The sequence below is a fragment of the Streptomyces sp. A0642 genome, from assembly GCF_004795105.1.
In the GTDB taxonomy this organism is placed as follows: domain Bacteria; phylum Actinomycetota; class Actinomycetes; order Streptomycetales; family Streptomycetaceae; genus Streptomyces.
The window spans coordinates 631,584-844,596 of the sequence record NZ_SSBL01000001.1; the positions used below are offsets into that span (position 1 = coordinate 631,584).

The window sequence follows — 213,013 nt, forward strand, 5'->3', positions numbered from 1 at the left end:
CACTGCTGGATCAGGGCCCCGTTCTCCGTAGAGGCGCCGCGCACGTCCAGTCGTTTGCCGCTGTGGGCGTTGACCACGTGGTGCAGGGCCGCGCCCTCGTGGACAGGGACGAACTCCCAGTGCTGGGCGGCCGACCCGTCGACGTCGTTCTGCTGCACCGGTGCGCCGCCGCCCTTGGCGGCGTCCCGCACCTCCAGCACCAGCCCGCTGCCCACGTTGCGCAGCCGGTAAAGACCCGCCCCGACCACGGGCGCGGTGTCCCCGCTCATGTCCGGTCGTCCCTTCATGCGGCCCGTACGGCGAGAACCGCCGCCCGGCTCGGGGCCGGGCGGCGGTCACAGGGTGTCAGCGGCGGTGTGTCTCAGGCGCCGAGGTTGAACTCGCCCGGGTTGGGGCCGAGCCGCTTGCCCTCGTCCAGCGCCGCGAACGCGGCCAGGTCGTCGGCGTCCAGTTCGAAGTCGAACACGTCGATGTTCTCCGCGATCCGCGACGGCGTCACGGACTTGGGGATCACCACGTTGCCCGTCTGGAGGTGCCAGCGCAGCACCGCCTGGGCCGGCGTGCGGCCGTGCTTCCGCGCGACCGCGACGACCGTCGGGACCTCCAGGAGACCCTTGCCCGAACCCAGCGGCGACCAGGCCTCGGTCGCGATGCCGTGCTGGGCGTGCAGCGCGCGCGACTCCGCCTGCTGGAGCTGCGGGTGCAGTTCGATCTGGTTGAGCGCCGGGACCACGGAGGTCTCGCCGAGCAGGCGCTCCAGGTGCTCGGGGAGGAAGTTCGAGACGCCGATGGCCTTCGCGCGGCCGTCCGCGTAGATCTTCTCGAACGCCCGGTACGTGTCGACGTAGGCGTCCTTGGCCGGCACCGGCCAGTGGATCAGGTAGAGGTCGACGTAGTCGAGGCCCAGCTTGTCGAGCGAGGCGTCGAAGGCGCGCAGGGCGGCGTCGTAACCCTGCTCCGTGTTCCACAGCTTCGTGGTGACGAAGAGCTCGTCGCGGGCGACACCGGAGGCCGCGATCGCCTTACCGGTGCCCACCTCGTTCTGGTAGATCGCGGCGGTGTCGATGCTGCGGTACCCGGACTCGATGGCCGTGACGACCGCCGTCTCGGCCTCGTCGTCCGGCACCTGCCAGACGCCGAAACCGAGCTGCGGCATCTCGACACCGTTGTTGAGAGTGAGGGAGGGGACCTGGCTCACGAGCGGTCGATCCTAACGTTGTGGGGGTGGGACTCCCAGAGTGAACGATCAAGACGGCCCGCACATTCCCGTCCGGGGCCGTTTTCACCGGAACGGTACTCCCGGGCCGGGCTGCCGGAGGGATACACGCCCGGGGGCGGGGCCGGTCCCGGGGCCGGATCGGCACGAGCGCAGAGCCGCCGGACCCGTACGCGGACGCAGCCGGGCCCGTAAGGAGCAGAGCCGGGCCCGTACGGCGCGGAGCCGGGCGCGGACAGCGCGGAGCCGGGCCGGTACGCGCACGGTGCCGGGCCCGGAGGGGCGCTGACCGGCCACCGGCCGGTCAGCGGTAGAGCGCGTCGACCTCGGACGCGTACGCCGTCTCGATCGCCTTGCGCTTCAGCTTCAGCGAGGGCGTCAGCAGACCGTGCTCCTCGGTGAACTGGTGGGCCAGGATCCGGAACGTACGGATCGACTCGGCCTGGGAGACAGCCGTGTTGGCGGCGACCACCGCGCGCCGGACCTCCATCTCCAGATCGGGGTCCCGCACCAGTTCCCCCGGGGTCAGCGGCTGCCGTCCCTGCATCGCCAGCCAGTGCTCCACGGACTCCTGGTCCACGGTGACGAGCGCCGCGATGTACGGCCGGTCGTTGCCGACCACGATGCACTGCGCCACCAGCGGATGCGCCCGTACGCGCTCCTCCAGACCGGCCGGCGAGACGCTCTTGCCGCCGGACGTCACCAGGATCTCCTTCTTCCGCCCGGTGATCGTCAGATAGCCGTCGTCGTCGAGCGCGCCCAGGTCACCGGTGGCCAGCCAGCCGTCGTTGAGCACCGCGTCGGTGGCCTTCGGGTCGCCCAGGTACCCGCCGAACACGTTTTCGCCGTACACCCAGATCTCACCGTCGTCGGCGATGTGCACGGTCGTGCCGGGGATCGGCTGCCCCACCGTGCCGTACCGGGTGCGCTCCGGGGGGTTGGCGGTGGCCGCGGCCGTCGTCTCGGTCAGCCCGTACCCCTCGTACACGGTGACGCCCGCACCCGAGAAGAACAGCCCGAGCTGCCGCTCCATCCCCGAGCCGCCCGACATGGCGTGCCGGATCCGGCCGCCCATGGCCTCGCGCACCTTCTTGTAGACGACCTTGTCGAAGAACTGGTGCTGCATCCGCAGCCCGGCGGACGGACCGGGGCCGGTGCCGAACGCCCGCGCCTCCATCGCCTCCGCGTACTTGACAGCGATGTCAACGGCCTTGTCGAACGGCCCGATCCTGCCTTCCGCCTCGGCCTTGCGGCGGGCGCCGTTGAAGACCTTCTCGAAGATGTACGGCACCGCCAGGATGAACGTGGGACGGAACGACACCAGGTCAGGCATCAGTGCCTTCGCGGAGAGCTCCGGCTGGTGGCCCAGCTTCACCCGGCCGCGGATCGCGGTGACCTCCACCATCCGCCCGAAGACGTGTGCCAGCGGGAGGAAGAGCAGCGTCGCCGCCTCGTCGCCCGGCTTGGAGTGGAAGACCGACTCCCAGCGGGAGGCCATCGTCTCCGTCTCGAACATGAAGTTGGCGTGCGTGATCACACAGCCCTTCGGACGCCCCGTGGTGCCCGAGGTGTAGATGACGGTCGCGACCGACTCCGGTGTCACCGCACGCCGGTGCCGGTGCACGACCTCGTCCTCGACGGGCGCGCCGGCCTCCGTCAGTTCGTCCACCGCGCCGGCGTCCAGCTGCCACAGGCGCTTCAGCTGCGGCAGCCGGTCGATCACCGACGCGACCGTCATCGCGTGGTCCTCGTGCTCGACCATGATCGCCGAGACCTCGGCGTCGTGCAGCATCCACAGGACCTGCTCGGCCGACGACGTCGGATAGACCGGCACGGACTGGGCGCCCACCGCCCACACGGCGAAGTCGAAGAGGGTCCACTCGTACCGGGTACGGGACATCAGGGCGACCCGGTCGCCGAACCGGACCCCGTGCGCGATCAGCCCCTTGGCCAGCGCCAGCACCTCGTCGCGGAACGTCGCCGACGTGACATCCCGCCAGCGTCCGTCGGCGTCCTTCCGGCCGAGAGCGACCCGGTGCGGATCCTCCTCGGCGTAGTCGAACACGACGTCGGCGAGGCCGCCTACGTGGGGCGCGGCCGCCATGGGTGGGACAGTGAACTCACGCAATGACCTGCTCCTTGTGGCGCTCCGCACAGCGCCGTGACGCTACCCCACCGGGCGTCGCGGCGGGAGTGCCGCGAAGAGACGGCAGCGGGTGCCGTCCGCACGGGTCAGGTGGTGAAATCCGGCCAGATGGGCAAGGCCCGGGCGCGCTTCCGACCATGGAGTAAGTGGCTCGCGCGGGAATCTCCACCGAATCTGTACGTCGCGCTCACGCGTACGGGCGCCGGTCCGCAGCCGTCGGCACGAGGGCTCCCGACGACCGGCCCGCGCGCCCGGGCCCGACCCGTCCGGGCCGCAGCGGCAGAGCGCGCCCGGTCCCGTGCATTCTCCCCCTCCCCGGACCCCGTCATGCGCGCCCCTGATCCCCGATCGCACCGATTCCGCCGCCGGGGCGGGCCAGCTGCTCACCGCCCGTCAGGATCGCCGCGGCCAGTGCGTCCGCGGCCTGCTGGGCGTCGCCCCGGCGCCGGCCGTGGAGCAGGACGAAGTCCACGTCGCCGAGGTCCGGCAGCCCGGCCCTGGCCTCCACCGGGACCAGACCCGGCGGGACCAGGCCGCGACTGTGCGCCATGACGCCGAGCCCGGCGTGCGCGGCCGCGATCAGCCCGCTGAGGCTGCCGCTCGTGCACGCGACCCGCCAGGAGCGGCCCCGCTCCTCCAGGACCTCCAGCGCACGGGCCCGGGTGATGCCCGGCGGCGGGAACAGGACCAGCGGGACCGGCCGGTCCGGATCGATCCGCAGCCGCGGCGCGCCGATCCAGATCAGCGCGTCCCGCCGGACCAGCTCCCCGTGGGTGTCCCCGGTCCGCCGCTTGGCGAGCACCAGATCGAGACGGCCCGCAGCCAGCCGCTGGTGCAGCGTCCCGGACAGCTCGACGGTCAGCTCCAGCTCGACCTCCGGATGGTCGTGGCGGAACGACCGCAGGATCTCCGGCAAGCGGGTCAGCACGAAGTCCTCCGAGGCCCCGAAGCGCAGCCGCCCGCGCAGCCGGGTGCCGGTGAAGAACGCCGACGCCCGTTCGTGGGCCTCCAGGATCGTCCGTGCGAAGCCGAGCATGGCCTCGCCGTCCACCGTGAGGCCGACCCGGTGCGTGTCCCGGTCGAACAGCCGGCGACCGGTGGCGTCCTCCAGCCGCCGCACGTGCTGGCTCACCGTGGACTGCCGCACCCCGAGCCGGCGGGCGGCCGCGGTGAAGCTGAGCGTCTGGGCGACGGCGAGGAAGGTGCGCAGCTGCGCCGGGTCGTACACGGGCCCCACGTTATCGCGATACGTGATCACAGTCAGAGCGGTATACGGGATTCCCGATGCCAGGGGCCGGGAGCAGGATGGGAGCGCACGACCGGAACGAGAGACACGGGGAGACATGAGCCGCCGCACCCTGCCGTTGCCGTCCTGGCTGCCGATCGACCCCTACATCATGGCGTTGATCGGCACCGTCCTCCTCGCGGCCCTGCTGCCGGCCTCCGGCACCGCCGCCGAGGTGGCGGGCGGGGCCTCCACCGGGGCGGTGGCGTTCCTGTTCTTCCTCTACGGCGCCCGGCTGTCCACCGCGGAGGCCGTCGAAGGCCTCAGGCACTGGCGGCTCCACCTCACCGTCCTGGCCTGCACGTTCGTCGCGTTTCCGGTGCTGGGTCTGGCGAGCGGGGGGCTGGTGCCGTACGTGCTGACGCCCCAGCTTCAGAGCGGCTTCCTCTTCCTCTGCCTCGTCCCCTCGACCATCCAGTCGTCGATCGCCTTCACCTCGATCGCCCGGGGCAACGTGCCCGCGGCGATCTGCGCGGGCTCCTTCTCCTCCCTGGCGGGTATCTTCGTCACCCCGCTGCTCGCGGCGGCGCTCCTCGGGAACAGCGGCGGCGGCTTCTCGGCGGACGCCCTGCTGAGAATCGGGGTCCAGCTGCTGCTGCCGTTCGTCGCGGGCCAGTTGCTGCGCCGCTGGATCGGCGGCTTCCTGGCCCGCCACAAGAAGGTCCTGGGCCTCGTCGACCGGGGTTCGATCCTGCTGGTCGTCTACACCGCGTTCAGCGAGGGCGTGGTCGCGGGCATCTGGCACCAGGTCACCCCCGCGCGGCTGGGAGCGCTGCTCGCCGCCGAGGCGGTGCTGCTCGCGCTGATGCTGGCGGTCAGCTGGTACGGGGCGAAGCGGCTCGGCTTCGGGCGCGAGGACCGCATCGCCATCCAGTTCGCCGGCTCCAAGAAGAGCCTGGCCTCGGGGCTGCCGATGGCGAGCGTGCTGTTCGGGGCGCAGGCGAGCCTCGCCGTCCTGCCGCTGATGCTCTTCCACCAGATGCAGCTCATGGTGTGCGCGGTGATCGCGAAGCGGCGCGCCGGGGATCGCCCGGAGGTCCCGGACGGCGCGGTGGCGCGCACGACCGCCCCGGTGGGCTGAGGGGCGGGGCGCCTCAGCCCTGGCCGGCCGCCTCCAGGTCGATGCGGTGCTCGCCCGCGTACACGTTCATCGAGGGCCCCCGCAGGAAACCGACCAGGGTCAGGCCGGTCTCGGCCGCCAGGTCGACCGCCAGGGACGACGGCGCGGAGACGGCCGCCAGCATCGGGATGCCGGCCATCACCGCCTTCTGCGCGAGCTCGAAGGAGGCCCGGCCCGAGACCAGCAGGACCGAGCGGGACAGCGGCAGCCGGCCGTCGGTCAGGGCCCGGCCGACCAGCTTGTCGACCGCGTTGTGCCGGCCGACGTCCTCCCGTACGTCGATCAGCTCGCCCGTCTCGGAGAACAGCGCCGCCGCGTGGAGACCCCCGGTCCGGTCGAAGACGCGCTGCGAGGCGCGCAGCCGGTCGGGGAGGGCCGCCAGCAGTTCGGGCGTGACCCGGACGGGGGGAGTGTCGGCGACCGGGTGGCGGGTCGTGGTGCGCACCGCGTCCAGGCTGGCCTTGCCGCACAGACCGCAGGAGGACGTCGTGTAGACGTTGCGTTCCAGGGTGATGTCGGGGACCACGACGCCCGGCGCGAGCCGCACGTCCACCACGTTGTACGTGTTCACCCCGTCGGCCGTCGCCCCGGCGCAGTACACGATCGACTGCACCTCGGAGCCGTCGCCGATCACGCCCTCGCTCACCAGGAATCCGGCCGCGAGCGCGAAGTCGTCGCCCGGGGTGCGCATCGTGATGGCGAGCGGTCTGCCGTTCAGCCGGATCTCCAGGGGCTCCTCGGCGACGAGGGTGTCCGGGCGGGTGGAGACGACCCCGTCCCGGATGCGGATGGTGCGGCGGCGCTCGGTGACCCGTCCCATGCCAGTCAGACCCGGTTTCTGTACGTGTGAGGAGCCCGGAGGGCCCTTGCTGCGGCGGTTGCCGAGGTCCCGTCTGCGTCAGGGCAGGTGACCCGGCACCCTCATTGTCCCGTACACGGAACGCGGCGCCGCAGCCGCTCGCAGCGGTCACGGCCGGCGAAATACCTTCTACGCTAGGTGAGCCGACAGGCCGAGCCTGTCGTCAAGCCTCCAAGCTCAGGCCGGTATTCCTGTGGGATCACGTGCCCCTGTACCGGGCGGTAGCGACCAAGACTGGATGGTTCCTGCCATATGTAGCGAGGGGAACCTGAACATGACCGGCTCACGTGTCGTGGCGCTCGGCCACTATCAGCCCGCCAAGGTGCTCACGAACCACGATCTGGCGGCGATGGTCGACACCAGCGACGAGTGGATCACCAGCCGCGTCGGCATCAAGACCCGGCACCTCGGCGGCCCCGACGAGCCGGTGGACGAGCTGGCGGCGCATGCGGCGGCCAAGGCCCTCGCCGCCGCAGGTCTGCAGGCGGGAGACATCGACCTGGTCCTGGTCGCCACGTCGACCGCGATCGACCGCTCGCCGAGCATGTCGGCCCGGGTCGCCGCCCGCCTCGGCATGTCCTCGCCCGCGGTCATGGACATCAACGTGGTCTGTTCGGGTTTCACCCACGCCCTCGCCACCGCCGATCACGCCCTCCGGGCGGGCGCCGCCACGCGCGCGCTCGTGATCGGCGCCGACAAGATGGGTGACATCGTCGACTGGACCGACCGCTCCAGCTGCGTGCTGATGGGCGACGGCGCCGGCGCCGCGGTCGTGGTCGCCGACTCCGGGACGGACGGCAGGCCCGGGATCGGACCGGTGCTGTGGGGCTCGGTTCCCGAGATGGGGGACGCCGTACGGATCGAGGGCACGCCGCCGCGCTTCGCCCAGGAGGGGCAGTCCGTCTACCGGTGGGCCACCACCCAGCTGCCGCCCATCGCGCGCAAGGTGTGCGAGAAGGCGGGGATCACCCCCGAGGACCTCGCCGCCGTGGTGCTCCACCAGGCCAACCTGAGGATCATCGAACCCGTCGCCCGCAGGATCGGCGCGGTCAACGCGGTCATCGCCCGGGACGTGGTGGACTCCGGCAACACCTCCGCCGCCTCGATCCCGATGGCGCTGTCCAAGCTGGTGGAGCGCGGCGAGGTCGCCACCGGGGCTCCGGCGCTGCTCTTCGGCTTCGGCGGCAACCTCAGCTACGCGGGACAGGTGATCCGCTGCCCCTGAGGGGCGGCGCGCCGAGCGCGGCGATCTCCTCCCGGGACGAGCCGGGCGAGGCTCCCCGCAACGCCCTTTGTCCTCAGGATGGAGAAAGTTCCGACGGATTCCTGCGCAACTTCTTCCCACTCCCGGCAACCGCTGCTACGTTCCCCTCCAAAGCCAGACGGACAGGCCGGTGTGGCGGGGAGGGGCGCGTGAGACGAATGACGGCACGACCCGCGAATGCGCATCAGGCGCGACTGCTCCGGCTGTTGCGCGACGGGGGGCCCAACTCACGGGCGCAGCTGGGTGATCAGGTCGATCTCTCCCGCTCCAAGCTCGCCGTCGAGGTGGACAGACTGCTGGAGACCGGCCTCGTCGTGGCCGACGGACTCGCCGCATCCCGCGGCGGGCGTCGCTCGCACAACATCCGGCTCGCCCCGGCCCTGCGCTTCCTCGGCGTCGACATCGGCGCCACATCCGTCGACGTGGCGGTCACCAACGCGGAGCTGGAGGTCCTGGGCCACCTCAACCACCCCATGGACGTACGCGAAGGCCCCGTCGCCATCTTCGAGCAGGTGCTGTCGATGGCGGCCAAGCTCCGGGCCTCCGGGCTCGCCGAAGGGTTCGACGGCGCGGGCATCGGCGTACCGGGACCGGTCCGCTTCCCGGAGGGCATCCCCGTCGCACCCCCGATCATGCCCGGCTGGGACGGCTTCCCGGTCCGCGAGGCGCTCAGCCAGGAACTGGGCTGCCCCGTCATGGTCGACAACGACGTGAACCTGATGGCGATGGGGGAGCAGCACGCGGGCGTCGCCCGCTCCGTGGCCGACTTCCTCTGCGTCAAGATCGGTACCGGCATCGGCTGCGGCATCGTCGTCGGCGGCGAGGTCCACCGCGGTACGACGGGCAGCGCCGGCGACATCGGCCACATCCAGGTCGAACCCGACGGCCGCCCCTGCGCCTGTGGCAACCGGGGCTGCCTGGAAGCACACTTCAGCGGCGCCGCGCTGGCCCGTGACGCCGAGGACGCGGCACGCGCCGGACTGTCCCCGGAGCTCGCGGCCCGGCTCGAGGCGTCCGGGAAACTCACCGCCGCCGACGTCGCCGCCGCCGCGGCCGCCGGCGACGCCACCTCGCTCGACCTGATCCGCGAAGGCGGCAACCGGGTCGGACAGGTCATCGCGGGACTCGTCAGCTTCTTCAACCCCGGTCTGGTGGTGATCGGCGGCGGGGTGACCGGACTGGGCCACACGCTGCTGGCCAGCGTCCGGACCCAGGTCTACCGGCAGTCGCTGCCGCTGGCCACCGGAAACCTCCCGATCGTGCTGGGCGAGCTCGGACCCGCGGCCGGAATCATCGGCGCGGCCAGGCTCATCAGCGACCACCTCTTCTCACCCGCCTGATCCCTCTCCTCCACCCCGCACCCCTCCACCCGCCACACCCCCTGCCCACCCTTCACCGGCCCGCTCGCCCCACAGCCCGCCGGTGGCGAAGACACCGCCCCGCGTCCCGGGCCGTGGTCCGGGGAACAACCGGGACCGCACTGCGCCCTGCCCGCTCACCGGCCCTTCCCCCTGCTCCCGGACTCGCCCGCGCAGGGGCACCCCATCCGCCGAGGGGATTCGTCATGGCTCCAGAACCACCGCTGCTCACCATGTCCGGCATCACCAAGTCCTTCCCCGGTGTGCGCGCCCTCGACGGCGTGGACCTGGAGGTCCAGGCCGGCGAAGTCCACTGCCTCCTCGGCCAGAACGGGGCCGGCAAGTCCACGCTCATCAAGGTGCTCGCCGGGGCCCACCAGCCCGACGACGGCGAGATCACCTGGTGCGGCGCACCCGCCGTGCTCAAGTCGCCGATCACCGCGATGCGGCTCGGGATCGCCACCATCTACCAGGAACTCGACCTGGTCGAGGGGCTGTCGGTCGCCGAGAACGTCTTCCTGGGCCACGAGCCCACGAGTGCCGGCTTCGTCGTCCGCACCCGCGAGGGCCGCACCGCGGCCGCCGCCCTCCTGAAGCGGCTCGGCCACCCGGAGATCGATCCGTCCCGCGAGGTCGGCGCGCTCTCCGCGGCCCAGCAGCAGATCGTCTCGATGGCCCGGGCGCTCTCGCACGACGTGCGCCTCATCGTGATGGACGAGCCGTCCGCCGCCCTCGACCCGGACGAGGTCGACAACCTCTTCCGGATCGTCGCCTCGCTGACCGCCGAGGGGGTCGCCGTCGTCTACATCTCCCACCGGCTGGAGGAGATCCGCCGGATCGGCGACCGGGTGACCGTGCTCAAGGACGGCCGGGCGGTGGCCGTCGGCCTCCCCGCCGAGTCCACGCCGACCCGGGACATCGTGGCCCTGATGACCGGCCGCAACGTCGAGTACGTCTTCCCGCCCCGGACCGGGACCACCGCGGGCAACGCCCGTACGGCTCCGGTGCTCACCGTCGAAGGGCTCACCAGGAAGGGCGAGTTCGCCCCGGTCGACCTGGAGCTGAGGCCCGGCGAGATCGTCGGCCTCGCCGGACTCGTCGGCTCGGGGCGCTCCGAGATCCTGGAGACCATCTACGGCGCCCGCAAGGCCACCGCCGGACGGGTCACGGTCGCGGGAAAGCCCCTGCGGCCCGGCAGCGTACGCGCCGCCGTCGCCGCCGGCATCGGCCTCGCCCCCGAAGAACGCAAGGCGCAGGCGCTGCTGATGCTGGAATCCGTCACCCGCAACGTCTCCGTCTCCTCCATGTCCCGCTTCTCCAGGGCGGGTTGGGTCGACCGGGGCGCCGAACGCCAGGCGGCCCGCGCCGCCACCCGCGAACTGTCCCTGCGCCCGGACAACCCCGACACCCCCGTCCGCACCCTCTCCGGCGGCAATCAGCAGAAGGCGGTCCTCGCCCGCTGGCTGCTGCGCGGCTGCCGGGTGCTGCTCCTCGACGAACCGACCCGCGGGGTGGACGTCGGCGCCCGCGCCGAGCTCTACGCCGTGATCCGCCGGCTGGCCGACGAAGGCCTCGCCGTCCTGCTCGTCTCCAGCGAAGTGCCCGAAGTCCTGGGCCTCGCCGACCGGGTGCTGGTCCTGCGTGAGGGCCGCGTCGTCCACACGGCGGACGCCGGGGAGCTCGACGAGCACCGTGTACTCGACCTCGTGATGGAAGGGAGCCCGGCGTCATGACGCAGCCCGTCTCATCGGCGCAGCAGAGCGGGCCGGACAAGGGCCCGGCGCCCGTGTCCGCCCCCGCGTCCCCGAAGAAGGACGGATCCCCGCGGGCCTTCGGGCTGCGCGTGGACGTCCGCAGCCTCTCGCTGCTCGGCGTCCTCGCCGTACTGGCAGCCGTCGGCGGGATCACCGAACCCGACGCCTTCCTGGACACCGGGAACCTCCAGCTCATCCTGACGCAGGCGTCCGTCATCGGCGTCGTCACCGTCGGCATGACCTTCGTCATCATCAGCGGGGGCATCGACCTGTCCGTCGGCGCCATGGTCGCCCTCGCCTCGGTCTGGGCGACGACGCTCGCCACCCAGGACTTCGGCTTCGGGGGGATCCTCCTCACCGCCGTCCTGGTCGGGCTCGGCGCCGGACTGGTGAACGGTGTGCTCATCGCGTACGGCCGGCTGGTGCCCTTCATCGCGACGCTGGCGATGCTCGCCTCCGCCCGCGGACTGGCCCTCCACCTCACCGACGGCAAGACGCAGATCGTCACCGTCACGTCGGTCCTCGATCTGGGCCTGCCCGACGCGTACGTGCTCGGAATCCCGCCGCTGGTCCTGATGTTCGCCGCCGTCACCGTCGTGGGCTGGCTGGTACTGAACCGGACGACGTTCGGCCGCCGTACGGTCGCCGTCGGCGGCAACGCGGAAGCGGCCCGGCTCGCGGGCATCGACGTACGCCGGCAGCGGCTCTACCTCTACCTGCTGTCCGGGCTGTGCTGCGGCATCGCCGCCTTCATGCTGATCATCCTGTCCGGCTCCGGCCAGAACACCAACGGCAATCTGTACGAGCTCGACGCCATCGCCGCCGCGATCATCGGCGGCACCCTGCTCAGCGGCGGCCGCGGCACCATCGTCGGCTCCGTCCTGGGCGTCCTGGTGTTCACCACGATCACCAACATCTTCGCGCTCAACAACCTGCAGAGCGATGTCCAGCAGATCGCCAAGGGCGCGATCATCGTCGCCGCCGTCCTCGTCCAGAGCCGGACGTCGGCCCACCGCGAGACCTGATCCCCGCTCTCCTCCCGCTCGCCCCCCTGTTCGCCTCCCACGCCGCAATGGACGAAGGGTTTGACAGCCATGCCAGAAACCAGCCGCAGAGGACTGCTCTTCGGTACCGCCGCAGTCTCCGCAGGCGCCCTCCTGACCGCCTGCACCAGCAACGAGCCCAAGGAGAAGAGCACCGCCGCGCAGAGCAACGCGCCCGCCGCGGACGACAAGCCGGGCAAGCCGGTCACCATCGGCTTCGCGGGACCCCAGGCCGACCACGGCTGGCTCAACGCCATCAACGAGAACGCCACATCGCGGGCGGAGAAGTACTCCGAGGTGACCCTGGAGACCACCGAGGGCTCCAACGACACCGCCGCGCAGATCGGCCAGGTCAAGACCCTCATCAACAAGAAGGTCGACGTCCTCGTCATCCTCCCGGCCGACGGCAAGGCGCTCACCCAGGTCGGCCTGGAGGCCATGCGGGCGGGCATCCCCGTCATCAACCTGGACCGCATCTTCGCCTCGCCGCAGGCCTACCGCTGCTGGGTCGGCGGCGACAACTACGGCATGGGGCTCAACGCCGGCACGTACATCGGTGAACAGCTGAAGGACAAGCCGAGCGCCAAGGTCGTCGAGCTCGCCGGCATCGACAACCTGGAACTCACCAAGCAGCGCAGCCAGGGCTTCGCCGACGCGTTGAAGAACTACTCCAACATCAAGCTGGTGGCCCGTCAGGCGGCCGACTTCACTGTCGAGTCCGGCCAGGCGAAGATGTCGCAGCTCCTCCAGGCGCAGAAGCAGTTCGACGCCCTGTGGAACCACGACGACGACCAGGGGGTGGGCGCGCTCCGCGCCATCCAGCAGGCCGGCCGCGACGAGTTCCTGATGGTCGGCGGCGCCGGCGCCAAGACCGCCATGGACGCCATCAAGGCCGACAACAGCGTGCTCAAGGCCACTGTGCTCTACCCGCCGACCATGGCGGCGTCGGCCATCGACCTGGCCCGGGCGCTCGGCCAGGCCAAGGGAGTGGCCGGCCTCGCCGAGCTGGAGATCCCCACCAATCTCACCCTGTACTCGGCCGTGGTCACCAAGGAGAACATCGACCAGTACCTGCCGACGGGCTTCAGCTGAGCCGGCCCGCGGGAGGGCGCCGGCCCTCCCGCCGTATCCACCGAATCACCGACGAAGGGGAAGGCCGGATGGCCCGCAGGGAAGAGACGGAGCAGGAGTCGGCCGCGCCGCCGACGCACCGGCCGACGGCGAGCGCAGCGACGCTCGGGGTCGGCATGGTCGGATACGCGTTCATGGGCGCCGCACACTCGCAGGGGTGGCGCACCGCGGGCCATGTCTTCGACCTGCCGATGAGGCCGGTGCTCGCCGCGGTCTGCGGCCGCGACCGGACGGCGGTCGAGGCCGCCGCCGGCCGGCACGGCTGGGCGGCGGCGGAGACCGACTGGCGGGCCCTGATCGCCCGGGACGACGTCCAGCTCGTCGACATCTGCACGCCGGGCGACAGCCATGCGGAGATCGCCATCGCGGCCCTGGAGGCGGGCAAGCACGTGCTGTGCGAGAAGCCGCTCGCCAACACGGTCGCGGAGGCGGAGGCCATGACCGAGGCCGCGGCGCGGGCCGCCGCCCGCGGCCAGGTCGCGATGGTCGGCTTCAACTACCGCAAGGTGCCCGCCCTCACCTACGCCCGCAAGCTCATCGTCGACGGCCGGCTCGGCACCCTGCGGCACGTCCGCGCCACCTACCTCCAGGACTGGCTGGTCGACCCCGGCTCCCCGCTCACCTGGCGGCTGAAGAAGGAGCAGGCGGGCTCCGGCGCGCTCGGCGACCTCGGCGCGCACATCGTGGACCTCGCCCAGTACCTGGCGGGGGAGCTGCTGGTGGGGGTCTCCGCCGTGACGGAGACCTTCGTCCGCGAACGGCCCCTGCTCGGCGGCCCTTCGGGGGGTCTCGGCGGTGTCGCGGCCACCGGGGAGTCCGGCGCGGTCACGGTGGACGACGCGGCGCTGTTCACCGGCCGGCTGGCCTCCGGCGCCCTGGCCTCCTTCGAGGCGACGAGGATGGCGGCCGGGCGCAAGAACGCCCTGCGCCTGGAGATCAACGGGGAGCTCGGCTCGCTCGCCTTCGATCTGGAGCGCCTCAACGAACTGTCCTTCCACGACCACACCGAGCCCGCCACCACGGCAGGCTTCCGGCGCATCCTGGTCACCGAGCCCGAGCATCCGTACCTGGAGGCCTGGTGGCCGCCGGGCCACGCACTCGGCTACGAGCACACGTTCATCCACCAGGCCCGTGACGCGGTGCGCACGATCGCCGAAGGGAGCCCGCCCGTACCGTCGTTCGCCGACGGACTGCAGGTGCAGCGGGTGCTGGCGGCGGTGGAGGAGAGCGCCGCGAAGAACTCCGTCTTCACTCCCGTACAGGTCTAGGAGGTCCTGCGCATGCCCCGTCCCTTCACCCTCTTCACCGGTCAGTGGGCCGATCTCCCCCTGGAGGACGTCTGCCGGCACGCCCGCGACTTCGGCTACGACGGCCTCGAACTCGCCTGCTGGGGCGATCACTTCGAGGTCGACAAGGCCCTGGCCGACCCCGGCTACCTGGAGGGCCGTCATCAGCTGCTCGACAAGTACGGGCTGAAGTGCTGGGCGGTCTCCAACCACCTGGTCGGCCAGGCCGTGTGCGACAGCCCGATCGACGAGCGCCACCAGGGGATCCTGCCCGCCCGGATCTGGGGCGACGGGGAGCCCGAGGGGGTGCGCCGCCGGGCCGCACAGGAGATCAAGGACACCGCGCGGGCGGCCGCGGCCTTCGGCGTCGACACGGTCATCGGTTTCACCGGATCGTCGATCTGGCACCTGGTCGCGATGTTCCCGCCCGTCCCGCCGCACATGATCGAGCGGGGGTACGAGGACTTCGCGGAGCGCTGGAACCCGATCCTCGACGTCTTCGACGCGGAGGGCGTGCGGTTCGCCCACGAGGTGCATCCCAGCGAGATCGCGTACGACTACTGGACCACGCACCGCGCATTGGAGGCGGTGGACCACCGGGCGGCGTTCGGGCTGAACTTCGACCCGAGCCACTTCGTCTGGCAGGACCTGGACCCGGTGGGCTTCCTGTACGACTTCCGGGACCGGATCTACCACGTGGACTGCAAGGAGGCCCGCAAGCGCCTGGACGGCCGCAACGGCCGGCTCGGCTCCCACCTGCCCTGGGGCGACCCGCGGCGCGGCTGGGACTTCGTCTCCGCCGGGCACGGGGACGTGCCCTGGGAGGACGTGTTCCGGATGCTGCGGTCCATCGGGTACGAGGGGCCGGTGTCCGTGGAGTGGGAGGACGCCGGCATGGACCGGCTGGCGGGGGCGCCGGAGGCGCTCGCGTCCCTGAAGCGGTTCGACTTCGACCCGCCGAGCGCGTCGTTCGACGCGGCGTTCGGCGGCAACGGCTGAGGCCGGGGCGGAGCCCTCCCGAGGGCTCCGCCCCGGCCTCCCGCGCCCCGGGCGACGTCGGGGCTGATGTCGGAGCACGCCGGGCCCCGTCGGCGTTTGATGCGGCCCGGTCCGGGGCGGAGCCCCGGATTCGAGGAAGGGGCGAGCAGGGGAAGACCCCCACCCCCAGCCCGCGGCACGTGCCGCCGGGCCGCTCCGCCCTGCCCCCGCCCCCCTTTGTCCTGACCAAGGAAAAAGCTCGGCGACATCGGTGTGCAAGGGCTTTCCGTCCCGGACGAACAGGTCTACCGTCCTAGACATGTCCCTGACATAACTTCCCGTCATATCCCCGTCACCGGCGTCGCACAGGCCCGGCTGACCTGCGCGGCAGTCCCCGCGCGAACGGCACGGCATTTTCCGCCCGCACAACCGGCACTCTCCGGAGGACACGTGCAAAGAACCCGCAGCGACAGCCGCACCAGGCTCCGCGTCCGTAAATCCCTCGCTCTGTTCACCGGCGGCCTCCTGGCCGCCGCCACCCTCAGCCTGAGCGCCGCCTCGGGCACGGCCGCCGCCCACGAGGAGCCCGCGCCGGCGCCGGCCGCCGAGGACTTCCAGCAGGTCACCCTCGCCAAGGGCGCCGCCGAGACCGGCGAGCCCATGTCGCTGGCCGTGCTCCCCGACCGCAGCGTTCTGCACACCTCGCGCAGCGGCGAGCTGCGCATCACCGACAGTGCGGGCAATACCAAGGTCTCCGGTGTCATCCCGGTCTACTCGCACGACGAGGAGGGCCTCCAGGGCATCGGCGTCGACCCGAAGTTCAGCGAGAACCGGGCGATCTACCTCTACTACGCGCCCCCGCTGAACACCCCGGCGGGAGACGCCCCCGAGACCGGCACCGCCGCGGACTTCGCCCCCTTCGACGGTGTCAACCGGCTCTCCCGCTTCGTCCTCAACGAGGACGGCACGCTGGACCTCGGCAGCGAGAAGAAGGTCCTCGACGTCCGGACGTCCCGCGGCATGTGCTGTCACGTCGGCGGTGACATCGACTTCGACGCCGACGGGAACCTGTACCTGTCGACCGGCGACGACACCAACCCCTTCGCCTCCGACGGCTTCACCCCCATCGACGAACGCCCCGACCGCAACCCGGCGTTCGACGCCCGCCGCTCCGCCGGAAACAGCAACGACCTGCGCGGCAAGATCCTCCGCATCAAGGTCGCGGACGACGGCTCGTACACCGTGCCGGACGGCAACCTCTTCGCGCCGGGGACGGACAAGACCCGCCCCGAGATCTACGCGATGGGCTTCCGCAACCCGTTCCGCTTCTCCGTCGACAAGGCCACCGGCATCGTCTACGTGGGCGACTACGGGCCGGACGCCGGCGCGGCCGACCCCAAGCGGGGACCGGCGGGCCAGGTCGAGTTCGCCCGGGTCACGAAGGCCGGAAACTTCGGCTGGCCGTACTGCACCGGGGCCAACGACCCTTACATGGATTACGACTTCGCCACCAAGACCTCCGGCCCCGCCTTCGACTGCGCGGCCCCGAAGAACACCTCGCCGCACAACACGGGTCTCGTCGACCTGCCCCCGGCCCAGGCCGCCTGGATCCCGTACGACGGCGCGTCCGTCCCGGAGTTCGGCAACGGCTCGGAGTCCCCGATGGGCGGACCGGTCTACCACTACGACGCCGGCCTCGACTCGCCCGTGAAGTTCCCCGAGGCCTACGACGGAGACTTCTTCGCCGGTGAGTTCGGCCGCCAGTGGATCAAGCGGATCGAGCAGGACGCCGACGGCAAGGTCGAGTCCATCAACGACATCCCGTGGTCCGGCACCCAGATCATGGACATGGCCTTCGGCCCGGACGGGGCGCTGTACGTCCTCGACTACGGCCTCTCCTGGTTCGGCGGGGACGAGAACTCCGCGCTCTACCGCATCGAGAACGCCACCGGGGGCCGCTCCCCGATCGCCGAGGCGGCGTCGAACAAGACCTCGGGCGTCGCGCCGCTGAGGGTGCAGTTCTCCTCCGCCGGCACCACCGACGGGGACGGCGACGCCCTCACGTACGCCTGGGACTTCGGCGACGGCGGGACGTCCACGGCCGCGAACCCCACGTACACGTACAAGAAGAACGGCACCTACACCGCCACCGTCACCGCCAAGGACCCCTCCGGGCGCACCGGATCGGCCAGCGTGCACGTGACCGTCGGCAACACCGCGCCGACGGTGAAGCTGGAACTCCCGGGAGACGGGCAGCTGTTCACCTTCGGTGACGACATCCCGTTCAAGGTGACCGTCACCGATCCCGAGGACGGGACGATCGACTGCTCCAAGGTCGAGGTCCGCTTCGTCCTCGGCCACGACAGCCACGGGCACCCCATCACCACGGCGAACGGCTGCACCGGCACCATCAAGACCGAGATGGACGGCGGACACGACCCCAACGCCAACATCTTCGGGGTCATCGACGCCTCGTACACCGACGGCGGAGGCGGCGGCCAGGCCGCGCTGAGCGGTCACGACCAGTCGCAGCTCCAGCCGCGCCACCGCCAGGCCGAGCACTTCAACGCCTCGTCCGGCATCAACATCTTCGACAAGGCGAACGCCGAGGGCGGCAAGACCGTCGGCGACATCCACAACGACGACTGGATCTCCTTCAAGCCGTACATCCTCGGCGACTCCACCAAGCTCACCGCCCGGATCTCCTCCGGCGGCGCGGGCGGCTTCCTCGAGGTGCGCACCGGCTCGCCGACCGGGAAGATCCTCGGCTCCGCACCGGTGCCGGTGACCGGCGGCTGGGAGACCTTCCAGGACGTCGACGTCCCCCTGCGCGGCGCCCCGAAGAAGGCCACCGAACTGTTCCTGGTGTTCAAGGGCGGCGAGGGCGCGCTCTACGACGTCGACGACTTCGAGCTCTCCCACACCCCGCCCGACAAGACGGCCAAGCGCGTCCTGGTCTTCTCCAAGACCGCCGGCTTCCGCCACGACGCGATCCCCGAGGGCATCGCGGCACTGAAGGAACTCGGCAAGGGCAGCAACATCACGGTCGACGCGACCGAGGAGGCCGGCCAGTTCACCACCTCCAACCTCGCCCGCTACGACGCCGTCGTCTTCATGTCGACGACCGGTGACGTCCTCAACGCCGACCAGCAGAAGGCCTTCGAGAACTACATCGCCACCGGCGGCGGCTACATGGGCGTCCACGCCGCCGCCGACACCGAGTACGACTGGTCGTTCTACGGCGGACTCGTCGGCGCCTACTTCGCCGGCCACCCCGCCATCCAGCCCGTCACCGTCCGCGTCGAGGACCACAAGCACCCGGCCACCGCCCACCTGGGCGACGCCTGGCAGCGGACCGACGAGCTGTACAACTACCGCACCAACCCGCGCGACAAGGTGAAGGTCCTCGCCACGCTCGACGAGACCACCTACACCGGCGGCACCATGAAGGGCGACCACCCGATCACCTGGTGCCAGGCCTACGAGGGAGGCCGCTCCTTCTACACCGGCCTCGGCCACACCAAGGAGTCGTACGCCGACGCGGACTTCCGGCAGCTCCTCCTCGGCGGGGTGCGGTACGCCGCCGGCCAGGTCAAGGGCGACTGCAAGCCCGCCACCGGCTACCGGTCCCTCTTCAACGGCAAGACGCTCGAAGGCTGGAAGCAGGCCGGGCCCGGCACGTTCGACGTGGTCGACGGCGAGCTGCGCACCGAAGGCGGCATGGGCCTGCTCACCTACCAGGCCAAGGAGCTGAAGTCGTACTCCCTGAAGCTCGACTGGAAGATGGCGGGCGACGACAACTCCGGCGTCTTCGTCGGCTTCCCGGCGTCCGACGACCCCTGGTCCGCGGTGAACAACGGCTACGAGGTCCAGATCGACGCCTCGGACGCCGCCGACCGCACCACCGGCTCCGTCTACACCTTCAAGGCGGCCGACATCAAGGCACGCGACCAGGTGCTGAGGCCGCCCGGCCAGTGGAACAGCTACGAGATCAAGGTCCAGGGTGAACGGCTCCAGATCTTCCTCAACGGAGTGAAGATCAACGACTTCACCAACACCGACCCGGTCCGCAGCCTCAAGGACGGCTACATCGGCCTCCAGAACCACGGGGCCGACGACCAGGTGTCCTTCCGCAACATCCAGCTGAAGGAACTGCCCTCGGCGTAGGGCGGCCACCCGGCCCGGCGGCGGGCGGGGCAGCACGCCCCGCACGCCGCCCTCCCCTCTCCCGTACAGCGCCACCAGACCGGCCCAGCCAGGACCCCCAGCCAGGGAGGCAGCTCGTGTCAGCACACGCCGTTCGTACCGGAGTCTGGTTCATCGGAGCACGCGGCTCCGTCGCCACCACCGCCACGGCGGGGTGCGCGGCGGTCGCGGCCGGACTCCACCCGGCGGCCGGCATGGTCACCGAGACCGCCCCGTTCGCCGGCAGCGGCCTGCCGCCCGTCACCTCCCTGGTCTTCGGCGGCCACGACACCCTGGACTGCCCCCTCCCCAAACGGGCCGAGGCCCTGGCCGCCGGAGGAGTGCTGCCGCACGGGCTCCCCTCCGCCGTACGCTCCGAACTCGCCGCCGCCGACGCGGAGATCCGCACCGGCGGGCCCCTTCCCGGCGACACCCGCACCGACGAGGAGCTCATCGCCGCGTTCACCGCCGACCTCACGGACTTCACCAGCCGCCACCGCCTGGCCAGGACCGTCGTCGTCAACGTCTCCTCCACCGAGCCCGTCCCCGCCGCCGACGCCGTACGGCTCCCCGCCAGCTCCCTCTACGCCGCCGCCGCCCTGCGGGCCGGCTGTCCGTACGTGAACTTCACCCCCTCCACCGGGCTGCGCACCCCCGCCCTCCAGGACGCCCTCGCCGCCTCGGGGCTTCCGTGCGCGGGACGGGACGGAAAGACCGGGCAGACCCTGCTGCGCTCGGTGCTCGCCCCGATGTTCGTCCAGCGCGCCCTGCCCGTGCGCGCGTGGTCCGGCACCAACCTGCTGGGCGGCGGGGACGGCGCGGCACTCGCCGACCCGGCCGCGGCCGCGGCCAAGAACGCCGGCAAGGAACGCGTCCTCGCCGACACGCTCGGGGCCGCTCCCGAGGGCGAGGTCCACATCGACGACGTCCCGGCGCTCGGCGACTGGAAGACCGCCTGGGACCACATCGCGTTCGACGGGTTCCTCGGCACGCGCATGGTCCTCCAGACCACCTGGCAGGGCTGCGACTCCGCCCTCGCCGCGCCCCTCGTGCTCGACCTGGCCCGGCTGCTGGCCCGCGCCCACGAGAGGGGCCTGAGCGGCCCGCGGCCGGAACTCGGCTTCTACTTCAAGGACCCGGACGGCGGACCCGCCGCGCTCTCCGAGCAGTACCTGGCGCTACTCGACTTCGCCGAGCGGCTGCGGGGGGACCGGTGACGGTACGGGCCTGGGCGGAACTGCTCAGGATCTCGGCACTGTTCACCGTCCCGGGCGACGCCCTCGCGGGCGCCGCGGCCGCAGGCCGGCGCCCCGGCCGCTCCACCGCCCTGGCCGTCGGCTCCTCCCTCTGCCTGTACGAGGCGGGCATGGCGCTCAACGACTGGGCCGACCGCGACGAGGACGCCGTCGACCGCCCGCACAGGCCGATCCCCTCCGGCCGCATCACACCCCGTGCCGCACTCACCGCGGCCGGCGCCCTGACCGGGGCGGGCCTCGCGCTCGCCGCCCGCGCGGGCCGCCCGGCCCTCACCGTGGCCGCCGGCCTCGCGGCCACCGTCTGGGCGTACGACCTGCGCCTGAAGCACACCCCGGCGGGCCCGGCGGCGATGGCGGCGGCGCGGGCACTGGACCTGCTCCTGGGAGCGGTTGCCACCCCGCCGGGGGCCGCCCCCGCGCCGGCCCGGGCCGCACTGCCCGCCGCCGCCCTGCTCGGCGCGCACACCTACGCGGTCACCAGCGTCTCCCGCCACGAAGCGCAGGGCGGCTCCACCACCGCGCCCCTCGCCGCCCTCGCGGCCGTCGCCGGGATCGCCGGCTCCCTGGTGCGCGAGCGGCGCACCGTCCGGAACGCCCCCGCCCGGCTCCTGATCCCCGCGCTCACCGGCGCCTACCTCCGCACCACCGCGCGCCCCCTCGTCCACGCCGCGCTCAACCCGTCGCCACCGCTCACCCAGCGCGCCGTCGGCAGCGGCATCCGGGCGATGATCCCGCTCCAGGCCGCCCTCGCCGCCCGCGCCGGAGCGGCCGGTCCCGGGCTCGCCGTGCTGGGCCTCGTCCCGCTCGCCCGCGCCCTCTCCCGGAAGGTGAGCCCGACATGACCCCGTGCTGGGCCTCGCCCCGCTCGCGCGCCCTCTCCCGGAAGGTGAGCCCCACATGACCCTCCGCCTCGGCTACGGAACCAACGGGCTCACCGACCTCCGCCTGGACGACGCCCTCGGGCTCCTCGCCGACCTCGGCTACGACGGCGTCGGCCTGACCCTCGACCACATGCACCTCGACCCGACGGCCCCCGACCTCGCCGCCCGCACCCGCCACGTCGCGGCCCGCCTCCAGAAGCTCGGGCTCGGCGTCACCGTGGAGACCGGGGCCCGCTACGTACTGGACCCGCGCCGCAAGCACGGCCCCTCGCTCCTGGACCCGGACCCCGACGCCCGCGCGGCCAGGACCGCCCTGCTGGTCCGCGCCGTCGGCGTGGCCGCCGACCTCGGCGCCCACGCCGTGCACTGCTTCAGCGGCGTCACCCCGCCCGACACCGCACCCGAGGCAGCCTGGCAGCGGCTGACCGGAGCCCTCGCCCCGGTCCTCGACGCCGCGGAACGCGCCGGGGTGCCCCTCGCGATCGAACCGGAGCCCGGCCACCTCCTCGCCGACCTCGCCGACTTCCACCACCTCCGGGTGCTGAGCGGCGACCCCGCACCGCTCGGGCTCACCCTCGACATCGGCCACTGCCAGTGCCTGGAGCCCGCGCCACCCGTCGACTGCGTACGCGACGCGGCCCCCTGGCTGCGCCACGTACAGATCGAGGACATGCGCCGCGGCGTCCACGAACACCTCCCCTTCGGCGACGGAGAGATCGACTTCCCGCCCGTGCTCGCCGCACTCGACGCCCTGGGCAGGAGCGGATACGCCGGCCTCACCGTCGTCGAACTGCCCCGCCACTCCCACGCGGGCCCCGAACTCGCCCGCCACTCGATCGACTTCCTGAACCAGCACCGCCCGCCGCGTGAGGCCGAGACCGCCGAAAGGAGCACGTCATGACACAGACCCCCCTCCTGTCCCGCAAGGAACTCGACACCTTGCTCGGCGGAGCCGCGCGCGCCTGGCTCGACGAAGCCCTCGCCGAGGCCGCCCACGCCGCCACCCACCCGGACGGCGAACCCTCCGGCACCGCCTACGCCGTACCGCCGTGGGAGCTGCGCTACGCCGCCGCCGGCCGGCACTGCGGACTCGCCCACGCCGACTCCGTACGCGCCCTGCTGCTCATCGAGGCCCGCGCCGGGCTGCCCGCCCTGACCCGCCTCTACGAACAGGGCACCGCCGCCGAACGCCGCGCCGTCCTCCTCACCCTGCCCGCCCTGGGCCTCGGCCCGGCGGCCCTGCCGCTCGTCGAGGACGCCCTGCGCACCAACGACACCACGCTGATCGCCGCGGCCGTCGGCCCCTACGCCGGCGCCCACCTCGACCCGCACCACTGGCGTCACGCCGTCCTCAAGTGCCTGTTCACCGGCGTCCCCGTCGAGGCCGTCGGCGACCTGGCCCGAAGAGCACGCGGCGACGCCGAACTCGCCCGGATGCTCGGCGACTTCGCGGCCGAACGCATCGCGGCACGCCGCCCGGTCCCCGCCGGCCTCCACCACGTGCTCGCCCTCACGGCACCCGGCCCCGCCGCACCCACGGTCCCCACGGCCTCGACGCAGGAGTCCTGATGCGCATCTTCGACCCCCACATCCACATGACCTCCCGCACCACGGACGACTACCAGGCGATGTACGACGCCGGGGTCCGCGCCCTCGTGGAACCCTCCTTCTGGCTCGGCCAGCCCCGCACCTCGCCCGCCAGCTTCTTCGACTACTTCGACGCCCTGCTCGGCTGGGAACCCTTCCGCGCCGCCCAGTACGGCATCGCCCACCACTGCACGCTCGCCCTCAACCCCAAAGAGGCGAACGACCCCCGCTGCACCCCCGTCCTGGACGCCCTGCCCCGCTACCTCGTCAAGGATTCCGTCGTCGCCGTCGGGGAGATCGGCTACGACTCGATGACCCCCGCCGAGGACCACGCGCTGGCCGCCCAGCTCCAGCTCGCCGCCGACCACGGCCTGCCCGCCCTCGTCCACACCCCGCACCGCGACAAGCTCACCGGCCTGCGCCGCACGATCGACGTCGTCCGCGAGTCGGACCTCGCCCCCGAAGCGGTGCTGCTCGACCACCTCAACGAGACGACCGTGCAGGACGCCCTCGACAGCGGCTGCTGGGCCGGCTTCTCCATCTACCCCGACACCAAGATGGACGAGGACCGCATGGTCGCCCTCCTCCGGGTCCACGGCACCGAGAGGGTCCTCGTCAACTCCGCCGCGGACTGGGGCAGAAGCGACCCCCTGAAGACACGCAGGGTCGGCGACGCGATGCTCGCCGCCGGGTTCACCGACGACGACGTCGACCAGGTCCTCTGGCGCAATCCCGTCGCCTTCTACGGACAGAGCGGCCGCCTGCACCTCGACACCGCCGCCCCCGAACCGCTCCACGAGGGCAACTCCATCCTGCGCGGCGGGGAGTGAGGCCATGCGCTTCCGCCACCCCGACCACACCGTCGTCCACCTCGCGTACTGCACCAACGTCCACCCCGCCGAGACCCTCGAAGGCGTCCGCGCCCAACTGCGCGACCACTGCGAACCCGTACGCAAACGGCTCGGCCGCGACCGCCTCGGCATCGGCCTGTGGCTCGCCCGGGACGCCGCCCGCACCCTGACCGAAGACCCCGCGCAACTGCGCTCCCTGCGCACCGAACTCGACAGCCGCGGCCTCGAAGTCGTCACCCTCAACGGCTTCCCGTACGAGGGCTTCGGCGCCGAGGAGGTCAAATACCGGGTCTACAAGCCGGACTGGACCGACCCGGAACGGCTCGCCCACACCACCGACCTGGCCCGGCTGCTCGCCACGCTCCTGCCCGACGACGTCACCGAGGGCACTATCTCCACCCTCCCCCTCGCCTGGCGCACCCCGTACACGGGCGACCCCGAAGCGGCCCGCACCGCACTCACCGCGCTCACCACCCTCGGCGAACGCCTCGACGCCCTCGCCGAACTCACCGGCAAGTCCATCCGGATCGGCCTCGAACCCGAACCCGGATGCACGGTCGAGACCACCGCCGGCGCCATCGCCCCCCTCACCGCCGTCGGCCACCCGCGCATCGGCGTCTGCGTCGACACCTGCCACCTCGCCACCTCCTTCGAGGACCCGGACACCGCACTCGACGCGCTCACCGCGGCCGGCATCCCCACCGTCAAGGCGCAGCTCTCCGCCGCCCTGCACGCCGAACACCCGCACCTCCCCGAAGTGCGCACCGCCCTCGCCGCCTTCGCCGAGCCCCGCTTCCTCCACCAGACCCGCACCGCCACCGCGTCCGGCCGCCGCGGCACCGACGACCTCGACGAAGCGGTCACCGGCGAGGCCCTGCCCGACAGCGCCCCCTGGCGCGCCCACTTCCACGTGCCCCTCCACGCACCACCCGCGCCCCCGCTCACCTCCACCCTCCCCGTGCTCCGCGCCACGCTCGGCCGGCTCGTCGGCGGGGCACGGCCGCTCACCCGGCACCTGGAGGTCGAGACGTACACCTGGCAGGCGCTCCCCGCCGAGCTGCGCCCCCGCACCCGCGCCCAGCTCGCCGACGGCATCGCCGCCGAACTCATCCTCGCCCGCGACCTCCTGACCGACCTCGGACTCAAGGAGCTGCCATGACCACCGACGGGACGACCCGCGCGCCCACCCCCCTCCTCGTCCTCGACGTCGTCGGGCTCACCCCACGCCTCCTCGACCACATGCCCCACCTCAAGGCCCTGGGCCGGTCCGGCACGCACGCGCCCCTCGGCACCGTGCTCCCCGCCGTGACCTGCGCCGCCCAGTCCACCTTCCTCACCGGGACCACGCCCGCCGAGCACGGCATCGTCGCCAACGGCTGGTACTTCCGCGAACTCGGCGACATCCTCCTGTGGCGCCAGCACAACGGCCTCGTCGCCGGCGACAAACTCTGGGACGCCGCCCGCCGGACCCACCCCGGCTACACCGTCGCCAACATCTGCTGGTGGTACGCCATGGGCGCCGACACCGACTACACCGTCACCCCGCGCCCCGTCTACTACGCCGACGGCCGCAAGGAACCCGACTGCTACACCCGGCCGCCCGCCCTCCACGACGAACTCACCGAGAAGCTCGGCACCTTCCCCCTCTTCCACTTCTGGGGACCCGGCGCCGACCTCGTCTCCTCCCAGTGGATCATCGACGCGACCCGCCACATCCTCGACACCCGCCACCCCGACCTCGCCCTGTGCTACCTCCCGCACCTCGACTACGACCTCCAGCGCTACGGCCCCGACGACCCCCGCGCCTTCCAGGCCGCCGCCGACCTCGACCGAGCCGTCGCCCCCCTCCTGGACGACGCCCGCCGCGAGGGACGCACCGTCGTCGCCCTGTCCGAGTACGGCATCACCCGGGTCGACCGGCCCGTCGACATCAACCGGGCGCTGCGTCGCGCCGGACTCCTGGAGGTCCACACCCAGGACGGCATGGAGTACCTGGACCCGATGACGTCGAGGGCCTTCGCCGTCGCCGACCACCAGATCGCGCACGTCTACGTACGCCGTCCCGAAGACCTCGAAGCCGCCCGCGAGGCCCTGGCCGGGCTCCCGGGCATCGGGCAACTCCTCGACGACGAGGGCAAGAAGGCCCACGGCCTGGACCACCCCCGCTCCGGCGAACTGGTCGCCGTCGCCGACCCCGACGCCTGGTTCACGTACTACTACTGGCTCGACGACGACCGCGCTCCCGACTTCGCGCAGCTCGTCGAGATCCACCGCAAACCCGGCTACGACCCCGTCGAGCTGTTCATGGACCCCGAGGACCCGTACGTACGGATCAAGGCCGTCACGGCCGTCGCCCGCAAGAAGCTCGGCATGCGCTACCGCATGGCGGTCGTACCGCTCGACCCCTCACCCATCCGGGGCAGCCACGGCCGCCTCCCCCCGAGCGACGAAGAAGGCCCGCTCATCCTCTGCTCCACCCCCCACGCGTTCACCGGACCCGTCCGGGCCACCGAAGTGAAGTCCCTGCTCCTCACGCTGGCCGGCCTCGCATGAGACCGGTCCCCGCACAGCGTGGCGAGCACCGTCGAGAAGGAGACACACCGTGACCGTGTACAACGACGCACCCGGAACGGACAGCGGCCTGCGCCGCAGCCTCGGCGTCAGCCGCCGGCGCTTCCTCAGCACCTGCACCGCCGCCGCGGCGACGGCGATCGCCGCGCCCGCCTTCGGCGCGTCGCCGGCCTTCGCCCAGCCCGCCGCCCGACCGGGGCACGGCCACGGCCACGGCCAGGCTCTCGTCCCGGCGGACAAGCGGGGCATCATCCTGTACACCGTGCGCGACGCCACGGGCCGGGACCCGCTCAGCACCGACCTCCCCTCGGGGTTCCGCGAGGTCTTCAAGCAGCTGGCCCGCTTCGGCTACCGGCAGGTCGAGTTCGCCGGGTACGGCCAGCACGCCAACGCACCCGGCGGGAGTAACCTCCAGACGGTGGAAGGCGCGAAGCTGCTGCGCTCCTGGCTGGACGAGTACGGTCTGCGCGCCCAGGGCAACCACGGCTTCATCCCGTCCTCCTGGCCGCTCAGCCAGAGCGACCTGGACGAGTTCAAGCGGCACCTGGAGATCGCGAACATCCTCGGCATGGAGCACATGGGCACCGGTGGCGACCCCACCGGCAGCGCCTACCGGGCCGACTGGGACGTGGCCGCCGACAAGTGGAACACCCTGGGGCGGATCGCGCGCCGCGCGGGCATCAAGCTGTACACGCACAACCACGACGCGGCCTACGGCTTCCTGCTCGACGGCGGACCGCTGGACGCGCAGGGGCGGCCCACCCGCAGCTCCGGCGTCCGTAAGCTCGAGTACTTCCTGGAGGTGACCGACCCGAAGGCCGTATGGCTGGAGATGGACGTCTTCTGGGCCCACGTCGCCCAGTACAAGTTCCACACCTACACCGCCCTCGACGGGTCGCAGCAGGAGAACGTCTTCGACCCGGCGGCCCTGGTCCGCCGCAACAACAAGCGCTACCCGCTGTTCCACGCCAAGGACGGCGTGGCCAACACCACCAGCGGCAACGGCTACGACATGGTCCCCTTCGGCACGGGCGTCATCGACTACCGGACGTTCTTCAGCCGCGTCGGACAGGCGCAGTACCGCAACCCGATGGTCGAGCAGGACAACGCACCGAGCTCGACCGACCCCGCGCAGTCCCTGAACCACGCGCGGATCGGTTACGAGGGCATCGCGGCGCTGCGCAGGTAGCAGCGTCGCAGCTCCTGCGCCGGGCCTCTCCGCACCCGGGCGGAGAGGCCCGGCGCAGGAGCTCAGCCGATCCCCTGCCGGTCGGGCAGCAGCGCGAACGCGCGCTCGGCGGCCTCCGGCACCGCGCGTTCCACCGCCTGCACGAGCAGCGCGCGGTGCCGGACGAGCGGCCCCTGCCGCTCCGGCCCGGCCAGCCGCACCAGGTCGTCGATCCCGGCCAGCAGCCGCCGGGTGACCTGGGGACTGTCCGTCGCACACCGCCGGATCTCCTCGAACCCGAGGTCCACGAGATCCGCCCATCCGGGCACGTCCTGGACCAGGCGCACCGCCCCCTTGCGGTCCCGGTGGTGCACGACGCCGAGGGGGAGCTCCGCCACCACCGCGAGGAACTGCACGATCCGGTCGAGGCACTGCACCGCGGTGGCCGGATCGTTCACCGCCGACGACAGGGCCCGCAGCGCGATGTCCGACAGCTGCCGCAGCCCGAACGCCAGATCCTGGTGGAGCGTGCGCTCGACCCCGACGGACACGGTGTACCGCAGCGCGTGCCGGGCCGGCGCGACTTTGCCGTGCACGGCCAGCACGGGCGTCCCCGGCACGACGAAGTCCCCGAGCCGCGGAATCAGCCGCAGCACCACCCCCTGCCTCCTGGCGGCCCGGACCAGCCGGGCCACGTTCACGTCCCGCAGAACCCCCGCCCGCCCCTCGTACGGGACCTGCCCGGTCTCGGCCGGAAGGGTGCCCTCCCGCGGTCCGGCCATGGGCATGCGCCGCAGCACATGCAACGAGTCCCGGGTGATCCGGTCGACGACGGGGCCCACCTGCATCAGCCGCAGCGTGGAGCTCACGTACGCGATGAAGAGCAGCAGGCTGAGCCCGACGAGCACGGCGGTCAGCACGCTCTGCAGAATCGGGATGGTCCCGACGCGGCGCGGATCGATCGTGCTCTCGTACGAGCTCAGGACCAGCAGAGAGAAGACGAAGGTCGCGAGGAAGACCGACAGGGTGAGCTTGCTGATCCGGCTGCGCACGAAGATCCGTACCACCCGGGGCGTGAGCTGCCCACTCGCCATCTGCACCGCCACCAGCGAGATGCTGAACACCACACCGATGAAGGTCATCATCGCCGAGCTCACCGTGGTGACGATCGTCTTCGTGTCCTCGGCGAGCGAGACCAGGTCCTTGATCTGGTCGTACGCCCGCTCGTCCTGGAGATGGGCCACGATCTGCTCGTCGAGCGCCGAGGCGACGAGCCAGAGGGCGACGGCACAGATCAGCGTCAGGGTCGGGGCGAACCAGAACGTCTCGCGCAGATGCTCACGCAGGGGCGTCAGCACACGGGGTGGCCGGTAACCGCGATCACTCATGCCCGCGAACGTAACCCGGCCGGCCCGCGCACCGGCGGATGCCGCCGCCGACCGTCCGGCCGTACTGTCTGTGCGCGACTGCCGACGCACGGTGGGCGCGCGGCGCTGAAGGCCCCGTCTCCGCCCTGCTCACCGCACTGACCAGGGCGAAGACCTCCCGATATGCAGGTGAGAGGCACGCCAAACCCCTGGTATTGTTTTCTTTGTCGCCGCGGGAGACCGGGGCCGATCACCTAGTCCGGGTGGCGGAATGGCAGACGCGCTAGCTTGAGGTGCTAGTGCCCTTTATCGGGCGTGGGGGTTCAAGTCCCCCCTCGGACACCAGCGAGGACCCCTGTTCATCAGGGGTCCTCTTGCTTTTCACGGAAGCGGCTACGCGCAGGGCGTTCCAGGAGCATGACCATGCCACGGACGCACGGACGCACGGACGCACGGACGCACGGACGCACGGATGCACACCGCACCGCCTGCTCGGCTTCCCGGGCATCGCCCGCGCTCTCATTCGCTCCGCAGCCCCCATGAGCCGACTTGTCGATGTCAAGCCCGGAGCCGCCCCGGCGGCGGCGACCCCGGCCGCCCTGTCCGCGGCCTGCCTGCACCCCTCAGACCCAGGGGAGCGTGCGCCACGGGCCGGCCGGGTCCCCGGTCAGGGCGCGGTGGGTCGCGAGGGCGGTCTCGTACCACGTGCCGAACTCCTCCTCGTCGAAGTGGAGGCAGCGGCCGAGAATGTAGGCGGCCGAGAAGTTCTCCCACGACCGGTAGTTCAGCTGGACGAGACGGCCGGCGCGGACCACGGCCGCCTCCGCCTCCTGCAGGGAGCACAGGCGGGCGGCGAGGCCCCAGCGGGCCATGCCGGAAGCCCGGCCGTAGTCCCACGCCTCGACGCTCTGGACGAAGCCCCCTTCGGGCAGCAGTCCGTCGGCGCGGAATCGCGCCTCGTAGCGGGCGATGCGGCCGATCAGCCGCTGTACGCCGGTGACTTGACCCTCCAGCTCCGCGGCGGTGACGGTGCGGCCCTGGGTGACGCCGTCCGCGGTCAGGCGGGGTTCGGCGGCGGCCTCGGTGCGCCGGCGCACCGCATGCGCCGCGGCCTGGCGCCAGTGGTCGACGTCGATGGGCCCCGCGAAGTCCAGGGCCATGGAGCGGCGCAGTCGCAGGACGAACTCCCAGACGCTGCTGACCATCCCGGCGCACAGCAACTGTTCCAGGGTGTCCTGCCAGTCCTCGCGGGTGCTGACGCCCCACCAGCGCTCCAGCGTGCGCTTCTCGTCGCGGTAGCCGCTCCCGTGGTAGGCCATCGCGTTCCAGTAATGCCCGTTGCGCACGTTGATGTGTGCGCCGGCCGCGAGACCGAAGGCGACGGGACCGCTGCGTGGCCCGCCCACCTCCAGGGTGTGGACGGCGTCCTGGGCCAGCCCCGGCCGTTCGACCGGGGCGGAGTGGCGCTGCCACAGGGCGCGGCCCTCCGGCCCGGCCGGCAGGATGCCCTCGCAGGGGCTGCCGGGGTTGACGACGAGGTAGGGCGGGTCGTTCTGGTGCCAGGCCTTCGCGAACCAGCCCAGGTCGTAGCAGTTGTAGACCGGGTCGGCGACGGGCGGCGGCAGCATGCCGCCGGTGTGGACGGCCAGGCACAAGGTCCGGGTGTGCGGGTTCCAGTAAGGGTGGAAGCGGGTGTTGCCCGGATTCGCGTCGACGTACGCCCGCGACTGCATCATGTACAGGTCGGCCCGGGCGACGAGGTCGTAGTACGCGGGCCAGTCGCCGCGCGCCTTCGCCTCGTACAGCCCCCGCTCGACCGCGCTCGGCGCCTGCCATCTCTGCGCGGGGGCCGTCGGACCGGGCAGGGCTCCTCCGTCGTGACCCGCTGTCAAATCCATGGGAAAACCTTACGGGGTGGTCCGGCACGGCCGGCGTGCCGGATCCGCCGGGCGGCGGCAGCCCTGAGCGAGGGCGGCGAGGCGGCCCTCGTCCGGCGTGAGCGCCCGGGTCCCTCCCCGCACGGCACGACCTCGTGTGCGCAGCAGCGCGACGGCGACAAGGCAGTGCCTCACGGTCAGGCGGAGGAGAGCTGCTCCGCTATTTCCTTGACCCAAGCGGCGTTCTTCGCCGGATCGTCGAGGGAGGCCGACCACTCCTCCGCTGTCAGCCGCTGCTGCGTGGGGCCCGCCTTGAGCGCGACGAGAAGAGCTCGGGCCGACTCCCGCATCCCGGGGTCCGTGTCGCCGCTGACGTTCGCGCCCGCCGCCAAGCCGTAGATCTTGCGCGCCATGGCCTGGCGCTCCCCGTTCTCCACCTTCTTCCAGAACTTCAGGGCCTCCTTCAGCGCGTCCTCGCGCGAGGCGGGCTCCTTCTGGGACTCACCGTCCGCCCAGCGTACGGGGTGGCGGGCCCCGTCGTAGCGCTTCATGCCCGCGCGGCCGGCCTTGTAGGCGGTGACGCCGAGGATGAGGCCGGCCGCACCCGCGGCGAGGCCCCAGCCGACCGGGTTGCTCGCCAGCCCCGCGCCGCCTGCGGTGGCGGCCACCGCCGTGACGATGCCGCCCGCGGCCTTGGTGGACTCGCCCACCGCGGTGAACGCCTGCTTGCCCATCTTGTTGCGCTGCTTGCCGAGCGCGTACGTGTGCACGGTGTTCATCGTGTTCACGTCCTCGGCGCGGCGGACCTCCCTGGCGGCGTCCCGGGCCGTACCCATGGCCGTCCAGGCGGCGTCGATGGCGTCGGAGACACGGCCCAGCCGGTCCTCACCCTCATGGTCCCAGTGGGCGTCCAGCGCGACGTACGCCTCGGCGGCGGCCCATTCGGCCTCCTCCCGGGCCCGGGCAAGCCGGGACAGGGCCGCGTCGTCCGTGCGGTCGGGTTTCCCGAGCCCCTTCAGGGCACGGTATTTGCGGGCCGTGAGCCCGACGCGGCCCGCCGCACGGGCCCCCTTCACCGCACCGACGACACTGGAACCGATGCCGCTCGCCTCGGACATCGACGCGGCATGCGCCGCCTTCTGGGCCTTGGTCAGCTCCTTGGCGATGCCGAGCGCGTAGTTCCCCGCGCCGACGGCTCCGATGACCGCGTCGGCCGTTTTGGTGTTCGACTTCTTGTCCGCCCCATGGAAAGCGGCCCCCTTCTTGTGCTTGTCGGCGTCCTTCCTGGCCTTGGCCGCCTCCATGCCGCTGAGCACGGCGCCGGCGGTCTCCGTGACGAGGTTCTCCGACGCCGCGGAGGTCCCCGAGGCGGCCGCGGAGTGCTTCAGGCCCTCGTTGGCCGTGGCGGAGGCCTGCTGGGAGAAGCCCGCGTTGGCGGGGACATGGACGCCCTTGACGAAGGTGTCGATGAACTCCAGGTTCTTCTTGAGCCGGTCGAGGGCCGCGGCGATCCGGTCGCGGTAACTCTTCGCCGCCGGGGCCGCTTTGCCCTCGGGGGCCGCGTTGCCGCTCCCCGCCGCGTTGCTGCTCTCCGGCCCGTTGCCGCTCTCGGGCCCGTTGCCGTGTTCCCGTTCCTTTCCTTTCGCGGCGCTCCTGGCGCGCTGGACCGCCGCGGTCGCCGCCCGGTTGCCCGCGCCGGACTGCATCGCGAGGAGGGAGTGCTCCACGACGTTCCCGGCCGGACTCCCGGCCCGGTCCCGCCTCCGGGCAGCCGGCGTCGGGGCGGCCTCGGACTGCCGGGCCGAGGGGCGGTGGGCCATGCTCATGGACGTACGTACCTCTCCTGCGCCGGACCGGGCGAGTGGAGAGTAACCAGGCATGGCCAACAGAAGCGGAACGGCGGGCAGACCCCGCCCGTACGCCGGCCGATCACCTCTGCGGGGGAGCGGACAGGGCAGCGAAGTAGCCCGCCACGGCCTCCGCCGTGCCGGCCAGCGGGAATCGTGCGCCGAGATGACCGTCCGGGCGCACGAGGAAGCCGGTCGGGCCGTCGGGACGGTAGAGCCGCGCGAACTCACCGGCGGCATCGCGGTACGCCGGAGTGTCCGGCGGCGCGTCCCGGCCGACGACGGTGACCGTGTGCAGCCCGCCCGCGTCGACCACGCCGGCGTCGGCGATCTTCTCCCCGTACAGCAACAACACGTGCCCCGTGAGTTCCCGCAGGACGTCGAGCAGGCGCAACGGGTAGGCGGCCACCGGTGTGGTCAGGCCCGCGCAGTCAGGGGCCCGGTCGCCGGGCTGGGGTGCGTCGTCCGGCCCGTACGGAGCCGTGGCGAGCGGGCCGTCCCGGTACCCCACGAGCAACTGGGCCTCGCGGAGCATCAGTGTCTCCAGGTCATCGGCGTCGTTCTCGATGCCCTTGGTCGCGTGCCGGACGGTCCGGCCGACGACCTCCTCGCCCACCGGGCGGCGTTCGGCGTCGTAGCTGGTGAGCAGGGCGGGTCCGGCCTCTCCGCGGACGACGAGGGCGATCTTCCAGGCCAGGTTGCAGGCGTCCTGGATGCCGGTGTTCATGCCCTGCGCCCCCGTGGGCGGATGGATGTGGGCGGCATCGCCGGCGACGAAGACCCGGCCGTCGCCGTACCGGTCGACGATGCGGTGGCTGATGCGGAAGACGGAGGCCCAGCGCATGCCGGACAGGGTCGCTGACCTGGGAGCCAGGCGGTCGACCACGGCCTGGATGTCGGAGAGCTCCGGAACGTGTCCCCGTCCTCCCTCCAGCCCGTGCGCCACCTCGTCCCCCTCCGCGGCCGCGGCGGAGAGTTCCGGCGGCACCAGCATGGACATCCGGTAGCGGCCGGATCCGGGAAGGGGGATGCAGACCAGCAGGTCATCGGTGGAGCCGTCCTCGCCGACGTGGCTGGCGCGCACCCCGTAGCCGTGCGGCAGGTCCCAGTCGGCCACGACGTCGGCCAGCATGTACTCCTCGGTGAACGCCCCGCCCTCGAACGAGAGCCCCAGCCCCTTGCGTACGGTGCTGTGCGCCCCGTCGCAGCCGATCAGGAACCGGCAGCGCACCTCCTCGTCGCCTCCGGCATCGCTGCTGAGCCGTGCCGTGACGCCGTCCGCGTCCTGGGCGAACGACATCAGCCCGGTCCCGCGCTCGATACGGGTGCCCAGACCCGCCACGTACTCCTCGAGGATGCGCTCCGTCTCGTACTGCGGAAGTGCGGCGAAGCCGTAGGGCACCTCGGGCGGCAGCGCGAGATCGATCCGCGCCACCTCGCTCCCGTTGACGTGGATCAGCTGGCCGCGCATCGGGACGGCGGCCTCCAGCACGGTCCGCACCAGGCCCATCCGGTCCCAGATCTCCAGGGTGCGCGGCTGGATGCCGACGGCCTTGGCGTACGGGAGCCGGGCCGGCAGCTTGTCGATCAGGCGGCACGACACACCGCGACGGCGCAGCTCGGCGGCCGCGCTCAGCCCGACGGGTCCCGCGCCCGCGATCAGTACGTCGGTGGAATGGGCGTGCGCCACGGATGCCTCCCGGTGCCTGGCCCCGAAAGATTGCTCATCCCATGGTCGCCCGGGGCGGTGCGGGCGGCGAGCCGGGGGAGCGGGGGGTGGGTTCCACCCCGGCGTCGACCAGGAACGCAGCGATTCACCTCGACGGGTGTCATGGCCCGGAGATACGGCAGACCGCCCTCGCCCCCACCGAGGACCGCGACGGAGCGGAACTCCAGGCCTTTGGACGCGTGCATCGTCCCCACCCGCACGGCGGCGAGTGGAGGGCCGGCCAGCCCTCCACCCCGCTGATCACCGCCCCGAGGCCACCACCGGGTAGTGGTCCGAGAGGTTGGTGTACGTGTATTCCGTGCCCCAGCTGGAAACGGTCCAGGGCGCGCTGTCCTCCTTGACGACCTCGTTCGTCCATCCCGCCGGCTTCGCGTGGCCCGCACGGTGCAGCACGTAGTCGAGGTCCTCGCGCGGGTCGTCGGGGTAGCGGTCGGCGGCGATCGAGTTGTCCTGCGTGTCGAAGGAGTACGGGTGCCCGGTGCGTGCGTCGGCACCGGTCAGACCGGCGTTCGCCAGCAGCGACGCGTACTCGGGGGAGCGGGAGTCGACGTTGAGGTCGCCGGCCACGATGACCTGCTCGGACGCCGGGATGTTCTTCGCGTCGAGGAACGCGTCGATCTGCCGGAACTGCCGGCCCCGGATCTCCGCCGCCTCGCCCGCACCGCATCCCGGGTCCGTGGACTGGGTGTGCGTTCCGACGATGTGCACCCGGACGCCGTTCACGTTCAGTTCGGCATAGGCGAAGCCCTTGTTGGACCACCAGTCGCTGCCGCAGGCGTCCTTGTAGATGTGCTGCTCCTGCCGGACGATCGGCCACTTGCTGAGGACGGTGACGCCGCCGTCCTCGGGTGTCGTGGCGGAATAGGACCCGCTGGTGGCGTCCCATCCGCTCCTGCTCCGGCCGACCACCGGGGTGTGGTACGGGTATGCGGCCGAGGCGCCCGCCGTCAGCGCGTCCGACGAGGCGTTGTCGAATGCCTCCTGGAGCACGACGACGTCGTTGCCGCGGAAGAACGCGGTCTTCGGTACCTCCGCCGTCCGGTGGGCCTGGCCCCAGTTCGGGTACAGGCCGGTGCTCATCAGGAACGTGTTGTACGTGAGCACCCGCAGGGACGGGGTGCCGGCGGCGGCCGACGCGTGCGGGGCACCGGCGGTCAGGGTGACGGCGGCGAGCGCGGCGGACACGGTCACGCCGGCGATGCGGCGAAGCGCGGAGTGGGGCACCTGGACTCCTGATTCTGCTGCAGCAGTTGGGGGGCGGTGAGGTCCTGCCCCATAAAACCAGGGGGAGTTACCCGTGGGTAGACGGCGGGTGCCGGGAGTCCTTCCCGCCGCCGTCCATCAGGGGGCCGTGATCGAGTTCGACGGGACTGGATACTGGCCCTCAACCCAGGCACGGATGAGGGGCACGACCAATGACCGATGACACGCGCACAGGGCCGCCCAGTTTCGGCAGCGAACGCGACATGCTGCGGGCCTTCCTCGACTACCACCGCGCCACCCTCGCCATGAAGTGCGAAGGGCTCACGGACGAGGAGCTGCGGCAGCAGTCGATGCCGCCGTCCACGCTTTCGCTGCTCGGCCTGGTGCGGCACATGGCGGAGGTGGAGCGTGCCTGGTTCCGTCGCGTGTTCGAAGACCACGACGCGCCCATGGTCTGGTCCGACAAGATCGACTTTCAGGCAGCGTACGACGCGAGTGCGTCGACCAGGGACGAGGCGTTCGGGGCCTGGGAGGCCGAGGTGGAGAACTCGCGCCGTGTCGAGCGGGAGGCCGAGTCCCTGGACCAGGCCGGGTATCAGCCGCGATGGGGCGAGGACGTGTCGCTGCGGATGGTCATGGTGCACGTGCTTCTGGAGTACGGCCGCCACAACGGGCACGCGGACTTTCTGCGGGAGGGCGTCGACGGGACCGTCGGCGCCTGAGCCGGGAGTCCGTGGGAAGACCGTCGTCCCGCTGAAGGACTGCAAGGGCGGTGAAGAACCGCAGGGCGTGGAAGGACTGCGAGGGCGAGCCGGGTCACCGCCTCGCCGCGTACACGATCAGGTTGTCGACCGGATGCCCCTGGGCGTCGAACGCGCCGTCACAGGTGATCAGCCGCAGGGCCCGGTCCTTGGTGGGCCCGTAGACGCGGTTGGTGGGGAACGCGGTCTTGCTCGCCGTCTCGCGGCCGGTGACCTCGAAGTGGACCTCGGCGCCCTTGGCGTCCCGGACGGTGATGTCCGCACCCTTGGTGATCTTCTTCAGGTCGTGGAAGACGGCCCGGCCGAGACGGGTGTCGTTGTGGCCGATCAGTACGGCCGGTCCCTGCTCGCCGGGGACGGGCCCTCCGGTGTACCAGCCGACCGTCATGCCCTTCTCGGCGGGCGGCACCTCGACCGTGCCGTCGGTGTTCAGGCCGAGTCGCATGATGTCGCTGTCCACCCCGAGGGAGGGGATGGAGACGTGGACCGGCGGCTGCGCGGGGTCCTTCGCCGGGCGGGTGTCCGTGGCTCCGGCGTCAGCGGTGCCCACCGCGGTGGGGGTGCGCTCCACGCCGGCCGGGGACTTCGACGGCGAGGCGCCGGAGCATCCCGTGAGCGCGGGAAACGCGGTCAGCGCGAGGCAGGCGTACACCGGCAGAGCGGTGCGGACACGCCAAAGGGAAGGAGTGGTACGGGACATGAGGACGGGCTCCTGAAATGATCGGGCGACGGCGGACGGGGACCGCGATGACGGTGGCGACGGCAGTGGCGCCGCCCCGGTGAAGGGCGGCGCCACTGCGGGTTGTCCGGCTGTGGGACTGGTCAGCCGTTGCGGCGGCCGGTGTGGCGACGGCGCAGGACGACCGTGCCGGCGCCGGCGACCAGCAGCGCGGCCACGGCGGAACCGGTGATGGCCGCCGTGTTGTCACTCGGCGAACCGCCCGGCTCCTCACCCGCGGCGACACCGCCCCGGGGCGTGACCGCAGGGGCCTGCGACGGCGCGGCCGACGGGGCGGTCCTGGGCGTCGGGCTGTCGCCCGCGGCCACGCCACCGCGCGGCACTTCGGACGGGACGGCGGTGGAGGGCCCCCGGGAGGGCTCGGTGCTCGGCGACGCGGGTGCGGCCGACGGGGCGACCGTGGGCGCGGGGGAGGAGTCGGCGAACGCCGCGGTGGCGGGGACGCACACCGCGCCGAGCGCGACAGCGGTGAGGACGGCGGTACGCAGAGACGTACGCAGGGGCATGAACATGGCTCCGTTCCAGGTCGGCCTCGACGGCGGCCGCGGTGCGGGGGCGCACCGCGGCGCGAGGCGTGCCGACAGGCTGGCGCGAAGTTATGAAGAAGCTGTCAGAACGCTGTGGTCATCGCATCAGGGCTGTACCGGAGCGTCCTGGGTGCCGCCGGGGGCGCCGGCCCCGACCGCGCTTCCCGGGCGGTCGGCCGGAAGGCGCAGGGTGAACACCGAGCCCTCGCCCGGCACGCTCACCGCCGTGGCCGAGCCGCCGTGTGCCTCCGCGAGTTTCCGTACGATCGCCAGCCCGAGCCCGCTGCCTCCGGTGCGGCGGCTGCGGGACTTCTCGCCGCGCCAGAAGCGGTCGAAGACGTGGACCAGGTCCTCGGCCGGAATGCCGCTGCCCGTGTCCGCGACGTCCACCAGGACCGCGTCGCCCGCCTCGGAGGCGTACGCGCGCAGGGTGACCGTCCCGCCGGACGGGGTGTGCCGGACCGCGTTCGAGACCAGATTGCCGACGGCCTGCCGGAGCCGGACCGGATCGGCCGTCAGCCCGGGTACGGGACGGTCCTGCGATGACGGCGGCACGGTCAGGGCCACTCCGGCCGTCTCGGCGCGGGCCAGGTGCGCGGCCGCGACCTGACCCAGCAACTCCTCGATGCGCACCGGCTCCCAACGCAGCCGCAGGGCGCCCGCGTCGGCCTGGGCCAGGTCCTGAAGGTCGTCGATGATGTGCTGCAGCTGCACGGCCTCCTCGTGCAGGGAGGCGATGAACGACGGGTCCGGATCGGCCACCCCGTCCTGCGCGGCCTCCAGCCAGCCACGGATGTTGCTGAGCGGGGTGCGCAGCTCATGGGCGACATCGCTGACCATCGCCTTGCGCTGGGCCTCCAGCCGGGCACGGTGGGCGGACATGTCGTTGAACGTGGCGGCGAGCCGCCCGATCTCGTTGTCCGCGGTGACCAGCACCGGGGCGGTGTCCTCCCCGTCACGCATCCGCTGGGCGGCACCCGTCAGGGCCCGCAGAGGGCGGACGAGCCGGGCCCCGACGAGGACGGACGCACCGACGGTGAGGGCGAGGACGAGCGCGGCCGCGCCGGCGATCCTGGCGGTGTTCGCGGGGGAGAGGTCGAAGCCGGGGACCGTGGCGCCGCCGGTGTCACTGATGAACAGCAGGGCGGGCGAGGCGACGTACGAGCTGAGCTGCTCGCGCCGGGCCGTCCCCACGCAGGAGGCGATGGCCCGGTCGTCCTCGCCCGTTCCGACGGCGGGCGAGGGACTGGCACTCGGCATGACCCCGGGCGCATCGGTCGGTGTGGGCCTCGACGCGGTTTCGGGCCCGACGGGAGCCGCGGCGCGCGGCGCCTCGCTCGGCACCGTGGTGGGCGCCGTGGTGGGCACGGGTTCCTGACTCTGCCCCCAGGACAGGTCGAGCTTCAGATGGACGCCGCTGCGGTCCTGACGCTTCAGACAGGCGTCGGTCAGCTGGTTGAGCGCCTTCAGGGCCTTCTTCTCCGTGGCCGTCGGGGTGTCGAGCGCGTCGGTGGTGCAACGCGTTCCCGCCAGCCGCTCGGGATCGTTGCCCACCACCTGGATCATCGGGCGCCCGCTCGCGGTGCGTACGACGTCCGAGGCGATCCCGGACTCGCTGAGGCAGGCCACACCCCGGTCCGCGATCTGCCGCAACGCCGTGCGCTCCGCCGCCGGCAGCCGGAACGGCCCGACCGCGCGGGGATCGACCCGGTCCGCCGGGGCACCGGACGGTCCCGCGTTCTCCGCGGCCAGCGCGGTGTCCACCGACAGCGGGTCCACGATCGCCGACGCCTGCGCCGGCAGCGCGGCGGCCTTCTCCGGGGCGGCCGAGTCGGCGAGCGGCGTGCGCTGTTCGGTGGTCAGTGCGATCCTCCGGCCGGACTGCTCGGCCAGGTCGCGCACGGTCTCCCCGACACCGTCCCACGTGGGATGAGCCGCAGCGTAGCCGAGCAGGCTGTGGTAGATCCGGGCGTCGGCGGTGAGGTTCTGCCCCTGTTCCTGAAGGATCGCGCCGGACGTCGTCTGGACGGCGAGCCAGGCCGTCGCGGCGACCGAACACGCCGCCACCAGCGCGGATACGGCCAGCAGCCGCGCGAACAGGCTCTTGCGCAGCGGCAGTCGCGTCCGCGGCGACTCGGACTGCGGTGCGGCGCCGCGCGATGCGCGCCCGGGGCGCCCCGCGCTACGACGAGGCACGGGCCGCGGCCTTCGCCGGGTCGGTCAGTTTGTAGCCGACACCGAAGACGGTGAGCAGCCGGGCGGGCCGGCGCGGGGCGGGCTCGATCTTCTTGCGCAGGTTCATGACGTGCACATCGACCGTGCGGTCGCTGATGTACCGGTCGAAGCCGTGCAGCTCCGCGAGCAGTTGCTGCCGGGAGAAGACGCGGTCGGGCTCGGCCGCCAGGGCGGCGAGGATACGGAACTCGCCCGGAGTGCAGTCCACCGCCTCGCCGTCGACCGCCACCACGTGCCGGGCGGGATCGACCACCAGTGTCCCGACCCTCAGGACGTCCGCATCCACCGCACCGGCCGTCTCGGGGCCGGCCGCCGCCCGCCTGCTGCGACGCAGGAGTGTGCGGACCCGGGCCATGAGTTCGCGCGGGCTGTACGGCTTGGTCACGTAGTCGTCCGCCCCGAGGTCGAGGCCGAGCAGCAGGTCGTCCTCCGTGGTGCGGGCCGTCAGCATCAGCACCGGCAACTCCCGGGCCTCGGCGCGCAGCACGCGTACGACGTCCAGTCCGTCGGCCCGGGGCATCATCACGTCGAGGATTAGTAGGTCGGGCTCCCCGTGCCGGACCGCGTCGAGCGCCGCGAGGCCGTCACCGACCACGGTGACGGCGTGCCCCTCCCGTTCGAGGTAGCGGCGGAGGAGCTCCGCCTGTTTCTCGTCGTCCTCCGCGATGATCACATGTGCGCACACGTGCTCGATCGTAGAGGAGTTCGAATGGTGGGTGCCGAGACCTTGCCGTGAGGCCGTGCGAACTGCTCTTGTGTACCCGCAGGTAACAGGCGCGGGCCACGGGCCCGGGCGACGGAAACGGCGTTCACGGGAGCGGCAGCGCGATGGGGTCACCGGCAGAAAAGGAACACGGGGCCCGGGGCACGCTGCCTGAGCGCCTGCCCGAGGGACTGGCCGAGGCGATACGTACGACGGCCGAGGAGATCGCGCAGCAGTTGCGCGCCGCCCCCGACACCGGCGCACCCGTCCCCGGGCTGACATGGACGGTGGGAGAGGTGGCCGCCCATCTGGCGCAGGCCAACGCGCTGATGGCCGACGTGGCGGCCGGGACCCCCCACACCCATGGCGACGGCACGCCTCAGAGCATCGCCGCAGCCAACGAAGAGGCGCTCGCGGCATTCCCCGAGCGCGCGGCGGAGCCGCTGGCCGCGCTGATCGTGGCGCAGGCAGCCGCCTTCCTGGACGCGGTGGCCGGCGGGCACCCGGCGGACGAGACGCTGATGACGCCGATGGGCCCGATGAACCGCGCGGTCCTCGGCTCCTACCTCCTGACGCACATGCTGGGCCACGGCTACGACCTGGCCCGCGCACTGAAGCGCCCGCACATGGTCGACCCCGTCCGGGTCCGTCTGACCCTTCCGTTCATGGTCCAAGCCATGCCCCGGGTCGCCGACACGACCGCCACGGCAGGGCTGAACGCCCGTTACGCGGTTCGGCTGTGGGGCGGCGGACGCTTCGGCGTGACGTTCACCGACGGCACGCCGGTGGTGAGCCACGAACTGCGGGACCGCCCGGACTGCACGATCTCCCTCGAGCCCGTCACGTTCCTGCTGATGGCGCTGGGCCGCTGCGCCCCGCTGGGCGCCATGGCGCGCGGGCGGGTCTTCGCGTGGGGCCGCAAGCCGTGGCTGGGACCGCGGTTCCCGGCGTACTTCCAGGCGCCTTGAGCGGACGGGACACGACGAGGGGCGTAGTCCGCCGGCGTCGTGCTCAGGCCGCCATGGCCACGGACGCCTTGCCCAGCGACGCCCCCCGTGTCCCGGCCGCCTTGCGCTCCCCGAAGACCACCACCCGCAGCAGCGCGAACCGCCCGGCGCCCGCGAGCGCCGACGCAGACAGGTAGACGCTCTGCTGGACCAGCGTCGAAGGCTCGGACCGGATCGCGTACAGGCAGAGCAGCGCCCCGGTCGTGAAGGCGTAGCTCACCGCGACGGTCAGCCCGGACTGAAGGTGCACCGCCCACCCGCTGCGTCCGCTGCGGAAGGAGACCCGGCTGTGCAGTTCGGTCGCGATCAGCGTGGACACGACGGTGACCAGAGCGTTGGCCAGGGCCAGCGGCATCCGGTCGTGGAGGAGGACCAGAACACCGCTGGACGCAACCCCGACCCCGCCACCGCAGATCACAAAGCGCACGAAGGCCGCGAAGGCCGGGTGATGCGGGCGCGTCGGCTGGAGCGAAGGGGCGGTCACGAGGGGGCCTCCGAAGGCGGGGTGTGAAGCGGTGTGACTATTCCACTCCAGAACCTACGGAGCCGGCGTCCTCCGCACGACCCGGTTTCTCCCCTACCTTCGTGGGGGTTGTCCCCCAGGGGAGACACGGGGACACCCCCCAGCGGGGGGCGGAGGGCTCGGGTGGGAACCGGCACCCCTACGGGCTTCGGGCCGAGGGGAGAAGGTAAAGTTGACCATGCTGGCGGGGTGACTCGGTAACGCTCGCCCCACCCCGCCGACGGCGGGTGCTGCCTAGAGTGTGATCATGCCGTCGCTCAATGAACGCTTTCTCGTCGTGCCCTGTCTTCTTGCGCTCCTCACTGGTTGCTCCGGTGCCGCTGACACGCCGGACGAGGGGGAGGCGAAGCCGAGTTCGAGCACCCCCGCCGGTGGTCTCGGCAACATCCTTGTCGACGGCAAGCCCGTCACGGGGTCGAAGCCGAGCGGGATCGACAAGATTCCCTATATCCGCACCTATACGGACGGTGCGTTGTACGCACCCGTGACTGGCTACCGGTCACTCGCATTCGGCAGCGCGGGACTGGAGTCCGTCTTCAAGGACTCCCTCACCTCCCGCAAGGGCGACGACGTGGAGACCACGATCGATCCGGAGGTGCAGAAGGCGGCATTCGGCGCGCTCGGTGAGCAGCGGGGGTCGGCGATCGCGCTCAACGCCAGGACGGGTGCACTTCTGGCCGTCGTGAGTACGCCTTCCTACGACCCGGAGACGTTCAGCGGCAACTCGCCCGGGGACCGGGAGGCATGGCAGAGGGTAACCGGCGACCAGGGCAAGCCCCTGTACAACCGGGCGTTGCGTGAGGCGTCCGAGCCCGGGGAGACCTTCGACGTCGTGATCGCGGCGGCGGCTCTGGACCATGGCTTGTACGACACGCCGGACGAGCATACGGACGGTGGCTCGGGGGAGTGTGCGGACGCCACCATCCGTGAGGCGCTTGCCCGGTCCTGCAACGAGATCTTTGCGAAACTGGCCGCGGAACTGGGCGAGGAGAAGCTGCGCGAGACTGCGGAGGCGTTCGGCTTCGACGAGGAGCTGTCTGTACCGCTTCCGGTAACGCCAAGTACTTTCGGGAGTTACCGGAACGGGACCATCACGGTCACCGTGATCCAGCTGGCCAGGGTGGCGGCAGCCCTCGCCAACCGTGGTCTGATGGCCGGCCCGCACCTGGTCGCCGAGGGCACGGAGGACCAGATCACGCAGAGCGTTCCGGCGGCCACGGCGGGCCTGCTGCTGCCGGCGGTTCGGGAAAAGACCGAATGGGCGCCGACCGACTACGACGGCGCTCCGTCTTCCTGGTCCCTCGTCTACGGCCAGACCGAGAAGGGCGAACCCGTCGCACTTGTCGCCCGCATGACGACCTCGAACGCCGGCGCTGCGGCCCGTGTCACCGCAGCGATGGCCGAGGCGCTGTCCTGAGCAAAGCCAGCACCCCCGTCCAGGCCCGCGTCCGCGCCGAGTGGGCCGGCGAGCGCGGCGCACGCTGCCTGGACGGCGGGATCATGGCTGTCTCTCCGACGACCGGCGTCCCTACAGCGGCTCGCGGGAGCTGTTCGAGCGACACCAGGAGACCCTGGGCGTCCCGGTCGGCACTGACCGGCACTTTCACGATCCCGCACCCCCTTGTGGCGGCGTGAGTGGACGGGGCGTGGACGCCGGGCCCGGTTCCAGGACGGCCCAGACCGTCTTGCCGGGCCCGTCCGTGCACGGGTACCAGCCCCAGCGATCCGCCAGAGCCGCAACCAGGACGAGACCGCGGCCGCCATCGCTGTCTCCGTCCAGATCGCCCGACGGTTCGGTGAGGAGGGGGATGCGTTCGCCGCGGGTGTCGGTGACCTCGACGCGCAGGGCGGTGCCCTCTGCGGACAGACACAGGCGGAAGTCCCGGCCGGGGACGAGCCCGTGGCACACCGCGTTGGCGCACAGCTCGGCGACGAGCAGCGTCAGCGCGTCGTGCGCGTCGCTGCCGTACGGGATGCCCCAGGCGTCGAACCGCTCACCGGCCAGGCGCCGGGCGAGGCGGGCACCGCGAGGCGTGGAGCTGAAGCGCATCGAGAAGTGGTGCCAGGGGAAGCAGGGCTGGGCGCAGGGAAGTGGGCGCACGGGGAGTGAGGGATTGCTGGTCATGACTCCACGGTGTCGCCCTGTGGCGTAGCGTGACCAGGGGTGACGCGCCGTCGCGGACTGCTTGTACGCGGAGGCGGTCTGTGTGTACGTACGTGGGTGCGTGGGACGGGCGGTGGCCATGACGGTGGTACGGGGCGACGAGGACGCGGAGCCGGGTTCCGGTGCGCAGACCGGGGAACGGCCGGAGGGCGAGCCGGGGTCCGGGGTGATGATGGCGTTCGGGAGGCAGCTGAAGCTGTTACGCCTCCGAGTGGGGCTGGACCGGGCCGAGTTCGGCAAGCTGGTGGGCTACGCGGCTCAGTCGATCGCGTCTTTCGAGCAGGGGCGGCGGATTCCGCAGCCTGCGTTCATCGATAAGGCGGACTCGGTGCTTGACGCCGGGGGCTTGCTGATGGCGTTGAAGGAGGAGCTTGCGCGGGCGCAGTATCCGCCGTTCTTCCGGGATATGGCGCGGTTGGAGGCGGAGGCCATCACCCTCCATGTGTACGCCACGATGGCTGTGCCGGGTCTGTTGCAGACAGGGGAGTACGCGCGATCGGTTTTCGCTGTGCGCAGGCCGCTTCTGGACGAGGAGACGATCGAGCAACGCGTATCGGCACGTCTGGCGCGCCAGGTCATCTTCGCCCGGAAGCCGATGCCCACTCTGAGCTTCGTGATCGAGGAGTCGGTGTTGCGCCGCCCGGTCGGGGGCTGGGAGGTGCAACGTGGCCAACTGGAACAGGTCATCATCCACGGGCACCGGCGGAATGTGGAGATCCAGATCATGCCGACCAATCGGCATGGGCACTGCGGCCTGGCTGGTCCGTTCACCTTGATCGAAAAGTGCGATGGGCGCAGGATGGCCTACGTGGAGGTTCAGCGAGACAGCCGTCTGCATACCGAGCGGGACATGGTGCGCGATGTCGAGGAGCAGTACGGGATCATCCGGGCTCAGGCTCTGACACCGAGTGAATCGCTGGATTTCGTCAAGGGACTTCTGGAAGAGGGATGATGGGCCGGACGGGGATGCCGAGCGTGCCGGACGCGGCTTGGTTCAAGAGCAGCTACAGCAGCGGCGAAGGCGGCGAGTGCGTCGAGGTCGCCGCCGCATCCACCCACGTACACATCCGCGACTCGAAGCAGCTCAGCGGCCCCGTGCTGACCGTCGGCCCGGGCGCGTGGGCCGGGTTCATCGGCCTCGTCGCCGGCTGACGCACACCGCGACAGCAGGGTCCCGGCCGCGCACCGTGCAGGCGCGGCGGCCGGGCCCTCCGGCGTCCGTGGGCGGCGGGACCGCTGGGTCAGCAGGCGGCCAGCAGGATGGAGATCACCGTGCAGGACGCCGACGACGTGTCATTGGCAGGGTTCGGGCCGGTCGGGGACGACGTCGTGCGTGCGGCCTTCACCGTGATCTGGCCCAGGCTGAGCAGCGACAGCGGGACCCGGAAACCACCGGTGGCGGTGGCGTTTTTGGCGAGGTTCGTGAAGGTGCAGACGACGGTGGCGCTCGTGGTCGTGCAGCCCGGTGAGAGGCCGATCGCCGTGGTGCCGGCGGGCAGGGTCGCCGTGACCTCGGCCGAAGTGGTCCGGCCCGGACCGGTGTTGCGCGCCGTCAGCGTGTAGGCGATCGAGGACGGGAGCAGCGCGCTGGCCTTGGCCTTCAGGTCGATGGCGAGGTCCGCCTGTGCGGGGCGTGCGACGCCCGACGTGACGCCGAGGACCGTGGTGCCGAGGCCGATGCCGGAGGTCACCGTGTGGTCGGCCAGGTCGATCAACGTCACGTTCTGGCTCCCGCTGTTGGTGACGTAGAGGTGGTTGCCGCCCGGCGGCAGTGACAGCTCCCACGGGTAGGTGCCGACGCCGATCGTGTCGGTCACCGTGTGGGTCGCCGTATCGATCACCGACACGCTGTTGCTGAAGTAGTTCGCGACGTACGCGCGCGAGCCGTCGGGGGTCACCATCACCCCGTGCGGGCTGACGCCGACGCCGATGACCGCGGTCACCGTGTTGGTGGCCGTGTCGATCACCGAGAGGCTGTTGGCGCCCGCGCTCGTGACGTAGGCGTGCGCGCCGTCCGGGGCGAACGCGACCGCGAGCCCGCTGCCGCCGACACCGATCGTGGCCGAGACGGTGTCGGTCGCGGTGTCGATCACCGAAACGGTGCTTCCGGAGTTGGTCACGAAGACGCGCGACCCGTCGGGTGAGACCGCGAGGCCGCGGGGGCTTCCGCTGACGGGGATGGTGGACGACACCGTGTCGGTGGCCGTGTCGATCACCGAAACACTGGCGCTGCCGGCGTTGGCGACGTAGACGCGGGAGCCGTCCGGGGTCACCCCCAGTTCCTCCTGGTTGCTCCCGGCGTCGACCGTGACGGTCACCGCGTTGGTGGCGGTGTCGATCACCGAGACCTTGCCGGTGCTGTAGTTGGTGACGTACGCGCGGGTGCCGTCGGGGGTGAGGGCCACGGAGCGGGGGCTGCCGCCGATGCCGATGGTCGCGGCCGCCGTGCGGGTGGTGGTGTCGATCACCGTCACGGTGCCGTTGCCGTAGCCGGCGACGAAGGCGTACGTTCCCGGTGGCACCGCCGCCGCCGGTGCCGAGGGCACGGCGACCACCGCGAAGGCCGCCAGTGCCAGTGACGACAGCACGGCGATCACGCGCCGCTTCCACCGTCCTGCGGGCGGAACCGTTCCGGGACGTATGCCGTCGGCTGTCCGGTCGTGCTCACGTTGATGACGCATGGACATCGTTTCCCCCTGACGCATCGGGTACCGCCGAGACGCGAACGGACCCCGTTAGGTGTTGAGTTGACGGGACCTGACAGGGAAGGGGCGGCGGTCGGACGCGGTGGTGCCTCACGCGAGACGGAGGTCTGTCTGATCCCTGAGAAGGCTACGTAACGTGGTCGGGCGCGTACAGAAGGGCGTGGGGTGCGGCGGTTGCGCGCCGGGAGTGCGCGCGTGTGGTGCGCGCGGGCGGTGCGCCGGAGCGCGTAAGGCGGCATCCCGACGGGCGGCCGAGCACCGCGAGCGAGGGGGCGCCGGGTGGGCGGGGACCAGGGAGTGTGCATAGGGAGGCGAGGGGCCCGGAGCGATCCTGCGCCAGGGGGCAGCGCGTGGGCCTGTCCTGGCACCGGCCGTGGTGGGGTCGCCTCGGCCGGCCCCGGCCCGTCGGCCGGGGGCAGGGACGTCCCTCTGTTCCGTTGCCGACTGTTCGGCCGCCCGCCACCCCCTGCACACGGCACGGGTCTTCCGTGGGGACGTCCGATTCTGGAACACTCCAGTCGCTTCCGCCCTCACGTCCCCTCACCCCACAGAGGCCCCCACCCATGGCAGAACTGAACCGTCGCCGCCTCCTGCAACTCGCCGGAGGCACGGCCGCCGCCACCGCGCTGTCGAGCAGCATCGCCCGCGCCGCGTCCCTTCCCGCGCGAGGGAGTTCGGGTTCGCTCCAGGACGTCGAGCACATCGTCGTCCTGATGCAGGAGAACCGTTCCTTCGACCACTACTTCGGCACCATGAACGGGGTGCGCGGCTTCGGTGATCCGCGGCCCGTCACACTGCCCAGCGGGAAGCCGGTCTGGCACCAGAAGGACGGGCTCGGCAAGGAGGTGCTGCCGTTCCGGCCGCCCGCCGACGATCTCGGGATGCAGTTCCTCCGAGACCTGAACCACGACTGGGCCGGCGGGCACCGGGCGTTCAACAAGGGCGCGTACGACCAGTGGGTACCGGCCAAGACGGCGACGACGATGGCTCACCTGACCCGTGAGGACATCCCGTTCCACTACGCCCTCGCCGACGCGTTCACCGTCTGCGACGCCTACCACTGCTCGTTCATCGGGAGCACGGACCCGAACCGCTACTACCTGTGGAGCGGGTACACGGGGAACGACGGGACGGGGGGCGGCCCCGTGCTCGGCAACGACGAGGCGGGGTACGGCTGGACCACCTACCCCGAGCGGCTGGAGCAGGCCGGAGTGTCGTGGAAGGTCTACCAGGACATCGGTGACGGCCTCGACGCCGCCGGCTCCTGGGGGTGGATCGGTGACGCCTACCGGGGTACGTACGGTGACAACTCGCTTCTCTACTTCAACCGTTACCGCAACGCCGCGCCCGGCCAACCCCTCTACGACAAGGCCCGCACCGGCACCGACATCAAGAACGGCGGCGGGCTCCTCGACGGCCTGAAGGCCGACGTCCGGGCCGGCACGCTGCCGAAGGTCTCATGGATCGTCGCTCCCGAGGCGTACAGCGAACACCCGAACTGGCCCGCGAACTACGGTGCCTGGTACATCGCGCAGGTACTGGACGCCCTCACTTCCGATCCCGAGGTCTGGGGCCGCACGGCCCTCTTCATCACCTATGACGAGAATGACGGCTTCTTCGACCACGTCGTGCCGCCGTTCGTGCCGTCGGGGCCCGCCCAGGGGCTGTCCACCGTCGACACCTCGGCCGACTACTTCCCCGGTGACCTCCGGTACACCGCCGGGCCGTACGGGCTCGGTCAGCGGGTGCCCATGCTGGTCGTCTCCCCGTGGAGCACCGGCGGGTTCGCGTGTTCCGAGGTCTTCGACCACACCTCGGTCATCCGGTTCATGGAACAGCGCTTCGGCGTCCACGAGCCCAACATCTCGCCGTGGCGGCGCGCCATCTGCGGCGACCTCACCTCCGCCTTCGACTTCAGCCGTACGGACACCGCGGGCGCCTCGCTCCCGTCGACCGACGCCTACGAGCCGCCCGACCGCCTCCGGCACCCCGACTACGTGCCCGCGCCGCCCGCCACCGGCAGTGTGCCCAAGCAGGAGAAGGGCGCCCGGCCCACCCGGCCGCTGCGCTACGCGCCCTTCGTCGACGGCACCGCCGACCCGGCCACCGGGAAGTACCGCCTCACCTTCAGCGGTGGCGCCGCCGCCGGGGCGCAGTTCCTGGTCACCTCCCCGAACCGCACGGACGGGCCCTGGACCTACACCACCGAAGCGGGCAAATCCCTCTCGGACAGCTGGAACACCGTCTACTCCAAGGGCCTGACCGACCTCACCGTCCACGGCCCCAACGGCTTCCTGCGCACGTTCCGGGCCCCGGGGAAGGTGGCGGGCCCCGAGGTGACGGCACGTCATGATGCGACGGCGGGCAGCCTTCAGCTGACCCTCGTCAACGGTGGTCCGGCGTCCGTGCGCCTCACCGTGCGCAACGCCGCCGCCTACGGGGGAGGGGTGCAGACCTTCGCGGTCGCCGCGGGTGCGACCGTCAAGCACGGGCTCGACCTGCGGGGCAGCAAGCAGTGGTACGACGTCACCGTCGTCTCCGACCTGGACCCCGCCTTCCTGCGGCGCTTCGCCGGACACGTCGAGACCGGCCGGGCCGGTACGAGCGACCCGGGTCTCGTCACCGGGTGAGAGGGAAACGGCGGACCGCGGTGCGGATGCTCGCGGTCCGCGCGGCGGCAACCGCGCAGTGACACCCGCACCATGACAACCGAGAGGCGGCAACCGCACAGCGGCATCCGCACGGTGACGCCGTGCGGTTCTTCGCGATGCTCATCAATTGTGCAGAGATGTCCGTGGTGTTGCTCGGTTGATGATGCGGGATTGATCGAAGTTGACCATTCCGGCATCACAGAAAATCCTTATAGTGAACGTGCGTTGATCGCATGATCGTGACGCTTGCAGCTTTCGCCACAGGAGTCAGGACTCATGACGCGCCCTTCTTCCGCCGAGCCCGCGCCGTCCACCGCTCCTCAGTCTCCGCCGCCCGGCTGTCCGGCTCACGCCGGGGCCGTGCAGCTCGGCGGGACCGGCTTCCAGACGGACCCGCACGCCGCCTACCGCGCCATGCGGCGTGACCACGGGTCCGTCGTCCCGGTGGAGCTGCCGGGCGGGTTCCCCGCCTGGCTGGTCATCGGATACCGCGAACTCCACCAAGTCACCAGCGACGGCGAGCTGTTCCCGCGCGATGTCGGCCTGTGGAACCAGTGGCCGCATATCCCTGAGGACTGGCCGTTGCTGCCGATGGTGGGGCGCCCCCTGCCGTCCATCTACTTCAGCGCGGGCGACGAGCACCGGCGGCACGTGCGCATGGTGGGGCCGGCCCTCGAAGGGGCCGACCCGTTCGAGATCCGCAGCCACTGCGAGCAGTTGGCCGACCGGCTGATCGACGCGGTGTGCAGCCGGGGCACGGCCGACCTCGTCGCCGACTTCTGCGAGCCTCTCCCCGTCCTCGTCCTCGCCCGGCTCGTCGGCTTCCCCGACGACGAAGGTGGCGACATCGCACAGGTGTTGAAGGACCTGGCAGACGGCGGCCCGGACGCGCAGAGCGCCCATCAGCGGTTCGGGGAGCACATGGCCCGGCTGGTGGCCGCGAAGCGGGCCGAGCCGGGGGACGACGTGACCTCCCGCATGCTCGCCTGCCCCGAGGCGTTCACCGACGAGGAGTACATGCTCGACCTCATGGCCATCACGGCCGCCGGGCACCTCACCACCGCCGACTGGGTCAGCAACTCCCTCCGCCTGATGCTCACCGAGGACGAGTTCGCCGACTCCATGGCCCGCGGCCGGCGCAGCATCGGGGAGGCGATGAACGAGGTGCTCTGGGAGGACACGCCCACCCAGATCCTCGCCGGGCGCTGGGCCGTACGGGACACCCAGCTCGGCGGACAGCGGATCAGGGCCGGGGACATGCTGCTGCTCGGGCTCGGCGCCGCGAACACCGATCCGCTGATACGCCAGAACATGTCCGGCACCGGAGGAGCGGCCTCCCAGGGCGGCAACGGCGCTCATCTCGCGTTCAGCCACGGCGAGTACCGCTGCCCCTTCCCCGCGCAGGAGATCGCCGAGATCATCGCCCGTACCGGCATCGAGGTCCTGCTCGACCGGCTGCCCGACCTCCAGCTCGCCGTCCCCGTCGGCGACCTCGTACGGCGGCCTTCCGCCTTCCTGCGCGGCACCACCTCGCTCCCCGTTCGGTTCACCCCCGTTCGTACGACAGGAGACCTCTCGTGAACTGCCCCCATGCCGCAGGCCAGGCCGCAGCCCAGGACAGCGGGACCGTCGTCATCGACCCGATGGTCCAGGACCTCGACGGTGAGACGGCGCGGCTGCGCGACGCCGGACCGCTGGCCCGGATCGAGCTGCTCGGGGTGCCGGCCTGGGCCCTCACCCGGCACGCCGACGCCCGGCAGCTGCTGCTCGACCCGCGGCTGGTGAAGGACATCGACGCCTGGGGTCTGTGGCAGAGCGGAGAGGTGACACACGCCTGGCCGCTCATCGGGATGATCGACGCCGGCCGGTCCATGTTCACCGTCGACGGCGACGAGCACCGCCGGCTGCGGACCAAGACCTCCCAGGCGCTCACGCCCCGCCGGCTGGAGGCCATACGCCCCGACATCGAGAAGTTCACCGAGGAACTGCTGGACGCGCTCGCGGAGGGCGGCAGGGACGGGGCCGTCGTCGACCTCAAGTCCGTGTTCGCGCAGCCGTTGCCCATGCGGGTCGTCGGCATGCTGATGGGAGTCGACCCGTCCGCGAACGCCATGCTGACCCGCCAGTACAAGGCCTTCTTCTCCATGCTCACCCCGCAGGACGAGCGGCTGGCCCTCCTGGCGGACCTGGACGTCTTCTACGCGGGGCTCGTACGTGAGAAGACCGCGCGGCCGACCGACGACCTCACCTCCGCGCTCATCCTCGCCGACGAGGGCGGCGAGCCGCTGACCGAGGAAGAGGTCATCGGCAACCTCAAGGCGATGGTCGCCGCCGGGCACGAGACCACGATCGGGCTCATCCTCAACGCCGTACGCGCCCTGCTGGCGCACCCCGACCAGTTGCGGATGGTCCTCGACGGGGAGGTCTCCTGGGACACCGTGATCGAGGAGACCCTGCGCTGGGACACCCCGACCACCCACCTCCTCATGCGGTTCGCCACCGAGGACATCCAGGTCGGTGACGGCGTCATCGCCAAGGGCGAGGGCGTCGTCATCTCCTACCGGGTGATCGGCCGCGACCCCGAGCAGCACGGCCCCGACGCCGACGCGTTCGACATCACCCGCCGCACTCCCATCCGGCACATGACCTTCGGGCACGGGCCGCACATCTGCCCCGGTGCCGCGCTCTCCCGGGTCGAGGCGGGCATCGCCCTGCCGGCGCTCTTCGCCCGTTTCCCGCGCCTGCGGCTCGCGGTGCCGGACGCGGACATCCGCAAGCTGCCCGTGATGACGCAGAACGACATGGAGGCGTTTCCCGTTCTGCTCGGCGTCTGAAGCCGGGCAGCAGGGTCCTCAGGACCCGGACGCCGGGCTCCTGTTCCTGTTCCCCGGCCGGTGAGTGCCGGTGAGTGCCGGGGAGCAGGGCGTCCGGCCTCCCCGGACGGCAACCTTTCGGCTGCCGGCGGCGACCCGTACCTGAACGCCACATCTCCTCAAAGGGAACGGTTTCAGGTCATGACAGCGGATCGCCGAACGGCACAGCACGCCCCGCACAAGCCGACAGGCGGCAGCCACCGCAGCCGCAGCCGCAGAACCCGACCGGTGCTCGCGGCAGCGGTCGCCACCGCCCTCGCGGCCGGGATCGCCGCCACCACCGCGTCCGGCCTGCCCGGGACGCAGGACGCTCCGGGAGCCAGCGCCGCCCCGGCCGCCGGCCCGGCCCGGGCCGACGAGGCGGCCGACGGCTTCGCGTCGGTCGACGCCCTGGGACAGGACGGAACGTACGGAGGGCGCGGCGGCGCGACCGTGACCGTGCGCACCCTTGCCGACCTGGAGAAGTACGCGACGGCGACGCAGCCCTACGTCATCGTCGTCGCGGGGGCCATCACCATGGACCCCAAGGGCAGGGAGATCAGGGTCGCCTCCCACAAGACGATCATCGGCTCCGGTACCTCGGGACACATCGTCGGCGGCGGCTTCTTCCTCGGCCAGGGGGTGCACAACGTCATCATCCGCAACCTGACGATCCGGGACTCCTACGCCGGGACCTGGAACGACAAGGACCACGACTGGGACGCCATCCAGATGGACGGCGCCCACCACGTGTGGATCGACCACAACGACCTGCGGAACATGGCCGACGGGCTGATCGACAGCCGCAAGGACACCACCTACCTCACCGTGTCCTGGAACCGCCTCCAGCACGACAACAAGGCCTTCGGCATCGGCTGGACCGAGAACACCACCGCCGACATCACGATCCACCACAACTGGTTCCACGAGACCGAACAGCGCAACCCCTCGACCGACAACGTGGCCCACGCCCACCTGTACAACAACTACCTCCAGGACGACCCGGGCACCGCCATCACGGCCGCTTACGGCAACTACGCGCGCGGGCACACGAACATGCTCCTGGAGAACAGCTACTTCGACGGTCTGAACAATCCCGTCACCCGGGACAGCACCGCCACCCTCGTCCAGCGCGGCAGCGTCTTCGCCGGGACGAGCGGGCGCAACGAGAGCGGCGGCGGCGCGTCCTTCGATCCGCGGGGCTTCTACGCCTACACCCTCGACCGCGCGGCGGACGTGCCCGCGCTGGTGAAGGCGGGCGCGGGGCCGCGCGCCGCCATCGGAACGACCGCCACCGCCACCGCCGCGGCCGCGAAGACGCTCACCGTGGCCAAGGACGGCAGCGGCCAGTACCGCAGTGTCCAGGACGCCGTGAACGCGGTCCCCGCGGGCAACACGGCCCGGACCGTCATCGCCATCGCGCCCGGCACGTACCGCGAACTGGTGAAGATCCCCTCGACCAAGCAGAACGTCACCCTCCAGGGCACCGGCCCCAGCCGCAAGAGCACCGTCATCGTGTACGACAACGCCTCCGGCACCCAGAAGCCCGACGGTTCGGGGACGTACGGCACGGGGGGCAGCGCGACCGTCGCCGCCGAGGCGGACGGCTTCCAGGCCCGCAACCTCACCCTCGCCAACGACTTCGACGAGGCCGCCCACCAGGGCATGAACGGTCAGCAGGCGGTCGCGCTGCGCACCGCGGCCGACAAGGTGTTCCTCGACTCGATCATCACCGAGGGTGATCAGGACACCCTCCTGCTCGACACCGCCGCCAAGGACAGGCTCGGCCGTGTCTACATGAGGAACTCGTACGTGGTCGGCAACGTCGACTTCATCTTCGGCCGGGCGAGCGCGGTCATCGACGCCTCGGTCATCACGCTCAAGAAGCGGTGGGACGGCAGCTCCGCCGGATACATCACCGCCCCGAGCACGGCCGCCGGCCGCAAGGGCTTCCTCATCAACGACTCCACGGTCAACGGCGACGTCTCCGCCGCCACCTTCTACCTGGGGCGTCCCTGGCACGCGGGCGGTGACGCCACGCTCGACCCGATGACCACGGTCCGCGACAGCACCCTGAGCGCCGCGGTCCGGCCCGCGCCGTGGACGGACATGAGCGGCTTCTCCTGGAAGGACGACCGGTTCGCGGAGTACCGCAACGACGGGCCCGGGGCCGGGAAGGCCGGCAGCGACCGGCCGCAGCTCAGCGATGCCGCGGCGGCCGGGCAGGAGGTCGCCGACTGGCTCGGGGACTGGACCCCGTCGGCGTCCTGACCCGCTGACGCCATCGGGCCCCCGATGGCCCGCGCCGGGCATATCGTGGCGGTAGCCGAAACGGCTGCCGCCACGGCCGACCGGGGAGAGCAGCCCCGGGAAAAGGATTGTCGAAGCGCTTCGACAGCCCTATGGACACTCTGTGCAGGCCGGTCTAGGCTCGCACCATCCGGGCATGTCGCAGGCGGACAGGATGAAGTCGAAGCGCTTCGCCGCATCCGACCGAAGCTGCCGGTGCCGACCGGTTCCCGTGCCGGTGTCAGACGATGTCCCTTGATGGAGAGCTGAGCCGTATGGTCACCCTTGCCGAGGTCGCGCAGCACGCCGGAGTCTCCGCGAGCACGGTGAGTTACGTCCTCAGCGGGAAGCGGTCCATCTCCGTGTCCACGCGGGAGCGGGTGGAGCTGAGCATCCAGCAGCTCGGCTACCACCCCAACGCCGGCGCCCGGGCGCTCGCCAGCAGCCGGTCGAACATCATCGCGCTCATGGTTCCCCTGCGCACCGACATGTACGTCCCCGTGATGATGGAGATCGCCATCGCGGTCGCCACCACGGCCCGCGCCCACGGCTACGACGTCCTGCTCCTCACCGGGGAGGAGGGCCCCGCGGCGGTCCGCCGCATCGCCGGGAGCTCGCTCGCCGACGCGATGATCCTCATGGACGTCGAACTCCACGACGAACGGCTGCCGCTCCTGCGCGACACGGACCGCGCCGCGGTGCTCATCGGACTTCCCGCCGACACCGACGGACTGACCTGCGTGGACCTCGACTTCGAGGCGACCGGTGCGCTCTGCGTGGAACACCTCGCCGGACTCGGCCACCGCGAGGTCGCCGTGATCGGCGAGGCGGCCGCGGTGTACGAGCGGCACACCGGATTCGCCGAGCGCACGGTCGACGGCATACGCGCCAAGGCGCAGGAGACCGGCGTGCGGGTGCTGCACCGGCCCTGCGAGGGCGGTTACGCGGCGATGGCGCAGACCCTGTCGCGGATCTTCGACGAGCGCCCCGGCACCACCGGGTTCATCGTGCAGAACGAGTCGGCGGTGGAGCCCCTGCTCAATCTCCTGCGCCAGCAGGGCCGGGCCGTGCCCGAGGACGTGTCGGTGGTCGCGATCTGCCCCGAGCAGGTGGCCTCCCAGGCGTCGGTGCGGCTCACCTCCGTGGCGATTCCCGCACAGGAAATGGGCCGCCGCTCGGTCGAGCAGGTCGTCGCCAAGCTGTCGGGCCGCGGTACGGACGAAGTGGAGCTGCTGGCTCCCGAGCTGACGGTACGGGAGAGCACCGGGCCCGCCCCCCGGTAGGGCCCGGCGAGGACGCGGACAGGGAGCCGGCCCCCGTGCGGGGGCCGGCTCCCTGTGTGTGCGGACCAGGCCCTAGCTGGAGGAGACGCCGAACCCGTTCGTCCGGAAGTCCAGCCCGCCCTGCGACGACGTGATCTCGTAGCCGAACTGGACGTCACCGATGGTCTCGTTGCCCCACCAGCCCTTGGTGTCCTTGATCCACTTCAGGATCGGCAGGATGTTCACCGTGCCCGAGGAGGAGTCCGAGGTGCGCAGGAACGAGAAGACCTGGTTGGCCCCGTTGTCGCCCTTGTACACGGTCCAGGTGTGGCCGCCGAGCGTCACGTTCCCCTGCGAGGTGCCCAGCGGGCCCACGGCGCCGTTGTAGTTGACCCAGAGCATGACCTCGTAGTCGTAGGCGCTGTCCCAGATGTCGTACGAGGTGTTGTAGGCGCCCGACGACGGGACGGTGACGTTGTACGTGCTGGTGAGCGACTGCAGGGAGGTGATCGACTTGTTGACGACCTTCTTGGCGTTGGGGTACGACTTGATGCCGCCCGTGTTCGGGTGGTCGGCCCAGACGCCCCAGTTGCTGGAGGAGTTGGCCCAGATGGACTGCGCGCCTGCGCCGGAACCCCAGATGTTGTTGTAGAGGGTGTAGCCGTCGGAGGTGGTGTAGTTGCCCCACTGGTCCGAGGAGGACCAGATCGCGGCCTGGGCGGGGGCGGCGGCGAAGCCGATGAGGGCCGCCACTGCCGTTGCCGGGGCCAGTACGAACCTGCTGAGGGTGCGGGTGCGTCGTGCCATGGTTGTCCCTTCCATGGTGGGGGGATGGGTGGGGGGAGCGCTACCGGGGCCCCAGTTCGAGGACCCGGTCCACGCCGGCCGTCAGCTCCAGCGGGGCTGGGGGAGAGCCGGCGGAGTCATGGGTGAAGGTGTGCCCGTCGCCCGTGCGGAGGTCGATCCGGGCGTCACGGGAGGGACGGAGCACCGCGGTCGCGGTGCCGTCGGCGGACCAGCGCAGATCCAGCGACGCACCGAACCTGGTGCGTACACCGCGCAGTTCACCGCTCCGCCAGCCGGCGGGAGGAGCGGGGAGCAGGACCAGCCGGTGGGGCGTCGACTGGACGAGCGACTCGATGACCGCCGCGGGCAGCGCGTGGGCGGCGTCCGCGTTGTAGACGTTGCGGGACGGATAGTGGGCGCTCATCAGCGAGTCGTGGAAGAAGTCGCCCGCCAGTACGGCGCCCAGGGCGGCCGAGACGCGCGCCCCGTCCCGCAGCCGTGCCGCGATCAGCGCATGGTGCAGATGACCGTGGGCGGAGTCGTTCTCGGACCCGCGCAACTCCAGCGCGCGGTGCGCGGCGGTCGCGAGCTCGGGGGTGTCGTACGGATTGATGGCGTCCAGCGGCCACACGGGGTAGAGGTGGCTCAGATGGCGGTGGTCGTACGTCTCCGCCAGCCCCGGCCACGCCCATTCGGCGAGCGCGCCGTCCTCGTTGACCCGGTACGCCGCGAGCCGGTCCGCGAGCGCGCGCCGCCGGGCGGAGGACGCGGCCGTGGGGGAGTGGGCGGCCGACGTGGTGAGCGCGTGGCGGGCCGCCGCGAGGTCCATCGTCGCGTTCACCGTCCCCCAGCTCGCGTTGGCCGGACGGTTCTCCGGTGAGTACGAGGGGACGACGGCCACGGTGCCGTCCGGTGCGGTGCGGGTGAGGAAGTCCTCGTAGAACAGGGCGGCTTCGTGCAGCGCGGCGACGAGCCGGGGGTCCGTCTCCCCGTTCGTCTCGGCGTGCTCGACCAGGGGCTCCAGGAGCCAGTCGGCACCGGCCGTCCACAGGTGCAAGGGGTAGGCGCGCTGGTAGTGGCGGGTGTGGCCGGACTCCCCGTCGGTGTGGGACGGGGCGACGATGCCCCGCGCCCCGAAGAGGGCCCGGGCGTTGTCACGCCAGTCGGGCAACTGGCCGTACACCAGAGAGGCATGCGCCTGCGACACCTCGGGCAGTGCGGCGGCCGCCGCCGAGGCGATCTGGAGGTTGAGATTGGCGTTGGTGGTGAACGCCCCGGACCAGGCGGTGTCCCAGTCGCCGGTCCACAGTCCGGTCAGGCGGGGCGGCAGGACGCCGGAGGCCGAGTACAGGTGGTAGCGCCCCGCAGCGAACAGCCGCTCCAGCAGGGCGGGGCTGTCCGATCTGCGGATCAACTCGCTGCCGGGCAGGGCGCGTTCCGCCGGATCGGCGTCCAGGGTCAGGGAGGCCCGCCGGAAGGCCGGGGTGTGCAGCCGGCGGTGCCGGGCGAGCAGGGTGCCGTAGTCGTCCGGCGGCAGCCCGGCGCACTCCGCCGCGAGGTCCAGGCTGCCCGTGTGCCGTCGCACCCGGGTGAGCAGCAGCAGGCTCCTGGCGCCCGCGATCCGGAAGCCCTCGCCGGAGACGGACACCCTGCCGCCGTCCGCGCGGACCACGGTCACGCCGGTGTAGGCGAGGTCGCTGTCCGGATAGCCCGCCCGCAGCGTCAGCCGGCCGCCGTCGGGCGTCAGCACGGCGCTGCGTCCGACGGCCAGGAGCGGCGGGGCGCCCGGCAGCGCGTGGTCCAGGGTGAGGTCCACCGCGGGCCCCGTGCCCGTGACGTACTGCACGATCACGTCGTCGGCGCGGGACACGAAGACCTGGCTGCGCCTGCCCTCGCACACGGCCGTGATCTCGCCCGTGGAGAAGTCGACCGTACGGCGGTAGGCCGGGGGCGGCGCCTCTGGACCGCCGGAACCGGCCGACGGGTCGCGGACGGGCCGGATCCTCGTCTGGAACGCCGGATGGAACGGCTGCACCCACACCAGCGGGCGGCCGTCGCCGAACCCCTCGGCGGCCGTGGTGTCACCGGCGAGCAACGCGCTCTGAAGCCGGTCCAGCCGGTCCGCGAGCTCCGGCGGACGCAGGTGCTCGCTGCCGTTGGGCCGGACCAGGGTGTGGTGGTTGACGATGACCCGGTCGTCGGCCGGGTCGCCGTACACCATCGCCCCGTGGCGGCCGTTGCCGCCGAGGAAGGTGTCCTCCCAGCGGTCGGCGGGGCGCGGCTCCCACGTGCCGTCGATGTGCGTCCGGAGGTTCACGGAGCGGCGCTCCGCAGTACGGCCACGCCGTGGCGGCCCAGCTCCACCCGGCCGTCGGCCCGGTGACCGGTCAGCAGGTCCTCGTACGCGCCCGGCAGGGTCACCGTGACGGTGTCCCTGCCGTGGTGCAGCAGGAACAGCAGGCCGCCCCGGCGGACCGCCTCCACACCGTCGGGCAGCCCGGCCAGCACCGGCTCCACGCCGGCCTCCCGCACCGCGTCACCGAGCAGCGCGCGGAGCGCCGCCGGTTCCGGCAGCGTCGACAGGTAGTGGGCCCGGCCCCTGCGGAGCACCGCGGGAAGCCCGGCCAGCTCGCCGTCGCGGTAGGCGGCGATCACCTCGGTGCCCTCCGTGGTCTCCAGTTCCTCCGACCACAGGCTGCCGTCGAAGCCGTCGCACGCCACGGCCGAGCCCGCGTCCAGCGGCCACCACTCGTGGAGCGTACGGATCCCGAACAGCTCGCGCAGCCGCGCGTCCATGCCGCCCGGCCGGATGCGGTCGTCCACATCCGCGATCCCGCTGAAGAAACCGCAGACCAGCGTCCCGCCGCCCTGCGCGTACGCCACCAGATTGTCGACCGACTCGTCCGTGAGCAGGTACAGATGAGGGACGGCGACCGCCTTGAACCGGCTCAGGTCGGCGTCGGGACGGGCGAAGTCGGTGGCGACGCCATTCTCCCACAGCGCCCGGTGCCAGCGCTGGACGACCTCGGTGTAGTCCAGCAGCGAGGACGGCCTGCCCTCCTGCGCACCGGCCCACCACGAGTCCCAGTCGTGCAGGATCGCCACATCGGCCGGTACGTCACTGCCGCCGACGGCCGGTCCGATCGCGGTGAGCTCCGCCCCCAGCCGCTTGATCTCCCGGAAGGTGCGGCCCTGTTCACCGGCGTGGGTGAGCATCCCGGAGTGGAACTTCTCCGAGCCCTGCCGGGACTGCCGCCACTGGAAGTAGCACACGGCATCGGCGCCGCGAGCCACGGCCTGGAGCGACCAGAGCCGGTTCAGGCCCTCGGGCTTCGGGTGGTTGACGCCCCGCCAGTTGACCGGACCGGCCGCCTGTTCCATCAGCATCCACGGGCCGCCGGCCTGCGAGCGCGTCATGTCGGCGAGCATCGCGTTGTACTGGCCGCCCTGCGGGTCCCGGGGGTCCGGATAGATGTCTACGGAGACGATGTCCTCCTGCGCCGACCAGGCCCAGGCGTCCTGGCCCGACCACAGCGGCATGAAGTTCGTCGTCACCGGAACGCGCGGGGTGTGCCGGGCGACGATGTCGCGCTCGGCGATATAGCACTCCATCAGGGCGTCGGAGGTGAACCGCTTGAAGTCCAGCACCTGCGCCGGGTTCTTCATGTACTGCGCCTTGCGGGGCGGCAGGATCTCCGTCCACGAGTCGTAGCGCTGGCTCCAGAACGCGGTCCCCCATGCCTCGTTGAGTGCGTCCATGGTGGCGTACCGGCTGCGCAGCCAGCGCCGGAAGTGGGCAGCCGTCTCGTCGCACCAGCAGTGCGTGCAGTACTCGTTGTTGATGTGCCACATGGTGAGCGCGGGATGGTCCGCGTACCGCGCCGCGAGGTCCTCGGTGAGGGCCGCGGCGTAACGCCGGTAGACGGGGGAGCTGGCGCAGAACTGCTGGCGCGAGCCGTACCAGACGACCGAGCCGTCCTCCGCGCGCGGCAGGGTCTCCGGGTGCCGCGCCCCCATCCAGGGGGGCGGGGACGCGGTCGGAGTAGCGAGAACGACGCCGACGCCGTGTGCGTGCATCAGGTCCAGCAGCCGGTCGAGCCAGCCGAACTCCCTTGCTCCCGGGCGCGGTTCGATCTTCGCCCAGGAGAAGACGCCGAGGGTGACGGAGTTGACCCCGGCCTCCTTCATCAGCCGGGCGTCGTCCTCCCACACCTCCTCGGGCCACTGCTCGGGGTTGTAGTCGCCTCCGAAGAGGATGCGGCCACGGGCTGCGTCGCGCAGGGACGGCATGGGCGTGTCTCGATTCTTACTTCGGGTCTGCGTACTGGATGCCGCGGCCGTTGGTGCCCAGATAGACACGGCCGTGGACGCGGGGGTCGCCGGTGATCACTTCGCCGGTCCAGCCCCACTGGTGGGAGTCGTCGTTGATCCGGACCCAGGTGGCGCCCGCGTCGTCGGAACGCAGCACCGCCACGCCGTCGTGCGTCGCGGAGACCCTGCCCGTCTGGAAGACCGCCGGGTAGCCGGCGCCGGGCCGCTTGCGGCCCCGCACGGGCGCCGCCTTGCCGAAGCCCAGGGCGTGCGAGGCCTGGCAGCCGGCCACCGGCGCGAACGTCAGTCCGCCGTCCGTCGAGCGGAACAGCCCGTTGTCCTTCGCGGAGAGCCACAGGTCGCCGCTGCGGCCGGGTGCCGCCGCCACCTTGAACTGCACGTCGCCGGACGGGAGTCCGCTCGCACCCCGGGCGAACGTCGCCCCGCCGTCCGTCGAGCGGAAGACCGCGCCGGTGTCGGTGTCGTAGACGTAGAACCGCCGCGGGTCGAGCGGATCCGCCACCGGGGCGCCGCCCTTGGGGAACGTGGTGACCTCGGTCCAGGTCGCACCGCCGTCGGTGGAGCGGTGGGCCGGGTACGTGGTGCCGTCCCAGTGGACGAACGACCAGAGCAGCACCGACCCGTCGGCACAGACCGCGACCGGCCCGGGCGCGGAGCCGGCCATCTCCGGCTGGGTGGCGAACGGCTGCCAGGTCCTGCCGCCGTCGTCCGAGGACGCCCCGGCGGACGCCGACCCCGAAGGCCAGCCCGTCCGTACGACGTACGAGGGCTTGAGTGCGGCCAGGGCGAGGCCCGTGGCCGTGCCGAAGACGGGGTTGACCGCCATTCCGCGCGACGGGGAGGAGGTCAGCGAGTCGTGGTACATCACCCCGATGTCGCCCAGGCCGCTGAGGAGCCGGGCGCCCTTCCCGGGCGGGGCGACGAGGAACCGCACCGACGTCTCCTCCAGGCCCCGGATCTCCGGGGCCCAGTGCACGAGGTCGCGGGTGCCGAAGAGCGTCGCGCCGGTCCCGTACACGATGTGGTGCGAGTCGAACGGGTCGACGGCCACGGCCTGGATCCACCAACCGAACTTGGGCTCTCCGCCCCAGCGCAGGTACGGGGTCTCCGCGACATCGAGGACCGCGGTGTCCTTCAGCGAGGTCCAGGTGGCCCCGGCGTCCGTGGAGCGGAACACCGTGTCGATCTGCGACCAGCGGTTGTTGGTCGTGACGACGAGTGTCCCGGCGCGCCGCGCGTCGACCGCGACGCCGCCGTAACCGAAGCCGTCACCGGCGGCGGCGTCGGGCTTCACCGGGGTCACCTCGCTCCAGGCGCCCGTCACCGTGTCGAGCCGGTGGACCGAGCCGGCGGACTGCCCGTTGGGCCCGGGGGCGTCCGCGTAGGTGACGTACAGCGCCCGGCCGCGCGCGTCGTAGGCGGCCCGGACCGGCACCTTCGTCGCCGCGCTGCCGGACGGCTGCCCGGGCACGGCCTCCCAGCCGCCGGAACCGTCCGTCCGGTAGAGCGCGCTGCCGCCGTCGCCCCAGCCCGCGTACACCGACCGGCCGGCCGCGACAAGGAACATCACGCCCTGGCCGCTCGCCGACACGGCGGCGGGGAAGCCGGCCGGAGCCCAGGTCGCACCCCGGTCGGTGGAGCGCAGCAGCCCGTCGTGCCGGGTGCCGAGCCACAGCGTGTCGCTGTCGCGGGGGTCCACGAGGAGCCGTTCACCGGCGCCGCGCCCGTCCTCGTTGGCCCCCAGGCGGACCGTCAGATCGGCCCGCTGCCAGGTCGCTCCCCGGTCCTCCGAACGCAGGACCGCACCGGGGCTCGCCCACGACTGGGCGTACGTGCCGCAGGCCAGGTAGAGGCGGTCCGGGTGCGCCGGGTCGACGGCCAGGGCCTCGATGCCGAGCAGGTTCCAGTCGTCCCAGCCGAGGTGGTCGGTGAGCGCGGTCCAGCGGGCCTCGGCATCGTCCCAGCGGTAGGCGCCGCCGATGTCGGTGCGGGCGTACGCCAGGCCCTTGACCGACGGGTGGAACAGCACGCCGGTGACGAATCCCGTCCCCCCGATCGCGGCGGTGCGCCAGCGGTGCGGCTCGACCGTCCGGTCCCCGCGGTGGGCCGAGGCGGCGGCGGGGCCCGCGGCCGGCAGGGCGGCCGCCGCCGCGGCGACGGCCGCGGCGGCGAGCACGGTTCTGCGGCTGGGCGTGGGCGCGGACGAAGTGCGCATGGCGAACACCTTCCGGACAGGGGCAGGAGGCAGGGAGGAGAGGGAGAGAAGGAGCCGGGCCGGTCCCGCGAAACCCGCGGGCCGGCCCCGAGGCGGGGCGGTGCTGCGGATCAGCCCTTCACGGCGCCGGTGAGCATGCCCTTCTGGAAGTGCTTCTGGACGAACGGCGACAGCACGGCGACCGGGATGAGCGCGAGGATCATGACCGCCATCTGCACGGCGAGGCTGTTGATCGCGCCGCTGCTGACCGCCGCGCCCATGGCCCCCGGGGGCACCTGGTGCTGGAGGACCAGCTGCCGCAGGATCATCTGCAGCGGGTACTTGTCGCTGTCCTGGATGTACAGCATCGCGTTGAACCACTGGCTCCAGTAGCCGACCGCGTAGAACAGCGAGATCACGGCGATCACGGCACGCGACAGCGGCATGATGATCTGGAGCAGGATGCGCCACTCCCCGGCGCCGTCGATGCGGGCCGCGTCGATCAGTTCGGGCGCGGTGTCCATGAAGAAGCCGCGGAGCACCAGGACGTTGAAGACGCTGATCGCGCTGGGCAGGATCATCGACCAGTAGCTGTTGCTCAGTCCGATTCCGGTGACCAGCAGATACGTGGGGATGAGGCCGGCGCCGAAGAACATCGTCGCCATCAGGGTCATGAGCAGCGGACGGTGGGCGTACGAGTCGCGGCGGCTCAGCCCGTACGCGCACAGGATCGAGACCCCCATGCTGACCACGGTGCCGACGACGGTGAGACCGACGCTCACCAGGGCCGCGCGGGTCACCGCGCCACCGCTGAGGAGTTCCTTGTAGGCGACGAACGTGATGTTCTCCGGCCAGACGACCAGACCGCCGGCGTCGTTGATGGTCTTGGTGTCGGAGAGGCTGGTGACGAGGACCACCCAGATCGGGATGATGACGATCGCGCAGATCGCGACGAGGCCGACTCCCTTGAAGGCCAGTCCCGCCTTGGTGGGCTCCTCCTCCCAGACGGGGCGGGGTTCCATGCGCAGGGCGCGCTGGAGCCGGGTCTCCGCGCGGGGCGCGGACTGCGCCGACTCCTTCTCACGTTCCAGGAGAGTTGTCATTTCTTGGAGTACACCCCCTGCTCGCCCAGCATGTGGGCGACCTTGTTGGCACCCAGCACCATGGCGACGCTGAACAGCCCCTTGAAGACACCGGCGGCGGCCGCATAGCCGAAGTCGCCGGTTTTGATGCCCGTCCACCAGATGTAGGTGTCCAGGATTTCCGAAGCGCCGGCGCCGACCTGGTCGCGCTGGAGCAGGATCTGCTCGAAGTCGAGGTTGAGCGCGCTGCCCACCCGCAGGACGAGCAGGAGCGCGATGACCGGGCGGAGCGCGGGCAGGGTGACGTGCCACATGCGGCGCCAGCGGCCCGCCCCGTCGACGGCCGCCGCCTCGTACAGATCGGTGTTGACGGCGGCGAGCGCGGCCAGGAAGACGATCACGCCCCAGCCGGCGTCCTTCCACACGGCCTGGGCGGAGACCAGGAACTTGAAGAACCCCGGATTGGTCATCAGGTCGAAGCCCTCGTGCCCGTGTTCGCGCGCCCACTGGGCGACGAGTCCCGCGCCGCCGAACATCTGCTGGAAGACGGTGACGACGAGCACCCACGAGAAGAAGTGCGGCAGATAGACGACTGCCTGCACCCAGGCCCGGACCCGCGCGCTCATGATCGTGTTGAGGAGCAGGGCGATGGCGATCGGGATGGGGAAGAAGAGGACGAGCTGGGTGACGAAGATGACCAGGGTGTTGATGAGGACTTCCCAGAAGCGGTAGTCCTCGAAGATCCGGGTGAAGTTGTCGAAGCCGACGAAGGGGCTGCCGGTGATGCCCAGGTCGTAGACGTCGTAGTCCTGGAAGGCCACGATGTTGCCGAGCAACGGGATGTAGTTGAAGACCAGCAGCAGGCCGATGGCCGGCAGCGTCATCAGGACGAGGGCACGGTCGCGCCGCAGCCGTTGGCGCCAGGTGATGCCGCCCGCCCGTGGCCCCGCCGCGGGGCCGTTCCCCGCCGCTCTGCTCTTCGCCGTCCGCGTACGGCGGGCAGTGGTCGCCGCCCGGGATCCGCGCGACCCGTTCACGCCCGCGTTCGTGTCCTCGCCGTCACCGTCGCCGCCGCCGCCGGCCGGGGCGACGGCCCCGTCGGAGGTGCGGTCCGGGTCGGTCGTAACCGTGGCCCGTGGCTTCACCGTGTGCTCCCCATGTCGTGCTCTCAGCCCCGGCCGCCGGGCTTCGTGCGCCCGGCGGCCCTTTCGCTCTCGTGCGTACGGTCGGTGCGCGTCGTACGCGTCAGACGCCGGAGCCGTTCTTGTCGAGAATGTCCTGGTACCAGGCGCGCAGCTTGTCGCCGCCGCTCTTCTTCCAGGTGTTCACGGCCTCCTCGACGTCGCTGACCTTCTTGCGGCCGCGGCGGATGTCCTTCTGGAGGTCGTCGAACGGGGTGTAGAGCGAGGCGTACCGCTGCGGCTCGACGACCTGCATGCCGAAGAAGAGGGGCTTCTTGATGTGCGGCGCCTGGCGTGCCATCCAGGCGGCGTAGTCCTTGGCCAGCTGTGGCTGGTCCGGGTAGGCGATGGAGGTGGGGGGCGAGGCGAGGAACAGGAAGGTGGAGGGCTGTGCCTCCTCGACTCCCTGCGGGGTGTAGGTCGGGGCCCCGTCCTTGATCGTGTAGTGGGTGCCCTTCACGCCGTAGTTCGTCAGCATGAACTCCTCGGTGCCGAACGGCGCGGCCGCGTAGTCGGCGATCGCGAGGAACTCCTCGATCTGCGCCTTGGAGAGCTTCTTGCTGAGGAAGGTGAAGATGCCCGCCGGATCGTCCTGCCACAGGACCGGCTTGCCGCCGTCGTGGCTGAAGAAGTCGAGGGCCTGCATGTCGAACTTCGGGTTGCCGGCCTTCTGCTCGGTGACCATGCCCTTCCAGCCGCCAGTGCCGTCGTTGTACATCAACACGTGTCCGCTGGTGAAGCGGATCTTGGAGTCGGCGTCCTTCCCGGCGTCGGCGTCCGGGTGGACGTACCCGCCGTCGTGGAGCTTGCGGGCGAAGGCGAGTGCCTCGCGGTACGCCTTCGTCTCGATCTTGTGGACCAGCTTGCCGTCCTCCAGCTGCCAGTAGTGCGGCGCGTCGGGCAGCAGGCCGTAGATCTTCTGGATGCAGGTCCAGAGGTCGTCGAAGGCCCAGACCTTCTGCTTGGGCGCGGTGTGCTCCTTGCCGAAGGCCAGCAGGTCGTCCGCGCTCGCCGGCACGGCGCCGGAGCCGATCAGGTCCTTGCGGTAGAAGATCGCGTTGCCGATGACCGGCGTGGGCATGGGCAGGCCGCGCAGCTTGCCGCCGAAGACGGAGTACTGCCAGGCGCCCGTCGGGATGTTCGCCAGGTTCGGGTACTTCTTGACGGCGTCGCCCGCCAGATGAGGCGTCAGGTCCGCGAACTTCGCGCTGATCGCGTTGCGGATCTGGCCCTGCATGTTCCAGCCGGGGATCGTCATGACGTCCGGGATGTCCGAGCCGGCGAGGACCGCGCCGATCTTGTCCTGGTACGTGTTGCCGTCCTGCGGGTCGAAGTTGAGCGTCGCGCCGACCGCCTTGTTGACCGCCGTGTAGTACGGGTTGTTCTTCTTGGGGACGGTGCCCCACAGCGGCGTCATCACCCGGAACGAGGAACCCTTGCCCGGGACCGACTTCACCGAGACGACCAGAGGATCGGGCAGCTTGGTGAAGCCGGGGCTCGAACCGTTCACGCCGGGGACGTCGGGCTGGACCAGGTTCAGCGGGGCGTAGGCCGGCACGACCTTCTTGAGTGCCTTGCCCGTTGTCGTCCCCTCCTTGCTCCCGGAACCGGAGCCACCGCATGCGGCGAGCAGCGGTACCCCGCCGGCCACGGCGACAGCGGCGACCGCGCCCGTGGCGAGGAAGCTTCTCCGGCTCGGAGCCGTGGAGGAGGGGGTGGAATTCGGCGTCATTGCGTCAACCCTTCGAGGCGCACCAGGACGACACGTGGCGGGCGACCGCCGTTCGGTTCCTGTGTCTGAGGTGGAGCGTTGCTGACTGAGCCGGTGTGACCGGCCGCAGGTGAAGCGGTTCAACAGGGAAGCGGCAGAACCTGTCGCCGTCCCGGGAGGATCAAGGGCGCCGGGCGCCCCATCGAAGCTCTGTCGAAGCGCTTCGATGTTGCAGCGAGGTTAAGTGACGGGCACCGGCCGCACAAGAGTCCGTTTCCAGATTCCTCCGACCTGTTTCCGAACCGTTTCCCGGCGCATTGGGGGGTTGTCGCGCACGGCGGTCCTCGACGAGGCCTTGACACGCGCGGGGTTGGCCATCGAGCATCGAAGCGCTTCGAAAGATCTTCCGAAGCTCCTCGGGTGCTCGTGCGAGGCACTGGCCCCGGAATACCTCCCACCTCTCCAAGGGGACCCGCACGTGACGGAACAACCGCAGCCCTTCCGCGACCCGCAGCTGCCCTTCGCCAAGCGCGTCGACGATCTGCTTCAGCGGCTCACGCTCGACGAGCGCATCGCGATGCTGCACCAGTTCGCACCAGCGGTGGACCGCCTCGGTCTCGGCGCCTTCCGGACCGGTCAGGAGGCCCTGCACGGCGTGGCCTGGATGGGCCCCGCGACGGTGTTCCCGCAGGCGGTGGGGCTCGGCGCCACCTGGAACGGTGAACTCGTGCGCCGGGTCGGCGAGGCCGTCGGCAACGAGGTCCGCGCCAAGCGCGCCCAGGACGACCGCGTCGGCCTCAACGTCTGGGCCCCGACCGTGAATCTGCTCCGCAACCCGCTGTGGGGGCGCGGCGAGGAAGGGTACTCCGAGGACGCCGGACTGACCTCCGCCATCGCGGTCGCGTACACCCGGGGACTGCGCGGCGACCATCCCCTCTACTGGCGGACCGCCCCCGTCCTCAAGCACTGGCTCGCCCACAACAACGAGACCGACCGCGACACCTCCTCCTCCTCGGTCCGCCCGCGGGTCCTGCACGAGTACGACCTCAAGGCCTTCCGCGACGCCGTGCAGGCGGGCGCGGTGGCCGGTGTCATGCCGGCGTACAACCTGGTCAACGGGCGGCCCAACCACGTCTCGCCGCTGCTGTCCCAGCAGCTGCGCGCCTGGACCGACCGGTCGCTGGTCGTCTGCTCCGACGCGGGGGCGCCGTCCAACCTCGTCGACTCCGAGCACTACTTCGACACCCACGAGGAGGCGACGGCCGCCTCCCTGCGCGCCGGCGTCGACAGCTTCACCGACCACGGGCAGGACTCCGGCATCATGACCGGTCGCATCCGCGGCGCCCTGGAACAGGGTCTCCTCGACGAGCACGACATCGACACCGCCGTCCGGCGCCTGCTCGAACTGCGCTTCTCGCTCGGTGAGTTCGACCCCGAGGCCGATCCGTACGCGCACACGACGGACTTCGACACCGAAGAGCACCGGGCACTCGCCCTGGAGGCCGCCGAGCAGGCCGTGGTGCTCCTCAAGAACGACGGGCTGCTGCCGATCGCCCCGGACGCCGGTCACACCGTCGCTGTCGTCGGGCTCCTCGCGGACGCCTGCAAGCTCGACTGGTACAGCGGCACACTGATCCACCGCTCCACCCCCCTCGACGGGCTGCGGGAACGCTTCGGCGCGGAGCGCGTCGTGCACGCCGAGGGTGTCGACCTGGTCCGGCTGAAGTGCGCGGACGGCTGGCTCCGGATCCCCGAGGCCGAGCCGCAGACGGAAGCCGCGCGCGGCGCGGAAGGGGCCCTCGACCCGGCGCTGCTCGCCGGCCGCACCGACCTGCCTCCGCTGACCTGCGGCGACACCCCGTCCGAACTGGCACTCGTGGACTGGGGCAACGGACTGATCACCCTGCGGGAACCGGACGGCCGCTACCTGTCCGTCGCCGAGGACGGCTTCGTGCGCGCCTCCGCGGACGAACCGGGCGGCTGGATCGTCCAGGAGACCTTCCGGTGGGAAGCGGTGGAGGGTCATGCCGGAGGTCACCGCCTTCTGCACGTGGGAACGGGTAGGTATGTCTCTGTCGCCGCCGACGGCGTAAAGGTTGCCTCCCCCGGCGAAGAAGTCTCCGGCTCCGCCGCCCTCGGAACCGTCTTCGAGATGGAGGTGACCGAACGCGGCGAGGACGCCGTCGCCCGCGCGGCGGCAGCCGCCGACGTCGTGATCGTCGTGGCCGGAAACGACCCCCACATCAACGGCCGCGAGACCGAGGACCGCACCACCCTCGACCTCCCCGCCCAGCAGGAACGCCTGTGGCGCGCCGCCCACGCCGCCAACCCGCGCGCGGTCCTCGCCGTCACCTCCGCCTACCCGTACGCCCTCACCGACGCGGCGGCCACGCTCCCCGCCCTGCTGTGGACCGCGCACGGCGGACAGGCCGCCGGGACCGCGCTCGCCCGCGTCCTCGCCGGCGACGTCTCCCCGGCGGGCCGGCTCCCGCAGACCTGGTACACGTCCGACGCGGAGCTGCCCGGGCTGCTGGACTACGACATCATCGGCTCCCGTCAGACCTACCTCTACTACGAGGGCGCCCCGCTCTACCCGTTCGGCCACGGCCTCTCGTACGGCGAGTTCGCCTACAGCGCCCTGAACGCCGAGCGCGAGGGCGACCTGGTGCGGGTCTCGCTGACCGTCACCAACACCGGTCCCGTCGCCGCCGACGAGGTCCCCCAGCTGTACGTACGCGCGGTGGCCCCGTCCGTCGTCCGGCCGCTGCGGCAGCTGGCCGGGCACCGCAGGCTGCACCTGGCGCCCGGCGCCGTCGAGCGCATCGATTTCCTGGTCCCCGTCACCGACCTCGGCCACTGGGACGTGGCGCACGGCCGCTGGACCGTCGATCCGGGCGCGTACGAGATCCAGGCGGGCGCATCGAGCGCGGACATCCGGCTCGTCACCGTCGTCGAGATCGACGGCGAGCCGTCCGGCCCGCGCCCCGTCCTCGTGCGGGGTCTGGAGGCGGCCGACTACGACGAGCAGCTGGGCACCGAGATCGTCGACCGGGCGAAGACGGACGGCGACGCGGTCACCGCCGTGGACGAGAGCAACGAACTCCTCTACCGGCACTGCGACTTCGCCGCCGGAGTGCGGGGAGCCGAGGTGCTCGCCTCGGGGGAGGGGGCCGTGCTGCTCACCGCGGGCGGTACCACGGTCACCGTTCCGGTCGCCGCCACCGAGGGCCCGTACGACTACCGCACCGTGCAGGCCGCTCTCAACGCCTCCGGCACCGGAGACCTGCGCATCACCCTGCGCGGCACGGTGCGTCTGGCCCGGATCGCCTTCACCGGGGACAGCGAGTGAACCGGACCGCTCCGCGTCCGCCCGTCCCCGCCCCTCCCCACCCCGTTGCCCCCGGCAAGGAGTCCGCATGAAGTTCACCGACGGCTTCTGGCTCATGCGTGAGGGCGTACGCGCCTCCTACGCGACCGAGATCCGCGATCTGAACGTCGGCGAAGGCCAGTTCACCGCCTACGCGTCCGTCAAGCGCGTCGCCGAGCGCGGGGACACGCTCAACACCCCCCTCATCACGGTCGACTGCTTCTCCCCGGCCGAGGGAATCATCGGCGTACGCACCACCCACCATGCCGGGAGGATGAATCGCGGACCCGACTTCGCCCTCCCCGGCCTCGATCCGGCCGCCGCCGGAGCCCGCACCCGCCGCGACGGGTCCGTCACCGAACTGACCAGCGGCCCGCTGACCCTGCGCATGGACGGCGACGGCCCCTGGGGCATCACCTTCCTCGACGCCGACGGCCGGCGTCTCACCGGGGTCGACGCCAAGGGCACCGCCTTCGCCACCACCCCCGACGGCGCCCACCACATGATCGCCCAACTCGGCCTGGACATCGGCGAGAACGTCTACGGCCTCGGCGAACGCTTCACCCCGTACGTCAAGAACGGCCAGACCGTCGACATCTGGCAGGCGGACGGCGGCACCAGCAGCGAACTGGCGTACAAGAACATCCCGTTCTACCTCTCCTCCCGCGGCTACGGCGTGTTCGTCAACCACCCGGGCAAGGTCTCCTTCGAGGTCGGCTCGGAGTCGGTCGGCCAGGTGCAGTTCAGCGTCGAGGACCAGTCGCTGGAGTACTACATCGTCGCCGGGCCGACGCCCAAGGAGGTGCTGGCCCGCTACACCGCGCTGACCGGCCGCCCGGCCCTCCCGCCGGCCTGGTCCTTCGGCCTGTGGCTCACCACGTCCTTCTGCACCGCGTACGACGAGGAGACCGTCACCTCCTTCGTCGACGGCATGGCCGAACGCGACATCCCGCTCTCCGTCTTCCACTTCGACTGCTTCTGGATGCGCGAGTACCAGTGGTCGGACTTCCTCTGGGATCCGGAGGTCTTCCCCGATCCGGAGGGCATGCTGACCCGGCTCAAGGAACGCGGGCTGCGGATCAGCATGTGGATCAACCCCTACATCGCCCAGAAGTCGCCCCTGTTCGCGGAGGGCGCCGAACGGGGCTACCTGGTGCGCCGGGCCAACGGCGACATCTGGCAGTGGGACCTGTGGCAACCCGGCATGGCCCTGGTCGACTTCACCAACCCCGCGGCGCGCGAGTGGTACGACAGCAAGCTCCGGGTCCTGCTCGACCAGGGGGTCGACTGCTTCAAGACGGACTTCGGCGAGCGCATCCCCACCGACGTCGTCTGGCACGACGGCTCCGACCCGGAGCGCATGCACAACTACTACGCGCAGATCTACAACCGCACGGTCTTCGAACTCCTGGAGAAGGAGCGGGGCCACGGCGAAGCGGTGCTCTTCGCCCGTTCGGCGACGGCGGGCGGCCAGCAGTTCCCCGTGCACTGGGGCGGCGACTGCTTCGCCTCGTTCACCGCGATGGCCGAATCGCTGCGCGGCGGCCTGTCCCTGTCCCTGTCCGGCTTCGGCTTCTGGAGCCACGACATCGGCGGCTTCGAGGGCACGCCCGACCCGGCGGTCTTCAAGCGCTGGCTCGCCTTCGGCCTGATGTCCTCGCACAGCCGGCTGCACGGCAACGTGTCCTACCGGGTGCCGTGGGCGTTCGGCGAGGAGGCGGTGGACGTCGCCCGCACGTTCACCCTGCTCAAGCACCGGCTGATGCCGTACCTGTACGGGGCGGCGGCCACCGCCCACCGCACGGGCGTCCCGATGATGCGCCCCATGCTGCTGGAGTTCCCCGGCGACCCGACGACCCGGATGCTGGACCGTCAGTACATGCTCGGGCCCGATCTGCTGGTCGCACCGGTCTTCACGGAGGACGGCCAGGTCGAGTACTACGTCCCCGAGGGCGACTGGACCGTCCTGCTGACCGGCGAGACCGTCACCGGGCCGGTCTGGCGCCATGAGACCCACGGCTTCGACAGCCTGCCGGTCCTGGTGCGTCCGGGCGCGGTGCTCCCGTGGGGCGCGGACGACCAGCGCCCCGACGGCGACTGGCTGGACGGGCTCACACTGCGGGTCTTCGGCGGCGCGCCCGCCGGTGACGGTACGTCCGTCACGGTGCCGGACCTGACGGGTGCGACGGCCGCCGCGTTCCGGGTGGTGCGCGAGGGGGAGACCGTGACCGTCACCTCGGAGGGCACGGACCGCCCGTACCGCGTGGTCGTGGAGGCGACGGGAGCCATGGGGGAGGGGACGGGGACGGTGAGGGTGTAGGGAGGCCGCGGGGCGGGGGCCCCACGGCTTCCCGCCCCGCTTCTCCGCCGCTCAGCGCGTCGCCGCGGCCAGGGCCCGGTCGGCCGCACCCCGGGAGGTGTGCCACAGGGTCGTCACCGGCTCCCACACCCGGATCCCGCGGTCCATACCCACCGCCGCCGCGCCGAAGGTGACCCCGTAGTGCGCCGGGTCCGCCGCCACGGAGAGGCTGCGGACGACATGGCCCTGGCGGGTGCCGCGCTCCGCCGTGCGCACGGCGGCGTAGCCGCGCTCGCCCGGCGAGAGCACGTACGCACCGCCGGCGGCGGGCGGGACGGGCTGGGCCGAGCCGTCGAGGCCCCGGAACGTGACCGTGGGGATGCGCTCCACGACGCAGGTGCGGCCGCCCCGGTTGGTGACGGCGATCCGCGCCACGTTGCGGTGTCCGCCGGGCGAGGCGGAGATCCGGAGTGCCTTCTCCCGGCACTGCGGCGGGTGGGCCGACGCCCCCTGGGCCGTCGCGCCGGCGGCGGCCGACGGTCCGGTGACCGTCAGGGTCAGGGCGGCCGCCGCGCTGAGGACGGCGGTGAGAGTGGAGCTCGGACGCATGATGCTTCTCCCGGTGGATCGACAGCCTGCGGTCGTGGCCGGAGGGCCCCGGTGGCCGGAACGGCCGCCAGGGACATTCTGTACGGTATGCCCGGTTCATGGCGATAGATCGGGCATACCGGTTCCGTATCGGCGCCGGCATCGGCCGCCCGGTGATCCTCCTCGCTACCGGGCCCGGACCGTGGCCATCACCTCGCGGTCCGGTTGCAGCGTCAGCGTGGGCACGGGGTTGACCGTGCCCGGGTCGACGTCCAGTTCGAAACGCCGCGCGAGCACGGCCAGGATCAGTACCGCCTCGACCATCGCGAACCGCGTGCCCAGGCAGACCCGGGGGCCGCCGCCGAACGGGAACCACGCGTACTCCGCGATCTCGTCACCCGCCTCCGCGTCCCAGCGCTCGGGGCGGAACTCCTCGGGCCCGGGGAACCACCGCTCGTCCCGCTGCGTGGCCCACTGGCTGCTCCACACCCGGGTGCCCTCCGGGATCGGCAGGCCGCCGATCCGCGCCCCTTCCTTCGCCACTCCGGTGACCAGCCAGATCGTCGGGTAGAGCCGCAGCGTCTCCTTGACCACCGCCTGGGCGTACGTGAGCCGCGCGTAGTCGTCGAATCCCGGCTCGCGGTCACCGAGGACCCGGTCCAGCTCCTCGGCCAGGGCGGCGCGGGCCCGGGGGTTGCGGGAGAGGAGGTACCAGGCCCACACGAGCGTCGAGCTGGTCGTCTCGTGGCCGCCGATGTACAGCGTGACCGTCTCGTCCCGGATCTCCCGGTCGTCGAGCTTCGCGCCCGTCTCGTCGACGGCGGTGAGCAGCCGGCTGAGCAGGTCGGGACGCTCGTCCCCGCCGTCACGGTGCCGGGCGACGACCCGGGCGACCTCGGCGTCGATGACCGCGGCGGCCTTCTTGATCCTGGCCCGGCCCGGGGTGGGCACCCAGTCCGGCAGCAGTGCGCCGATGCCCGCGAACTCCTTGCCGATCTCCGCCTGGGCCACGTCCATGGCCCGTCCCATCGCGTCGGCGTCGGCGGGGGTGTCGACGCCGAAGATCGTCCGTACGGCGATCTTCTGCGTCAGCGCCGCCATCTCCCTCTTGATATCGACGCGTTCGCCGCCCGACCACGTGTCCGCGAGCTCCACCGTGCTGCCCGCCATGGTCGCCGCGTACGACCGCACCTGCTTGGGCCGTACGGACGGCTGCACGAGCGACCGCTTGCGCCGCCACTCGGTCCCGCGTGCCACCACGACGCCGTTGCCCATCACCGTACGGAACGCGATGCCGAGCGCGGGCTGGTCGAAGGTGCGTTCCGTCTCGGTGAGCAGCTCGCCTATGCACTCCGGATCGGCCACGAACACGCAGGGACGGGGGCCGAAGCGCCACTGGACCAGATCGCCGTGACTGCGCAGCCGCTCGAAGAACGCCAGGGGGTTCCTGGCGAACTGCGGCATGTTCCCGAGGAAGGGGAGCCCCTTCGGGCCCGGGACGATTTTGTGGCCGCGCGGTCCGGCATCGACGGCCGGGCCGGTCTCCGTGGACATGAAAGGTCTCCGCTCTGACGGTCCGGCCGGCCGGACGCCCGCCACCGGCCTTGTGGAGTGCGTGAGTTGTCGAGACTAGCCGGGACATGTCACGGACGCAGGGGTGGCGCGGGGTGTGCTCGTGCCGGGCCTGCAGCGGTATTCGGTTTGCCTAAGCCCTTTAGGGAGACGCACGATGGGTGTAGTCGAACGAGGAGTGACTCATGGTGCGTGCGGGGCTGAGCGCGGAACGGCTGACCCGGGCGGGAGCCGAGTTGGCCGACGAGGTGGGCTTCGACCAGGTGACCGTGTCGGCGCTCGCCCGGCGGTTCGACGTCAGGGTCGCCAGCCTGTACTCGCACGTGAAGAACTCGCACGACCTCAGGACCCGGATCGCCCTGCTCGCCCTGGAGGAACTGGCCGACCGCGGTGCGGCCGCCCTGGCGGGCCGGGCCGGCAAGGACGCCCTGGGCGCCTTCGCCGACGTGTACCGCGACTACGCCCGTGAGCACCCCGGCCGTTACGCCGCGGCCCAGTACCGGCTCGACCCGGAGGCGGCCGCCGCCAGTGCCGGTGGCCGCCACTCGAGGATGACGCGGGCGATCCTGCGCGGCTACGACCTGACCGAGCCGGATCAGACGCATGCCGTCCGGCTGCTGGGCAGCGTCTTCCACGGCTACGTCAGCCTGGAGATGCAGGGGGGCTTCAGCCACAGCGCGCCCGACTCCCAGGAATCCTGGTCGCGCATCGTGGACGCGCTCGACGCCCTGCTGCGCAACTGGCCCGCCCCCTGACTCCCGCGCCCGACCCGTTCGCGGCCGAGCGCGCCGCCCGGCCCGGGGCCTTCGGCGGATCAGGCGCCTCCGGGCTCCGGGCCGAGGTCCAGGATCATGTCGAGCGACGACGTGCCGTCCGTCCCGGTGAACGTGCCGACTGCTACGAAGCCGTTCTTCTCGTAGAAGCGAAGGGCACGGGGATTGTCGGTGAGGACTCCGCCCAGCAGGATGACCCGCTTCCTTCCGAACCGGCGTGCGACCTCGGTGACCAGCGGAAAGAGCAGCGTCCCCACGCCCCTGCCCTGGTAGTCGTCGGCCAGGGTGGGGCCGAACCGGCAGTCGGCCCCTTCGACGAGGGGGACCCCGGCCCTCCGGTAGCGCGCGATGTCCGAGGGGTGCAGGTCGAGGCTGAATTCCAGCAGCCCGACGGTCCTGCCGGACGCCGCTTCCTCGACCACCAGCCTGAGCTTGTCGTACCGCGCGATCGCGTCGCACAGCTCCCGGGCCGTGTCGAGTCCGTATCCGTCGAACGTACTGAGGCGCCGCGACTCGGGAGACAGGCCGGCCAGAAAGCGTGCCAGCTGCTCCGCGTCACCGCGCCCGAGGGGGCGGACGACGACCTCCGAACCGTCCCGCAGGCGCAGGCGCCGCGTGAGGACGAGCGGATCCTGGGCGACCTCCGTCAGGGTGAGCATCACGCACCTTCCGTCGTTCGGTGCCCGGTGGCACCCGTCCGACAGTAGGGCCACGGGCTCCGCTGCCGCCGGACGGGCCGGTGGCCCGGCCCGACCGGCGACGCGTCGTCAGACGCCCGACGGGACCCGGGACGGGCGGCCATGCCCGCGCGTCAGCGAGTAGCCGAAGACGGCCGCGAGCGCGCCGAGCACGCCGCCGCCGACCGTCCACAGCCAGCGGTCGGTCCACCAGCCCGAGGACCAGCCGTCCTTCGGCTCGCCGGCGAGGGCGACCGGGGCCGGCGACGCTCCGTCGGCGGCCTGCCGGACCGAGGAAACGCCGGGGACCAGCGGCTTGGAGAGCGTGCCGTCGACGTCCGCGGAACCGCCCTTGTCGGCCGCCGTGACCTCGACCTCGGTCCGCACCGGCAGCCCGAGATCCGCCGACGGCAGGTCCACGACCGTGAGACGGACGTAGTAGCTGCCGGGCAGCGGGTCGTTGGCCCACGGTTCGGACCACGCCCTGACCGTACGCAGCACACAGGTGAGTTCGACCGTGGCGGCGTCGGCCGCGGCCTTGCCGGTCTGCTTCCCGTACATGCACGCCTGACGGCGGCGCAGCCCGTCGTAGACATCGACCTGCCAGGTCGAGGCGCCGTGCCGGGTGGCGGTCTCGGGCAGGGTGACCTTCGCCCTGACCGTGGCCCGCTCTCCGGCGTCCGCCGGGAAGACCCAGTACAGGTAGTCGCCCGCGGAGGCGCCCGCGGTGGCGGTCTGGCCCTGCTCGATCGCCGTGGCGGTACGGAAGGTGGTGCCCGCCTCCGTGGGCCCCGACCCGTCACCGGATGTGCTCGGGGCCGGGCTCGCCGAGGGGTCGTCCGCGACGGCGGCGCCGGCCCCCGTCAGCAGAGCCAGACCGGTCAGCAGCGCACTCGCGAGCACGCGTCTCGTACGGAACATCAGTGGGTCCTCCAGACAGCGACGCGCCAGCGCGAGATCCAGCCGGTCAGCAGACCCGCGACCAGTCCGGTCAGGACGAGCACGCCCAGCAGCCACCAGCCGCGGCCGAGACCGAATGCCGCGGGGTCGGCCGCCGCGTCGGGGGCGTCCACCAGATCGACCGTCAGCTCGACCGGCATGCCGGGAGCGGTCTTCACCGAGGCGGGTGCGGAGAAGGAGTTGGAGACCTGGAGACAGACGGTCTCCGGGGCCGGTTCGGCGTCGCCGTCCGTGTCCTCTTCGGGCTTCGGGTAGCGCAGCCCGGACGAGATGGCGTCGGTGCGTCCGGTGCCGGACTCGGCGCCTCTGACGATCTCCCGGCCGTGCACGGTCACCGCACGCAGCAGCATGCCGTAGTCGTTGTTGACGGCCCGGTCCGCGAACACGCTCACCGAGGCCCGCAGTTCCTGGCCCGGCAGCACGTCGACCCGGTACCAGCGGTGCTCGGCGAACTTCTCGCGGTCCGTGTAGAGGCCGGGCTTGAGCTGCGGGGCGTCCGTGCAGCTGTCCGCGCCCTTCGTGGCGACCGGGGTCACGACGGGCGTGGCCGCCCGGTCCACCAGCTGCTTGACGCGGCCGGAGAGTTCGTCGGTGTGCTGGACGGCGGTGTACGTGCCGCCGGTGGCCTCCGCGATGCAGGTGAGCTGCTGGCGGATCTTCGCGTTCGGCACCAGGCCGAGGGTGTCGATGACCAGGTGGATGCCGCGCGCCGCGATGTCACGGGCGACCTCGCACGGGTCGAGCGGGCCGCAGGTGTCCTCCCCGTCGCTGATCAGCACGATCCGGCGGGTGGAGTCGCCGCCCTCCAGATCGTCGGCGGCGCCCAGCAGGGCCGGACCGATCGGGGTCCAGCCGGTGGGCGCCAGAGTGGCGACCGCGGTCTTGGCCTCGGTCCGGTCCAGCGGGCCGACCGGGTAGAGCTGCTTGGTGTCCTTGCAGCCCACCTTCCGGTCGTCGCCCGGATAGTCGGCGCCGAGAGTGCGGATGCCGAGCTGCACCTGCTCGGGCACCGCGTCCAGGACCTCGTTGAACGCCTGCTTCGCCGCGGTCATCCGGGACTGGCCGTCGATGTCCCGGGTCCGCATGGAGCCACTGACGTCGAGCACCAGCTCGACCTTGGGGGAGGCCTGGGTGGGGGGTTCATCGGCGGACGCAGGGAGCGCCGTGCCGAGCCCGGCGGTCAGGGTGGCGAGCAGGATGCCCACCCCGGCCGTCAGCCTTCTTCTTATGATCATCGCCGGATAGTAGTGAACATCTGTTCGCCAGCCAAAACGGCCGCCGTTTCCTGCCCGAACGGCCGGTGCCCGCCGCACACTCGTGTGTGCGACGGGCACCGGGACATGACGGAAAGTCAGCTGGGGATACGCCCCGAGCGGGCGTGCGGCCGCCGTGACGGCGGGTCAGTTCCGGGCGTCCGCCCCGAGCAGGGGACCGGCCGCCCGTTCCAGCACCGAGCCGACCCGCTCCCAGGTGGCCACGTCCCTCTCGACCGCTTCCAGGCGCACCTCTTCACCCGTGTCCCAGCCGGCGGCGATCGCGACCGGGTCCGCGCCCGTGGACGCCGCGGCGGCGAGCGCGGCCGCGCCCAGGGCCACCAGTTCTCCGCTGGCGGGCACGGTCACCGGTCGGCCGGAGAGCCGGCGGACGGTCTCCACCCACACGCGTCCCTGGGCGCCGCCGCCGATCAGGCGGAGCGGCCGGTTCGCCACCTCGGGGTCGGCCGGGTCGAGCCCGCTGGCGCGCAGCAGTTCGTCGAGCGCCCGCAGCACGGTGACGACCGCACCCTCGTAGGCGGCGCCCAGGAGCTGCTGCGGCGTCGTGTCGTGCCGCAGGCCGGTGAGGAGGCCGGAGGAGGTGGGGAGGTCGGGGGTCCGCTCGCCGTCCAGGTAGGGGAGGAGCACCGCTTCGCCGCCGGGGGCCGCGTCATTGCGGTCCAGGCCCAGCAGCGCGGCCACCTTGTCCACGGCCAGGGTGCAGTTGAGGGTGCAGGCCAGCGGGAGGTACGTACCGTCGGCCGCGGCGAATCCGGCGAGCGCCGGGGAGGCCGGCCGGGTCCGGGACGCGGTGAAGACCGTGCCCGACGTGCCCAGGCTGAGGACCGGGTGGTCCAGGAGCCCCGCGCCGCCGAGCCCGAGGCCGACGGCGGCGCTCATGTTGTCACCGGTACCCGCGGCGACGGCGATCCCGGCCGGAAGGCCGAGCGCCTCGGCGGCCTCGGCCGTCAGGGAACCGGCGCGCGCCGCGCCGCTCGGCGCCACCTCGGGCAGCAGCGCCGGGTCGATGGAAAGGAGCGCGAGGAGCTCCGGGTCGTAGGCGCCCGTCGCGGTGGAGTACCAGCAGGTGCCGGACGCGTCGCCCGGGTCGGTGACGGCGCGGCCGGCCAGGCGCTCGGTCAGGAAGTCGTGCGGGAGGCGGATCGCGGCCGTCGCCGCGGCGGTCTCGGGCTCGTTCTCCCGCAGCCACTGCCACTTCGACGCCGTCATCGAGGCCACCGGCACCGAACCGGTGCGCGCGGTCCAGGCGTCGGCCCCGCCCAGCGCCGCGGTGAGCGCGGCCGCCTGCGGGGCGGAGCGGGTGTCGTTCCAGAGGAGGGCCGGGCGCAGCGGGCGGCCCGCGCCGTCGAGGACGACCAGCCCGTGCTGCTGCCCCGCGACGGCGATCCCCCTGATGTCGGCGGCGGCGACGCCCGACTCCTTCAGCCCGGCGGCGACCGCGTCGCGCAGCGCCTGCCACCAGACCTCGGGGTCCGTCTCGCGCGCCCCGCCCTCGCCGGTGACGACGTGCGGCGCGCGCCCGACGGCGAGCAGCCGGCCGGTGGCTGCGTCGACGAACGCGGCCTTGGTGGACTGGGTGGAACTGTCCACACCGATGACGACCTCAAGCGGCGGCATGGCTGACCTTCAATCTCTGGCTCAGGGATTCCCGGGTGGTGCGCCTCACGCTGCGGTTCTCGCCGCGCCGGGATTTGATCGTACGCAAAACAAATTACGCGATGGCAGGCCCGGCGAACAGGGGCCCCTCCGGATTTTCCGGGTCGGGGGGTTACGTCGGCGGGGCGCTCCGTGCATGATTAGTCATGACAGTGAACAAATTGAGGTTCGGCCGCTCGACCGGCTGAGGACCCACAGCACCGAAGGCGGCTGGACCATGACGGAACGCTTCACCCCCACCCCCCAGGACAAGTTCACCTTCGGCCTCTGGACCGTGGGCTGGCAGGGCCGCGACCCGTTCGGGGACGCGACCCGGGAGGCGATCGACCCGGTCGACTCCGTCCAGCGGCTCGCGGAGCTCGGCGCGTACGGCGTGACCTTCCACGACGACGACCTGATCCCCTTCGGCTCGACGGACTCCGAGCGCGAAGGCATCGTGAAGCGGTTCCGCCAGACCCTGGACGCCGCCGGCCTCGTCGTGCCGATGGCCACGACGAACCTCTTCACGCACCCCGTCTTCAAGGACGGCGCCTTCACCGCCAACGACCGCGACGTCCGTCGCTACGCCCTGCGCAAGACCCTGCGCAACATCGACCTCGCCGTCGAGCTCGGCGCCACCACCTACGTCGCCTGGGGCGGCCGTGAGGGCTCGGAGTCGGGTGCCGCCAAGGACATCCGCGTCGCGCTCGACCGCATGAAGGAGGCCTTCGACCTCCTGGGCGACTACGTCACCGAGCAGGGCTACGACCTCAAGTTCGCGATCGAGCCCAAGCCGAACGAGCCGCGCGGCGACATCCTGCTTCCCACCATCGGCCACGCCCTCGCCTTCATCGAGCGCCTGGAGCGCCCCGAGATGGTGGGTGTGAACCCCGAGGTCGGCCACGAGCAGATGGCCGGGCTGAACTTCGCGCACGGCATCGCGCAGGCGCTGTGGGCGGGCAAGCTCTTCCACATCGACCTCAACGGCCAGTCCGGCATCAAGTACGACCAGGACCTCCGCTTCGGCGCCGGCGACCTGCGCCAGGCCTTCTGGCTCGTCGACCTGCTGGAGAACTCGGACTACGCGGGCCCGCGCCACTTCGACTTCAAGCCGCCGCGGACCGAGGACTACGACGGCGTCTGGGCCTCGGCCGCGGGCTGCATGCGCAACTACCTGATCCTCAAGGAGCGCGCCGCCGCGTTCCGCGCCGACCCGGCGGTCCAGGAGGCGCTGCGCGCGTCCCGTCTGGACGAGCTGGCGCAGCGCACCGCGGAGGACGGCGTGGCGGGTCTGCTGGCCGACCGCTCGGCCTTCGAGGAGTTCGACGTGACGGCCGCCGCCGAGCGCGGCATGGCGTTCGAGGCGCTGGACCAGCTGGCGATGGACCACCTGCTCGGCGTCCGCTGACCCGAGGCGCCGCGCGTGGGGCGTTGACGCCCCGGTGGCGGTGAAGTGAGTACGAGGGGGGGACGGCCGCGCGCGACGCGGCCGTCCCCCCTGCCGTCATGCCCGGGCGCGGCGGGACCGGGCCGTTCGGTCGGACCGCAGCCGGGCTTGCGTGCGGGCCCGGGCCCGTCGTCCGGGACCGGGTGCCCTGCCCGCGTACGCCGCGGCCTGTTTCGTTCAGCCCCGTGCCCGGCCCGCGTACGCCACCGGATCCGCCAGTACGTCCGTCATCACCAGCGCCGCCGCACCGCGTGCCGCGTCACCCGCGACGGAGGAGGCGCGCAGCCGGGCGCTGCCCGCCGACCACAGCCCCGACACCACCCGGCCCGTCAGCTCCTCGTCGGCGGCCGGCGCCAGCCACGGCATCAGGTTGCGGTAGATCCCGCCGAGCACCACCGCGTCCGGGTCCAGCAGGTTCACCGCCCCCGACAGCACACGTCCCAGCTTCCGGCCGGCCTCGGCGACCGCCGCCACCGCCCGCTCGTCCCCGGCCCGGGTGCGCCGCTCCAGCTCCGCGACGCCGATCCCGCTGCCGGTCTCCTCGACACCGGCCGCCCGCAGCAGCGCCGCCTGGCCCGCGTACTGCTCCAGGCAGCCGCGCGAGCCGCAGCGGCACTGCGGACCCGCCGGGTCCACCACCACGTGCCCGATCTCCCCGGCGAAGCCGTGCGCACCGCGGAGCAGTTCGCCGTTGACGACCAGCGCGCCGCCCACCCCGATCTCACCGGTCAGATACAGGAAGGTCCGGACCCGCCCCAGTCCGCCGAACCACAGCTCGGCCAGCGCCGCGAGATTCGCCTCGTTCTCCGAGCTCACCGCCAGGGGCTCGTGACCGGGGCGCTCGGCGGCCAGTGCGGCGGCGAACAGCTCCTCGGCCGGCACCTGGTTCCAGCCCAGGTTCGGGGCCTGGCGCACCGAGCCGCCCGAGACCAGACCGGGCAGTGCCAGGGCGACGCCGACCGGGAACAGCTCCTGCTCGCGCGCGGACTCCAGGGTGCGCGCGGCGATCCTGGCCGCCCGCGCCAGCACCTCGGTGGGCGGTGCGCCCCGGTTGTCGAGATGCTCGGTGAGGCGGACCCGGCCGGTTCCGGCCAGATCGACGACACAGACCGACACATAGTCGATGTTGACCTCGACGCCCAGCCCGGCCGGCCCGGTACGGGCCGTCTTGAGCGCGGTTCCGGGCCGGCCGGCCTGGCCGCTGAACGTCTTGCCCGACTCCGTGAGGAACCCGCTGTCGAGCAGCTGCTCGACCAGGGAGGACACGGCGGCCCGGGTCAGCCCCACCCGTGCGGCGACGCCGGCGCGGGTCGCCTCGCCCTCGCCCTCGTCACGGACGGCCCGCAGCACGAGGCTGAGGTTGCTGCGCCGGACGGTGTCCTTGTCGGCCTTGGGCCCCAGCGGCGTGAGGTTGCTCTTCATATCGGTGCCGAGCCTATGCGATTCCGTACGTCAGTACGGTCGCGATGGGGGGAGACCGGGTCCCGGCCGCGCACGGGGCGCGACCGGGACCGGGCGGCGGATCAGGCCGTCGCTCCCCGCTCCTTCAGCATGTCCGCCATGAGAGCGATCTCGGACCGCTGGCCCGCGACCATGCCCGAGGCCAGGTTCCGGATCTCGTCCGTCCCCGCGGCGGCGGCGGCCGCCTGCGCCATCTCCGCCCCGGCCCGGTGATGCGCGGTCATCAGCCTCAGGAAGCGCCCCTCGGCGTCCCGGCCCTCGGCCGCCCGCAACGCGTCGAGTTCGGCGTCGGTCGCCATACCGGGCATCAGCGCCCCGTCCCCGCGCGGGGTGACGGTATGGCCCATCCACGCCATGGGCGACCCGGGCGAGCTCTTCGCACGCCCCCATGTCTCCAGCCAGCCCAGCATCATGCCGCGCTGGTTGGCCTGGGTGTTGATGATGTCGTACGCGAGCCGCCGCACCGCCACGTCGGCGGTGCGGTCCCGCACGATGAACGCCATCTCGACCGCCTGCTGATGGTGGACCGCCATGTCGCGCGCGAATCCGACATCGGCCGAGGTCTCGCCGGGAGCCGCCGACGACCTCGCCGCGGCCGGGGCGGAGGAGGAGGGGCGTACCAGCATCAGCACGACCAGCCCGAGCGCGAGCACCAGAACAGCCCCGCCCGCCAGCACCATCGGCCGTGACGCGCGGGCCGCCGGCGTCACTTGGAGATCCCGCCGGAGCAGGCGGCGCCGGGCTCCGGGGTCTGGGCGCCCTGGACGTACTTGGTGAAGAACTGCGCGACGCGGGCGTCGGCCGCGCTCTTCACGGCGAGCTGCTTGCCCCAGGCGCTGAGCATCAGCGGGGACCCCTGGTCCTCCACCGGGCTCATCAGGGAGTACGGGGTGGCCTTGACCTTCTCCTGGAGCTTCTTGACGTCGGCCGGGCTCGCCTTGCTCGTGTACGTGACCCAGACGGCGCCGTGCTCCAGCGAGTGGACGGCGTTCTCCTTCGGTATCTCCTCGGTGTAGACGTCGGCGTCGCAATTCATCCACACCGGGTTGTGGTCGCCGCCGACCGGCGGGTTCATCGGGTAATCGACCTTCTTCTGTACGTGTTCCTGCGTGAGCTTGTCCCAGCTCTTCTCGCCCTCGACGGGCGAGGCCTTGGCGGCCGTCTCGGCCCTGTCCTCCTCGTCGGCCCGGTTCATGAGGTAGCCGCCGCCGGCGACCAGAGCGGCCACGACGGCCACGGCGGCGGTGATCGTGATGATGCGGCTGCGGCGCTCGCGGGCCCGCTCCTTGCGGCGGGCCTCCTCCAGCTTGGCGCGGCGGGCGGCGGCAGGGGTGTTCTGCTTCTTGGCGGAGGCCATGGTGGGTCCTTCGGTTCGTGACACGGAGGGATTGCGGGTACGCGGGAGCGCTCTCGGGGCGTCCGAGAGCGTCGCGCCCGCCAGGAATTGCGGGACAGCCCTTAGATCCGTTGAACCTGGAGGCGGAGACGGTCCACGTCGTCCACGGTGTCGTTCGACGGGCCGCGGATGGCGGCACCGCCGGTGAGCGGGACGGACGGGACGGTGGCGGCGGCCGACGGGAGCGCGGCCGGCGCGGGCTGGCCGGGCAGCAGGACGGGCGCCGAGTGTTCCGAGGCGCCGTGGCAGGAACTGCCGATCCCCCGATCGCCCGGGGGGTGGGCGACCACGACCGGCGACGCCTCCCCCTGCACGGCGAGGGTGATCCGGGGCGCGCCGACGGAGGTGCGCGCGTCGTGCGCGGCGGCGGGCGCCCCGGACGTCGGCCAGCAGCACGAGGCAAGGGCGATCAGGACGCAGACCCAGCCGAGAACCACGGCCGCGCCGGCACTGCGCCGTCGTTCCGTCCGTTCGCTCAGCCCGTTCATCCCGGCATCGTACCGGTGTGTGAAACTTCAATGAGTGGGGGACCGGTTCCGGCGAAGCTGTGGATCCCGGCACAAGGGGCCCCGCTCCGGGTGCGTCGGGATAGTGTGCCCCGGTGACAACGCAATCGAACGTATCTGCGGGCTGGTATCCGGATCCGCACGGCGACCCCCAGCTGCAGCGCTACTGGGACGGATCCCAGTGGACCGAGCACACCGCTCCGGCCGGCGGGCAGCAGCAGGCCCAGGCCCCTGCCCAGGCGCCGCAGCACCAGCAGCAGGCGGCCCCGCAGCAGCAGTATCAGCAGCAGGCGGCCGCGCAGCAGCAGTATCAGCAGCAGGCGGCCCCGCAGCAGCAGTATCAGCAGCAGGCGGCCGCGCAGCAGCACCAGCAGCAGGCGGTCGCGCAGCAGCAGTATCAGCAGCAGGCGGCCCCCCACCAGCAGGCGGCGGCGCCCCAGCACCACACTGCCGCTGTTCCGCAGCAAGGCGTGCCGCAGCAGCAGGGCGGCGCTCCCGGCGCGGGGACGCTCTTCAATCAGCAGGTCCTGGTCGTGAACCAGAAGGCCAAGCTGATCGAGGTGACGAACGAGTACCGCGTCTTCGACCAGCATGGCAACACCATCGGCTCGGTCATCCAGGTCGGCCAGAGCGCGCTGCGCAAGGTGCTGCGCTTCGTGAGCAGCATCGACCAGTACCTGACCCACCGGCTCGAGATCCGTGACGCCTACGGTCAGCCGCAACTGCTGCTGACCCGGCCGGCGAAGTTCATCAAGTCCAAGGTCATCGTGCAGCGCCCCGACGGTCAGCCGGTCGGCGAGATCGTCCAGCAGAACGCCATCGGCAAGATCAACTTCGCGATCATGGTCGACGGTCAGAAGGTCGGCGCGATCAAGGCGGAGAACTGGCGCGCCTGGAACTTCGCGATCGTCGACCACAACGACGCCGAGATAGCCCGGATCACCAAGACCTGGGAAGGTCTCGCGAAGACCATGTTCACCACGGCGGACAACTACGTGCTGCAGATCCACTACCAGCTGCCCGAGCCGCTGCTCAGTCTCGTGGTGGCGACGGCCCTGACCGTGGACACGGCGCTCAAGCAGGACGCCCGCGGCCTCGGCTGAGTCCGACCCCGAACGCGAAACCGCCCGCGCTCCCCACCCGCCAGGGTGAGGGCGCGGGCGGTTCCATGATGTCCTCGCGGCGGCTGCCCCTGGTCTCCCCGGCAGTTCGGCTGACCGGCAGATGCCGGACGCGGTCCCCTGCGGGTCGCGCACCGCCGCGACCCCGCGGCGGGGAGGAGGTACGCCGGAGAGATCGCCGCTCCGCTCACGGCGGTGGCCGCCGCCGCGAGCGACGTCCCTGGAGGGCGGTGTACGGCAGCGGGTGCGGCGGCATCTCGGACGGCGATTTCTGCCTTCCGGCCGCCCGGCACCGCTGCGGTGGACTTCGTTCGGGATCCTCCGTGGGCGGGAGGGGCGGGCGCCGTCTTGCCGGCCCGGCTGAACGGGGTGGCCGAAGCGCCGTGACCAGCCCTCGGGCCCGCGCATCGGCGCAGGGCGGGTACGCATGGGTAGATAGTTCACATGTGTAATACCTGTTAAGGTATCTAGGTGAGTCATACAAGCATCCGGTCCCGGAAGTCCCCCTCCGTCCGCGGAATCCCGCTCGCGGCCCCGCTGCGCCTGGCCCGGCCCTCGGACATGTGGTTCAAGCCGGCGACCAGCGTGGTGGTCGCCACGGCGATCCCCAATCTGGTGCTCTACTCCGTGGGCCGCCTCGACCTCGTGATGTACACGATGGCGGGCTCGCTCTGTGCGCTGTACGGCCACAACCTGCCGTACGCACGGCGCGCCCGGACCGTCGTCGGGGTGATCCTCGGGATGATCGCCGGTCTGGCCGTCGCCCTGGTGGCGGCCTCGCTGACCGGTTCGACCGCGGTCCTGATCGGCGTCGGCGCTCTCCTGGCCGCCGGCCAGAAGCTGCTCTGCGATGCCACCCGTATCGGCCCGCCGGGGCCGGTGATCTTCACGTTCGTCAGCTCCGCCGCCCTCTTCGCTCCGCAGGAGATCGGTCAGGTGCCGGGCCACCTGGCGCTGACCCTCGGCGCGGGCGCGGTGTCCTGGCTCGTCGGCGTCGCCCCCGCGCTGGTCCGCCGGGAAGGGCCCGAGCGCCGCGCCACGGCCCGCGCCCTGGACGCCGCCGCCGGGTACGCCGCCGAGCCGGGACACCGCACCCGCCGCGCCGCGGTCGCCGCCGTGCACGCGGCCTGGCAGACCCTCCTCGCCGCCGGACGCCCCACCCCCGTGCGCACCGCACTGGAACGCCTCGTCGTCCACGCCGAGACCGCACTCGCCACGCGCGCGGGCGACACCGCCGGGGACGCCGACGCCGACCGGCTCCGCGACTGGGCCCGTCGGACCCGCGCCCGCGGCCCGGTTCCCACACCGGCGCCCGCCCCCGGAACGGCTGCCGAACTCCTCGGCGTCGACGCCGAACGCGCGGCCCGGCGCCCTGCCCTCCGCGACGGGGCCGTACGCGCCCTGCTGCACCGCCTCGCCCCCGGCTCCCCACTGCTGCCGGTCGCGGCCCGCACGCTCGTCGGCTGCGCCCTGGCCGGGTATCTCTGCTCGGCCCTCGGCGTCGGCCGCCCCTACTGGGCGATCGTGACCGCCGCCTCCCTCTACCAGGCCAACGTCACGCTCTCCTGGAACCGCGCGCTCCAGCGCACCCTCGGCAACCTGCTCGGCGTCCTGGTCTTCGCCGCCGTCCTCCCCGCCGCCCGGATGCACCCGCTGGCCCTGATCGGCTTCTGCCTCCTCTTCGCCTTCGCCGCCGAGGCACTGATCACGCGCAACTACTGGCTCGGCTCCGTGGCCGTCACCCCGATGGCTCTGCTGGTCCTGGAGTACGCGGGCCGCCACCCGGCGGGTGAACTCATGGGCGACCGGGTCCTGGACACCGTCATCGGGGCCGGCGTCGGTTTCCTCGCCGCGGTGCTCGTCACCAACCGCCGGGCCGCCGGCCGCGTCGAGAAGGCCCTCGCCGACGCGGAGCGGGCCCGGGCCGCCGCGGTGCAGACGCTGGCCGCCCCCGCGCCCACCGCCGCGGCGCTGGACGCGGCCCGCCGCAGGCTCGCCGGATCGCTGGTCGAACTGCGGGAGGCGGACGACGCCGCGGCCGGAGAATGGTGGCAGCGCGCCGTGCCGCAGGAGGCCGTACTCGCGGCCGAGCAGGCCGGACACCGTACGCTCGCAGCGACAGCGACAGCGACAGCACGGCAGGGGATGACCGCCCCGGCCCGGGAGAACGGAGCGGTGTGACCGACGACATCGTCGCCTCGGTGGTACGGCAGTGGCGGGCCGTGAACCCGGAACTCGACACCGGGCCGATGGAGCTCATCGGCCGCATCAACCGCTGCTCCGCCCTGCTCCAGCAGGCCGAGGACGCACCGCTGCGGGGCGCCGGACTGACCCGTGCGGAGTTCGACCTGCTGGGCGCCCTGCGGCGCACGGACCGTGAACTCACTCCGGGCGACCTGGCCAGGGAGACGTTCTCCTCCGGCGCCGCCGTCACCAAACGGCTCCGCGTCCTCCAGGAGCGCGGGCTGATCGCCCGTCGCAGCGACGCCCGGGACCGCCGGGTCGCGCACGTCGGCCTCACCGGCGAGGGGCGGGAGCTGGTCGACGGGCTGCTCCCGCAGCAGCTCGCGTACGAACGCGCGGTGCTCTCCGGTCTCGACGCGGAATCCCGCGACCGGCTCAGCGCACAGCTCAGCGAACTGCTCCTCCAGTTGGAGGGCCGCCTCGGCGGCGGCCCCCGCTGACCCGGCCGGGCTGCCCGGGCGCGCAGCCGGTCCGAGGGCCGCGGCCGCCCCCGTGCCCCGGGTCCGCCGCCGGCCCGCCGCCATGTATCTCCTTCTTTCGGGTCGCTTCGATCGCATGTGCCCATGCCCCTCTCCGAGGGAGGCGACGGGCCGCTCCGCGGCCGAGCGGAGCGGTGAGGGGCCGTACCGCCGTGCGGGCCGGGGCCGGGGCCGGCCGATGAAGGCGGAGCCGGTGACCTCTGATTCGTGCGGGAGCACAGCCTGACGCAAGGGGCCCGCACGCCGTTCGGTCGTCACTCCTCGCGCACGACTGTTGGCGGTGTGTGCAAAAACTCGTGAGTGTATTACCGCCGGAGCCCTCGCGCAGAGGGTTGGGCGAATGTGCCGAAGCACTGTTTCGATCTGACTAAGCTCACGCGCAGTGAAGTCGAGTTGATATGAATTCGAGCGCTTGTTCCCTCCTGCCCTGCAAGTGCCGTAGCTCCCGATTACCTCCCGAATCAACCGCCAGAGGTTTTAGATGGTTCGTGTTGAATCACCACCGATCGACCGAGAAACCCCCGTCCTTCGCACCGTGTTGCTGCCCGTCGTCGCGATGGCCGGCGCAACCGCGGCCGCCGTGGCCCTGGTTGCCGAGCCCGCGCGGATACCACTCATCTGGTACGGCGCCTTCGCCACCGCCGTGGTCGCCGTGCTCACCGCCGAACTCGCCCGCCGCGCCCGCACGATCCGGCGCCAGCGCGCCCATTACGAGCAGCGCGTCACCGCGCTGGAGCGGCGCATCGCCAGCCATGACGAAGAGACCACGCGCATCAGCAAGGAGCTCCTTCCCGCGGCGATCCACCGGCTGCGCGTGGGCAATTCACCCGACGAGGTGCTGCGGGACGTCGTCGACGCCGACGAGGTCTACCGCCATCTCCCGGACGCCCAGCGCTCCCTCGTCTACACCGTGCTGGACATCATCGACAACGAGGAGGCGACGCGTGACTCCGCGCAGCGCGCCTTCGTCAACGTCGCCCGCCGCGTCCAGGCGATCGTCCACCGGCAGGCCAGCGAACTGCGGGAGATGGAGGAGCACCACGGGCGCAACCCCGACGTCTTCGACGACCTCCTGCGCATCGACCACGGCACCGCGCTGATCGGCCGGCTCGCCGACTCCATCGCCGTGCTCGGCGGCGCCCGCCCCAGCCGTCAGTGGCCCAAGCCCGTGCCCCTGTTCAGCGTGCTGCGCGGCGCCATGTCCCGCATCCTGGAATACCCGCGCGTCGATCTGCACTCGATCGCCAAGGTCGCCATCATCGGCACCGCCGTCGAACCGCTCATCCACGCCTGCGCCGAACTCCTCGACAACGCCACCCGCTACTCGCCGCCGCAGACCCGCGTGCACGTCACCGCCGTGGAGGTCCAGACCGGCATCGCCATCGAGATCGAGGACGGCGGCGTCAGCCTCAGCGAGGAGGCCCGTGCCCGGGCCGAGAACATGCTCGCCAGGGCCCAGGCCGGCTCCAGCATGAACGACCTCGGTGAGTCGCCCCGCCTCGGCATGGCGGTCGTCGGCCGGCTCTCGCGGATGTACGACCTCCAGGTCTCGCTGCGCCAGTCCGCGTACGGCGGCGTCCGCGCCGTGCTCATCGTGCCCCGCGCCATGATCACCACCGGACCCGCGCCCGGCATCGCCCACGGCATCGGCGCCACGTCGCGGCCCACCAGCGACATCGACCTCGCGGACATGAAGCACGTCGTCCCGGCCCGCAGCACCCACCGCAAGCCGCGGCCCGTCGCCTCCCGCCCGGCGACCGGACCGGTCGCACCCGAGACCCGCCCCGCCACGCCCGCGGTCGCCATGCAGGACGACGCTCCCGTGGTGACCGAGTGGACCGCGGGCGGACTCCCGCAGCGCCGCAGTCGCGGCCGCGCGCCGCTGGGTTCGCACAACCTCCCCGCCCAGTCCACCGACGGCGCCGGCCGGAGCAACGGCAACGGCCGGGCCAACGGCACGGAGCCGCCTCCCGGGATCTGGCTGGAGGCGTTCACCAAGGCCGCCAACGGCGTGCCTCAGGAGCCCAGGACGGACGAAGACTCTGACGACCCGTGGGACAAGGGAGACCTGAAGTGATCCAGCAACGGGGCAACATGGACTGGATGCTCAAAGAGCTCGCCGACGACGTCCCCGACATCCATCAGATCGTCGTGCTCTCCGCGGACGGCCTGCGCATCGCCCGGCACGGAGGCGACCCCGACGTCGCCGACCGGCTCGCGGCCGCCTGCGCCGGGCTGCAGAGCCTGGCCGCCGCCGTCGCCTCGGAAATCCCCTACAGCGACGGCAAGATGCGGCTTGTCGTCATCGAGGTCACCGGCGGGTTCTTCTATCTCATGGCCGCCGGGACCGGGGCGTACCTGGCGGTACTCGCCGGTGAGACGGTCGACGCGGGGCTCGTCGGAGCACGGATGCGCGACATGGTCGTACGGATCGGCGCCCACCTCACGAGCCCGCCCCGACACGACGGGCAGGCCGGATGAGTTCTTCCCGACGAGAACGCCGCAAGGCCGATCCGGCACTGAGCGATCCGGAACGGCTCTACGTCATCACCGGCGATCCCGACGGCAGCGAGCGGGCAGCGCTCGACCTGGTCACGATGGTGGTCTCGAAGTCGCAGCCGACACCGACGGTCCAGCCCGAGCAGGCCGTGATCCTGCGGCTCTGCCAGGCCCCGTTATCCGTCGCCGAGATCTCCGCCTACCTCAGCCTGCCCTTCAGCGTGGTGACCTCGCTCCTCACCGAACTCCTCGCCACGGAACTGATCGAATCGCGCGCGCCGATCGTCCGCGCGACCCTCCCGGACAGGTCCCTCCTCGAAGCGGTGATGCATGGACTTCAGAAACTCTGACACGATCACGGGCCCCCGGAGCGAGGACGTCCTGCCCACCACGGCCACCGCCGCGGTGAAGGTCGTGATCGTCGGAGGGTTCGGGGTCGGCAAGACGACCATGGTGGGCTCGGTCAGCGAGATCCGGCCACTGACCACCGAAGAGACCATGACCCAGGCCGGCGTCGGCGTGGACGACAACTTCGGCGTGGAGAGCAAGACCGCCACCACCGTCGCCATGGACTTCGGCCGGATCAGCATCAGCGAGGAACTGATCCTCTACCTGTTCGGCACCCCCGGCCAGGAGCGCTTCTGGTTCCTGTGGAACGGGCTGTTCGAGGGCGCCCTCGGCGCCGTCGTACTCATCGACACCCGCCGGCTCGAAGTCAGCTTCGACGTCATCGGCCGGCTGGAGGAGCGCGGCGTGCCGTTCGTCGTCGCCGTCAACACCTTCCCCGACGCCCCGAAGCACCCCGTCGAGGCGCTGCGCAGCGCCCTGGACCTGCCGGACGAGGTCCCGATGATCGACTGCGACGCCCGGCTGCGCGCGTCCAGCCGCGATGTGCTGATGACCCTGATGCGCTACCTGCACAGCCTGGCCGTCCCGCTCGGCTGACGCGCCCGCACGCGCCGCCCGCACCCGATTCGCGCCCCCATCGCGTACCCCACCCGTCCGGCCCTTGGCAGCCTGATCCCTGGAGCGATCGTGACAACCCCATTCCACTACGAACCCGGCGAGGCCCGGGGGCCGGTTCCGCCCCCCGAGTGCCCGGCCCACGGCCTCGGCACCGGCCCCGGAGGCGTGCGACGGCTGTACGGCCCCGAGGCGGAACAGGACCCCCACGGCCTGTACGACAAACTGCGCGCCGAGCACGGCACTGTGGCGCCCGTGCTGCTGCACGGTGACGTACCCGCCTGGCTGGTCCTCGGGCACAGCGAGAACCTGCACATGACCCGGACGCCCTCGCAGTTCTCCCGTGACTCGCGCCGCTGGCGCGCCCTGCAGGACGGCAGCGTCGCGCCGGACCACCCCCTGGCGCCCATCTTCACCTGGCAGCCGATCTGTGTCTTCGCCGACGGGGCCACCCACGAGCGTCAGCGCGGCGCCGTCACCGACTCGATGGCCCGGATCGACACCCGCGGCGTGCGGCGTCACGTCAACCGCTACAGCAACCGGCTCGTCAACGACTTCTGCCGGGAGGGCCGCACCGACCTGGTCGGCGCCTTCGCCGAACGGCTGCCCATGATGGTGATGTGCGCCATCCTCGGCATGCCGGAGGAGTACAACGACCGGATGGTGCAGGCCGCCCGCGACATGACCCGGGGCACCGCGACCGCCGTCGAGAGCAACGCCTACGTGCTGGCCGCGCTGAACCGGCTCGTGGAACGGCGCCGCCGCGAACCCGCGGACGACTTCGCCACCTGGCTCGTCGAGCACCCCGCCGCCATGAACGACAAGGAGGTGGCCGAGCATCTGCGGCTCATCCTGATCGCGTCCTACGAGGCGACCACCAACCTGATCGCCAACGTGCTGCGCATGGTGCTCACCGATCCGCGCTTCCGGGCCCGGCTCAGTGGCGGGCACATGACCGTTCCCGAGGCGGTCGAGCAGACGCTGTGGGACGAACCGCCGTTCACCGCCGTCTTCGGCCGCTGGGCGGTCGGCGACACGGAACTGGGCGGGCAGCGCATCAAGGCGGGCGACGCGCTGATCGTCGGCATCGCCCCGGCGAACACCGACCCGCTGGTACGTCCGGACCTCGACGCCAACATGGAGGGCAACCGCGCCCACCTCGCGTTCAGCGGCGGACCCCACGAATGCCCGGGCCAGGACATCGGCCGCGCCATCGCGGACGTGGGCGTCGACGCCCTGCTGATGCGCCTGCCCGACCTCGAACTCGCCGTCGACGAGAGTGAACTGCGCTGGGTCGGCAACCTCATGGGGCGCCATCTGGTGGAGCTCCCCGCCGAGTTCGCGCCGCGCTCCCCGCAGGACGACCGGGAACCCCCCTCCATGGGCAAGCCGAACCCGGCGCGCCAGGACTGGGAGGTGCAGTCCGCCGTCCGGCACATGGCGCCGACGCCGGTACGCGCTCCCGCCCCGTCGGAGCCGGCCGCCACGGCGGCGGGAGCGGCCCCCGCGGGGGTGACCGTCGCCGTCGACGGCACCGTCGACGGCCGGGCCGGCGAGGGCTCCCCGGCCGGGATGATCCCGCAGCAGCGCCGGCCCGCGGCCCCGGCCCGGTTGTGGCGCGTCGTGACCCGCTGGTGGAACGGCTACTGACCGCAGGTCCGCGGGGCGCGGGCGTCCAGGCCCACCGGCCGGTCGTCCGCGCCCCGTTCCGCCACCCACGTACCATGCGGAAGCGTGAAGCTGACAATTCTGGGCGGCGGCGGATTCCGGGTTCCCCTGGTGTACGGGGCGCTGCTCGCCGACCACGCCGAGGGCCGTGTCTCGGCCGTCACCCTCTATGACACCGACGCCGACCGGCTCACCGCCGTGGCCCGGGTCCTCACCGAGCAGGCAGAAGGAATCCCGGACGCGCCCACCGTCGTCGCCACCACGGACCTGGACGAGGCGCTGCGCGGCGCCGACTTCGTCTTCTCGGCGATCCGGGTCGGCGGCCTCGCGGGCCGCGCCGCGGACGAACGGGTGGCACTCGACGAGGGCGTCCTCGGCCAGGAGACGGTGGGCGCCGGCGGAATCGCCTACGGGCTGCGCACCGTGCCGGTCGCCGTCGACCTGGCCCGCCGCATCGCCCGCCTGGCCCCGCACGCCTGGGTCATCAACTTCACGAACCCGGCGGGCCTGGTCACCGAGGCCATGTCCCACCATCTGGGCGACCGTGTCATCGGGATCTGCGACTCGCCCGTCGGCCTCGGCCGGCGCATCGCCCGTGTGCTCGGCGCCGACCCCGGCCGGGCCCGCATCGACTACGTCGGCCTCAACCACCTCGGCTGGGTGCGCGGACTGTACGTCGAGGGCCGCGACGAGCTCCCCCGCCTGCTCGCCGACCCGGAGCTGCTCGGCTCGTTCGAGGAGGGCCGGCTCTTCGGCGCCGACTGGCTGCGCTCCCTGGGCGCGATCCCCAACGAATACCTGCACTACTACTACTTCAACCGGGAAGCGGTCCGCGCCTACCGGGACGCCGAGCAGACCCGCGGCGCCTTCCTCCGCGAACAGCAGGAGGGCTTCTACGGCCGGATGAAGGACCCCGCCACGCCGGCGCTGGCCACCTGGGACCGCACGCGCGCCGAGCGCGAGGCGACGTACATGTCGGAGAACCGGGACGTCGCGGGGGCGGGGGAGAGGGATGAGAGCGACCTCGACTCCGGCGGCTACGAACAGGTGGCGCTCGCCCTCATGCGGGCCGTCGCCCGGAACGAGCAGACGTCCCTGATCCTCAACGTCCGCAACCGCACCACCCTTTCGGTGCTCGACGCCGACGCCGTCATCGAGGCGCCCTGCCTGGTCGACGCGAACGGCGCCCGCCCGGTCGCCGTCGACCCGCTTCCGTACCACGCCGTCGGCCTGGTCACCGCGGTGAAGGCCGTCGAACGCGCGGTGCTCGAGGCGGCGGCGAGCGGCTCGCGCACCGACGCCGTGCGCGCCTTCGCCCTGCACCCGCTGGTGGACTCCGTCTCGGTGGCCCGGCGGCTGGTCGACGGCTACACGAAGGCGCACCCGGGGCTGTCGTACCTGCGATGAGGGGCGGGCCCGGTTCATGACACGGCGCCCTCGGCGAGACCGGCCAGATCGGCGAGCAGCTCGGAGGCGGTGACCGCGTCCAGCGCGCCGAGGCGCAGTGCGCGGCCCCGGCCCGGCCAGTAGTCGTGGGGCCGGGTGTCGAGCCAGACGGTCTCCAGGGTCTGGTCGGGGAACATGTCGACGGCGCCGACCGCGATGCCCGTGTCCAGCGCGATCACCAGGCAGCGGTCGTCGCCGAGGGGCTTGGAGATCCAGCGCTCCACGCCCGCGTCCTGAGGCGCCCCGCGCTGCCAGCCACGCCGCTCCAGGCCGAGGACCCGGCCCGTCGGTACCTTGAGGCCCTCGAAGCGGGTCAGGCGGTGGTGGCCGGCCTCCTCCTCGGTCAGTGCGAACACGGCGCGCCCCAGCTGGGGGAAGGGCTGCAGGACCTCGTGGTCCGCGAACACCTCCGACCAGGTGACCAGTTCCTCGCCCAGGTGCAGGGGATGGGCCAGGCGCACGGCCGCTCCCCGGGGGAGTGCGAAGGTCCGGTCCTCGGCATCGGCGAACGTCCGGTCCGCCGCCACCCGGAACGCGGTGCTCTCCCCGTCCGCCTCGCTCAGCCACACCAGGCGCCGCACCAGGTGCCCCAGCAGCGGATGGCCGACGAACAGTTCGCCGAACTCCTGCGCCGTCCACGACCGGCCCCCCACCATCGCGGCCTCCAGGCGGCGCACCTGGTCGGAGGCGACGGTCCGCACGTCCTTCTTCAGGCCCATGAACCGCTTGCGCTCCGCAGCGGCCAGCTCGGCGTCGTCCCGCGCGCCCGGCTTCGGCAGGTCCTTGCGTCGCTTGCCGTCGCTCTCCAGGACGTACGGCCGCAGCTGCTCGTCGAAGCCCACCGTGAACGTCCGGGTGCCGTAGTCGACGACCGTGGAACCGTCCGCGTCCAGGCCGAGGTCCGGCACCAGCCGGTCGGAGAGCTGCTCGCCGGTGAGCCCGAGACCCGAGGCGACCTCGGTGATCTTCTCCGTGGCCCTGGCCTTCAGGGCCTTGAACCTCACCTGCTGGGAGATGCCGTGCAGATGCAGGAGCGCGACATCACTGCCGATCGCCGCCAGCACGTCGAGGCCCTCGACCGCGCGGTGGTGGGCGCCCTCTCCCGGCCAGGCCCGGATCACCGGCGCCAGCCGGCGTACCGTCCCGTCGTCGCCCAGCAGGCCCAGCGCGGACAGCACCCACGCCTCCTTGGCGGGCATGGAGGCGAGCCGCCACTGCTCGAAGAGAGCCCAGGCGAACGCGGCCAGCGACGAGGCGTCCGCGGTCCCCGTGACCTCCACGAGACCCGGATACGGCTCACCGGGCCCGGACATCGCGAGCATGGTCAGGACGTGGCGCACCGCGTCCGGGGGCAGGGCGCCACCCGAAGTGACGGCGATCTGCGGCAGAAGCGACGGATCCGCCCACCCCGGCACCGTCGGCATGACGGCGGGCAGGGCCCGCTCCAGCGGGTCGGCCGACAGCAGGCCGGCGACCGCCTTCGCCGCCTGAGGGCCGTACGACTCGGCGGCGCCGCGCACGACGGCGTCGCCGTGCACCGCGGCGATCCGGAGCAGGGCCTGCTCGGCGGCGCGCCGCGCCCTGCCGGCCTTGCCGACGGCGTCGGGCACCAGCAACGGGGCGGCCCGGACGCCGTGCCGCTCGAACCAGGAACGGGCGACGGGCGCCGCCGACTTGAGCCGCACCTCCCAGTCGGCCATGTGCCGGGCGACGGACTCGTCGACGAAGGGCAGGAGCAACCGCGCGAGGGAGCCCGGTTGCCGGGGAACGACACGCAGCAGCAGCGGGAGCGCGGTGAGTCCGAAGCGGGCGGCGACCGGCTTCAGCGTGTCGTAGCCGTCCCACAGGTCGGTCGGGTCCCAGCTGGCGAGCAGGGGCGTGACCAGGTCCTCGGGCCCGTGGACGTAGATCCGTGCCGGCCGCAGGGTGCACGTGTCGAGGCCGTGGCGCAGCGCGTCGATGTCCTGCTGCCAGTCGCCGGTGTCGTGGCGGCGGGTGTACCAGCTGATGGAGGCGGCCCACTGCTCCCGTTCGCCGGGCATCCACTCCACCACGGGCTCACCGCCGGCCGTCAGGCCGGTCAGGACCGTGGGCCCCGTCGTGCTCCGCTGCCGGGTCCACGGCGGAGCCGTCAGCACGGCCGGCAGGGCATCGGCCGGTGCGTCGGCGAGCCGGTCAGCCGGGCAGAGGAGCGGTTGGACGATTTTCGCCAGGTCGCCGTCGAGCGTCGGCAGGGCCCTCTCCACGCGCGTGCGGTGGGCGGCGATGTGCGCCGTCAGCAGCTGGCCCGAGACGCTGGATGCCCTCCCCGCGTGGTCGCGGACGTCTGCCGCGAGCAGCCGCAGCGCCCGGACGGGATAGCGGTGCATCGCCTCCAGGAGAGCGGGACGGACGCGCTTGTCGTCCGCGTGGCCCAGCAGGAGGAGGAACGCCTCGTCGGTCGGGAGCTCCACCAGGGCGTTGGCGCCCTGCTTCATGCGGTCCGCGGAGGCGTAGGGGCCGCTCAGGTCCTTGCCGATGAGCGGGGCGACGGCTGTGCCGATCCCCTCGGCCGCTGTCGCGATCAGGGCGGCGCTGTGACTGAGGGTGGGCCGGTGGACGAAGGACCGGGCCTGGTCCGGGGAGTTGAGCGCACAGAACACCAGGGAGAGGACGGTGTCGTCCCGCTCCGCGGTGACTTCGGGATCCGTGCAGAGCCCGTCGACCCAGTCGGTCTCGCTCGGCGCCATGTAGGCCGTGATGATCTTGCGGTAGGCGTCGGTCCGGCAGCGGGACAGACCTCGACCGTGGCCCGGTAGGTCTCCTCGTCGGCGGCGGCGAGCAGCATCCGCACCCGGTCGGCGGCCGGACGGCACGACCGCGTCCAGTAGGCCTGAGGGACGTGCCTGCGCGGTTCCAGCCAGGGGTCTTCACGCCTTCCGCCGTACTGCGTCCAGTGGGCTTCGGTGAGGAACAGTTCCACCGCCGCCCGGGCCGCGAACGGCAGTCCGCCGAGCCGCACCCAACTGTCGGCCCAGGCCCCCGCAGGCGGCGAGACCAGCCCGACGATCGCGGCGACGGCCGCCGCTCCGGCCGGTGAGGGACTGCCCGCGAGGTGCAGTCGCGTCAGCTCCACGAGCCCCGCGTCGCTGGCCGGCGCGTCCAGGAACCGCTGGATCCACGCCTTCTCCTCGGCCGTACGCGCCTCGACGGCGTCCAACTGAGCCTTCTGGGCGCGGGCGGGTGTACGCGCCACTCCGCCCCGCCGGGGGTGGAGGAGACGCCGCCAGCCGGCCGGCATCACGAAGGTGTCCTCGTCGGGCGGGGCCGCCGGGTCCCCGGCCGCCCCGCCCGGCTGCGCCCTGCCCGCGGCGTCCGTACCGCCTCCCGACGGCGCCGGGGCCCCCACCTCGCGGTATCCCTTGCGCTCCTTCTCCGCGATCGACTTCGCCACCTGCGCGTCCGCCGCCTCCGCGGAGCCGTACTCCTTTGTCTGCGTACGTCCCTCGCTCCCGCAGCGTCCGTAGCGCACCGTCACCACGGCCTCGTCCGAACCGGTCTCCCAGAACTTCGACGCACCGCCCTCGACGTACTCCCAGCGACGCACAGGCCGGCCCCCCTTTCACACCCGTTCGCCCCGTACTGCCACGGGCTTCCCGATCAGTGGTTCCACAGTAGGACCGACCACTGACAACGCAGCGTGACCGAGGTCAGGAACGCCGGCGCGTGAGCAGGTGAGCGGGGCCGGGGGCGGCGTCAGGCGCCCGCCCCACCACGTACAGGGGAACGGGTCTCAGGGAGCGGAGACGACGCGTGGTCCGCCCGCGGGCGCCCACGAAGGGGCCACTCCCGTCACCTGGCAGACCATCAGGAAGAGGGGGATGGGCGGGGTGTAGGGCGTTCGGCTGTCGGGCTGGTGGATCAGCCGGGGCCGCACCGCCGGGACGCAGGCCCCTCGCGCGTAGGCGGCCTGCGAGGGCCAGTCCAGATCGAGGTCGGAGCCGGACGGCACGATCCACCACCAGCGCTCGGCGTCCGCGAAGACGCAGCCCGTCCGCGGCAGATGAGACATCAGCCGGAAGCCGTAGCGCGCGGGCACCCCCACCGCGTCACAGCCGAGGCTCGCCGAGAGGGACGCCGGCACGGGCAGCTGCACCATGCCTCCGGCGGGGACGCAGCCGGGTTCGCGGGAGCGCCTGGCTCCCAGCAGGTGGGACATGGCGTTCTTCAGCATGAGCGCCCCGAGCCGTGCGGCAGCTCCGCCCAGACGATGCGGCCCGAGCCGTTCCCGGCGTCGCGGGAGCCCCAGGCGCTGCACATCGCGTCGACGAGCAGCAGACCACGTCCGTGCTCGTCGTCGGAGCCGGCGCCCAGACGCGGCCCGCCGGGTTGGTGCCCCTGGTCCTGCACGGCTATGCGCAGCCGGGGGCCGAGGCAGCTCAGCTCGCAGACGACGCGGGCGCTGGCGGTGTGCACCACCGCGTTGGTGACCAGTTCGGACACGATGAGGACCGCGGCGTCGTAGGTGTCGTCGCCCAGCCGCCACTCGTCCAGCCTGGCCCGCGTCAGCCGCCGGGCGCCGGCGACCGACTCGGGTTGCGCGGGCAGCGCGAAGCAGTACCGGAGCGCTTCGGTCCCGGGGCTGAGATCCATGAGCCGGGGGATGAGCGCACTGCCAGGTGCCACGACCGAATCCTCACAGTGGGGGCTGTGTCACGCTTCGCGATCTTCCTGAAAAAGGGCGGGCATGACGAGTGAACTGGTTCACTCACCAACTCTCCCCCTGTCGTGAACACTTGGCAAGGGGCACTCTGAAAATTTCAGAGTGGCTGTGTTCTTGGTGGGGTGCGCATGGCACACTGCTGGCAAACAGCGCATGGGGAGGTCTGAAGTGAGCGAACCGCGGTCCGCCCCGACCGTGGGTCAGGTCGTTCTGGGCAAGCGCCTGCAGGATCTGCGGGAGCGTGTCGGCCTGAGCCGGGACCAGGCAGCCAAGGTGCTCCGCGTCGCCCCGGCGACGATCCGCAGGATGGAGACCGCCGAGGTCGCTCTCAAGATCCCTTACGTGCAGTCGCTCCTGAAGGCCTACGGCGTCGCCGAGGAGGAGACCGACGCCTTCGTCGATCTCACCGAGGAGGCCAACAAGCCGGGCTGGTGGCAGCGCTTCCACGACGTGCTTCCCGACTGGTTCAGCATGTACGTCAGTCTGGAGGGCGCCGCGAGCCTCCTGCGCATGTACGAGCCGCACTTCATCCCCGGACTGCTGCAGACCGAGGACTACGCGCGCTCCGTCATGCGCACCGGAGCCGTCGGCCAGACCAGGCCCGAGGACATCGAACGCCATGTGGCCCTGCGGATGGAGCGGCAGTCCCTGCTCACCCGGCCGGACGCCCCGAAACTGTGGGTCGTGATGGACGAGACCGTGCTGCGGCGCCCGGTCGGCAGTCCCGACGCCATGCGCGCCCAGACCGACCGGCTGCTGGAAGCGACCGAGATGCCCAACGTGACCCTGCAGGTCGCCGAGTTCTCGACCGGCCATCACCCGGGCACCTACGGGCCCTTCGTCCTCTTCCGCTTCGCCGTCCCCGAACTTCCCGACATGGTCTACAGCGAATACCTGACCGGGGCCGTCTACTTCGACGCGCGCCCCGAGGTGGCCTCCTACCTCGAGGTCATGGACCGTATGGCGGCCCAGGCCGCGACTGCACAACGCACGAAGGAAATCCTCCGGGACTTCCGCAAGGAGCTGTGATGACACCACCCATATACAACGGCATGCCGGCCGCCGACCTCGGCTCCGAAGGCTGGTACAAGCCGTGGAGCGGTGGCAACGGCGGCAACTGCGTCGAGGCGATGAAGCTCTCCGACGGAAGAATCGCCATGCGCCAGTCCGCCGACCCCGACGGTCCGGCCCTCATCTACTCCCACCGCGAGATCGCCGCCTTCATCCAGGGCGCCAAGGCGGGCCAGGCGGACTTCCTCCTGACCTGACCCCTCCGCGCGGACGGTTCCCGGTCGTCGCGCACCGATGCAGTCCTCTGTCCGCCGACCCACGGAACCAAGGAGCGCGCCATGACCGGGCACGAGCCCCCCGTCGAGATCGACACCAGCAAGCCGCATCCCGCGCGGATGTACGACTGGTTCCTCGGGGGCAAGGACAACTATCCGGTCGACGAACAGATGGCCCGGCAGCTGCTGGCCGTGGACGCGCGCGGCCGTGACATGGCGCGCGTCAACCGGGCGTTCATGCACCGAGCCACACGCTGGCTCGCGGAGAACGGCATCCGGCAGTTCCTCGACATCGGCACCGGGATTCCGACCGAGCCCAACCTCCACCAGATCGCCCAGCGGACCACGCCGGACGCCCGCATCGTCTACTGCGACAACGACCCGATCGTCCTCGCCCACGCGGCGGCCCTGCTGCGCTCCACTCCCGAGGGCGCCACCGAGTACATCCAGGCCGACGCCCGCAGGCCCGAGGTCATCCTCGAAGCGGCCGGCAAGGTGCTCGACTTCGACCGGCCGATCGCCCTGTCCATGCTGGCGCTGCTGCACTTCCTGGACGACGAGGACGGCGCCGCCGAGCTGGTGGACCGTCTGGTCGACCAGCTCGCGCCCGGCAGCTACCTCGTCCTCTCGCAGACCACCGGCGACTTCGACCCGGAGGGCGCGGCCCGGGCAGCCGCCCTCTACAAGGCCCGCGGCATGACCCTGCGCCCCCGCAGCCACGCCGAGCTCTCCGCCTTCTTCCACGGCCTCGAACTCGTCGATCCCGGCGTCTCGCTCTCCGCCGACTGGCACCCCGAGCTCGGCGAGGTCATCGACGTCCCGGGCGACGAGCCGATCCCGGGGTACGCGGGCGTGGCCCGCAAGGCCTGAGCGGGGACGGGCGTCGCTACTGCCTGCTGACCGAACGGCTGATGCCCGCCGCGATCGTCGTCGCGAGCAGCCAGCCCGTGACGATCAGCGCGTACGACAGCCACTGGTACCAGCCCTGCGGGTTGAACGACTTCTCCTGCCCGAAGTCGACAAGGGGCAGGAGCAGGTCCAGGGTGTAGAAGAGCGCGTTGAACGGGGGGTGTTCGTCCGCCTTGAGCGGGATCGGTTCGTGCAGCGCGTACGTCAGCGTGCCGGTCAGCAGCAGCGACACGAGCCAGGCGGCCGCCCGGACCGGACGGTAGCCGTACCCGACCGTGACGTCCTGGAGGTATCCCCAGACCCGGGCGTATACGGGCAGGGTGCCGCGGTGGCGGCGCTGCTTGGCGAGGAGGACGGTGCGCGCCGCGCTGTCGTCGCCGATCCGCCGGTAGGACGTCGTCAACTGTTCGTAGGCGTACGGCGTGTACCCGTCGCCCTCCCTCTCGAGCAGGGGCAGCCTCTGCCCGGCGGGCAGGGCCGGCAGCAGGGCGGTGTAGCTCAGCCCGTCGAGCCGCACCTCCCGCGGCCACACGGCCGGCTCGGCGTGGATGAGATCGATCTGGGTGCGACGCAGATTCACGGTGCCCTGTACGGGAGCGGCCGCCCGCAGCCAGAACTCGCCGACGGTGCAGCTGCTCGCGCGGAGCGCCACTCCGCCGGGGTTGGAGAGCCGGGCGTACGAGAGGTTCAGCTGCCCGGGAATGCGCATGCCGCGCATGTTGGCGCGTCCCTGGATCCGGATCCGCATCGCGTGCAGGTCGGTCCCGGCGGTGAGGGTCTCCGCCTGCAGAGCGGTGGCCCCCGGATGGGTCAGCTCGGCGTCGTCGAGCCGGACCTGACCGGACACGCTCGCGCCGTCCAGCCGGAGCTCGCCGTGCACGACGAGGCCGGGCAGCCACAGATCGTCCTCGATGATGGTGTGGTTCAGCTGGAGTACCGGCGTCCGGTTGAACGCGGTGGAGCCGTCCGCGTTCACGCCTATCCTCGCCCGGTCACCGAACAGGGCCTGGGTGATCTTCGAGCCGCCCAGCTCGACCGGGCCGGGGATCCGGCAGCCGCTGATCCGGAGCACACCGTCGACCCTGAGGGTGGCGGCGGCCAGCCCCGGCAGCACCGAATCGCTCAGATTGAGCTGCCTCATCGCCGCCCCGTACAGCTGGGGCGCCTGCTCGAAGTGGCAGCTGTGCAGGGTCACGGCGCAGGCGACGGTCGCGAACCGCAGGTTCAGGGTGCCCGTGACGCGTGCGCCGATCACCCGCAGCGCCGCTATCTCTCCGTCCTCCTGCGGGCTGAGGGCGAGCAGCGCGCGCAGCACCTCGCCGCGCACCCGCCGTTCGCCGCCCCAGCCGTCGGCGGCCTCCGGATCGTCCGCCGCCTCGTCCCCGGTGCGGAAGTCGACGGTGTCACCGCGGGGGAAGGCATCCCAGACGCGGCGTTCGGCGGCGGTCAGCTCGGTGATCTCCATCGGCGGGACTCTGACCCGTGGGCCCGGGGGAAGTCAACCCGGCCTCGGCGCCCGGCCCTTCGGACTCCCGGCGCGCGCCCGGCCTGCGCCGCACGGATCAGTCACCGCAGCGGGTCACAATGGATCCATGTCCCGACGCACCGCACGCCCCCGGCGCCCCTCCGCCGCCCCCGCCCCCGAGGTCACCGCGGCCTCGCCCTGCCCCTGCGGGCTGCCCGCCCCGTACGCGGAGTGCTGCGGGCGGTTCCACGCGGGGGCGCCGGCGCCGACGTGCGAGGCGCTGATGCGCTCGCGGTACACCGCGTTCGCCGTCCGGGACTCGGCGTACCTGCTGCGCACCTGGCACCCGGACCACCGGCCCGACGTCCTCGACCTCGATCCCGGACAGCGCTGGCTGGGGCTGGAGATCCTGGAGACGACGGAGGGCACCGCCTTCCACACCACGGGCACGGTCACCTTCCGCGCGCACTACTCGGCCGGCGGCCACCGCGACTCGCTGCACGAGAAGAGCCGCTTCGTCCGGCATGAGGGCGGGTGGGTGTACGAGTCAGGCGTCTTCGCCGACTGAGGCTCCGCAGCCGTGGCCGGCCGGCGCTCCGCAGTCATGGGCGGCTGCCGGTTCCCGGCCGGGCGGGCTGGACGGCCTTCAGGCCGGCGAGCCCGCCGGGGCCGTCGGGGAGAGCTCCTGGGTCAGGTCCTCCGCCAGCAGCCGCTTGGCGATCACATCGACGGCCGCGCGCAGCCGGGCGTCGTCCGCCTGCTCCCGCTGGTCGCCCAGCTGCTCGGTGAGCCAGTGGGACCACGCGTCGGCGATCGTCCCGGCCTCCCGGCTGCCCGCCGCGGTGTGGGTGAACAGATGCCCGTCCCCGGTGAGATAGCCCTCCTCGATCATCCGGTCGAAGACGGGCACCAGGACCTCCGGCGGAATCCGGTGCCGGGCGGCGATCAGCCGGAGCCCCGCATGGCCGACCATCCGCGTGAACAGCTCGACCTGCATCACCGCCCAGGCTCCCGCCATGTCGAGCCGGGTGTCGGACGAGGCCACGATCCGCCGGGCCGTGTCCGGGTCCACCCGCCGCAGCACCTTGGCCACCGAGAACTCCAGCAGCCGGGCCGAGTCCCCGGCGCTCGGTGAGGCGAACCCCTCACCCATGTCGGTCGAGCCGGCCCGTACCGTGTCCCGCAGCTCCACCTGCTTCAGGAACAGCGCCACGACGAAGCCGAGCACGGCGACCGGCACCGTCCACAGGAACACGGTGTGCAGGGTGTCGGCGTAGGCCTGGGCCAGTGGCGCCGACTGCGCGTCCGGAAGGGCGTGCAGCGCCTGCGGACTCTGGGACGCCTTCGCGAGGACCGCGGGATCACCGCCCGCCCGCGCCGCTGCCGCGACCCCCTTCTCGAGGTTCGGGCCGAGCGAGTTGGCGTAGATCGTCCCGAAGACGGCCGTGCCGAACGAGCTGCCGAGCGTCCGGAAGAACGTCACGCCCGAGGTCGCCGTCCCCAGGTCCGCGTAGTCGACGGTGTTCTGCACCGCGATCGTCAGCACCTGCATGCACAGCCCGATGCCGACGCCGAGCACCAGCATGTACAGCGACTCCCGCCACACCCCGCTGTCCGGGCCCATCCGGGACAGCAGGAACAGTCCGACCGCCATGACCAGCGAACCCACGATGGGGAAGATCCGGTAACGGCCGGTCTTGCTGACCACGTTGCCGCTGAAGACCGAGGCGGCCAGCAGGCCGATGACCATCGGCAGCGTCCGGACCCCGGAGAGTGTCGCCGAGTCCCCGTCCACGTACTGCAGATAGGTCGGCAGGTAGATCATCGCGCCCAGCATCGCGAAGCCGACGATGAAGCTGAGGATCGAGCAGACGGTGAAGACCGGATTCCCGAACAGCCGCATCGGCAGCATCGGCTCCTTCGCCCGGAACTCGACGAGGCAGAAGAGGGCCAGAGCCACCAGGCCGAATGCGAACAGGCCGATGATGACGGCGGAGCCCCAGGCGTACTCGTTGCCGCCCCAGCTCGTCGCCAGGATCAGCGCGCTCGCCCCGACCGTGACCAGCGCGATGCCCGGATAGTCGATGACCGGCCGCCCCGCCGCCTTCACGGACGGAATCGTGCGGGCCGCCGCGATGACCACCACGATGGCGATCGGCACGTTGACGTAGAAGGCCCAGCGCCAGGTCAGGTGGTCCGTGAAGAGACCGCCGAGCAGAGGACCGATGACGGTCGACACGCCGAAGACGGCGCCGATCGCACCCTGGTACTTGCCGCGGTCGCGCAGCGGGATCACATCGGCGATCAGCGCCATCGACGTGACCATCAGACCGCCCGCGCCGATGCCCTGCAGACCGCGCCACACGATCAGCAGCGTCATGTTGGTCGCCAGACCGCACAGGAACGAACCGGTGATGAAGATGACCGCCGAGAGCTGGAAGACGATCTTCCGGCCGAACAGGTCGCCGAACTTGCCGACCAGGACCGTCGCCACGGTCTCCGCGAGGAGGTAGGCCGTGACCACCCACGACATATGGGCGGCGCCCCCGAGGTCCGAGACGATCGTGGGCAGCGCGGTGCCCACGATCGTCTGGTCGAGGGCGGCCAGCAGAATGCCCAGCACGATCGTCGCGAAGACGATGTTCCGGCGGCGCGGATCGAGCAGAGGCGGTGCGCCGGCAACCTGCGCGGCGGGGGCGGTCTCGCTGGCGGTGGTCACCTTTGCACCCTCACACCGCGCCAGGTGCCACGCATGCGGGGAACGGCCGGACGTGTCAGCCCAGCAGATCCTTCAGCGACGCCTTGGTCCGGGCGATGAAAGCCTCCCGCACGGGCTCGGCCACCCGGTCCAGCGAGAGGTACGGATTGAGGTCCTCCAACTCGACGAGCAGGAGACCGCCCTCGGCGGTCCGGCACGCGTCGACCCGCTGGATGCCGTGGGCGAGAGTGTTCCACTCGACGAACGACCGTGCGAACGCCAGGTCCGCCGCACTCGCCTCGTACGGCTCCAGCACCCAGCGCCGGTCCGTGTGCGGCGCGTACAGCGCGTACTGGAAGTCGTGGTCGACGAAGTAGAACGACACCTCGTAGCGGAAGTCGATCCGCGGCTGGACCAGCTGTGTACCGTCCGCCTCGGGAGGCAGTACCGGGGTGGGGAGGAACCGCAGCCCGGCCGAGTCCGCGCCGAGCTTCGGTTTGACGACATAGCCCGCGGCCTCGGGCAGCAGCCCCAGATCCGCCGCCCGGTCCACCGTGGGGATCACCGGATACCCGGCCCGGCTCAGATCGACGAGGTACTGCTTGCCCGCCATGTCGCCACGGCCGGTCAGCGGGTTGTACACCCGCGTACCCAGCTCCCGGGCCCGTGCGCGGAACGCGTCGTACGCCTCCCGGTAGTGCAGCACCGGACCGCTGTTGCGTACGACGACGGCGTCGAAGCCCTCCAGCAGCGCGGCGGCGTCGCGCGGATGACAGAGAGCGACGTCGAAGTCCTCGCGCAACCGCGACGTCAGGTGGATGTCCTCGTCGCAGTAGCGGCGCCCGCGGGCCTCGTAGGCGAGATCGGTGACGAAGAGAACGGACGGGCGGAGGCCGGCGGGCAAGTTTCCCCCAGGGGGTGTCAGGGTGGACGGTGGGTCAATAGCCTTGGCGGCGTTGCCGGTCGACGACCCTGGAGCGTCATGACGTCTGCCCCACAAGAGTCACGTGCCTCGCAAGCACCACCCGTGCCCGACATTCTCTCGCCCGCCTTCGCCGCCGATCCCTACGAGGCCTACCGGATCATGCGTGAGAGCCACCCGCTGATCCTGCACGAGGCCACGAACAGTTACATCGTCTCCCGGTACGAGGACGTGGAGCGGGTCTTCAAGGACAGGGCCGGGGAGTTCACCACCGACAACTACGACTGGCAGATCGAGCCCGTCCACGGGAGGACGATCCTTCAGCTCAGCGGCCGTGAGCACGCCGTACGAAGGGCTCTGGTCGCTCCGGCTTTCCGGGGCACCGACCTCCAGGAGAGGTTCCTCCCGGTCATCGAGCGCAACGCGCGGGAGCTGATCGACACCTTCCGCCACCGCGGCGAGGCCGACCTCGTGGACGCGTTCGCGACCCGCTTCCCCGTCCTCGTCATCGCCGACATGCTCGGCCTGGACAAGGCGGACCACGACCGCTTCCACGGCTGGTACACCAGCGTCATCGCCTTCCTCGGCAACCTCGCGGGCGACCCGGAGGTGGCGGCGGCCGGCGACCGGACCCGGCAGGAATTCGCCGCGTACATGATCCCCCTCATCCAGGAGCGGCGGAAGGCACCCGGCGATGACCTGCTCTCCGCGCTCTGCGCCGCCGAGGTCGACGGCGTCCGGATGAGCGACGAGGACGTCAAGGCGTTCTGCAGCCTGCTGCTCGCCGCCGGCGGGGAGACCACGGACAAGGCCATCGCCTCGGTCTTCGCCCACCTGCTCACCCATCCCGAGCAGCTCGCCGCCGTCCGGAAGGACCGTGGCCTCATCGACCGCGCCTTCGCCGAGACGCTGCGGTTCACCCCGCCGGTGCACATGATCATGCGACAGACGGCTGTCGACGTGGAGCTCGGCGGGGGCCGGGTGCCGGCCGGGTCGACCGTCACCTGTCTGATCGGCTCGGCCAACCGGGACCCGGCCCGGTACCGCGACCCCGACCGGTTCGACCTGTTCCGTACCGACCTGACCAGCACCACGGCGTTCTCCGCAGCCGCCGACCATCTGGCCTTCGCCCTCGGCCGGCACTTCTGCGTGGGCGCGCTGCTGGCCAGGGCGGAGGTGCGCACCGGGGTGAACATGCTGCTCGACGCGATGCCCGACGTACGGCTCGCGGACGGGTTCACCCCGTCCGAGCAGGGCGTCTTCACGCGGGGCCCCGCGTCGCTGCCGGTGCGGTTCACGCCGGTCGCCCAGCCGTGAGCTCGCGTCGGTGTCCGGTCGCCGCCCCACGACCCCGCGTCAGCGGATGTGGCGCCCCGAGATCGCCCGTGCGATGACCAGGCGCTGGATCTCGCTGGTCCCCTCGAAGATCGTGTAGATCTTGGCGTCGCGGTACATCCGCTCCACCGGATGTTCCCTGCTGTATCCGGCGCCCCCGAGGATCTGGACGGCCTTCTCCGTGGCGGACACCGCGAGTTCACCGGCGCGCAGTTTGGACATGGAGCCCTGTCCGGCGTCGAAGGTGCGGTCGTTGCGGGCCATCCACGCGGCCTGCCAGATCAGCAGCCGCACGGCCTCGATCTCGGTGCGGATGTCGGCCAGCGCGAACGCGATCGACTGGTTCTCGATGATGGGCCGGCCGAACGCCTCGCGCTGTCCGGCGTACTCCAGCGCGTACTCGTACGCCGCGCGCGCGATGCCCAGCGCCTGGGCGGCGACGGTGGGGCGGCTGACCTCGAAGGTCGCCATCGCCGCCTGGCCCTTGCCTTTGCCCCCTTCGCGGGCGCGGGCGAGCCGGGCGTCCAGCTTCTCCTTGCCGCCCAGCAGGCAGTGTCCGGGGACGCGCACGTCGTCGAGGAAGACGTCCGCCGTGTGCGAGGCGCGCAGCCCGAGCTTCTTGATGGTGCGGCTCGCCGCCAGGCCCTTCGTGCCGGGCGGCACGATGAACGCGGCCTGCCCGCGGGCGCCGAGCGCCGGGTCGGCCGAGGCGACGACGACATGGATCCCGGCGATCCCCCCGTTGGTGATCCAGGCCTTCTGACCGGAGAGCACCCACTCGTCCTTGGCCTCGTCGTAGCGGGCCTTGGTGGCCATCGCGGAGACGTCCGAGCCGGCCTGCGGTTCGGAGACGCAGAACGCGGCCACCTTCGGGTCGTCCTCGTCGCCGTAGCACTGGGGCACCCACTCGGCGAGCTGGTCGGGGGTTCCGGAGGCGAAGATGCCCGCGACGGCGAGGGAGGTGCCGAAGAGCGCCATGCCGATTCCGGCGTCGCCCCAGAACAGCTCCTCGTTGGCTATCTGGAGGGAGAGCCCCGACGGGTCTCCGTACATGTCGGCCAGGGACTCGAATCCGTACAGTCCGATCCGGGCCGCTTCACGGATCACGGGCCAGGGCGTCTCCTCGCGGGCGTCCCATTCGGCGGCCGCCGGGCGCACCACCTGGGCGGCGAAGCCGTGCACCCAGTTGCGCAGGTCCTGCTGCTCCTCGGTGAGGGCGAGGGAGAAGAAGCTCATCGGCTCAGGCCTTCGGGATGTCGAAGTAGCGGGTGAGGCCCGAGGCGAGACCGACATCGCCGGCCACCTTCAGCTTGCGCATCATGAACATCGTCACGGGATTGCCGTTGCCGGAGACCAGTTTGAGGAACTCCGCGTCGGCCATCACGAGCGTGGTGCGCGGTTCGGCGTCGGAGCGGCCCTCGCTGACGGTGCAGGAGCCGTCCGCGATCGACGTCTCGTAGACCGCGTCGGTGTCACCGGTGATCTTCCAGCGGATCAGCGCGCTGAGCCGGCCCGCCGCTTCCGGGCGGAACTGCTGCCTCATCCTGCCGAAGATCTCGCCGAGGATCCGGGTGCGCAGTTCGCCGTGCATGACCTCGGCGAGCTGCCGGGCGGACAGGCCCTTCACGATCCGGGCGAACTCCGGCGGGGAGACGGCCGCGAAGTCGAGGGCGGCCAGTTCGCCGGTGAGGTTGCCGCTGCTGTTGTCGGCCACGCCAGTTCCTTACTCTGGAGTCAACTTACTTCAGAGTAAGGTAAGCGCGGGGGGTCGCCTCCGCAAGACGGCGGTGGGGGAGTCACCAGGAGCTGCCGGGACTGATCGCCAGCCGGGGGTGGTGCGCGGAGAGGACCTTGTTGGCGCGGGCCAGTTCCGACAGGGCCTGCTCGCGGTCGGCCTGGTCCTCGACGCCGAGTCGCGGGCCGCGGAACCTGCGGACCTCGCGCGCGGCGCACTCGGCGGCGAACTCCGCCTCCAGGATGTGCTCCGGGATGCAGGAACCGATCAGCGCCGCGATGCGGTCCGGGATCGGGACGGGGACGAGCAGGTGCGGGGCGGTCATGGGGTTCCCTCTCGAATGGTGGCCAGGAGGTCGGGCGGCGCCGTCGACGGGTGGGCGGCCGACTCCTCCATGTGTACGGGACGCGCTTCCGGGTTTCTCGTTGAGAACGTCTCCGTGTGGCAACCGTTTGGGAGTGACCGGGTATTTCCTCTTACCTGTCGGTAAGTTGACCTCTCGTGACGTACGTGCTCCGGCCCCGCGTCGATTCCGCCCCCCGTCAGGGCGACGGGGCGCAGGTCACGCGGCCGGAGCGCTGCTCAAAGAGACGCGTCCTCGCTGCGCGCGCGCAGTTGGAGCGCGCGCAGGACCGCCTCGGTGGAGAACCGGCTCTCGGGATCGACGAGTTGCTCGCCGAATATGGTCTCCAGGTTGCGCATGCGGTAGCGGACGGTCTGCGGATGCACATCGAGAAGCGCTCCCATGTGGGCGGCGGTGCCACGGGTGTCGAGCCAGATGCGAAGCGTCTCGACCAGCCTGTCGCGCCGGGCGGCGCTGATGCCGGCGATGGGAGCGAGCTCGCGCTCGGCCAGCTGGTCGAGCAGGGCGGGGTCGGACAGCAGCCAGAGGGTGACGAGATGGTCCTCGCACAGCACGACCGGGGCGTCGTCGATGACTCCGCTGTCGATGAGTTCCAGGACCCGGCGTGCCCAGCGGAGGGAATCCGAGGCCTGGGCCGTCGGGACGGTGGGGCCGATGGCCGTGCGGGTGCCGATCAGTGCCCGGTCGAGCATCTGTCTGCGGGCCTCGTCGAGCGGCCCGGGGATCAGTAAGTGGGGCTGCGGACTGCTGAGATCGACGAGCAGGTCGCGGTCGGCCTCGACGCGGTCGAGACCGGCGGGCGCCTGGGCCGCCACCAGCGTGACCCGCTCGGGCAGTGCCCAGCCGGTCTGCTCGCACAGCTCGGCGATGGCGGTACGCGGCACCGGCCGCCCGGCGAGGATCAGATGGAGCAGCCGACGGCGCATGGCCTCGCTCTGCTCGCCCGACTGCGACTGGACCTCCAGAAAGCCCTCGCGCGAGAGCGACTCCAGCTCGTCGACGTAGCCGAACAGCGCGTCGGCGAAGCTGAGCATCAGGGCGGGGGAGAAGCTGTAACTCCGGCCGACCTTCTTCGCCCGGCGCAACGCCACGCGGGCGCCGAGGCGGTAGGCCCCCTGCAACGCCTCCATGCTGCGGCCCTCGTATGCCTCGAACCGGCCGAAGCGGCGGCACATCTCGTCCCGCAGGGTCGTGGACGTCGTGGGTTCGGCGACCAGGTCGACGAACGAGGAGAGGCTCTGCTCCACCCCGACCCGCAGGGCCTGTCCGTTGGGTCCGTCGAGCAGGCGTGCGTACTCCGGATAGGCCCGGGTCACCTCGACGCCTATCTCTTTGATCAGGCTGGGGAGTTCGGGCCGCATAATGGCGGCGAATTCCTGAGGGAGCGGTCCCAGCGGGTCGCCGGCGTCGGACGGATGAATGAGATGCGGCATGACTGTCCCCTTGCTCTCCGGCGCCCGGTGGGGGGTGAGGCCGTGGGGGAAAGCGCTCCCACAAACCGACAGGTGCGTACCAAGTACGCGATGAAGATAGACCAACGCGGCGGCCGTGGGCACCACTTGAACAAGATCAAAATGCAGACGCCACACATCATGGCCGCGTTGTGGTGCTTCTGTGCAGGTGAGGCGCGGCTGCTCACTTCAAGACAATGTTTTTCGGACAATTGCTCTCCTCCCGACAATGAAGTAACCCTGGGTAACGGGGGGCGTGGGTGAACTCAGGTCGATTCGTCGTCGAATGTCCCCGGAGCCGGAAGCCGGGTGTCTTCGGCACGCGGACGTCGAGACGCCGTGGTGCGCCGGCCCATTTCTTTCGGCATTCCCGAAGTGCGCGGCGTATTCCAGGCTTCCGGCGTTCGGGACGGCGTCTGCGGCAGTAATCGGACGTGGATATTCCGGCATTCCGGGGGCCCTTGCTCGGGCGTGCCGCGCCCTCTCACGGACAGTCACCACGTGGCGTGGCCGACTCCGTTCCCCGGAGGGAGTCGCCGGGGGATTCCCGGCGCCCGGCGGCTCGCGGCGTCGGGTGGCCTCCTGCCCGGGAGGAAGGTGGAGGCGCGGCTGTATGCGCCAGGACGGGTGGCGGGCCTGCGGTGTTCCGGTGTGGCCGGGAAAGTGCGCAGTAAGTGCTAAGCCGGGCCGGGGAATTAGTGACCGGCGCACGAGGAAAAATTCTCTTACGGAGAATCTTGACCAGCAGGATTGTGCTGGAAGTTTCCCGCAAGTAACGTCACGGCCTGTCACAGAACGTGTGTGGCTGACCATGCACGGCCCCCACGCAACACGGTTCATCGCCGCACTCCCTGCGTCTGTGCAGGATCCCGGGTGCGTCCCCGCAGCAGTGCACCCGCACTGTCGAATCGGAGGAACTACTGTGCGCAATTCCCTCAGAAGGCTCGCTGTCGCGGTCGGCGCCGGCGCCGCCGCCGTCGTCCTCGCCGCCCCCGCCGCCACAGCCGGCGCGACGGCTCTGTGGACCGTCGGTCCCAACTCGCCCGAGACGTTCTCGGGTTCGGCCACGAACGCGGTGCTGACCCTCAACAGCATCCCGATGACATGTTCATCCTCCGCCGCGAGCGGTGTGCTGACATCGGCGAGCGGCACCACGAACGTCCAGCTGGGCACCATCGCCCCGCTGACGTTCTCCGGCTGCACCAGCGCGTTCGGAGTCGTCACGCCGACCACGGACACCTCGACGCCGTGGCGTCTGGTGGCCAACACCTACAGCGCGGGCGTCACCAGTGGCTACATCGACGGTGTCAAGGCCACCATCAAGGTGCTCACCTGCACCTTCTCGGTGACGGGCCGCGTCGCGGCCACGTACACCAACTCCACCGGCAAGCTGGCGGTGAGCAACAACTCCACCTACAAGCTGACGGTCTCGGCGGTCAGTGCGAGCGGCTGCACCGGTATCGCGAAGGTGGGCGACGTCCCGACCTTCACCGCCTCCTACGCGGCCGTCACCCCGGCCGGCGGAACGGTCAAGCCGACGATCGTCTACAGCTGATCCGATCCCGCGCGATCCGTGGGTGAGAAGGGATCGCACGGCGGGTCACCGCCGTGCGATCCGCAGTCCGGCCCGCTCGAAGGGAGAAACCGCAAGTGATGCGCATCCAGGCGGCGGGAGTCCGGCGTCGTGCCACGGCCCGGAGTGCCGTCGTGGCGACCGCGGTACTGCTGGGCGGCATGCTGCCCGGCGCGCAGGCGGTGGCCGGGGATCACGAGATCGACGCCGACCTCGTCTACACATGCGACTTCCCTTCGGGCAGGCACCCGGTGAAGGTCGGCGTCACCGCAACCGTTCCGGACGAGGCGAAACCCGGTGAGGCGATCCAGCCCACCGCCGTCGTGACGGAGGTGACCCTGCCGGAAGCCGCTCTCAAGGACCTGGTCGCCGCCGGTGCGGCGACGCTGAGCGCCGAGACGCGGCTCACCGCGCAGGTCGCGCAGAAGGACCACCGGGCCGAGAGCGAGTGGATCGGGAAAACCGAGGGGGCGGTCCCGATTCCCGGGTCCGGCGACCTCAGGCTGACCGCGTCCGGCGGCGTTCCCTTCGTACGGCCCATGGCACCGGGCGATCTGACGTTCACGGCCGCCGGCCTCTCAGGTGTGCTCACGCCCCTGAAAGCCGACGGGACGCCCCTCGAACCGCCCACCGCGGCTCTCGCCTGCACACCGGACGCGGAGCAGGAGACGACCATGGGGACGGTACGGATCGCGGGGGCGGAGTCCGCGGCCCCCGCCCCGGAGCCGACCTGGTCCGCCGTGGACGACGACAAGGACGACAAGACCGAGCCGGCCGACCCCGCGGCGCCGGAGGTGGGCGCCGACGAACGGAAGGCCGCGCCGGCCGACAGGGCCGGCGTGCCCCCCTGCGTGGGCGATCCGGACGACGGGCTCAACATGGTCGCGTACGTCACCGGCTACGCGAACGTGAAGAAGCTCCACAGCGCCACCAAGTTCCCCGTGGGCTGCGGACAGATCACGCAGGGACCCACGGTGCCGGACTTTTCCCAGCCCGGATTCCTCCACATCTACCAGGACTCCGCCGTCGTGATGCAGTACAAGGGGAAGCCGCAGCTCCCGCCGGCCAGGGGGACGTTCCTCACGTTCGGCTTCATGCCGACCACGGCGGTCATGGAGATGACCCAGATACCGCCGAAGACCGGAGCGGACGGCGTCCCGGTACCCAACATCAAGTCGGACATCGCCATCGACCTGTCGGACGGCTCCAGCAAGAACATCACGCTCATCACCTTGGACTTCACCCTGCGGTTGCACGATGTCGAGGTCAACGGCGTGCCGCTGGACGTCGGGGACTCGTGCCGCACGAGCAAGCCGTTCAGCCTCTCCCTGGAGGGCCGGATGACGCGGACGGCGGAGGGTGTCATCGACGGGTACACGCTGGTCGGCGGCGGCCCGTTGACCGGATCGGTGACCATCCCCCCGTTCAGCGGATGCGGCGGCGCCGATGAGGATCTCGACAGCCTCTTCACCGCGTCGATCTCCGGGGAGTCCGGTTACGTCAAGCAGATCCAGGGCGCTCCGTGCGCGACCGTGAGCGCCGACCCGACGTACTGCACGCCGGACGGGCAGCCGGTCGCCATACCCACGGCGGAACGCTGAACCACGACGGTTCAGCGAGAAGGCCGCGCATCGCACCGAGTTCAGCATCCACAGTGGCGCAATCGAATCGAGGAACAATGAGACCTGTCCCGAAGAGCTGGCGCAAGGGCCTTTTCGCGGCCGCGACCGCTGCCGCGGTGGTCGTGCCGGTGGCCGCCTCGCCCGCCGGCGCCACCACGGCGGCCACCCAGCTCAACGGCAGCTGGGCGCCGTTCAGCCGCTGCCCGGTGGACAACCCCGCCATGCTGGCCACCGACGGCGAGGACGAGATCGCGCTGTGCGTGACCTCGACGTCCCCGAACGGCACGATCAAGCTCGGCAACACCACGGCGACCACCGGGGCCACCAACCTCCAGTTCGGTGTCATCCAGCACCCGGCCGAGGGGACGTACACCGTGGTCCCGCCCGCCGGCGGCTCCATCATCAGCGGTGCCACCACCATCCCGGGCGGGCTGCTCGGCCTGGCGTGCCCGAGCAACATCCCGATCGTGTCGGGCATCTGCCGGCAGATCACCGACGCGTCGCTGAACAAGGTGACGGCGACGGTGGAATCGGCGGGCACCCCTACCGACTTCGACCTGGTGGCGGGACTCAGCTCGGGACCGATCGTCTCGCTGCCGGTCCGGATCCACCTGGAGAACCCCTTCCTCGGATCCAACTGCTACCTCGGCTCGGCGAGCAACCCGATCGTCCTGCATCCGGGCAACCTGAGCGCGCCGACCCTCGGCGTGACCCTGTTCGATCCCGACGGGGCGACGAACCCGGACGGATCACTGCTCCAGATCTCCCTGACGGGAGCCGCCCAGGGTGACAGCACCTTCTCCGTGCCGAAGTCCAGTGGCTGTGGTCTGGGCGGCATCCTCAACGGCGTTCTCGACCTGAAGACCGGGCTGCCCGCCGCTTCCGGGAAGAACAACCTCGTGCTGAACAACGCGTCGACGTACACCGCCGGTCTCAGCGCGCCCGGACTGGTCGTGCCGGACGCCGGAAAGATCCTCTCGCAGAACTGGCACGCCGGAGTGAAGCAGTAGTCGCTCCTTCCGCGGCGGAGCGGGGCGCTTTGTCACTCCGTGCGCATTCGCCTCGCACCCGCGTTCTGGACCGCCCCGCTCAGGTGACCCCTGAGCGGGGCGGCTCGCGTTGTGCCGGCAGTGATGAAACGTCGGCCGACGAGTGGGCGCCGGCCGTGGAAATTCCTCACTCGGGGATAGTTCTCGTCGGCCTTTCACTCACTGCCGTACAAGAATTTCCCGTTCTTCGGTTACTGCGAAGAAAAGTGACGAACCAGTATTGCGCACTCAGGTTACTGGGCCGTAGCGTCCGCGGTGAGGGTCGGAGGACGACCCGTAACCGGCTGTTCCGCGCGTGCGGGATTCCGGCCGCTCCGTCTCTGACCTGGATTCCTTCCCGGGGGAACCGTTTCGCCCTCCGGAGCCGGGGGGCGGGGCGCGACCCTCACCGTCGGGCCTCGTGACTCCCGCCTCCGTGGGTCGCGGGCCCCCGTTCCGTACGCGGATCGCTTGCGCACGTTCCGACAAAGCCGTTCCGCGGGTTTGTCACTCGGTGACAAGTGATCCACGCCGAGCACCCCGTTCGTCGATTTCCGCTGTTCAACGGCTTGTCCTGGCGGTTTCGGCGGACATAACGTGCGCCTCCTGGTGCATGTGTGACGAGCCGCCATTGGATTTCTCAGAGTCGGAGCGCTGACAGATGACTTCGTTCACCGATACGTCGAGGGAGGGCCGATGGGAATCGAAGTAGTCGTGGAAGGCCTGACGAAATCCTTCGGCAAGCAGAACATCTGGCAGGACGTCAGCCTCACCCTGCCCGCCGGTGAAGTGAGCGTGATGCTCGGTCCTTCCGGCACGGGAAAGACCGTCTTCCTCAAATCCATCATCGGCCTGCTCAAGCCCGAGCAGGGGCGCGTGCTCATCAACGGCGTCGACATGGTGAACAGCCCCGAGCGGAAGATCATGGAAACCCGGAAACTGTTCGGGCTCATGTTCCAGGACGGTGCGCTCTTCGGCTCGATGTCCCTCTTCGACAACATCGCTTTCCCGCTGCGTGAGCACACCCGCAAGAGGGAATCGGAGATCCGCCGGATCGTCATGGAGCGGATCGACATCGTCGGTCTCCTCGGGGCCGAGGACAAACTGCCCGGTGAGATATCCGGCGGCATGCGCAAGCGGGCCGGCCTGGCCCGCGCACTCGTCCTCGACCCGCAGATCATCCTCTGCGACGAGCCCGACTCCGGGCTCGACCCGGTCCGCACCGCGTTCATCTCGCAGTTGCTCATCGACCTCAACGCCCAGATCGACGCGACGATGCTGATCGTCACCCACAACCTCGACATCGCCTCCACCGTCCCGGACAACATGGGCATGCTGTTCTGCCGCAACCTCGTCACCTTCGGGCCGCGCGAGGTCCTGCTGACCAGCGACCTGCCCGTCGTCTCCCAGTTCCTCGCCGGGCGGCGCGAAGGGCCCATCGGCATGTCGGAGGAGAAGGACGCCGCCACTCTCGCCGCCGAACAGCTCAACGGCTACGGGCAGGGGATCAGCTCGGCGAACGCCCCGCGCACCGTCGTACCCCAGCTGGAGCCCTCGCCCGGCCTGCCCGTGCGGCAGGGCGCCCTGCGCCGCCGGGAGCGGGTCATGGCGATGATGGGCCAGCTGCCGGAGGCCGCCCGTACCGCCATCCTCAACAGCTACAGCCCCGCCGCGGGCGGTGGGCGCCCATGACCGCCCCCATGCCTGTGCGGCCCCCCGGGCCGCCGGCGGACCGGGTGCCGGAGAAGGCCCCCGAGGTGAGACGGCCGACGCGGCTGCTCGCTCCGCTGCGCGAGACCGGGAAGCTGTTCACCCTCGCCGGGACCGTGTGCCGCGAGACCTTCCGCCGGCCCTTCCAGGTACGGGAGTTCATCGAGCAGTTCTGGTTCGTCGCCAGTGTCACCATCCTGCCCGCCGCTCTCGTCTCCATCCCGTTCGGCGCGGTCATCGCCCTCCAGGTCGGCTCCCTCACCCAACAGCTCGGCGCCCAGTCGTTCACCGGCGGCGCCAGTGTCCTCGCCGTCATCCAGCAGGCCAGCCCGCTCATCGTGGCGCTGCTGGTCTCCGGGGCCGCCGGTTCGGCCATCTGCGCCGACCTCGGATCACGCAAGATCCGCGAGGAGCTCGACGCCATGGAGGTCATGGGCGTCTCGCCCGTCCAGCGCCTCGTCGTCCCGCGGGTCCTGGCCACCATGCTGGTGGCGGTCCTGCTCAACGGGCTGGTCTCCGTCGTCGGCACGATGGGCGGCTACTTCTTCAACGTGATCATGCAGCACGGCACCCCCGGGGCCTATCTCTCCAGCTTCTCCGCCCTGGCCCAGCTGCCCGACCTGTACATCAGCGAGATCAAGGCCCTGATCTTCGGCTTCATCGCAGGCATCATCGCCGCCTACCGCGGCCTGAACCCGCGCGGCGGACCGAAAGGGGTCGGCGACGCGGTCAACCAGTCCGTCGTCATCACCTTCATGCTGCTGTTCTTCGTGAACATGGTCCTCACGGCGATCTATCTGCAGATCGTCCCCGCGAAGGGGAGCTGACCGATGCCGATGCTCAGCTGGCTCGACCGATCCGGTGACCAACTCACCTTCTACGTGCGGGCCCTGGTCTGGATCCCCAGAACGCTGCGCCGCTACCTCAAGGAGGTGCAGCGCCTGCTCGCCGAAGTCGCCTTCGGCAGCGGAGGGCTCGGCGTCGTCGGGGGCACCATCGGCGTCATGATCGCGATGACGCTCGCCACCGGAACCGTCGTCGGCCTCCAGGGATACGCGGCCCTCAACCAGATCGGCACCGCGGCCTTCACCGGGTTCGTCTCCGCCTACTTCAACACCCGCGAGATCGCCCCGCTCGTCGCCGGACTCGCCCTCTCCGCGACCGTCGGCGCGGGCTTCACCGCCCAGCTCGGCGCCATGCGGATCAACGAGGAGATCGACGGCCTGGAATCCATGGGCGTGCGCTCCATGCCCTACCTCGTCACCACCCGCATCATCGCCGGAGTCGTCGCGATCATCCCGCTGTACGCGATCGGGCTGCTCTCCTCGTACCTGGCCTCCCGCTACGTCACCGTCCTGTTCAACGGACAGTCGGCAGGCACCTACGACCACTACTTCAACCTCTTCCTGTCCCCGCAGGACGTCCTGCTGTCGGTGCTCAAAGTGCTGATCTTCAGCGTGATGGTGATCCTCGCGCACTGCTACTACGGCTTCCACGCCACCGGCGGCCCCGCCGGGGTGGGCGTGGCGGTCGGCCGGTCGGTGCGCAACGCGATCGTGCTGATCAGCGTCACCGACTTCTTCCTCTCCCTCGCGATCTGGGGCGCCACGACGACCGTGAAGGTGGCCGGATGATGAAGAACCGGACCTCGCGGACGGCCCGCCGCAGAGTCGCGGGAGTCACCTTCCTGCTGGTGCCCGCCCTCCTGATATGGGTGTCGGTCGCCGTGTACGAGAAGGAGTTCACCGACGAGGCGACCGTGACCGTACGCACCGGAAGCGTCGGCAACGAGATGCACGACAACGCCGACGTGAAGCTGCGCGGAGTCGTCGTCGGGCAGGTCCGCGACATCGCGGCCGACGGCGAGGGCGCCCGGCTCACCCTGGCGATCAAGCCCGGCCGGCTCGACCGGATACCGGCCGACGTGACCGCCCAGATGCTGCCCACCACCCTGTTCGGCGAACGGTTCGTGGCCCTTGTGCCGCCGGCCGTCCCCTCCGCACAGACGCTGCGGCCCGGGGCCGTCATCCCGCAGGACCGCTCCAGCAACGCCATCGAGCTGGAGGAGGTGCTCGACAACGTCCTGCCGCTGCTGACCGCGGTGAAGCCGGAGAAGCTCGCCGCCACCCTCAACGCCGTCTCCCAGGCCCTCCAGGGACGCGGCGAGAAGCTCGGCGACACCCTCGTCACGCTCGACACCCACCTCCAGAAGTTCAACCCCCAGCTCCCCCGCCTCAACGCCGACATCAAGGAACTCGTCAAGGTGAGCCGGGTGTACGCGGACGCGGCGCCCGATGTCCTGGACGCCCTCACCGACTTCACCACCACCAGCGGCACCCTCGCCGAGCAGCAGGCGGAACTCGCCGACCTCTACGGCTCCACCACCGCCACCGCCCAGGACGTCACCTCGTTCCTCAGGGAGAACAAGGACAACCTGATCCGGCTCTCCGCCACCAGCAGGCCGACGCTGGAGCTCCTGGCCGAGTACGCCGACGAATTCCCCTGCACCCTGCGGACCGTGGCCGGATTCGTCCCGGCGATGGACAAGGCGCTCGGCAAGGGAACGGACCAGCCCGGCCTGCACGTCACCGTCAAGTCCGTGAAGTCACGCGGGAAATACGTGCCCGGTGCCGACACCCCCGTGTACGACGCCACGGGCGGCCCGCACTGCTACTCCGTGCCGTACGTCGGAACGGCCGTGCCGACCGCCGCCGGGCGGGCGGCCGGCTCGCCCGCCCCCGGCGGCACGGCGCAGGCCCGGGAGCGGACCGTCACCACGCCGGCCGCCCAGGACGCCGCACTCGGCCTGCCCAACTCCCCCGAGGAGAGCCGGCTCGTCAACGAGCTGGTCGCTCCCTCATTGAAAGTCCAGCCGCAGACCCTGCCCGACTGGAGCAGCGTGCTCATCGGTCCGGCCTTCCGCGGTGCGGAGGTGAAGCTCAAGTGAAGCGCCGCTCCCTCGCGGGACCGCTCGCGAAATCGATCGTCTTCATCCTGGTGACCGTCCTGGCCACCACCGTCCTCGGTCTGTCCATCGCCAACACCGGGGTCGGCGACACCACCTCGTACAAGGCCAGGTTCACCGACGCCACCGGACTCATCGTGGGGGACAGCGTCCGGATCGCCGGGGTCAAGGTGGGGCAGGTCGAGTCCATCGAGGTCGCCGACAGACGGGTCGCCGAGGTCGGTTTCGCCGTCCGCAAGGGACGCGAGCTGCCCGCTTCGGTGACCGCCTCGATCAAGTACCTCAACATGGTCGGCCAGCGGTACATCGACCTCGACCAGGGCGCGGGACCGGTCGGCAGGAGCTTTGACGCCGGAGCGACCATCCCGCTCTCCCGCACCACTCCGGCGCTCGACCTGACCCAGCTCTTCAACGGTTTCCAGCCGCTCTTCGAAGGGCTGTCACCGCCCGACGTCAACCAGCTCGCGGGCTCCATCGTCCAGGTACTCCAGGGCGAGGGAGGCACCGTCGACAGCATCCTCCAGCACGTCGGCTCCCTGACCAGCACGGTCGCGGCCAAGGACAAGGTGATCGGCGAGGTGATCAAGAACCTCAACACGGTGCTGAAGACCGTGAACGACCGGGAAGCCGGCTTCGACGACCTGGTCGACACGCTCCAGAAGCTCGTCACGGGCTTCTCCGGCGACCGTAAACCGCTCGGACAGGCCGTCAAGGCCATGGGCGCACTCACCACGGTCACCGCCGACCTGCTCAGTGACGGCCGCAAACCCCTCAAGGACGACATCAGGCAACTCGGCCGGCTGTCCGGTCAGCTGGACCAGGGCGCCCCGCAGATCGAGAACTTCCTGAAGAAGACGCCGGCCAAGATGGAGGCGATCAGCCGCCTCGCCTCGTACGGATCCTGGCTCAACCTCTACCTCTGCGAGGCCAGGGTCAGCGGTGTGACGACCGAGGACGGCAGCGCGCCGCCCACCGGCATCACCATCACCCAGCCGAGGTGTCTGGCATGAGCATCAGACCCCTGCGGGACCGCAGTCCCGTCGCCGTCGGCATCGTCGGACTGCTCGTCCTGGTCCTCGTCGGCTTCGGCGCCTACCGCGCCGACTCGCTGCCCTTCATCGGCGGCGGAACCACCTACACCGCCGACTTCACCGAGTCGGCGGGCCTCGGAGAGGGCGACGAGGTGCGGATCGCCGGCGTCAAGGTCGGCGAGGTGACCGGCGTCTCGCTCGACGGTGCCAAGGTCAAGGTCAGCTTCCGGGTCAAGGACGCCTGGATCGGCGACTCCTCCACCGTCGGCATCGCCATCAAGACACTCCTCGGTGAGAAGTACCTCGCCGTCGACCCGCTCGGCACCGGCCCCCAGGACCCGGACCTGCGCATCGGCACCGGCCGTACGACGTCGCCGTACGACGTCACCCAGGCGTTCAACGGACTGGGCGAGACCATCGGGGAGATCGACACCGCGCAGCTCGCCAAGAGCTTCGAGACGATCTCCGCCACCTTCAAGGACTCGCCTCCGGACGTGAAGAGCGCCGCCGACGGGCTCTCCGCCCTCTCCCTGACGGTCTCCAAGCGCGATGCCCAGCTGGCCACCCTGCTCAAGGGCAGCAAACAGCTCACCAAGACCCTCGCCGGCAAGAAGAGCAGCTTCGAAACCCTCCTGGAGGACGGCAATCTGCTCCTCGGGGAGATCCAGGCCCGGCGCGACTCCATCCATCTGCTGCTCACCGGCACCCGGAACCTGGGCACCCAGCTCACCGGCCTGGTCACGGACAACAACAAGCAGCTCAAGCCCACCCTGGACTCGCTGGGCCGGGTCACCGCCGTCCTGGTCAAGAACCGCAAGAGCCTCGACAAGGTGCTGTCGCTCGCCGGGTCCTACAACCGGCTCGTCGGCAACACGCTGGGCAGCGGCCGCTGGTTCGACAACTACGTCTGCGGAGTCGTCCCCAAGGACTACCTGCCCGCCGGCACGCCTCCGGCGACCGGATGCATGCCACCCAAGCAGCAAGGCGGCCGCTGACATGAGACTCACGCGCATCGTCGGCATCGGCGCCGGACTCGCCGTCGTGGCCGTAGCGGCCACCACAGGGGTGATGGCCATGGACGAGGAGGGAACCACGACCGTCACCGCCTACTTCGACCAGGCCACCGGGGTGTACGCCGGATCGGACCTGCGGGTCCTCGGAGTGAAGGTCGGCAGGGTCGAATCGGTGCAGCCGAAGGGCAAGGAGGTCAAGGTCGTCCTCCGCGTCGACAAGGGCGTCAAGGTCCCCGAGGACGCGCACGCCGTGGTCGTCGCCCCCAGCCTGGTCGCCGACCGGTACGTCCAGCTCGCCCCCGCGTACAGCGGAGGACCGGTGCTGGAGGACGAGGCAGAGCTGCCGGCCGCGGACAACGCGACCCCCGTCGAGGTCGACCAGCTCTACGCCTCCATCACGGAACTCTCGACCGCGCTCGGCCCCGACGGCGCCAACGCGGACGGCGCGCTGGCGAAGCTGCTGGACACCGGCGCCAAGAACCTCGACGGCAACGGAAAGGCCATCGGGGACTCCATCGAACAGTTCGGCAAGGCCACGAAGACCCTGGACAAGAGCAGCGGCAACCTCTTCGACACGCTGTCCTACCTGCAGACTTTCACCACCATGCTGAAGGACAACGACGGCAGCGTCCGCGCCGCCGAACAGCAGCTCAACTCGGTCACCGGATTCCTCGCCGACGACAAGAAGAACCTCAGCGCGGCACTGAAGGAACTGGGCACGGCCCTCGGCCAGGTCAAGAGTTTCATCCAGAAGAACCGCGGCGCCCTGAAGGCCAACGTGGACGCCCTGGTGCCGATCACCCAGTCCCTGGTCGACCAGCGGGCCTCGCTCGCCGAGTCCATGGACACGCTGCCGCTCGCCGCGGGCAACGTGCTCAACGCCTACGACCCGTTGAACCGCACGCTCAACGGCCGTACCAACCTCAACGAACTCTCCATGGGCGGACCGCTCACCGAGGAGCCGGCCGGCCTGGCCGGACTCTCACCGGTGGGAGCCACCCGGCAGAAGGCGCTGCCCTCGCTGCCGCTGCCCGCCGTCGGCACCGTCTACGGCACGCCCGAGAAGTCCGCCACGCAGAAGTCCGCCCCGGAGAAGTCCGCCCCGGAGAAGTCCGCCACGCAGAAGGAGGGGGCGAAGCGATGAGCAGCGCGCTGCACAGACCCGGCGCCCGCGTGACCGGCGTCGCCGCCGTACTCGCCGTGGGCGTCGGCCTGGCCCTGGTCGCCACCAGCGTCGACCTGCCGACGTTCACCGGCATCGATCAGGTGACCCTGCCCGGCGGCGCGGACCTCGGCGACCACCCGTACGAGATCACCGCCGAGTTCGCGGACGTACTGAGCCTCGCCCCGCAGTCCTCGGTCAAGGTCAACGACGTGGCCGTCGGCCGCGTCACCAAGATCACCCTGGCCTCGGGCAGCTGGAACGCCAAGGTCACCATGCGGGTCAACGGGGGGATCCGACTGCCCGCGAACGCCTACGCGCACCTGGAGCAGTCCAGCCTCCTCGGCGAGAAGTACGTCCAGCTCTCGCCGCCCGCCACCGGCACCGCCACCGGAGCCCTCGCCGACGGCGACCGCATCCCGCTGACCCGGACCAACCGGAACCCGGAGGTCGAGGAGGTGTTCGGGGCCCTCTCGATGCTCCTCAACGGGGGCGGCATCAACCAGCTCAAGACCATCACCACCGAGCTCAACAAGGCACTCGCCGGCCAGGAACCCCAGGTCCGCTCCATGCTCAAGCGGGTCGACACCCTCGTGACCGACCTCGACGGCCACAAGGAGGACATCACCGACGCCCTCGACGGGGTCAACCGGCTTTCCGCCACCCTCGCCACCCGCAAACAGGACGTCGGTACGGTCCTCACCGGGCTCAGCCCCGGCATGAAGGTCCTGGAGAAGCAGCGCGGCTCGCTCATGACGATGCTGAGATCCCTCGACACGCTCTCCACCGTCGCCGTCGACACGGTCAACAGGAGCAAGGCCGACATGGTCGCCGACCTCAAGGCACTCGCCCCCACCCTCCGGGCCCTCGCCGACTCCGGCCAGGACCTGCCCGACTCCCTCCAGGTGCTGCTCACCTACCCGTTCACGGACGAGGTGCTGCGCGGGGTGAAGGGCGACTACCTCAACGTCTACCTGGATGTGACGGCCCTGCCCGGCACCCAGATCATTCCGCCGCTCGACCCGGCCGGCAGCACATCCCCGGCGGCCCCGGGCACCACGGCCAAGAAGTCCGGCTCGGCCCTGCCGCTGCCCCTTCCCCCGGTCACGCCGACGACGAAGGGGAGCAACCGATGATCACCCCGGCCATCCGGCTCAAGAACCTCGCCTTCCTGATCATCGCCGTGCTCGTCCTCGGCTATCTGGGAGTCCGCTACGCCGACCTCGGCCACTACATCGGCGTGCGCAGCTACTACACCGTCAAGGTCCAGCTCCCGCGGACCGGCGGCCTGTTCACCCACTCCAACGTCACCTACCGGGGCGTGTCCGTCGGCCGGGTCGGCCCCATCGAGCTCACCGACGACGGGGTGGAGGCCGAACTGCGCATCGAGAAGGACGCCCCGCGCATCCCGGACGGGCTGAAGGCCGTCGTCGCCAACCTCTCAGCGGTCGGCGAACAGTACGTCGATCTGCGGCCGACCCGCTCCGAAGGCCCCTACCTGGCGAACGGCTCCGTCATCGACCAGGTGGACACGAAGGTTCCCGCACCCGTGACCGATGTGCTCACCAGCGTCGACGACCTCGCCGGCTCCGTCGACCTGGAGTCGCTGCGCACGGTCGTGGACGAGTTCGGCACCGCCTTCGAGGGCCGGGGCGACGACCTCCAGGTGCTGCTGGACACCGGCGGCGACTTCGTCCAGGCGGCCGACGACGCCCTGCCCGTCAACACCCGGCTGATGATCGACGGCGAGACCGTGCTGCGCACCCAGGCCGAACAGGGCGACGCGCTCAAGGGGTTCGCCTCGGGTGCGAAGGAGCTCGCCGCCGAACTCAAGGGGTCCGACACCGATCTGCGCAAACTGATCGCGGTGGCCCCCGACGCGACCAGCCAGATCAGCGGACTGCTGCGCGACGTCGACCCGGGCTTCGGTGTCGTCGTCGCCAACCTCCTCACCACCTCGGACGTGGCCGTCACCCGGCAGCGCGGACTGGAGGAACTGCTGGTGAAGCTCCCGGCCGTCGTGGCGGCGGGCTCCAGCGCGGTCGACGAGGACGGCGCCAGGTTCGGCATGTCGGTCACCTTCTTCGAGCCGTTGCCCTGTACCGCCGGCTACGGCGCCACGACCTACCGCAACGGCCTCGACGTCAGCGCCGGGCCCGCGCTCAACACCCGGGCCCGCTGCACCTCCTCGCCCGGAACGGGCATCAACGTCCGCGGCAGCGCGAACGCCCCGAAGGGCGGGGCCCTGCGCCCGCCGGCCACGCCCGGCTCGATGCTCCTGTCCGACGACACGCAAGCCGGGCTCCCCGGCGCGCTCGGCGTCCGTGCCGACCCCGCCCCGGCAGCCGAGGGCATGGCCGGCCTGCTGGGCCTCGGACAGGGAGGCGGCTCATGACACCCCGTACGAAGACCTTGAGCGGCTGGGCCGTCCTGCTCGCCGCCGTACTGATCTGCGCCCTGGGCGGCTGGTCGTACGCCCAGGCGCGCGGCGACGACGACCTGGCGTACGCCAAGAGCAGGGACGCCGCTCTGGCCGCGGGGAAGCTGCACCTCGCCCGGCTCAACAGCCTGGACGGCACGAGCGCCACGACCGTGGACGCCGGACTCGGGGCGTGGCTCGACTCCTCGACCGGGCCGCTCCACGAGCAGCTGGGACGTACCCGGTCCAAGGACGCGGACGCACTGACGAAGTCCGGCACCACCGCGCGCGGAAAGGTCACGGACGCGGCGCTCACCGCACTCGACGAGCGGACCGGCACCGCGGAGATGATCGCCACCGTCGACGTCGAGGTCAGCCCGCGCACGGGAAAGGGCGGCACCGAGCGCAAGCGCTTCGAGGCCACCCTCGACCGGACCGCCGACGGCTGGAAGATCAAGGCGCTCACGGCGATCGCGGTCGGGAGCGGCACATGAAGCGGCGGGGAGGGGCGGCGGTCGTGACCACCGGAACGGATCTGGAGGGCGCCGGCCGGTCCGGCGCCACGGCGAACGAGGCGGCGGGGGACCAGCCCGTGCGGGACACCGCGGCGGAGCCGGAGTCCGCTCCGGACACAGCGGCGGACACGGAGCCGGACGTGGAGATCGTGGCGAACACGGAGTCCGAGGCCGACAGCGCGAAGGACACCGGAGCCGATGAGGACGAGCCGGCTTCGGGCGCGGGGCGCCGCCTGCTCCGGGTGGCGGCCGGGCTCCTGGTCGTCGCGCTGTTCCTGGCCGGCGGCGGTCTCTTCGCGGCGGGGCGTCAGCTGCGCGACACCCCGGCCACCTCCAACAAGGCACTGACCGACAGCCGGGCGACGACCCGGGTCGCGGGCGATGTCAGCAATGCGCTCGGCAAGGTGTTCTCGTACAGTCCCGAGGCCACCGCCGTCACCAAGGAGTCGGCGAAACAACTCCTCGCAGGCAAGGCGCTCCAGAGTTACGCGACGTTGTTCGGCCAGGTGGAGAAGCAGGCCGCCGACCAGAAACTCACGCTCACCACCCATGTCGTACGGGCCGGAGTGACGCGGCTGAGCGACGACAGCGCGCACCTGCTCGTCTTCCTGGACCAGGTCTACGAACGCAAGGGGAAGGCCGCCAGCAGAGCCGCCGCCCAGTTGTCGGTCACCGCCCAACTGCGCGGAGGACGCTGGACGATCGTCGAGATCGACGCGAGATAGCGCCGCCGCGGCGTCGAGAAGCAACCCACAGCACAGCACAGCCCAGCACAGCACAGTTCAGCCGGCAGGGAGAGGCAGCGATGGCACGGGTACGGATGACGAGGAACCCGCTGATGGCGGCAGCGATCGTGCTGACCGTGGCGGCGGCCGGCGCCGCGGGATGGGGCGGAGTCGCCTGGTACCAGGCGGAGCACGACGACGCGGCGGCGTACGCCCAGGTCCGTGACGACGCGCTGGCCGCCGGCGAGCAGGCCGTGCAGAACATGAACACGCTCGATCACGAGCAGCTCGACAAGGGGCTCGACAGCTGGGAGGACTCCACCACCGGGGACCTGCACCAGCAACTCGTCGACGGCCGGGACGGGTTCGTCAAGCAGATCAGGGAGGCGAAGACCGTCAGCACGGCCAGGGTGCTGTCCGGCGCGGTCACCGAGCTCGACGACCGGGCGGGCAAGGCGGGCGTGATGGTGGCGCTGCGGGTGACGGTGACCGCGCCCGAGGGCAAGCCGGCGGTGAAGGAGAGCCGGATGCTGGGCCAGCTCACCCGCACCCCCGAGGGGTGGAAGCTCAGCGCCCTCGGCCAGGCGCCCGTCGGGAACACCGCCGGCTGACGTCACCGACTCCCACCCCGCACCGAGAGGACCCCGGACATGTCGACGACCCGTCACCTCGTCAACCGGCAGCGCCGCCTGGCCACCGTCGCGGCCGAACGAACCGTCGCGCCCGCGCCCGTACGCGAGCCCGCGGAGGAATCACAGGAAGATCCGCAGCAGAAGGAACAGAAACAGCAGAAGGAACAGAAGCAGGAGAAGGAACAGCAGCAGGAAAAGGAACGGGCGGCGGAGGAGAAGGATCCGTCCCCCGGTCGCCCGGCGCGTCTGCGCATCACGCTGCCCGCCGTGCTGTGTGCCGCGACCGTGCTCCTCGGCGCGTTCGCCGCCTGGGCGTTCACCGCCGCCGGCACCCTGAACGACGATCCGAGCCGGCGGAACACCGCCCTGACCGACATCAGCCGCACGAGCGAGGTGAAGGGACAGATCACCGAGGCCGTCGGCGCCGTGTTCTCGTACAACTACGCCTCGCCGGCCAAGGCGGACACGGCGGTGAAGAAGTTCCTGACGGGCAAGGCGGTCCAGCAGCACACGGACATGCTCGCCGAGGTACGGGCGCAGGCGCCGAAGCAGAAGCTCGTCCTCACCACGACCGTCACCGACAGCGGCGTGGAGCTGCTGGACGGCGACCGGGCCCGGCTGATCATCTTCGCCGACCAGAGCAACACCCGTACGGGCAAGGCGGAGGAGACCACGTACGCGGCAGCGATGTTCGCCGTGGACGCGGTGCGCCGGGACGGCACCTGGCGGATCTCCGCCATCGACACGTTCACCCGGTGACCCGGGGAGAGGAGAGCACGCATGAGGTTCAAGGGCACCATGCGCCGCGGACTCGGGAGCACCGCGGCCGCCGTCGCCGCGATGGCGGCGCTCACCGCGTCCCAGGCGCCGGGACTCGTCGCGCACGACGAGCCGCGGAAACAGAAGACGGGGACGGAGGCGGAGTCGGACGAGGTCACGTGGTCGCAGGTCCCCAATGACGACTCGTACCACACCGAACTGCCACCCCTGAAGACACCCGAGCCGCCGAAGCCCGGCGTCAAGCCGGACAGGGCCACGGTCCAGTCGTGGGCCGAGGCGGGCATCCCGTCCACGGTGCTCGCCGCCTACCGCAGGGCGGAGGGCGCGATCGGACGCAGCGACCCGGGCTGCCGGCTGCCGTGGCAGTTACTCGCGGCGATCGGAAAGGTCGAGTCCGGCCACGCGGGCGGCGGCCGGGTGGACGCCCACGGCACGACGCTGTCACCGATCCTGGGACCGGTGCTCAACGGCGCCGGGTTCGCGAACATCCCCGACACGGACGGCGGCGGATACGACGGGGACAAGACCCACGACCGGGCGGTCGGCCCCATGCAGTTCATCCCGTCGACCTGGGCGCACTGGGGACGGGACGGCAACGGCGACGGCCGCGGCGACCCGAACAACGTCTACGACGCGTCCCTGGCGGCCGGGGCCTATCTCTGCGCGGGCCCCCGCGATCTGTCGGTGCGGGCCGGCCTGGACGGGGCGATCCTGAGCTACAACCACTCGGACACCTATCTGCGCACCGTCCTGTCCTGGCTCGAGTTCTACCGCCACGGCATCCATGTGGTGCCCGACGGCAAGGGCACGGTGCCGACGAGCCCCGGCGCGGGCGGTCCGAACGAGCCCGAACACCTCGTGGGCGGCCCGGGCGCGGCCGGTGGCGGGGGGAGGGGCGGCGGTGGCGGCGGCATCGAGGTCGGTCCGCAGCCCGGCCACTCCCCGCGTCCGACGGCGCCGGGAAGCGTGACGCCGGGCACGACTCCCTCGCCGGGCGACACCGAGTCCCCGGATCCCGGGGGTCCCACCGGTCCTGGCACACCCGATCCCACCGACACCGGTTCCGCCAGTCCCGACCCCACGACGACCCCTGATCCGACCACCACCCCGGATCCCGGCACCACCCCCGATCCCGGCACCACGCCCCCGGACCCGGGGGAGCCCGGCTGCCCGACGGATCCGGCCTCTCCCGGCCCGACGGAGACCCCGGGGGCCACGCCGACGCCGTCACCCGACCCCACGGAGACCGAGGAGCCCTGTTCCACGGCCTCGGTGCCGCCGGCCGCCGGCTGACCCCGGCGGACGCCCTCCTCAGGCACCCGCCGACAGCACCTCGGACAGGTCGTACCGCACCACCTCTTCCAGCTGCGGGTACGTGCAGCTTCCGGGGGTGCGGTCCGGCCGCCACCGCCGGAACTGGGTCGTGTGCCGGAACCGGTCCCCCTCCATGTGGTCGTACGCCACCTCGCAGACGCGCTCCGGACGCACCGCCACCCAGGACATGTCCTTCTTCCCCGACCAGCGGCTCGGCGCACCGGGCAGCCGGGACGCCTCGTGTGCCTCGGCGTCCGCCCAGGAACCCCACGGATGCTCCGCCACATCGGTCACCAGGGGTGCGAGTTCGGTGACCAGCTCGGCGCGGCGTTTCATGGGGAAGGCCGCGCAGACGCCCACGTGCTGGAGGCCGCCCCGGTCGTCGTAGAGCCCGAGCAGCAGCGAGCCGACGACCGGACCGCTCTTGTGGAAGCGGTAGCCGGCCACCACGCAGTCGGCGGTGCGCTCGTGCTTGATCTTGTACATCGCGCGGGTGTCCGGCCGGTACGGCAGGTCGAGCGGCTTGGCGACGACTCCGTCCAGGCCCGCCCCTTCGTACCGTTCGAACCACTCCCGCGCCACGGCCGGATCGGTGGTCGACGGCGCGAGATGGACCGGTGCCGAGGCGTCGGCGAGCGCGGCCTCCAGCACTCTCCGGCGGTCCGCCTGCCCGGTGTCCATCAGTGAGTCGTCACCCAGCGCGAGGAGGTCGAAGGCGACCAGGCTCGCCGGAGTCCTCTCGGCGAGCAGCCGCACCCGGGAGTCGGCGGGGTGGATGCGCTCGCTGAGCCGGTCGAAGTCGAGGCGTCCGTCGTACGCGACCACGATCTCGCCGTCGACGACGCAGCGCGGCGGCAGATTCTCCCGGACCGCGCTGACCACCTCGGGGAAGTAGCGGGTCAGGGGCTTGCCGGTGCGGCTGCCGATGACCACCTCGTCGCCGTCCCGGTGCACGATCGCCCGGAAGCCGTCCCACTTCGCCTCGTACTGCATCCCCGTCGGGATCTGTTTCACGGACTTCGCGAGCATCGGCTTCACGGGCGGCATCACCGGCAGGTCCATGACCCGATTGTGGACCGTACGGCGACCGGAGTCCTCCGATATGCGGCATATGTGTGCCCCGCCTACCGTGGCCGACATGGCAGCAGCGGTCAAAGCGGTGGAGCTGGAAGCGGCGGGACGGGCGGTACGGCTGTCCAATCCGGACAAAATCTATTTCCCGGAGAAGGGGTACACCAAGAGGGACGTGGCGGAGTACTTCCTGGCCGTGGGCCCCGGGATCCTGCGTGCCCTGCGCAACCGGCCCACCACGCTCCAGCGGTTCGTGGACGGGGTGGAGGGCGAGTTCTTCTACCAGAAGCGCGCGCCGAAGAACCTCCCCGAATGGATCCCCACCGCCGAGATCGCCTTTCCGAGCGGACGCTCCGCCCGCGAGATGTGCCCCACCGAGGTGGCCGCCGTCCTCTGGGCCGCCAACCTCGGCACGCTCACCTTCCACCCCTGGCCGGTCCGCGGCGGGGACACCGACCACCCCGACGAACTGCGCATCGACCTCGACCCGCAGCCCGGCACGGACTACGCCGACGCGGTCCGGGCGGCCGTCGAACTGCGCTCCGTTCTGGAGGAGCACGGGGTACGCGGCTGGCCCAAGACCTCAGGCGGCCGCGGCATCCACGTCTTCGTGCCCATCGAGCCGCGCTGGACGTTCACCGAGGTCCGGCGGGCGGCCATCGCGGTGGGGCGCGAGCTGGAGAGCCGGATGCCCGACCGGGTGACCACCGCCTGGTGGAAGGAGGAGCGCGGCGAGCGCATCTTCGTCGACTACAACCAGACCGCCCGGGACCGCACGATCGCCTCCGCCTATTCGGTGCGGCCCTTCCCGCACGCCCCGGTGTCGGCTCCGCTGCGCTGGGACGAGATCGAGGACGCCGAACCCCGCGACTTCGACATCCGGACCATGCCGGCGCGGTACGCGGAACAGGGGGACGTGCACGCGGACATGGACCAGGAGGCCTTCCGGCTCGACGCGCTGCTGGAACTCGCCGACCGGCATGCGAGCGACGGCGGCCCCGGAGACCTGCCCTACCCGCCGGAGTACCCGAAGATGCCGGGCGAGCCGAAGCGGGTGCAGCCGAGCCGCGCGCGTCACGACGAGGGCGGCGACACATGAGCGCGTCCGGCGGCGGGCCTTCCGAGGCCCACCACGGGGCACACGGCAGACCGCCGACCCGGCGGGAGAAATGGGAGGGCTTCAAGGAGTCGCCCTACTTCCCGGCGCTGGTCCTGGTGTTCATCCTCGCGGCGGCCGCCGGGCTCTTCGCCGGTTCGTACACGTACGCGATGGCGAACCCCACCCCGCACCGGATCCCGGCCGCCGTGGTGAGTCCGCCCGAGACGGCCCGCGGCAAGGAGTTCGTCGCCGCGATGGACAGGACGCTGGACGCCTCCCTCGACCTCCATGTGTACAGGACCCCCGCCGCGGCGCGGGAGGCGATGGACGAGCAGGAGGTCTTCGCCATCGTGCGCTCCGGCAGCCGCGGGGTGGCGCTCGACGTGGCCAGTGCCTCGGGCGCCGCCGTCGCCCAACTCCTCGCCGAATCCGCGGTGAAGGTGGGGGACACGCTCGGCCTCCCGGTCGCCGTCACGGACGTCAAACCCCTGCAGAAGGGCGATCCACGCGGGCTCGCGCTCTTCTACATCTCCCTGGCCGCCGTGATCATCGGCTTCGTCGGCGCCATCCAGCTGAGCGTGCACGCCAGGAGCCTGAACCCGCTGGAACGCATCTGGTTCACGGTTCTCTCCTCACTGCTGGGCGCTTTCGCCATCGCCGCGGTGGTGGACTGGTGGCTGGGCGCGGTGGATCTCCCCTTCGCCGAGTCCTGGCTGATCCTGGCGTTCACGATGTTCACCTCGGGCATGGTCTTCACCATGTTCAACACCCTGATGGGGCGCTGGGCCATGCTCCCCACCTGGGGGCTGATGGTGATCGTGGGGAACCCGTCCTCCGGCGGCGCCGTGTCCTGGCCGCTGCTGCCGTCGCTGCTCGGGCACATCGGACGCTGGCTGCCGCCGGGCGCCTCCGTCAACGCCCAGCACACCGCCGTCTACTACCAGGGCCACCAGAAAGTCCTTCCCTTCCTCGTGCTCGCCGCCTGGTCCCTGGTCTCCTGCACGGTCTTCTGGGTGTGGCGCCACCGGCACCCGGGGGGCCGCGACCGCATGCCCGGGCATGCGGCCGCGGCCACCTGACACCGAACCCGCCCGCCGCTCCTTGCGCGGGATCTCCCGGCAGGGGTCACGTGCGGGGCGCTGCGGACCTGGAGCCCGACGCGGCCGGAGACGCCCCTCCGGCGAAGCCCCCGGCGCGCTCGGCCACCGCGGCGAGGCGCTGCTGCTCCTCCTCGACGATGCGGCGGGCCAGCGAACCGTCCGACACGTCCACGGCGTCCGGCGTCGTCTCGGCGACGTCGCTGCGCCGTGCATACGCGTCGAACAGCCGTTCCTTACGGGCCAGGATGTCGAGCATCCGCTGGTCGACGCTGTCCGCCGCGAGGAGCCGGTGCACCTGGACCGTGCGTATCTGGCCCATCCGGTGCGCGCGGGCGACGGCCTGGTGTTCCATCGTCGGCTTGATCTGCGGCTCGCAGAGGATGACGACCGACGCGGCCTGCATGTTGAGCCCGATCCCGCCCGCCTGGATCTGGCTGAGCAGCACCGCGTGGCCGTCCGCCGCGGCGAAGCCGTCGATCAGCTGCTGTCGCCGCGCGGCCGGCACGCTCCCCGACAAGGGGCCGGACACCTCTCCGCCCAGGGACTGCCGGACGGTTTCCAGCACCTCGCGGAAGTAGGAGAACACCACGACCTTCAAGCCGTTGCCCGCCGCTTCCGCGACGAGTTCGCGCAGCCGGTTGAGCTTGGCCGACGTGGCCGGGTGGGCGTACGCCGCCCGGCGCATCCGCATGAAGTGCCCGGCGGCCACCGCCTCGCGGTAGGCCCGCTGGTCGGCGTCGCTGAACTCCTCCCACTCGTCGACCTGCACGAGCGCGGGCAGTTCGGTGAGCACGTCCTGCTGGTTGCGGCGCAGATAGGCGGGGGCGACCGCCCGGCGGAAGGCGTGCGAACCGGCGACGCCGTGCGTGGTGTTGACGGAGGGGGCCAGTTCGGGCTGGAGCTGGCGGACGAGACTGCGGAACTCCTCCACCCGGTTCTCCATCGGGGTGCCGGTCAGGAAGAGGACGTGCTCGGTCCCTTCCGACCAGCCGGAGACCGCGCGGGCGCGACGGGTGGCCGGATTCTTGACGTAGTGGGCCTCGTCGACGACGAGCATCCCGGGCCGCACCCCGCTGTCACCCGCCCGGGGGAGGGTGTGCAGCGCGTCGAAGGTGGTCAGGGCGACCCCGCCGTTGTCGCACCACTCGCCGAACGCCTCCTGCCGCTCCGGACCGTGCACCGGCAGGGCCCGCAGCGTGGAGCGGGCACGGACCTCCCGCGTCCAGTTGATCAGCACGCTCGCGGGACACACCACCAGGAAGTGCGTCTCCCCGCGCGCCGCGAGATGGGCCAGCGCCGCGATGGCCTGCACGGTCTTGCCGAGCCCCATCTCGTCGCCGAGGATCACCCGCTTCTGGGCGAGAGCGAAGCGTGCGCCGAAGGACTGGTAGCCGCGCAACGAGACCCGCAGCCGGGCGTCGTCCAGCCGCAGCCCCCGGACCCGGTCCGCGATCCCGGACGGCAGGAACCCCTCCGCCGCGTCCCGGTCGGGCCCCGTGCCGGACATCTCGGCCAGCAGGCTGTAGTACTCCGCGGACCGCAGTTCGAAGTCCACCCAGGCCGCCACGTCGGACTCCGGGTCCCGCAGCAGGTCGACCGACACCTGGCCGAAGAGCAAGGGGAGTTCGCGCTCCACCGCGTCGGCCACCGCCGCCCGTACCGAGGCGACGGCCTCCAGGACCCGCGCCCGGGTCTGCCGCCCGGTGAAGACCATCCGCAACCGCCCCCGCGCGGGGCCGGCGGCGGCCAGCAGCGGTTCCAGGCGGTCGGCCAGCCGCCGGGCCCCGTCCACGGCGCGGCGCACGTCCGGCCCCGCCTCGACCAGCCGGTACAACGCGGTGACCAGGGTGGTCGTGGCCTCGTCGGGGGTGTCCACGTCTATCCGCAGGGCGACGGTGTCCCGCACCGCGTGCGCGATCTGGCCCGCCGCGGCCAGGGTCTGGTCGGCCGTCTGCGCGCCGACGCCGGGGATCTGGCGGAGCTCGTAACGGCCCGCCCCGTACACCTGCGCCACCGTCGTGAAACCGGCCTGCTCCACCGCCCCGAGGCGCAGCCGGCCCTCGGTGACGTCCTTGAGGCGGGACACCGGGATGGCCGCCAGCTCATCGCGGACGAGGGCGTCGAGGAGCGGATCCAGTGCCGTGCGCACGGCGCCCACCGCGCGGGTGTGGTCGGCCAGCACGCCACGCGCGGCGTCCAGCAGCCCGTCGGCCCGCGCCAGCAGCTCCCGGGCGGCCCGCCCGGTCGGCGCCCCGCCCTCCCTGGACCCGGCCTCAGTCATGTCGTACCTTCTGTCCCCGCCGCCTTGCCGCTGTGCCCGCCCGCCTTCCGGCCGGGGCGACCCATATCGTCCCATGCGTGACTGACAGCGAGGGCGGTTGAGGGTTCACGGCGCGGGAGGCCGGCGCTCCGCCGGTGACAGCAGCAGCACTTCCAGTGCGCGCGCGCAGGAACGCGCCTGCGCCAGGAACCAGTCGACGCGCGCCTCGGTGATCACGGAGGGCGTCGCCCGTACCGCCAGGGCGAAACGGGCGTAACCGGCGCCGTCCAGCACGGGGACCGCCAGGGTCCGCACCCCGTGGGCGGACTCGCCGTCGTTGACGGCGTAGGCGTCCGACCGTACGCGGGCCAGTTCCGCGTCCAGGGCCGCCGGTTCGACGATCGTCCGGTCGGTGAAGGCGGGCAGCGGCGGCAGGGAGGACGGACCGCCCTCGCCCGGCCTCGCCCAGGCCAGCAGGACCTTGCCCAGCGCGGTGGAGTGCAGCGGCCGGCGCAGCCCCACCTTGGGCGTCACCGAACCGCCCGCGACGATCACCGCGTGCGGTCCGCTGCGCAGCGCCAGGTCGGCGGTGGCGCCCGTGCGCTCGGCGAGATCGGCCAGCTCGGGGGCGGCCAGATGCAGACCGCGCTGGTGATAGGAGAGCCGGCCCAGCTCGGTCACGGCGGGCCCCAGCCGGTAGCGGGACGTCCGGGCGTCCTGTTCCAGGAAGCCGGCACCGAGCAGGGCGCGCGCCAGCCGGTGGGCGGTGGAGACCGGGAGCGTGAGACGGCGGGCCAGATCGGAGGCGCTCAGATCGGGGCCGTTGTCATGGAAACAGTGCAGGACGTCCAGGGCGCGCTGTACCGCCTGCGCCCCGCCGGGAGCGCGTACCGCGGCGGTCTCGGTCATGGGGGTTTCACTCTCCGCTCGTGGGGATGCGGGGCTCGACGTTGCCACATTACGGGAGTCCGGCCAGGCCCGAATCACCTCGCGCAACACGCCGTTCATACGCAATCCCACATCATGGGAAGCGAGTTGTGAGTGACCGTCGGCCCGTGGCAGGCTGCAGCCGTCACCACCGACGAGCTGAAGGGAGCAGTGCCATGGCCGGCCGCCGATCCGCGTCCCCCGCCCCCGCCGCTCCGGTCCAGCTCTCCCTCACGCTGCGCCGTCACATCGACCTGGCCCGCGTGTCCAGCGCCGCCTGTCGCTGACCTTCTCCGCACACCCCGCCTTCCTCGGGCCGCGGGCGTCGCCCCGACGCCTCCGCCCCCCGCCGCACGTACGTCCCCGCTCGGGGGCGTACGTGACGTGCCCCTGCACGCTCCCCCCGCTTCGCCGATCCCGGGAAGTCCCCATGACGCATGCCGTCCTGCCCCGCACCCTCTGGTTCACCCGCTGTCCCGTTCCCACCGCCACCGGCATCGCCGCCGACCGGCAGTGGCTCACCGACGAGTTCGCCTCCGACGGCATCTCCGTGCGCTCCCTCCAGGACGCCTCCCCGGACGCCGACCGCGCCGCGCACTTCACCCACGCCCTGCCCGGGCTCTTCCGGGAGGGCGGCAACGTCCCCGCCCTGTGGGCCCGTTCACGGGGCGAGCGCACCCGGCTGATCGGACTCACCTGGATCGAGGAACGGCAGACCGTCCTGGTCGCGCCGGGCTCCGGCATCCGGGGCGCCGCCGCGCTGCGCGGGCGGCGGCTCGCCCTGCCGCGGCACGACATCGCCATCGACTTCTGGAGGGCCATGGCTCTGCGCGGCTTCGAAGGGGCGCTCGCCTCCGCCGCACTCGAGCCGGCGGACGCCTCGTTCGTCGACGTGCCCGCCGCCGGGTACGAGGGCCAGTGGGCCGCCGAACTCGCCGCCCTGCGACGCGGAGACGTGGACGCCGTGTACGTGAAGGGCGCGCTGGCCGTGGAGGCGGCCCGCCGGGCCGGCGCCGAAGTGGCCGTCGAGCTCGACGACCTGCCCGACCGCCGGTTCCGCGTCAACAACGGCACCCCGCGCCCCCTCACCGTCCACCAACAGCTCCTGGACGACCGCCCCGACCTCGTCGACCGCTTCCTCGCCGTCCTGCTGAGGGCGGCCGACTGGGCCGCCGGGCAGCCGGGCGAGGTCGACCGCATCCTCGGCGCCGAGACCGGGGCGGGCGCCGACGGAGTCGCCGGCGCCTACCGGCCCGGCACCCATCTGACCCTCCACCCCGACCTCTCCGCCGAACGCCTCGCCCTGCTCACCGCACAGGAGGCCGGGCTGCGCGCCCATGGCTTCCTGCCCGAGCCGGTCGACGTCGCGGCCTGGACCGACCCGGAGCCGCTACGCCGCGCCGCCGCCCTGGTCCGCCACCACCCCGTCCCCCTGAGCCCGGAGGAACCCGCGTCATGAAGACCACCCGCCCCCTGCGTACGACAGCCGCTCCGGCGCTCCTCACGGTCGCGGCACTCGTCGCCCTCACCGCCTGCGGCACGTCCGAGGCCGACAGCTCCGCCCCCGGCTCCAAGGCCGCGGTGACGGTCCGCATCCCCGACCCCGGCAACTCCGGCGTGCTCGCCCTCGGCAAGAAGGACGGCAGCCTCGACAAGGCACTGGCCAAGGCAGGCGCCACGGTGCGGTGGACCGGCAGCGCGGGCCCGTTCGCCCCGGCCGCCCAGGCGATGAACGCCGGTCAGCTGGACATCGCCACCGGCTCCATCACCTCCGGCATCACCTCGCTCGCCCAGCGGCCCGGCTTCAAGTTCTTCACCGCCGTCGATCCGGACGCGACGGGGGAGGGCATCCTCGTCAGGGAGGGCTCGGGCATCCGCTCGGTGGCCGACCTGGTCGGGAAGAAGGTCGCCGTCAACCAGGGCGGCACCGGGGAGTACCTCCTGCTCAAGGCCCTCGCCAAGGCCGGCATCCCGGCGGACGAGGTCACCCGCGTCTATCTGCGGCCGGACCAGACCGCGGCGGTCTTCAACGCCGGCAAGGTCGACGCCTGGGCCGTCTGGGCCACGTACGCGGTCGCCGAGATCGGCAGCGGCAAGGCGCACTTCCTCGCCGACGGCGCGGCGATCGGCTCCGACAACTACAGCCTCAACGCCGTACGGACCGAGTTCGCCGAGCAGCACCCGAAGGTCGTCGCGGCGCTCTACCAGTACCTCCACGAGGCCAGCGCCAAGGAGAAGCAGAACCCGGCCGCGTACCTCAACGTCTTCACCGACGTCGGGCCGACCGCCGTGACCGGAAAGGCCAAGGAGGTCCAGACCGCCATCACCGCGAAGGGCGGCACCGTCGACCCCATCGGCCCCGAGGACATCGAGCGCTTCAAGGCCGTCGCCGCGTTCTACGCCCAGCAGAAGGTCACCAAGGGCCAGGTCGACGTGGCCTCCCACCTGCTCGACGTCGGGAAGCTGACATGAGCGACACCGCCACGCCTCCCGGCCTGGTCCGGCCGCGCCCCCGCGTCAGCAGGGCCCGCGGCCGGGGCTACGCGCCGGCCGTCCGCGCCATCGGACCGGTCGCGCTGCTGCTCCTGTGGTGGGTGGCCTCCGCCACCGGACTCCTCACGCCCGACGTCCTGGCATCGCCCGGCGAGGTTCTGCGGGCCGTGGGGGAGTTGTGGGGCAACGGCCAGCTGCCCGACGCCCTCACCACCTCCCTCACCCGCTCCGGCCTCGGCCTCCTCATCGGGCTCGCCGCCGGACTGACCCTCGGCATCACCACCGGCTTCACCCGGCTCGGCGACGAACTCCTCGACTCCTCGCTCCAGACCCTTCGCACCATCCCCTTCCTCTCCCTGGTCCCGTTGTTCATGGTGTGGTTCGGGATCAACGAGACGGCCAAGATCCTCCTCATCGCCGTCGCCACGACCTTCCCGATGTACGTGTCCACCTCGAGCGGCGTACGCGACACGGACCCGAAACTCATCGAGGCCATGCGGAGCTTCGGCATGGGACGCCTCGCCCTCGTACGCGAAGTCGTCCTGCCCGGCGCGCTGCCGTCCCTGCTCGCCGGACTGCGCCTGTCCATGACGCTCAGCGTCATCGCGCTGATCGCCGCCGAGGAGATCAACGCCACCGCCGGAATCGGCTATCTGATGTCCCAGGCGCAGAGCTACGCCCGCACCGACATCCTCGCCGTCTGCATCCTCGTCTACGGGCTCCTCGGACTGACCGCCGACGCCCTCGTGCGACTGCTGGAACGCGTGCTGATGCCGTGGCGCACCCCCCAGGGAGCCACCCGATGACCACCGACCCCACCTCCGCGCCCGCGGTACGGGTACGGGGACTGCGCCGGGTCTTCGGTGACCGTGCCGTCCTCGACGATCTCCGACTCGACATCGCCCGGGGCGAGTTCGTGGCCCTGCTCGGCGCCAGCGGCAGCGGGAAGACGACGCTGCTGCGCATCCTCGGCGCCCTCGACGGCGCCGACGGGGGTGAGGTGCTCGTCCCCGGGGCCCGCACCGTCGTCTTCCAGGAACCCCGGCTCGTCCCCTCGAAGAAGGTCCTGGCCAATGTGACGGTCGCGCTGCCCCGCGGCCGCTCGGCCGACGGGCTGCGGGCGCTGGCCGAAGTCGGCCTGGAAGGCCACGCCGAGGCCTGGCCTGCCACCCTCTCCGGCGGCGAGGCCCAGCGCGTCGCGCTCGCCCGCGCCCTGGTCAGGGAGCCCGGACTCCTGCTGCTGGACGAGCCGTTCGCCGCGCTCGACGCGCTGACCCGGCTCAGGATGCAGGACCTCGTCGGCGAGCTGTGCCGCCGCCACCGTCCCGCCGTCCTGCTCGTCACCCATGACGTCGAGGAGGCCGTACGGCTGGCCGACCGGGTGGCGGTCCTGCGCGACGGCCGACTCGTCACCGACGAGACGGTGGACGTCGGCCGGCCGCGCGACCCGGGCGATCCCGCGTTCGCGGCCCTGCGCCGGCGGCTCCTGGCCGACCTCGGCGTCGACGTCCCCGCACCTTCCCTTCCGACCCCCGTCCGTACCGAAGCCGGAGTGATCTGAATGACCCTCACCATCGGTGTCCACAGCAGCAACCCGTCCCTCTACCACCTGTACCACCTGTCCCGGCTGGGCTTCGCCCAGGAGGAGCTGGCCCCGCTCGGGGAGAGCGTCGTCTTCCATCCGTACAGCAACGGCGTGCGCACGGGCGAGCTCCTCACCCAGGGCGTCATCGACTTCGGCGGCACCGGCTCCACCCCGCCCGTCACCGCCCAGGCCGCCGGCCACGACATCGTCTACACCGCGGTCTCCGCCCCCCGCCCCGGACACGGCGCGCTCCTCGTCCCCGAGGAGAGCCCCGTGCGCACCGTCGCCGGCCTCAAGGGCGCGACCGTGCACCTGGCGATCGGATCCTGGCAGACCCACCTCATCGCCAAGGCCCTCGACGACGCCGGGCTGTCGTACGCCGACGACATCACAGCCGTCCGCAGCGGCGCGAACAGCGAAGAACTGCTGCGCGCCGGAGAGATCGCCGCCTGGGTCGCCCAGGGTGCCGAGCTGGCGGCGGCCCGGCGCACCGGCGGGCTGCGGACGCTGGTGCGTACCGGCGACGTCATCAGTGACCGGTCCGTCTTCTTCACCCGCCGCGACCTCGCCGAATCCCGGCCCGAGGTCGTCGAGGCGCTGACCCGGGCGCTGCGGCGCGCCGACGCGTGGGCCGCGGCCCACCCCCGGCAGGCGGCCGAGATCGCCGCGGCCGACCTCGGAGGTTCGGCCGACGACTGGGAGACCGCGCTCGCCTCGCTGCCCTGGACGATCGAGCCCGTCTCCGACGCGTTCCTCGCCGAGCAGCAGGAGGCCGCCGACATCTTCCACCGGACCGGCTTCATCGACCGCCCGGTCACCGTCGCCCACGCGCGCGCCCGTGCCACGGCCGGCAAGGCGGTATGACGACATGGCGACCGAAGTCCTCTGGTACATCATTCCGCGCGAAGGCGCCTACCCCTGGGAGCCGGCGGGCAGACGCCCGGTCGACCTCGGCTACCTGACCCAGCTGGCCGGGACGGTCGAGCGGCTCGGCTACAGCGGTGCGCTGCTCGCCACCGACCTGTACGACGTCTGGCCGCTCGGCAGCGCGCTGGCCGCGTCGACCAGCACCCGGTTCAAGCCCCTGCTCGCCGTCCACCCCGGGCTCGTCGCGCCGACCCTGCTCGCGAAGATGGCGCTGAGCTTCGACACGCTCTTCGGCGGACGCCTCCGCTTCAACGTGGTCAACGGTTCAACCAAGCCCCTGCAGGAGTACGGACTCCACGTGGAGCACGACGAACGGTACGAGCTGAGCGCGGAGTACTGGTCGATCGTGAAGCGGCTGACGGCCGGCGAGGTCTTCGACCACAAGGGCCGCTTCTACGACCTGAAGAACGCCGGCGCCTCCTTCCGGGACCTGAAGCCGGTCCAGGACGGACACATCCCGCTCTGGTTCGGCGGCTCGTCCGATCCCGGCATCGAGATGGCCGCCGAGCACGTGGACGTCTTCCTGACCTGGGGCGAGCCGCCGCACCTGCTCAAGGAGAAGCTGGAGAGGGTCCGGGCCAGGGCCGCCGCCTACGGCCGCACGCTCAGGATCGGGCTGCGGCTCCACCTGATCGTCCGGGACACGGAGGCGGAGGCCTGGGCCGCGGCCGACCGGCTCCTGGACGTCACCAGCGACGCGACGTACGCCCGCCAACTCGGCGACCGGGCGGGCGAGGACGGCGTCGGCTGGCAGCGGCAGTTCCGCCAGCACGGTGGAAAGGTTCCCGCGCACGCCCGTGAGCTGGAGGTCCACCCCAACATGTGGCCGGGCATGAGCCTCTTCCGGCCGGGCCCGGGAACCGCCGTGGTGGGATCCACCGCGCAGGTCGTCGAGCGGCTCAAGGAGTTCGAGGACCTGGGCGTCGACACCTTCATCCTCTCCGGCAACCCGCTCCTGGAGGAGGCGTACCGGGTGGCGGAGACGGTGCTGCCGGCGCTGGGCGTCGCACGCTGACGAGCGGGACGCGGGTGCTCCGGCCGGCCGCGGCCGGAGCACGCAGGGACTGCGGCCGTCAGTGACCGGTGGAAGACTCGAAGCATCAGGAATTCCTGCTGTCCGGGAACGGGACCACCGAAGGAGCCGGCCATGCTCACCACCCGTTTCGTCGACGGAGCGCCCAACTGGATGGATCTCGGCACACCGGATCTCGAAGGGGCCAGGGCCTTCTACACCGCTCTCCTCGGCTGGGAGTTCCAGCCCGGCGGCCCCGAGACCGGCGGCTACGGCATGTTCCTGCTGAACGGGAAGACCGTCGGCGGCGCGATGACGGTCACCGAGGAGCAGGCGAAGCCGTCCTGGTCCGTGTACTTCCGGTCGGCGGACGTCGACGCCACCGCCCGGGCCGTGGAAAAGGCCGCGGGGACGGTGGCGTTCCCGCCGATGGACGTGCTGGAGTACGGCCGGATGGGCGGGTTCACCGACCGCGCCGGGGCGTACTTCGGCGTCTGGCAGCCCCGGCAGAACCCGGGACTCGGCCGGGTGAACGAACGGGGCAGCCTCTGCTGGGCCGAGCTGTACACCCCCGACGTACCGGCGGCCGCGGCGTTCTACGGCGCGGTCTTCGGCTGGGAGACCACGCAGACGCCCTATCCGGACGGCACGGGGGCGTACACCGTCGCCCGAACGGCGGGCGGCGGCGAGAAGACCTCGTTCGGCGGGCTCGTCCCGCTGGACGCGGTGCCCGTCCGGGCCGTCGCCGGGCCGCACTGGCTGCCGTACATCGAGGTCGACGACTGCGACGCCGCCGCGACGGCGGTCGAGCGGCTCGGCGGCAAGCTGACACTGGAACCCATGGAGATGGAAGGCGTCGGCACCTTCGCCCACGTCGCCGATCCGTACGGCGCCGCCTTCGCGGTGATCAGGAGCGCGCAGACGCCCGCCGCCTGACCGGGGCGGTCCGGGAACACGCCGCGAGCGGCCCTCCGGCCAGTTGATGGATCGTTGATCAGTCGTTTATCGCGGCAGGGCACTGTGTGGCCCATGCTGATCAACACCGCGACCGACCCCGCTCTCGCCTGGCAGGAGACAGCGCTGTGCGCACAGACGGGGCCCGAGTTCTTCTTCCCCGCCCCCGGCAGCTCCACCCGTGAGGCCAAGCAGCTCTGCAACGCCTGCGAGGGACGAGTGGCCTGCCTGGAGTACGCACTCGACAACGACGAGCGCTTCGGCGTGTGGGGCGGTCTCTCCGAGAAGGAGCGTGACCGGCTCCGCAGAGTGGACCGCGACCGGGCGTGAACGCCGGACGGCGGATCAGGCCGGGATGCGGAACGTCTCGCCGTACATCTGCCAGGTCAGCGGAAGTTCCAGGGCCAGGTTCCCGTCCTCCAGGAACACCCGCTGGGCGGTGTCGAGGCGCGAGGTGTCCTGCTGGTGCTTCTTCGACTTCATCACGGTCCGGGCCGCTTCGAGGAAGGCGTCCAGATAGGCCGTCTCGTCGCCGCCCTCCGCGACCGTGTCCGCCTCGGCCAGGGCCGCCTTCCGGATGCCGTAGAACGCGTCCTCCTCGGACCCGGGACCGTGGAGGACCATGGCGTCGAAGTACATGAACTGACCCAGGGTGCCGAGCCCGTCCAGTTTCGCCAGATGGACGGCCGGTTCGAAGTACTGCTTCAGCCGGACGCGGTCCTGGGCGGCACGGAAGACGGGGTCCTGCGCCGCCTTCTTCCAGGCGGCCGTGAATCCGGGGTCCAGTCCCTCGTGCGAAGCGGAGCCGTCGACCTTGCGCAGCGCGGGAACGAACGGACGCAGCGGACTGTCCGGATGATCCGCGGTGAACGACTCGACGAACGCCAGCATGTCGTGCGTACGGGAGCAGAAGCCGACGATCCCGGCGTTGTACCCCGTGCCGTCCCCGGTGTCCTCGATCGCGCCGTACTGGCTGCGCCAGTCCAGGGTCGATCCCTCGGCGCTGGCCAGCAGCTTCCAGGCGACCTCGCGCATCTTCGGCGCGGCGAGCCCGGGCGGCATCGCGGCGACGCGTGCGTTCAGCTCGCGCAGGTCCTCGTCGTCCGCTCCGGCGTACGGGTCCGCCGCCTCGTCGGCGGCGGCCGGCGCGGTCGGCCGGGGCGAGCCGGTGGGCAGCCCCGGGTCGCCGTCGCCGTTGAAGAGCAGGGAAACGGCGATGGCTATCGGCGCACCGAACAGAACGAGACGGGTCACAGGTTTCACGCGCACAGAGTACGGTCCGCGCGGCCCTGGGCAGGGCTCGGCCCCGGGGGCCGGGGCGAGCCGGGGAAGCCCGCCCCGTCGCGGCCGTGGGGCCGGCCGTCAGGCCTGGGCGCGGGCCGCCAGGCGGGCCTTGCGGGCGGCGAGCTTCTCGTCGAACTTCGACGCCTCGCTGTCCAGCCCGTTCATGTACAGACCGAGCTCCTCCTGCGCCTGGAGGCCCTCCGGGCCCAGGCCGTCGATGTCGAGCACCTTCAGGTAGCGCAGCACCGGCTGGATGACGTCGTCGTGGTGGATCCGCATGTTGTAGATCTCGCCGATCGCCATCTGCGCGGCCGCCCGCTCGAAGCCGGGCATGCCGTGGCCGGGCATCCGGAAGTTCACGACGACGTCGCGTACGGACTGCATCGTCAGGTCCGGCGCGAGCTCGAAGGCGGCGCCGAGGAGGTTGCGGTAGAACACCATGTGCAGGTTCTCGTCGGTCGCGATCCGCGCCAGCATGCGGTCGCAGACGGGGTCGCCCGACTGGTGCCCGGTGTTGCGGTGCGAGACCCGGGTCGCCAGCTCCTGGAACGCCACGTACGCCACGGAGTGCAGCATCGAGTGGCGGTTGTCGGACTCGAAGCCCTCCGCCATGTGCGCCATCCGGAACTGCTCCAGCTTGTCCGGGTCCACGGCGCGCGAGGTGAGCAGGTAGTCGCGCATCACGATGCCGTGACGCCCCTCCTCGGCCGTCCAGCGGTGCACCCAGGTGCCCCAGGCGCCGTCGCGGCCGAAGAGCGAGGCGATCTCGTGGTGGTAGCTGGGCAGGTTGTCCTCGGTCAGCAAGTTCACGACCAGGGCGATCTTGCCGATGTCGGTGACCTTGGACTGCCCGGCCTCCCAGGCCTGGCCGTCCTCGAAGACGCCGGGGAAGTTGCGGCCGTCGGAGAACGGCACGTACTCGTGCGGCATCCAGTCCTTGGCGACCTTGAGATGGCGGTTGAGTTCCTTCTCCACCACCTCTTCCAGCGCGTACAGCAGTTGGGCGTCGGTCCACGCCTGTGAACTGCCGAGGTGGGGAGAGGTGATCGTCACAAGGGCTCCTGGGGACGGGAGAAATTACCTACGGCTTCGTAGGTTACGAGACCGTAGGTTAAAGCGGCGGTAAGGGCTCCGCCAAGCCCATCCGGGCGACAATCGTTCACTCGCTGTCATATCCCCAGCTCAGGCGCGTATACGGAGGGTCAGGGAGGGGCCGGGACAGGGCGTGAAAGGCGCCGAAATCGACTGATCGGCCGCACTCCGCCATCTGCCGCGGACGCCTCCCTCGCCCCGCCCCCGCCCCGTCTCACAGCCCGGCGCGCACCTCCTCGGCCGTGGTGTCCCGGATCCCGCCGTCCAGCAGCAGCCAGCGCGTGATCCCGAGCGATTCGAGGAACGGCACGTCGTGGCTCGCCACGATCAGCGCCCCCTCGTACGCCTCGAGCGCCGCGGTCAGCCGGCGCACGCTCGCCATGTCCAGGTTGTTCGTCGGCTCGTCCAGCATCAGCAGCTGAGGCGCCGGCTCGGCCAGCAGCAGCGAGGCCAGAGCCGCACGGAACCTCTCCCCGCCCGAGAGGGTCCCGGCCGGCCGGTCCGCCCGCGCCCCCCGGAAGAGGAAATGGGCCAGTCGCGCCCTGATGCGGTTGTCCGTGGCGTCCGGCGCGAACCGCGCCACGTTCTCCACCACGCTCAACTCGTCGTCCAGCACATCCAGCCGCTGGGGCAGAAAGCGCAGCGGCAACGACACCGACGCCTCGCCGGACACCGGTTCCAGCTCGCCCGCCAGCGTCCGCAGCAGCGTGGTCTTCCCCGCGCCGTTACGGCCCACCAACGCGATGCGCTCGGGACCGCGCACCTCGAACGCACCCCGCACCCGTGCCCCGTAGGCGAGTTCCAGATCGCTCAGCAGCAGGACACCCTGGCCCGGATGGACCTTGGTGTGCGGCAGTTCGACCCTGATCTCGGCGTCGTCCCGCACCGCCTCGACGGCTTCGTCCAGTCGCTCCTTCGCCTCCGCCAGCCTGCCTGCGTGCATGATGCGGTGCTTGCCGGCAGACTCCTGCGCCGAGCGCTTGCGGGCGCCCATGACGATCTTCGGCTCGCGTTTGCTCTCCTGCATCTTCTGTCCGTAGCGCTTGCGCCGCGCCAGTTTCACCTGGGCCTCGGCGAGTTCGCGCTTCTGGCGGTGCACATCGGCCTCGGCGACCCGCACCATCCGCTCGGCGGCCTCCTGTTCCACGGCGAGCGCCTCCTCGTACGCCGAGAGGTTCCCGCCGTACCAGGTGACCGAGGCGTCCCGCAGATCGGCGATCTGGTCGACCCGTTCCAGGAGTTCCCGGTCGTGGCTGACGACGACGAGAACGCCGTTCCACGCGTCGACCGCCGCGTAGAGACGGCCGCGTGCGTACAGATCCAGGTTGTTGGTCGGTTCGTCCAGCAGCAGGACGTCCGGCCGGGCCAGCAGCAGCGCCGCCAGACGCAGCAGCACGCACTCGCCGCCCGACATCTCACCGATCGTGCGGTCGAGCCCGATGTGGCCGAGGCCGAGCTGGTCGAGCGTGGCGCGTGCCCGCTCCTCCACGTCCCAGTCGTCGCCGACGACGGCGAACCGCTCCTCGGCGACGTCACCCGCCTCGATGGCGTGCAGCGCGGCACGGGTCTCGGCGATGCCCAGGGCGGCGTCGACGCGCAACGCGGTGTCCAGGACCAGGTTCTGCGGCAGATACCCGACCTCGCCCGCCGTCCTGATGTGGCCCTCGGCCGGAGTGAGCTCCCCGGCGATCAGCCGCAGCAGGGTCGACTTGCCGGAGCCGTTGAGCCCGATGAGACCGGTACGGCCGGGTCCCACGGTGAGATCGAAGTTTTCGAGGACCGGGCTGCCGTCGGGCCAGGCGAAGGAGAGCGAGGAGCAGGTGAGGTGAGTGACAGGGGCAGACATAAGGAATCTCCCGGTTGCGAGGAAGGACAGGGGCAACGGGGCGAGACACCGGTCACTGGCTTTCCACGGAAGTTTCCCGGGGGTGGGGACCTGCCGGAAAGGAAGAGGGAAGCCCTGGTCGCGGAGGACGGCTCGAAGAGCTGAGGTCACACTCGGGCACGCGGACATGTGCGGACATGGCACGGCGCGCGACACGGTGTCTCAAGACCTCAGACGAGCAACGTCCTACTCCTATCGGCGACGACAAGGACGAGTTCGAAGGTACGGCGGCCCGGCGGGACGGGCAAGCGGATTAAAAGGTCCTGTCCCGCGCGAAGGCCCCGGGCGTCGTCAGCAGGGACCACCGAGCAGATGCGTCAGGCTCCGGTCCAGATCCAGGAAGCGGTGCTCGTCCCCCGAGGGGACCAGCTCCTGCGCGCGCCGCAGGAACCGGCGCAGCTCCGCCGTGTGCACGTGCACCATGGCGATGCCCTCGGCGGCGTGGAACTCCAGCACCGTGCGGTCGTATCCGAAGGGCCTGACGCGGACGTCCCCGACCCCGGCCGGCCCGTCCACCCCCGCCGCCAGCAGCTCCCGGGAGAACTCCCAGGACACCTCGGCCCCTTGCAGCGTCGCCGGCGCGGGGAACGCCATGCGCACGGCGAAGGGATCCGTGCGGTTGTAACTCAGCACCGCGGGCAGTGTTTCCATCTGCGGTGCTGATGCGACCATGCGGGCCTGCACGGACTGTTCGATTTCGGTGGACACGACCTGCTCCCTCTCGCGACCGGTGGAACGGTTTCCGGCACGTGCGGCGTCCGGCGCTCTTGTACAGACGACGGAACCCGCCGATCCGTGCACCGGAGCACGGCGTGAGCTGCGTCACCGCGTGCCGCTGCCTGCACGGGTGCCCACTTCCCGGCGGCCCACCCGGATCCATGCACCCTGGACGTCACGTGACCCGTGGGTTAGCTTCCAGCGCCATGAACGTCATGGGGAAGACGAGACGACTGATGTCACTGGGACTGTGCGGGGCGGCGCTGGCCGCCGCGCTGGCCGCGCCCGCGGCCCACGCCGCACCCGGCGAACGGCACGGGCCGGCCTGGACGCCCACCGACACGGGCGCCGACGCGCGTTTCCGCGGTCTCGCGGCCGTCAGCAGCCGTACGGCCTGGCTCGCGGGCTCGAAGGGCACCGTGCTGCGCACCACCGACGGCGGCCGGCACTGGCGCGACGTCTCGCCGCCGGGTGCGGCCGACGCGGGGCTGGAGTTCCGGGACATCGAGGCCTTCGACGCCCGGCGGGCCGTGGCCCTGGCGATCGGCGAGGGCGAGGCATCCCAGGTGTGGCGTACGGACGACGGCGGGGCCACCTGGACCGAGTCGTTCCGCAACACCGACGCCCGCGCGTTCTACGACTGCCTCACGTTCTTCGACAGCCGCCACGGCCTCGCCATGAGCGACCCCGTCGACGGACGGTTCCGCATCCTTTCCACCGCCGACGGGGGCCGCAGCTGGGACGTGCTGCCCAGCGCCGGCATGCCCGAGGCGCAGTCCGGCGAGGCCGGGTTCGCGGCCAGTGGCCAGTGCCTGGTCAGTTCCGGTCCGAAGGACGTCTGGCTGGCGACCGGCGGGGCGGCTGTCGCCCGGGTCCTGCACTCGCGCGACCGCGGACTGACGTGGACCGCGACCCCCTCGCCGATCCCGGCCGGCGACCCGGCACGGGGTGTCTTCGGCCTCGCCTTCAGGGACCGCGGTCACGGCATCGCGGTGGGCGGCGACTACCGCACCGACCAGCCCTCGCCCCGCGCCTCCGCCGTCACCTCCGACGGGGGCCGCGGCTGGCAGCCGTCCCGGACGCCGCCCGCCGCCTACCGCTCCGGCGTCGCCTGGCTGCCGCACAGCCGGTCGGCGGCCCTGGCGGTCGGCCCGACCGGCACGGACCTCACCACGGACGGCGGCCGTACCTGGCGCACGGTCGACACCGGCTCCTACGACACGGTCGACTGCACGGCGGACGGGAGTTGCTGGGCAGCCGGCGAGAAGGGGCGGGCCGCACGCGCGGTCATCCGCTGAGAACGGACGGCCGGACAGGCGTCGGTGCCTGTCCGGCGGTTCACAGCCGGTCGGTCCGAACCTGCTGACGGTACGGAGCGAGCGCGTCTGCCGTCTTCGTCGCGATGAACTCCGTGATCCGGTAGGCGCAGACGCCGTGGACGACGAACGGGTCGGACGCGGTGAGCCGTGTGATCGCGTCCCGGTCGTCGCCGACCGCGAGAATCACCCCGCCCTCGCGCGGGTTCTTGCGGCCGGAGGCGATGAACACCCCGGCCGCGTACTGGACGTCGAGCCAGGCGACGTGCTCCTCCAGCAGCGCGTCGACGCGGTCCAGCGGGGCGGTGTAGGCCAGCTCAAGTACGAACATGACCAGCAGGTTACGGGAGCGCCACCTGCGGCCCTGCGTTCGATTCGCCGCCCGGCCGCCCGTGCCGGCCGGTCTAAGCTGGCCTGCACCATGACGACACTCCGGATGCCCGCAGACGAGGCCGAGGCACGTGCCCTCCAGGACACCCTGCGCACCCGGGTGGTACTCGACGAGACGGGGCCGCCACCGGGCACCGGACGGGTGACGGGCGTCGACGTGGCCTACGACGACGAACGAGACGTCGTGGTGGCGGCGGCCGTCGTGCTGGACGCGGCCACCCTGGAGGTGGTGGCCGAGTCCACCGCCGTCGGGCAGGTCACCTTCCCGTACGTGCCGGGACTCCTCGCCTTCCGTGAGATCCCCACCGTGCTGGCCGCCCTGGAGTCCCTGCCCGTCGACCCGGGTCTCGTCGTCTGCGACGGCTACGGGCGGGCACACCCGCGCCGCTTCGGCCTCGCGAGCCACCTGGGCGTGCTCACCGGGCTCCCCGTCATCGGCGTCGCGAAGAATCCGTTCACCTTCTCCTACGAACAGCCGGGCCCCCACCGCGGCGACCGGTCCCCGCTGCTGGACGGGGACGAGGTCGTGGGGCAGGCGTTGCGCACCCAGGACGGGACCAAACCGGTGTACGTCTCCGTCGGACACCGCACGGGCCTGGACAACGCCTGCGCGCACACGCTGGTGCTGGCCCGCGACTTCCGTCAGCCGGAGACCACCCGCAGGGCCGACGCGTTGTGCAGGCGGGCGCTCCGTGAGGCGACCGCCTGAACGGCTTCCGGCGCCACCGGAGAGGACGGCGGACCGCTGTCGCGAGGTGGAGCGTCAGGCGGGCGAGAAGACGTGGTCGCTGATCAGCCGGGTGGCGCCGACGACCCCGGCGACCGGCCCGAGTTCGCCCGGCACGATCGGCAGATTGCCGGTCGCCAACGGCAGCGACTGGTGATAGATCTGGGTGCGGATGCTCGCCAGGAGGCGGTGGCCGAGCCCCGTGAGCCCGCCGCCGATGACGACCAGGCCGGGGTTGAAGAAGCTGACGAGGCCGGCGATGACGTGGCCGGTGCGCGTTCCGCCCTCGCGGATCAGGTCCTGGGCAGCGGTGTCCCCGGCGCCCGCGGCGGCCGACACGTCCGCCGCCGTCAGCCGCCCGGCCGACGCGAGCCGCTCGGCCAGTGCGGCCGAGCCGCCGGACCGGGCGAGTGCCGTCGCGTCGCGGGCCAGCGCGTTCCCGCTGAAGCAGGCTTCCAGACAGCCGGTGTTGCCGCAGGGGCACCGGGGCCCGTCCGGTTCCACCCGGATATGACCGATGTCGCCCGCGCTTCCGGTCACACCCCGGCGTACCTCGCCGTCGACGACGATGCCACAGCCGATCCCCGTCCCCAGTTTCACGCACAGGAAGTCGCGCACGGACCGGGCGGCGCCGGCCTGTTGCTCGCCCAGCGTCATCAGGTTCACGTCGTTGTCGACGAGGACCGGACAGCCGAGCTCGCGGCTCATCGCCTCGCGGACCGGGAAACCGTTCCACCCGGGCATGATCGGAGGTGCCACGGGGACACCCTCCGGGAACCGGACGGGTCCCGGCACACCGATCCCGGCACCGTCGAAGTGCTCCACCGACGTCGTCCGGCGCAGCCGGTCGACCAGCGCCAGCACCTGCTCGAGGACCGCGACCGGGCCGTCCCGCACATGCAGCGGTGCGGCCAGATGGCCGATGATCTCCAACTCCGCGTTGCTGACCGCGACATCCACGGAGGTGGCGCCGATGTCCACACCGAGGAAACGGAACGACGGGGCGACCCGGACGTTGTACGAGCGGCGGCCGCCGCGGGAGGCGGCGAGGCCGTCGGGGACGATCAGCCCGGACTCCGTCAGCCGCTCGATCTCGAACGCGAGCTTGGAACGCGAGAGTTCCACCAGACCGCCCAGAGCGACCCGGGACTGCGGCCCGAGGTCGCGCAGCAGGCGGAGCAGACGGGCCTGATGCAGATTGGCCGGTCGGACCGTCGAGCTCCTCACGCCGCCCCCGTGGTGGTAAGTGTCTCGGCCCTGACCGATGTTCGGGCTCGGGTCGCGTCGGACGGTAGCACCGTGCCGACCGTGGGAAAAGATACTTATGCGCCGACTCGCAGGACTTTCCATCGGTCAGGGACAAAGCCGGTGTGCCGAAGCGGTGTGCGGCAGGCCGGTTCGGCGCCGCCCGTCCGTGCGCAGACGGCAGGGCCCGGTGGGGGGAGTGGTCGGACTCCGCCCCACCGGGCCCGGTGCGCTGCTCGCGTGGTCCTTGCGGATCACGGCTCAGCGGCCGTCAGGACCCCTGTCCCGCATCCCGACGTCGGACTGCGCGGCGGCCTTCTTGATCGCTGCGGCCTCGCGCTGGTCGAGGACTCCTTCCTTCCGCAGCACGGTGACGAGGTCCCCGACGTGGGAGACGAACGCGCCGTGGTTCTTCCAGGCCCGGTGGTCCTCGATCAGCTCGTTGATCGTGCAGCCGTTGGCCGTGACACGGTTCGGGACACCGGTGTTGACCAGACCGGTGAACACGGTGGACCGGTCGTCCGTCTCGGCGCAGTCGGCCGGCGGCTTGCCGTCGACGACCGTGAGGGACAGTGACTTCGGGGTGGACGTGTTACCGGCCTTGTCACTGGCCCGGTAGAGCAGGGTGTGGCTCCCGGACTTGGTGATCGCCACCGGGCCGGAGTACCCGAGGTAGGGCCCGCCGTCGAGCGAGTACTCGATGCCGGCCACACCCGACTCCGTGTCGGACGCGGTCACCGCCACCGTCGCGCTGCCCACGTACGCACCGGCGTCGTCCTTCGTCCCGGAAACGGACGCCGACACCTCCGGCGCGGTCCGGTCCTCGGGCGGAGCCGCCACGACGGTGAACTTCACCGACTGCACGGCGGAGGTGTTGCCCGCCCGGTCCGCGGCCCGGTAGGAGAGGGTGTGCTGGCCCGTGGTGCTGACGGCGACGGGGGCGGTGTAGGGCTTGTACGTGGTGTCGTCGAGGGCGTATTCGATGGTGCCGATGCCGGATTCGGTGTCGGAGGCGGTCACGGTCACGGTCGCGGTGGAGACGTACGCTCCGGCGCTGTTCTTGGTTCCGGTGACGGTGGCGGAGGTGTCGGGTGGGGTGGTGTCCTTCGGGGGTTGGGGTGCGGCGACGGTGAAGGTGACCGACTTGGCGGTGGAGGTGTTTCCGGCCTTGTCGGTGGCCCGGTAGGAGAGGGTGTGCTGGCCCGTGGTGTTCACGGCGACGGGGGCGGTGTAGGGCTTGTACGGGGTGCCGTCGAGGGCGTATTCGATGGTGGCGACGCCCGATTCGGTGTCCGTGGCGGTCACGGTGACCGTGGCGCTGTCGAGGTATTCGCCGGCGTCGTTCTTCGTTCCGGCGACGGAGGCCGAGACCGCGGGCGCCGTTTCGTCCTGGGGCGGGGCGGCTACGACGGTGAAGGTCACGGACTTCGGGGTGGAGGTGTTTCCGGCCTTGTCGGTGGCCCGGTAGGAGAGGGTGTGCTGCCCGGTGGTGTTCACGGCGACGGGACTGGTGTAGGGCTTGTACGGGGTGTCGTCGAGGGCGTATTCGATGGTGCTGACGCCGGATTCGGTGTCGGAGGCGGTCACGGTCACGGTCGCGGTGGAGACGTACGCTCCGGCGCTGTTCTTGGTTCCGGTGACGGTGGCGGAGGTGTCAGGTGGGGTGGTGTCCTTCGGGGGTTGGGATGCGGCGACGGTGAAGGTGACCGACTTGGCGGTGGAGGTGTTTCCGGCCTTGTCGGTGGCCCGGTAGGACAGGGTGTGCTGTCCAGCGGTGCTGACGGCGACGGGACTGGTGTAGGGCTTGTACGTGGTGCCGTCGAGGGCGTACTCGATGGTGGCGACGCCCGATTCGGTGTCCGTGGCGGACACGGTGACCGTCGCGGTGCCGACGTACTCCCCGGCGCTGTTCTTGGTCCCGGCGACGGACGCGGACGCCTCGGGGGCGGTGGCGTCCCCGCCGGGAGCGGCCGTGACGACCAGCTCGCCCACCATCATCTGGTGGCCCGGCATGGCGCAGAAGTACCGGTAGACGCCGGGCGTGAGCGTGACCTCCGCCGAGTGCTTGCCGCCCTCCGCATCGAAGGGGCTCGCCAGGATGTTCAGGCTGACATCGTTGTTGTAGTCGCCGTTCGCCGAGTCGAACGTGAGCGTGTGCGTCAGCCCCGTCGTGTTGCCCGTCGCCGCGCTGCTCTCGAACACGATGGTCGTCCTGCCCGCCACCGCGGTGGCGGGAGCCGACGTGTACTCGGTGTAGTCGTCGCCGGCCGTCCAGGTGAGCACCTGGTTCGCCGCCGCCGGCTCCGCCGAGCGGTTCGCCGCGGCGTACGCGGCCGGAACGGCCAGGGCGAACGCGGTGAAGACCACCGCCATCAGCGCCATCAGCGCCGGATGCTCACCGAACCGGTCACGTAGCGCAGATCTTGAGGGGGGCGGATCCGTCTGGTCATGGAGCAGTCTTCTGGACACTGCTGCACCTTTCGGGAAATCGCTGGTGCGGCACCGCATAGGACTCACGGCCCCGCCTGCTGGACGATCAGTCGCCGGGATGAGCGCGTTCCGAGGTACGAGTGGCTGCTCACGGGACCGGCAGCCCGGCCCGGGCGGGAGGGTGCGCGCAGCCTCCTCCAACGTGGCAACGTCGGGAAGTTAGCGGTTCTTTTGACTATTCGCCAAGACCTATGACGAGAATCCAACGAACTTTGACCTGAGTCTGGAAAAACTGGATGCCCGGCCGCTACGGTGTCCAGCGTTCCGAGGTGAATCCCTCCACCCAGTCGGTCCGGTGCCGGCCGCAGCCGGCCCATCGAGCCGAGTCAGAGCTCACGTCAGGTCCTGGCCCCGTCCGACCGCCGCCACCCGAAGTCCGGTCCGGCGACCGTCCCGCCCCCGGCGGGAGCGCACGCCAGGCGCACCACGCGTACCGCCGTGACACGGCAGCTGCCGTCGTCGGCGGCTCGGACCACGACCACGAGACGACCGCGTGCACCTTCGCGTTTCGAGGAATTGGAGAGCGATGTTCGACTCAGACTCAGGTATGAGACGCCACTTCTCCCGGCGGGCGTTCGCCACCGGGGCGGCGGCCGCGGCGGTCGTGCCCACGGTGCTGGGCGCTACCGCGGCCGTATCGAAGGACAAGCCCGGCGAGGGCAACGGGCAGGGGAACAACAAGGGAACCGTCCGTCGGCTGACCCTGTACATGGAGAAGCTGCCGAACGGGGAGATGGGCTACGGCCTCGAGCCCGGCAAGGCGTCCGTGCCCGGCCCGCTCATCGAGCTGACCGAGGGCGACACGATGAACATCGAGGTCGTCAACAACCTGGACGTCGCCGCGAGTCTGCATGTGCACGGCGTGGACTACGACGTGGCGAGCGACGGAACCAAGATGAATGACAGCGTTGTCGAACCCGGTGGCCGCCGGACGTACGTCTGGCGCACCCACGCGCCGGGGCCCAACCACGACGGCACGTGGGAGACGGGCAGCGCCGGCTACTGGCACTACCACGATCACCAGGTGGGCACCGAGCACGGCACGGGAGGCCTCAAGAAGGGGCTGTACGGGCCGGTCGTCGTACGCAGGAAGGGCGACGTGCTGCCCGACAAGCAGTTCACCGTGGTGTTCAACGACATGACGATCAACAACAGGGCCCACCACGACGTCCCGACGCTCAAGGCCGTCGTCGGCGAGCGGGTGGAGTTCATCGTCATCACGCACGGGGAGTTCTTCCACACCTTCCACGTGCACGGACACCGCTGGGTCGACAACCGCACCGGCCTCATGCAGGGACCCAAGGACGAGACCCGCGTGATCGACACCAAGACCGTCGGCCCGGGGGACTCCTTCGGCTTCCAGGTGGTGGCGGGCGCCCGGGTCGGGGCGGGCAACTGGATGTACCACTGCCATGTCCAGAGCCACGCGGACATGGGCATGGTCGGGATCTTCCAGGTGGCCGACGCCGACGGCAACGTCCCCGGTGGCGGCGGGATGGAGGGGATGGAAGGGATGGCCCACCACTAGCGTCTCCCGCACGCTCCCCGCGCCTCCCCGGTACGGCGTGTCGCCGAGCGAGAGCGCGTCACAGCGGCGGGTCCCGTGACCGGGCGCACGGTCAACGCCTGCCCCCTGCCGTCCGGGCCGGTTCCTGCCGTCCGGGCCGGTTCCTGCCGTCCGGGCCGGTTCCCGCCGTCCGGGCCGGTTCCCGCCGTCCGGGCCGGCCCCCGCCGTCCGGGCCGGCGGCAGCCCGAGAACAGGACAAGGCCCCATCCCCTGATCGCTCTTCCGATTCCGGATCGAGTCAAGGAGTAAGCATGGGCAAGAGAGACCCGTTCACACGGTCGAGGAGAAGCGGAGCCCCGCCCGCGCCGGGCGGGCGACCGAGGCGGCGGGTGCGCCCCTGGCGCCGGGCGGTCGTCATGCTGTCGAGCGCCGCGCTGAGCGTCGGGCTGTCCACGCTGCCCGCCGTGCAGGCCCAGGCGAAACCGGCCGACAGCGCCGGGGAGCGAGCCGCCGCGGCCGACTCCGGCGTGAACGTGCTCGTCTTCCACGGGCCTGCCGCCCAGCAGGACGACCCGGTGAAGAAGGCCGCGGCGGCGATCGCGAAGCTCGGCTCCGAGAACGGGTTCAAGGTCGTCGAGTCCGAGGACGCGAGCGTGTTCAACGCCGCCGGCCTCGCCGACTACCGAGGCGTGGTGTTCCTGTCGGCCGACGGTGTGACGCTCAGTGCCGAGGAGGAGGCCGCGTTCAAGGCGTACATCAGTGACGGCGGCGGTTTCGTCGGCGTGCACGACGCCGCGCGGGCCCAGTCCGACTCCTCCTGGTTCACCGGGCTGATCGGCAGCCGTCCGGCGCTGGGTCTGCCCGACGCCGAGAAGGTCGTCGAGAGCGCGGTCAGCGGGGACAACCCGCCGAACGAGTCGAAGGACAAGCTGTTCGACGGCAAGAACGACACCAAGTGGCTGACCTTCGATCCGACCGGCTGGGTCACCGCGAAGCTCGCCAAGCCCGTCGCGATCGTCAACTACGCGCTGACCTCCGGCAATGACTACACGGGACGCGACCCCAAGGACTGGAAACTCCAGGGGTCGGACGACGGCAAGACGTGGAAGACCCTGGACACTCGGAGCGGCGAGACCTTCACCTCGCGCGGCCAGACCAGGCAGTTCCAGTTCACCAACAAGGACGCCTACCAGAACTACCGGCTGGAGATCACCGCGAACGGCGGTGAGCCGCTGATCCAGCTCGCCGAGCTGCGGCTCTTCACCGCCAACCCGACGCCGCCGCAGGACTCGAAGGTCCAGCAGGCCGTCGTCGACGTGACGGACCGCCGGCACCCGGCCAACAAGGGGCTGCCCCTCAACTGGACCCGCTCCGACCAGTGGATCAACTGGGACCCCAACCCCATCGGCAAGGTCCACACCCTCGCCCAGGTGGAGGAGAACGCGTACAAGCCGGGCCTCAGCGCCAACGGCCCCTTCCACCCGATCTCGTGGTGCCGTGACTACGAGGGCGGCAGGTCCTTCTACACCGGCATGGGGCGCACCGAGGAGAGCTACACCAGCGACCCGAAGTTCCAGGACCACCTCCTCGGCGCCATCGAGTGGACCACCGGCATGGTGCGGGGTGACTGTCAGGCCACCATCGCGTCCAACTACACCACCGAGCGGCTGACCGCCCAGAACAAGGCCGGGCAGCTGGACCAGATCGGTGAGCCGCACGGTCTGACCATGGCGCCCGACGGCAAGGCCTTCTACATCGGCAAGGCCGCCTGCCCGTCCGGAGCGGTCGTCGACTGGAACGACCCCAAGGTCGGCCTGGGCTGCGGCACCATCCACCAGTGGGACCCCGCCACCAAGAAGGTCAAACTGCTCACCACGCTCGACGTGATGGGGAACCGGGGCAGTGGCGACGAACTGGTCAAGAACGAGGAAGGCCTCATCGGCATCACCCTCGACCCGAAGTTCGAGAAGAACGGGTGGATGTACATCTTCTGGATGCCGCACGACTCGATCGACCGTGACAAGCGGATCGGCCAGCGGACGGTCTCCCGGCTCACCTACGACTTCGGGTCGGACTCCATCGACCAGGGCACCCGCAAGGACCTGCTGCACTGGGACACCCAGATCCACAGCTGCTGCCACGCCGGTGGCGGGATGGCCTTCGACAGGAACGGCAATCTCTACATCGGCTCCGGTGACAACAACTCCTCGGGCGGCTCGGGAGGGTACTCCGGGAACAACTGGACCGAGGAGTACAAGGGTGTCTCCTTCCAGGACGCCCGCCGCACGGCCGGCAACACGAACAACCTGAACGGGAAGATCCTCCGGATCCACCCCGAGCCGGACGGCACGTACACCATTCCCCAGGGCAACCTCTTCCCGCCGGGAACGGACAAGACCCGTCCCGAGATCTATGTGATGGGTGTCCGCAACATCGCGCGGCTGTCCGTCGACCCGGTGCACAACTGGCTGAACGCCGGCTGGGTCGGCCCGGACGCCGGCGCGCCCGATCCCGAGCTGGGTCCGGCCAAGTACGAGACGGCCACGGTCATCACGTCCGCGGGCAACCAGGGCTGGCCGTACTGCATGGGGAACAAGCAGCCCTACCGCGACCGCAGCAACACCGACGCCAAGAAGCTCACCGGCTGGTACGACTGCGACCACCTCAAGAACGAGTCGCCGCGCAACACCGGTCTGACGGACATCCCGGCGGCCCGCGACAACATGATCTGGTTCTCGCCCCAGGGCGGCGGCCCGGTCTACCCCGAGCGCTCCGACGGCAGCGGCCTGCCGTCGTACGTCGAGAGCGAGGCCACGTACACGGAGCCGTACTTCAAGGGCGGCGGCCAGGCCGTCATGTCGGGTCCGACCTACCACCGCTCCCAGGTGAACACGGAGAGCGGCGACGCCTGGCCGGCGTACTGGGAGGACAAGTGGTTCATCGGCGACGAGTCCAACGCCAACAACCGCGTCGCGGTGACGGTCGACCCGGACCGCGTCAAGGACGCGGGCGCGCCGGCCTTCGGTGAGGACCTCCGCAGCATCATCGCGCCCGGCGGCGGGGCCACCCAGCTGCAGAGCTGGATGGACGCCAAGTTCGGTCCCGACGGCGCCCTGTACATGCTCGACTACGCGGGCGGCTTCTTCAGCCTGCACCCCAACCAGAAGCTCATCCGCATCAGCTACCACGGTGGGCCGGCCACCCCGAACCCGCAGGCCGCGGGAGCGCGCGTGGTCACGCAGAGCAAGCCGAAGACGGTGGCCTTCTCCGGCGCCAGGGCCGGCGGGGTGGCGTGGGAGTGGGACTTCGGCGACGGCAGCGCGCCCTCGCACGAGGCCGCTCCGACGCACACGTACGCCGACTACGGCACGTACCACGCGAAGCTGACGGTCACCTACGCGGACGGTGAGAAGGCCACCGCGACGATCGACGCGAAGGCCGGCTGCTCCGCTCCGGACGCACGCAGGACCGTGAGGCTGCTCGACACCGACACGGGTGTGGCCAACCACAAGGCCGGTGGCGGCTGCACCGTCAACGACCTGATCGACGACGAGGCGTCCTGGCCGAACCACGGCGAGTTCGTCAGTCACGTCAGCAGTGTGGTCAACGACCTCCGCAAGCAGGACGTCCTGGACAACAAGGAGGCGTCGGCGATCGGCAAGGCCGCCGCGCAGAGCCGGATCGGCAAGGTCGCCGGATACCGCCCGCTCTTCGACGGGACGGCGGCGAGCCTGGCCGACTGGCGGCAGGCGGGGCCGGGGAAGTTCTCGCTCCAGTCCGACGGCACCCTGCGCACCTCCGGCGGCATGGGGATGCTCTGGTACGCCGGGAAGGAGCTCGGGGACTTCTCCGTGAGACTCCGGTTCCGGGACGTGGCGCCGGGCACCGCCCATGCCAACACGGGCGTCTTCATCAGGTTCCCGGATCCACGGACGCCCCTGGCCGACCGTCCGGCCGGCAGTTGCGGGACGGTCGGCTCGGCCCGCACCGCCCAGGAGTGGCTCGCCGTCTACTGCGGACAGGAGATCCAGATCTACGACGGCTCCGGGGGCGAGGCCCAGAAGACCGGCTCGGTGTACAACTTCAAGCCGGTGGGTCTCGACAAGGCGGGGGTGACCCCCAAGGGCCAGTGGAACGACTACGAGATCCGTGCGGTCGGACAGCACTACACGATCATCCGCAACGGCGAGGTGATCAACGAGTTCGACAACACACCGGGCAAGGCGTCGTCCCGGGCGGGCGACCCGCCCACGGACCTGCGCCAGTTCCTCAGCGGGTACATCGGGCTGCAGAACCACAGCGACAACGACCTGGCCGAGTTCCGCGACATCCGGGTGCGGAACCTGTAGCAGGGGCGCATGCGGGCAAGCAGGCCGGGACCGCGGCCGTGGGGCCGCGGTCCCGGCCGCGTCCCCGCCGGTGGGCGGCCGTTCCTCCACGCGATGCCGCCCGGCACCGCGAGGCGTGAGGAACGGCCGTCCTGCTGTCCCGGGAAAGCGCCGGGATCAGCAGTCAGGTGACCGGCCTGGTCGAACGTCAAGCTGAGTATCCGTACGGATGGCGCCCGCCGATCATGGTCGGCAGTCTGGACACATGAACGCATCTCGCTCGCATGTCCGAACCGCTCCCCTCCACCCCGCTCAGCGCCGCGTGGCGGCGGGCATGCTGATCGGGGGTGCCGTCGCCTTCGTCTGGGCCGGGGCGATCCTCTACACCCTGGCGTCCTGGATCCTCTAGGCCGCCCGGGGCTGCCGGGGCGTCAGCGCACGTCCGCCACCCGGAAGCGCAGACCGGCGCCGCGCAGCCGCTCCAGCAGCGCGTCTCCCATGGCGACGGCCGTCGTGACCTGCCCCGAGGTGGGCGGCAGCTCGTCGAGCGCCAGGCACAGCGCCGATTCCGCCAGCATCTTCGCCGTCTCGCCGTAACCCGGATCACCGCCCGAGACCTCGGTGAGGACCCGGCGGCCACCGCCCTCGCCGACGAACCGGACCGTGAACCAGCTCCGGTCGCGGCGCTCCTCGTCCGGGCCGGACCCGGGCTCGTAGCGGTCCATCAGCCAGCTCCGTACCGCCGGAACCTGCGCCGCGCCGACCAGCACCCCCACCGCCGCGGTGCCTGCCAGGGCCAGCGGGAGATGCTTCACCGAGGCGTAGTGCCGGTAGCGGAAGTCGGGGCCGTAGCGGGGGAGTGCGCGGGCCGAACGCTTCACGATCTGCGCGTCGAGCGTCGGCAGGGGCAGCGCCCAGGTGCCGGTCTCCGCGCTGAAGCGGGGCACGCCGAGCGGGGCGGCGGCGCGGCGGGCGACCAGCCGGGGCTCGTGGAGACGGCGCTCCCTGGCGGCGCGCACCATCTGCGGGCCGCGGCCCATGATGGTGAGGGTGGAGGCCAGCGTGCCGCCCGAGATGAAGGCGTTGGAGCGGACGAATCCGTCGATGCGGAGCGGAACGTCCTCGGGCAGCTGCTGGACCGTGAAGTACACGCCCAGATCGTGCGGTACGGAGTCGAAGCCGCACGCGTGCAGGATCCGGGCCCCGGTCTCGCGCGCCCGGGCGTCGTGCTCCAGATACGTCCGGTCGGCGAACTCCGGCTCACCCGAGAGATCCGTGTAGTCCGTCCCCGCCTCGGCGCAGGCGGCGACCAGCTTCTTTCCGTACCAGATGTACGGGCCGACGGTGGTGGCCACCACATGGGTGGACTCGGCCAGTTCGCGCAGCGCGTCCGCGTCGTCGGCGTCGGCGCGCAGCAGCGGCAGGTCCGCGCAGTGGGGATGCAGCGCGGTGAGCCGGTCGCGCAGCTCTTCCAGTTTGGCGCGATTGCGCCCCGCCAGGGCCCAGCGGCAGCCGTCCGGGGCGTGGGCCGCCAGATACGCGGCGGTGAGTTCACCCACGAAGCCGGTAGCGCCGAAGAGGACTACGTCATAGGGGCGTGGTGCCCCGCTCTGCCTGTTCACGAGTGCCTCCGCGAGGGCTGCGCCGATGTGGCAGGCAGAGGGTAGCGGAGCTGTACGTGGCGCTGCGCGACCGGGGAGGCCGCGTGCGAGAAGATCAGCCACGAAGGAACTAAGCGCTTGCTCGCTCCAAGGGGTTGTGCGGAGGGCGGCGCGTTCTTAGCATCATCGATGTTACATCGGTTGTGTCATACCGCCGGAGGCTCGATGGCAACGACAGGGAACGGCTCGCACGGGTCGCGCGGCCCGCTGGCCGGGGTGCGCGTGGTCGAGCTGGCGGGCATCGGGCCCGGCCCGTTCGCCGCGATGCTCCTGGCCGATCTGGGCGCCGACGTGGTGCGGGTCGACCGGCCCGGCGGGGCCGGCCTCGGCATCGAGCCGGCCGGTGACCTCACCAACCGCAACAAGCGCTCCGTCCTGGTCGACCTCAAGGCCGCGACCGGTCCGGACACGGTCCTGGACCTGGCCGAGCGCGCGGACGTCCTGATCGAGGGCTACCGGCCCGGGGTCGCCGAACGCCTGGGCGTCGGACCGGACGCCTGCCTGGCCCGCAATCCTCAGCTCGTCTACGGACGGATGACCGGCTGGGGCCAGGACGGCCCCCTCGCGGAGCGGGCCGGGCACGACATCGCCTACATCGCCGTCACCGGGGCCCTCTCGATGATCGGCACGGCGGGGGAGCCGCCCGTCGTCCCGGCCAACCTGCTCGGCGACTACGCCGGCGGCTCGCTCTACCTCGTCGTCGGCATCCTCGCCGCCCTCCAGCACGCCCGGACCCCCGGCGGCAGCGGACAGGTCGTCGACGCGGCGATCGTCGACGGCACCGCGCACCTCACCATGATGATCCACGGCATGCTGCAGGCCGGTGGCTGGCAGGACCGGCGCGGCTCCAACCTCCTGGACGGGGGCTGCCCGTTCTACGGCTCGTACGAGACCGCCGACGGCGCCCACATGGCGGTCGGGCCGCTCGAGAAGCGGTTCTACGCCGAGTTCACCGAACTCCTCGGCATCGCCGAGACCGCACCCGACCGGGGCGACCTCGCCCGCTGGGACGAACTGCGCGCCCTCGTCGCCGCCCGGTTCCGCACCCGCACCCGGGCCGAGTGGACCGAGGTCTTCGACGGCTCGGACGCCTGCGTGGCCCCCGTTCTCTCCCTGCGCGAGGCACCGCACCACCCGCACCTCGCCGCCCGCTCCACCTTCGTCGAACACGGCGGACTCACCCAGCCCGCGCCCGCGCCCCGGTTCTCGGCCACGCCCTCCTCGGTGCACAGCGGACCGGCCCTGCCGGGCGCGGACACCGAAGCCGTCGCCGCCGACTGGGGCGTACCGGCCCTGCGGACCACCCGGAAGGACACGACCGACTGATGCAGCGGCAGATCTTCACCGAGGAGCACGACGCGTTCCGCGAGACGGTCCGCACCTTTCTGTCCAAGGAAGTCCTCCCGTACTACGAACAGTGGGAGAAGGACGGCATCGTCTCGCGCGAGGCCTGGCGCGCCGCCGGCCGGCAAGGGCTGCTCGGCCTCGCCGTGCCCGAGGAGTACGGGGGCGGCGGTAACACCGACTTCCGCTACAGCGCCGTCCTCGCCGAGGAGTTCACCCGGGCGGGCGCCCCCGGCCTCGCGCTCGGCCTGCACAACGACATCATCGGCCCCTACCTCACCGGTCTCGCCACCGAGGAGCAGAAGCGGCGCTGGCTGCCCGGCTTCTGCAGCGGCGAGATCATCACCGCCATCGCGATGACCGAACCCGGCGCCGGCTCCGACCTCCAGGGCATCCGCACCACCGCCGAGGACAAGGGCGACCACTGGCTGCTCAACGGCTCCAAGACGTTCATCTCCAACGGCATCCTCGCCGACCTCGTGGTCGTCGTCGCGAAGACCACCCCGGACGGCGGCGCGAAGGGCCTCTCGCTGATCGTCGTCGAACGCGGCGCCGAGGGCTTCGAACGCGGCCGCAACCTCGAAAAGATCGGCCAGAAGTCCCAGGACACCGCGGAGTTGTTCTTCCACGACGTGCGCGTCCCCAAGGAGAACCTCCTCGGTGAACTCAACGGCGCCTTCCTCCACCTGATGACCAACCTCGCCCAGGAACGGATGGGCATAGCCGTCGCCGGGATCGCCGCCGCCGAGCACCTCCTGGAGATCACCACCACCTACGTCAAGGAGCGCGAGGCCTTCGGGCGTCCGCTCTCCAAGCTCCAGCACATCCGCTTCGAGATCGCGGAGATGGCCACCGAGTGCGCCGTCACCCGCGCCTTCCTCGACCGGTGCATCGTCGACCACTCGGACGGGACACTCGACGCCGTGCACGCCTCCATGGCGAAGTGGTGGGCGACCGAACTGCAGAAGCGCGTCGCGGACCGCTGTCTGCAACTGCACGGCGGATACGGCTACATGGCGGAGTTCCCGGTGGCCAGGGCCTTCACCGACGGCCGTATCCAGACCATCTACGGAGGAACGACCGAGATCATGAAGGAGATCATCGGCCGCTCGCTGCTCGCCTGACCGCGTTCGCCACCACGCCCGCGCCACCACCCTCGAAAGGCAGCTGTCTTGAGTACCGAAGCATTCGTCTACGACGCGATCCGCACCCCGCGCGGCCGCGGCAAGGCCAACGGGGCCCTGCACGGCACCAAGCCGATCGACCTCGTCGTCGGCCTGATCCACGAGCTCCGCGGCCGCTTCCCGGGCCTGGACCCGGCGGCCATCGACGACATCGTCCTCGGTGTGGTCAGCCCGCTCGGCGACCAGGGGTCCGACATCGCGCGCATCGCCGCCATCGCGGCCGGCCTCCCCGACACCGTCGCGGGAGTCCAGGAGAACCGCTTCTGCGCCTCGGGCCTGGAGGCGGTCAACCTCGCGGCCGCCAAGGTCCGTTCGGGCTGGGAGGACCTCATCCTGGCGGGCGGCGTCGAGTCGATGTCCCGCGTCCCGATGGGCTCCGACGGCGGCGCCTGGGCCATGGACCCGATGACGAACTACGAGACCGGCTTCGCGCCGCAGGGCATCGGCGCCGACCTCATCGCGACCATCGAGGGCTTCTCGCGCCGCGACGTCGACGAGTTCGCCGCCCTGTCCCAGGAGCGGGCGGCCGAGGCGTGGAAGGACGGCCGCTTCGCTCGGTCCGTCGTCCCCGTCAAGGACCGCAACGGCCTCGTCGTCCTCGACCACGACGAGCACATGCGCCCCGGCACCACGGCCGACTCCCTCGCGGCGCTCAAGCCGTCCTTCGCGGCCATCGGCGAGATGGGCGGCTTCGACGCGGTGGCTCTCCAGAAGTACCACTGGGTGGAGAGGATCGACCACGTCCACCACGCGGGCAACTCCTCCGGCATCGTCGACGGAGCCGCCCTCGTCGCGATCGGCTCGAAGGAGATCGGGGAGCGCTACGGACTCACCCCGCGCGCCCGGATCGTCTCCGCCGCCGTCTCCGGATCCGAGCCCACCATCATGCTCACCGGTCCCGCGCCCGCCACCCGCAAGGCGCTCGCCAAGGCCGGCCTGACCATCGACGACATCGACCTCGTCGAGATCAACGAGGCCTTCGCCGGCGTCGTGCTGCGCTTCGTCCGCGACATGGGGATCTCCCTCGACAAGGTCAACGTCAACGGCGGCGCCATCGCGCTCGGCCACCCGCTCGGCGCCACCGGCGCGATGATCCTCGGCACGCTCATCGACGAACTGGAGCGCCGCGACGAGCGCTACGGCCTCGCCACCCTCTGCGTCGGCGGCGGCATGGGCGTCGCCACCGTCATCGAGCGTCTCTGACCGTTCCCCTTCCTACGGAGAAGACAAGCAAATGACCGAGAGCACGACCATTCGCTGGGAACAGGACGAGACCGGCGTCGTCACCCTCGTACTCGACGACCCCCACCAGTCCGCCAACACGATGAACCAGGCCTTCCGGGACTCCATCGAGGCCGTCGCCGACCGCGCCGAGGCCGAGAAGGACTCCATCCGAGGCATCATCTACGCCTCCGCCAAGAAGACCTTCTTCGCGGGCGGCGATCTCAAGGACATGATCAGGATCGGCCCCGAGAACGCCCAGGCCGCGTTCGACGCCGGCACCGCGATCAAGAGGTCGCTGCGCCGCATCGAGACCCTCGGCAAGCCCGTCGTCGCCGCGATCAACGGCGCGGCCCTCGGCGGCGGTTACGAGATCGCCCTCGCCTCCCACCACCGCGTCGCCCTGGACGCCCCCGGCTCGCGCATCGGCCTGCCGGAGGTGACCCTCGGCCTGCTGCCCGCCGGTGGCGGCGTCACCCGCACCGTGCGCCTCATGGGGATCGCCGACGCGCTGCTCAAGGTGCTGCTCCAGGGCACCCAGTACACGCCGCGGCGCGCCCTGGAGAACGGCCTGGTCCACGAGGTCGCGGCCACCCCCGAGGAGATGCTGGCCAAGGCCCGCGCCTTCATCGAGGCGAACCCCGAGTCCCGGCAGCCCTGGGACGTCAAGGGCTACCGGATCCCCGGCGGCACCCCGTCGAACCCCAAGTTCGCCGCCAACCTGCCGGCCTTCCCGGCCAACCTGAAGAAGCAGCTCGCCGGCGCCCCCATGCCCGCCCCGCGCAACATCCTGGCCGCGGCCGTCGAGGGCGCGCAGGTCGACTTCGAGACCGCGCTCACCATCGAGGCCCGCTACTTCACCGAGCTGGTCACCGGCCAGGTGTCGAAGAACATGATCCAGGCGTTCTTCTTCGACCTCCAGGCCGTCAACTCCGGCGCCAGCCGCCCCCAGGGCATCGAGGAGCGCCAGGTCCGCAAGGTCGCCGTCCTCGGCGCCGGGATGATGGGTGCGGGCATCGCCTACTCCTGCGCCCGGGCCGGCATCGACGTCGTCCTCAAGGACGTCTCCGCGGAGGCCGCGGCCAAGGGCAAGGCGTACAGCGAGAAACTGCTCGACAAGGCGCTCTCCCGCGGCCGGACGACCGAGGCGCAGCGCGACGAACTGCTGGCCCGCATCACCCCGACCGGCGACCCGGCCGACCTCGCGGGCTGCGACGCCGTCATCGAGGCCGTGTTCGAGGACACCGCGCTCAAGCACAAGGTGTTCCAGGAGATCCAGGACATCATCGAGCCGGACGCCCTGCTCTGCTCCAACACGTCCACGCTGCCGATCACCGTGCTGGCCGAAGGAGTCGCGCGCCCCGTCGACTTCATCGGGCTGCACTTCTTCTCGCCCGTCGACAAGATGCCGCTCGTCGAGATCATCAAGGGCGAGAAGACCGGCGACGAGGCGCTGGCCCGCGCCTTCGACCTGGTCCGCCGGATCAAGAAGACGCCGATCGTCGTCAACGACTCGCGCGGCTTCTTCACCTCGCGCGTCATCGGCCAGTTCATCAACGAGGGCGTCGCCATGGTGGGCGAGGGCGTCGAGCCGGCGTCCGTCGAGCAGGCCGCCGCGCAGGCGGGCTACCCGGCCAAGGTGCTCTCCCTGATGGACGAGCTGACGCTCACCCTGCCGCGCAAGATCCGCAACGAGACGCGCAAGGCCGTGGAGGAGGCGGGCGGCAGCTGGGCGGGCCACCCCTCCGACGCGGTCATCGACCGGATGGTCGACGAGTTCGGCCGCCCCGGACGCAGCGGCGGCGCGGGCTTCTACGACTACGACGAGAGCGGCGGGCGCACCCGTCTGTGGCCCGGGCTGCGCGAGCACTTCGGGGGCTCCGGGGGTCGCTCCCCGGATGGACACAGCACGAAGCCGGACACGGACATCTCCTTCACGGACATGCAGGAGCGGATGCTCTTCTCCGAGGCCCTGGACAGCGTCCGCTGCCTCGAGGAGAACGTCCTGATCACCGTCGCCGACGCCAACATCGGCTCCATCATGGGCATCGGCTTCCCGCCGTGGACCGGCGGCGTGCTCCAGTACATCAACGGTTACGAGGGCGGCCTGCCCGGCTTCGTGGCCCGCGCCCGGGAACTCGCCGAGCGGTACGGGGACCGGTTCCTGCCGCCCCCGCTGCTGGTGGCGAAGGCGGAGAAGGGCGAGACCTTCCACGACTGACGTCGCCGCCCCGGGCCGCACCCGCGCACACGGGGGTGCGGCCCGGGGCGTGTCACTCAGCCGCGAAGGCGGCCCGCAGCTCCTCCTTGAGGGAGCGCTGGAACGCGGTCACCAGCGCCTGCAGGACGAGCGGCTGCATGTGCGCGGACAGGGACTTCATCGCCTTGATGTGCTCGGGATCCGACTCCCGCTCCCGGTACGGGCTCCACACCTCGTCCTGGAACAGCCGGCTCAGCTCGTGCGCGGCGGAGCGGGTGTGCTCCAGCAGCACGATACGGGCGGCGAGGATCGTCTCGTGCGCGATCGGCACGTCGAGCAGCTCCACACCGAGCCGCAGCAGACCCGGATCCACCCGGTACACACCGTCGTCCGGCCCGGACCGCTCCAGCACGCCCATCGCGGCCAGCCGGTCGATGTCCTCCTCCGACAGCGGCCGTCCCGTGCGCCGCTCCAGCTCCGCGCGGGTCGCCTCCTCCGGCGCATCGGGCGCCCACGACGCCACCAGGGCCCGGTGGATGGCCAGATCGTGGGCGCTCAGGTCGGGCGGCAACTGCTCCAGATAGCGTTCGATCGCGGCCAGTGTCATGCCCTGGTGCTGGAGCTCCTCGATGAGCGCGAGCCGGGAGAGGTGCTCGTGCCCGTAGTGCCCGACCCGGCGGGGCCCGATGACCGGGGGCGGCAGCAGCCCCCGCGTGCTGTAGAAACGGACCGTGCGCACGGTCACCCCGGCGCGCGCCGCCAGCTCGTCGACGGTGAGCGTCGGCTCCTCGCCCTCGGTCGCCATGTCTGCTCCTCGTGTCCGCCCGCTCCGGTGCAACAGTATTGCTGTCTCACCAACGATGTGAAAGATCCCGGTTGTCAGTGGGCGCGCTTGGCCTGAAGCTGGGGGCCTCCGTCCACATGCCTCGGATCGGCTGCGGCCTGGCGGGCGGCACGTGGTCCCGGATCGAGCCCCTGATCGAGAAGCGGCTGACCGGACGGGGCATACCGGTGACGGTGTACGACTTCGACTGAGGCCGCCGGCCCGGGATCATGCCGGATAGCCTGGGGCCCTCGAAGCGGTGGGCAGGGGGGCGCGGCATGGTGAGTGCCGGGGCTCGGGGCGGTGAGCCGGCTCCGTACCGACTCCTATGGTGGGGTGGACGCGACACGACGGGGGAGGGCCCATGACGGCACGGAGCACCGACCGGACGCCGGCCCTGGCTCTGGGCGCGACGCCGCCCTCCGACGCGCTGCGCGAGCAGATCCTGGATGCCGCGCGCGAGCAGTTCACGACCTTCGGGCTGCGCCGGTCCACCGTCGACGACGTCGCCAAGCGCGCCAGGGTCTCCCGGGTGACCGTGTACCGCCGGATCGGCAACAAGGACAGCCTGGTCTCCGCCTGCCTGCTGCGCGAGTACCGCCGGTTCGTGGGGGAGGTGGACGACGCGGTGGCCGCGCTGCCCACGACGGAGGACCGGCTCGTCGAGGGTTTCACCGCGGTACTCCGGCACATCCGCGCGCATCCGCTCATCGGGGGCCTGCTGAGGCTGGAGCCCGAGACGATGCTGCCGTTCCTCACCCTGGAGAGCGGACCGGCCTTCCTGGCCATCCGCGCGTACCTGGCCGACCGGCTTCGCGAGGCCCGGCGCGCGGAGGGTCTGACGGCCGGCGACCCGACCCCCGTCGCCGAACTGATGGTGCGGATCACCGTCTCGTTCCTCCTCAACCCCGTCAGCTGTTTCCAGCTCGACGACGACGATCAGGTGCGGGAGTTCGCCCGCCGCTATCTGGTCCCGCTGCTGGCTGCCGGATAGCGCCGCCGGCCGCCCCGTTCCTCTCGTCGGGCAACGGTTCCAGCGGGCGGTTGCGGGCCCAGTGCGGCCCGAGGTCGTCGAGCCGCCAGCCAAAGGGGTACGAACGGGGCCGGGGCCGCGAGGGGAACCGGCGCGGCCGGGCCGGCAGCCGCCGTACGCACCGGGCGCGCAGGCGCAGGGCCGCCGAAGCCGAGGCCCGTGCCCACCGCGGCTGCGGCCGGAAGCCCAGTGCCGTCAGCAGCGGCTCGTCGAGCAGCGCGAGCGAGAATCTCGCCACCAGCGGACGTAACGGGCGCGGATACCAGCCCGCGATGACGCGGAAGGTGGCGTTCGCGACGCGCCGGTTCGCCGGGTCGTACGCGAACATCCGCCGCTCGTAGGAGTCGAGGAGGGCCTCGAACTCCTCGTACGTCTCCGGCGCGCCCTCGATGCCCATGACCGCCGCCGTCCTGCGCCCGGCCTCCACCAGCGCCTGGACCTCCTGCGTGCACAGGGGGCGCCAGCCGTACCGGTCGATCCAGCGCTTCGGGCCCACGATCGTGGTCGCGAGGACGTACCGGAAGTCCTCGTTCGGGATGCTGTACTTGCCGTGGATCCGGTTCAGATGACGTGCGGCGGCCCGGCCGCGCTCCGAGTCGAAGCCGTCGGCGGCCATCTCGTACCCGATCAGCACCGTGTCGTCGTACCGCTTCTGTCCCGCCCGCTCGAACTCCTGAGTCCGGTCCAGAAGGACCGAGATCCGGGGCACGCCGTAGTCCCGGAGGAAGGCGACGCTCACCCCCTGCCGGTAGTCCCAGGGGAACTCGTACTGGGAGATCAACCGAAGGATCTCGGCGTAGTCGCGCGCCGGATCCATCCGGCGTATCTCGTGCAGGCGGCTGTATCGGCCCATGGTGCGCCCTCCTGTCCGTGTGCCGACTCCCTGCGGGACCGCTGGGACGGTTCGTCGCTGCCCTGGATGTCAACTCGCCTGGCAGGCAATGGATGTGACTGGCCGTCCGGTCCGGGAGTCAAAGTTACAAATACTATCGACTTGTTTCACGAGTTCCGTCAACACTGCCGTCGGCGTCGGGTACGGCGGTACCGGGGCAGGGCCGCCCGGGGCCGGTGGGCGTGGCTCCGCACGCGCTCGCATACTGGAGGGCGCAGGGGGCCGGGCGCAGATCCGCGCGCCCGCCGAGCTTCCGGGAGCAGCGGATGAGCAGTGGGACAGCCAGGGGCGCCGGCCCCGCACCGCCGCCGCCCGGCGGTGTGCTGTGGAGCATGTCCGGTGACGTCCGGGCCCTGCTGATGCTGCCGGCCGCCCTCACCCTTCAGGTCGCCCACCCGGCGGTCGGCGCGGGCGTCGACGAGCACTCCGTCTTCCGTACCGACCCCTGGGGCCGCGGGGAACGTTCCCTCAGCTCGCTCCAGCTCTGGGTGTACGGGGGCGAGGAGGCCGCCGAGGAGGGGTGCAGGCTCCGCAGGCTGCACCGGAGGATCCAGGGCACCGATACCCGGGGCCGGCCCTACCACGCGCTGTCACCGGCGAACTACGCCTGGGTGCACGCGACCGGGTTCCCCGTGTACCGGCACGCTGCCCGCTACCTCATCCGGCCGCTCACCGGTGAGCAGGAGCGTGCGCTGTACCGGGAGTGGCTCCAGGTGGGCCGGGTGCTCGGGATCCACGACCGGGACATGCCGCAGACGATCGAGGAGTTCTGGCCCTACTACCGCGGCATGCTCGCCGACGAGATCGAGCGGACGGTCGTCGTCGAGGAGCTCGTCGCCACCGGGACTCCGGTGCCGCCGCCGGACCGGGGCCCTCTGCTGCTGCGTCTGTCGCTGAGGGCCCTGTGGCCGGTGCTGCTTCCGCCGCTGGCCCGGTTCCGCGGCTTCCTCACGGTCGGGCTCATGCCGCCGGACGCGCGCGAGGCGATCGGCCTGGAGTGGACCGATGCCCAGGAGCGCAGGCTGCGGCGGTTCTGCGCCGTCGTGCGGGTGGTCGTGCCGGTGCTGCCGGAACGGCTGCGGTACCTGCCGCGGGCGCGCCGGGCGCGGGCGGCCCACCGGGAAGCGCGGCGGCGCGGCGGATCCGGCTGAACGCGCGGGCCGGCCGGCGACCGGCGGTCACGGCGGGCGCGCGACAAGGCGCCCCGTGCCCGCCACCGTCCACCGCGTGCGGGCGACGAGACGCCACGCGGCCGCCACCCGCGGCGCGGAGCCGGCTGAACGCGCGTGCCCGCCACCGTCCACCGCGCGCGGGCGACGAGACGCCCAGCGCCCGCCGCCGGCCGGCGCGGCGGCCTCATGCCGAGGCGCGGCGGATCAGTTCGGTCGGCGTGATCACCGAATCGGTGCCGGTGCGACCGTCGTTGAGCCGTTCCATCAGCAGCCGGACCATCAACCGGCCCATTCCCTCGACGTCCTGACGGACGGTCGTCAGCGGAGGGTCGGTGGCCTCGGCGACCGACTCCAGGTCGTCGAACCCCACCAGGGCCACGTCGTGCGGCACCCTGCGGCCCTGCTCGCGCAGCACCCGCAGGGCGCCGGAGGCCATCAGGTCGTTGGCGGCGAAGACCGCGTCCAGGTCCGGTCGCCGCTCCAGCAGCCGGGCCATCGCCCGGGCGCCGCCCTCCGTGGTGAAGTCGCCGTCCGCGATCAAGGCGGGATCGCCGTCGGGCAGCACGTCCGTGTAGCCGTCGATCCGGTCGAGCGCCGAGGTCTGGTCGCGCGGACCCGCGATGTGCGCGATGTTCCGGCGGCCGAGAGAGACCAGGTGGCGCACCGCCTCCCGGGCGCCGCCGCGGTTGTCGCAGTCGACATAGGGCACAGCGAGTGCGGAGGCGGCGCCCGGCCGCCCCGGGCGGCCGCCGTAGACGGTGGGCACGCGGAAGCGGCGGATGACCGAGGGCAGTTCGTCGTCCGTGTGCAGGGAGAAGGCGAGCGCCCCGTCGACATGGCCGCCGGCCAGATAGCGGGTGACCCGCTCGAAGTCCCCGCTGCCCTCCACCAGGAGCAGGACCAGCTGGGCGTCGTGCGCGCTCAGTTCACGGCTGATGCCACGGATCTGCTGGGAGAAGAAGGGGTCGGAGAAGATCCGGGCCTCGGGCTCGTCGATGATCACGGCGACCGCTCCGTTGCGCCGGGTCACCAGGGTGCGGGCCGCCTGGTTCGGGATGTAGCCGAGCTCCTCCACCGCCTCGCGCACCCGGTCGGCGAGCGGCTTCCGTACTCCGGTGCTGCCGTTCACCACCCGGGAGGCGGTCGCCCGGGAGACTCCGGCGCGGGCCGCCACGGCTTCCAGGGTGGGGCGGGCGTCCTGCGGGGCATCGGGGGTCGGACCGGGCAAGAGACGCTCCTCGAAGGCGCGGAATGAGGCAGGAGGCCGGCGGGCCCGGCCGGCCGGTGCGGACCTCCTCACCCTAAGGGCTCTCACCACGGACGGACCGCCGGGCGTGGGCCCGGGCCGCCCCCGCGCTCGCGGGGCCGCCCGCGACGGTGACGGTGCGTACGTGCCCCAGCGGCGGCGGGTCTGCAGGCCGCTCCTCTCCGCCTCGCCCCGCGGGCGGCATATCGCCTCAAAAACGGTCAAGCCGATACCGCTTGTTGATCCCGGAAGAAGTACACCGTGTGTGGTACTGCCTACGGAGAGCGAATTTACAGCTTCCGTGAAAGGTGCCATTCGTGTCGCAGGACGATCAGAAATCGGGTGGCAGGGGGGATCTGTCGGTGACGGCGGACCTGCCCGGCGATCCGACGCAGGGCAGGCGCCCCACGACCGACCGGGTGGTGTTCGGCGTCACCGCAGTGCTCACCCTGGCGTTCGTGGTCTGGGGAGCCACCGCCACCGACTCGCTGGAGAGCGTCTCCAGCACCTTGCTCAAGGGCCTCATCCACAATGGCGGTTGGGCCTTCATGCTGGCCGCCACCGGCTTCGTGGTCTTCGCCCTCTGGCTCGCCATCAGCCGCTACGGAAAGATCTCGCTCGGCCAGGAGGGTGAGGAGCCGGAATTCAGGACGGTGTCCTGGGTCGCCATGATGTTCAGCGCCGGCATGGGCATCGGCCTGATGTTCTACGGGGTCAGCGAGCCGCTGGCGCACTTCACCGACCCGCCGCCCGGCACCCGCCCCGCCGACGCCGCCGAAGCGCTGCAGACGGCGATGGCCACCACCCTGTTCCACTGGACGCTCCACCCCTGGGCGATCTACGCGGTGGTCGGGCTGGCCATCGCGTACAGCACCTACCGGCGCCGCAGGCGGCAGACGATCAGCGCGGTCTTCGAACCACTCATCGGCGCCCGCCACGCCCACGGCGGATTCGGCCGGCTGATCGACATCCTCGCCATCTTCGCCACGCTCTTCGGCTCGGCCGCATCGCTGGGCCTCGGCGCCCTCCAGATCGGCAGCGGATTCCACGAGCTGGACTGGAAGGAGAAGACGGGCACCGGGCTGCTCGTCCTGATCATCGCGGTGCTGACCGTCGCCTTCGTGGCCTCCGCGATCTCCGGCGTGGAGAAGGGCATCCAATGGCTGTCCAACATCAACATGGTGCTCGCCCTGATCCTCGCCGTCTTCGTGTTCATCGCGGGTCCCACGATCATCGTCCTCGACCTGCTGCCCACCTCGATCGGGGCCTACATCGGTGACCTGCCGCAGCTCATCGGCCGCACCGAGGCGACCGGCAAGGGCGAGGTGGCCACATGGCTGGGCAGCTGGACCGTCTTCTACTGGGCCTGGTGGATCTCCTGGACGCCCTTCGTGGGCATGTTCATCGCCCGGATCAGCCGGGGCCGGACGATCCGCCAGTTCATCGGAGGCGTCATCCTGGTGCCCAGCACCGTCAGCCTGATCTGGTTCGCGATCTTCGGCGGCACCGCGATCAAACTTCAGGAGGCCGGCGCGCTGAAGGGGGCGAACGCGACACCGGAGGCCCAGCTCTTCGGCGTCCTGCAGCAGTTCCCGATCCCCACCGTGATGAGTCTGCTGGTGATGATCCTGGTCGGCATCTTCTTCGTCTCGGGCGCGGACGCGGCCTCCATCGTGATGGGCACCCTCTCCCAGAAGGGCATCCTCGAACCGGCCAAGTGGGTCGTCATCTTCTGGGGTGTCGTCACCGGCGCCGTGGCCGCGATCATGCTGCTGATCGGGAACGGCAAGGGCGATGCGCTGGCCGGCCTGCAGAATCTGACCATTCTGGTGGCCGCGCCCTTCACCTTCGTCATGATCGGCATGTGCGTGGCCCTGATGCGGGACCTGCGGCAGGACCCGCTGATCGTGCGCCGGGAGTTCGGCGTGGAAGCCGTCGAGTCCGCGGTCATCGAGGGGCACGCCAAGTACGCCGGCGACTTCGAGATCCGGATCGGCCCCGGCGGCAGCCAGATCACCACCGAGCACCACGACAAGCCCGGCGGTTCGACGGCGGCGGACGGCTGAACGGGGACGTACGCGGTACGCGGCGGCTCGGCCCACCGGCTGGGCTGCCGCACCCGCGCACCCCGGCCGCCGTCGGGCGGGCGCTCCGCCTCCGCGCTCGCCCACCGGGCGGGCGGCCGGGGCGGTCCGGCGGCAGATTAGGATCGGCACCCTGATGACTGCCACTCTCGTCGCCAAGGACCTCGCCGCCGGACACGGCGACCGCACACTCTTCGCCGAGCTCGACCTCGTGGTCGCGCCCGGTGACGTGATCGGTCTCGTCGGAGTCAACGGCGCCGGAAAATCGTCGCTGCTCCGGCTGCTCGCCGGGCTCGACCAGCCGGAGGAGGGCGAGCTGCGGCTCTCCCCGCCCACCGCCACCGTCGGCCACCTGCCGCAGGAGCCGGAGCGCCGCCCCGACGAGACCGTGCGCGCGTTCCTGGCCCGCCGCACGGGCGTCGCCGACGCCCAGGCGGCGATGGACACCGCCACGCAGGCACTCGTGGACGGCGCCCCCGGCGCCGACGACGCCTACTCCGAGTCGCTGGAGCGCTGGCTCGCACTCGGCGGCGCGGACCTCGACGAGCGGGCCGAGGAGATCGCGGCCGACCTCGGCCTGACCGTCGGACTCGACCTGCCGATGACCGCGCTCTCCGGCGGCCAGGCCGCCCGTGCGGGACTCGCCTCGCTGCTGCTGTCGCGCTACGACGTCTTCCTCCTGGACGAGCCCACCAACGACCTCGACCTGGACGGTCTGGAACGGCTGGAGCGGTACGTCTCCGGGCTGCGCGCCGGTACGGTCGTCATCAGCCATGACCGCGAGTTCCTGATGCGCACGGTCACCAAGGTGCTCGAGCTCGACCTCGCCCAGCAGCAGATCAACCTGTACGGCGGTGGCTACGCGGCCTACCTGGAGGAGCGCGAGCGCGCCCGCAGGCACGCCCGCGAGGAGTTCGAGGAGTACGCGGACAAGCGCTCGGCGCTCGAGGGCCGGGCGCTGATGCAGCGTTCCTGGATGGACAAGGGCGTCAGGAACGCCCGCCGCAAGGCCGGCGACTCCGACAAGATGGCCCGCAAGTTCCGCAGCGAGTCGAGCGAGAAGCAGGCGGCGAAGGCGCGGCAGACCCAGCGCATGATCGAGCGCCTCGATGTCGTGGACGAGCCGCGCAAGGAGTGGGAGCTGCGGATGGAGATCGCCTCGGCTCCCCGCTCCGGCTCCGTCGTGGCCACCCTGCGCGAGGCCCGGGTCGTGCGCGGCGACTTCGCGTTCGGGCCGGCCTCGCTCCAGATCGACTGGGCGGACCGGGTCGCCATCACCGGCGCCAACGGGGCCGGCAAGTCGACGCTGCTCGCCGCCCTGCTGGGCCGTCTCCCGCTGGACTCGGGGCACGCGAGTCTGGGCTCGGGCGTGGTGGTCGGCGAGGTCGACCAGGCACGGAAGCTGTTCCACGGTTCGGAGAAGCTCCTGGAAGCGTTCTGCGCGGCCGTCCCGGACACGGAACCCGCGGAGGTCCGTACGCTGCTCGCCAAGTTCGGCCTGCGGGCCGACCACGTGATGCGCCCGGCGACCACGCTCTCCCCGGGTGAACGCACCCGGGCGGCGCTCGCCCTCCTCCAGGGCCGGGGCGTCAATCTTCTCGTGCTGGACGAGCCTACGAACCACCTGGACCTGCCCGCGATCGAACAGCTGGAGTCGGCACTGGACTCCTACACGGGGACCCTGCTGCTGGTCACGCACGACCGCCGGATGCTGGAGGCGGTCCGCACGACCCGCCGCGTCGAGGTGGCGGCGGGCCGGGTGACGGAGATCTGACAACCCGGGCTGCCCGTTCGAAGAGCGGGGCCCGGGGCGCATCCCCGGTTGCGGGAAGGGTGCGAGGTGGGGTCCGCCGCCGGCGTCCCCCACCTCGCACCCTTCCCGCCCTTGGCTATCGCTTCTTGCCGCCCTGCCCGGGCTCCAGCAGCCCCGCCCGCCGCAGTGCATCGGCCATCGCGCCGTTGGCCGGAGCCGCAGCCGGCGCCTGGCGAGCGCCACCGCCGTTGCCACCCGCGCCACCGCGCCGGTCACGTCCCTGGCCGCCCTGACCGCTGCCCTGACGGCCCTGGCCACCGCCCTGGCCGCCCCGAGGGCCGCCGCCCTGGCCCTGTCGCTGCCGCGGCGGACGCCCGCCGCGCTCACCGGCGCCCGCGGCGGAAACCGTACCGGAGCCGCCACCGGCCCCCGCCTCGTCGTCCAGCCGCAGCGTCAACGAGATCCGCTTGCGCGGAATGTCGACCTCCATCACCTTGACGCGGACGACGTCACCCGGCTTCACGACATCGCGCGGGTCCTTCACGAAGGTCCGCGACATCGCCGACACATGCACCAGACCGTCCTGGTGCACGCCGACGTCCACGAACGCGCCGAACGCCGCGACGTTCGTCACGACCCCCTCCAGCACCATGCCCGGGACCAGGTCGCCGATCTTCTCGACGCCTTCCTTGAAGGTGGCCGTCTTGAAGGCGGGACGCGGGTCGCGCCCCGGCTTCTCCAGCTCCTTGATGATGTCGGTGACGGTCGGCAGCCCGAACTTCTCGTCCACGAAGTCGTCGGCCCGCAGCGTCCGCAGCACGCTCGTGTTGCCGATCAGCGAGGCGACGTCCCAGCCCGTCCGCTTCACCATCGCGCGGACCACCGGGTATGCCTCCGGGTGGACACTGGACGCGTCCAGCGGGTCGTCGCCGCGGATCCGGAGGAAGCCCGCGCACTGTTCGTACGCCTTGGGGCCGAGCCTGGCCACATCCTTGAGGCCCTTGCGCGAGCGGAAGGGGCCGTTGGCGTCGCGGTGCGCCACGATGTTCTCCGCGAGCCCCGACCCGATGCCGGAGACCCGTGAGAGCAGCGGCGCGGACGCGGTGTTGACGTCGACCCCGACCCCGTTCACACAGTCCTCGACGACCGCGTCCAGCGAACGCGAAAGCTTCACCTCGGACAGGTCGTGCTGGTACTGACCGACACCGATGGACTTCGGGTCGATCTTCACCAGTTCGGCCAGGGGGTCCTGGAGGCGGCGCGCGATCGAGACGGCGCCGCGCAAGGACACGTCCATGTCCGGCAGTTCCTGCGAGGCGAAGGCCGAGGCGGAGTACACGGAGGCGCCCGCCTCCGAAACCATCACCTTGGTGAGCTTCAACTCCGGGTGCTTTTCGCACAGTTCACCGGCGAGCTTGTCCGTCTCGCGCGAGGCGGTGCCGTTGCCGATCGCGATCAGATCGACATCGTGCGCCTTCGCCAGCTGCTCCAGCCTGGCGAGCGACTGGTCCCACTTGTTGGCCGGGACGTGCGGATAGATGACATCGGTCGCGACGACCTTGCCGGTCGCGTCGACGACGGCGACCTTCACCCCGGTACGGAAGCCCGGGTCGAGCCCGAGCGTGGCCCGCGTCCCGGCCGGCGCTGCCAGCAGCAGATCGCGCAGGTTGGAGGCGAAGACGCGTACCGCCTCGTCCTCCGCGGCCGTGCGCAGCCGCAGCCGCAGATCGATTCCGAGGTGGACGAGGATCCGGGTCCGCCAGGCCCAGCGCACCGTGTCGGCCAGCCATGGGTCGCCGGGGCGCCCGCGGTCGTTCACCCCGAAGCGGCGGGCCACCATGTTCTCGTACGAGGACGGGCCGGGCGTGTCGGACGGCTCCTCCGGCTCCAGGACCAGGTCGAGGACGTCCTCCTTTTCACCGCGGAGCATCGCGAGCACCCGGTGCGAGGGCAGCGCGGTGAAGGGCTCGGCGAAGTCGAAGTAGTCCGCGAACTTGGCGCCCGCCTCCTCCTTGCCGTCCCGCACCTTCGCCGTCAGCCGCCCGCGCGACCACATGCGCTCACGCAGGTCGCCGATCAGGTCGGCGTCCTCCGAGAAGCGCTCGGTGAGGATGGCGCGGGCCCCCTCCAGGGCCGCCGCGGCGTCCGCGACCCCCTTGTCCGCGTCGACGAAGGCGGCGGCCGCGACCAGCGGATCCCTCGACGGGTCGTCGAGCAGCCCCGAGGCGAGCGGTTCGAGACCGGCCTCACGGGCGATCTGGGCCTTGGTGCGCCGCTTCGGTTTGAACGGGAGGTAGATGTCCTCCAGGCGCGCCTTGGTGTCGGCGCCCCGGATCCGCGCCTCCAGGGCCTCGTCGAGCTTGCCCTGCTCCCGGACCGATTCGAGGATCGCCGCACGGCGCTCCTCCAGCTCCCGCAGATACCGCAAGCGCTCCTCGAGCGTGCGCAGCTGCGCGTCGTCGAGCATCTCGGTCGCTTCCTTGCGGTAGCGCGCGATGAACGGCACGGTCGATCCGCCGTCGAGCAGCTCGACGGCCGCCCTCACCTGTCGCTCGCGTACGCCGAGCTCCTCGGCGATCCTGCCTTCGATGGACGTCGTCACGGTTCTACCGACTCGCCTTCTCCTGCTGGCTGTGCTGGTCGGACCCGGGGCCGGCCGTTCGGACCGGCGCCGGAGCCACTCGCCTGCATTGTGCCGGGTGGCCGGGCGCCGTGTCGCCCGACCACCCGAGTTACCGGCCGCCGGTTTCCGGCAGGTCAGCCGGTCGCGTCGGCCGGAAACGCGCCTGCCGCCAGCGCGATGCCGAGGAACCCGCGCCCCAGTTCGGTCAGCCGGGCCACGCCCGCCCCGCCGAGGTGCTCGTACGGCGCCAGATCCATCCGGTCCGTGGCCTCCTCCAGACCGGTCCGCAGCGCGGCGCCCTCCTCCGTCAACCCGCCCTCCGCGGTGAGCAGTCCACGCTCGCGCAGCCGGGCGGACGCGTCCTCCCAGTCGGTGCGCCGCCAGCCCCGGCTGGCCAGGATCCAGCGCGGTGCCATGCCCTTGCCGGTGGCGGTGTGGCTGACCAGCGCCTCCAGCGGGTCGAGCGAGGCGGCGAGAAGGGCGGCGAGATGGGCGTCGCCGCGGTGCTCGCGCAGCAGCGTCGCGGCGTGCCAGTACGCCAGGTGCGGCTGCTCGGGCACCGGGAGATCGGCGTGCGCCGCGTAGAGCGGCCGGGCGTGTCGCGTGCAGCCCTCGGTGGCGCGCAGGGCCAGCTGCGCCGCCTCGGCCATCTCGGGTGAGGCGATGACCTCCTCGCCGAGCAGCCGGCGCAGGGTCGAGTCGGCGGCCCGCAGCCGCGCCGCCAGCACCTCCTCGGGCGAGGCGGTGTCCCAGACGGCGGGCACGTGCCGGGCCACCAGCTCGTGGTTGAAGTTGTAGAACGTGGCGGTGACCGTGCCCGGGCCGACCGCGCCCATGGCGGCCGCCCGCGCGGCGAAGTAGGCGGCCGAGGGGTTGTCGATCCCGATCCCGGCGAACTCCTTGCCGAGGTCGGGGGAGAAGTAGAGCGCGGAGTGCAGCGGGTTGAGCGCGTTGTGGCAGCGGCGTCCGGCGCGAGGAGGGAGAGTACTCATGCCCGCACGTTACCGACTGGTCGGTACGTGTAGGAACCCCGGGCCGGGAGTGAATCCCGCCGCAGCCCGGCATGGCAGGAAAGGTGGGGATCTCGTCATTGCGGGCATCCGGCCCGGCCGCCCAGGATGGCGGACATGAAGCAGCGAACCGTACTCGTCGTCCTCTTCGACGGCATCCAGAGCCTGGATGTGACCGGACCCATGGAGGTCTTCGCCGGCGCCTCCCGGTTCCCCGGAGTCTCGTACGACCTGCGCACCGCCTCGCTGGACGGTGCGCCGGTGCGCTCGTCCTGCGGCCTCGCCCTGGTCCCCGACAGCGGCCTCGCCGAGGCCGCGACGCCCCACACGCTTCTCGTCCCGGGCGGTCAGGGCACCCGGGATCCCGCCCCCGCCCTCGTCGACTGGCTGCGCGTGCACGGTCCCCGTCCGGAACGGCTCGTCTCCGTCTGCAGCGGCGCCCTCCTGCTCGCCGCGGCCGGACAGCTCGACGGACACCGGGTGACCACCCACTGGAACGTCTGCGAACACCTCGCCCGCACCTACCCCGCCGTCGAGGTCGACCCCGAGCCGATCTTCGTACGCGACGGCAGGCTCGCCACCTCCGCCGGGGTCACCGCGGGCATCGACCTGGCGCTCGCCCTCGTCGAGGAGGACCACGGCCGGGAGGTGGCGCTCACCGTGGCCCGGCACCTGGTGGTCTTTCTGCGCAGACCGGGCAACCAGTCCCAGTTCAGTGCCCAGCTCACCGCCCAGACGGCCCGTCGTGAACCGCTGCGCGCGGTCCAGCACTGGATCACCGAACATCCCGGCGAGGACCTCTCCGTCGAATCCCTCGCCGCCCGCGCCCGGCTCTCGCCGCGCCACTTCGCCCGCGCGTTCCAGGCGGAGACCGGCATGACCCCCGGCCGGTACGTCGACCGTGTCCGCCTCGAACAGGCCCGCCGGCTCCTGGAGGACACCACCGACGGCGTCACCCGGATCGCGCGCAGCTGCGGCTACGGGACCCCGGAAGCGATGCGCCGGGCGTTCCTCAAGGCGGTGGGCACGGGGCCCGCCGAATACCGCCGGAGGTTCGGCTCCCGCCCGGTCCATCCGCAGTAACCCGCTCACCGACCGAAAGGCAGGCACACACCCATGCAGATCGCCCTCCTCCTCTTCGACCGCTTCACGGCGCTGGACGCCGTCGGGCCGTACGAGATCCTCTCCCGCGCGCCCGGTGCCGAGACCGTCTTCGTCGCCGAGTCGGCCGGCGAGGTGCGCAACGACAACGGAAGCCTCGCGCTGATCGCCGACCGGTCACTGGACGACGTCCCGGCCCCCGATCTGGTGATCGTCCCCGGCGGCCCCGGGCAGAGCGCCCAGATGGAGAACGAGGCCCTCCTCGGCTGGCTGCGCCGGGCCGATGCCACCAGCACCTGGACGACGTCCGTCTGCACCGGATCACTGCTGCTCGCGTCCGCCGGACTCCTGGAGGGGCGGCGCGCCACCTCGCACTGGCTCGCGCTGGAGACGCTGAAGGAGTACGGCGCCGAGCCGACCGGGGAACGCGTCGTCACCGACGGCAAGTACGTCACCGCCGCGGGAGTCTCCTCGGGCATCGACATGGGCCTGACCCTGCTGGGCCGGATCGCCGGTGACGCGCACGCCCAGGCCGTGCAACTGCTCACGGAGTACGACCCGCAGCCGCCCTACGACGCGGGATCACCGCAGAAGGCCCCGGCCGCGATCGTCGAGGAGTGGCGCGCCAAAAGCCGCTTCCTCCTCCAGTAGCGGCCCCACCCCGACCTGGCCGGATGAAGGTGGCGGCCACCCGGCCGGCCACGTCAAGCAGTGGCGGCCCTATGCCCCGGCCGGCCACGTGAAGCGCGGGGCACGGCGCTCCAGGAAGGCGGCGACACCCTCCGCGGTGTCGCCGCTGCGGCGCGCCTGCTCCGCCCAGTGCGCGTCCCGGTCCTCGCGCCCCGCCGCGAACTCCTTGGCCGCCGCCTGGGTCAGCTGGGAGCGGGAGACCAGGGTGCGCACGTACGCGTCGACCCGCTCGTCCAGCTCGCCGACGGGCAGCACCTCATCCACCAGCCCTGTCCGCAGCGCCCGGTCCGTGCCGATCAGCTCGCCGGAGAACAGGAGGTGCTTGGCCGTGGCCGGCCCGGTCAGCGCGACCAGCCGGCGGGTGGACGACGAGGCGTAGACGATGCCGAGCCTGGCCGGGGTGACGCCGAAGGACGCCCCCTCCTCCGCGAACCGCAGGTCGCACGCGGCCGCCAGCTGGCTGCCCCCGCCCACGCAGTAGCCGCGCACCGCGGCGAGCGTCGGCCGCGGGAAGGCGGCCAGCGCCTCCTCGGCAGCCACGGCCAGCCCCTGGGGTGCGCCCGCGGGATCGCGCAGCGAGGCGATGTCGGCGCCCGCGCAGAAGGTGTCCCCGGCGCCGGTCAGTACGAGGGCCCGGACCGAGGGGTCGGCGGCCAGCCCGTCGAGCAGCACGGGCAGCGCCTGCCACATGGCGGCCGTCATCGCGTTGCGTTTCGCCGGGTTGCTGATGACGACGGTGGCGACGCCGTCCGCGACGGTGTGGTCCAGCCCGGGTTCCGTACGGTCCATACGGCGGATGCTATCCATGCCGTTCGAACCTATGATCAAGAAGGGGTCGCGAAGCCGGTACGGACCCTGAGGAGACCGCGGTGGCAGATCCGGTGAAAGAGGGCAGGAAGCTCAACCGCAGTTTCGGCGGTCTGACCCTGCTCGGCATCCTCCTCGTCGTCGCCGGGCTGGTGGGACTCGTGTACACGGGCGTGGCGACGCTCACCTCGATGATCCTGTTCGGCTGGCTGCTGCTCATCGGCGGCCTGGTCGGGCTGGTCCACGCGATCCAGTCGCGCGGCACCAGCTACTTCTGGCTGGGCGTGGTGGTCGCGGCACTGAACATCGCTGCCGGAGTCGTCGTGATCCGCCACCCCCACGGCACCGCCGAGGCGCTGACCATGTTCGCCGCGCTGCTGTTCCTGACGGGCGGGGTCTTCCGCCTCGTCGGCAGCGTCGTGGTGCGCGGGCCGCAGTTCGGCTGGACGCTGCTGCAGGGCGCGTTCGGCCTGCTGCTCGGTCTGCTGGTCCTCTTCGACTGGCCGCACAGCAGCCTCTACGTGCTCGGCTGCTTCTTCTCGCTCGCCCTGCTCTTCGACGGGCTGGGGCTCATCGCGATCGGAGTCGGGGGCCGCCGCATCGTTTCGATGGTCTCGGACCGGATGACGCCCGGTACGGGCGCGGACGGAGCACCGGATGTGGACAAGAAGCGGCCCGAAAGCTGACGCATCCACGCGGATTCAGTCAATTTCCGTCGATTGAAGTCGACTTCTGTTCAGTGGTAAGGGCCGAACCGACTACGCCCCGCACCCTGTACTCGACGTGCAGTCACCATCGAGTGGAGAGCGGGTACCGGACAATGGAGAGCCGCGGGAGTGTCCCCGCCCGGCCCGTGTGGTACGAGGGGGTCTGGCGGTTCACCGCCCCGGCCACGGACGTCTCCGTACCCCAGGCCCGGCACGCCGTACGCGATCTGCTGGAACGCCAGGGCGTGCCCGTGGACGAGGACATCGCCCAGGGGCTGCTGCTCATCGTCTCCGAGCTGGCGACCAACGCCGTGAAGCACGCCGCACTGCTCTCGCCGGAACTCGCGGTCGAGGTCGCCGTGGGCGCGGAGTGGATCAGGGTGTCCGTCGAGGACAACCACCCCTACCGGCCGACGGCGCTGGAGACGGACTACGCCCAGACCGGCGGGCGCGGGCTGCTGCTCGTCCGTGAGATCACCCGCGAAGCGGGCGGGACCTGCGACGTGGAGCACACCGCGGGCGGCGGAAAGGTCATCTGGGCGGCGCTGCCGCTCCGCACGCGTCTGTGACCCCTCCGCGCCGGCGGCCGCGTCCTACCAGCCGGCTGCCGGTCCGGTCAGCTCCCGGATCGCGGGCCGGGCCGCGTCCAGCACGGTCATGAACCAGGCGGAGAACGGGTCCTCGGCGTGCCGCTCGGCCAGCTCCCCGGCCGTCACGAAAGCCGTCTCGCCCACCTCCTCGGGATCCGCGCTCAACTGTCCCTGCGCCATGCCCACGAAGAGGTGGTTGAACTCCTGCTCGACCAGACCCGACGCCGGATCCGGGTGGTTGTAGCGGACGGTTCCCGCCTCGGCCAGCAGCGAGGGCGAGACGCCCAGCTCCTCGTACGTCCGCCGGGCGGCGGCGGCGAAGGGCGCCTCGCCCGGGTACGGGTGCCCGCAACAGGTATTGGACCAGACGCCGGGGGAGTGGTACTTGCCCAGGGCGCGGCGCTGGAGCAGCAGCCGGCCCTGCTCGTCGAAGAGGAACACGGAGAACGCCCGGTGCAGTTGGCCGGGGGCCTGGTGAGCGGCGAGCTTCTCCGCCGTGCCGATGGTGGTGCCGTTCTCGTCGACCAGTTCGAGCATGATCGCTTCTGCTGCGCCGTTCGACGAGGTGTTCGCCGCGGTGGCTGGTGTGGTCGGCATACCCATCCTTCGCTGTGGTCCCGGCCCCGAGCGCCGGTCCCGTCGAGTCTGCTCAAGTCTGCCGTACAAAGGCGGCTTGTCCGCACTTCGGGTCCTGGCATGTCCGGCCCCACCGCACCGGCCGGGCGCCGCGGGCCGGGCCGCACGCCGGCCGCCCGGGCCGCCGCGCATTCGATCATGCCCTGCGGAACGGGCGCGGAATCATCGGGGACGGCGGGCCGGCGGGAGCGGGCGCGAGCGACCCGCCGGGAGCCGCGGTGACGTACGGAAAAAGGTGGCAGGCCCCCTTCAGTGGCAGAGCTTCGCCTCGTGCTCGGCGTGGCCGCTCGGCTCCAGCTGGAAGGTGCAGTGCTCGACGTCGAAGTGGTCGCCGAGGCAGCCCTGGAGTTCGTGAAGGAGCTTCTCGTGTCCCATCGAGTCGAGGAGCTCCTGCTGCACCACCACGTGCGCGGAGAGGACCGGCATCCCCGAGGTGATCGTCCAGGCGTGCAGGTCGTGGACGTCCAGCACCCCGGGCAGGGCCGTGATGTGGTCGCGCACCTCGCCCATGTCGACCCCCGGGGGAGCCGACTCCAGCAGCACGTTCAACGTCTCGCGGAGGAGTTTCACCGTACGCGGCACGATCATCAGCCCGATGACGAGCGAGGCGATCGGGTCCGCGGCCTGCCAGCCGGTCGCGAGGATGATGCCCGCCGAGACCAGCACGGTCACCGAGCCCAGGGCGTCCGCGAGCACCTCCAGGTAGGCGCCGCGCACATTGAGGCTGTCCTTCTGGCCGCGCACCAGCAGGGACAGCGAGACCATGTTCGCGACCAGGCCGACCAGCGCGAAGGCGATCGTCAGCCCGCCACGGGTCTCCGCCGGGGTGAGGAAGCGCTCGACCGCCTCGAAGAGGAGATAGCCGCCCACCCCCAGCAGCAGGAGACAGTTGGCGAGGGCGGCGAGGATCTCGGCACGGGCGAAGCCGAAGGTCCGGTTCGGCCCGGCCTGTCTGTTGGCGAAGTGGATCGCCAGCAGCGCCATGCCCAGCCCGAGGGCGTCGGTCGCCATGTGCGCCGCGTCGGCGATCAGTGCGAGCGAGCCCGACAGCACGCCGCCGACGACCTCCATGACGGCCACGGCGAGCGTGATGCCCAGCGCGATCCTCAGCCGGCCCTTGTACGCGGCGGCTGCCGTGCCCGTGGGTGCGGGCCCTGTGTGCGCATGTCCGTGATCGTGCCCTGCCCCCATGGGGACGCCTCCCGGTCGTCTGCGTCGCCCGGACGCGAACGGTCCGGGCCCTGTCAGTCAACTACGGGTGGGGGGTATCGGGCAACACGGCACTGAACACCGTTGTCAACTGCTCTGACCTGCGGAAATGCTCGCAGGTCAGAGCGGCTGACCGACCCTCGGGCCCTAGGAAGCGGGCGTGTCCGGGTGGTGCAGCAGCCAGCCCTGCCAGGCCGAGGCGACCATGTCCCGCACCCCGTGCCGGGCCGTCCAGCCCAGCTCCCCGGACATCCGCTCGCAGGAGGCGACCGCCTTCGCGGCGTCCCCGGGCCTGCGCGGTTCGGTCTCCGGCTTCACCTCGTGGCCGGTGATGTCCGCCACCAGCCCGGCGAGCTCGCGCACGGAGACACCCTCGCCGCGGCCGATGTTCACGGTCAGGTCCCCGGGGCCGTCCTGCGCGGCCAGCTGCCGGGCGACGGCCAGGTGGGCGTCCGCCAGATCGGCCACGTGGATGTAGTCGCGGATGCAGGTGCCGTCCGGTGTGGGGTAGTCGTCACCGAAGATCCGCGGCGCCTCTCCGCGGGTCAGCCGGTCGAAGAACATCGGGATCACGTTGAAGACACCGGTGTCCGCCAGGTGCGGCTCGGCGGCGCCCGCCACATTGAAGTAGCGCAGACAGCCGGTGGACAGGCCGTGCGCCCGCCCGGCCGCCCGCACCAGCCACTCGCCGGCGAGCTTGGTCTCACCGTACGGATTGATCGGGACGCAGGGCTCCTCCTCGGTGATCAGCTCCGCCTCCGGTACGCCGTAGACCGCGGCCGACGACGAGAACAGGAAGCGCCGCACCCCTGCGGCCACGACGGCCTCGAGGAGGACGTTCAGTCCGGCGACGTTCTCCCGGTAGTACAGGAGCGGCTTCTCGACGGATTCACCGACCTGCTTCTTCGCTGCGAGATGCACCACACCGGTCACCTCGTGCTCCGCGAGCACCTGGTCAAGGAGCGCGCGGTCGGCCGCCGAGCCCCGGACCAGCGGAACGTCGTCCGGCAGCCGGTCCGGGTTGCCCGTCGAGAGGTCGTCGACCACGACCACCCGTTCCCCGGCTCCCCTCATCGCCCGCACCACGTGTGCCCCGATGTATCCGGCTCCGCCTGTGATCAGCCATGTCATGCCGGTCAGGTTAGAGGGTCCTGCCGGGGAGGCGCGGCCCCGCGTGCGCGAACCCGTGACGCCGGACACCTGTTTTGTCAGGCGAGGCGGCCATCGACGATGATGATCGCGGACGGAGCCGGATGTTGCCGGTCCGGCCGGAACGGAGCACAAACGGGCAGTGAACTCCCGCTTCCGTTCATCCGATAGCCTCTGCCGACATGCCGCCGGCCGTAATTCAGGGCCGCACTGTCGCGCGCCGACCCGTGTCAGCACCAAGGAGTGAGTTCGTCTGTCGACCGCCATTCTCACAGGTGCTCCGGTACCCGGATCCTCGCTGCATGACGATCTGAGGTCACTGGGCTTCGACGTACAGACCGCCGCCGACGTCACCGAGGCGGCCCGGTTGCTGTCCGCGGTGCCGGCCGACAGGCGCGTCGCCCTCGTCGACCCCCGCTTCGTCGGTCATGTCCACGCCCTGCGGCTCGGACTGACCGACCCCCGCTTCCCCGCCGTCGCCGTGCCCGGAGCGCTCACCGCGCAGCCCGAGGCGCGCCCCGCCCTGGTCCGCGCCCTGCGCACCACCACCGAGGCGGTCGGCGCGGGAGTCCCCGCGGGCCCGCCCGGCAGCACCGTCGCGGTCACCGACCGCACCGTGCCGGGGCGGCTCGCCGCCACGATGGAGAGCGAGGGCACCGCGGTCCAGCGCCCGGAGCTCGGCTCCCTCGTCGCCGCCGTGCCGGCGGACGAGGCCGCCCGCGCCGCCGCGCAGAGCGGTGTCGCCGCCGTCGACGACGAGGCGGTTCGGCTGCGCAGCGCCGTGAAGGCCCGCGACGGCTTCTTCACCACGCACTTCATCAGCCCGTACTCGCGCTACATCGCCCGCTGGTGCGCCCGCCGCGGATTCACCCCGAACCAGGTCACCACCGCCTCGCTGCTGACCGCACTCGTCGCGGCGGGCTGCGCGGCCACCGGCACCCGCGGCGGATACGTCGCCGCCGGTCTGCTGCTCCTCTTCTCGTTCGTGCTGGACTGCACCGACGGGCAGCTCGCCCGTTACTCGCTCCAGTACTCCACGATGGGCGCCTGGCTCGACGCCACCTTCGACCGGGCCAAGGAGTACGCCTACTACGCGGGCCTCGCCCTCGGCGCCGCCCGCGGCGGGGACGACGTCTGGGCGCTGGCGCTGGGCGCGATGGTGCTCCAGTCCTGCCGCCACGTCATCGACTTCTCGTTCAACGAGGCGAACCACGACGCCGTCGCGAACTCCAGCCCCACGGCCGCCCTCTCCGACAAGCTCGACAGCGTCGGCTGGACGGTCTGGGTACGCCGCATGATCGTGCTCCCGATCGGTGAGCGCTGGGCCATGATCGCCGTACTGACCGCCTTCACCACTCCCCGGATCGTCTTCTACGCGCTGCTCATCGGCTGCTCCTTCGCGGCCTGCTACACCACGGCCGGACGGCTGCTGCGCTCCCTGACCCGCAAGGCACACCGCACCGACCGCGCCGCCCGGGCCCTCGCCGACCTCGCCGACTCCGGGCCCGTCGCCGAACTCGTGGCGGTCCGCGGCCCCCGGATCCCCGGCGGCTGGAGCGCCCCGGTGACGGCGGTCGTCGGCACCGGGGCGCTGACAGCCGCCGCGCTGCAGCAGCCCTTCGGCAGCCGGCAGATGATCGCCGCCGCGGTGTTCTACGCGATCTGCTCGGGCATAGCCGTGGCCCGCCCGCTCAAGGGCGCGCTCGACTGGCTCGTACCCCCCGTCTTCCGGGCGGCGGAGTACTGCACGATCCTCATCCTGGCGGCCCGCAGCGGCGTCGACGGGGCCCTTCCCGCGGCCTTCGGCCTCGTTTCGGCGGTCGCCTACCATCACTACGACACGGTGTACCGCATTCGAGGCGGCACCGGCGCCCCGCCCCGGTGGCTGGTGCGCACGATCGGCGGGCACGAGGGCCGGACCCTGGTCGTGGCCGTACTCGCCGCCGTACTCACGGGGCCCTCCGACTTCGCCGTGGCCCTCACCGTTCTCGCGGTGGCCGTGGCCCTGGTCGTGCTCGTGGAGTCCATCCGCTTCTGGGTGTCCTCGGGGGCGCCCGCCGTTCACGACGAAGGAGAACCCGCATGATCGGCCTCGTACTGGCAGCCGGCGCAGGACGGCGTCTGCGCCCCTACACCGACACGCTCCCCAAGGCCCTCGTGCCGGTGGACGGCGACAAGACGGTCCTCGACCTGACGCTGGCCAACTTCGCCGAGATCGGCCTCACCGAGGTCGCGATCGTCGTCGGCTACCGCAAGGAGGCCGTCTACGACCGCAAGGAGGAGCTGGAGGCGAAGTACGGCCTCACGCTCACGCTCGTCGACAACGACAAGGCCGAGGAGTGGAACAACGCCTACTCCCTGTGGTGCGCCCGTGAGGTCCTCAAGCGCGGCGTGATCCTCGCCAACGGCGACACCGTCCACCCCGTCTCCGTCGAGCGGACCCTGCTGGAGGCGCGCGGCAAGGGCCAGAAGATCATCCTCGCCCTCGACACGGTGAAGAACCTCGCCGACGAGGAGATGAAGGTCATCACCGACGGTGACAAGGGCGTGCGGCGGATCACGAAGCTGATGGACCCGGCCACCGCCACCGGCGAGTACATCGGCGTCACCCTCATCGAGGCCGAGGCCGCCGAGGAACTCGCCGACGCACTCAAGGCGACCTTCGAACGCGACCCGGACCTCTACTACGAGGACGGCTACCAGGAGCTCGTCAACCGCGGTTTCACGGTCGACGTGGCCCCCATCGGCGACGTGACCTGGGTCGAGATCGACAACCACGACGACCTCGCGAAGGGCAGGGAGATCGCATGCCGGTACTGACCCGACTCATCCCCTCCCCGGTCTTCGTCGACATCAGCCGGGGGGCCATGGACGACCTGGCCGGCCTCCTCGCCGACCAGCGGATCTCCGCGTCCGGCAAGCTCGCGATCGCCATCAGCGGCGGGTCCGGGCAGGCGCTGCGCGAGAAGCTCGCCCCGGCCCTGCCGGGCGCCGACTGGTACTGCGTCGCCGGCGGTGACATCGATGCCGCGGTGAAGCTGGCCGACGACATCAAGGGCAAGCGCTACGACGCGGTGGTCGGCCTCGGCGGCGGCAAGATCATCGACGTGGCGAAGTACGCCGCGGCCCGGGTCGGCCTCCCGCTGGTCTCGGTCGCCACGAACCTCGCCCACGACGGTCTCTGCTCGCCCGTGGCCACCCTGGACAACGACAACGGCCGGGGCTCCTACGGTGTCCCGATGCCGATCGCCATGGTCATCGACCTCTCGGTGATCCGCCAGGCCCCGGACCGCTTCGTGCGCTCCGGCGTCGGCGACGCGATCTCCAACATCTCCGCGATCGCCGACTGGGAGCTCTCCCACCAGGTCAACGGCGAGCAGATCGACGGACTGGCCGCCGCCATGGCCCGTACCGCCGGCGAAGCCGTCCTGCGCCACCCCGGCACCGTCGCCGACGACGAGTTCCTCACCGTCCTGGCCGAGTCGCTGGTGCTCTCCGGCATCGCCATCTCGATCAGCGGGGACACCCGCCCGTCGTCCGGCGCCTGCCACGAGATCAGCCACGCCTTCGACCTCCTCTTCCCCAGGCGTGCCGCCAGCCACGGCGAGCAGGTCGGCCTCGGCGCCGCCTTCGCGATGCACCTGCGCGGCGCCCGCGAGGAGTCCGGTCTCTTCGCCGACGTGCTCCGCCGGCACGGACTGCCGGTCGTGCCCGAGGAGATCGGCTTCACCGTCGACGAGTTCGTGCAGGCCGTCGACTACGCCCCGCAGACCCGCCCGGGACGCTTCACGGTCCTGGAGCACCTCAACCTGTCCACCGACCAGATCAGGGACGCGTACGCCGACTATGCCAAGACCATCAGTAGCTGAACTCCGTCCGGTCGTTCACCCCCCGGGCGTCAAGGACCGGCGCAGCGGCGAACACTGGGCGGGGCGGATATACATGCGCGAGGTCTCGCTGCGTGTGGACCGGTACCTGGTGAACACCAAGGTGACGCCCAACCAGCTGACCTACCTGATGACCGTCGCCGGTGTGCTCGCCGCCCCGGCCCTGCTCGTCCCGGGCATTCCCGGCGCGCTCCTCGGCGTCCTCATGGTCCAGCTGTACCTGCTGCTGGACTGCGTCGACGGCGAGCTCGCCCGCTGGAAGAAGCAGTTCTCCCTGGCCGGGGTCTACCTGGACCGGGTCGGCGCCTACCTCTGTGACGCCGCCGTGCTGGTCGGCTTCGGCCTGCGCGCCGCCGACCTGTGGGGCACCGGGCGCATCGACTGGCTGTGGGCCTTCCTGGGCACGCTCGCCGCGCTGGGCGCCATCCTGATCAAGGCCGAGACGGACCTGGTCGGGGTCGCACGCCACCAGGGCGGGCTGCCGCCGGTCAAGGAGGCCGCCTCCGAGCCGCGTTCGTCCGGCATGGCGTTCGCCCGCCGGGCCGCCGGGGCGCTCAAGTTCCACCGGCTGATCCTGTGCGTCGAGGCTTCTCTGGTCATCCTGGTCGCCGCCGTCCTGGACGCGGTCCGCGACGACCTGTTCTTCAGCCGCCTCGCGGTCGCGGTGCTGGCCGGCATCGCGCTGCTGCAGACCCTCCTCCACCTCGTGTCGGTTCTGGCCTCGAGCAGGCTGAAGTGAGCACCCCCATGAAACTCGGCGCGGTCATCATCACGATGGGCAACCGCCCGGCCGAGCTGCGTGCCCTGCTCGATTCGGTCGCCGCGCAGGAAGGCGACCGGATCGAGGTGGTCGTCGTGGGCAACGGTTCCCCCGTCCCCGAGGTCCCCGCCGGTGTGCGGACCGTCGAGCTGCCCGAGAACCTGGGCATCCCCGGCGGCCGCAACGTGGGCATCGAGGCCTTCGGGCCCTCCGGCGCCGACGTCGACGCGCTCCTCTTCCTCGACGACGACGGGCATCTTCCGCTCACCGACACCGCCGAGCTGTGCCGGCGGGCGTTCGAGGCCGATCCGAGGCTCGGCATCATCAGCTTCCGGATCGCCGACCCGGACACCGGCGAGACCCAGCGCCGCCACGTCCCGCGGCTGCGCGCCGCCGACCCGATGCGCTCCTCGCGGGTGACGACCTTCCTGGGCGGCGCCAACGCCGTGCGCACCCGGGTCATCGCCGAGGTCGGCCCGCTGCCGGGCGACTTCTTCTACGCGCACGAGGAGACCGACCTCGCCTGGCGGGCGCTGGACGCCGGCTGGCAGATCGACTACCGCGCCGACATGGTCCTCAACCACCCCACGACCGCTCCCTCCCGGCATGCGGTGTACCACCGGATGGTGGCCCGGAACCGGGTCTGGCTGGCCCGGCGCAACCTGCCCGCGCCCCTGGTCCCCGTGTACCTGGGCGTGTGGCTGCTGCTGACCCTGCTTCGCAAGCCCTCGGGACCGGCGCTGAAGGCGTGGTTCGGCGGGTTCCGGGAGGGCTGGTCGACGCCCTGCGGACCGCGTCGTCCGATGAAGTGGCGTACGGTGTGGCGGCTGACCAGACTCGGCCGCCCTCCGGTCATCTGAGAGGTTCGCCTCTGGGAGCATGAGGGTTAAGTTTTCTTGTCGGGACCTGTCCGCCCTGAGGCGCGCCCGCGACTGGCTGCGCGTGAATACGAGAGTTTCATCTGGTGAGTGACACAACCCATGACGGTGCTGTTGCGTTGAGCACCCCGCCATCGGCCGACGACGGCCTGAGTCCTGCCGCGCTGGCCAGGAAGTACGGTCTGACCGTCAGCGGCGCCCGGCCCGGACTCCTGGAGTACGTGCGCCAGCTCCGCGGGCGACGCCACTTCATCATGGCGTTCTCCCGGGCCAAGCTGACCGCTCAGTACAGCCAGGCCAAGCTGGGCCAGTTGTGGCAGGTGGCCACTCCGCTCCTGAACGCCGGGGTGTACTTCGTCATCTTCGGCGTGATCCTCGGCACGAAGAAGGGGATGGACCCGGACGTCTTCATCCCCTTCCTGGTGACCGGGGTCTTCGTCTTCACCTTCACCCAGAGCTCGGTGATGGCCGGTGTCCGCGCCATCTCCGGCAACCTCGGGCTGGTGCGGGCGCTGCACTTCCCGCGCGCCTCGCTGCCCATCTCGTTCTCGCTCCAGCAGCTCCAGCAGCTGCTGTACTCGATGATCGTGCTGGTCGCGGTGACGGCGGGACTGGGCAGCTACCCGAGCCTCTCCTGGCTGCTGGTGATCCCGGCGCTCGCGATGCAGTTCCTCTTCAACACGGGACTGGCGCTGATCATGGCGAGGCTCGGGGCCAAGACGCCCGACCTGGCCCAGCTCATGCCGTTCGTCATGCGGACCTGGATGTACGCCTCCGGCGTCATGTTCTCCATCCCGATCATGCTGGCCGACAAGCCGGCCTGGATCGCCGATGTGCTGCAGTACAACCCGGCGGCCATCTACATGGACCTGATCAGGTTCGCGATGATCGACGGTTACGGCTCCGAGAACCTGCCGGCGCACGTGTGGGTGGTGGGTCTGGCCTGGGCGGTCCTGGTGGGCGTCCTGGGCTTTGTGTACTTCTGGAAGGCAGAGGAGCGGTACGGCCGTGGCTGAGGACAACATCCCGGGACGCGTCCCCACCGTGATCGCCGACGACGTGCACATCGTGTACCGCGTCAACGGCGGTGGCGGGGGCAAGGGCGGCGCCACCGCAGCACTGAGCCGGATACTGCGCCGCGGCAAGGGCGAGGAGCGCGGGGTCCGGAAGGTGCACGCCGTACGCGGTGTCTCCTTCACCTCTTATCGGGGGGAGGCCATCGGCCTCATCGGTACGAACGGCTCCGGCAAGTCCACCCTGCTGCGGGCCATCGCCGGACTCCTGCCGACCGAGCAGGGCAAGGTGTACACGGACGGCCAGCCCTCGCTGCTCGGCGTGAACGCGGCGCTGATGAGCGACCTGACCGGCGAGCGCAACGTCGTCCTCGGCGGGCTGGCCATGGGCATGAGCCGGGAGGAGATCCGCGACCGGTACCAGGACATCGTCGATTTCTCCGGCATCAACGAGAAGGGTGACTTCATCACCCTGCCGATGCGCACGTACTCCTCCGGTATGGCCGCCCGGCTGCGTTTCTCCATCGCCGCCGCCAAGAACCACGACGTCCTCATGATCGACGAGGCGCTGGCGACGGGTGACCGCAAGTTCCAGATCCGGTCCGAGGAGCGCATCCGCGAGCTCCGCAAGGAGGCCGGGACCGTCTTCCTGGTCAGCCACAGCAACAAGTCGATCAGGGACACCTGCGACCGCGTGCTGTGGCTGGAAAAGGGCGAACTGCTGATGGACGGCCCGACCGACGAGGTGCTCAAGGCGTACGAGCGCGAGACGGGCAAGTAGCGCGTCACCGAAGTCGCCTGCCGCGGCGGCCCGGTCCGGACCTTCCGGACCGGGCCGCCGCGCTGCTTCCGGATCGCGGACCGGGTCCTGGACATCCACGGCTCGTCGTACACGGGCCGGCAAGATCTCCTCCCGCCGGATGACGTCAATTTCCTTGCACGAGGGGAAAGTTGACAGAACGCACGGCGCCGGTGCCGCGCGCCCCGCACCCCGGCGCGGGGAGGGGCGTTGTACAACGTAAGCTGTACCGGTGCTGATTCGTGGCAAGTGGGGCGATACCGCCTGGGAGGGCGCCCCGCAGTCGGCCTCCGCACTCGGGAGAGCGGGCGGCGTGTCCGGAATGGGATGTTTTGGGTCGGCAGTGTAGAACGGGAGATGTGACGGCTATGGCGGAAGATCTCCAGCTCCGAAGTGCTCACGCCGTCCCCGCGCAGGGCGGTCCGCAGTGACCCGTACCCCGCGGGCGCGGCTTGATTCCGCCGTACCCGGAACCCTGGACAAGGCCGCCCACGAGAACTTCCCGGTGGCCCCCTTCTTCCTGCCGCGCGCGTGGCGCGACGACCTGATGGCCGTCTACGGCTTCGCCCGGCTCGTCGACGACATCGGCGACGGCGACCTCGCCCCCGGTGGCGCCGACGCGCGGCACCTCGGTCTCGACCCGGCCCAGGGCGAGGACCGGCTCGGCATGCTCGACGCCCTCGAAGCGGACCTGCGCCGGATCTTCGCCGGAACCGGCGAGACCCCGCACCACCCGCTCCTGCAGGCCCTGCGTCCCACCGTGCGGCGCCGCGCGCTCACCCCCGAACCCTTCCTCGGCCTCATCGAGGCCAACCGGCAGGACCAGAAGGTCCGCCGCTACGGGACGTACGAGGAGCTCCTCGCCTACTGCGAACTCTCCGCCAACCCCGTCGGCCGCCTGGTCCTCCAGCTCACCGGCACGGCGAGCCCCGAGCGCGTCCGGCGCTCCGACGCCGTCTGCACCGCGCTGCAGATCGTCGAGCACCTCCAGGACGTCACCGAGGACCTGGGCCGCGACCGGATCTACCTGCCGGCCGACGACATGGCGAGGTTCCATGTCACCGAATCCGACCTGGCGGCACCCTCCGGTGGCGCATCGGTGCGGGCGCTGATCGCGTACGAGGCCGAACGTGCCGCGGATCTGCTGAATGAAGGCACCCCCTTGGTGGGTAGCGTCCACGGCAGGCTCAAGCTGCTTCTCGCCGGATTCGTGGGAGGGGGGCGTGCCGCCCTCACCGCGATCGCGGCCGCCGGGTTCGACGTACTGCCCGGCCCCCCCAAACCCACCAAGCCCAGCCTGCTGCGCGAGGTGGGAGTTGTTTTGCGAAGAGCGCGTAGAGAGGGGTGAGCCGGACCGTGGAGGGACAGACGACGTACATGTCGGCACCGGTACAGGCCGCATACAGTTACTGCGAGGCGGTCACCGGACAGCAGGCGCGTAACTTCGCGTACGGCATCAGGCTGCTGCCCGCCGAGAAACGGCAGGCCATGTCGGCCCTGTACGCCTTCTCCCGCCGGGTCGACGACATCGGTGACGGCGAACTGGAGCCGGAGACCAAGCGCGTCCGCCTGGAGAGCACCCGCGCGGTGCTGGACCGGATCCGTGAAGGAGCGGTCGACGAGGACGACACCGACCCGGTGGCCGTCGCGCTCGCCGACGCCGCCCGCCGGTTCCCGCTGCCGCTCGAAGGGCTCGACGAGCTCATCGACGGGGTGCTGATGGACGTGCGCGGCGCGACCTACGAGACGTGGGACGACCTCAAGGTCTACTGCCGGTGCGTCGCGGGCGCCATCGGCCGTCTCAGCCTGGGCGTCTTCGGTACGGAGCCCGGCGCACCGGGCTCCGAGCGCGCCGCCGAGTACGCAGACACGCTCGGCCTCGCGCTCCAGCTGACGAACATCCTGCGCGACGTGCGCGAGGACGCGGGCAACGGCCGCACCTACCTGCCCGCCGACGACCTCGCCAAGTTCGGCTGCTCCGCCGGCTTCCACCGGGCCACCCCGCCGCCCGGCTCCGACTTCGCCGGGCTGGTCCACTTCGAGGTGCGGCGCGCCCGGGCCCTGTTCGCCGAGGGCTACCGCCTGCTGCCGATGCTCGACCGGCGCAGCGGGGCCTGTGTGGCGGCCATGGCCGGCATCTACCGCAGGCTCCTCGACCGGATCGAGCGCGACCCCGAGGCGGTGCTGCGCGGCCGGGTCTCCCTCCCGGGCCACGAGAAGGCGTACGTGGCGGTGCGCGGTCTGTCGGGTCTCGACGCGCGCCACATTTCGCGCCGCACGATCAGGGGGCGTGTCTGAATGCTTCACACGGACATCTCGCGCACCATGTGCATCATGGATGATCACTCCGTACGGCAGGCAACCCCCTGCCCCGCGGATGCGTCCCTGACTGACGAGGCCTGGCGAGAGGGGGACGCATGACGGACGACGCGCTGCGTTCCTCGCGCGCGGTCGTGATCGGCGGCGGGCTCGCCGGCATGACGGCCGCCCTGCGCCTCGCCGACGCCGGGCTTGACGTGACCCTGCTCGAAGGGCGGCCCCGGCTCGGCGGCCTCGCCTTCTCCTTCCGGCGCGGCGAACTGACGGTCGACAACGGCCAGCACGTCTACCTGCGCTGCTGCACCGCCTACCGCTGGTTCCTCGACCGGGTCGACGGCACGCGTCTGGCCCCGCTGCAAAACCGTTTGGACGTGCCCGTTCTCGATGTGGGGCGGCCCTCGGGCCCCCGGCTCGGACGACTGCGCCGCAACGCTCTCCCGGTCCCCTTCCACCTCGCCGCCGGCCTCGCCGCCTACCCCCACCTCTCGCTCGCCGAGCGCGCGAGCGTCGGGCGGGCCGCGCTGGCGCTCGGCCGCCTGGACCCGGACGACCCCGCACTCGACGACGTCGACTTCGGCAGCTGGCTCGCCCGGCACGGCCAGTCGCCCCGGACCGTCGAGGCGCTCTGGGACCTGGTCGGCGTGGCCACCCTCAACGCCACCGCACCGAACTCCTCGCTCGCTCTGGCCGCCAAGGTCTTCAAGACCGGCCTGCTCTCCGAGCGCGGCGCCGCCGACATCGGCTGGGCCTCCGTGCCGCTCGGCGACGTCCACGACACGCTCGGCCGCAAGGCGCTGGACTCCGCGGGCGTCCGTACCGAACTGCGGACGAAGGCCGGATCGCTCACCCGCACCGACGACGGACGCTGGGTGGTCGACACCGGCGCCGAACGGATCGAGGCGGACACCGTCGTGCTGGCCGTCCCGCAGCGCGAGGCCCACGACCTGCTGCCCGAAGGTGCGCTCGACGCACCGGAGCGGCTGCTGGAGATCGGCACCTCGCCGATCCTCAACGTGCACGTGGTCTACGACCGCAAGGTGCTCAGACAGCCTTTCTTCGCCGCGCTCGGCTCCCCGGTCCAGTGGGTCTTCGACCGGACCCAGGCCTCCGGACTCACCGGCCCCGGCCAGTACCTCGCGGTCTCCCAGTCCGCCGCCGACGAGGAGATCGACCTCCCCGTCGCCGACCTCCGCGCGCGCTACCTGCCCGAGCTGGAGCGGCTCCTGCCCGCCGCCCGCGGGGCCGGGATCCGGGACTTCTTCGTCACCCGCGAGCGTACGGCGACCTTCGCGCCCGCTCCCGGCGTCGGCCGGCTGCGTCCGGGGACGCGCACGCGCGCCCCCGGACTCTTCCTGGCCGGCGCATGGACCGCCACCGGCTGGCCCGCCACGATGGAGGGCGCCGTCCGCAGCGGTGCCGGTGCCGCGGACGCCGCGCTCCTGGCGCTCGGCCGCCCCCACGAACATCCGCTGCAGGAGGCGGCATGAGCAGTACCACCGGAACAAGAGGAGAGTCAGTGACCCCGGCGAATCCGGCTTCCGACACCGTGGCGGACACCACGGACGTCACCGCGCTTCTGGAGCGCGGACGGGCCCTTTCCGCGCCGGTGCTCCGGGCCGCCGTTGACCGGCTCGCACCGCCCATGGACACCGTGGCCGCCTATCACTTCGGCTGGATCGATGCCCAGGGCAGGCCCTCCGACGGCGACGGCGGCAAGGCCGTCCGCCCCGCGCTGGCCCTGCTGTCCGCCGAGGCGGCCGGCGCCGTCGCGGAGGCCGGCGTCCCCGGCGCCGTGGCCGTCGAACTCGTGCACAACTTCTCGCTGCTGCACGACGACCTGATGGACGGCGACGAGCAGCGGCGCCACCGCGACACGGTGTGGAAGGTGCACGGCCCCGCACAGGCGATCCTGGTCGGCGACGCGCTGTTCGCCCTCGCCAACGAGATCCTGCTGGAACTCGGCACCGTCGAGGCGGGCCGCGCGGCCCGGCGGCTGACCTCGGCCACCCGCAAGCTCATCGACGGGCAGGCCCAGGACATCTCCTACGAGCACCGCGAGCGGGTCACCGTCGAGGAGTGCCTGGAGATGGAGGGCAACAAGACGGGCGCCCTGCTCGCCTGCGCCTGCTCCATCGGCGCCGTGCTCGGCGGCGCCGACGACAGGACCGCCGACGTCCTGGAAGCGTACGGCTACCACCTCGGCCTCGCCTTCCAGGCGGTCGACGACCTGCTCGGCATCTGGGGCGACCCGGAGTCCACCGGCAAGCAGACCTGGAGCGATCTGCGCCAGCGCAAGAAGTCCCTGCCGGTCGTCGCCGCGCTCGCCGCGGGCGGACCGGCCTCGGAGCGCCTGGGCGAGCTGCTCGCCGCCGACGCGAAGAGCAACGACTTCGACAGCTTCTCCGAAGAGGAGTTCGCCGCCCGTGCGGCGCTCATCGAGGAGGCGGGCGGCCGCGAGTGGACCGCCCAGGAGGCCCGTCGTCAGCATGCGGTCGCCATCGAGGCACTGCATGGTGTGGACATGCCGGAAACCGTGCGGGCGCAGCTCACGGCGCTCGCGGACTTCGTCGTCGTACGAAAGAGATGATGACCATCCCCTCCATATGACTCGCAGTCGCCGGCCGGCGCCCGTCACGGGCGCCGGCCGACGGAGACCCCAGCACAGCAGAGGACCACCTGCACGAAGGGGAAGCCATGACAGCGACGACCGACGGAAGCACCGGGGCCGTGAACCCCCGCGCAGCCTCGGCCAGTATTCCGACAACCGAATCGACGATCGCCGCGGACGACGTACTCGCCGCCGCGCGGCGGGCCGCGGAACGCTCGGTCGAGCACCTCCTCGGCAGGCAGGACGAGCAGGGCTGGTGGAAGGGCGACCTCGCCACCAACGTCACCATGGACGCCGAGGACCTCCTGCTCCGGCAGTTCCTCGGAATCCAGGATCCCGCCACGGTGCGGGCGGCCGGCCGCTTCATCCGCGGCGAACAGCTCGGCGACGGAACCTGGGCCACCTTCCACGGCGGTCCGGGGGACCTCTCCGCCACCATCGAGGCGTACGTGGCACTGCGCCTGGCCGGGGACCGCCCCGACGAACCGCACATGGCCCGGGCCTCCGGATGGGTCAGGGAACAGGGCGGGATCGCGGCGAGCCGGGTGTTCACCCGGATCTGGCTGGCCCTGTTCGGCTGGTGGAAATGGGACGACCTGCCGGAGCTCCCGCCCGAGCTGATGTTCTTCCCCAAATGGGTCCCGCTCAACATCTACGACTTCGGCTGCTGGGCCCGGCAGACCATCGTGCCCCTCACCGTCGTTTCCGCGAAGCGGCCGGTCCGGCCCGCGCCCTTCGCCCTGGACGAGCTGCACACCGATCCGGCCACCCCCAACCCGCCGCGCCGCCCCGCTCCCGCCGCCAGCTGGGACGGCGTGTTCCAGCGCCTCGACAAGGCGCTGCACCTCTACCACCGGATCGCCCCGCGCAGACTGCGCCGGGTCGCGATGAACGCGGCCGCCCGCTGGATCATCGAACGCCAGGAGAACGACGGCTGCTGGGGCGGCATCCAGCCGCCCGCCGTCTACTCCGTCATCGCCCTCCACCTGCTCGGCTACGACCTCGACCATCCGGTCATGCGCGCCGGACTCGAGTCGCTCGACCGGTTCGCGGTCTGGCGCGAGGACGGCGCCCGGATGATCGAGGCGTGTCAGTCCCCGGTCTGGGACACCTGCCTCGCCACCATCGCGCTCGCCGACGCGGGACTCGCCCCCGACCACCCCGCGCTGGTGAAGGCGGCCGACTGGATGCTCGGCGAGGAGATCGCACGGCCGGGCGACTGGTCCGTGCGCAGACCCCAACTGGCCCCTGGCGGCTGGGCGTTCGAGTTCCACAATGACAACTACCCGGATATCGACGACACCGCCGAGGTGGTCCTGGCACTGCGCCGGGTCCGCCACCCCGAACAGCCGAAGGTCGAGGCCGCCATCGAGCGCGGCGTGCGCTGGACCATCGGCATGCAGTCCCGCAACGGAGCCTGGGGCGCCTTCGACGCCGACAACACCAGCGCGTTCCCCAACCGGCTGCCGTTCTGCGACTTCGGTGAGGTCATCGACCCGCCGTCCGCCGACGTGACCGGGCACGTCGTGGAGATGCTCGCCATCGAGGGGCACTCCGGACACCCGGCGACCCGGCGCGGCATCGAGTGGCTGCTCGCCGAACAGGACGCCGCCGGGGGCTGGTTCGGCCGATGGGGCGTCAACTACGTCTACGGGACGGGGTCGGTGGTGCCCGCACTGCTCGCCGCCGGGATGTCCGCCTCCCACCCCTCCATCCGCCGCGCGGTCGGCTGGCTGGAATCCGTCCAGAACGACGACGGAGGCTGGGGCGAGGATCTGCGCTCGTACCACGACGACAAGTGGATCGGCCACGGAGCCTCGACGGCGTCCCAGACCGCCTGGGCCCTGCTCGCCCTCCTGGCGGCCGGGCGGCGGGAGACCGCAGCCGTCGCACGCGGCATCGCCTGGCTCGCCGAGACCCAGCAGCCCGACGGCTCCTGGGACGAGCCGTATTTCACCGGGACCGGTTTCCCCTGGGACTTCTCCATCAACTACCACCTCTACCGGCAGGTCTTCCCGCTGACCGCACTCGGACGGTACGTGCACGGCGACCCGTTCGCCGGCCGCGCCGCGGTCCGCGAGGGGGCCTGATGGGCGATGCCCCGGGGCCGGCCGGCCCCGCCGCCCCGCTGCTCATCGCCTGCGCGCTGGGCATCGAGCACCTGGCCCTGCGCACCGGCAGGACCAGGGCGGGCGCCGCTCCGGGCCCCGTGACCGTACTGCGTACCGGCATGGGACCGAAGGCGGCCGAAACGGCCGTGGCGAGGGCGCTCGGCGAGGGCCGGTCGCTCGGCGCCGCGGTCATCGCGTCCGGGTTCTGCGCCGGGCTCGCACCCGGCATGCATCCCGGAGACCTGGTGGTGGCCGACGAGACCCGTGACGCCGGGCAGCCGGTCACCTGCACCGGCGCCGGCCTGCTCGCCGACGCGCTCGCCAGGGCCGTACCCGGACGCACCGTCCACACCGGCCCGCTGACCGGCTCCGACCATGTCGTACGAGGGCATGAGCGGGCCGAGCTTCGGGCCACCGGAGCGATCGCGGTGGACATGGAGTCCGCCGCGACCCTGCGCAGCGCTCTGCGGTCCGGGCCCCGCCCGGTTGCGGCCGTACGGGTGGTCGTGGACGCTCCGGAGCATGAGCTCGTCCGCATCGGCACGGTCCGCGGTGGAATATCGGCTTTCCGTGTTCTCCGTGCCGTCCTGCCGGCTTTCTATGAATGGCACCGATCTTTGCTGCTCCCCAGGAGGTGAGCTAGATGGCCATGCCGCTCCGTCAGTCCATCAAGGTTGCGACGTACCTCATTGAACAGAAGCTCCGAAAGCGGGACAAGTTCCCGCTGATTGTCGAGCTGGAGCCCTTGTTCGCCTGCAACCTCGCCTGCGAGGGCTGCGGGAAGATCCAGCACCCGGCCGGAGTCCTCAAGCAGCGCATGCCGGTGGCCCAGGCCGTCGGCGCCGTGCTCGAATCGGGCGCCCCGATGGTCTCCATCGCGGGTGGCGAGCCGCTGATGCATCCGCAGATCGACGAAATCGTCCGGCAGCTGGTGGCGAAGAGGAAATACGTCTTCCTCTGCACCAACGCGATGCTGCTGCGGAAGAAGATCGAGAAGTTCACGCCCTCGCCCTATTTCGCGTTCGCCGTGCACATCGACGGGCTCCGCGAGCGCCACGACGAATCGGTCGCCAAGGAAGGGGTGTTCGACGAGGCGGTGGCGGCTATCAAGGAGGCCAAGCGGCGCGGCTTCCGGGTCACCACCAACTCCACCTTCTTCAACACCGACACGCCCCAGACCATCATCGAGGTCCTCAACTACCTCAACGACGACCTGAAGGTCGACGAGATGATGATCTCGCCCGCCTACGCCTACGAGAAGGCGCCCGACCAGGAGCACTTCCTGGGCGTCGACCAGACCCGTGAGCTGTTCAAGAAGTCCTTCGCGAACGGCAACCGGGCCAGATGGCGCCTGAACCACTCGCCGCTCTTCCTCGACTTCCTGGAGGGCAAGGCGGACTTCCCGTGCACGGCGTGGGCCATTCCGAACTACTCCCTGTTCGGCTGGCAGCGGCCCTGCTACCTGATGAGCGACGGCTATGTGCCGACGTACCGGGAGCTCATCGAGGAGACCGACTGGGACAAGTACGGCCGCGGCAAGGACCCGCGCTGCGCCAACTGCATGGCGCACTGCGGCTACGAGCCCACCGCCGTACTCGCCACCATGGGGTCGCTGAAGGAATCCCTGCGCGCGGCGCGGGAGACCATCGGCGGGAACCGGTGACGTGAGCCCCGCCGGAGACCCGGTCCCGCCGGGTCTCCGCGTGCCGCCGGCCCGGCCGCCCGCGACGAGCCGCCCCGCGCGGCCCGTCCGGGCAGGGCGGCCGGCGGCGGTCGGCGGGGACGACCGCCGGGGGTTCCCGCCGTCACCGTGAGCCCGGCACAGGACCAGAGAGGGGGCCCGGGCATGACGCTGCTTCAGTCCATCCGGGGGCCGCACGATCTCAAGGCGCTGAACGAACCGCAGCTCGGCGAACTCGCCGAGGACATCAGGAAGTTCCTCGTCCAGGCGGTAGCCAGGACCGGAGGCCACCTCGGCCCCAACCTCGGGGTGGTCGAGCTGTCCATCGCCCTGCACAGGGTCTTCGACTCACCCGTGGACCGGATCCTGTGGGACACCGGCCACCAGAGCTACGTGCACAAGCTGCTGACGGGGCGGCAGGACTTCTCCAAGCTGCGCGGCAAGGGCGGCCTCTCCGGCTATCCCTCGCGCGCCGAGTCCGAGCACGACGTCATCGAGAACTCGCACGCCTCCGCCGTGCTCGGCTGGGCCGACGGCCTCGCCAAGGCCGACGAGCTCCTCGGCCGCCCCGGCCACGTCGTCGCGGTCATCGGCGACGGGGCGCTCACCGGCGGCATGGCCTGGGAGGCGCTCAACAACATCGCCGCCGCCAAGGACCGCCCCCTCGTCATCGTCGTCAACGACAACGAACGCTCCTACGCCCCGACGATCGGCGGCCTCGCCAACCATCTGGCGACCCTGCGCACCACCGACGGATACGAGCGCTTCCTAACGTGGGGGAAGGGCGTCCTGCAGCAGACACCCGTCGTCGGCCAGCCGCTGTACGAGTCGCTGCACGGTGCCAAGAAGGGGTTCAAGGACACCTTCGCCCCGCAGGGCATGTTCGAGGACCTCGGCCTCAAGTACCTCGGGCCGATCGACGGTCACGACACCGCCGCCCTGCAAGCCGCGCTCCACCGTGCGAAGCGCTTCCACGGCCCCGTGCTCGTGCACTGCATCACCGAGAAGGGGCGTGGCTACCTCCCCGCCCTCCAGGACGAGGCGGACCGCTTCCACGCCGTCGGCGCGATGGACCCGCTGACCTGCGCCCCCCTCGCACCCGCGGCGGGCCCCTCCTGGACCTCCGTGTTCGGGGACGAGATCGCGTCGATCGGAGCCGCGCGCCCCGACGTCGTCGCCCTCACGGCGGCGATGCTGCACCCCGTCGGGCTGACGGAATTCGCCGAGGCGTTCCCGGAACGGGTCTGGGACGTCGGGATCGCCGAACAGCACGCCACGGTCTCGGCGGCCGGCCTCGCGACCGGCGGCCTGCACCCCGTGGTCGCCGTGTACGCCACCTTCCTCAACCGGGCCTTCGACCAACTGCTGATGGACGTCGCCCTGCACAGGTGCGGCGTCACCTTCGTCCTCGACCGCGCCGGAGTCACCGGGCCCGACGGGGCCTCCCACAACGGCATGTGGGACATGTCCGTCCTCCAGGTCGTGCCGGGCCTGCGCATCGCGGCACCGCGCGACGCCGACCGGCTGCGGGCCGAACTGCGCGAGGCCGTCGACGTCGACGACGCCCCCACCCTGATCCGCTTCCCGAAGGAAGCGGTGGGGGAGCCGGTCCCCGCGATCGGCACCATCGGCGGTATGGACGTCCTGCACCGCGCCGAGGACGCCGACGTGCTGCTGGTCGCGGTCGGCGTGATGGCGCCCGTCTGCCTGCGGGCCGCCGATCTGCTGACCGGCGGCGGCATCCGCTGCACGGTGGTCGACCCCCGCTGGGTCAAGCCGGTCGACGAGCAGCTCGCGCCGCTCGCCGCGCGCCACCGGCTCGTCGCCGTGGTCGAGGACAACAGCCGTTCCGGGGGAGTCGGCTGGGCCGTGGGGCAGGCGTTGCGGGACGCCGGGGTCGACGTACCCCTGCGCACGTTCGGCATCCCCGAGCAGTTCCTCGCCCACGGTAAGCGGGCCGAGGTGCTGGCCGACATCGGACTCACACCGGTCGAGATCGCGGGCCGGATCAGCGCCGCGCTGGCCGCCCGGGACGCGGCCACCGGCACGGGGCGGCACGCCCCGGGCAACGGGCACAAGGAGAGCGGGGCATGAAGGACAACGAGCCCAAGGGCTTCGATCTGGCGCGGCTCCTCGCGGAGCGCGGCGCCGAACGCTACGAGTTGCACACCAGACACCTCAACCACCAACTCCCGCGCATGCTGCACACCATCGGCTTCGACAAGGTCTACGAACGGGCCGAGGGCGCGCACTTCTGGGACGCGGACGGCAACGACTACCTCGACATGCTCGCCGGTTTCGGTGTGATGGGCCTCGGCCGCCACCACCCCGTCGTACGCAAGGCGCTGCACGACGTCCTGGACGCCTCTCTCGCCGACCTCACCCGCTTCGACTGCCAGCCGCTGCCGGGCCTCCTGGCCGAGAAGCTGCTCACCCACAGCCCGCACCTGGACCGGGTCTTCTTCGGCAACAGCGGGACGGAGGCGGTCGAGACCGCCCTCAAATTCGCCCGCTACGCCACCGGCAAGCCGAGGATCCTGTACTGCACGCACGCCTTCCACGGACTCACCACCGGCTCCCTCTCGGTCAACGGCGAGGCCGGCTTCCGGGACGGCTTCGCCCCGCTGCTCCCCGACACCGCCCTCGCGCTCGGCGACCTCGACGCCCTGCGCCGTGAGCTGAAGCGCGGTGACGTGGCCGGTCTCGTCGTCGAACCGATCCAGGGCAAGGGCGTGCACGCCGCGCCGCCCGGCTTCCTGCGCCAGGCCCAGGAGCTCCTGCACAAGCACAAGGCCCTGCTCATCGTGGACGAGGTGCAGACCGGCCTCGGCAGGACCGGGGACTTCTACGCCTACCAGCACGAGGAAGGCGTGGAACCCGATCTGGTCTGCGTCGCCAAGGCGCTCTCCGGCGGCTACGTGCCGGTCGGCGCCACACTCGGCAAGGACTGGATCTTCAAGCGCGTCTACTCCTCGATGGACCGGGTCCTCGTCCACTCCGCGAGCTTCGGTTCCAACGCCCAGGCGATGGCGGCCGGCCTCGCGGTTCTCGCGGTGATGGAGGACGAGGAGACGGTGGCGAACGCGCGCCGCACGGGTGACCTGCTGCGCGAACGGCTGGCCGCGCTGGTCGGGCGGTATGAGCTGCTGCACGAGGTGCGGGGGCGCGGGCTGATGATCGGCATCGAGTTCGGCCGGCCGGACTCGATGAAGCTGCGCAGCCGCTGGACGATGCTCCAGGCGGCCCGCAAGGGACTCTTCGCGCAGATGGTGGTCGTACCGCTGCTCCAGAAGCACCGGATCCTGACCCAGGTCTCCGGCGACCACCTCGAAGTCATCAAGCTGATCCCGCCGCTGGTGATCGACGAGACGGATGTGGAGCGCTTCGTGAGCGCGTTCACGGCCGTGATGGACGACGCGCACGGTGGCGGCGGACTCATGTGGGACTTCGGACGGACGCTGGTGAAACAGGCCGTCGCCAACCGCTGATCGGGGACTACCACAGGGGGTTTTGCCTCAGAGGTAAGAAATTTGCCTCTGAGGAAAGCTCCTGGCTCAATGGAGGCATGAATCCTCCAGAAGGAGGGGCGGCCGACGAGCTGCCCGGGGTCGCACCACGCCTGCGCGATCTGCGCCGCAGTCGTGGGCTCACCCTGGAGAGCGCCGCCCAGCGGGCCGGGCTCTCCCCCGCGCACCTGTCCCGGCTCGAAACGGGCCGGCGCCAGCCCTCACTGCCGATGCTGCTCGGACTCGCCAGGATCTACGGTACGACGGTCTCCGAGCTGCTGGGCGAGATCCCCCCGGAACGTGATGCGATCGTCCGCGGCCGCAGGTTCGAGGGGGCCGAGGCCGACGGCTGGACGTACCAGCAGGCCGGCGGCCCCGGCCGGGCGATGCAGGCCCTGCGGGTCCGCGTCCCGCACGGCGCCCAGGGTGACCTGGTGCGCGTCCACCCCGGCGAGGAGTGGCTGTACGTCCTGGCGGGCCACCTCCGGGTGATCCTCGGCGAGACGGTCCACGACCTCGCCCCCGGTGACAGCGCCCACTTCGATTCGCTCACTCCGCACCGGATCGCGGCTCTGGACCACGACGGCGCCGAGCTGCTCTTCGTCCACACCCTGCTGCAGAGCCCCGCCGCCGAGCTGTGTCTCGGCAGCGGGATCCACCGTCGCTGAGGCGCCGCCCCCCGCCACCGGCCCCGGTGGCCAGAGAGGACCCGTCATGTCCGATTCCGAGAACTACGACCCGCTCGGCCCGGGCCGGCCCAAGAACTACGACCCGCAGGAGAAGAAGATGCCGCGCGGGCTCGTCATCAGGCTCTTCGCCTACCTGGTGGCCGGGCACGTCATCGCCGGATTCCTCTATCTGCTGTTCGCCGTGGGGATGCACAACCAGTAGGGCGGGCACCCCGGCGGCGGGCTCGGTCTCAGGACCCGTCGAGGAGGCGCTCGCGCAGCCGGTCCCGGGTCTCCGGGGTGATCTTGAGGCCCTCGGCGAGGTAGCGCTCGGTGCCGCCCCAGGTCTCGTCGATCGTGGAGAAGGCGGCGGCGAGGTAGTCGCGTTCGGCGCCGAAGAGGGGATTGAGCAGTTCCATCACCTCGGCCGACATCCCGGCGGGCGAGGTGTCGCTGCGGCGGACCTTGTAGCGGCGGTGCGCGTCGTTGGACTTGAGGTAGTCGGCCTCAATGGCCTCGCGCTCGACGCCGACGGCGAGCAGGGACACCGCGATCGAGATACCCGCGCGGTCCTTGCCCGCGGCGCAGTGCATCAGGGCGGGCACGCTGTCCTCGGCCAGGGCGTGCAGCACCCGGCTGTGCTCGGCGGTGCGGTCCAGGATGATCCGCCGGTACGAAGCGACCATGCGGTGGGTCCCCTTGCCGTCGGCCAGGATGGACCGCAGTTCGCGCATGTCGCCGTCGCGGACCATGCGCCAGAACTCCGCGCCGTCCGCCGGGTCGCTGAGCGGGATGTTCACGTTGCGCACGCCCGGCAGTTCGATGTCCGGGCCGTCGAGCTTGTGGTCGGCCACGTTGCGGAAGTCGAAGACGGTGTGCAGGCCGAGACCGGCGAGGAAGGCGGCGTCCTCGGCCGTGGCGTGGGCCAGGTGACCGCTGCGGTAGAGCCGCCCGTACCGCACCCGGCGTCCGTCCGACGTGGGCAGGCCGCCGACGTCACGGAAATTGCGGACACCCGCCAGTTCGGGCTCCGTCGACGGGGTCTGCGGCACCTGCTGCGTCACGGTCACTCCTGGGGGCTCTGCCGCCGGCGCGTGTCGCCCGCGGGTCCACTCTCGTGACGATACGACATTCGTTCCTCAGGCAATCATCTCTGGCCGCGCGTGCGCCGAGGGCCCGCGCGGCCCCTCCGTGCACCGGCGAAGGGGGCACCCGATCAAGTGGGATGTCCCGGCACGGTGGGGCGATGAGCGTGGCATGTCCGTATTGGGGCTTTTCATCGAACATGCCCCGCTTATGCGGGAGATGGGAGCCGGCGAAAGCCCTCTCGTGAGCGGGATCATATCCGTGACGGTGTGTGGCGGCGGGCCCTCCGGGTATTCCGTGCACTGCGCGGAAAGCCAAGATCCGTAATCCACGGAGTGTGACCGGAATTCCTCGCCGAATTCCCGGCACGGAATCCCGCACGGAACCCGTGGCTTGTTTCCGCCGTCCCGGCTCGCTTAGGTTCGCTGCACTCCGGACGGACCGCCTAATCCTGCCGCCGCCCGGAATTCGCACCCACTTCACCGCGTGGCAGGAGCGGGGGAACCAGGTAAGCCGCCGACCGGGAATCCGGCCGGCTCGGGGTGAAGTCGCGCCAGTCGCGACCGGACATCTCCAGTCCGAACCCGACAGCTCACCTCGCAGGCGCCGGAGAGGGAATCCTTCATGCCCATATCGGGTAAGCACCGCCGTCCCAAGTCCAGCACCATCGCCCGTGGCGTCGTCGCCGCGAGTGCCGGCGGAGCCGTCATCGCGCTTCCGCTGCTCGGCGCCACCGGTGCCCACGCCGCCGAGCAGGCGGCTCCGGCCACCTCGCAGTCGGTGTCCGCGCACACCACCCCGGCCGCGCCGGTCGCGAAGAAGCAGGCCGGCACCACGACCTACTCCGTGGTCTCCGGCGACTACCTCTCGAAGATCGCTGCCGAGCACAAGCTCAAGGGCGGCTGGGAGAAGCTGTACCAGGACAACCGCAAGGTCGTCGGCGACAACCCGAGCCTCATCTTCCCGGGCATGAAGCTGACCCTCGGCGGAAAGGCCTGGGGCCACGCCCCGGCCGCCTCCACGGGCTCCGCCACGCCGTCGAAGGCTCCGTCGAAGGCCCCGGTCAAGACCGAGACGAAGGCCTCCACGACCTCCGCCTCGACCTCCTCCGACGCCTCGTCGTCCGAGGAGGCCTCCACCCCGGCCGCCCAGAGCAACGACTCGGGTTACGTCCACCCGGTCCCGGGCAACCACACCACCGCCTACCGCGCCTCCGGTTCCAACTGGTCCAGCGGCAGCCACACCGGCATCGACTTCCCCGTCTCCACCGGCACGAGCGTGAAGGCGATCACCTCCGGCACCGTCGTCACCGCGGGCTGGGGCGGCGCGTACGGCAACGAGGTCGTCATCAAGCACGCCGACGGCCACTACTCGCAGTACGGCCACATGTCCTCGCTCTCCGTCTCGGCGGGCCAGACCGTGACCGCGGGGCAGCAGGTCGGCCTGTCCGGCGCCACCGGCAACGCCACCGGCCCGCACCTTCACTTCGAGATCCGCACGGGCCCGGCGTACGGCTCGGACATCGACCCGATCGCCTACCTGGCCTCGCACGGCATCAACGTCTGATCAGGTCGGCACCGGTCCGGTGATCCGGATCCGGCCATGCAAAGAGGGGCGGTGCGCGGCGGCGCACCGCCCCTCCGGCGTCGGGGGCCTTACGTGGCGCCGGCCGCGCTTATTCCCCCTTTACCGAAAACTGACCGGGTGGTCTATCTCACCACCCGTCAACCCCGTATTACGGTCGCGTAGGTCACATTCGGCGGTGCAGGATATGCCCTTGTGGCAGACGATTCGAACAACATCCAGCAGGGCGTCATCAACAGACAGGGCGCCATCGAGTCGTACGCGGCGATTGGCGACAGCTTCACCGAGGGAGTCGGTGACCCCGGCCCGAACGGAACCTTCGTCGGCTGGGCGGACCGGTTCGCGGTACTCCTCGCGGACCAGCTCCCGGCCCCCGAGGCCGCGACGGGCAGTCCGGACTCCGCTCACGGGAACTTCAGGTACGCCAATCTCGCCGTACGAGGACGCCTTCTCGACCAGATCGTCGCGGAGCAGGTGCCGCGCGCCAAAAGGCTCGCCCCCGATCTGGTGAGCTTCTGCGCCGGCGGCAACGACATCATCCGGCCGGGCTCCGACCCCGACGACGTGGCCGAGCGCTTCGAGCGCGCGGTCGCCGACCTGACCCGGTCGGTCGGCACCGTCATGGTCACCACCGGCTTCGACACCCGCGACGTTCCCGTGCTGCGCCATCTGCGCGGCAAGATCGCCACCTACACCGCCCATGTGCGGTCCATCGCCGACCGGTACGACTGCCCGGTCCTCGACCTCTGGTCCCTGCGCTCGGTCCAGGACCGGAGGGCCTGGGACAACGACCGGCTGCACCTGTCGCCCGAGGGCCACACCCGTGTCGCGCTGCGGGCCGCCCAGGTCCTCGGCCTCGACGTGCCGGCCGACCCGGACCAGGTGTGGCCGCCGCAGGCACAGCGCGGAACGCTCGAAGTGCGGCGCGACGACATCCTCTGGGCTCGCGAGTACCTCGTGCCGTGGATCGGCCGACGGCTGCGCGGAGAGTCCTCGGGAGACCACGTGGCGCCCAAGCGGCCCGACCTGCTGCCGCTCTGAGCGGCCCGCCGGCGAAGACGTCGTACAGGGGCAGCGTCTCCAGATGTACATAGCCGATGTGACAGTCACAGACGGCGAGCGGGCAGGCCCGCGGCCCCAACGCCGCGCGGTAGCTGCCGTCGTAGAGGTTG

At 71.4% G+C, this 213,013-nt stretch carries 177 protein-coding genes, 1 tRNA gene, 2 pseudogenes and 1 riboswitch (1 of these 181 running past the window's edge); of the genes and pseudogenes, 113 read left to right on the forward strand and 67 right to left on the reverse strand.

The window, feature by feature from the left end:
* The 4 genes from E6R60_RS02645 to E6R60_RS02660 all read right to left on the reverse strand — a co-directional run.
* On the reverse strand, window positions 1-269 hold the 5' portion of the coding sequence (locus tag E6R60_RS02645; protein WP_136324703.1) for an RICIN domain-containing protein. 238 nt of this gene lie to the left of the window's left edge; only the first 269 of its 507 coding nucleotides appear in the window; its start codon is at window positions 267-269; the stop codon falls past the left edge of the window.
* A gap of 92 nt (window positions 270-361) precedes the next feature.
* Complete coding sequence (locus E6R60_RS02650; RefSeq protein WP_136324704.1) at window positions 362-1,198, reverse strand: aldo/keto reductase; 837 nt, start codon at window positions 1,196-1,198, stop codon at window positions 362-364.
* Window positions 1,199-1,520: 322 nt separating this feature from the next.
* Window positions 1,521-3,320: an AMP-dependent synthetase/ligase gene (locus E6R60_RS02655; protein WP_136324705.1), complete on the reverse strand. Its 1,800-nt coding sequence runs from the start codon at window positions 3,318-3,320 to the stop codon at window positions 1,521-1,523.
* 367 nt (window positions 3,321-3,687) lie between these two features.
* Window positions 3,688-4,599: a LysR substrate-binding domain-containing protein gene (locus E6R60_RS02660; protein ID WP_240802363.1), complete on the reverse strand. Its 912-nt coding sequence runs from the start codon at window positions 4,597-4,599 to the stop codon at window positions 3,688-3,690.
* 106 nt (window positions 4,600-4,705) lie between these two features.
* Here E6R60_RS02660 and E6R60_RS02665 point away from each other — a divergent pair, with 106 nt between their 5' ends.
* The gene (locus tag E6R60_RS02665; RefSeq protein WP_136324707.1) at window positions 4,706-5,728 is read left to right on the forward strand and encodes a bile acid:sodium symporter family protein; all 1,023 of its coding nucleotides are present in this window, start codon (window positions 4,706-4,708) and stop codon (window positions 5,726-5,728) included.
* 13 nt (window positions 5,729-5,741) lie between these two features.
* On the opposite strand, the gene fdhD is transcribed toward E6R60_RS02665, so the two are convergent.
* Window positions 5,742-6,587, reverse strand: coding sequence for a formate dehydrogenase accessory sulfurtransferase FdhD (fdhD, locus tag E6R60_RS02670; RefSeq protein WP_136324708.1), 846 nt, complete (start codon window positions 6,585-6,587; stop codon window positions 5,742-5,744).
* A gap of 313 nt (window positions 6,588-6,900) precedes the next feature.
* Here fdhD and E6R60_RS02675 point away from each other — a divergent pair, with 313 nt between their 5' ends.
* From E6R60_RS02675 to E6R60_RS02750, 16 genes are all read left to right on the forward strand, one after another.
* On the forward strand, window positions 6,901-7,851 hold the full coding sequence (locus E6R60_RS02675) for a beta-ketoacyl-ACP synthase III (protein WP_136324709.1): 951 nt from the start codon (window positions 6,901-6,903) through the stop codon (window positions 7,849-7,851).
* 197 nt (window positions 7,852-8,048) lie between these two features.
* Window positions 8,049-9,230: an ROK family transcriptional regulator gene (locus E6R60_RS02680; RefSeq protein WP_136324710.1), complete on the forward strand. Its 1,182-nt coding sequence runs from the start codon at window positions 8,049-8,051 to the stop codon at window positions 9,228-9,230.
* A 224-nt stretch (window positions 9,231-9,454) separates the two neighbouring features.
* Window positions 9,455-10,981, forward strand: coding sequence for a sugar ABC transporter ATP-binding protein (locus E6R60_RS02685; protein ID WP_136324711.1), 1,527 nt, complete (start codon window positions 9,455-9,457; stop codon window positions 10,979-10,981).
* A complete protein-coding gene (locus tag E6R60_RS02690) occupies window positions 10,978-12,027 on the forward strand; it encodes an ABC transporter permease (RefSeq protein WP_136324712.1) in 1,050 nt (349 codons plus the stop codon). Before E6R60_RS02685 ends, E6R60_RS02690 begins: the two co-directional genes overlap by 4 nt.
* A 69-nt stretch (window positions 12,028-12,096) precedes the next feature.
* Window positions 12,097-13,137, forward strand: a complete 1,041-nt coding sequence (locus E6R60_RS02695) for a substrate-binding domain-containing protein (RefSeq protein WP_136324713.1) — start codon at window positions 12,097-12,099, stop codon at window positions 13,135-13,137.
* Window positions 13,138-13,205: 68 nt separating this feature from the next.
* Window positions 13,206-14,444 (forward strand): Gfo/Idh/MocA family oxidoreductase, encoded by a 1,239-nt coding sequence (locus E6R60_RS02700; RefSeq protein ID WP_136324714.1) that lies wholly within the window; start codon window positions 13,206-13,208, stop codon window positions 14,442-14,444.
* Window positions 14,445-14,456: 12 nt separating this feature from the next.
* A complete protein-coding gene (locus E6R60_RS02705; RefSeq protein ID WP_136324715.1) occupies window positions 14,457-15,461 on the forward strand; it encodes a sugar phosphate isomerase/epimerase family protein in 1,005 nt (334 codons plus the stop codon).
* A gap of 429 nt (window positions 15,462-15,890) precedes the next feature.
* A complete protein-coding gene (locus E6R60_RS02710; protein ID WP_136324716.1) occupies window positions 15,891-19,607 on the forward strand; it encodes a ThuA domain-containing protein in 3,717 nt (1,238 codons plus the stop codon).
* A 116-nt stretch (window positions 19,608-19,723) separates the two neighbouring features.
* Complete coding sequence (locus E6R60_RS02715) at window positions 19,724-20,842, forward strand: inositol-3-phosphate synthase (protein WP_136324717.1); 1,119 nt, start codon at window positions 19,724-19,726, stop codon at window positions 20,840-20,842.
* Entirely contained in the window at window positions 20,839-21,723 is an 885-nt protein-coding gene (locus E6R60_RS02720) for an SCO3242 family prenyltransferase (RefSeq protein WP_136324718.1), read from the forward strand. Before E6R60_RS02715 ends, E6R60_RS02720 begins: the two co-directional genes overlap by 4 nt.
* A 55-nt stretch (window positions 21,724-21,778) precedes the next feature.
* Window positions 21,779-22,663, forward strand: coding sequence for a sugar phosphate isomerase/epimerase family protein (locus tag E6R60_RS02725; protein WP_136324719.1), 885 nt, complete (start codon window positions 21,779-21,781; stop codon window positions 22,661-22,663).
* Window positions 22,660-23,331, forward strand: coding sequence for an EboA domain-containing protein (locus E6R60_RS02730; protein WP_136324720.1), 672 nt, complete (start codon window positions 22,660-22,662; stop codon window positions 23,329-23,331). Before E6R60_RS02725 ends, E6R60_RS02730 begins: the two co-directional genes overlap by 4 nt.
* Window positions 23,331-24,179: a TatD family hydrolase gene (locus E6R60_RS02735; protein WP_136324721.1), complete on the forward strand. Its 849-nt coding sequence runs from the start codon at window positions 23,331-23,333 to the stop codon at window positions 24,177-24,179. Before E6R60_RS02730 ends, E6R60_RS02735 begins: the two co-directional genes overlap by 1 nt.
* A gap of 4 nt (window positions 24,180-24,183) precedes the next feature.
* Complete coding sequence (gene eboE, locus E6R60_RS02740; protein WP_136324722.1) at window positions 24,184-25,359, forward strand: metabolite traffic protein EboE; 1,176 nt, start codon at window positions 24,184-24,186, stop codon at window positions 25,357-25,359.
* Window positions 25,356-26,753 carry a nucleotide pyrophosphatase/phosphodiesterase family protein gene (locus E6R60_RS02745; protein WP_136324723.1) on the forward strand — a complete coding sequence of 466 codons (1,398 nt, stop codon included), beginning with the start codon at window positions 25,356-25,358 and terminating at the stop codon, window positions 26,751-26,753. The genes eboE and E6R60_RS02745 overlap by 4 nt, the downstream gene beginning before the upstream one ends.
* Before the next feature lie 49 nt (window positions 26,754-26,802).
* On the forward strand, window positions 26,803-27,960 hold the full coding sequence (locus tag E6R60_RS02750; protein ID WP_136324724.1) for a sugar phosphate isomerase/epimerase family protein: 1,158 nt from the start codon (window positions 26,803-26,805) through the stop codon (window positions 27,958-27,960).
* A 62-nt stretch (window positions 27,961-28,022) separates the two neighbouring features.
* On the opposite strand, the gene E6R60_RS02755 is transcribed toward E6R60_RS02750, so the two are convergent.
* On the reverse strand, window positions 28,023-29,327 hold the full coding sequence (locus E6R60_RS02755) for a DUF2254 domain-containing protein (protein ID WP_136324725.1): 1,305 nt from the start codon (window positions 29,325-29,327) through the stop codon (window positions 28,023-28,025).
* A gap of 236 nt (window positions 29,328-29,563) precedes the next feature.
* On the opposite strand from E6R60_RS02755, the gene E6R60_RS02760 reads away from it, so the two are divergent.
* A tRNA-Leu gene (locus E6R60_RS02760) sits at window positions 29,564-29,651 on the forward strand.
* Window positions 29,652-29,929: 278 nt separating this feature from the next.
* On the opposite strand, the gene E6R60_RS02765 is transcribed toward E6R60_RS02760, so the two are convergent.
* The 4 genes from E6R60_RS02765 to sph form a co-directional block, all read right to left on the reverse strand.
* Entirely contained in the window at window positions 29,930-31,204 is a 1,275-nt protein-coding gene (locus E6R60_RS02765) for a DUF1266 domain-containing protein (protein WP_136324726.1), read from the reverse strand.
* Between the two features lie 176 nt (window positions 31,205-31,380).
* A complete protein-coding gene (locus tag E6R60_RS02770; protein WP_136324727.1) occupies window positions 31,381-33,009 on the reverse strand; it encodes a hypothetical protein in 1,629 nt (542 codons plus the stop codon).
* Between the two features lie 103 nt (window positions 33,010-33,112).
* Complete coding sequence (locus E6R60_RS02775) at window positions 33,113-34,720, reverse strand: FAD-dependent monooxygenase (protein ID WP_136324728.1); 1,608 nt, start codon at window positions 34,718-34,720, stop codon at window positions 33,113-33,115.
* A gap of 279 nt (window positions 34,721-34,999) precedes the next feature.
* The gene (gene sph / locus E6R60_RS02780; RefSeq protein ID WP_136324729.1) at window positions 35,000-35,983 is read right to left on the reverse strand and encodes a sphingomyelin phosphodiesterase; all 984 of its coding nucleotides are present in this window, start codon (window positions 35,981-35,983) and stop codon (window positions 35,000-35,002) included.
* Window positions 35,984-36,174: 191 nt separating this feature from the next.
* On the opposite strand from sph, the gene E6R60_RS02785 reads away from it, so the two are divergent.
* Window positions 36,175-36,684 carry a DinB family protein gene (locus E6R60_RS02785; protein WP_136324730.1) on the forward strand — a complete coding sequence of 170 codons (510 nt, stop codon included), beginning with the start codon at window positions 36,175-36,177 and terminating at the stop codon, window positions 36,682-36,684.
* A gap of 94 nt (window positions 36,685-36,778) precedes the next feature.
* On the opposite strand, the gene E6R60_RS02790 is transcribed toward E6R60_RS02785, so the two are convergent.
* The 4 genes from E6R60_RS02790 to E6R60_RS02805 all read right to left on the reverse strand — a co-directional run bounded on the left by E6R60_RS02790 (window position 36,779) and on the right by E6R60_RS02805 (window position 40,909).
* Window positions 36,779-37,423, reverse strand: coding sequence for a class F sortase (locus tag E6R60_RS02790; RefSeq protein ID WP_136324731.1), 645 nt, complete (start codon window positions 37,421-37,423; stop codon window positions 36,779-36,781).
* Window positions 37,424-37,545: 122 nt separating this feature from the next.
* A complete protein-coding gene (locus E6R60_RS02795; RefSeq protein WP_136324732.1) occupies window positions 37,546-37,968 on the reverse strand; it encodes a hypothetical protein in 423 nt (140 codons plus the stop codon).
* 126 nt (window positions 37,969-38,094) lie between these two features.
* On the reverse strand, window positions 38,095-40,101 hold the full coding sequence (locus tag E6R60_RS02800; RefSeq protein ID WP_206309306.1) for a HAMP domain-containing sensor histidine kinase: 2,007 nt from the start codon (window positions 40,099-40,101) through the stop codon (window positions 38,095-38,097).
* Between the two features lie 70 nt (window positions 40,102-40,171).
* On the reverse strand, window positions 40,172-40,909 hold the full coding sequence (locus E6R60_RS02805) for a response regulator transcription factor (RefSeq protein WP_206309294.1): 738 nt from the start codon (window positions 40,907-40,909) through the stop codon (window positions 40,172-40,174).
* Between the two features lie 143 nt (window positions 40,910-41,052).
* Here E6R60_RS02805 and E6R60_RS02810 point away from each other — a divergent pair, with 143 nt between their 5' ends.
* Window positions 41,053-41,895: a maleylpyruvate isomerase family mycothiol-dependent enzyme gene (locus E6R60_RS02810; RefSeq protein WP_136324734.1), complete on the forward strand. Its 843-nt coding sequence runs from the start codon at window positions 41,053-41,055 to the stop codon at window positions 41,893-41,895.
* A gap of 43 nt (window positions 41,896-41,938) precedes the next feature.
* On the opposite strand, the gene E6R60_RS02815 is transcribed toward E6R60_RS02810, so the two are convergent.
* Window positions 41,939-42,418 (reverse strand): hypothetical protein, encoded by a 480-nt coding sequence (locus tag E6R60_RS02815; protein WP_240802364.1) that lies wholly within the window; start codon window positions 42,416-42,418, stop codon window positions 41,939-41,941.
* Between the two features lie 286 nt (window positions 42,419-42,704).
* Between E6R60_RS02815 and E6R60_RS02820 the strand changes: the two genes are divergently transcribed.
* Together E6R60_RS02820 and E6R60_RS37145 are read left to right on the forward strand one after the other, a co-directional pair.
* On the forward strand, window positions 42,705-43,874 hold the full coding sequence (locus E6R60_RS02820; protein WP_136324735.1) for a penicillin-binding transpeptidase domain-containing protein: 1,170 nt from the start codon (window positions 42,705-42,707) through the stop codon (window positions 43,872-43,874).
* Window positions 43,875-43,882: 8 nt separating this feature from the next.
* Window positions 43,883-44,049, forward strand: a pseudogene (locus E6R60_RS37145) (NAD(P)-dependent oxidoreductase); the annotation flags it as partial.
* Between the two features lie 11 nt (window positions 44,050-44,060).
* Here E6R60_RS37145 and E6R60_RS02830 read toward each other — a convergent pair.
* Window positions 44,061-44,582: an ATP-binding protein gene (locus tag E6R60_RS02830; RefSeq protein WP_136324736.1), complete on the reverse strand. Its 522-nt coding sequence runs from the start codon at window positions 44,580-44,582 to the stop codon at window positions 44,061-44,063.
* Window positions 44,583-44,700: 118 nt separating this feature from the next.
* On the opposite strand from E6R60_RS02830, the gene E6R60_RS02835 reads away from it, so the two are divergent.
* A complete protein-coding gene (locus E6R60_RS02835) occupies window positions 44,701-45,573 on the forward strand; it encodes a helix-turn-helix transcriptional regulator (protein ID WP_136324910.1) in 873 nt (290 codons plus the stop codon).
* A 14-nt stretch (window positions 45,574-45,587) separates the two neighbouring features.
* Complete coding sequence (locus E6R60_RS02840) at window positions 45,588-45,773, forward strand: DUF397 domain-containing protein (RefSeq protein WP_346766056.1); 186 nt, start codon at window positions 45,588-45,590, stop codon at window positions 45,771-45,773.
* Window positions 45,774-45,862: 89 nt separating this feature from the next.
* Here the strand turns inward: E6R60_RS02840 and E6R60_RS02845 are convergent, their stop codons facing one another.
* The gene (locus E6R60_RS02845) at window positions 45,863-47,218 is read right to left on the reverse strand and encodes a beta-propeller fold lactonase family protein (RefSeq protein ID WP_240802365.1); all 1,356 of its coding nucleotides are present in this window, start codon (window positions 47,216-47,218) and stop codon (window positions 45,863-45,865) included.
* 671 nt (window positions 47,219-47,889) lie between these two features.
* On the opposite strand from E6R60_RS02845, the gene E6R60_RS02850 reads away from it, so the two are divergent.
* From E6R60_RS02850 to E6R60_RS02870, 5 genes are all read left to right on the forward strand, one after another.
* A complete protein-coding gene (locus tag E6R60_RS02850; protein WP_136324738.1) occupies window positions 47,890-49,956 on the forward strand; it encodes a phospholipase C, phosphocholine-specific in 2,067 nt (688 codons plus the stop codon).
* Between the two features lie 297 nt (window positions 49,957-50,253).
* Window positions 50,254-51,558 carry a cytochrome P450 gene (locus E6R60_RS02855; RefSeq protein ID WP_136324739.1) on the forward strand — a complete coding sequence of 435 codons (1,305 nt, stop codon included), beginning with the start codon at window positions 50,254-50,256 and terminating at the stop codon, window positions 51,556-51,558.
* Window positions 51,555-52,811 carry a cytochrome P450 gene (locus tag E6R60_RS02860; protein WP_136324740.1) on the forward strand — a complete coding sequence of 419 codons (1,257 nt, stop codon included), beginning with the start codon at window positions 51,555-51,557 and terminating at the stop codon, window positions 52,809-52,811. The genes E6R60_RS02855 and E6R60_RS02860 overlap by 4 nt, the downstream gene beginning before the upstream one ends.
* A 180-nt stretch (window positions 52,812-52,991) precedes the next feature.
* On the forward strand, window positions 52,992-55,100 hold the full coding sequence (locus tag E6R60_RS02865) for a pectinesterase family protein (RefSeq protein ID WP_206309295.1): 2,109 nt from the start codon (window positions 52,992-52,994) through the stop codon (window positions 55,098-55,100).
* A gap of 293 nt (window positions 55,101-55,393) precedes the next feature.
* Window positions 55,394-56,401 carry a LacI family DNA-binding transcriptional regulator gene (locus tag E6R60_RS02870; protein ID WP_136324741.1) on the forward strand — a complete coding sequence of 336 codons (1,008 nt, stop codon included), beginning with the start codon at window positions 55,394-55,396 and terminating at the stop codon, window positions 56,399-56,401.
* A 72-nt stretch (window positions 56,402-56,473) separates the two neighbouring features.
* Here E6R60_RS02870 and E6R60_RS02875 read toward each other — a convergent pair whose 3' ends face one another.
* The 7 genes from E6R60_RS02875 to E6R60_RS02905 all read right to left on the reverse strand — a co-directional run bounded on the left by E6R60_RS02875 (window position 56,474) and on the right by E6R60_RS02905 (window position 67,687).
* A complete protein-coding gene (locus tag E6R60_RS02875; RefSeq protein WP_136324742.1) occupies window positions 56,474-57,187 on the reverse strand; it encodes a hypothetical protein in 714 nt (237 codons plus the stop codon).
* Between the two features lie 40 nt (window positions 57,188-57,227).
* Window positions 57,228-59,483, reverse strand: coding sequence for a glycoside hydrolase N-terminal domain-containing protein (locus E6R60_RS02880; RefSeq protein ID WP_136324743.1), 2,256 nt, complete (start codon window positions 59,481-59,483; stop codon window positions 57,228-57,230).
* Entirely contained in the window at window positions 59,480-61,456 is a 1,977-nt protein-coding gene (locus tag E6R60_RS02885) for a beta-galactosidase (RefSeq protein ID WP_136324744.1), read from the reverse strand. Before E6R60_RS02885 ends, E6R60_RS02880 begins: the two co-directional genes overlap by 4 nt.
* Window positions 61,457-61,472: 16 nt before the next feature.
* Window positions 61,473-63,713: a sialidase family protein gene (locus tag E6R60_RS02890; protein ID WP_136324745.1), complete on the reverse strand. Its 2,241-nt coding sequence runs from the start codon at window positions 63,711-63,713 to the stop codon at window positions 61,473-61,475.
* 110 nt (window positions 63,714-63,823) lie between these two features.
* A complete protein-coding gene (locus E6R60_RS02895) occupies window positions 63,824-64,795 on the reverse strand; it encodes a carbohydrate ABC transporter permease (RefSeq protein ID WP_136324746.1) in 972 nt (323 codons plus the stop codon).
* Entirely contained in the window at window positions 64,792-65,919 is a 1,128-nt protein-coding gene (locus tag E6R60_RS02900; protein WP_136324747.1) for an ABC transporter permease subunit, read from the reverse strand. Before E6R60_RS02900 ends, E6R60_RS02895 begins: the two co-directional genes overlap by 4 nt.
* Before the next feature lie 100 nt (window positions 65,920-66,019).
* Entirely contained in the window at window positions 66,020-67,687 is a 1,668-nt protein-coding gene (locus E6R60_RS02905; RefSeq protein ID WP_240802366.1) for an extracellular solute-binding protein, read from the reverse strand.
* A gap of 457 nt (window positions 67,688-68,144) precedes the next feature.
* On the opposite strand from E6R60_RS02905, the gene E6R60_RS02910 reads away from it, so the two are divergent.
* Window positions 68,145-71,015 carry a glycoside hydrolase family 3 C-terminal domain-containing protein gene (locus tag E6R60_RS02910; protein WP_136324748.1) on the forward strand — a complete coding sequence of 957 codons (2,871 nt, stop codon included), beginning with the start codon at window positions 68,145-68,147 and terminating at the stop codon, window positions 71,013-71,015.
* A 67-nt stretch (window positions 71,016-71,082) separates the two neighbouring features.
* On the forward strand, window positions 71,083-73,353 hold the full coding sequence (yicI, locus tag E6R60_RS02915) for an alpha-xylosidase (RefSeq protein WP_136324749.1): 2,271 nt from the start codon (window positions 71,083-71,085) through the stop codon (window positions 73,351-73,353).
* 51 nt (window positions 73,354-73,404) lie between these two features.
* Here the strand turns inward: yicI and E6R60_RS02920 are convergent, their stop codons facing one another.
* Both E6R60_RS02920 and E6R60_RS02925 read right to left on the reverse strand, forming a co-directional pair.
* Window positions 73,405-73,941: a DUF4232 domain-containing protein gene (locus tag E6R60_RS02920; protein ID WP_136324750.1), complete on the reverse strand. Its 537-nt coding sequence runs from the start codon at window positions 73,939-73,941 to the stop codon at window positions 73,405-73,407.
* Between the two features lie 165 nt (window positions 73,942-74,106).
* Entirely contained in the window at window positions 74,107-75,474 is a 1,368-nt protein-coding gene (locus tag E6R60_RS02925) for a cytochrome P450 (protein WP_136324751.1), read from the reverse strand.
* 203 nt (window positions 75,475-75,677) lie between these two features.
* Here E6R60_RS02925 and E6R60_RS02930 point away from each other — a divergent pair, with 203 nt between their 5' ends.
* Window positions 75,678-76,247 carry a TetR/AcrR family transcriptional regulator gene (locus E6R60_RS02930; RefSeq protein ID WP_136324752.1) on the forward strand — a complete coding sequence of 190 codons (570 nt, stop codon included), beginning with the start codon at window positions 75,678-75,680 and terminating at the stop codon, window positions 76,245-76,247.
* A gap of 59 nt (window positions 76,248-76,306) precedes the next feature.
* Here E6R60_RS02930 and E6R60_RS02935 read toward each other — a convergent pair whose 3' ends face one another.
* The 4 genes from E6R60_RS02935 to xylB form a co-directional block, all read right to left on the reverse strand.
* Complete coding sequence (locus E6R60_RS02935; protein WP_136324753.1) at window positions 76,307-76,924, reverse strand: GNAT family N-acetyltransferase; 618 nt, start codon at window positions 76,922-76,924, stop codon at window positions 76,307-76,309.
* Between the two features lie 108 nt (window positions 76,925-77,032).
* Complete coding sequence (locus E6R60_RS02940) at window positions 77,033-77,863, reverse strand: hypothetical protein (protein WP_136324754.1); 831 nt, start codon at window positions 77,861-77,863, stop codon at window positions 77,033-77,035.
* Window positions 77,863-79,137 (reverse strand): VWA domain-containing protein, encoded by a 1,275-nt coding sequence (locus E6R60_RS02945; RefSeq protein ID WP_168713524.1) that lies wholly within the window; start codon window positions 79,135-79,137, stop codon window positions 77,863-77,865. Before E6R60_RS02945 ends, E6R60_RS02940 begins: the two co-directional genes overlap by 1 nt.
* Before the next feature lie 165 nt (window positions 79,138-79,302).
* Window positions 79,303-80,793: a xylulokinase gene (gene xylB, locus E6R60_RS02950; RefSeq protein WP_136324755.1), complete on the reverse strand. Its 1,491-nt coding sequence runs from the start codon at window positions 80,791-80,793 to the stop codon at window positions 79,303-79,305.
* A 256-nt stretch (window positions 80,794-81,049) separates the two neighbouring features.
* Between xylB and xylA the strand changes: the two genes are divergently transcribed.
* A complete protein-coding gene (xylA, locus tag E6R60_RS02955) occupies window positions 81,050-82,219 on the forward strand; it encodes a xylose isomerase (protein WP_136324756.1) in 1,170 nt (389 codons plus the stop codon).
* A gap of 216 nt (window positions 82,220-82,435) precedes the next feature.
* Here the strand turns inward: xylA and E6R60_RS02960 are convergent, their stop codons facing one another.
* The 4 genes from E6R60_RS02960 to E6R60_RS02975 all read right to left on the reverse strand — a co-directional run bounded on the left by E6R60_RS02960 (window position 82,436) and on the right by E6R60_RS02975 (window position 85,603).
* Entirely contained in the window at window positions 82,436-83,680 is a 1,245-nt protein-coding gene (locus tag E6R60_RS02960; protein WP_136324757.1) for an ROK family protein, read from the reverse strand.
* A gap of 101 nt (window positions 83,681-83,781) precedes the next feature.
* Complete coding sequence (locus E6R60_RS02965) at window positions 83,782-84,429, reverse strand: DUF305 domain-containing protein (RefSeq protein WP_136324758.1); 648 nt, start codon at window positions 84,427-84,429, stop codon at window positions 83,782-83,784.
* Window positions 84,426-85,076, reverse strand: a complete 651-nt coding sequence (locus E6R60_RS02970) for a DUF3105 domain-containing protein (RefSeq protein WP_136324759.1) — start codon at window positions 85,074-85,076, stop codon at window positions 84,426-84,428. The genes E6R60_RS02965 and E6R60_RS02970 overlap by 4 nt, the downstream gene beginning before the upstream one ends.
* Before the next feature lie 101 nt (window positions 85,077-85,177).
* A complete protein-coding gene (locus tag E6R60_RS02975) occupies window positions 85,178-85,603 on the reverse strand; it encodes a hypothetical protein (RefSeq protein ID WP_136324760.1) in 426 nt (141 codons plus the stop codon).
* A 113-nt stretch (window positions 85,604-85,716) separates the two neighbouring features.
* On the opposite strand from E6R60_RS02975, the gene E6R60_RS02980 reads away from it, so the two are divergent.
* The 9 genes from E6R60_RS02980 to E6R60_RS03020 all read left to right on the forward strand — a co-directional run bounded on the left by E6R60_RS02980 (window position 85,717) and on the right by E6R60_RS03020 (window position 96,002).
* Window positions 85,717-86,724 carry a phospholipid scramblase-related protein gene (locus tag E6R60_RS02980; protein ID WP_136324761.1) on the forward strand — a complete coding sequence of 336 codons (1,008 nt, stop codon included), beginning with the start codon at window positions 85,717-85,719 and terminating at the stop codon, window positions 86,722-86,724.
* Between the two features lie 489 nt (window positions 86,725-87,213).
* On the forward strand, window positions 87,214-88,923 hold the full coding sequence (locus tag E6R60_RS02985; protein WP_136324762.1) for an FUSC family protein: 1,710 nt from the start codon (window positions 87,214-87,216) through the stop codon (window positions 88,921-88,923).
* A complete protein-coding gene (locus E6R60_RS02990; protein ID WP_136324763.1) occupies window positions 88,920-89,426 on the forward strand; it encodes a MarR family transcriptional regulator in 507 nt (168 codons plus the stop codon). The genes E6R60_RS02985 and E6R60_RS02990 overlap by 4 nt, the downstream gene beginning before the upstream one ends.
* Before the next feature lie 520 nt (window positions 89,427-89,946).
* Window positions 89,947-91,542 (forward strand): ATP-binding protein, encoded by a 1,596-nt coding sequence (locus tag E6R60_RS02995; protein ID WP_136324764.1) that lies wholly within the window; start codon window positions 89,947-89,949, stop codon window positions 91,540-91,542.
* Window positions 91,539-91,946: a roadblock/LC7 domain-containing protein gene (locus tag E6R60_RS03000; protein ID WP_136324765.1), complete on the forward strand. Its 408-nt coding sequence runs from the start codon at window positions 91,539-91,541 to the stop codon at window positions 91,944-91,946. Before E6R60_RS02995 ends, E6R60_RS03000 begins: the two co-directional genes overlap by 4 nt.
* Window positions 91,943-92,314 (forward strand): DUF742 domain-containing protein, encoded by a 372-nt coding sequence (locus tag E6R60_RS03005; protein WP_136324766.1) that lies wholly within the window; start codon window positions 91,943-91,945, stop codon window positions 92,312-92,314. Before E6R60_RS03000 ends, E6R60_RS03005 begins: the two co-directional genes overlap by 4 nt.
* A complete protein-coding gene (locus E6R60_RS03010) occupies window positions 92,295-92,909 on the forward strand; it encodes an ATP/GTP-binding protein (RefSeq protein WP_136324767.1) in 615 nt (204 codons plus the stop codon). Before E6R60_RS03005 ends, E6R60_RS03010 begins: the two co-directional genes overlap by 20 nt.
* Window positions 92,910-92,999: 90 nt before the next feature.
* On the forward strand, window positions 93,000-94,577 hold the full coding sequence (locus E6R60_RS03015; protein ID WP_136324768.1) for a cytochrome P450: 1,578 nt from the start codon (window positions 93,000-93,002) through the stop codon (window positions 94,575-94,577).
* Between the two features lie 84 nt (window positions 94,578-94,661).
* Complete coding sequence (locus E6R60_RS03020; protein ID WP_136324769.1) at window positions 94,662-96,002, forward strand: 6-phospho-beta-glucosidase; 1,341 nt, start codon at window positions 94,662-94,664, stop codon at window positions 96,000-96,002.
* Between the two features lie 14 nt (window positions 96,003-96,016).
* On the opposite strand, the gene E6R60_RS37915 is transcribed toward E6R60_RS03020, so the two are convergent.
* The 4 genes from E6R60_RS37915 to E6R60_RS03040 all read right to left on the reverse strand — a co-directional run bounded on the left by E6R60_RS37915 (window position 96,017) and on the right by E6R60_RS03040 (window position 100,706).
* On the reverse strand, window positions 96,017-98,518 hold the full coding sequence (locus tag E6R60_RS37915) for a DUF4132 domain-containing protein (RefSeq protein WP_346766058.1): 2,502 nt from the start codon (window positions 98,516-98,518) through the stop codon (window positions 96,017-96,019).
* A gap of 86 nt (window positions 98,519-98,604) precedes the next feature.
* Window positions 98,605-99,627: a WGR domain-containing protein gene (locus E6R60_RS37155; protein ID WP_240802367.1), complete on the reverse strand. Its 1,023-nt coding sequence runs from the start codon at window positions 99,625-99,627 to the stop codon at window positions 98,605-98,607.
* Window positions 99,628-99,813: 186 nt separating this feature from the next.
* Entirely contained in the window at window positions 99,814-100,254 is a 441-nt protein-coding gene (locus E6R60_RS03035; RefSeq protein WP_136324770.1) for a hypothetical protein, read from the reverse strand.
* Complete coding sequence (locus tag E6R60_RS03040) at window positions 100,248-100,706, reverse strand: ATP-binding protein (RefSeq protein ID WP_136324771.1); 459 nt, start codon at window positions 100,704-100,706, stop codon at window positions 100,248-100,250. The genes E6R60_RS03035 and E6R60_RS03040 overlap by 7 nt, the downstream gene beginning before the upstream one ends.
* Window positions 100,707-100,911: 205 nt before the next feature.
* Here E6R60_RS03040 and E6R60_RS03045 point away from each other — a divergent pair, with 205 nt between their 5' ends.
* From E6R60_RS03045 to E6R60_RS03055, 3 genes are all read left to right on the forward strand, one after another.
* Complete coding sequence (locus E6R60_RS03045; RefSeq protein ID WP_136324772.1) at window positions 100,912-101,772, forward strand: helix-turn-helix transcriptional regulator; 861 nt, start codon at window positions 100,912-100,914, stop codon at window positions 101,770-101,772.
* Window positions 101,772-102,011: a DUF397 domain-containing protein gene (locus tag E6R60_RS03050; RefSeq protein WP_136324773.1), complete on the forward strand. Its 240-nt coding sequence runs from the start codon at window positions 101,772-101,774 to the stop codon at window positions 102,009-102,011. The genes E6R60_RS03045 and E6R60_RS03050 overlap by 1 nt, the downstream gene beginning before the upstream one ends.
* Before the next feature lie 81 nt (window positions 102,012-102,092).
* Window positions 102,093-102,899 (forward strand): SAM-dependent methyltransferase, encoded by an 807-nt coding sequence (locus E6R60_RS03055; RefSeq protein WP_136324774.1) that lies wholly within the window; start codon window positions 102,093-102,095, stop codon window positions 102,897-102,899.
* A 16-nt stretch (window positions 102,900-102,915) separates the two neighbouring features.
* On the opposite strand, the gene E6R60_RS03060 is transcribed toward E6R60_RS03055, so the two are convergent.
* Window positions 102,916-104,403, reverse strand: a complete 1,488-nt coding sequence (locus tag E6R60_RS03060) for a membrane-associated oxidoreductase (RefSeq protein ID WP_136324775.1) — start codon at window positions 104,401-104,403, stop codon at window positions 102,916-102,918.
* Window positions 104,404-104,530: 127 nt separating this feature from the next.
* Between E6R60_RS03060 and E6R60_RS03065 the strand changes: the two genes are divergently transcribed.
* The gene (locus tag E6R60_RS03065; RefSeq protein ID WP_136324776.1) at window positions 104,531-104,971 is read left to right on the forward strand and encodes a YchJ family metal-binding protein; all 441 of its coding nucleotides are present in this window, start codon (window positions 104,531-104,533) and stop codon (window positions 104,969-104,971) included.
* A gap of 78 nt (window positions 104,972-105,049) precedes the next feature.
* Here the strand turns inward: E6R60_RS03065 and E6R60_RS03070 are convergent, their stop codons facing one another.
* Window positions 105,050-107,122 (reverse strand): MDR family MFS transporter, encoded by a 2,073-nt coding sequence (locus tag E6R60_RS03070; protein WP_136324777.1) that lies wholly within the window; start codon window positions 107,120-107,122, stop codon window positions 105,050-105,052.
* A 55-nt stretch (window positions 107,123-107,177) separates the two neighbouring features.
* Window positions 107,178-108,005 (reverse strand): hypothetical protein, encoded by an 828-nt coding sequence (locus E6R60_RS03075; protein WP_136324778.1) that lies wholly within the window; start codon window positions 108,003-108,005, stop codon window positions 107,178-107,180.
* 78 nt (window positions 108,006-108,083) lie between these two features.
* Here E6R60_RS03075 and E6R60_RS03080 point away from each other — a divergent pair, with 78 nt between their 5' ends.
* Window positions 108,084-109,340, forward strand: a complete 1,257-nt coding sequence (locus E6R60_RS03080) for a cytochrome P450 (protein ID WP_136324779.1) — start codon at window positions 108,084-108,086, stop codon at window positions 109,338-109,340.
* A gap of 39 nt (window positions 109,341-109,379) precedes the next feature.
* Here E6R60_RS03080 and E6R60_RS03085 read toward each other — a convergent pair whose 3' ends face one another.
* The 4 genes from E6R60_RS03085 to E6R60_RS03100 form a co-directional block, all read right to left on the reverse strand.
* Entirely contained in the window at window positions 109,380-110,594 is a 1,215-nt protein-coding gene (locus E6R60_RS03085) for an acyl-CoA dehydrogenase family protein (protein ID WP_136324780.1), read from the reverse strand.
* Window positions 110,595-110,598: 4 nt separating this feature from the next.
* On the reverse strand, window positions 110,599-111,072 hold the full coding sequence (locus E6R60_RS03090; RefSeq protein ID WP_136324781.1) for an SCP2 sterol-binding domain-containing protein: 474 nt from the start codon (window positions 111,070-111,072) through the stop codon (window positions 110,599-110,601).
* An 82-nt stretch (window positions 111,073-111,154) separates the two neighbouring features.
* Window positions 111,155-111,418, reverse strand: a complete 264-nt coding sequence (locus tag E6R60_RS03095) for a hypothetical protein (RefSeq protein WP_136324782.1) — start codon at window positions 111,416-111,418, stop codon at window positions 111,155-111,157.
* Between the two features lie 257 nt (window positions 111,419-111,675).
* Window positions 111,676-112,890: a PucR family transcriptional regulator gene (locus E6R60_RS03100; RefSeq protein ID WP_136324783.1), complete on the reverse strand. Its 1,215-nt coding sequence runs from the start codon at window positions 112,888-112,890 to the stop codon at window positions 111,676-111,678.
* A gap of 940 nt (window positions 112,891-113,830) precedes the next feature.
* On the opposite strand from E6R60_RS03100, the gene E6R60_RS03105 reads away from it, so the two are divergent.
* The 17 genes from E6R60_RS03105 (at window position 113,831) to E6R60_RS03185 (ending at window position 131,376) form a co-directional block, all read left to right on the forward strand.
* A complete protein-coding gene (locus E6R60_RS03105; protein ID WP_136324784.1) occupies window positions 113,831-114,463 on the forward strand; it encodes a hypothetical protein in 633 nt (210 codons plus the stop codon).
* A gap of 152 nt (window positions 114,464-114,615) precedes the next feature.
* Complete coding sequence (locus tag E6R60_RS03110) at window positions 114,616-116,082, forward strand: DUF6801 domain-containing protein (protein WP_136324785.1); 1,467 nt, start codon at window positions 114,616-114,618, stop codon at window positions 116,080-116,082.
* A gap of 77 nt (window positions 116,083-116,159) precedes the next feature.
* The gene (locus tag E6R60_RS03115) at window positions 116,160-117,113 is read left to right on the forward strand and encodes a hypothetical protein (RefSeq protein WP_136324786.1); all 954 of its coding nucleotides are present in this window, start codon (window positions 116,160-116,162) and stop codon (window positions 117,111-117,113) included.
* 714 nt (window positions 117,114-117,827) lie between these two features.
* Entirely contained in the window at window positions 117,828-118,823 is a 996-nt protein-coding gene (locus tag E6R60_RS03120) for an ATP-binding cassette domain-containing protein (RefSeq protein ID WP_136324787.1), read from the forward strand.
* Window positions 118,820-119,668, forward strand: a complete 849-nt coding sequence (locus E6R60_RS03125; RefSeq protein WP_136324788.1) for an ABC transporter permease — start codon at window positions 118,820-118,822, stop codon at window positions 119,666-119,668. Before E6R60_RS03120 ends, E6R60_RS03125 begins: the two co-directional genes overlap by 4 nt.
* Before the next feature lie 3 nt (window positions 119,669-119,671).
* Window positions 119,672-120,475: an ABC transporter permease gene (locus E6R60_RS03130; RefSeq protein ID WP_136324789.1), complete on the forward strand. Its 804-nt coding sequence runs from the start codon at window positions 119,672-119,674 to the stop codon at window positions 120,473-120,475.
* Window positions 120,475-121,788, forward strand: a complete 1,314-nt coding sequence (locus E6R60_RS03135) for an MCE family protein (RefSeq protein WP_136324915.1) — start codon at window positions 120,475-120,477, stop codon at window positions 121,786-121,788. Before E6R60_RS03130 ends, E6R60_RS03135 begins: the two co-directional genes overlap by 1 nt.
* Window positions 121,785-122,816 carry an MCE family protein gene (locus E6R60_RS03140; RefSeq protein WP_136324790.1) on the forward strand — a complete coding sequence of 344 codons (1,032 nt, stop codon included), beginning with the start codon at window positions 121,785-121,787 and terminating at the stop codon, window positions 122,814-122,816. The genes E6R60_RS03135 and E6R60_RS03140 overlap by 4 nt, the downstream gene beginning before the upstream one ends.
* On the forward strand, window positions 122,813-123,832 hold the full coding sequence (locus tag E6R60_RS03145; RefSeq protein ID WP_136324791.1) for an MCE family protein: 1,020 nt from the start codon (window positions 122,813-122,815) through the stop codon (window positions 123,830-123,832). Before E6R60_RS03140 ends, E6R60_RS03145 begins: the two co-directional genes overlap by 4 nt.
* Before the next feature lies 1 nt (window position 123,833).
* On the forward strand, window positions 123,834-124,994 hold the full coding sequence (locus E6R60_RS03150) for an MCE family protein (RefSeq protein WP_136324792.1): 1,161 nt from the start codon (window positions 123,834-123,836) through the stop codon (window positions 124,992-124,994).
* Complete coding sequence (locus E6R60_RS03155; RefSeq protein WP_136324793.1) at window positions 124,991-126,148, forward strand: MCE family protein; 1,158 nt, start codon at window positions 124,991-124,993, stop codon at window positions 126,146-126,148. Before E6R60_RS03150 ends, E6R60_RS03155 begins: the two co-directional genes overlap by 4 nt.
* Complete coding sequence (locus E6R60_RS03160; protein WP_136324794.1) at window positions 126,145-127,407, forward strand: MlaD family protein; 1,263 nt, start codon at window positions 126,145-126,147, stop codon at window positions 127,405-127,407. Before E6R60_RS03155 ends, E6R60_RS03160 begins: the two co-directional genes overlap by 4 nt.
* The gene (locus E6R60_RS03165; protein ID WP_136324795.1) at window positions 127,404-127,925 is read left to right on the forward strand and encodes a hypothetical protein; all 522 of its coding nucleotides are present in this window, start codon (window positions 127,404-127,406) and stop codon (window positions 127,923-127,925) included. Before E6R60_RS03160 ends, E6R60_RS03165 begins: the two co-directional genes overlap by 4 nt.
* A gap of 23 nt (window positions 127,926-127,948) precedes the next feature.
* Window positions 127,949-128,671, forward strand: coding sequence for a hypothetical protein (locus E6R60_RS03170; protein ID WP_240802368.1), 723 nt, complete (start codon window positions 127,949-127,951; stop codon window positions 128,669-128,671).
* Window positions 128,672-128,784: 113 nt separating this feature from the next.
* Window positions 128,785-129,282 (forward strand): nuclear transport factor 2 family protein, encoded by a 498-nt coding sequence (locus E6R60_RS03175; RefSeq protein WP_136324796.1) that lies wholly within the window; start codon window positions 128,785-128,787, stop codon window positions 129,280-129,282.
* A gap of 39 nt (window positions 129,283-129,321) precedes the next feature.
* Window positions 129,322-130,062 (forward strand): nuclear transport factor 2 family protein, encoded by a 741-nt coding sequence (locus tag E6R60_RS03180; protein ID WP_136324797.1) that lies wholly within the window; start codon window positions 129,322-129,324, stop codon window positions 130,060-130,062.
* A gap of 21 nt (window positions 130,063-130,083) precedes the next feature.
* A complete protein-coding gene (locus tag E6R60_RS03185) occupies window positions 130,084-131,376 on the forward strand; it encodes a lytic transglycosylase domain-containing protein (protein ID WP_136324798.1) in 1,293 nt (430 codons plus the stop codon).
* A gap of 18 nt (window positions 131,377-131,394) precedes the next feature.
* Here E6R60_RS03185 and E6R60_RS03190 read toward each other — a convergent pair whose 3' ends face one another.
* Entirely contained in the window at window positions 131,395-132,459 is a 1,065-nt protein-coding gene (locus E6R60_RS03190) for an ATP-dependent DNA ligase (protein ID WP_136324799.1), read from the reverse strand.
* A 97-nt stretch (window positions 132,460-132,556) separates the two neighbouring features.
* Here E6R60_RS03190 and ligD point away from each other — a divergent pair, with 97 nt between their 5' ends.
* Window positions 132,557-133,567 carry a non-homologous end-joining DNA ligase gene (gene ligD, locus E6R60_RS03195; protein ID WP_136324917.1) on the forward strand — a complete coding sequence of 337 codons (1,011 nt, stop codon included), beginning with the start codon at window positions 132,557-132,559 and terminating at the stop codon, window positions 133,565-133,567.
* Window positions 133,564-134,646 (forward strand): ABC transporter permease, encoded by a 1,083-nt coding sequence (locus tag E6R60_RS03200; protein WP_136324800.1) that lies wholly within the window; start codon window positions 133,564-133,566, stop codon window positions 134,644-134,646. Before ligD ends, E6R60_RS03200 begins: the two co-directional genes overlap by 4 nt.
* A gap of 46 nt (window positions 134,647-134,692) precedes the next feature.
* On the opposite strand, the gene E6R60_RS03205 is transcribed toward E6R60_RS03200, so the two are convergent.
* Window positions 134,693-136,948, reverse strand: coding sequence for a DEAD/DEAH box helicase (locus E6R60_RS03205; protein ID WP_136324801.1), 2,256 nt, complete (start codon window positions 136,946-136,948; stop codon window positions 134,693-134,695).
* Between the two features lie 105 nt (window positions 136,949-137,053).
* Window positions 137,054-137,836 (reverse strand): IclR family transcriptional regulator, encoded by a 783-nt coding sequence (locus E6R60_RS03210; RefSeq protein ID WP_136324802.1) that lies wholly within the window; start codon window positions 137,834-137,836, stop codon window positions 137,054-137,056.
* Window positions 137,837-138,030: 194 nt separating this feature from the next.
* On the opposite strand from E6R60_RS03210, the gene E6R60_RS37920 reads away from it, so the two are divergent.
* The 9 genes from E6R60_RS37920 to E6R60_RS03250 all read left to right on the forward strand — a co-directional run bounded on the left by E6R60_RS37920 (window position 138,031) and on the right by E6R60_RS03250 (window position 145,155).
* Window positions 138,031-138,141, forward strand: coding sequence for a putative leader peptide (locus tag E6R60_RS37920; protein WP_346766057.1), 111 nt, complete (start codon window positions 138,031-138,033; stop codon window positions 138,139-138,141).
* A 143-nt stretch (window positions 138,142-138,284) separates the two neighbouring features.
* A complete protein-coding gene (locus E6R60_RS03215) occupies window positions 138,285-139,313 on the forward strand; it encodes an ABC transporter substrate-binding protein (RefSeq protein WP_136324803.1) in 1,029 nt (342 codons plus the stop codon).
* Window positions 139,310-140,326 (forward strand): ABC transporter substrate-binding protein, encoded by a 1,017-nt coding sequence (locus tag E6R60_RS03220; RefSeq protein WP_136324804.1) that lies wholly within the window; start codon window positions 139,310-139,312, stop codon window positions 140,324-140,326. Before E6R60_RS03215 ends, E6R60_RS03220 begins: the two co-directional genes overlap by 4 nt.
* Window positions 140,323-141,153, forward strand: a complete 831-nt coding sequence (locus E6R60_RS03225) for an ABC transporter permease (RefSeq protein ID WP_136324805.1) — start codon at window positions 140,323-140,325, stop codon at window positions 141,151-141,153. The genes E6R60_RS03220 and E6R60_RS03225 overlap by 4 nt, the downstream gene beginning before the upstream one ends.
* The gene (locus E6R60_RS03230; protein ID WP_136324806.1) at window positions 141,150-141,908 is read left to right on the forward strand and encodes an ABC transporter ATP-binding protein; all 759 of its coding nucleotides are present in this window, start codon (window positions 141,150-141,152) and stop codon (window positions 141,906-141,908) included. The genes E6R60_RS03225 and E6R60_RS03230 overlap by 4 nt, the downstream gene beginning before the upstream one ends.
* Window positions 141,909-142,796 carry an ABC transporter substrate-binding protein gene (locus tag E6R60_RS03235; RefSeq protein WP_136324807.1) on the forward strand — a complete coding sequence of 296 codons (888 nt, stop codon included), beginning with the start codon at window positions 141,909-141,911 and terminating at the stop codon, window positions 142,794-142,796. It abuts the gene before it with no gap.
* 4 nt (window positions 142,797-142,800) lie between these two features.
* Window positions 142,801-143,874, forward strand: a complete 1,074-nt coding sequence (locus E6R60_RS03240; protein WP_136324808.1) for an LLM class flavin-dependent oxidoreductase — start codon at window positions 142,801-142,803, stop codon at window positions 143,872-143,874.
* A gap of 132 nt (window positions 143,875-144,006) precedes the next feature.
* Window positions 144,007-144,807 (forward strand): VOC family protein, encoded by an 801-nt coding sequence (locus E6R60_RS03245; RefSeq protein ID WP_136324809.1) that lies wholly within the window; start codon window positions 144,007-144,009, stop codon window positions 144,805-144,807.
* A 93-nt stretch (window positions 144,808-144,900) separates the two neighbouring features.
* Window positions 144,901-145,155 carry a WhiB family transcriptional regulator gene (locus tag E6R60_RS03250; RefSeq protein ID WP_136324810.1) on the forward strand — a complete coding sequence of 85 codons (255 nt, stop codon included), beginning with the start codon at window positions 144,901-144,903 and terminating at the stop codon, window positions 145,153-145,155.
* A gap of 15 nt (window positions 145,156-145,170) precedes the next feature.
* On the opposite strand, the gene E6R60_RS03255 is transcribed toward E6R60_RS03250, so the two are convergent.
* From E6R60_RS03255 to E6R60_RS03270, 4 genes are all read right to left on the reverse strand, one after another.
* On the reverse strand, window positions 145,171-146,079 hold the full coding sequence (locus E6R60_RS03255) for a chitosanase (RefSeq protein WP_136324918.1): 909 nt from the start codon (window positions 146,077-146,079) through the stop codon (window positions 145,171-145,173).
* A 108-nt stretch (window positions 146,080-146,187) separates the two neighbouring features.
* Window positions 146,188-147,162 (reverse strand): acyl-ACP desaturase, encoded by a 975-nt coding sequence (locus E6R60_RS03260; RefSeq protein WP_136324811.1) that lies wholly within the window; start codon window positions 147,160-147,162, stop codon window positions 146,188-146,190.
* 253 nt (window positions 147,163-147,415) lie between these two features.
* Window positions 147,416-149,047: an ABC-F family ATP-binding cassette domain-containing protein gene (locus E6R60_RS03265; protein ID WP_136324812.1), complete on the reverse strand. Its 1,632-nt coding sequence runs from the start codon at window positions 149,045-149,047 to the stop codon at window positions 147,416-147,418.
* Between the two features lie 330 nt (window positions 149,048-149,377).
* Window positions 149,378-149,794: an SsgA family sporulation/cell division regulator gene (locus tag E6R60_RS03270; RefSeq protein ID WP_136324813.1), complete on the reverse strand. Its 417-nt coding sequence runs from the start codon at window positions 149,792-149,794 to the stop codon at window positions 149,378-149,380.
* A 215-nt stretch (window positions 149,795-150,009) separates the two neighbouring features.
* Between E6R60_RS03270 and E6R60_RS03275 the strand changes: the two genes are divergently transcribed.
* Complete coding sequence (locus E6R60_RS03275; RefSeq protein WP_206309296.1) at window positions 150,010-151,101, forward strand: oxidoreductase; 1,092 nt, start codon at window positions 150,010-150,012, stop codon at window positions 151,099-151,101.
* Between the two features lie 40 nt (window positions 151,102-151,141).
* Here the strand turns inward: E6R60_RS03275 and E6R60_RS03280 are convergent, their stop codons facing one another.
* Window positions 151,142-151,450: a YciI family protein gene (locus E6R60_RS03280; protein ID WP_136324814.1), complete on the reverse strand. Its 309-nt coding sequence runs from the start codon at window positions 151,448-151,450 to the stop codon at window positions 151,142-151,144.
* 90 nt (window positions 151,451-151,540) lie between these two features.
* Here E6R60_RS03280 and E6R60_RS03285 point away from each other — a divergent pair, with 90 nt between their 5' ends.
* Window positions 151,541-152,218 (forward strand): endonuclease V, encoded by a 678-nt coding sequence (locus tag E6R60_RS03285; RefSeq protein ID WP_206309297.1) that lies wholly within the window; start codon window positions 151,541-151,543, stop codon window positions 152,216-152,218.
* Window positions 152,219-152,272: 54 nt separating this feature from the next.
* Here E6R60_RS03285 and E6R60_RS03290 read toward each other — a convergent pair whose 3' ends face one another.
* Window positions 152,273-153,463 (reverse strand): ROK family protein, encoded by a 1,191-nt coding sequence (locus E6R60_RS03290; RefSeq protein WP_240802369.1) that lies wholly within the window; start codon window positions 153,461-153,463, stop codon window positions 152,273-152,275.
* Between the two features lie 279 nt (window positions 153,464-153,742).
* Window positions 153,743-155,854: an Ig-like domain repeat protein gene (locus tag E6R60_RS36530; RefSeq protein WP_240802378.1), complete on the reverse strand. Its 2,112-nt coding sequence runs from the start codon at window positions 155,852-155,854 to the stop codon at window positions 153,743-153,745.
* 664 nt (window positions 155,855-156,518) lie between these two features.
* Between E6R60_RS36530 and E6R60_RS03315 the strand changes: the two genes are divergently transcribed.
* The 3 genes from E6R60_RS03315 to E6R60_RS36535 all read left to right on the forward strand — a co-directional run bounded on the left by E6R60_RS03315 (window position 156,519) and on the right by E6R60_RS36535 (window position 162,215).
* A complete protein-coding gene (locus E6R60_RS03315; protein ID WP_136324816.1) occupies window positions 156,519-157,499 on the forward strand; it encodes a multicopper oxidase domain-containing protein in 981 nt (326 codons plus the stop codon).
* A gap of 368 nt (window positions 157,500-157,867) precedes the next feature.
* On the forward strand, window positions 157,868-161,827 hold the full coding sequence (locus E6R60_RS03320; protein ID WP_206309298.1) for a ThuA domain-containing protein: 3,960 nt from the start codon (window positions 157,868-157,870) through the stop codon (window positions 161,825-161,827).
* Window positions 161,828-162,071: 244 nt separating this feature from the next.
* On the forward strand, window positions 162,072-162,215 hold the full coding sequence (locus E6R60_RS36535) for a hypothetical protein (RefSeq protein WP_168713526.1): 144 nt from the start codon (window positions 162,072-162,074) through the stop codon (window positions 162,213-162,215).
* Window positions 162,216-162,237: 22 nt separating this feature from the next.
* Here E6R60_RS36535 and E6R60_RS03325 read toward each other — a convergent pair whose 3' ends face one another.
* Window positions 162,238-163,428, reverse strand: a complete 1,191-nt coding sequence (locus tag E6R60_RS03325) for a saccharopine dehydrogenase NADP-binding domain-containing protein (protein ID WP_136324818.1) — start codon at window positions 163,426-163,428, stop codon at window positions 162,238-162,240.
* A gap of 204 nt (window positions 163,429-163,632) precedes the next feature.
* Between E6R60_RS03325 and E6R60_RS03330 the strand changes: the two genes are divergently transcribed.
* Genes E6R60_RS03330 through E6R60_RS03345 form a run of 4 tightly spaced genes read left to right on the forward strand, consistent with a single transcriptional unit; the run spans window position 163,633 to window position 169,437 of the window.
* Entirely contained in the window at window positions 163,633-164,793 is a 1,161-nt protein-coding gene (locus E6R60_RS03330; protein WP_136324819.1) for a CaiB/BaiF CoA-transferase family protein, read from the forward strand.
* The gene (locus E6R60_RS03335; protein WP_136324820.1) at window positions 164,793-165,935 is read left to right on the forward strand and encodes an acyl-CoA dehydrogenase family protein; all 1,143 of its coding nucleotides are present in this window, start codon (window positions 164,793-164,795) and stop codon (window positions 165,933-165,935) included. Before E6R60_RS03330 ends, E6R60_RS03335 begins: the two co-directional genes overlap by 1 nt.
* A gap of 48 nt (window positions 165,936-165,983) precedes the next feature.
* The gene (locus E6R60_RS03340) at window positions 165,984-167,198 is read left to right on the forward strand and encodes an acetyl-CoA C-acetyltransferase (RefSeq protein WP_136324821.1); all 1,215 of its coding nucleotides are present in this window, start codon (window positions 165,984-165,986) and stop codon (window positions 167,196-167,198) included.
* Window positions 167,199-167,229: 31 nt separating this feature from the next.
* Entirely contained in the window at window positions 167,230-169,437 is a 2,208-nt protein-coding gene (locus tag E6R60_RS03345; RefSeq protein WP_136324822.1) for a 3-hydroxyacyl-CoA dehydrogenase NAD-binding domain-containing protein, read from the forward strand.
* 52 nt (window positions 169,438-169,489) lie between these two features.
* Here E6R60_RS03345 and E6R60_RS03350 read toward each other — a convergent pair whose 3' ends face one another.
* The gene (locus tag E6R60_RS03350; RefSeq protein WP_136324823.1) at window positions 169,490-170,221 is read right to left on the reverse strand and encodes a MerR family transcriptional regulator; all 732 of its coding nucleotides are present in this window, start codon (window positions 170,219-170,221) and stop codon (window positions 169,490-169,492) included.
* A gap of 77 nt (window positions 170,222-170,298) precedes the next feature.
* On the opposite strand from E6R60_RS03350, the gene E6R60_RS03355 reads away from it, so the two are divergent.
* Window positions 170,299-170,451: a hypothetical protein gene (locus E6R60_RS03355; RefSeq protein ID WP_240802380.1), complete on the forward strand. Its 153-nt coding sequence runs from the start codon at window positions 170,299-170,301 to the stop codon at window positions 170,449-170,451.
* Between the two features lie 152 nt (window positions 170,452-170,603).
* A complete protein-coding gene (locus tag E6R60_RS03360) occupies window positions 170,604-171,233 on the forward strand; it encodes a TetR/AcrR family transcriptional regulator (RefSeq protein ID WP_136324824.1) in 630 nt (209 codons plus the stop codon).
* Here E6R60_RS03360 and E6R60_RS03365 read toward each other — a convergent pair.
* Window positions 171,151-172,125, reverse strand: coding sequence for an oxygenase MpaB family protein (locus tag E6R60_RS03365; RefSeq protein WP_136324825.1), 975 nt, complete (start codon window positions 172,123-172,125; stop codon window positions 171,151-171,153). The genes E6R60_RS03360 and E6R60_RS03365 overlap by 83 nt on opposite strands.
* A 305-nt stretch (window positions 172,126-172,430) precedes the next feature.
* Here E6R60_RS03365 and E6R60_RS03370 point away from each other — a divergent pair, with 305 nt between their 5' ends.
* Complete coding sequence (locus E6R60_RS03370; RefSeq protein WP_136324826.1) at window positions 172,431-173,315, forward strand: oxygenase MpaB family protein; 885 nt, start codon at window positions 172,431-172,433, stop codon at window positions 173,313-173,315.
* Between the two features lie 205 nt (window positions 173,316-173,520).
* On the opposite strand, the gene E6R60_RS03375 is transcribed toward E6R60_RS03370, so the two are convergent.
* Window positions 173,521-174,564 (reverse strand): LacI family DNA-binding transcriptional regulator, encoded by a 1,044-nt coding sequence (locus E6R60_RS03375; RefSeq protein ID WP_136324827.1) that lies wholly within the window; start codon window positions 174,562-174,564, stop codon window positions 173,521-173,523.
* Window positions 174,565-174,899: 335 nt separating this feature from the next.
* Here E6R60_RS03375 and E6R60_RS03380 point away from each other — a divergent pair, with 335 nt between their 5' ends.
* A complete protein-coding gene (locus E6R60_RS03380) occupies window positions 174,900-176,648 on the forward strand; it encodes a BCCT family transporter (RefSeq protein ID WP_168713527.1) in 1,749 nt (582 codons plus the stop codon).
* A gap of 154 nt (window positions 176,649-176,802) precedes the next feature.
* Window positions 176,803-178,440 (forward strand): ABC-F family ATP-binding cassette domain-containing protein, encoded by a 1,638-nt coding sequence (locus E6R60_RS03385; RefSeq protein ID WP_136324828.1) that lies wholly within the window; start codon window positions 176,803-176,805, stop codon window positions 178,438-178,440.
* A 115-nt stretch (window positions 178,441-178,555) separates the two neighbouring features.
* Here E6R60_RS03385 and E6R60_RS03390 read toward each other — a convergent pair whose 3' ends face one another.
* Entirely contained in the window at window positions 178,556-181,021 is a 2,466-nt protein-coding gene (locus E6R60_RS03390; RefSeq protein WP_136324829.1) for a Tex family protein, read from the reverse strand.
* 155 nt (window positions 181,022-181,176) lie between these two features.
* Entirely contained in the window at window positions 181,177-182,034 is an 858-nt protein-coding gene (locus E6R60_RS03395) for a hypothetical protein (RefSeq protein WP_136324830.1), read from the reverse strand.
* A 135-nt stretch (window positions 182,035-182,169) separates the two neighbouring features.
* Between E6R60_RS03395 and E6R60_RS03400 the strand changes: the two genes are divergently transcribed.
* Window positions 182,170-183,135, forward strand: coding sequence for a GlxA family transcriptional regulator (locus E6R60_RS03400; protein WP_136324831.1), 966 nt, complete (start codon window positions 182,170-182,172; stop codon window positions 183,133-183,135).
* A gap of 33 nt (window positions 183,136-183,168) precedes the next feature.
* Entirely contained in the window at window positions 183,169-183,804 is a 636-nt protein-coding gene (locus E6R60_RS03405) for a DJ-1/PfpI family protein (protein WP_136324832.1), read from the forward strand.
* Window positions 183,805-183,873: 69 nt separating this feature from the next.
* Here the strand turns inward: E6R60_RS03405 and E6R60_RS03410 are convergent, their stop codons facing one another.
* Complete coding sequence (locus E6R60_RS03410; RefSeq protein ID WP_136324833.1) at window positions 183,874-184,632, reverse strand: enoyl-CoA hydratase-related protein; 759 nt, start codon at window positions 184,630-184,632, stop codon at window positions 183,874-183,876.
* An 80-nt stretch (window positions 184,633-184,712) separates the two neighbouring features.
* Here E6R60_RS03410 and E6R60_RS03415 point away from each other — a divergent pair, with 80 nt between their 5' ends.
* Complete coding sequence (locus E6R60_RS03415) at window positions 184,713-185,336, forward strand: DUF308 domain-containing protein (protein WP_136324834.1); 624 nt, start codon at window positions 184,713-184,715, stop codon at window positions 185,334-185,336.
* A 134-nt stretch (window positions 185,337-185,470) separates the two neighbouring features.
* Entirely contained in the window at window positions 185,471-185,926 is a 456-nt protein-coding gene (locus E6R60_RS03420; protein WP_136324835.1) for an ATP-binding protein, read from the forward strand.
* A gap of 24 nt (window positions 185,927-185,950) precedes the next feature.
* On the opposite strand, the gene idi is transcribed toward E6R60_RS03420, so the two are convergent.
* The 3 genes from idi to galE form a co-directional block, all read right to left on the reverse strand.
* Window positions 185,951-186,544 carry an isopentenyl-diphosphate Delta-isomerase gene (gene idi, locus E6R60_RS03425; RefSeq protein ID WP_136324836.1) on the reverse strand — a complete coding sequence of 198 codons (594 nt, stop codon included), beginning with the start codon at window positions 186,542-186,544 and terminating at the stop codon, window positions 185,951-185,953.
* Between the two features lie 288 nt (window positions 186,545-186,832).
* A complete protein-coding gene (locus E6R60_RS03430; protein ID WP_136324837.1) occupies window positions 186,833-187,774 on the reverse strand; it encodes a cation diffusion facilitator family transporter in 942 nt (313 codons plus the stop codon).
* Between the two features lie 165 nt (window positions 187,775-187,939).
* On the reverse strand, window positions 187,940-188,923 hold the full coding sequence (galE, locus tag E6R60_RS03435) for a UDP-glucose 4-epimerase GalE (protein ID WP_136324838.1): 984 nt from the start codon (window positions 188,921-188,923) through the stop codon (window positions 187,940-187,942).
* 271 nt (window positions 188,924-189,194) lie between these two features.
* Between galE and E6R60_RS03440 the strand changes: the two genes are divergently transcribed.
* The 18 genes from E6R60_RS03440 (at window position 189,195) to E6R60_RS36540 (ending at window position 209,394) form a co-directional block, all read left to right on the forward strand.
* Entirely contained in the window at window positions 189,195-191,027 is a 1,833-nt protein-coding gene (locus E6R60_RS03440) for a DUF5941 domain-containing protein (protein ID WP_136324839.1), read from the forward strand.
* Complete coding sequence (locus E6R60_RS03445) at window positions 191,024-191,761, forward strand: phosphocholine cytidylyltransferase family protein (protein WP_136324840.1); 738 nt, start codon at window positions 191,024-191,026, stop codon at window positions 191,759-191,761. The genes E6R60_RS03440 and E6R60_RS03445 overlap by 4 nt, the downstream gene beginning before the upstream one ends.
* Window positions 191,749-192,810 carry an iron-containing alcohol dehydrogenase family protein gene (locus tag E6R60_RS03450; RefSeq protein WP_136324841.1) on the forward strand — a complete coding sequence of 354 codons (1,062 nt, stop codon included), beginning with the start codon at window positions 191,749-191,751 and terminating at the stop codon, window positions 192,808-192,810. Before E6R60_RS03445 ends, E6R60_RS03450 begins: the two co-directional genes overlap by 13 nt.
* Window positions 192,788-193,567, forward strand: coding sequence for a CDP-alcohol phosphatidyltransferase family protein (locus tag E6R60_RS03455; RefSeq protein WP_136324842.1), 780 nt, complete (start codon window positions 192,788-192,790; stop codon window positions 193,565-193,567). Before E6R60_RS03450 ends, E6R60_RS03455 begins: the two co-directional genes overlap by 23 nt.
* An 8-nt stretch (window positions 193,568-193,575) precedes the next feature.
* A complete protein-coding gene (locus tag E6R60_RS03460) occupies window positions 193,576-194,448 on the forward strand; it encodes a glycosyltransferase family 2 protein (protein WP_206309307.1) in 873 nt (290 codons plus the stop codon).
* Between the two features lie 104 nt (window positions 194,449-194,552).
* Window positions 194,553-195,482, forward strand: coding sequence for an ABC transporter permease (locus E6R60_RS03465; RefSeq protein ID WP_136324844.1), 930 nt, complete (start codon window positions 194,553-194,555; stop codon window positions 195,480-195,482).
* Window positions 195,475-196,260 carry an ABC transporter ATP-binding protein gene (locus tag E6R60_RS03470; RefSeq protein ID WP_136324845.1) on the forward strand — a complete coding sequence of 262 codons (786 nt, stop codon included), beginning with the start codon at window positions 195,475-195,477 and terminating at the stop codon, window positions 196,258-196,260. The genes E6R60_RS03465 and E6R60_RS03470 overlap by 8 nt, the downstream gene beginning before the upstream one ends.
* Window positions 196,261-196,705: 445 nt before the next feature.
* The gene (gene hpnC / locus E6R60_RS03475) at window positions 196,706-197,626 is read left to right on the forward strand and encodes a squalene synthase HpnC (RefSeq protein WP_136324846.1); all 921 of its coding nucleotides are present in this window, start codon (window positions 196,706-196,708) and stop codon (window positions 197,624-197,626) included.
* Between the two features lie 29 nt (window positions 197,627-197,655).
* Window positions 197,656-198,576 (forward strand): presqualene diphosphate synthase HpnD, encoded by a 921-nt coding sequence (gene hpnD, locus E6R60_RS03480; RefSeq protein ID WP_206309299.1) that lies wholly within the window; start codon window positions 197,656-197,658, stop codon window positions 198,574-198,576.
* 119 nt (window positions 198,577-198,695) lie between these two features.
* Window positions 198,696-200,084 carry a hydroxysqualene dehydroxylase HpnE gene (hpnE, locus tag E6R60_RS03485; protein WP_136324848.1) on the forward strand — a complete coding sequence of 463 codons (1,389 nt, stop codon included), beginning with the start codon at window positions 198,696-198,698 and terminating at the stop codon, window positions 200,082-200,084.
* The gene (locus tag E6R60_RS03490) at window positions 200,081-201,184 is read left to right on the forward strand and encodes a polyprenyl synthetase family protein (RefSeq protein ID WP_168713528.1); all 1,104 of its coding nucleotides are present in this window, start codon (window positions 200,081-200,083) and stop codon (window positions 201,182-201,184) included. The genes hpnE and E6R60_RS03490 overlap by 4 nt, the downstream gene beginning before the upstream one ends.
* A gap of 107 nt (window positions 201,185-201,291) precedes the next feature.
* Window positions 201,292-203,295 carry a squalene--hopene cyclase gene (gene shc / locus E6R60_RS03495; protein WP_136324849.1) on the forward strand — a complete coding sequence of 668 codons (2,004 nt, stop codon included), beginning with the start codon at window positions 201,292-201,294 and terminating at the stop codon, window positions 203,293-203,295.
* On the forward strand, window positions 203,295-203,954 hold the full coding sequence (locus tag E6R60_RS03500; RefSeq protein WP_136324850.1) for a 1-hydroxy-2-methyl-2-butenyl 4-diphosphate reductase: 660 nt from the start codon (window positions 203,295-203,297) through the stop codon (window positions 203,952-203,954). Before shc ends, E6R60_RS03500 begins: the two co-directional genes overlap by 1 nt.
* 5 nt (window positions 203,955-203,959) lie before the next feature.
* Entirely contained in the window at window positions 203,960-204,979 is a 1,020-nt protein-coding gene (hpnH, locus tag E6R60_RS03505; RefSeq protein ID WP_136324851.1) for an adenosyl-hopene transferase HpnH, read from the forward strand.
* 183 nt (window positions 204,980-205,162) lie between these two features.
* The gene (gene dxs / locus E6R60_RS03510) at window positions 205,163-207,091 is read left to right on the forward strand and encodes a 1-deoxy-D-xylulose-5-phosphate synthase (protein WP_136324852.1); all 1,929 of its coding nucleotides are present in this window, start codon (window positions 205,163-205,165) and stop codon (window positions 207,089-207,091) included.
* Window positions 207,088-208,485: an aspartate aminotransferase family protein gene (locus E6R60_RS03515; RefSeq protein ID WP_136324853.1), complete on the forward strand. Its 1,398-nt coding sequence runs from the start codon at window positions 207,088-207,090 to the stop codon at window positions 208,483-208,485. The genes dxs and E6R60_RS03515 overlap by 4 nt, the downstream gene beginning before the upstream one ends.
* 77 nt (window positions 208,486-208,562) lie before the next feature.
* Window positions 208,563-209,171 carry an XRE family transcriptional regulator gene (locus E6R60_RS03520; protein WP_136324854.1) on the forward strand — a complete coding sequence of 203 codons (609 nt, stop codon included), beginning with the start codon at window positions 208,563-208,565 and terminating at the stop codon, window positions 209,169-209,171.
* A gap of 46 nt (window positions 209,172-209,217) precedes the next feature.
* A complete protein-coding gene (locus tag E6R60_RS36540) occupies window positions 209,218-209,394 on the forward strand; it encodes a DUF6126 family protein (RefSeq protein WP_168713529.1) in 177 nt (58 codons plus the stop codon).
* 28 nt (window positions 209,395-209,422) lie between these two features.
* Here E6R60_RS36540 and E6R60_RS03525 read toward each other — a convergent pair whose 3' ends face one another.
* Window positions 209,423-210,235 carry a tyrosine-protein phosphatase gene (locus E6R60_RS03525; RefSeq protein WP_136324855.1) on the reverse strand — a complete coding sequence of 271 codons (813 nt, stop codon included), beginning with the start codon at window positions 210,233-210,235 and terminating at the stop codon, window positions 209,423-209,425.
* A 483-nt stretch (window positions 210,236-210,718) separates the two neighbouring features.
* A riboswitch (cyclic di-AMP (ydaO/yuaA leader) is annotated at window positions 210,719-210,878 on the forward strand.
* 3 nt (window positions 210,879-210,881) lie between these two features.
* On the opposite strand from E6R60_RS03525, the gene E6R60_RS03530 reads away from it, so the two are divergent.
* Both E6R60_RS03530 and E6R60_RS03535 read left to right on the forward strand, forming a co-directional pair.
* A complete protein-coding gene (locus tag E6R60_RS03530; protein WP_136324856.1) occupies window positions 210,882-211,823 on the forward strand; it encodes a LysM peptidoglycan-binding domain-containing M23 family metallopeptidase in 942 nt (313 codons plus the stop codon).
* Between the two features lie 213 nt (window positions 211,824-212,036).
* Entirely contained in the window at window positions 212,037-212,882 is an 846-nt protein-coding gene (locus tag E6R60_RS03535; protein ID WP_136324857.1) for an SGNH/GDSL hydrolase family protein, read from the forward strand.
* On the opposite strand, the pseudogene E6R60_RS37165 reads toward E6R60_RS03535, so the two are convergent.
* A pseudogene (locus E6R60_RS37165) lies at window positions 212,881-213,013 on the reverse strand (radical SAM protein); the annotation flags it as partial. The gene E6R60_RS03535 and the pseudogene E6R60_RS37165 overlap by 2 nt on opposite strands.

Bases quoted from the DNA above. Each gene is read 5' to 3' on its own strand.
- E6R60_RS02655 (WP_136324705.1), bottom strand. From the start codon at position 3,320: ATGGCGGCCGCGCCCCACGTAGGCGGCCTCGCCGACGTCGTGTTCGAC.
- E6R60_RS02665 (WP_136324707.1), top strand. From the start codon at position 4,706: ATGAGCCGCCGCACCCTGCCGTTGCCGTCCTGGCTGCCGATCGACCCC.
- fdhD (WP_136324708.1), bottom strand. From the start codon at position 6,587: ATGGGACGGGTCACCGAGCGCCGCCGCACCATCCGCATCCGGGACGGG.
- E6R60_RS02675 (WP_136324709.1), top strand. From the start codon at position 6,901: ATGACCGGCTCACGTGTCGTGGCGCTCGGCCACTATCAGCCCGCCAAG.
- E6R60_RS02680 (WP_136324710.1), top strand. From the start codon at position 8,049: ATGACGGCACGACCCGCGAATGCGCATCAGGCGCGACTGCTCCGGCTG.
- E6R60_RS02685 (WP_136324711.1), top strand. From the start codon at position 9,455: ATGGCTCCAGAACCACCGCTGCTCACCATGTCCGGCATCACCAAGTCC.
- E6R60_RS02690 (WP_136324712.1), top strand. From the start codon at position 10,978: ATGACGCAGCCCGTCTCATCGGCGCAGCAGAGCGGGCCGGACAAGGGC.
- E6R60_RS02695 (WP_136324713.1), top strand. From the start codon at position 12,097: ATGCCAGAAACCAGCCGCAGAGGACTGCTCTTCGGTACCGCCGCAGTC.
- E6R60_RS02700 (WP_136324714.1), top strand. From the start codon at position 13,206: ATGGCCCGCAGGGAAGAGACGGAGCAGGAGTCGGCCGCGCCGCCGACG.
- E6R60_RS02705 (WP_136324715.1), top strand. From the start codon at position 14,457: ATGCCCCGTCCCTTCACCCTCTTCACCGGTCAGTGGGCCGATCTCCCC.
- E6R60_RS02725 (WP_136324719.1), top strand. From the start codon at position 21,779: ATGACCCTCCGCCTCGGCTACGGAACCAACGGGCTCACCGACCTCCGC.
- E6R60_RS02730 (WP_136324720.1), top strand. From the start codon at position 22,660: ATGACACAGACCCCCCTCCTGTCCCGCAAGGAACTCGACACCTTGCTC.
- E6R60_RS02735 (WP_136324721.1), top strand. From the start codon at position 23,331: ATGCGCATCTTCGACCCCCACATCCACATGACCTCCCGCACCACGGAC.
- eboE (WP_136324722.1), top strand. From the start codon at position 24,184: ATGCGCTTCCGCCACCCCGACCACACCGTCGTCCACCTCGCGTACTGC.
- E6R60_RS02745 (WP_136324723.1), top strand. From the start codon at position 25,356: ATGACCACCGACGGGACGACCCGCGCGCCCACCCCCCTCCTCGTCCTC.
- E6R60_RS02755 (WP_136324725.1), bottom strand. From the start codon at position 29,327: ATGAGTGATCGCGGTTACCGGCCACCCCGTGTGCTGACGCCCCTGCGT.
- E6R60_RS02765 (WP_136324726.1), bottom strand. From the start codon at position 31,204: ATGGATTTGACAGCGGGTCACGACGGAGGAGCCCTGCCCGGTCCGACG.
- E6R60_RS02770 (WP_136324727.1), bottom strand. From the start codon at position 33,009: ATGAGCATGGCCCACCGCCCCTCGGCCCGGCAGTCCGAGGCCGCCCCG.
- E6R60_RS02785 (WP_136324730.1), top strand. From the start codon at position 36,175: ATGACCGATGACACGCGCACAGGGCCGCCCAGTTTCGGCAGCGAACGC.
- E6R60_RS02790 (WP_136324731.1), bottom strand. From the start codon at position 37,423: ATGTCCCGTACCACTCCTTCCCTTTGGCGTGTCCGCACCGCTCTGCCG.
- E6R60_RS02795 (WP_136324732.1), bottom strand. From the start codon at position 37,968: ATGCCCCTGCGTACGTCTCTGCGTACCGCCGTCCTCACCGCTGTCGCG.
- E6R60_RS02810 (WP_136324734.1), top strand. From the start codon at position 41,053: ATGGGGTCACCGGCAGAAAAGGAACACGGGGCCCGGGGCACGCTGCCT.
- E6R60_RS02820 (WP_136324735.1), top strand. From the start codon at position 42,705: ATGCCGTCGCTCAATGAACGCTTTCTCGTCGTGCCCTGTCTTCTTGCG.
- E6R60_RS02830 (WP_136324736.1), bottom strand. From the start codon at position 44,582: ATGACCAGCAATCCCTCACTCCCCGTGCGCCCACTTCCCTGCGCCCAG.
- E6R60_RS02835 (WP_136324910.1), top strand. From the start codon at position 44,701: ATGACGGTGGTACGGGGCGACGAGGACGCGGAGCCGGGTTCCGGTGCG.
- E6R60_RS02840 (WP_346766056.1), top strand. From the start codon at position 45,588: ATGCCGAGCGTGCCGGACGCGGCTTGGTTCAAGAGCAGCTACAGCAGC.
- E6R60_RS02850 (WP_136324738.1), top strand. From the start codon at position 47,890: ATGGCAGAACTGAACCGTCGCCGCCTCCTGCAACTCGCCGGAGGCACG.
- E6R60_RS02855 (WP_136324739.1), top strand. From the start codon at position 50,254: ATGACGCGCCCTTCTTCCGCCGAGCCCGCGCCGTCCACCGCTCCTCAG.
- E6R60_RS02865 (WP_206309295.1), top strand. From the start codon at position 52,992: ATGACAGCGGATCGCCGAACGGCACAGCACGCCCCGCACAAGCCGACA.
- E6R60_RS02870 (WP_136324741.1), top strand. From the start codon at position 55,394: ATGGTCACCCTTGCCGAGGTCGCGCAGCACGCCGGAGTCTCCGCGAGC.
- E6R60_RS02875 (WP_136324742.1), bottom strand. From the start codon at position 57,187: ATGGCACGACGCACCCGCACCCTCAGCAGGTTCGTACTGGCCCCGGCA.
- E6R60_RS02885 (WP_136324744.1), bottom strand. From the start codon at position 61,456: ATGCCGTCCCTGCGCGACGCAGCCCGTGGCCGCATCCTCTTCGGAGGC.
- E6R60_RS02890 (WP_136324745.1), bottom strand. From the start codon at position 63,713: ATGCGCACTTCGTCCGCGCCCACGCCCAGCCGCAGAACCGTGCTCGCC.
- E6R60_RS02895 (WP_136324746.1), bottom strand. From the start codon at position 64,795: ATGACAACTCTCCTGGAACGTGAGAAGGAGTCGGCGCAGTCCGCGCCC.
- E6R60_RS02905 (WP_240802366.1), bottom strand. From the start codon at position 67,687: ATGACGCCGAATTCCACCCCCTCCTCCACGGCTCCGAGCCGGAGAAGC.
- yicI (WP_136324749.1), top strand. From the start codon at position 71,083: ATGAAGTTCACCGACGGCTTCTGGCTCATGCGTGAGGGCGTACGCGCC.
- E6R60_RS02920 (WP_136324750.1), bottom strand. From the start codon at position 73,941: ATGCGTCCGAGCTCCACTCTCACCGCCGTCCTCAGCGCGGCGGCCGCC.
- E6R60_RS02925 (WP_136324751.1), bottom strand. From the start codon at position 75,474: ATGTCCACGGAGACCGGCCCGGCCGTCGATGCCGGACCGCGCGGCCAC.
- E6R60_RS02930 (WP_136324752.1), top strand. From the start codon at position 75,678: ATGGTGCGTGCGGGGCTGAGCGCGGAACGGCTGACCCGGGCGGGAGCC.
- E6R60_RS02935 (WP_136324753.1), bottom strand. From the start codon at position 76,924: ATGCTCACCCTGACGGAGGTCGCCCAGGATCCGCTCGTCCTCACGCGG.
- E6R60_RS02940 (WP_136324754.1), bottom strand. From the start codon at position 77,863: ATGTTCCGTACGAGACGCGTGCTCGCGAGTGCGCTGCTGACCGGTCTG.
- E6R60_RS02945 (WP_168713524.1), bottom strand. From the start codon at position 79,137: ATGATCATAAGAAGAAGGCTGACGGCCGGGGTGGGCATCCTGCTCGCC.
- xylB (WP_136324755.1), bottom strand. From the start codon at position 80,793: ATGCCGCCGCTTGAGGTCGTCATCGGTGTGGACAGTTCCACCCAGTCC.
- xylA (WP_136324756.1), top strand. From the start codon at position 81,050: ATGACGGAACGCTTCACCCCCACCCCCCAGGACAAGTTCACCTTCGGC.
- E6R60_RS02960 (WP_136324757.1), bottom strand. From the start codon at position 83,680: ATGAAGAGCAACCTCACGCCGCTGGGGCCCAAGGCCGACAAGGACACC.
- E6R60_RS02970 (WP_136324759.1), bottom strand. From the start codon at position 85,076: ATGGCCTCCGCCAAGAAGCAGAACACCCCTGCCGCCGCCCGCCGCGCC.
- E6R60_RS02975 (WP_136324760.1), bottom strand. From the start codon at position 85,603: ATGAACGGGCTGAGCGAACGGACGGAACGACGGCGCAGTGCCGGCGCG.
- E6R60_RS02995 (WP_136324764.1), top strand. From the start codon at position 89,947: ATGGTTCGTGTTGAATCACCACCGATCGACCGAGAAACCCCCGTCCTT.
- E6R60_RS03005 (WP_136324766.1), top strand. From the start codon at position 91,943: ATGAGTTCTTCCCGACGAGAACGCCGCAAGGCCGATCCGGCACTGAGC.
- E6R60_RS03010 (WP_136324767.1), top strand. From the start codon at position 92,295: ATGGACTTCAGAAACTCTGACACGATCACGGGCCCCCGGAGCGAGGAC.
- E6R60_RS37915 (WP_346766058.1), bottom strand. From the start codon at position 98,518: ATGAAGCAGGGCGCCAACGCCCTGGTGGAGCTCCCGACCGACGAGGCG.
- E6R60_RS03035 (WP_136324770.1), bottom strand. From the start codon at position 100,254: ATGCTGAAGAACGCCATGTCCCACCTGCTGGGAGCCAGGCGCTCCCGC.
- E6R60_RS03050 (WP_136324773.1), top strand. From the start codon at position 101,772: ATGACACCACCCATATACAACGGCATGCCGGCCGCCGACCTCGGCTCC.
- E6R60_RS03055 (WP_136324774.1), top strand. From the start codon at position 102,093: ATGACCGGGCACGAGCCCCCCGTCGAGATCGACACCAGCAAGCCGCAT.
- E6R60_RS03060 (WP_136324775.1), bottom strand. From the start codon at position 104,403: ATGGAGATCACCGAGCTGACCGCCGCCGAACGCCGCGTCTGGGATGCC.
- E6R60_RS03065 (WP_136324776.1), top strand. From the start codon at position 104,531: ATGTCCCGACGCACCGCACGCCCCCGGCGCCCCTCCGCCGCCCCCGCC.
- E6R60_RS03080 (WP_136324779.1), top strand. From the start codon at position 108,084: ATGACGTCTGCCCCACAAGAGTCACGTGCCTCGCAAGCACCACCCGTG.
- E6R60_RS03085 (WP_136324780.1), bottom strand. From the start codon at position 110,594: ATGAGCTTCTTCTCCCTCGCCCTCACCGAGGAGCAGCAGGACCTGCGC.
- E6R60_RS03095 (WP_136324782.1), bottom strand. From the start codon at position 111,418: ATGACCGCCCCGCACCTGCTCGTCCCCGTCCCGATCCCGGACCGCATC.
- E6R60_RS03100 (WP_136324783.1), bottom strand. From the start codon at position 112,890: ATGCCGCATCTCATTCATCCGTCCGACGCCGGCGACCCGCTGGGACCG.
- E6R60_RS03115 (WP_136324786.1), top strand. From the start codon at position 116,160: ATGAGACCTGTCCCGAAGAGCTGGCGCAAGGGCCTTTTCGCGGCCGCG.
- E6R60_RS03120 (WP_136324787.1), top strand. From the start codon at position 117,828: ATGGGAATCGAAGTAGTCGTGGAAGGCCTGACGAAATCCTTCGGCAAG.
- E6R60_RS03125 (WP_136324788.1), top strand. From the start codon at position 118,820: ATGACCGCCCCCATGCCTGTGCGGCCCCCCGGGCCGCCGGCGGACCGG.
- E6R60_RS03130 (WP_136324789.1), top strand. From the start codon at position 119,672: ATGCCGATGCTCAGCTGGCTCGACCGATCCGGTGACCAACTCACCTTC.
- E6R60_RS03135 (WP_136324915.1), top strand. From the start codon at position 120,475: ATGAAGAACCGGACCTCGCGGACGGCCCGCCGCAGAGTCGCGGGAGTC.
- E6R60_RS03145 (WP_136324791.1), top strand. From the start codon at position 122,813: ATGAGCATCAGACCCCTGCGGGACCGCAGTCCCGTCGCCGTCGGCATC.
- E6R60_RS03150 (WP_136324792.1), top strand. From the start codon at position 123,834: ATGAGACTCACGCGCATCGTCGGCATCGGCGCCGGACTCGCCGTCGTG.
- E6R60_RS03155 (WP_136324793.1), top strand. From the start codon at position 124,991: ATGAGCAGCGCGCTGCACAGACCCGGCGCCCGCGTGACCGGCGTCGCC.
- E6R60_RS03160 (WP_136324794.1), top strand. From the start codon at position 126,145: ATGATCACCCCGGCCATCCGGCTCAAGAACCTCGCCTTCCTGATCATC.
- E6R60_RS03165 (WP_136324795.1), top strand. From the start codon at position 127,404: ATGACACCCCGTACGAAGACCTTGAGCGGCTGGGCCGTCCTGCTCGCC.
- E6R60_RS03175 (WP_136324796.1), top strand. From the start codon at position 128,785: ATGGCGGCAGCGATCGTGCTGACCGTGGCGGCGGCCGGCGCCGCGGGA.
- E6R60_RS03180 (WP_136324797.1), top strand. From the start codon at position 129,322: ATGTCGACGACCCGTCACCTCGTCAACCGGCAGCGCCGCCTGGCCACC.
- E6R60_RS03185 (WP_136324798.1), top strand. From the start codon at position 130,084: ATGAGGTTCAAGGGCACCATGCGCCGCGGACTCGGGAGCACCGCGGCC.
- E6R60_RS03190 (WP_136324799.1), bottom strand. From the start codon at position 132,459: ATGGACCTGCCGGTGATGCCGCCCGTGAAGCCGATGCTCGCGAAGTCC.
- E6R60_RS03200 (WP_136324800.1), top strand. From the start codon at position 133,564: ATGAGCGCGTCCGGCGGCGGGCCTTCCGAGGCCCACCACGGGGCACAC.
- E6R60_RS03205 (WP_136324801.1), bottom strand. From the start codon at position 136,948: ATGACTGAGGCCGGGTCCAGGGAGGGCGGGGCGCCGACCGGGCGGGCC.
- E6R60_RS03210 (WP_136324802.1), bottom strand. From the start codon at position 137,836: ATGACCGAGACCGCCGCGGTACGCGCTCCCGGCGGGGCGCAGGCGGTA.
- E6R60_RS37920 (WP_346766057.1), top strand. From the start codon at position 138,031: ATGGCCGGCCGCCGATCCGCGTCCCCCGCCCCCGCCGCTCCGGTCCAG.
- E6R60_RS03215 (WP_136324803.1), top strand. From the start codon at position 138,285: ATGACGCATGCCGTCCTGCCCCGCACCCTCTGGTTCACCCGCTGTCCC.
- E6R60_RS03220 (WP_136324804.1), top strand. From the start codon at position 139,310: ATGAAGACCACCCGCCCCCTGCGTACGACAGCCGCTCCGGCGCTCCTC.
- E6R60_RS03225 (WP_136324805.1), top strand. From the start codon at position 140,323: ATGAGCGACACCGCCACGCCTCCCGGCCTGGTCCGGCCGCGCCCCCGC.
- E6R60_RS03230 (WP_136324806.1), top strand. From the start codon at position 141,150: ATGACCACCGACCCCACCTCCGCGCCCGCGGTACGGGTACGGGGACTG.
- E6R60_RS03235 (WP_136324807.1), top strand. From the start codon at position 141,909: ATGACCCTCACCATCGGTGTCCACAGCAGCAACCCGTCCCTCTACCAC.
- E6R60_RS03240 (WP_136324808.1), top strand. From the start codon at position 142,801: ATGGCGACCGAAGTCCTCTGGTACATCATTCCGCGCGAAGGCGCCTAC.
- E6R60_RS03245 (WP_136324809.1), top strand. From the start codon at position 144,007: ATGCTCACCACCCGTTTCGTCGACGGAGCGCCCAACTGGATGGATCTC.
- E6R60_RS03250 (WP_136324810.1), top strand. From the start codon at position 144,901: ATGCTGATCAACACCGCGACCGACCCCGCTCTCGCCTGGCAGGAGACA.
- E6R60_RS03265 (WP_136324812.1), bottom strand. From the start codon at position 149,047: ATGTCTGCCCCTGTCACTCACCTCACCTGCTCCTCGCTCTCCTTCGCC.
- E6R60_RS03275 (WP_206309296.1), top strand. From the start codon at position 150,010: ATGAACGTCATGGGGAAGACGAGACGACTGATGTCACTGGGACTGTGC.
- E6R60_RS03280 (WP_136324814.1), bottom strand. From the start codon at position 151,450: ATGTTCGTACTTGAGCTGGCCTACACCGCCCCGCTGGACCGCGTCGAC.
- E6R60_RS03285 (WP_206309297.1), top strand. From the start codon at position 151,541: ATGACGACACTCCGGATGCCCGCAGACGAGGCCGAGGCACGTGCCCTC.
- E6R60_RS36530 (WP_240802378.1), bottom strand. From the start codon at position 155,854: ATGGCGGTGGTCTTCACCGCGTTCGCCCTGGCCGTTCCGGCCGCGTAC.
- E6R60_RS03315 (WP_136324816.1), top strand. From the start codon at position 156,519: ATGAGACGCCACTTCTCCCGGCGGGCGTTCGCCACCGGGGCGGCGGCC.
- E6R60_RS36535 (WP_168713526.1), top strand. From the start codon at position 162,072: ATGAACGCATCTCGCTCGCATGTCCGAACCGCTCCCCTCCACCCCGCT.
- E6R60_RS03330 (WP_136324819.1), top strand. From the start codon at position 163,633: ATGGCAACGACAGGGAACGGCTCGCACGGGTCGCGCGGCCCGCTGGCC.
- E6R60_RS03335 (WP_136324820.1), top strand. From the start codon at position 164,793: ATGCAGCGGCAGATCTTCACCGAGGAGCACGACGCGTTCCGCGAGACG.
- E6R60_RS03345 (WP_136324822.1), top strand. From the start codon at position 167,230: ATGACCGAGAGCACGACCATTCGCTGGGAACAGGACGAGACCGGCGTC.
- E6R60_RS03350 (WP_136324823.1), bottom strand. From the start codon at position 170,221: ATGGCGACCGAGGGCGAGGAGCCGACGCTCACCGTCGACGAGCTGGCG.
- E6R60_RS03360 (WP_136324824.1), top strand. From the start codon at position 170,604: ATGACGGCACGGAGCACCGACCGGACGCCGGCCCTGGCTCTGGGCGCG.
- E6R60_RS03365 (WP_136324825.1), bottom strand. From the start codon at position 172,125: ATGGGCCGATACAGCCGCCTGCACGAGATACGCCGGATGGATCCGGCG.
- E6R60_RS03370 (WP_136324826.1), top strand. From the start codon at position 172,431: ATGAGCAGTGGGACAGCCAGGGGCGCCGGCCCCGCACCGCCGCCGCCC.
- E6R60_RS03385 (WP_136324828.1), top strand. From the start codon at position 176,803: ATGACTGCCACTCTCGTCGCCAAGGACCTCGCCGCCGGACACGGCGAC.
- E6R60_RS03395 (WP_136324830.1), bottom strand. From the start codon at position 182,034: ATGAGTACTCTCCCTCCTCGCGCCGGACGCCGCTGCCACAACGCGCTC.
- E6R60_RS03400 (WP_136324831.1), top strand. From the start codon at position 182,170: ATGAAGCAGCGAACCGTACTCGTCGTCCTCTTCGACGGCATCCAGAGC.
- E6R60_RS03405 (WP_136324832.1), top strand. From the start codon at position 183,169: ATGCAGATCGCCCTCCTCCTCTTCGACCGCTTCACGGCGCTGGACGCC.
- E6R60_RS03410 (WP_136324833.1), bottom strand. From the start codon at position 184,632: ATGGACCGTACGGAACCCGGGCTGGACCACACCGTCGCGGACGGCGTC.
- E6R60_RS03420 (WP_136324835.1), top strand. From the start codon at position 185,471: ATGGAGAGCCGCGGGAGTGTCCCCGCCCGGCCCGTGTGGTACGAGGGG.
- idi (WP_136324836.1), bottom strand. From the start codon at position 186,544: ATGCCGACCACACCAGCCACCGCGGCGAACACCTCGTCGAACGGCGCA.
- E6R60_RS03430 (WP_136324837.1), bottom strand. From the start codon at position 187,774: ATGGGGGCAGGGCACGATCACGGACATGCGCACACAGGGCCCGCACCC.
- galE (WP_136324838.1), bottom strand. From the start codon at position 188,923: ATGACATGGCTGATCACAGGCGGAGCCGGATACATCGGGGCACACGTG.
- E6R60_RS03445 (WP_136324840.1), top strand. From the start codon at position 191,024: ATGATCGGCCTCGTACTGGCAGCCGGCGCAGGACGGCGTCTGCGCCCC.
- E6R60_RS03450 (WP_136324841.1), top strand. From the start codon at position 191,749: ATGCCGGTACTGACCCGACTCATCCCCTCCCCGGTCTTCGTCGACATC.
- E6R60_RS03455 (WP_136324842.1), top strand. From the start codon at position 192,788: ATGCCAAGACCATCAGTAGCTGAACTCCGTCCGGTCGTTCACCCCCCG.
- E6R60_RS03460 (WP_206309307.1), top strand. From the start codon at position 193,576: ATGAAACTCGGCGCGGTCATCATCACGATGGGCAACCGCCCGGCCGAG.
- hpnD (WP_206309299.1), top strand. From the start codon at position 197,656: ATGTCGGCACCGGTACAGGCCGCATACAGTTACTGCGAGGCGGTCACC.
- hpnE (WP_136324848.1), top strand. From the start codon at position 198,696: ATGACGGACGACGCGCTGCGTTCCTCGCGCGCGGTCGTGATCGGCGGC.
- E6R60_RS03490 (WP_168713528.1), top strand. From the start codon at position 200,081: ATGAGCAGTACCACCGGAACAAGAGGAGAGTCAGTGACCCCGGCGAAT.
- shc (WP_136324849.1), top strand. From the start codon at position 201,292: ATGACAGCGACGACCGACGGAAGCACCGGGGCCGTGAACCCCCGCGCA.
- E6R60_RS03500 (WP_136324850.1), top strand. From the start codon at position 203,295: ATGGGCGATGCCCCGGGGCCGGCCGGCCCCGCCGCCCCGCTGCTCATC.
- hpnH (WP_136324851.1), top strand. From the start codon at position 203,960: ATGGCCATGCCGCTCCGTCAGTCCATCAAGGTTGCGACGTACCTCATT.
- dxs (WP_136324852.1), top strand. From the start codon at position 205,163: ATGACGCTGCTTCAGTCCATCCGGGGGCCGCACGATCTCAAGGCGCTG.
- E6R60_RS03515 (WP_136324853.1), top strand. From the start codon at position 207,088: ATGAAGGACAACGAGCCCAAGGGCTTCGATCTGGCGCGGCTCCTCGCG.
- E6R60_RS03520 (WP_136324854.1), top strand. From the start codon at position 208,563: ATGAATCCTCCAGAAGGAGGGGCGGCCGACGAGCTGCCCGGGGTCGCA.
- E6R60_RS36540 (WP_168713529.1), top strand. From the start codon at position 209,218: ATGTCCGATTCCGAGAACTACGACCCGCTCGGCCCGGGCCGGCCCAAG.
- E6R60_RS03530 (WP_136324856.1), top strand. From the start codon at position 210,882: ATGCCCATATCGGGTAAGCACCGCCGTCCCAAGTCCAGCACCATCGCC.